A 230,686-nucleotide genomic window follows, 5' to 3' on the forward strand; every position below is an offset into this window, starting at 1 on the left:
ATCTTGACCAAGTAGGGGCTTACCACTTTTAAGATGGTCTGCTAACAGCTTTTGGAGATCCGCTGGTAATTTGTCTTTTGCGCTTTTCATTCTTAAAGATAGTAGACACACTTACTTGAACAGTCTCAGGTTCTGGATGAATTTTACATTCCCAAGCAAATCCGCGATGCATCGGATGGCCCTTCGCTTCACTCAGGAGACATCCGATGAACGCTCCTTTTTCTTCAACTTCTTCCTTCTCCTTAGCCTCAGCCTTAAATCCTTATTTTCGCCTCCATGGAAATTACCTGGTCCGCCCACACCTTCGAGGAACTTAGCGTTCATCAGCTCTACGCCATCATGGTCTTACGGCAGGAGGTATTTGTGGTGGAACAAACCTGTTGGTACCTCGACGCGGACAATAAGGACCAGGCGGCCCTGCACCTGATGGGTACCACGCCGGACGGTCGCCTGGCCGCCTACACCCGACTGCTGGACCGTGGGGTTTCTTACCCCGACTACGCCAGTATTGGCCGGGTGGTGACCGCGCCCTGGGCGCGGGGGAAGGGACTAGGCCGCCCACTCATGCAAGAATCTCTGCGGGTACTCTTCGACCGCTTCGGCCGGCAGCCCGTCAAGATCAGCGCCCAGGCCCACCTGCAGGAGTACTACGGGAGCATTGGGTTTGTGGGTACCGGAAACATTTACGACGAAGACGGCATCCCGCACCGGGCGATGGTGTATCGGCCTCAGACCGATTACTCCATATAAAAAAGGGCGTAACGCTGGTACCGAACCACGACTTTCTGGCCTTGATACCAGCCCGGAAGAAAATTGGGGAAATCCGCCACGCATTTTTCAATACTCTCGGCCAGCGCGAGGTGCGCCTTCGCTAACCGCTTCGGATTTTGGGTTTGTGAAGGGGGAGGCACCCGGACCGAGGGTCCGTTATTCACGGAACGGCTAGAGATGGTACTGATTCGCAGGAGTTCATCCTTAGGAACCTTCAGGCCTTCGGTTTCTTTCAGGGAGAGAGTACTTACGGATTCCAAAGTAGCGACCCCGGAAGTATCAATGACAAACGTGAAGGGAACGCAGGCCATCACCCCATTTTCCCGGGCAATTCGGGGGTAACGAATGTGCTGATAGAAGGCGGCAAGGACGGGGTCGAAGTCCACCCGATCAAAATGGGACAGCCGCTTGACTTCCTGCTCGGAAAGACTGGGCAAAGTATCTACCTGGGTGTAGAGCAGAGTATCCTGAGCGGCCAATAAAGTTGGCGCAAATAATAGTAACAGAAGTAGAGTCCGTCGATACATAGGGCAGGTATGATTAAAGGTCGCCGCAAAATAATGTTCTTATCGCTGACCGTACTTTGCGGAGAACTTGATTCCTGCACAACGTGTTCCCTTTAATCAATCCACTACCATGCAACCACTCGCCGAAAGAATGCGCCCGCAAACGCTTGACGACTACGTCGGACAGGAGCATCTGGTGGGGCCCGGGGCCGTGCTACGCCGGGCGGTAGAGACCGGACGCCTGCCCAGCTTTATTCTCTGGGGGCCACCGGGCGTGGGCAAGACCACCCTGGCCAAGATTATTGCCGGGCAACTGGAGGTACCCTTCTACATGCTTTCGGCGATCAACTCCGGGGTCAAGGACGTCCGGGACACCATCGACAAGGCCAAACGGGGACAGTTTTTCGACCGGGCCAGTCCCATTCTGTTCATCGATGAGATTCACCGCTTTAGTAAGTCACAGCAAGACAGTCTGCTGGGAGCGGTGGAGGCAGGCATCGTTACCCTGATCGGAGCGACGACCGAAAACCCGAGTTTTGAGGTCATTCCGGCCCTGCTTAGTCGGTGCCAGGTGTACGTACTCGAATCCCTGGGCAAGGAAGAATTACGGGGCATGGTGGACCGGGCGCTGGCCGAGGACGAATACCTCCGCAAGCTGGACGTGACCATGGAGGATTACGACACTCTGCTCCGGTACAGCGGCGGCGACGGCCGCCGCCTCTACAACCTCCTGGAACTGGTCACCAACGAGGCCGCCAGCGGGGCGGCGGTGACGGTAACGGCCGACTACGTCAGCGAACGCGTCCAGGAAAACCTGGCGCGCTACGACAAGACCGGCGAACAACATTACGATATTGCCTCGGCCATGATCAAAAGCATCCGGGGTTCGGATCCGAACGGGGCGGTCTACTGGCTGGCCCGCATGATTGAGGGCGGGGAAGACATCAAGTTCATTTGCCGACGGCTCATCATTTCGGCCAGCGAGGATATCGGCCTGGCCAATCCCAATGCCCTGCTGATGGCCACCACCGCCGCCCAGGCCGCCCAGATGGTGGGCTATCCGGAAGGGCGCATCATCCTGTCTCAGGCCGCGGTTTACCTGGCGACCAGTCCCAAGAGCAACTCCAGTTACCTCGCCATCGGCGAGGCCCAGCGGGCCGTACGGCAACACGGCGCCCTACCCGTGCCTTTGCACCTGCGCAACGCGCCCACCAAACTCATGAAGCAACTCGACTACGGGAAGAACTATAATTATTCCCACGACAATCCCGGCAACTTCAAGCAACAGGAATACCTGCCCGAGCAACTGAGTGGAACGGCTTTTTTCCAGCCCAAACCCAATAATCCCACGGAAAAGAAGATCCTCGAACGGCTGCGGGAGTGGTGGAAGGGGAGGTATTACTAGTTGCTGGTTGCTACAAATCAAACCCGATGTCCGGGCGGTAATTCACCCCCTCCCAGCTGATCAGTTTGGCGCTGGCGTAACTCTTTTTAAGGGCCTCCTGGAAGGTTTCTCCGTAACTCGTGACGGCCAGTACCCGGCCACCGTTGGTGACCAGTTCTCCGGCTTCGTTCGTTTTGGTGCCCGCGTGAAACACCATACTGTCGGTAACCTGCTCCACGCCGGTAATGACCTTCCCCTTTTCGTAGGCTCCCGGATATCCACCACTGACGAGGACTACCGTGGCGGCCTGACGTTCATCCATATCGATGACGGCCGTATCCAGTTGTCCGTCGGCGGTTTCCAGACAGAGTTGCACGAAGTCGTTATTTAGTCGTGCCATGACGGACTGGGTTTCCGGGTCCCCCATCCGGCAGTTGTACTCGATGACGTAGGGGTCGTTATTGACGGAAATAAGTCCGATAAATATGAAGCCCTTATAGTCCAGTTCCCGGGCCTGAATACCTTCGAGGGTGGGCATGATGATTTGTTGTTCTACCCGGGCCATCATGTCGGGGTCCACGAAGGGGGGATGGCTGATGGAGCCCATGCCTCCGGTATTGGGGCCGGTATCCCCCACCCCGATGCGCTTGTAGTCCTTAGCGACCGGCAGGATGCGATAGTTTTTTCCGTCGGTGAGTACGAACACGGAGAATTCGATGCCGTCCAGAAAGTCTTCCACGACGACTTCGTTACTGGCAGCGCCGAACTTCCCCTCCAGCATGGCCCGAAGTTCTTCCTGGGCTTCGCCCACGTCGTTCAGGATGACGACGCCCTTGCCGGCGGCCAGTCCGTCGGCCTTGAGGACGATCGGGGGCCGGCGGTTTTCCAGGTACGCCAGCCCTTCGTCCAGGGTGGCGGCGGTGAAGCGCCGGTAGCCCGCCGTGGGGATATTAAATTCCGCCATGAACTCCTTAGCGTAGGCTTTACTTCCCTCCAGGCGAGCGGCCTCGGCACTGGGGCCGATGAAGCGCACCCCGGCCAGCTCCGAGTCCTGCTTGAAGTAGTCTTGCACGCCATTCACCAGGGGCTCTTCGGGGCCGCAAATGACCAGACTGATCTTTTGGTTCAGGACCAATTCCTTCAGTGCCGGAAAGTCATTGGGGTTGAGGGAAATGTTGGTCGCTAGTGAGGCGGTACCGGCATTGCCGGGAACCACAAAAAGCTGCTGGCAGAGGGGGCTCTGGGTCAACCGCCATGCGATGGCGTGCTCACGGCCACCACTGCCGAGAAGAAGGATATTCATGTTACTTGGGGTAGAAAGAAAGGTGGTCAGGAATCACGAAGGTATAAACTTGTCGGGGTTTTTCAGTCTACTGACTTTCTTCCGCCATTCCCAAAGCGAGTTTGGCCGGGGGCTTGCCCTCACTTCGCCTGCACGGCCTGGAGGTAATAATAAATTATACCTCCGAACATCAGCACCAAAAAGCTAATCATTACGGTAGTGCTGAAGACGTTGTTCCCCGTCACCGCACTACGCACCATAGCGTAGGTAATGTAGGCAAACATGAGGCAGCAAACCGTCCTCACGACCGCAACGGTGAGGAGGGCGATGCGGTGTTGTTCGGCGGCATTTTCCTCCGTAATCCGGACCGGATAGTTGAACCACCGGTAGCCGGAGTTGGCGATCAAACCCATGAGCCAAAAGAGCCCCAGGTTAACCACCGGCAGCACCCACGCAATGATCTTTGCACCGTAGCCGTCAATTTCTCCCCTGCCGTTCCAGTGAATGGGAATCCGCTCCGGAAGGTCTCCATAGTACGTAGCCACGATGGCGAAGGAGAGCACCATGGCGGCCAGGGGTAATATTCGGTGGATACCCTCCTGCATGGGATTGGCTACCTGATTTCGCGGGTCATTCGGGGTGTTCAGGGTACTCATCATTTCAAAATTTCGTCCGTTCCCAAATAAAGCCTTCCCTGGGTCTGGTACCAATGTCTTCGGGCGGGTATCCGCATTTTCTCGACGAGTGCTTCGTCTTCCAGGATGATGTATTCCCCGGTTCCCGGACCATCCTTATCGTGGTAGAAGGCATACCCCCGGAGGGCTTTGGTGACGGGGTCAAAGTAGAAGAACCAAATATCCTTTCCGGTATCCGGAGCGTAGTGCACCTCCATTTCCAGCAGTTGCTCGTCGGCGAACCAGACCTGGTGAATGGTGGGCTGGATGAGGGTTCCGGGGTCCCGTAGCTTCATGGGGAGTCCCCACAGGTAGCTGTAGTAATCCCTAAGGACGTTGGTCCGGTCTTCCGTGAGGTTTAACCGTTGGCGGGTAGAGTCTCCGATGTTCGTGCGCCCGTTGTGGCTGAAGCCATACGTCCCTCCCAGGTAGCGCAGCTGAATTTTGTCTTTACCCCGGGTTTGTTGCATATCAAAGTCTCCCTTGCCGGGGTTGAAGGACAGTCGGGTGTGCCGCACGGATCCTCCCGGCCGGCTTTCGGCCAGCTGGATCAGGTGCGTACGGTTATTCCACTGACTTTCGGGATCATGGTAGGTAATACTCTCCCGAAGGAGCTCTTCCGGATCAATTTCGGTTACGATTCGCTCCCATTCCCGGAGGCTCCGCTCATTCATACTTACGTAGTGGGCATTCCCCGCCTTGCGGGCCAATTCCAGGCTCCGTTTCATCAATTGAACGCCCCGGGACGTATTTCCTAGCTTATACTCAATGATGGCCTGGTAGCGCATCCTACCGAATTGTTCTTCCCCTTCTTTTTCCCAATGGTCCATCCAGGCTTTCGCCTGCCCAAGATCCAGGTCATTATCCAGATAGTAGCGGGCCGCCAGGTAGAAATCATTGGGGTCAGCCGGGCGCTCCAGCTCTTTCTCCGCCCGGGCTGCTACCTGAGCGTCGGTGGGCAATTTCAGGGTACAACTTACGCGCCACCAACCCCATTCCAGGACCAGATCCACCGACTGCGGGTGAAGATTCATCCACCGGTATTCCAGGGTTTCGATCCTTTGGGCGAGGCGTCGGGCCTTCACCGTTTGGCGCAGTACATCTTTAGCCGCCGAATACCCTCTGGTCCCCCAGTTGTCGGTAGCGGAATTGAGTATAAGGATCCAGTTTCCGTCCGGTTTGGGGATGAAGTAGAGGGAGTATTGTCCCGGCGCTACTTTATGCTCTCCGATCGTAGCCATCCCGGACAGCTCCAGCAGCGTATTATCGTTTGCACCGGCGCGCCATACCTGCTCCCACGGCACCAGGGCGCCAAAGATGTCCCGGCCACGAACGTTCGGACGGTGGTAGGTGACCGACAGATTGGTGTAGCCGGCCTGGACCGAATTCGTTGCCGGAGGGCTCGCGGGTGGAGCTTCAAATTGTCCAAACAACATCAGGGGGAAGCAGCAAAGGGCAAACAACAGTGGTTTCATAGTAACATTGATCAGGAGAGGACCAATTTACAATTTGCGGTCTAGAAATTTTGGTATTAAATCGGGAACCCTAAAGAATATTGAGCGGGCCAAACCATGAATAGGCAAGGGAGCAAGAGGGCGCGGTGCGCAGGTGCAATGAAATGGAATCCTCGTGCTTAGCCGGGACACCAAAGACGGTTCCACCAGCGCAGTGACCTAATGGGATGAAACAAACTCCAGCGCCCGTTCATCCATGGCGTTGTGGTCTTTCCCCCTGAGCGCAAAGCCGACGTGACCGCCCTCGGCGGGGGTTTCCAGGGTAATCAGCTCATGCCGGCGGGCCAGTTGGGTGGGATTACAGGCATCGGGAACGATGGGGTCATTCTTCGCGTTGACGATCAGTACCGGAGCCGTGGTCCCCTCCACAAAATTACCGGAAGACAGGTAGGCGTAATAAGCGTTCAGATCATCGAAGCCCCCGATGGGTGCCGAAAACCACCGGTCAAAATCGCGCCACACCCGAACGTCTTTCAGTTTGGACATGTCGACCCGACCGGGAAATTGCGCCTCCTTGGCCCCGATCTTCTGGGCAAGCGCCCGGAAAAACTTGCGTCGATAGATCCAGTTGCCCGTCTGGTCCAGGCTGTCGGCGGAATGCTCGATGAACACCGGGGCGGAGAAGGCCACCCCGTGGGTGACCTGCTCGGGGCGGTTCCGCCCCATGGTGCCCAGGTACTTGAGGGTGAGGTTTCCCCCCATACTGTAGCCAACCAGCACGATCTGATCAAAATCTCCGGTATGGATGGCGTGGTTAACGACCAACTCCAGGTCTTCACTCTGACCGTGGCTGTACAGCTTCGGCGTCAGGTTCATTTCCCCGGAGCAGGAACGGCAATTCCAGGCCAGCGCATGCCAGCCATGCCGGTAAAAATACCGGGCGGCACTGGCTACGTACACCCGACTGCTATCACCCTCCAGCCCGTGTGACAGGATGACGAGTTTACGACTCGTTTCCGCTGCCTGATCCAGCCAATCCAAATCCAGGAAATCTCCGTCGGGGGTATCGATTCGTTCCCTTCGGTAGGTAACCGGAACGGAACGGAAGACGTTGGGGACGATCGTTTGGTAATGTGCACGGAAACTGTTCAGCATGCTCGATTGGAGAAATTACGGTAAGGGATTGCGGCGTTCTGCCTTCGCTAAAGGACCTCAACCTGGGTGGCCACAGAGGAGGTGTTTCGATCAATAAGGGCCGGGGCCAAAGGATTGTTTGCCGGGTCTCCGAAAAATTATTTTCCGTCCACAACGTCACCCTAGCGAAAATCAACCTTGGCAAATACAATCAGCAGGAAAATGATCACCACCGTCAGGTTGCCCACTACCCCGAGGATAACCTGATGCTTGTTGTTTTTTTTGGGAGGTAATGAGCGTACGGCATTCAGTAAGCCGGAAATGGCACACATAACCCCGAATACGATAAGGGAAACCATGACGTGCGCGGTGATGTCCAGTCCGGACCACAGGAAGCCCGGCCAGGAATCCCGCACATACCTCCATAGATAAATTGCCAGCAGCAATAGATAACTCCCTGCGGCGAGTGCGAAGAGTTGCACGGCCCGAATGGCCGCCCGGTTTTGCGCCGCCGGGCGCAGATCATCCAGTATGTTGTCACGATCACTCATCTACGGGGAATACAAAAATCCAGCGTCATCGTTTTCGACGACATCGGCATAACGTACCGGGGCAGGACCTTCTTGCCGAAAGCAACGCCTGACTCTCCACAGCGGTCAACAAAAACCGATGTCTTCAAATTGCCCTACTCTTTCGCCGCTTCCGCGCGTCGGATATTGCGCTCCAGGTTAGCCTTATCCTCCAGGTACTCCCGTTCGTCGATGTGGTCCCGCTGGAGTTCGAGCTTCTGTAGCGCCAGCTCGTACCAGTACTTTGCCTCGGCAAACTCCTGATGGGTTCGGTGGAGGTATCCCATATTCCGGAGCAGGCGGACGCTGTTGGGGTAAAGCGAAATACCCCATCCGAGTACTTCCTGGGCCAGCCCTCTGTGTCCGGCCTCCGCAAATTCATTGGCGTAAAAACTAAGCGAGCGGACGTCCGGGAAGCGAATGAAGCCGTATCGCCGCTCGGCGGCAACGTAAAACTCCTCGGCCTGCTCCCGGACCGAGCGATCCTGGTTTTTTGCGAAGGCTTCCAGGTGGGAAAGGTCCACCATAAACTGGCGGCTCATCCGCACCAATCCGTTATTCCAGGAGGGGATCACCACGGACCAGTGGTCCGTTCCCGCCAGGATTTCCCGTTCGAAGACGAGGCTTTTGTTCTGGTGCTCGGTGATCAGGGAATCCAGGTAATCGACGTGGTTAGAAAAGTCGGCTTCATAGTTACCGACCGTCCCGTGGGAACAATAGAGATATTTCCGAAAGTCCGTCCCGTGTTTTAACTGGGCATCGGCGTGGTAGAGCATTTGATTATTTACGTGCCCCAGGGCGGGACTGATGGCCAGGTAAGCCCGGAAGAGATCCCGTTGTTGACTGAACAGCGTTTCGGCGATAAAGGCACCGCCCCGGCTGTGCCCCACGAGGATGCGCTCCTGGTTTATCCGGTAAGTCTCTTCCAAAAGCGGTATAACTTCTTCCCGGAGGTGTTGGTGGAGCAGATGAGCCTGAGCCTTCCGGTTGCGCTCCGCCTTGGGGTCTTCGGGCAGGGGGATGAACTCCCATTGTCGGCTATCGGAATGGATGCCCACCACGATCAGGGGCAGTGTCTGGTAGGTGTTGACGAGGTAGGCTACGTTATGCTTGGCCATGTTCCAGTACTGCCCGGACTGGGCGTCCAGGGCAAAGACGACCGAAAAGGTATCCAGCGGGTTTTTCTCGTAGCGCTCGGGAAGATGAATGTAGATTTTGCGCTCCTTCCCGAAGGCTTCCGAGTCAATGGTGTGGGTGACGTCGCGATTGGACTGCCCCCAAAGGGAGACAAGCCCTAAGGGCAAAAGTATACAGAGGACAAGGAATCGCATGGCGGATTGGTCTGGCTGGTCGGTCGTTACCCTAAGGACGGCAGGGGTTTTAAAAGGTGGCTTTGGGAAAGCCACCAGTCCAAGCTATTCAAAAATTGGTGCCAGATGGTCCGCGGATCCCGTTAATTCCCAGTGCCCCAGGGCGATGGGGATATTGCCGATGGAATTGAGTCCGTCGAAGAAGTCCGTCAGGGTGAAAGGTTCGCTCACGGAACCTTCCCGCACCTTCGCCATTTCGGCCATGGCGGCCTCCACCTGATGCTTCCCGGTGATGTAGCTGGTGCCGTATCCGGGCTGGCGGAGATACAGGTGCTGCTCAAAAATCAACAGTTCTTTTTCGGTTTTCATCCATCCGCGCGGCGTGTATTCCGAATGGATGCCTCCGGCCTCCTCCATCGTCATCTCGTTGGCGTGGGCGTAGAGCGATCCCAGCCCACGGGCCGCCCGCTGGGCGATCATGATGTAGACGATCTCCCGCACCCGGGGATTATCGTCGTACAGGCCAGCCTGCATAAACATTTCTTCCACGGCCGTGGCCATACCCTCGTTGCGGGAATCAAAGATGTTGTACAGCAAGGGGCCCCGTCTTACGGGACTGGGGTTGGGCTCCGTATCCATCCGGGCCAGTTCAAACCAGTGGTAGAAATGGGAATACAGGGGGCGCGGATCGTAGTGGGCCGTGATCCAGAAAAAGTTGCGCGTCTCCTTCGGGACGAAGGCCCCGAGGTGCTCCCGCAGGGCGGGATCGAAATACTCCTTGACGGTGACGATGTCCTGATCCTCAAGGAAGGAAATCAGGCTTACCGCCCCGGCTTCCGCCAGGGCGTCGTAGGCCTCCGGAGACTCGGCGGCGACCAGGGGAGGCAAGTCCCGGTTACGGTGTTCCTCCAGCTTGAGGGAAGCCCAGGCACGGGCCAGTTCCCGCTTGAGGATCATCACCTCATCCTCCCAGGTCAGGGGTACGAGGTGGACGTTCTGAAGGTACCAGGTGTAATTCTCCTTACCGATGCCGGAAGGACCATCCTTTTGGTCGGCTTCGGCCTTCAACCATTCGGCCAGCTCGTCCGTGCTGCTGATGGCGGCCTCGAGGGAAGCAACAATTTCTTCGTCCTCCGCTACGCCCTCGGCCTCCAGCACTTGTCGCAATACCGCTGATTGGCCCTCGATGTCCCGAATTCCCGCCACCCAGAGGTCGCGGGCGTTGCCCGTCAGGTTTTCCCGGGCCTGGGCGTTTAGGGGAGGAATTACGGACAGATCGTCAAGCAAACGTTTTTTGTCTGCCAGCGAAAGGGGGAACTCATACGTCCACAACTCAAGCGTGGCGTGGTGGGTGGGGCCCTCGTGGGCGGGCACGTCACTGCGGTAGGTCCACACCGTTTTGTAGTACGCCGGATCCCGTTCCCAGGGCCGGAGGATACGACGGTTAAAGTCGTAGCCGTTCATTTCCGCCCGCACCAGATGCCAATCGACGCGTTGGGGAACGGACCACCCGCTGGTATCCATCGCCATCAAACGAGCCTCCAGGGCCAGGAAGTCTGGCTGACGGCCGGTGAAGGTGGCTGCGCGGTAGTCGGGAGCCCCCTCGTAATAAGGTGGGCGCTCAAAGTCACGCCAGTCCGCAAACAACTCGGTGAGGGAAGCGTAGTCCGTGGTGGTGGCCACCTCCGGGGAAGGTGGTGTTGCCTCCGGAGCGCTACAGTGCGCGAAAAGAAAGGACAGGAGCAGTACGGTACTGAGGAGTCTCATGCAAAAGTGTTGGGTGCCCGGCCAAGATAAGTATCGATTAAGTAAGCAGGGTTTTTCTTACTCCGCTTGTTGTTTATGGCCTAGTGACATTTTTTCAACACCTCCTCTTCCTAGCAGCCTAAACGACCATTCCCGGCACTCCTCTTCAGCCTCAACCTTCTCCTTACGACCGACTTGCGGTAGGTAAGCACATTGATTTTTCATAATGATAGCATCGTGTTGCGAAGTTTTTTTTACCGGTGAAGGAGCTCTAGATTTCGTAACATCGGGCGGTAGTTGGATCTCCTTCATGGGGTGAAAAATGAAAAGTTTATGTTGCTACCTAGAGCAAGCCTTTTCCGGAAAGATGTTCTGCTACGGGAATGGCTCGGCGTGAAACACCTCGACCAGTTATGCCGCGACGTCTGAGGGGACGACCGGATTATGTCCTTCCGTCTTCATTCTTCCTTCTTCTCTCTTCCTTTGCCTTTCCCAAACACCACTGCACCTGCGCGCCGCCGCATGCTGCAAAGAACCGGTGATCCCGACGAGCTAACGGAACTCGGGACCGCCGCCCGCTATTTCACCTGCTCCACCTGGAACCACTCCCGGGCCGAGCGGGCCGGTAACACCGTAGCGCTGATGCGTCCCTCGGCCACCAGAAAGTATTCCGTAATCATTTCAGCGGACAAAGACGCCACGTAACTACCGTCCGCTTCGGGCGACAGCTTGGTGTACCGGAAATTATTTGATCTGCGGGGGCGATGGGCCACCCAAACCGCCTCGGCCGGAACCCCACTCACCAGACTCACGGATACCGTTACCGAGTCACCGTCCTCCAGCGCCTGGTGGGTTTCGATCTCGGGGACGGGCTGTTTGTACAGGGGATGATCCCGCAGATATTCCCCGCGCTTTTCAAAGAACTCCTGCAGGCCAATTACGGCACCACCGGAAATGTCTACCGTATTGTGGTAATTCTGGGTGTACGTCTCCGTGGGGTACAGCGGATTAGGCTCCTGGATTACTTCGGAGGTAATCGTTTCCCGGATGGCTTCCGCCCGTTTGAGGTACTGGCCATCAGCAAATTGCTCCTCGTAAATGGTCCGGAGATGCGCCACGTACATTTTGCGGAAAAGTGGACGATCAAAAAGGCGAAGAATGAGCGGACGATCCTTATTGCGGTCGGAAAAGTGCAGAAAGGGACTGAGTTTCACCATTTCTTCGTTGGTGAGGACCTTATCCCGGTCCACCAGGCGGAAGCCGCCAACGCTCAGGTTCAAATCCCAGATGACCGGCCGCCAGATTCCCGTGGAATCCTGGAAGAGGTAGTAGTTGTGGCAGAAGGCTCCAAGGTAGCTGTCCAGGTTCACGAGGGCATTGTTGAAGGCCAGCATCCAGAGGGCTTCATCCACGTTGAGCCACGTTTCGGGAGCAATTTTCTCGTTCTCCAGGTTTTTGGTCATCGCAATGAGTTCCTTCCAACCATAGTCCGATTTTTTCAACTCGTAGCGTGCCACGTAGCAAGCACTGTCGGGGCCGAGGTAGCTGAGGTTAGCGCCCAGTCCGGGGGGGCAAACCGAAGGCGGTGGGTCCTTGCTTTCCGGATCGCACTTGAACAGCAGTCCGTCTTCCGAGTGAAACTCATCCTCCCAGAATTGCTCGTCCACGGATTCGGTCAGGTTGTACAAACCGTAGTAATCACCGTCTACCGTCAGGCGGGCGTAGTTACAGTCGGGGGCCGAAAGGTAGTCGCGGGCGATGGCGTAGGAGAGGCTTTCCCGCAAATAGCTCGGGTCCCGGAATACGTTGCTGAGCTTGAGGGTGCGGTAACGGCCCTGGACGCGCTGGTCCTTATGGGTATAGCTCACCTTGATGTTGAAGGGAAGCTTTTTCTTTTCGGCCCGTACGGGGGCGAAGTAGGAGGAGTTCCCCTTCAGTCGGACGCCCACCGAATCGAATACCTCTCCGTTAACCTTCAGGGTGGCCAGCACCCGGTCCTGGATGTTGTTTTTCTTCCAGGCGTTCAGTTTTTTCTTCCAGTGCGGGTCATCCATTTCCAGTTCAATCTCTACGATCTTTTCCAGACTGTAGAGATCGGCTTCCGCATTTTGGGCGAGGGCGCAGGTGCCCAGCAAGCAGAAAAGAGCAATAAGGTGTGGAATACGAAGCGAGGCTGCGCTCATTGGTTTGTGAGGTAATTCATCGTGAAGGTACAATCCCGGGGCTGAACCCAACGGCAGGAAGAGAAGTAGACCGGCAATTTATCGCCCGTGGCACGGGCCTGAAAATAACGAAGGCATTTATTCGACATTGCGTCTCCTCCCTTACCGGAAGCTCAGGCCGGTGAAAACAATTTTCCCCCTACCCTACTTACCCCAGCATGCAACATCAACGACTCCTACTGTTTTGTCTTGGCCTCCTGGCCTTTAGTTATCTGGCGGCTCAGGAAGCCAACGACGCGCTGCTACACTTTAACCAGGCCCGAATTGACCATCAGCAAAAGGCCATGCTCACCCTCGGCGGATGGGCGGTGGTCAATATTGCCACCGGCCTCAGTCTGCGGAACTCCGCCGACGGCAGCACCAAGCACTTTCACGAGATGAACGCACTCTGGAATGTCGTCAATCTTGGCATCGCGGGGCTGGGATACTACGCCGCCAGCCGGGAAGACCCGACGGCCCTGGCCACCTTCGGCACCATCCAGGAACACTACAAGTTTGAGAAGATTCTCCTTTTCAACGCCGGCCTCGACGTCGGCTATATGCTTGGCGGACTCTACCTGACCGAACGGGCCAAACGGCCCGGCGTGAACGCAGATCAGCTGAAGGGGTTCGGCAACAGTATTATGTTGCAGGGAGGATTCCTCTTTGTCTTTGACCTGGTCAATTACTTTATTTCCTCGGGCCGGACCGGCGACCTGAAGCTCCTGCTGGGACGCACCTCGGAGGGAATTGGCATGACCCTCACCTTCTGACGTAAAAAAAGCCCGCTTCGCGGAACGAAGCGGGCAGTGTCTAAACAGGTGATTTAACCAAGAAAAATACGTGCGTTACTTACGCATGTTATAGTTCTGGTAGTTCATTGAGCCATTGGCCTGACTAATCAGGTCATTGACAATGGTTTCAGCAGTGCTGAAAAACTTATATACGTGATCCGATTGATCGGTTAGTTTTTTATCCACGTTAATTGCCTGGGCGGTTTCCTTCAGGGTGTTAATCCAGGCGGTGCGGGTAATGAAACGGTCATCACTGGCAATGTCTTCAAGGATACCTGCGGTGGCCGTAAAGGCGGCACGCACATCATTGGCGTGGCTGAGACTCTTCCAATTCTTCGTAATGGCGTTGGCCTTCTTCATAATCATGGCACGTTGCTCGGTGAAGTTTTCTACTTCAATACCTTCGGCATCGGCCATGGCACCGGCGAGCTTTACGAGCTTTTTCAGGCCATTGCTGGTAAATTCGTGGTCAAGACCTACGGTACCATCAATGTTAATCCGATTCCAGTTATTGAATTCATCTAATTCAACCTGGTAGCTGAGGTTTACGGGTTGAACAACCACGAGCGCAGGAATGTATTCGGCAATCCGGGCACGAATGGCGCGGCTGCGGTACATATCTTCCATGGCAAAGAACCGGAGGGCGCGGTCGGCACCAATTTTGTCTTCGAGGCGGTCAAAGTAATCTTTCTTCAGCTCCAACTCGGCAATTTTTACTTCCCAGTAGTCTTCGATGAAGTCAGCCCGCTCATTTTCGGCGGACTTAGGACTATTATCTTCCTTCATCTCTTCCTGGTATTCAGTCACAACGCGGTCGAGCCGTGCTTCCAGCTCATCCTGGTAGCGCTGATATTCCATGTAAATGGGCGTAAAATCTTCCGTTTCTTCGGTAGTGAGATTGAGGGTGCGAATGGCCTGGGCGCGGATATCCATTTCTACTTTAGCATCCGTGATGCGTTCGTACTTTTCCTTTTCGGACATATCGTCGCGGTCGGGCGTCATCTGCTGGGCAAACATTGGCGTTGACAAAAGAGCCAATGCGATAAAGGTTGAAAACAAGGTTTTCATTTGGTTAAAATTTATACTTTAAAAATAACTGATAAGCAATTACTTATCTTCTTTGTACATCCTTGAAACGGGTCCTTCCGTACTGCTGTTCGGTCGGGTCAGGGTTTTTTCAAAAAAAGTTCAACGTGTGGTTTCAGTCCCTCAGCCCGAGCCAAGGCATCAGGTTTCTATTCCCTGGATAGTCCGCCAAAACACTTATCCATTCACGTTGTTATTGATGGGAGTGTCTAGTCCTGAAGGTGTTTAGCTTACCCATGAGGGTTGGTGATAATGTCCCAGCTTACGTTCCCCGGTGTGTCCTGCTACGGTTTGGCGGTGAACGCCTTTGGCCGTCACACTAAAGTCACGATCCCACCATTTTTCGCATCCCACGAAAAACACGTGAGAATCCTGTAAATCCTCGCTATTTTTGCGCCCCTATGAAGCATATTCGCAATTTTTGTGTCATTGCCCACATCGATCACGGTAAGAGTACGCTCTCTGACCGCCTGCTGGACTTTACCCAATCCGTTAGTGAGCGCGATCGGAAAGATCAGTTACTGGACGATATGGACCTGGAACGCGAGCGTGGCATCACGATCAAGAGTCACGCCATTCAGATGCACTACAAGCATACTGATGGCCAGGAGTATGTCTTCAACATGATTGATACTCCGGGACACGTGGATTTCAGCTACGAAGTGTCCCGCTCCATCGCGGCTTGTGAAGGTGCCCTGCTGCTGGTAGACGCCACTCAGGGGATTCAGGCCCAGACCATTTCCAACCTCTTCCTGGCGCTGGAGCACGATCTGGAAATTATTCCGGTCCTTAATAAGGTGGATATGGAAACGGCCATGATCGAAGAAATGGCCGATCAGATGATTGACCTCACGGGATGCTCCCGGGAAGAGATTGTCCTGGCCAGTGGAAAGACGGGCATTGGTGTGCCGGAAATCATGCAGGCGGTAGTCGAGCGGATTCCCCCACCCAGTGGAGATCCCGAAGCCCCCCTCCAGGCGCTGATTTTTGATAGTGTGTTCAATCCATTCCGGGGCGTTATTGCCTACGTCCGGGTGAAGAACGGTAGCCTGCCCAAGGGAGCAGAGGTGCTGTTCACCGCTACTGGGGCCAGGTACTCCGCCGATGAGGTGGGCGCGATGGAACTGGAGATGAAGCCCACCAAAGGGATTGCCTGCGGAGACGTTGGGTACATCATCACCGGCATCAAAAAATCTTCGGAAATCAAGGTTGGGGATACCGTTACGCTCGCCAACAATCCGGCCGAGCAGCTATCGGGCTTTGAGGAAGTCAAGCCCATGGTCTTCGCCGGTATCTTCCCGCTGGATAACGATGATTTTGAGCCCCTGAGGGATAGCCTGGAAAAACTGCAGCTCAACGACGCCAGTCTGGTATTTGAACCCGAAACCTCAGCGGCCCTGGGGTACGGTTTCCGCTGTGGCTTCCTGGGGATGCTTCACCTGGAGATCATTCAGGAACGTCTGTTCCGGGAATTCAACATGGACGTCATCACGACGGTTCCAAACGTTACCTACCGCATCACCGACACCAAGGGTGAGGTCCGGGAAATCCGCAATCCGGCGGAACTGCCGGAGGCCAACAGCCGGGCGATGGTAGAAGAACCCATCATTTCGGCCCAGATCATTACCCAGACCGACTACATCGGTTCCATCATGACGCTGGCCATTGAAAAGCGGGGGACGCTGAAGAAACAGACCTACCTTAGTCCGGAAAGGGTTGAGCTCCACTTTGAACTGCCACTGGCCGAGATTGTGTTTGACTTTTATGACCGCCTGAAATCCATCTCCCGCGGATACGCCAGTTTTGATTATCAGCCGCTGGAATACCGGGAAACGGATCTGGTGCGGATGGACATCAAGCTCAACGGCGAAAACGTCGACGCGCTGTCGGCACTGGTCCACCGCTCCAAGGCCCAGAGTGTAGGTCGGGGAATGTGCAAAAAGCTCAAGGAACTGCTCCCGCGGCAACAGTTCATGATCGCCATTCAGGCGGCCATTGGCGCCAAAGTGATCGCCCGGGAAACCCTGTCGGCCATGCGCAAGGACGTTACCGCGAAGTGTTACGGTGGTGACATCAGCCGGAAGCGGAAGCTTCTGGAAAAGCAAAAGGCCGGTAAGCGAAAAATGCGGCAGTTTGGCAAGGTTGAAGTGCCCCAGAAGGCCTTCCTGGACGTCCTTAAGCTGGACTAGCCACCGATTCGCGCAAACACCCGCAGTAAATCCGTTCCGATTTTTTCTTCCCGTAGTAACCGCACTTCTCCTTTCAGCGCTGGAGCAGCAAGTCCTGCATTTAATTGCTGCGGACTGGTGAAGACCCTGGCTTCGTCCCAGAGTCCCTGCTGAATAAAGGCTTGCAGGAGGGCAGCACCTCCCTCCACCGTCAGATGGCCCAACCTGGCCGCATGGAGCCAACTGAGCACCTGCGGTAACGCCCCCTTCCACCCTGACGACAAGGGAACTACTTCGGCTTTAAGGTCAGGACGATCCGAGCCGGAGAACACTACGGGCTTCCGGTCCTGACGGAAAATCTTCTCCCGTCCGGTACAACGGTCTTTAGGGTCAAGTACGATCACGCGGGGAGACGGGCCCGGAAAGAGCCGGGTATTCAGGCCGGGGTTATCTTCGACGATGGTTCTCCCGCCCACCATAATGGCGGTGCTGTTGGCCCGCCAGCGGTGGACCAGCCGGCGGCTGATGGGATTGGTAAGCCAATAATCTTCTTCCCGATTCTCCGGACGCAGAAAGCCATCCGCGGATTGCGCAAACTTGAGGAGCACAAAGGGCCGTTCCTGGCTGGCAATAACCTTGCGGAACCGATTGGGTGCGAGGGTAGGCTTAAAACCATTGTACTCAGTCACCGAAACGTTGGCCTCTTCCAAAATTCCGACGCTCATGCCGTTGACGCCCGGAGTAGCATCTCGCTGGGCGAATACCACCCGCTTAATGCCGTGCCGTTGGATGAGATCCGTACAGGCACCGGAGCGCCCCTGGATGCAGCAGGGTTCCAGGCTAACGTACAAGGTGGAGTCGGGAATTTTGGGTCGGTCATCCTCCCGGACACTAGCCAGGCAATTTACCTCAGCGTGGGCCTCTCCGGCTACCTTATGGTAACCTTCTCCGATAATCCGGCCCCGAAAAACGAGCACCGCTCCTACCCTCGGGCTGTCCCCTACCCGTCCGTCGGCCAGGGCCGCCAGCTGACCGCAGCGAAGCAAAAAAGATTCGTCTCTCAACTCAACGGGACTAGACATAACACAAAATGCTTGATTACGGACAAACTTGGTGCTTTTTGATAACGATTCGGGCTAAATCGGGTTGACATCTGCGTTCACATAGCATAGATTTGTGAATATAATAAACAATAGCGCGGCCGATCTAAAGCGATTTGTACCGCTATTTGTACTGTCTTCATTCACAAATGGCTAAGCATGGTAAAATCTATTCAACTCAAAAATTCAGAAGACCAGGCCCTGCTTGACCAGCAAGTGTACGAAGAACTCCGTCAGGATCCGCACCTTAAAGAAGTAGACTTTTTCCAAAATCTTCGCAGACATTCCTCCGGTTGCGTGGTTTTCCAGAAAACGTACAAGCGATCCGGAAAGGAAAAGGGATATCGAACCGAAACCATCTACCTGCATAAACTCATCGCAGAACGCTACTTATCGGACAACCGGGTAGGCAAAAACAATCTGGTCGGTGCCAAAAATGGTAACAAGATGGATTGCCGCCTGGACAACCTGGAGTACCGGAGTCGCTCCGTGGCGAGCCGAAAGCGTAAGTCGAGCTCCAAGCTCGGATATACCGGGGTGTACAAGGAAAACAACCGGTACCGTGCGGTCATTTCGGTAGAACGCCGAAGTGTACACATCGGGATGTTTGCTACCGCCGAGGAGGCAGCGCTGGCCTACAACAAGAAGTCCCTGGAGCTGTACGGGGAATTCGGAAAGATCAACGTCATTCGTCCCCACGCTGCTTCGGGAGACGATCAAAGTTCTTCCGCTCAGCCTCCCTTCGGCCGCAAAACAAGTTCTCCGGATGGTGGCGAAGCGGGCATGGTGAGTGATAAATAGGGCCTGCCTTATTCGGGTTTTCGGGCGATCGTCATTTCTCGCTTTCCCGGGGGACCGGGAACGCCTTCCACCAGAAAGCCCGTGGCCCGCAAATTGCGTTTAAACTGCCCCTGGGCGCAGTAGGTGGTCAGCCATCCGCCGGGCCGCAGGGCCCGGAAGGCCACGGCGAGTGCCTCACCTTCCCAAAATTCCGGCTGGCTGCTGGGTGCAAAGGCATCGTAGTAAATAACGTCAATGGACCCCGCCGCGTAGCTCCGCTGCCCGTCGCGGATGAAGTCCCTCCGGAATTTTTCCAGGAAAAAATTCTCGGTGATCGCCACCCGCTTTTCCCATTCCGCCCGGTGAAGGGGGAGAAAAGCCGACGGATCAATGTTTAGTTGTGCGGGGTAGTTCAACTGTAGCACGGTTTCTTCCGTAACCGGGTAGGCTTCGTAGGTGAAGTATTCTACGGATTGATCGGTGTATGCTTCCCGGCCGACTTCCATCACCGTCAGCAGGGCGTTCAGGCCGGTACCAAACCCCATTTCCAGGATGCGGACGGGGCGGTCCCGGACGGCCGCCAGGGCCGGCAGTAAACCGTACTTGATAAATACGTGCTGGCTCTCGGTGATGGCGCCGTGGGTACTGTGGTAGGGAACCGCGAAACGGTCATTTACCAGGGTGTGGCTGCCATCCTCCGTTAATACTCTTTCCTCGTGCTGCATAAGTCGAGTGATTAGGCCGGCAGCAGGGCGTTGGCCCGAATGGAAAGGTGGGAAGCATCGTGGGTTGCCTTTCCTTCCCGGATAACCAGCACCTGCGGGGATTCGTGCTCTACGCCGAAGTGATCGGCGATGTGGTTACTGACGGAACGGAACCGATGAAGGTCGAGGTAGTAGGCCTCAAGGTCTTCTTCCCCAAAGTCCCACTCCATCTCCAGTCGCTTCTTGGCGATACTGCTGATGGGACAGGTCGTACTGTGCTTGAAGATCAGACAGGGAGTCACGCGACTGCGGTCAATGATCGTTTCTACGTCTTCCAGCGACGTAATGGGATACCATTTCATAGTTTACTAAATGTCAGGTAGCTGTTGTCCTCCACCATCAAATGGCCATCCTACACGGCAACTTGGCTTTCCTCCCGGAAAGGCCTGATAAAAGTACCGCAGAAGTCCTGATTAAGGGTGGACTAGAAAATTGATACAGCAACCGTAACGCAGTCAACGAGGAATTCGTTGAGCGAAAAGTTGGTGGGACATCCGTAACCGCGGTTGCAGGAAGAGAGCAACAACATGGCTAAAGCGCTGAAAACAACGGAGAAACGGGGTGATTGCTTGAAAATATTCATGGAACTGGGAGATGTAAACGGGAGTAATTTGATCTAGTATGTCGCAATAAGACAACCGGTAATGGACCTTGTTGTTTAGGGTAGGTGACGGGGAGGAAAACTTCTTTTACTCCCGGCAACCAAACAACGTTTCCAAAATTGTCGGCCGTGGATTACTTTTGCGGCCGCAAAGATAACCCCAATATGGCCAGAAAAATTGCCCTCCGCGACGCTTTACGTGAAGCAATGTCAGAAGAAATGCGCCGCGACGAAAATGTCTTCCTCCTGGGAGAAGAAGTTGCTCAGTACAACGGTGCCTATAAAGTTTCCAAGGGCATGCTGGACGAATTCGGTCCCAAGCGGGTCATTGATACGCCCATTGCGGAACTCGGTTTTGCGGGCATCGGCGTCGGAGCGGCCATGAACGGCCTGCGCCCCATCGTCGAATTCATGACCTGGAACTTTGCCATTCTGGCCTTTGACCAGATCGTGAACAATGCGGCCAAAACCCTCTCTCAGAGTGCCGGACAGTTCAACTGTCCCATCGTGTTCCGGGGGCCTTCCGGATCCGCCGGACAGCTGGCCCAGCAACACAGCCAGACTTTTGAAAGCTGGATGGCCAATACGCCCGGGTTGAAGGTTATCTCCTGTATCCACCCCGCCGACGCCAAGGGCCTGCTGAAGAGCGCCATCCGGGACAATGACCCCGTCTGCGTCATGGAGTCTGAAATGCTCTACGGTTACGAAGACGAGGTCCCCGAAGGAGAATACCTGGTACCGATCGGCAAAGCTGCCGTTCGTCGCGAGGGTACCGACGTGACCCTGATTTCCTACAACAAGATGATCCTGCCGACGCTGGAGGCCGCCAAAGAGCTGGAAAAGGAAGGCATCTCCGCCGAAGTGATTGACCTGCGGACGATTCGTCCGCTGGACCGGGAGACCATCATCAACTCCGTAAAGAAGACCAATCGTGCCGTCGTGGTGGACGAAGCCTGGCCCTTCGCCGGCGTGAGTTCCGAAGTAGCCTACTCCATTCAGAAATTGGCCTTCGACTACCTTGACGCACCGGTCATCCGCGTTAATTCCGCCGATACCTCGCTCAGCTACGCGCCCACTTTCGTGGAGGAATACCTGCCAAATGCCGACAAAATCATTCGTGCGGTAAAGGAGGTTACCTACGTAAAGTAAAGGAACATCCCCCAAAAGACGCGAAGCCCCGATCAGGTATCCTGGTCGGGGCTGCGTTTTTTGCCGTTGGGCTTTCGGTCGGCCGGAGAGTACTTTCCGCTTCAACCACGACCGGCATGCGGAGCAAGCCCATTACAGATAACCTCTCATAGCCTCAGCCCTTGCGACCGGCCTTCTGCTTTTGCGACCGGTATGCGCTTGCCCGACCAATCACCAATGGGGCGGGGAGCAAGCCTGCTCCGGATAATCCTTCTCAGCCTCAGCCTTCTCCTTAGTCTTAACCCCGGCTGCACCTCTACCCGGCACCGTCACCGAATTCTTATTTTTATACGACCGGCCTGCGGAGCAAGCCTATTACAGATAACCTCTCATAGCCTCAGCCCTTGCGACCGGCCTTCTGCTTTCTCCTTTTGCGACCGGCATGCGGAGCAAGCCTACTCCGGACGATCCTCATTAGCCTTCTCCTTAGCCTTAACCCCGGCCTCCCCTCTTCCCGGCACCGTCACCGGATTCTTATCAAGTACGCTCAGGCTTTCTTCTTACTTTTCCCTTCATTACCTTAGCGCCGTGAAATTTGGCAATCGGCAACTTGACTTGGTGATGATCGGGAATTCGATCCTTTCCTCCTACGGTAACCCCGTGGCGGAATTGTACCGTGGCCTCATCAACGAGTTGGCCCAATATGGGCACCGAACCACCTTTCTCGAGCGGGAAAACAAGGACAAGTACCAGTACCGTGACATGCTCCGGTCGCCTTACTGCGAAGTATGGACCTATCAGGATACGGACCAGTTATTGTCCGAATATCGTCGGGCGATTCAGTCGGCCGACGTGGTGATCCTGGGCAACGGCGTGGAGGAGTCCGACCGCATCGCTGCATGGATCGCCGAAGAGGCCCGCGGCATTACGGTATACTACGACAGTAACCTGGCCCGTACCATCAAAAACCTGGAGGGCGCACTCGCCGTAGGAGACTGCTTGTCTTGCCGCACGGTCAGTAACTTCAACCTGTTCCTTTCCACGACCGGCGGCCCGGCCCTGAGCCGGCTAAAAAAGGTGCACGACGTCAGTTTTCCCCGTCCTCTCTACGAAAGCGTAGACCCCTACACTTTCTACCGTACGGACACCGAGCGACAGTATGACCTGGGCTTTATCGGAAACCATAAAGCGGAACGGGCCGCCCAGATGGAAGACATGCTCTTCAGTCCGGCCCGGTTCACGCCCAATCGTCAGTTTTCTCTGGCGGGGGGCGGCTACGACAAGCAGGAAAACTGGCCCCGCAACCTCACCTACCTGGAATACCTGCCCGAAACCAACCTGGTTGATTTCTACAACCGCCAGCGTTGTATGCTGGTCATCAGTCGGGCCGACCGTAAGGAACTCGGCTTTACCCCCTCCCGGCGGCTACTGACCGCCGCCGCCTGCGGCGTCCCCGTGCTGACCGAAGACTGGGAAGGCCTGGAGGAATTTTTCGAACCCCACCGCGAAGTATTCTGCGTAAACGATAAACAGGGCGTCCTCGACGTACTTTACGGCACGGAAGAGAGTCACCGTAATCGCGTGGGCGCCGAAGCCCGACGTCGCATCCTGGGCCAGCACACCATCAGTCACCGGGCCCAGCAGCTATTGGAGTATTTGGATGAGGTGGCGGATTAGGCATGCTTTGCCAAAAACAAGGATCTTCTCCTCCCGAGGCATGTACCCATAGGGCATGAATGAAGCTTGCTCCCTATTTGTACTGGTCCTTCAAGTCCTGAATGGTCTTCTCTATTTTCACTTGATCTCCGTTTTTTTGGCCACCGCCTAGGTCAAGGTACTTCTGGTAGTCAGTTAGAGCTCCCAGAATATCTCCAGTGTTTTTCCTTGCCGTCCCCCGATTTTTGTAGGCTAGAGTGTAGTTCTTTCTTCGTTTTATTGCTTCCGTGTAATCCAGAATAGCCCCCTCCAAATCACCTTTTCGGTAGCGGGCGGAACCTCGCGATATATAGGCTCTTGGCGCGTATGTTTTCACCCTTCCTACACTTAGTTGGATGGCCCGATCATAATCTGCTATCGCCGCGACCTGATCTCCCTGTCTGGATCGCATGAGCCCCCGATTGATGTAAAAATCCGGATGATTCTGTTCAAGGCGAATGGCCTCCTCATAATCCATCATTGCCCCCGTTGCGTCCCCTTGTCCTTTTCTTGCCGTGCCCCGGTTGTTGTACGCAAGAGCGTAATCAGGATCAAGTCGAATGGCCTCGTTGTAATCCTTGATGGCCCCAACAAAATCCTTCCGACCGTACTTGATATTTCCCCGATTATTGTAGGCTTCCGGATACGCTGGTCGCAACTGAATTGCCTGATCATAGGCATACTCTTTATCCTCGGGAGTTTTAGCGTTAACGGCCTTCTCGTACCATTCTTGCGCCGTTAGGGCGTTGTCCTCGATGTCTGGAGCCTCAATGGCCGCCAGCTGCTGTTCCCTTACCTTTTTCTGTACCGACTTTGTGATGGGGTGAAGCACGGTTTCCAGCGCAACGTTCAATCGCTCGTCGCAAAGCTTTTGCATGGCGGCATCAAAATATTCAGCTGGCACCTTAAGTCCGTTGTATTTTTTAAGTGGCGCCAAATCGCCGGTTAAATGCCTGGCGATAGAGGGAGTGCCAAAACTAAACCCCTCCAAAAAAAGCGGGATGATGTTTCGTCTGGTCTTGATGGCCAGTTCGATTTCCCTCCTGAGCCAGTCGCCCGGTTCGCTGCACCGCTCGAGGGCCGAAGGCGTTAAGATGACCACAAAGTGGGCCCTTCCTTCAATATTCTGGGTGATGATCTGCGAAAAGTCTCCACTTTTGATGCTGTTGTAATCGAAGAAAACATCATAGCCCTGACTGGTCAGGTGCTGGAAAATAGCCAGCGCCCAGGGTGTATTTGTCCGTCGGTAACTGATGAATACGGTCTTCTCAATGCGTTGCATGCACGTACGCTTGTGGGGGAATTAGGTAGAAGCAGCTTTCAGCAGGCTTTATGCCTATCAGAGGAAGGGGCTCCTAAGCTATGGAATATTTAAATAAACCAAGTGTCTCCCGGTCAGGGATGCCCCTTACTCTCCTTTAATGTATCTTTCCTTCAACGCAAGAATGGTGTTCTCCATCTCGGCCTGATCCCCAAATTGCCGGCCACCGCCTAAGTCCAGGTAATGTTGATAGTCCGTAAGGGTGCCCAGGATGTCTCCTAAGCTGTTTTTGTCATAGCCCCGATTCTTGTATGCCAGGGCATAGTTGGGTTCTAAACGGATTGCTTCGGTAAAGTCCTGGATCGCTTCTTTTAGGTTACCCTGTATCCGGCGGGTTATCCCCCGATTGTTGTAAGCCTTGGCGTAGCCCGGCCAACAACGGATCGCCTGCGTATAATCACTGAGTGCCTGATCCAAATTCCGTTGTAATCGATGCACATTCCCCCGATTATAGTAGGCCATGGGATAATCAGGATCCAGGCGAATGGCCTCGTTATAGTCCAAAACAGCTCCGTTCAGGTCCCCATGATCGGCACGCACCGCCCCGCGATTGTTGTAGACGATAAACAATTCGGGATTGTTTAATTCAATTGATCTGGTAAAGTCGGCAATCGCCCCCACGGGATCTCCCTGGTTGGCCCTGGCGTTCCCCCGGTTATTGTAGGCTTCGGGGTAATCGTGCTTGAGCGTTACTGCCTGGGTATAGCAGTAAATCTCATCTTCCGTGGTCTCCGCCACCATCCCCCGTTCAAACCACTCCTGCGCCGTAAGGGCATTTTCGTCTACCCTGGAAGCGTTACTGGCCGCCAATTGCTGCTGCTTCACTTGCTCCCGCACGGTAGGTGTGATGGGATGCAGAATCGTATCAAGGGCAACGTTGAGGCGCTCCGTGCGAAGCTTCTCCATGGCCGCATCAAAGTATTCAACGGGCACCTTCAGGCCATTGTATCGTTTAAGTGCCGCTAGTTTCCCGGTAAGTTTTTCGGCAATGGATGGAGTACTAAAACTAAATCCCTCTAGAAACAGCGGAACAATGTTTCGTTTATGCTCCAGGGCCAGCTCAATTTCGCGTCTTACCCAATCCCCTGGCTCATGGCATCGCTCCAGTGATGATGGTGTAAGGACGACCACAAAATGGGCCCTTCCCTCGATGTTCTGAGTAATGATCTGGGAGTAATCTCCGCTTTTGATGCTGTTATAGTCAAAAAAAACGTCATACCCGTGGCCGGTCAGGTAATGGTAAATCGCCAGCGCCCAGGGAGTATTGGTACGCCGATAACTGATGAAAACGGTCTTCTCAATGCGTTGCATGTGGTTCAACTGTCGGGACAGTATTATCGATTGCCGAAGCTACAAATGTTTATCAAAAACGTCAAGGGGGCTAATGTCCCCGTGAGACCAACCACCATCATTGATAAGTACCACTGTCGAAGTTGGGTAAGCAAGCGCGTAGCGGATTAGGCGCTCCCGCGACCGGAAGCGCCCAAAATTCATCCAATCAAGGAGATGAGGCCGAAGGTTCCGATGCTTACTCCTCGGCCGCCAGTACGCCGTTGATGTTGAGGCGCATGGCCAGGTCCATGACGCTGACGACGCCTTCGACCGGAGCGCGCTTGTCCGGAGAAATCAGCATGGAGTAGTTGCCGCCCGCTTTCGGAGACAGGCGTGACTCCAGTTCCGGCAGGCTGATCCGACGTCCGTTGAAGTACAGGCTTCCCTGCTCGTCAATGCGTACGTCGTCGAGTTGATTACTCGAGGGGGCCGCGGGGGTATCCGAGCGACCGGGGAGCTTCAGGTTGAGGGCATTCGGTGCCACCACCGTGGAGGTGAGCATGAAGAAGATCAGCAGCAGGAAGATGATGTCCGTCAACGACGACATATTAAATTCTGCGGATACCCTACTTCTTTTTTTGAGGCCCATGTTGGCGGTCGGTTTTCGTTGCCCGCAGGCGGTTAGCTGTTTGGTTGGGTGGCGATGATGGCCCGCGCCCGCTGGCGGGCGGCCAGGTTCATGATGGGCGTGATCCGGCTGAAGGGGACGCCGGCTTCGGCCACGATGGTCACCGTCGCCTGTTCCTTATCCTCCACCTGGCTCAGGGCGTCCGTTACGGCCCGGCCGATGGCCTGCCCCCGCACGTTGATGTTGTTCACCGTCGTGGTACCATCTTTTTCCAGCTGCACCACAATGTTGGTCGGAGCCACCGTCTGGCTGTCCGAAATCGGCAGGTCAAAGGGCTTGATCTGCACGAAGTTGGAAGTCAGCATGAAGAAGATCAGTAGCAGAAAAATGATGTCCGTCAACGACGACATATTGAATTCTGCACTGACTTTACTTGAGCGTTTCAGGCCCACGGCTGATGCTTTTTGGGTGAAGGAATGAAGAGCAATTTGGGGCGATGCGCAGGTGCAACGGTCATCCCAAAGGAGCCGGGCAGTTTACTTCCCGGGTTCCTGCAGCAGATCCATGAATTCGGTCGTGGACCGTTCCATTTTGTACACGACGCGCTCTACGTTGGCCACCAGCAGGTTATACCCGACGAAGGCCAGGATACCGATGAACAGTCCCGCGGCGGTCGTCAGGAGGGCGGAGTAAATACCGCCCGCCAGTACGTCGGGGGTAATGTTCTGGGCCGTAGACATTTCGTAGAAGGCGTTGATCATCCCCGTTACGGTTCCGAAGAAGCCGATCATGGGGGCCGCACCGGCAATACTGGCCAGGGTGCTCAGTCCCTTCTCCAGCCGGAAAATCTCCAGGTTGCCGACGTTCTCGATGGCCGCGTCAATGTCCCGCAGGGGGCGACCAATCCGTTGCAGTCCCTTGTCCACCATCCGGGCCACGGGGCTGTCGGTATTGGCGCACAGTGCCCGGGCGTTGGCCATGTTCCCGGCGGAGATTTCCATCCGGATGCGATCCATGAAGCTCTGATCGTTGGCGCGGGCGGCCTTGATGGTCGTGTAGCGCTCCACGAAGATGTACAGACCAACCACAAAGAGTACCAGCAGGATGCCGACGATGATCATACTGAGCAGACCGGAGTCGAGCAGTACGCTAAGCAGGTTATCACTTTCCACGGCGGGCTCTTCGGGGGTATCGAGTTCCACCTGTCCCTGGAATAAAAGAAAAAGATAGGTTAGCAACATTTGGGTGTGTTTAACGAAGGCACGGAGCTTATCTTAGGATCGATACCGGCCATCACCAGCATCGTTTGCGACACGCTCTTAACGAAGGTAAAGCGGGTTTCGTATGCCCGCAGGTTTCCAACTGAGCGAATAAAGGTAGAATTTATGGCCGTTATCCCGGGGGAAATTTTAACATTTTAGCCGCCCCAAACCGCTCCCGCCCGTTTTCCTACCGACCATACAGCCAACCCGACCGCGCCCGCATCCGCCAGCGCCTAAACATTACCTTTACGGACGCAAAAACGGACGACACATCAACCATGTTACGCTTTCTCATCGGATTTGCCGTGCTCTGCCTGGGGGTTACTCCGCTGTCCGCCCAGTCTCCCGATTGGGCGAAAAGCAAGGTGTTTCCGGGGCAGTATTTCCTTGCCCCCACGCCCGAAATACCGCTGGCTGATGCCGGGGAGCAATTACCGGCGGCCATCGCCGCCGCCCTCGGAGATACCCGGCCCGACCAGTGGCGATTGCACCGGCGCTCCGTCGCCCAAAACCACCACCATTTCCATCACTACCAACAGGTCGTCCGGGGTTTTCCCGTCCTGGGCGGAAGCCTTCAACTTCAAATCACCCCGGAGGCGACCCTCAGGTCCGTCAGCGGCCGGTTTTTCCCCGACACCGCATTTGTTCTCCCCCAACACCTTCAGGCTCCCCAACGGGCACTCCCCCGGATACACGGAAGTCTGTCCCCCTACTATCCGCACATCGGGCAATGGAATTACCGCATCCAGGATACCGTCTGGATGCCCCGTGGCCTTTTCCCCGGACAAGCCTCCCGCCACGATCAACTCGCCTTCGTCATGGACTTTACCGAGCCGGGCGGAGTGCAGGCACACCGCATCTTACTGGATGCCGCCACGGGGAAAATCCTGGATCATTTCCCGCTGCACTGCAGTCTGGTGCGGAGGCTTTTTCACCGTACCCCATCCCGCGTCAACCTGATCTGGGAAGAGGGGCAGCCGTTCCCCGGCATTTTGGCGCAGGAAGACCAGGAGGCCCTGCTGGCCACCGAAGAAACCTACGCCCTCTTTTGGCGCACCTTCGGCCGCAACAGCTACGACGGAAACGGTGCCCGGCTCAACATCGTCACCCAGGCCCAACTGAACAACTGCCCCAACGCCGTGGCCAGTGGCAACCGCATCAGTCACTGCCCGGGGGTGGTAACCGACGACATCGTGGCCCACGAATGGACGCACAATTACCTCGCCTCCATGAACGGGCTGGTGTATCAGTACGAAAGCGGCGCCATCAATGAGGCCTTCGCCGACATCTTCGGTGAAGTGGTCGACCTGCTCAACGATCGCGGACTGGACGACATGGACCAGCTGCCCCGACAGGATTGTGAGGAAGCCAACGTGCGGTGGAAAATTGCGGAAGGCACCCCGGCCCTGGAGAGCCACATCCGGGATCTGTGGCTACCGGAGTGTAAAGAACACCCCTCCACCATTGACAGTCCCGATTTCGCCTGCCTGCCGCTGATGGACGATTTTGGCGGGGTGCACATCAATTCCGGACTCATCAACCGGGCCTTCAGCCTGCTGACCGATGGTGGCTCCGTGGATACCCTTACCGTCGCGGGCATCGGGCTCACCAAGTCGGCCCACATTTTCTGGCATGCCGCCCAGCATTACCTGGGGCCGGTGACCAGTTTTTCCAACCTCGCGGACATCCTGGAGCAATCCGGGCAAGACTTATTGGGCGCGGACCTGACCGAACTGACCCTCGTCAACCTACCGGCCGCCACCGCCTCCGATGTAATCACGGCGGCGGACGTTGAACAGCTACGCCGCGCCGTCCTGGCCGTAGGGCTGCGCACGCCCCTACCCTGTGATTTCCCGCCCGCCCTCAACCCCGGCCGCCCGGAAACCTGTGCGGAATCACTCCAGGGTACCAGCCCCGTGAGCATCTTCCGGGAGGACTGGGAAAACGGCCTGCCGGCCGGCTGGGAAGTCAGCTCCGCTCCGGAAAACCCCGACTCCTGGACCGACAAATCCTGGCGGCTCACCGACCTACTACCCAACGGTCGTGCCGGCACGGGAATCCTCGCGCCAAGTCCGCAGGTGGGTAACTGCCAGCTGGATCTGGAAAACGGACTGGTGCACCTCAGCAGTCCGCCCATCGTGCTGCCCGCCGTCGCGGTGGAAGCCTTCCTGGAATTCGATCATTATTTCGCCACGGAATCCGGCCTCGACGGTGGGGTGCTCGACATTGCCCTCGGGGAAGGCCCCTTTGTACCGGTGGAGACCGCCCACTTTACGTTCAACCCCTACGTTTCTCCCCTGGAGGGAAGCAACCTAAACGACAACCCGCTGGCGGGTCGAGCAGCCTTTCACGGCACGGATACCAACAGCGATACGGGAAGCTGGGGAACGAGCATCGTCGACCTGACCGCAGCGGGCGTTATCCCCGGGCAGCCCTTCCGGTTGCGGTGGACCATGGGGCACGACGGCTGCAATGGGTGGGTTGGCTGGTACCTCGACGAGGTGGAGATAGGGTACTGCGACGAAGCCAGCTTGCCCGTTACCTACCGAAGCATTGAGGCCGTTGCCGACAAGGACCGCGTGCATTTGCGGTGGGAGCTGGACCTCTCCGAAAACAATGCCGGCTTTTTCGTGGAGCGGCAGGGACCGGAGGAAAATGAATTTCGTTCCCTGGCCTTCGTCCCGGCCCGGGGCTACGCCTACGTCTACCTTGACCATGAAGTACGGGCGGGAGCCACCTACACCTACCGCCTGCGCCAGCGCGATCTGGACGGTACGGAAAGTTACTCTCCGCTCGTGGCCGTGAGTCTGCCGGAACCAGCCCTTCGGCTGGGCCCCAATCCCGCAGGTGATTTCCTGACCGTCCATTTATCCGATCGGGCCGGGCCCGCCACGGGAATACTTTACTCCCTGAGTGGACAAAAAATGATGGAATTCTCCCTAAAGCCGGGGGAAACCCACCGGTTGTCCACCAGTCGTTTCCCCGCGGGCATCTACTTAATCAAGGTGGGTGATCGTCTACAAAAAGTAGAGATCCGTCGGTAAAGCGTAAGAGTTTCTCCGCAATTCCTTGACTTTATTTATACAACCTTAGATTTGCGCGTTCGTTACAATAGGGTTCGCCATAACTGCGGATACCCCAATTGAGCCTATGGATACTTTAATTACCATCGGGCAGCTGGTGCTCAGCCTGTCCATTCTTATTGTCTTACACGAATTCGGTCACTTTCTGCCGGCCCGACTTTTCGGTACCCGGGTGGAAAAATTCTACCTTTTCTTCGACCCCTATTTCAGTCTGTTCAAGAAGCAGATCGGGGAAACCGAATACGGCATTGGCTGGCTACCGTTGGGGGGCTACGTCAAGATCAGCGGAATGATCGACGAGAGCTTTGACACCGAACAAATGGCCTCCGAGCCCCAACCCTGGGAGTTCCGGAGTAAGCCGGCCTGGCAGCGGCTGATCATCATGCTGGGCGGGGTGACGGTGAACTTCATCCTCGGGTTTCTGATCTACGGCATGGTCCTCTTCGCCTACGGCGAGGAATACCTGCCCGCCAAGAACGTCACGCCCGGAATTGCCGTTGACAGCCTGGGCTACGAGATGGGATTACGTACGGGCGACAAGATCATTTCCGTAGGGGAAGTCCCCTTCGAGCGCTTCAGCGACCGCACCATTTTACGGGAAGTGGCCATCAACAACGCCCGGAGCATCACCGTGGAGCGGAACGGTGGCCAGGAGGACATTAAGGTGGACAATAAGTGGGCCGATATCCTGACCCGCCACGAAAACAAATACGAGCGCCTGTTCATCCCCCGGATGCCCTTCGTCATCGGACTGGTCGCCAAGGATGGTCCGGCCGAAAAGGCGGGACTGGTGAAGGAGGACAAGATTGTCAGCGTCAACGGTCAGCCCACTCCCTACTACGATCAGTTTACCGACTACGTAGAGGGCCGCAAGAACGAAACGATCACCCTGGGAGTCCAGTCGAAGGATGAGGAATCGGTTCGGGACGTACAGGTTACGCTCAACGAAGACGGGATGATGCGGGTAGCCCCCGCCGCTCCGGAATACCACTACGATACGGAACGGATTGAGTACGGATTCCTCGAATCCCTCCCCGCGGGCTACCAGCAGGGGATGGACTTCCTCGGCAATCAGTTTAAGGCCTTCGGGGAAATGTTTAAGGGCAACATCAAAGTAACCGAAAGCCTGGGTGGTTTTGCCAGTATCGGGTCCATGTTCGGTACAACCTGGGAGTGGGAACGCTTCTGGTACATGACCGCCTCGCTCTCGCTGATCCTGGCCTTCATGAACCTGCTGCCCATCCCCGCCCTCGATGGCGGCCACGTCATGTTCCTCCTCTACGAAGTCATCTCCGGCCGCAAGCCCAGCGACAAGTTCATGGAGCGCGCCACGATGGTCGGTTTCGTGATCGTCCTTGGGTTGGTCCTGCTGGCCAACGGTCTGGACATCTGGCGGGGCATCAAGGGCCTCATGGGCGGCTAAACTTACTGGCCCGGTAGGCATTCGTTGTTCCGCACGGGCACGTTTTACGGATGTCCTCAGCGCAGCATTTGGGCGTCGGAGCGCAGGTGCAGCGTTGATGGCAGAGGTGCCCTGCCTTCCGGTAGTCCCCTGGAATTTTCAAAGTCTTTTTTACGTAAACGCAATGGTGAACTATTTCGATTTTTTTGGTATTGCGCCCGCTCCCCGCATCGATCAGGCGGAGCTAAAACGGAAATTTTACGCCAACAGCCGCACTTTCCATCCCGACTTTCACACCCTGGCCGACGCGGCCAGCCAGGAGGAAGCCCTGGAAAAAAGCACCCTCAACAATCAGGCCTACAAAACGCTGATGAACCCCGACCAGCGGCTGAAGCATCTGCTGGACATCAACGGGGTACTCGGAGCGGAAGGCACCAATCAGGTGCCCCAGGATTTCCTCATGGAAATCATGGAAGTCAACGAGGCCCTGATGGAGCTGGAATTTGATGATGATCCGGCCGTAAAAACTAAGGTTAACGCCCTGATCGATCAACTGGAAAATGACCTGGAGCAGGAGGTGGAAGGGTTGGTCAACCATTATGACCAGGCTACTGTTAGCCCGGAAGAACTATCCCGCCTGAAGGACTACTACCTTAAAAAAAGATACCTACTGCGCCTTCGCGGTAAAATTTAGCCGAAACACATGATCATTCTTCTTTCCCCCGCAAAGACTCTCGACATGAGCCCCGCCGAGGGCAACTATTCCGTTCCCCGGCTGCTGAATGACACTGAAAAACTGGCTGGCATTCTGAAGAAGAAATCCCGCAGTAAGCTACAGGAACTCATGTCCATCAGTGAATCGCTGGCGGATACCAATTACCAACGCTTTCAGGAGTTTTCTCTTCCCTTTGACCAGGAGAACGCCAAACCGGCCATTCTCGCCTTCCGGGGAGACGTTTACCAGGACCTGGACGCCCCCAGCATGACCGCCACCCAACTGGATTTTGCCGACCAGCAAATCAGAATTCTCAGTGGTCTTTACGGCTTGTTACGCCCACGGGATCTGATGCAGGCCTACCGGCTTGAAATGGGTACCCGGCTGACCAACCGACGTGGAAAGAACCTCTACGAATTTTGGGGAAATCGGATCACCAAACTGCTCAACGAAGATATTGCTGCCGAGGGCAGCGGACTGGTGCTCAACCTCGCCAGTCAGGAATACTTCAAGAGCGTAAATGCCGGAAAACTGGATGCCCGCGTACTCACCGTCCATTTCAAAGACGAAAAGGATGGCAAATACCGGGTCATTGCCTTCAACGCTAAACGCGCCCGGGGTAAAATGGCCCGGCTCATTACGGAGGAAGGCATTACCCAGGCGGAGCCCCTCAAGCAACTCGTGGTCAATGATTACGTGTACAACGAGGAACTCAGCAGCGAGAACGACTGGGTCTGGACGCGCTAGCAAAGCTTGGAATTACCATTTGCTGGCCAACGATTAGGTTATCCGGAAATTTGCGCTCAACGGACGGACCACTAGGCCGTCTTTTGTTTCTTGCGCAGTTTGATCGAACCGGGCACGCAGGGCCCCAACTCACTGTTTCCCCACCAGGGGCCGGAGAGTAGTAGGCCCTCTCCCGTAAAGCTCACCCGAAGCTCGTAGTGCTTCATGCACCAGGAAAGATAATCTGGCTTCTGGGAGCGTAGAATCTTGGTTTCCGTTAAGCGCCAGGAACCATTGGGTAACTGGTTCCCACTGAGCTGCATTTCGGCCCAGATGTCGTCGAGCCGGACGTAGGCCGTTCCTCGCATGAAAATGTCGGTCTGCCGCAGCGACATGGACAATTCAAAGCGCTCCGCAATGCCTCCGGCATTTTGGTACAGTTCTCCCGTCCAGACTCCCGAAATATCGACATTGCCACCATCGGCAGCTTCTTCGTGGGGCACGGGTGCCGCCACGGATAGGGCCGGTGGGGTACCCGCCAGCGTGACGGAAAGGATGAAAATAATCAGCTGGTCAAGGGCAAGCAGGTGCATAGTTTTCGGGGAATTTTGAAAAAAGTTACATTTTTTTTCTCAAGCAAGCCACGGAATTTAAACGGCGGGTGTCTTGTTGTCGTATACCGAGTTGATTTTCAGAGCGAACTTTTACTAACGCCCAGACTGCAAAGCAGCCTGGGCGTTTTTTTTGCCCCTGAGCTGTCCACCTGTTCGACCTACCTTCTACTCTCTGTCTCCTAATTCCTCAGCCAAGAATCGATACATCGGATGACCCCTCGCTGCGCTCAGGAGGCATCCGATGAACGCTTCTTCCTTCTTCTATCTTCATTCTTGTTTACCCTCAGTGCCCGCTCGGCCGACCAGTCAGCTCGTGCCTCGCGCCTGAGCGGACGAGCTCTTTCAGGAGCGTACTTCCTTCTTCTATCTTCATTCTTCCTTCTCATCCTTAGCCTCAGCCTTAGTCCTGGCATAAAAAAAGACCCTCCATCAGGGTAGCGATGGAGGGTCGAAGTCTTCCCGTTACTCCGATGAGCAACGGGGTTCAAGGGATTACAAACGGTAGTTCTTAGTAGCCCCGTCCGGAACCTGCTCCGGCGGGAGCAGCGTCTTCGGAGGCGTTATCGTCGGCCGTCAGGAATTCTACCCGGCGGTTTACGTAGCTTTTATCGAGGGGGACGATGGCGTTTTCTTCACCGCGGTACTGCAGTACGAGGCGGCTGCGCTCAATGCCGTGCTGGGTTACCAGGTGATCGACTACGGCCTTCGCCCGGCGGTAAGACAGTACCTCGTTGTTGGCGGCGGAACCGGTACGGTCCGTGTATCCGCGAATAACCAGACGCATGCCGGCGTTACCCTGCAGTACGCGCGCCACGCTGGAGAGTGTACCGTAATCGCTGTACTTGATGGTGGACTGATTGAGCGGGAAGTAGATCATGGGGAGGTATACCTCACCACGATCGGTGGTTACCCGGGTAGTACCACCCTGGTTACCGGCCTGCATGCGGGCGATGGAGGCGTCAATCATTTCCTGGACGCGGTCTTCGGTAATTGGCTTATCGTTGCGGTTGATCACCACACCATTGGCGTCAACTTGCTCACCGGCGCGGGGGGGGAAGAAGGGCTCCAGATCCTTGTAATCGGGCACACCGTCCTTGTCGCTATCCAGCACGCGTCCCTTGGTGTCTACGGGAACACCGGCGGGGGTGTTGGCTTCCTGATCGATGGCGTCAACGACACCGTCGCCGTCAGAGTCGCGGGTAGCATCGTCTACGCGAGCGTCTACGCGGTTGATTTCATCGCGGATCGGAGAGAAGGCGTTCACCCAGTAGCTGGGCTCAGACTTCTTGGCCCGGTTGCCAATGTTGAAGTTCAGGTTGATGGAGCCGACGTTTTGTACGTCGCGGAAGTTACCACCCAGGGTGGGGTCCGTGTTCTCGTTGTAGCCATCCAGCAGGTCTGCGCGATTACCGAAGGGTACCAGCGCCTGGTATTCGAAGCCAATGTTTACCCGGGGGCTCAGGCGGAAAGCAATACCGGCACCACCCGCTGCGTGGGCGGAGAATTCCCGGTCGAGGATGGGGTTACGGCCCTCCTGCCAGGTGTTGCCCGGTTCCTGGTATTCCGTTTCGAAGAAGTTTGCTCCGGCACCCACCATGGCGTAGATGTTCGTTTTGCGGATGTCTCCCTTAAAGCGGAAATTATTCAGAGAGACGACCACGAAGCCCGTTCCACTGATGAGGTTATTTTCGAAGCGACGGGTGCTGTTTTCGTTCTCGCCGTTGGAATTGCCGTACAGACCATCAAAGCGCAGAGAGAAAAGATGATCAAGGGATTTACGCAAGTGAATGCCAACGCCGAAGTCGGATCCGGCGTCAACGTCGCCGCCAATCCACATGTAGGAAGGTCGGATACCAAATTCCCACATGGTACCGGTTTTCTCACCATCATCCATCGCGGCTTCTTCGCCGGTAAGGTCTTCGATGGTCATGTCGGTAGTCTCAACGGTCTCCGTGTCATTCGTCGCCGGAACGGGCGTGCCCTGAGAGAAGAGGCCGAAAGACAGTAGCAACATTGAGCAAGTAAAAGTGAGTTGCAATAATTTCATAGGATCGGTTCTGGAAGGTTTAGTTTTGAGATTGGGTGTTGAAATCAGATTTGTCATAGCATAATGCCGGGGCAGGTGTGTAGTGAATGCTTAAGGAGCGGTACGTTTCGTAAAAGCAACGGTAGTTTTAAGTAAGAAAACGTGCGCTCTCGATAAGCCAAAGGTAGTAGTTGTTTTTGAAACGGTAGCTATTTTTGGGTAACCGGATATAATTTTTTTTCGTATTAGTGAATTATCAAATGCGTTTTTTGCGCCATTTTAGCCGGGGTGATTACCTTGGTCCCCACTATGCACGATCTTTGGTTAACCCCACCGGACAAGCCCGAAAAGGATCTCCCGGCCTACAGCCTGGGAAAACATTTACGACCCCGCTCCCGTAAGATTTCCGCTGCGATTATCGGTTTAGACGCCGCCATCGCGCAAAAGACACGCGAACATCTTTACACCATGAGTTGGGATTTCGGTAAGCTGAGCGTGCGCGATCTGGGCGATCTGCGTAAGACCAACGTCGAATTTGGCATTCCGCTGCTTAGGGAGCTGCATTCTTCCGGAATAATTCCCGTACTCCTCGGTGGCAGCGACCACCTGTTTCGGGCCCAATACCTCGCCTTTGGCGAACTGAACCGTCAGATCAATCTGCTCCACATCGACCGCCGCATCGCGCTGTCCCCTGCTGCGGCCCAAAAGGAAGTGTTGGATACCGCCGTCTACCGCCAGGGCACCAAAAAGTCCTTCCACCTCTTTCATCTTGGCGCCCAGCAGCACCTCGTAGACCCCGCCATCCGGACCCAGATGGCGGCTACCTCCCAGGAATACGTCCGGCTGGGTGCGGCCAAAGCCGCACCAGAGGAGCTGGAACCCCTGATCCGGGATGCCGACCTGGCCGGTATGAACATCGGCGCGATCAATCATCTGGAGGCCCCCGCCAGGAGCGGCTTCACGCCCTCCGGCTTCACCCTCCACGAGGCCAGCCAGCTGGCCTACTACGCCGGCAACAGCGATAAATTATCCTCCTTCGGGCTCTACGGTTTTAACCCGGAGGGAAAATCCGACACGGAGGTCGAGCTGACGGCCAGTGCCTACGCCCAGCTGGTGTGGTACTTCCTGCACGGCATCGCCCGGCGGCAGGGAGACTTTCCCGTCTCCACCAGGGGGCTCATGGAATACGTGGTTGATTTACCGGAGTATCACCGGCTGACCTTCTGGCGATCACCGAAGAGCAACCGCTGGTGGGTACAGGTACCCGCGAAAAAATATCGGGGGGAGGAGCGTCACCGCCTGATTGCCTGTTCTTATGGGGATTACCAAAAGGCCACCAACGATCATTTCCTCTCGGACCGCCTGCTGATGGCCTTCCGGAGACACGGGTAGCCCAGCCCCAGCCTGCTCCCCAGAAATACCGTTGCACCTGTACCGGCTGAGCCGAGTATTCCGCTTCGCTTCACGGTCCCTCGCCCAAATAAGCGTCACCGCTTCACCAAGTTTCTCTAGCGTCGCCGTTGCTTGATGCCCAGTACTCCCAGCAGTCCCCGGGTAAATTCCCGGGCAACCGTCCGACCGATCTGACGGGTGGTGGTGGAGTTCAGGATCTTTTCAAAGGTGGATTTTTCCCGGCGGCGGGACCGCGAACTGCTGCCCCGGGCCTTCTCCCGCTGACGCTCCATTTCCGCGCGATGCTCTTCCTTGGCCGCCTCGGCTAACTTAGCCTCCAGAATTTCGTAGGCGCTTTCCCGGTCGACCTCTTTGTTGTACTTGCGGGTCAGGGTGCTGTTCTTCACCAAATCGTCGATTTCGTGCTGGGTCAGTACGTCCATCCGGCTCTCCGGTGCCCGCAGCATGGTCCGGACCAGCGGAGTCGGTCGCCCCTTGCGGTCCAGCGCCGTCACGAAGGCCTCTCCGGTACCCAGTTCGGTCAACACCTGATCCACGTCGTAGAAATCCGTGAGGGGATAGTTTTCGCTGGCCAGTTTGATGGCCTTGCGGTCCTTGGCCGTAAAGGCCCGGAGGGCGTGCTGCACCTTCAGGCCGAGCTGCCCGAGGATGTCACTGGGAATGTCCGCCGGATTCTGGGTGACGAAAAACAGCCCCACCCCCTTAGAGCGAATGAGCTTGATGATCGCCTCCAGCTGGTCCAACAGGGCGTCAGTTGCCTCCTCAAACACCAGGTGGGCCTCATCAATGAAGATGACCAGTTTGGGTTGTTCCAGGTCGCCCTCTTCGGGGAAGGTGGCGTAGACTTCCGCCAGGAGTTGCAGCATGAAAGTGCTGAACAATTTAGGACGATCCTGAATGTCGGTCAGGCGAATGATGGAGACAATGCCGCGTCCCAATTCGTCGAGGCGGGTCAGGTCATCGACGTCAAAGCTTACTTCGCCGAAGAAGCGGTCGGCGTCCTGGCTTTCCAGTTCGACGATGCGGCGCATAATCGCGCCGGTACTGGCCGTACTGATTCGGCCGTATTCGGCCTCCACGTCCTTTTTTCCCTCGCCGGTCAGCCACTGCAGGATTTTCCGGAAGTCCTTCAGGTCCAGCAGCGGCAGGTTGTTGTCTTCGGCGTACTTGAAGGCCACGGCGACGATACCGGACTGGGTGTCGTTCAGGTCGAGCATCTTAGAGAAGAGCACCGGGCCAAATTCCATGACGGTGGCCCGTAGTCTGGCGCCCGGTTCGTCGGAAAGGCTCAACAGCTCTACGGGGCTGCCGCCGGCCGTGAAGGGGATACCGATGGCTTCGTGTCGTTCGTCGATCTTGGGGTGGCCACCGCTGGGCACGGCGATACCACTCAGGTCCCCCTTGATGTCCATCAGTAGGCTCGGAACACCCTGCTTCGATAGTTGCTCGGCGATGATCTGCAGGGTTTTGGTTTTTCCGGTACCGGTGGCTCCGGCAATCAGTCCGTGCCGGTTGAGGGTACCCAGGGGAATTTTCACTAGGGTCTCAGAGAGCGTCTCTTCTCCGAGCATGGCGCCGCCCAGGACGAAGCTGTTTCCCTTGAAGGTGTAGCCTTCGGTGATGACTTGACGAAAGGTATCAGTTGTTGACATTGTTCCAACTATTTATCCGACGATCGAATTTCTTTTTGCTGAAGGGCCACAGGTCCGGGTTTCCGGAACTTTCCAGGGCCGCTTCGGTTTCGGCGGGCATGAGTTCGGCAAAGAAGTCCATGCCGGTAATGGCTTCCACCTCGTCGATGCTCATGGCGTAATCGTAGAGGGGGTCGAAGCTGATCTGGTTGGGAATGACGAAGCCGATGCCCTTCTGTTCCGGGTCGTCGAGATCCAGCAGTACCTTAAAGTAGGCGGCCGGGACGGCGATACGGTTATTGCGGCCGATGGTCCCCTTGGGGTCCTGGGTCATTACCGGACCGGTAACGACGTAAAGTCTTTTGAAGCGATTGGCCCAATCCCGGGTCAGCTCCTCCAGTTCCCGCCATACCCCCTGATTAAACTGTCGGGCCTGGGGGCTGATGTTGGACAGCAGGAAGGTTCGCTCGGCCAGTTCCCGGTTCCAGGCGAAGTCTGCGAAGGGTGCCAGGTGGCCGCGGTCGTAGCCGGAGCCGCGGTAGTCGTTATCGGTGGCCGAGCCGTCCCGCACCAGCGGATCGCTGCGGAAATCCCGGGGGCGGTCGGTCCACTCCTGCTGGAGGTTCTTCCGTTCCAGTACGTAAGCTACCCATTCGGCCTGCTCCCATTCCTCGTCGTAACTGAGCAGGAAACCGCCGTGGTCGATGAGCTGTCCGGAGGTCCCGGCGGGAGCTATGTAGGCTTCGCCGGCGTATTCCACCCGGTTGTCTTCCGGCGGGGTTTCCCCGCCGAATTGCTGAAACACCCACACCAGTCCCGCCAGGATGGCCCCGAAAATGCCCACCTTGACGATGGTCGTTCCGGAAGCTCCGGCTCCCTGCTGGGCGTGGTTTCTGCGCAATTTTGCCATGAGGCCGAAGGTAAGGAGGGATTTTTATACTTACGGCATGTTGTCCATTTCTTGACGGGGTGCGGTTTTTTGGGTCACAAAAACGCGAAGCAGCCTCCAACTTAATTGTAACTGATCCCTCAGTATTCTACTATATTCGTGGACTTATTTTGCCTTATGCGACACCTACTGATTCTATTCACTCTCTTCTCCTTTTCGCTTTCCGCTCAACCATCCGTGGAAAACATCAGTCTATCTGACCAGGCGTACCAAGCCCTGACCCAGAATGACTACCGACGCGCCATCAAATTATACCGTAAGGTCTTCAAACAGGAGCAATCCACTACCCTGGACGTAATGCGCGCGGCCGCCGCCGCCCAGGGAGCCAATCGGGTGGAGATGCGGAGCGATTTACTAAAGTATGCCTTTCTTACCGACCCTTTGGAGGCAGTGAAGGTATATGAGCTCTACCCAGAGTTTAAAGGGCTAAGGGAATCTAACTTTTCTCGTCAGATCTATGCGTTAATGGACCAAGCTTTCCCCTCAGATATTCTATGGGCCAAATCTGGTAAAAGCACCTACATTAGTAAAGATCCGGACTATAGATATTTTGTCAGTCTTGGCCGGGAATTAATGCGGGCGGGTGATTTCAAAATGGCCTACAGTTATTTATCCAGGGCTTCTAAAATAACGACACAAAGCCGCATTCTTCTTGTTCGCCAAGCCGCTTGTGCGGCGGTCGTCGGCGAGCTGGAAGTGGCCAAAAATCTATTAAGCAAAGCTTTTCTACTAGCTCCCCTTAAGACGCTCAATTTGATCAAATATGGCCGCGAATTCAAGCCAATACATTATGATCAAAACTTTCAAGTCATTTTAAACGACCTTATTGAAAGTTACTTTCCCAACTTCGACCCTAGAGTTGCTGCTGAGTTAGATGAGATTTGGGAAGATTTTATCCGTTATCGACAAACTCAGTATGAGACTTCGCCGTCTATCAATCATTACGACGCCTACCATGTATTTTTAATTGATACCACCCTACAAAAACAGCAGGCGGTACTTGACCAAATTTGCCTAAAAAGATTACGAAACTTACTGGACTCCGTCGGTTACCCAAGCGTGGAGTTAGTGGCGGAGCGATACGACCTACCAATTCGGGTCTTCATGGTTGCAAAACCAAGCGACTGGGAAAAATACATGGACATTTTCATTGCAGAGGCAACTCGAGAAGAAATGCAAGATTTACGACTGAATTATTGTCTAGCAGAGCACTATGATCACGCCTTGGCATTATCCGGCCAAAAACAGGTTTATGGGACCGTTGGCTATAACATTCCGGAGGAAAACCATGACCAATGGGTAATGCGAATATGGCCGGTAATAAATAAAGATGAGATAGAACAAAGACGGGCAGCTTTGGGCTTGGACGAACTCACCTTTCGGGGAATCGAAGCGCCCCTAGAAAAAATAAAACAAGAGGCCAATATCCCCCCGATAGAAGTAATGCTGTACATCACACTTAGCCGTCATTTTTGGAATCAAGGCAGGGAATAAACCCTCGCCCCCTAAACAACCATTCTCGCCCCTTTTTGCATCATTCCCAAAAACACCCATCAATGCGCCCCTTAACCTTCTCCTTAGCCTTAGCCTTCTCCTTAGCCTTAGTTTCCTCACTCCACGCCCAGACAACCTTCTCTTCTTCCGACCCCGCCTACGTAGACAACGTCACCGCCGGGGAGGCCGCCCTTAAAGACGGGCAGTTTGACGACTGCCTAGACTTCTACGCCAAAGCCTTTACGGTGAAGCAGACCAGCTTCCTGAGCACCCTCCGGGCCGCCGCCTGCGCACATTCGGCCGGCAAGCAGGAACTGCTCACCCAATACCTTGATCACGCCTTTTCGCTCAGTCCCGACGGCAGCATGCAGGTGTACAAGAATTACGAGGAGTTTGCTCCCTACCGCGACACCGAATTCGATCAAGAAATGAAGACTCGGTTCCAACTGGCCTTTCCCGATTATAATCAGAAACTGGCCGACGAGCTCGCAGAAATTCGCCGTTCCGACCAGGAAAATCGGCAGGTGATCATGGAAATCTCCAAGGAACACGGTTGGCAATCTCCGCAAATGGACTCCATGTGGGCCATCCAAATCCCCATCGACAAGGCCAATACGGCCCGCATCACGGAGATCATCGACGAAATGGGCTACCCCGGCAAAAGCATGGTTGGCGATCAATCCGGCACGGCCTTCCTCGTCATCCAACACGCCGATTTGGCGGTGCAGGAGAAGTACCTGGACATCATCACCGCTGCGGCGGACCAGGGCGAAGTCGCCTGGCGATCAGTGGCCCTACTGGTGGATCGCGTGCGCATGCGGCAGGGAAAATCTCAGCTTTACGGTAGTCAGGTGAGCCGCGACCCCGAAACGGGAGAATCGTTCTTCGCCAGAATTGAGCAGCCCCACCAGATTGACAGCGTGCGGGCCACCGTCGGTCTGGGTCCCATCCAGGAATACGCCGACAACTGGGACATTACCTGGGATCCGGATAAACACATTGCCCGGCATAAGGCGATGAAGAAAGAATAGTATGGTAGTGGGTGGTGGGTAGTGATAGGGATCAGGCGAGGCGCCGCATCCGCAGGACGAGGGTATATCCGCTGCGTTCATCGATGGTCAGATCTGCCTTCAGGCGGTCGGCCCGCATGCGCATATTATCCTTTCCCTGTCCCGTTTTTTGGGCGCGGACGCGGGTGCGTTGTTCGTCGGTAAGGCCCTGTCCGTTGGTATTGCTGCCCCGGCCATTGTCCCGAATGAACATTTCAAACACCTGCGCGGCCTGGGACAGCTCAATGTCCACCCGGCTGGCCGTACTGTGGCGCGCGATGTTGTTGATGGCCTCCTTATAGATGAAGTACACGTCCTGGCGGATGTTCCCCGCCAGTTCCCGGTCTTCGTCAAAGCCCGTTGCCCGAAAATCGTAGCGGATGTCCAGGGGAAGCAAGACCTCATCCGCGTGTTCCTGCATTCGCTGCAGGAGGTTCCCGATCGTATCGCGGCGGGAGTCGATACTCCAGATGACGTCGCTCATTTTGGACATGGCGTTGCGGCCGGCCTCCCCCACCCTGGTGAGCCGCTCCTGCATTTTCTCATCCTCCGTGCGGTTCTTGAGCAGTTCGGTCTGGAGGGTGATGCCCGCCAGCAAGCCGGAAACTTCGTCGTGGATATCGCTACTCAGCTGGGTCCGCAATTGCTCGTTGCGGAGTTTCTCGCGCAGTTTCGCCTGGAGAATACCGATGATCAGCGCGGCAAAGGCGAGAATGATGACGATTTGAAACCAGAGTTTCTCCACGACGTACTGACGCACGAAGATGTTGAGGGTACGTTCCTTTTCCCCAAAATTTCCGTTGGCCCCCGCACCCTGCACCCGCAGGCGGTAGCTTCCCGCCCGGAGATTGTTGAAACGGATGGTCCGTTCGTTCGTGAGGCTGACCCAGTCATCATTAAAGCCCTCCAGGCGGTAGCGGAACTGGCTGCTACTGGGCAGCTGCCCCGCGGGCAGGGCAAAAGATATGGCGATGCTTTTTTCCGAAGCGAAAACCGTCACCTGCCGTAGCTCTTCCAGATTACGATTGATCTTACGGTCGGAGCTTCGGCCATAAATGCTGACCTCGGTCAGCATCACGTCGGCGCCCGCCCGGCGGGCGGAGAGGTCGGCTTCCCGGAACACGGTCAGGCCATTATCGCCCCCGAAATAGTACCGACCGGTGCGGTCACGATGGTGGGATAAGGTATGGAAACGGTCGCTGCTCAGGCCATCTTCCCGGTAGTAACGGCGGGCGGAGGTTTGCTCCAGATCCGGGGGCAGGTGCACCAACCCATTTTGGGTTGACAACCATAATCCACCGGTCGAGTCCGGCTCGATGCCCACCACAATATTGCTACTGAGCCCTTCGCTTCTTCCGTAACGGCGACAGAATCCGCTGGTCGTGACGTACTGCAACAGGCCCCCGTCGGTGCCAATCCACCAGTTACCCAAAGTATCTTCGTAGATGACGTTAACGGAGAATTCCGTGGTGAGGTCTTCGGTGCCCGATTCATCCACCAGGCTGACCCGCTCCAGCGCCCCCACTTGTGGTTGATAGCGCAACAGGCCGCGGTTCGTCGTCCCGATCAGTATATCTCCACTCCGCAACCGTTTGAGGGCATTGATTTTCGTCCCGGACAGGGAAAAGTCAGCGACGGCCGCCTCCACTTCCTCAAAGGTCTCCTGATCGGGGTGAAAGCGCAGCAGCAGCCCCACTTTACTGGGATCCGATACCCCCAGGTAAAGTTTTTGATCTTCGCCCAATTCCATTACCTGGGGAGGGTATGGAATGGGGAACGATCGCGTCATTCCACTGGTCAAATCATAGCGGATCAGCATTCCTCCCTTCTCTCCACCGGTGGGCTGGGCGCTTCCCCATACCGCACGCCGCGCGCCATCATAGATCAGGGAGGTTCCGGCGCGAAAATCCAGTCTGGAGCTATCCGATTGCTGGCGTAGGGGCAAGGTATCCAGCAGCGTTTTCCCCACGTCCATGGTATAGATCACCCCATCCTCTTCCATCAGGTAAACCCTTCCCCGATCATCTTCGCAGATACCCCGCATTTTGTTGCGGAAAAACTTTTCGCTCTCGCCGACTTCCAGATAATTCCTTACCGGATTGACGTAGCGTTCAATTACGCCCAATCCTTCCCGTAGGCCGACGTAGACCGTTTCCTTAAAGCTCAGGGCCGCCATGGCGGCAATGGGACGCTCCGTGGGCAGCGCTTCTTCAAAGAGAGAGAATCTTCCGGACGTGTCCACCAGGTAATATTCATCGGCCAGTAGTTCTCCGAGGATGTCCTCCGTAGCAAGAAAGAGTAGCTGTCCGAGTTCGTCCTGAAAGAGCTGGGGGTAGCGCAGTCCGTCATCGAGCCCCGCAACCGGCGTAGGTGGGTCGCCGGATTCCGGGTTCCAGCGGAAGAGCGGATAGCCGTCGCGGAAGCTGAGGTAAACCGTTCCGTCCGGACTCTCCCCGAAAGTATAAAAGCGGCGTTGGCCAACACTGTTCCTCAGGGGCCGTTGCAGGAGTTTACCCGTAGCCCCCAGGTGGCGAAAGCCGTGCTCTTCGTCGTAAAGCAGAAACTGTCCGTTACTCAGCGGCAGCAGTTCCACCCGGGGAGCGAAGGTTTTCCAAGCATCATTGGGCTGATGATAAATGACCGTAAACTGTTCACTTACCTCCGGTTGATCGGGCGTATACTCGTACAGGAAAGTGCCTTCCGTGCCAATCGTGACCACGAACACCCGGCCCAGGGCGTCCACTTCAATGGCCCGGGGATAGCCCAGCACGCCCGTGCTGGGGACCAGCCGGATCTGCTCCACGGAAAAGTCCCGCGGATCAAAGCGATCGAAGTAGCCGAAGAAGTCCTGAAAGGTCACGATTAGCCCGTTTTCGTTATCGGCCCGGACCTTGTCTACGGCTCCACGGCTGAGCCGGGTCTCCAAACCGGGATCCTGCCCTACGGTGAGGAAGGACTGCCCGTCAAAACGATTCAATCCGTCCATCGTCGACACCCACAGAAAACCGTCGCTCCCGATGTGGAGGCTGTTGATGTCCCGGGTAGACAGGCCATCGTTGACCGTAAAGTATTCGATACGGGGAGGTTGTGCCCCCAGGGCCAGGCTAAAGGCCAGGGCAATCAAGAATAGGTAGTGCCGAGGAGCATGCAACAAACCAACGATCAGATTTCTCCCTTCAATTTTTTGTGAACGACCTCCATTTTGGAGTTCACCCGCAATTTGCGGTAAATATTCTTAATGTGGTCCCGGACGGTCTCGATGCTGATGTCGAGGCGTTCGCCAATCTCGCGGTAACTGAGGTTATCTACCAGTCCCTGCACGATATCCAGCTGTCGGGGGGTAAGCTGGGTGGTGGGGTCAGCGGACTTTTTCTGGCGTTGCTGGTTGTGAAAAGCTACCACCTGCCGGGCAATACTGGGACTCATGTAGCTGCCGCCTCGGTGAACGGTGTATACCGCATCCCGAATGATGTTGGGGTTCATCCGTTTCTTGCTGATGTACCCGAAGGCGCCGGCCTGCAGGGCCCGGAAGATGTTATCCGAGTCGTCGGAATTTGTCAGCATGATGATGTCCAGTTCCGGCCAGCGATCAAGCAGACGGGGAATTCCCGCAATGCCGTTCATCCCCGGAAGCATAATGTCCAGCAAGACGGTATTCAGCGGACTGTCCGCGTCCAGTCCGGCCAGAAAATCCTCGACGCTGGTCGCCGCCATTTCCACGTTCACGTCTCTGGAGGCCTCAAAGCACTCTTCGACACTGGCCAGCATAATGGGTTCGTCTTCAATTATTCCGAGGTGGATCATGGTGGTGAAGGGATTATGAATGGAGGCTAAAGGTAAAACAGAAACGACGGGATGCGGGGGACTATTTCCCTAATCAGAGTTACCCATCGCTCATTTCCTCAAAAATTAGCCGGACTGAAACCAAGAGGGGAAGACAAAACACGCCACCAGCTATTTAGATCGGTTCTAAAAGTTTAATTCAGCGTAAATCCCCGGTAGCGGGCAATCGGAATACTTAACGAAAAAAACAGCTTGATAGATGATTACCATACATTCAATTTATGGCTGAAAAATAAAGTCAGGGGCGAGCGGTCGCGAACAATTTAATGTGGATAAAAACCATCCCTTTTCGGGAGATTAAGGCAAGCTTAAGCAATTAACATACTAAAAATGAACGCTTAACAAATCTCCGCGATTCGTAAACCAGGGCTAATAGTGAGGTAAAAACTGCATAAGGGGCCACAGAGACCTTTGTGACAGGATTAAAACTTCAAACCCACTATGAGATCACTTCTCCTACTATCTATTACAATGTTATTGGGCAGTGCCCTGCAGGCCCAGCTCGTATTCCCGGGCGAAATCGACGCTCCCGCAGACTACACCCCTACCCGGGTGGAGATGCCGGGTAGCCCACTCTCCCTTCAGGTCCTCTTCGTTGGTGGAGTAGACATGGTACAAACCACGGCAACCTACGGTAACGAAGCCGGACAGGCACACGCCAAAGAATGGCATGACTTTATCGGGTTCACCCCCGACAATACCGACGAAAGCCTCGGCTGGATTTCGGTAAACCACGAAACCATCTACCGTGACGACCGCATCGGCGACGGTGGTGGCATGACCGTCTTCCGCGTTGAGCGCGACGAGATTACCGGGCTGCTCAACGTTGTAGACCAAACGCTGGAAGACGGCCGCGAGGGCAAATTCTTCAACGTTGACTTCGCCAACACCGTTGGGGAAACTGGCATGAACTGTGGCGGCATCAGCTCCATCGTCGACGGCCGCATCTGGACCGCCGAAGAATGGTTCCGCTCCGGCAATGCCTCCATCAACAATACGTCTGCCGGTACCTCCAACTACCCCGTCCGGGTCGGTTCCAGCACCAACCAGGGTGTCCGTGACACCGCCGAGTGGACGATTGATGCCCCCGACTTTCCGGCCTTCGACGGCCTGACCATTCCCAAGTACGAAAACTTCAATTGGATGGTCGAAATCGATCCCCGGCAGGCGAAAGCCATCCGGAAGCAGTACAACTGGGGCCGCCAGGGCTTCGAAGGAGGTGTTGTTTCCGCCGACAATAAGTACATCTACCTCGGGGTTGACGCTACGCCCGGATTCTGGCTCCGTTTCGTTGCCGACACGCCCGGAGACTTCACCAGCGGCGTTACCCAGGTGTACAAGCACGATGCCGACGAGAAGTGGATCACCATCGACAACCAGGACGCCACCAAAATGCTGAACCTGACCGACGAAGCCGTCGCCGTCGGAGCCACGATGTACAACCGGAATGAGTGGGTAGCGATTGACCCCGCTACCGGAATCATTTACTGGACGGAAACCGGTCGGGACAACCCCGGTGGTCGCTGGGCCGACGAAGCCAGTGAGGGTGCCGTTTACGCTCCTCACCACGTGGCCCGGGCCATGGAGCAGGGTGTTGCCGACCCCGGCACCGCTGAGTACTGGGACTACTACGGCCGCGTCCTGGCCTACGACCCCGAAACCGAAGAGGTTTACGTAGCCATCGAGGGTGGCCCCTACTTTGAGGAAAGCCCCATGCAGGCCGACTACCCCGAAAAGCACCTGTCGAACCCTGATGGCCTCAACGTGATGACCATTGACGGCAAGCAATTCCTGGTAATTTGCGAAGACCTGAACGGAGAAACCTTCGGTCGGATGCCCTTCGAAAACACGGCCGCCGGAGCGGGCGCCGGACTTGGCATTCGCCACCGGATGTGTGAGCTTTTCCTACTCGATCTGAGCATCGATAGCGCCACCGTTGATGACCTGATTCGCCTTTCCATTACTCCACTCGGCGCCGAAATTACGGGAGCCATGCCAACGCCCGACGGCAAAAGCCTCCTGGTGAACAGCCAGCACCCAAGTACTACGAACCCCTTCCCCTACAACCACTCCCTGACCTTTGCCATCCACGGTTTTGATGACCTGACGGTGTCCAGTCTCCTTCCTCCGGACGTAGAAGACAACGACACCTTCGGTATCTACCCCAACCCTACCCTGCAGCAGGTTTACTTCAACGACATTCAGGACGTTGCCCTGTACAATAACCAGGGACAGCGGCTGCGGGTCTACCGTAACGTCAACCAGATCGACGTGGCTCACCTGCCCGCGGGTGTTTACTACCTCCGCAGTGCCAAAGGAGAAATTGTAGAACTGGTCAAGCAGTAAGCTACCAGTAAATCCTTTCCGGTTTATGCTCTTTCTGAATCATTAAGAATGAGCAATTGGTAATCAGTTATGCGCCGGTGGGAGAATCTCCCGCCGGCGTCTTTTTAAGTTTTTACCCCATGTCACTCTTATCCTTTTTTATACGTCTGGTCCTCTTTGCGGCGGGGTTCATTCCGCTTGGTTATGCTTTGGGGGTCGGTCATCTTCTGCCCTCTACCGACCAGATGTCTTCCGCGCTGGAAAAAACCTCCCTGGAATTCCACCAGAATCTGGACGACTTTGCGGTCACCCTGGAAAATTATCAGCGTGCCGTTGATGAACTGGCGACCTCCAGCGAGGAAATCAGAAGACTTCACCTGGAAACCAGGGCGCAATTCAAGGAGGTTGAATTTCTCCTGGAATACGCCGAACCCGCTTCCGTAAAGCGCTACCTGAACGGAGCTCCCCTGCCCAAAACCGAGCCCAGTGTCCCTGAAGTGATCGTACTTGAACCCTCGGGGCTCCAAACCCTGGATGAGTTGGTTTTCTCCGACGAAATCGATCGTAAAGAAGTAGCTCAATTGCTAAAAAAACTTCGGGAAGACTACCGTAAGCTACACCAACAGATGCGGGGGCTGAAACTCCAGCACCGGCATATCTTCGAGGCCAGCCGGGAAGAGGTGGTGAGGATTTTCACACTCGGAGTTACGGGATTTGATACGCCCGGTTCGGGGGCCGCACTACCAGAGTCTTTCGTCGCCCTGAAAAGTCTTCAGCAGGCTTATCTGCGGTACGCACCTTCCGTGGGAGAAAAGGCCCCTACGGTCAATCGCGACATCCTCGAAGCCTTTCAACTCGGGCGGTCCCAACTCCGCGGGGGAAACTTTGATGCATTTGATCGCTTACGGTTCCTGCGGGAAGTCATCAACCCCCTCACGAAGAATCTTCCCCGGGCACAAGCCGCGCTAGAAATTGAATCCGCCGGAGACTTTAACCGGATGCCTCGCCCCACCAATTTGTCTGCACCCTACCTGTTCAGCCCGGACTGGCTTTCGGCCGAATACTTCGCCAACCTGACGGAGAGCACCCAAAAGGAAAGCCGTCGGCAACTGGGCGAGCTACTCTTCTTTGATCCCATTCTGAGTGGTAATCTGAAGCAAAGTTGCGCCAACTGCCACCACCCCGGCAAAGCATTTACCGACGGACTGCCCCGTAGCCTTTCCAGCGAGGGAACAAAGACCGTACTCCGGAACAGCCCCACCCTGATCAACAGCGTTTATGCGGAAAAATACTTCTACGACCTGCGCGAAACCTTCCTCGAAAGGCAAATGGCCCACGTAGTGGCGGACAAACACGAATTTGCCACGGACTTTCTGACCATTGAGCAACGGCTAAAAGAAAGCCCCGAGTACGTATCCCGTTTTGCGGAGGCCTACGCCGACCAACCCCGCTACCAGCTGAGCAAATGGAGCATTAGTGATGCCCTGAGTCACTACGTCATGAGTCTCCGGGGAATGAACAGTGATTTTGATAAATACGCCCGGGGGGAGCGGGAAATAATTGCGGAGCAGGTTCGTCGGGGCTTCAATCTCTTCATGGGCAAAGCCGCCTGTGGCACCTGTCACTTTGCCCCTTCCTTTAATGGGCTGGTACCTCCCTTTTACGCCGAAAGCGAATCTGAAGTGCTGGGAGTACCCGCCACCAAAATATGGGAAAATGCGACCGTAGACGGGGATCCCGGACGGATCGCCAGTGGACGCCCGCGGGACGAAGCTTACTTCCACGCCTTTGCCTTTAAAACCCCGACGGTGCGTAATGCCTCCCAGACGGCACCCTACATGCACAACGGGGTATACGATACCCTGGAAGAGGTGATGGATTTCTACAACCGCGGTGGCGGAGCGGGTATTGGAATCAATTTAGCGCACCAAACGCTCCCGCCCGACGCCCTGGAGCTCACCACCGAGGAGATCAGCGACGTGATCAGCTTCCTCGAAAGCCTCGACGACTTTGAGCACTTGAATCACCAACCCGAAACATTGCCCACCTTCCCCAATCATCCGGAATGGAACCAAAGAAAACCGGGGGGTACGCATTAGTACTGCGAATTACAATCGTCTCTTTGCTCCTCGCGACGCTCCTTTATTGCCGGGGGGAACCGGGCGAGCCCGTCACCTCCGCCACGGCATCGCTGGATGATGCTGAGTTAATTGTTATGGCCTGCGGCGGGTGCCATGCGGTACCCGAAGCAGCAGACTTACCCCGGGGTATCTGGGACACCATCATCCTGCCCCGAATGGGCCACTTCATGGGGATTTACGCTTTCCTGGAGGAAAGGGCCCAGTTACTGGCGGCCAACGAAGGGGCAAGGGAACAACTGCTGAAGGCCAATATTTATCCCGTAAAGCCTACCCTTAGGGCGGAGGAATGGCAGCGCATCCGGAACCATTACCTCACAAGTGCTCCCGCGCAGCTTGAGGTTACGCTCCTCCCAATCGTGGGTGAAGCCAATTTCACCGCACGCTTTCCGGATGTTTTCATGAGTCCGCCCAGCGCCAGCTACGTGGGGTTTCGCCGGGACGGGAGCCTGTTGATGGCGGATATCAACAAGGGAGGACTTTTCGCCTTCGACACCTCCCTCCGGCCAAGCTTCCAGCTGGCCACGGGACCCGGCCTTACCGATCTGTTGGAGATTGATGGCACCGCCTACGGTACGGTTATCGGGTCGTTCTCCCCGACGGATGTCCCCAGTGGCAAACTGGTGGCCCTCGGGCCACGGGGGGCTACCAGTCTGGCCGAAGGCCTGCAGCGCCCCACCAGTTTGGTTGCAGCCCAACTCGACGAGGATCCGGAAAGGGAGCTGCTGGTCACGGAGTTTGGCAAGTGGACGGGAGCCTTCAGTCGGTGGGATCGCAGTCCGACGGGAGGCTTCCAACGTACCAATTTGCGGGAGGTACCCGGGGCCATCAAAGTGATTACGGAGTATGCCGACAGCACTTATCTGGTGCTGTTTGGACAGGGGCGGGAATCCATCGTAAGGTTCACCGTTTCCGACGGTCAGCTGTCGTCTGGTGAGGAAGTACTGACCTTTCCTCCGAGTTACGGTTCTAGTGCCCTGCGCAAAATTGACTGGAACCACGACGGATATCCCGATCTGCTCTACGTAAACGGAGACAATGCCGACTATTATCCCGTCCTCAAGCCTTACCACGGCATTCGCGTATTCTTAGGCGACGAGAATGGCCGCTTTGAGAAAGCACTTTTTATTCCCTTTCCGGGCGCTTACGACGCGGTAGTCGCCGATTTCGACCTGGACGGTGACCAGGACATCGCCGCCATTTCCTTTTTCCCGGACTATCGGGGACCGGAGGCCAGCAATGCCGTCCTTTTCCAGCGGGAGCAGCCGCAGGGATGGACGGCGCAGGCCTTACCGGCGGCCGGTACGGGACGGTGGATTCGCCTGGCCGCGGGAGATCCGGACCGGGACGGGGACCTCGATCTCCTGGCCGGTTCCCTGGCAATGGAGACCGTCCCGGATCGTGGGGAGGTAGACCGATGGGTTAAACAGGGACTACCCTTCATTTTCTGGGAGAATCGGGCCAGGTAAACCAACCACCGGAGTAATATCTCTAAAAACCCCAATTCACTGCCCCACCAAAGGGCCCCGGCACCTGCACGCCGTTGCCCAAAGGCTAGTCGCACAAGCACGTCGTTGCATTTCCTTAGAAATCAACGATCCCGACGAGCACTACGGAACTCGGGACCGTTGCATTTCCTTAGAAATCAACGATCCCGACGACCACTACGGAACTCGGGACCGTTGTATTTCCTTAGCAATCAACGATCCCGACGAGCATAGCGGAACCCGGACCTCACCCACAAATTCACCGGGAGGAGGCTCCGGCGGTCACCCAGTCCAGCGAATTTTCACTTGCTAATCCATAAAATCATACCTTAGCCCACCTTTCAAAAGTTAAACTACGATTATGCCCTTTAGTACGATTACGGGAATCGGTCATTACGTACCGAAAAATGTGGTGACCAACCATGACCTGACGAAAGTGATGGAGACTAGTGACGAGTGGATTCGCGAGCGCACGGGAATTGAGGAGCGCCGCTACATCGACAAGGGAAAAGAAACCACCACGACGCTGGCCGTAAACGCCAGCGAGAAGGCCATTGCCAGTGCCGGAATCGACAAGGAAGAGATCGACCTGATCATCTTCGCCACCCTGAGCCCGGACTACTACTTCCCCGGAGCGGGCGTCCTTCTGCAGCGGGAGCTTGGCATCGCGAACACGGAAATTGCCGCCCTGGACATCCGCGCCCAGTGCTCCGGATTCGTGTACGGACTGTCCACCGCCGACGCCTACATCCGCTCCGGTATGTACAAGAAAATTCTGCTGGTCGGTGCCGAGGTGCACTCCGTCGGACTTGACTTTACCACCCGCGGCCGCAACGTTTCGGTCATCTTCGGCGACGGCGCCGGTTCGGTGATCATCGAAGCCACCGAAGACGAAGGCAAGGCCGTACTGGCTACCTCCATGCACTCAGACGGCACCTACGCCGAAAAACTGAGCTACATCTACCCCGGTGCTCACGGTGGCTACTTCCTGGAGAAGTACGCCATCGAAGGATTCGACGTCGAATACGGAGAACCCGAATACGGGGGCTACTTCTTTAACCAGGACATGATCGACAAGGCCCGCATCTTCCCCCACATGGAGGGGCAGGCGGTATTCAAAATGGCCGTCCGGAAGTTCCCGGAAGTCATCATGGAAACCCTCACCAAAGCCGGTCTCGGGGTGGGTGATCTCGACATGCTCATCCCCCACCAGGCGAACCTGCGCATCAACCAGTTCGTGCAGAAAACGATGCGCCTGCGCGAAGACCAGGTGTACAACAACATCATGCGTTACGGCAACACCACCGCCGCCTCCATCCCCATCGCCCTGAGCGAAGCCTACGGGGAAGGAAAGGTTAAAAAGGGCGACGTCGTTACCCTGGCGGCCTTCGGCGCCGGCTTTACCTGGGGCGCTGCGGTAATGAAGTGGGGGATTTGATGTTTGATGTTTGACGTTTGATGTTTGATGTTTGATGTAATTGGGAGTTAGTTCCTGACGAGGGGTAATTGATCACCAGCTAAATGCCATAATGGTCAATTGACCTTTGACGTAGTTGGGAGTTGATTCCTGACGAGGAAAAATTGATCGTGTCGGCGGAACGCGCGGACGGACAATGTGCCCTTTGAAACGTTACGGATCACGTCCTTTAATAAGAATGACCGTTCTGGCTGGTGGCCGGGACGGTCATTTTGATTTTTGAGGTATGACGTTTGATGTTTGAAGTAGTTGGGGCTTGTTACCTAACTAGGGAAAACTGACCATTCGCGACACCTACGAGCAGCTCGTTTCACTCGACGGCTTGAAGGAGCGTTTTAGGGAAAGTAGTATTGCCGGTCCTCCGAGCTGTCTATACTGGGCCGGAGGCCCGAAATGCTGCTCGCAGGTCTCGGCGTTAGATGGCCTGCGTTCGATAAGACACTACGGAAAGTTATTCTTCAACGGCACCTCGAAGCCCAGCGGCCTGACGAAGTCGGCCGATTCCTTTGAGGGTGCCACCGGGGGATCAAAAAAGGAAACGAAATGAATAATTTCCGAGATAACGAAGACTGGTATAGGGTGAAAATTTTTTTGCTAAATAACGGTTCCAGACGGGATAAGGACGGTCATTTTCCTTTTACTAATGAATAGCCAACGCCCCCACTAAAGGTAGGTCCTTCCCTTACTTTAAAGGCTGTCGATTGCTCATTCATACCAAGTCTGACATTCCCAAACAAGCTCCAACGACCTGATTGCCACCCCAATTCTATTACGGGTAATACCTGGAAAAATGATTCGTCGAAAACCATATCATTTCGCTGCGATATCGGCTCATCAAAAACTTCATATACTGGGCTACTCCCAGATTGATCTCGCAGTCGAAAACTATACTCGCCCCAGATAATTTGTGAGATTGGAGCCTTTAGATGAAAAACCTGCGCTCCTGCCCCAATTTTGAACGAATTCCCAAGGCGGTAAAAAGCCATCAAATCCGTACCGATGATTTTCATTCTGAAGTCATAGGTAATGGATTCGTAATTGACGTTGTCCTGATACTCATTAGTCCTGTAGTAAATCAGGGTAGTATTCAAGAAATGGTGCTTTCCAACGGTAGAAAACAATCTTATCTGGCTACTCCATTTGGAATTGAATAGATTAAAATTTCCACGGATCCCAATTGTAGGAGAAATCATACTTTCTGAATGCACAAATGGTATTGAACCATCCCCATACATTTTAACAGTATTTGTCCTGGCTCCTCCCTCAACTACTAAGGAGAATTGCGCTGAAAGTTGCGTCCAGGAGAGAAACGCAAATAGGATGATGAACCCGGCCGTTTGGATTTTTTCACAAAAAGGGATATGCATAGGTGTAATTAGGCTTTAACTCTTCACAAAGTACACGAAACTACTATTCCACGTAATTTTTTTGAGCGCCTAATCACCCCCTCACACCACCTCCGCCACCGTAAAGATGCTCCCTCCCACGAAGACCAGATCCTCTTCATCGGCGGCTTCGAGGGCGGCGGCGTAGCCCGCCGCCACGCTGGGGTAAGCCTCCCCGATCAGGTCGTAGGCCCGGCCCGCGAGTTGGAGCTGGTCGGCGGCGAGGCCACGGGGAATGTCCGCCTTGACGAAGTAATATTTGGCGGTAGTCGGGAACAGGGGCAGGGCTTTACTCAGGTCCTTGTCGTTCACAACCCCGAGGACGATGTGGAGGGGTTTACCAAAGGCCACCAGTCGATCGACCACCGGCCCGAGCCCTTCGGCGTTGTGGGCGCTGTCGGCGATTGCGCGCGGGCCGGAGGCCCGCAACACCTGCCAGCGACCGAGGTAGTGGGTGGTGGCCGCCACCTTGCGCCAGCCGGCCAGGATGGCCTCTCCGTTGGGCAGTAATCCCTTGCCGTAGAGGGCCAGCAGGGCCGCGTAGGCGGTCAGCAGGTTCTTGCCCAGATGGGGCCCGGAGAGGTCGGTGGTGATCTTGAGTTCCCGGTCCAGGTTGGGCATGCCGATGCTGTACTGGTTATCCAGACTTCCCTCCTCGGCCCGCAGGGTTTTGATGCGGTAGGCCTGGTCGGCAAAGACGATGGGTGCCCGCTCCTGGCGGGCCTTGTCGCGGAAAACGGATTCCGTTTCCGGGTGGGTTTCACCGATGACCACCGGCACGCCGGGCTTGATAATGCCGGCCTTTTCCCCGGCGATGAGGGGCAGCGTATCCCCGAGGAACTGCATGTGATCAAACCCGATGTTGGTGATCACGGACAGGGCCGGAGTGATGACGTTGGTGCTGTCCAGTCTTCCTCCCAGGCCGACTTCAATGATGCACCAATCGGGCGACTGCCGGGCAAAGTAATCAAAGGCCATCGCCACCGTGATCTCGAAAAAACTGGGCTGGACATCGAGGGCAGCGGCCCGTAAGCGCTCCACAAAGTCCGTCACTTCCCGCTCGGGAATCAGCGTTTTGCCGATCTTGATCCGCTCCCGAAAGTCCTTGTAGTGGGGGCTGGTGTACATCCCCACGGAGTATCCGTGGGCCTGGAGGGCCGCCGCAAGGAGGTGGCTTACCGTCCCCTTCCCGTTGGTGCCGCCCACGTGAATGCAGCGGAGGTCGCGGTGCGGATTGCCCAACCATTCCAGCAGGATGCGGATGTTGGTCAGGTCTTTTTTCATCGCCGATGCGCCCGCGCGTTGGTACATCGGAAGCTGAGTGAAGAGATAATCGATCGTCGCCTGGTAGTCGGCCATCTAAATTCAGTTTAAAGCGTTACACCTTAACAAACGTCCGAACACAAAGATTGACCATGTCGCGTAAAGCCCAGATTGAAGCACTTTTGGCCCAGAGCCCTAACGACGCCTTTCTACGTTTTGCTCTGGCCAAGGAACATGAAAAAGTGGGCGAGGACGCAGGTGCAAAGGACATCTACGAAGCCTTGATCCGCGATCAACCCGAATACGTGGGCACCTACTACCACCTCGGCAAAACGCTGGAGCGACTACAAGAAGAAGCCGCCGCCTGGCGGGTCTATTCCGCGGGCATTGAAATCTGTAAAAAACTCGGCGAACGCCACGCCATGAGCGAGCTGGCCGGTGCTCGCATGGAACTGGGCGACGAGGAGGATTTTGGCTAGTTGCTGGTTGCTGGTTAAGTTAGCCTCCAATGAAGCGCCATTTGGCGTAGGTACCGACGTAGCCCAGTTCGTCCAGTTCATCGTCGGAGTATCGGTCCATCAGCTTATCCTCGGGCTGCTCTTTGGCCGCCGCGTAGGCGTCTTCCAGAAAATCAATACAGTTATACCCGACGAGAAAGTAAAAAGAGGGATTTTGCTCTTGTTTGGCCAGGAATTGCTTCAATCGCTCAAACTCTTCCCCGGATAAGGGGATCGTCTTGGCGATTTGCCGCACGTCCGCTGCGGCCCGGTTTTTCTCCAGCCTTGTGCGGTCCTTGCGCAACTGTCCTTCCCCGAGCAGAACCTCCTTTTTCTCATCAAATTTGGCGGGATAGAAGCCGTAAACGTCTCCGTCATCACTTCCCGCCGGGAGTAATTCGATGTAGGCGTGCCCCGCTCGGAGGTCGTCCAGATAAACTTTCATTCTTGCCTGCTCCATATTACCGGAACGCGGAGATGGCCAATTTGCTCGTTTTACCTGTCCCAAAGTGCCTATTTAAGCGGAAGCACAACGCACGCAAAAGGGGCTTTCGGGCATCAGTAGCAACCGCTGGGTGGGAATCGGCCGGCCGCAGCGCTTGCAAATGCCCAGCTTCGGATCATCGAGGTTGGACTGCATCGTCTTCAGTCTATCCAGCTTCCGCCGCGCGGTGCGCAGCGCGGCTTCGGCCACCGCCTTATTGTTGATCGCGTCCATCCGGGATACCCGGCCGATGGCGTCGTCCGGCGAAACGGGAGCCGACATCTCTTCGTAACCCGCGATCTTCCGTTCCGTTTCGGCGATGAGTTCGTCCAGTTTGGCCGCCAGTTGTTCTTTGTCAATCATACCATAAAGCTAACTACGGAGCGGGTGACCAATCTCCTTGAGGTGAGCGGCCCAGTCCAGTTGTGCCCTCAACAAGCTGCCCAGGTAGTCCGTGTGCCGCTGCAGTGGAGGTTCCAGGTAGAAACTCTGGGGCCGGTATGCTTCCTCATCCGAAGCGATGAGTTGATTCCTGAACCGAACTTGATAGACAAATTCACCCCGGTATTCAATCAATTGGAAGCGGTAAATGCTGTTGGTGTCATCGTAGAAGAAGGCTCCCGTTGTCGAATGTTCCAATGCGGCACCGGAATGGTGGGCCAAAAGCCAGGCCGTTAAGAAATTTTTCAGATCGGACAGTAGCGCTTCCACTTCTTTCCGCACGGGAGCGTACTCCACCCTTACTGTTTCCGCTACGCGCAGGCCTTCCCGGAAATCACCGATCAGCCAGCCCCTAGCGCGGAGATGCTGGAAAATTTGCCCTGTTTTATCGTACCCGTGTCGGGAAAAGACTTGCTCGAAAATCCTTCGGTCGAGCTTCGTTGAAGTAAGTAGGCGATAGACGTCAAGTCTCGACAGCGGTGTTGGGATATTCTCCATCGCCCCTACTCTACCGTGAAGGTTTTGCCTTCAGGTCCTACCCCCGAAATGGTTAATGACTTCCAGGATTTTGGCAGCCACCCGCCGCGCTGTTCGATGCCCTGGTCGGTGAACTCCAGTCCGCCGAAACCAAAGATGACGGATTGGAGCATCCCGCCGGCTCCGGTGGCGAAGTAGGGGTTGGTGCCGCCGGCCGTTTCGGCCAGGACGCCAAAGGGGGGCACTTCGTTGGGCTGGTAGCTCTTCCGGAAGAGCTCATAGGCCTTTTCCTCTTCTCCCAGTCGGGCGTAGAGCAGGGCCAGGATGGCCGCGCCCATGGCGGGGCCGTCGGGACTCAGCCGGGGTTCGTAGTACTTCAGGTCGCGGCGGATGTCAGCGGGATCACGGACGATGTCCATTGGCCACGACAGCAGATTAACGTCGGCTTGCTTGATGAACGCGGTATCGAAAGTGGCGTGCTCCTTGGTCGTGCCGTCCGGGAATTTGAGGATGGGGATATTCTCCGCCACGTGGGCCCAGTCGGGATCGGGCGTCACCCCCACCACTCCGGCGGCCTGGGTGGCCAGCCGTAGAACCGTAATGGCCATGCCGTTGGTGTAGGCATTATTGTCGATGTTTTCCTCCCATTCGTTGGCTCCGATGACGTTCTTGATGTCGTAAGCGCCGGGCCCGTTGCGCTCCACCCTGCTGGCGAAGAAATCGGCCACCTCCATGATCACGGGCCAGCCGGTGGATCGTAGCCACTCTTTGTCGCCCGTAGTCTGGTAGTACTTCCACATGGCCCAGGCCACGTCACCGCTGATGTGGTGCTGGAAGGGGCCGGTCAGGGCCCAGACGGGCGTGTCTTCCGAACCGTCGTCGGCGCTCTCCCAGGGGAACATTGCCCCGCGGTAGCCGTGGGCGAAGGCGTTCATCCGGGCCGCCGGCAGGCGGTCGTAGCGGTACTGCATGATGGACCGCGCCATGCCGGGCTGGAGGGCCAGCAAGCCCGGGTACATCCAGATTTCCGTATCCCAGAATACGTGGCCGTTGTAGCCCAGGCCGCTCAGGCCCATCGGGCTCAGGCTGTAGGCCTGGCCCTCCCGGGCGAAGCTGTAGAGGTGATAGAGCGCCGAGCGCACCGCTACCTGATCGCGGAGGTTCCCCTCGATTTGTATGTCCGACTTCCACAATTCCGTCCAGGCCTCCCGGTGCCGCCGCAACAGGCGGTCCATGCCCTCGAGCTTGGCGAAGATGGTCAGCCGCTCCGCTTCGTTGAGCGGATCGGCGAAATGCTCGCTGGCCACCGAACTGCCCACGACGGCGAAGGTGTACGTCTCGCCGGCCGCCAAAGATTTCCGGAATTTGGCCAGGTGGCGGTTAAAGTCCCAGTCTTCGTGGATCACCCGCGGCTCCTCACCGTGCGCTTCGGGAAAAATGAAGCTGGTGGAGGCGGCTACCTGATGGGCGCCGGTCGGGCTATCAGCAAAACTGGTCATCAGGCCAATGAGGACATGCGGACGATCAATTTCGCTGTAGGTGTTCCGGACGTCCCGCAAGTGATTCGGGGCTTCGATCACGGAAATCGGACTGATCTCCACGGCTCTTTTGGCGGATATTTGCACCTGCGCCATCGCCGTAAAGGGCAAATGCCGCAAGGACATCAACGTGTGTTTTACCGACACTTTATCCCCCACCTCAAAGCTGGTGACCAGTTCGGCGGTCCGCATATTGAGCTCCTGCCGGAAGTTGCTGATGTGCTGCGGCCCCACCCGCATACCGTCCACGTCCAGTTCCATATTCATGTGATTGAAGGTCTTCAGGATGTTGGACACCCGTCCCCGCTGGTAGTTATCGTAGACCCCATTCAGGACGACGTCCTGTACCTTCATCGGTTCTGGGCTGGAGACCAATCCCACCATACCATTGGCCACCGTGATGCCGTAATAGTTATCGGGGTCAATGTCCGTGGCGGGAATGGTCCACTGGGCCCGGAGCGGAGCCCAACTCATTCCCGTAATCATGAGGATGACAAATAAACATCGCGTGGATAACGGCTGCATGATACACGAGTTGAAAGCAAAACAATAAGGTAATGGCCAAAGCTACAAAATTGACGGGAGCAGAAAAATGGACTTCCAGAGAGGGGCTTTCCCGCGATTGCCGGCCACTTTCTTCCGGGAAAACCTTACCTTATGTGGTGATTTACTCCGGGACCAAAGCGGAAACTAAGGATAGTTAATACGCCACCAATCGATCAGGAAATACTAATCCGGGAAAAATTTTGGCCTTCAGGGTAAGAATTCTCCGCGCCGATTGATGAGCTACTGACACTCACCACCATCAATCGTCCCGATCATGAAGCATCTCTTACGAATTGTTCTCCTTACCGTTCTTTTCACCAGCTTCAACCTCACGCTACATTCTCAGGAAGACATTCCTCCGCTAGAACTCTGCCAGGAATACGGCACCATCAACATTGGTAATGCCCTGGAGGGAACCGGACTGGAGGGAAGCATCGCCTTCCCCATCGATTTTCAGAGTATTTGCCTGCGGTTTGACGACCTCGGCAACATTTCCCTTTCTCCCATGGCCACCGAGGAAAGGTGCTGTGGCCCGATTGGCCCCATTGTCTTTCGCATCGAAACCTCCACCGGCGCACAGCTTTTCCGGGAGGTAACGGTCATTTTGAAGTGTGGGGAAAAACCCGACTGTGGGCTCGTCGACCTGGACGAACTCGCACAGGACCCGACTGGCAACCCCGACGAACCGGGAAATCTGGATTGCATCAATGCCTGTGAAAACAGCAAGGGTACCTATCTGTATACGGAAACGGACGGACTGGACTACAACTGGACCGCCACGAACGGAACGGTGATGTATGACCCCGCCATTCCGGGACAATTAATGGTTACCTGGGGACCACTGGGCCCATCAGCCCTGACGGTGGAAATTGTTAACCCCGCCACCGGAGAAATTGTCGAAACCCGGGCCTACTGCGTTAACCTTACCGAAGCACCGGACGCCAGCTTTACGGCAACCACCGAGGCTTGCCTGGATCAACCCGTTTCCTTTACCAATACCTCTACGGGAGCGCCCGCTAGCTACGATTGGGACTTCGGTGACGGCACCTTCGTGACCAACGTCACGAACCCCACCCACGTATACACTACTCCCGGCACCTACACCGTCACCCTCTACGCTACCTCCGAAGGCGGGCTTAATCCCGACGGAAGTCAGGCCTGCTGCTGCGTGGATTCTATCCAGCAGGACATCATCATTGATCCCCTCCCCGGTCCCGGCATCTTCTGGATTTCCACCCTTTGCGAAGGCGATGTCAGTAAGTACTGGACCGACGCGACGGGTTGTGATGATTATGAATGGACGGTATCCGCCAACGGTACCATCATGGGCCCGGCCACCGGAGACACCATCATGGTGCAGTGGGGAAGTGGTCCTTCCGGGACCATTACCCTGGCAGTTGACGACTGCGACCAGGCCTATTGTGATTCGCCCACGGAGGTAATTGTCCCCATCATTTCCACCGTCGGCGACATTGCCGGCCCCACCGAGGTTTGCAAGGGCCAGAGTGCCAGCTATTCACTGCCAAAGTGGATGACGGTTACCTACGACTGGGAGGTAAGCGACGGCACGATCAACGGAGATAATGACGGGCACGTGGTGAACATTACCTGGCCGGAGGTGCCGGGCACTTACGTGATTGAGGTCAGCTACGGCAGCGATTTCCTGAATGGCCTTCCCAATCACGAAGGAGATGATTGCTACGGTACCGCCCGACTGGAGGTAACGGTGCTGGGGGACTTTAACATCGTAGGGCCCAACCAGGCCTGCGTGAATCAGACCAGCTTCTTTTTTGGCAACAGTGATTTTGGGGGCGCCACCTTCGATTGGAGCATTGACGGCTTCCCCGCTTTCGATCAGTCGGGCATCAGCGGATACTCCGTTGACTGGAGCCTGCTGCCAGGTCCCGGAATTTACACCGTGATCGCAACGGCCAATAGCCCGGGTCCGGGAGATTACTGTGTACCCACCCAAACCCAACTGGTCATCGTATCGGAGGCCATTGACCCGACCATCGACGGTCCGGCGGACTACTGTGTCGGCGAGCCCGTGGTATACAACGTACCCTCCCCCGCCGCCGGATACAGCTACTTCTGGACGGCCACCGGCGGTACGGTGACGGCCGGAAATGGCGGTCCTACCGTAACGGTTGAGTGGACGACCCTGACCGGGGCCACCCTGACGGTGGTGGGCCAGGACGGTGATGCGCCCTTCTGCCAGTCCAATCCCTTCACCATTAACCCCGTCACCAAAGACTTCGTGGGCAGCCCCATCATTACGGGGCCAAATGGCTGCACCAACAGCCTGGCTACTTACGGCATTAGTGTCCCGCAACACCCTGACGCTACTTACGCCTGGTCCGTTAGTCCGGACAGCCTCGGCAGCGTGATTGCGGACGGGGACACCCCCACGCCCACGGTGCAGTGGAACGCCGACGCCGGAACGCCCACCATCAGCGTTACGATCTCCCTTTGCGGTCAGGATCTTGTCCTGACCGAAACGATTACCCTCACCGCTCCGGTAGAACCTATCATCACGCAAATCGGTGATTTATGTCCCGGAGGATCGGTCGACCTGCAGGTGCAGGCGGGGCTAACGGTAACCTGGAGCCCCGGAGGTTCAACCGCTAACCCGCTGACGGTAACTACTCCGGGTAACTACGTGGCCAACACCGTTGACGCCAACGGTTGCCCGGCGGTAGCGACCTACGAGGTTGAAGAGGTAGACGGCCCCGCCGTTGACCTTTCGGCCGACGGTCCGCTGGAGATTTGCGTAAACCAGGTGCCCATCCCGGTCAGTACGACCCTCACGGCAACGACCGATGCGGCCAATACCATTGAGTGGTTCTGTGGCCCCGACTCTCAGGGCCCGGCGGCGGTAGGTAATACTACCTTCACCCACTTCTTCAACGATACTCCCGGAGTGTTCGCCTACGTCGCCGTGGTTACCGACCCGAACGGCTGTACGACGACCTCCGACCCCATCATCATCCGTCACACCATTTGCTGTGGGGAGCCCTACAAATTTATTTTCCCCGACCAGCATACGGCCTTCGGAACCCCCCGTAGTCCAGACTGCGACATCTGGGACCTGGACGCCACCTTCCCCCCTGACTCCGTCGATGCCGACGGTTGGGACCTGAGCAATCTGCCCGACGACAGTCAGGTACTGGGTCCATTCGGAGTCAACGGCCTGAGCGTGCGGCCGTCCGAAGCGGGATGCTGGGACGTTTACCACCGCATCTCCGTCTGGAGTGAACCCAATACCACCGTCTATACCGACCAGAACGGTCAGGATTCCATAGTCGTGGATTCCATCCTCTGCAGTCGGGAGCTTCCCGTGAAAATTTGCGTGCCCTTCCTGGCCGATTTTGACAAGGATGAAGACTGCGGTAAAGTGTTTTTTACCGACCTGACGGACATTGACCCCATGCAGGTGAGTGGTCCGCTGACCTACACCTGGGACTTCGGTGACGGCAGTCCCACCAGCAGCGCCACCAACCCCATGCATCAGTATGGTGCCAACGGTACGTATACCGTTACCCTGACGGTGACCGACGGAAGCTGTGAGTCTACCGCCACGATGACCTTTACCGTCACGGATCTCCCCGATAGTGACTTCACCACCAATCCGACCAGCGTCTGTGTGGACGAGCCCGCCACCTTTAACGGCACGGGAACGGACGTCATTAAGTGGGAGTGGGACTTTGGCGACGACGCCAGTTTCGTCGGCAACGGACCCCAGCACACCTATACTTCCGCCAACACCTACGTGGTTACCCTCATTACCACGAACAGCGCGGGCTGTATGGACACCATCACGAAAAACATCGAGGTCCACCCGGCTCCTGCCCCCGACACCATCGCCTACGACGAGCTGATTATCTGTGAGGGGAGCAACACCATTCTCAGTATCCTGCCCCAGGCGGGGGCCACTTACCTGTGGACGACCGGAGACACCGGTACGAGCATCAGCGTAAATACCGCCGGGGTATACGGTGTTACCATCACCACCGCCGATGGTTGTGAATTGGTGCTTGACCCGGTTGAAGTGCAGGTGGTTCCCCTGCCCGACCCCAGTTGGGTCGGTAACCCCTTCATCTGTGACAACGGTAGTACCACGCTAACCGCCCTGGCGGGAGGAGGACATACCTACCTCTGGATCAACACCGCCACGGGAGAAAGCGTAACCACCCGCGACTACGAGGTTAATTTCTCCCCCGGTAATACAATTCAGGTCATCGAGCTGACGGTCACCAACGTCTTCGGCTGCGAGGCGCAATCCATCATTACCGTCGAGCAGGTGATCAGTCCTACGCCAATCCTGGCCATTACCGGCGGAGACTGCGAGGGGGACGGTAGCACCATTACCGTTACGAACCCCGAACCGGACGTGGAGTACACCTGGAACACCGGAGCCACCGGCCTGAGCATCTTTACCTACCAGGCTGGAACCTATACGGTGGTGGCGACCAATACCATTACGGGTTGTACGGGTACGGACCAGGCCGTAATCAACCCCCTACCCGACCTGTGCATCGTGCCGGTGGGATGTTACGAAACCTGCAAACCGGACACCCTGTGTGCACCCGTAGGGGAGTACACCTACCAGTGGACCTTTAACGACGCACCGATTCCCGCCAGCGACGGCGGCCAGAACCGTTGCATCATCGTGGAAGCAGAAGGGAAGTACAACGTGGTGGTGACGGACATCAACACCAACTGCGTCAACACCAGCGGCGACCTGTTCCTTGAAGTCATTAACTGTGATGATCCCTGCGAGGACCTGATCACCCGCATCGCCCCCTACGACAAACCCAACGACGTTGGAGAATGCTGTTTTGATATTTATTACGCCGGAGCACCGGAACAAGTGACCGCCATTGAAATCATGGCCATGGGAGCTGATCTGGGCATCGTTCCGGGAACGATCAATCCGGCCTTCGATCTCGTTTTCCGACCGGATGACGCCACCATTCAGCTCACCCAGAGCGGAGGTGGCTCAATCCCCACCAACGCGACGACCCAGAGCCTGCTGGCCCTCTGCCCGATTGACGCCACCGACGATCCCCAGACCATCATCGTCAAATACCTCAACGCCGATCTGGAAATCGTCTGTAGCGACACCCTCATTACGGAGTGCCCCGTGGAGCCGGACTGCGTGTTCATCACCCAGGACAGCCTCTTCTGTGGACCCGAGCAAACCCTGACCCTTACGTTGACGGTTTGTAATCCGCTGGACGCTACCTTCGACGTTGGTTTCCTGCAGTTACTGCCCCTGACACCGGCCGCCGGCGTCGATCTTCCGATTGATCTGCCCATCTTCCCGGCCATGCTGCCCGGAGAATGCCGGGACTTCACCATCACCCTCTCCGATTTACCGCCGGGCGAAGATTTCTGCTACGACCTTGTGGGCCATTCCGCTAATCCGAATGAAGACCCGTCAGCCCTTTGTTGCTCCCTCGGTGACGAACGTTGCCTGGAGGTTCCGGACTGTGACCCCTGCGATGACCTGGGCGTCCGCCGGGTCCGGGAACTGGATGATTGCTGCTACGACATCGTGCTCTTCAATGAAGTAGACATCCTCCCCATGACGGGCATCGACCTGTGCCTAATCGGCGCGGACGGAGGCCTGAGCGTCTACACCGAGCTTGGTGAACCCTGGGTAACAACCGCGGGAGCCAGTGGTGGTATGGTGAGTATCCGTCCCGCCGACGGCGGGGAATTACCCCAGAACACCTTCCGCCTGCCCCGGGTATGCATCGACGATAACGAAACGGCCTTCCACCAGATTGAAATCAAGTGGTTGAGCGGGGACAGCATCGTGTGCCGTGACACCATTGAGGTGTTCTGTGAGCCTCCGTGTGGTTACCTCACCGAGGAAGTCATCGTGTGCGAGGGCGACGCCTACGTATGGACGGGCACCATCACCAACACTTCTGATTTCGTGATGGACCACGCCTACATCACCTTTGATCCCAGCCTCGGATTAAGTGCCTGGAATACCGAAATTCCCTTCTCGGGGCCATTAGCGCCGGGAGACTCCGAAACCATCAGCATCATAATCGGGTCCCCGGCCGGCCCCCTGGATTCGATCTGCTTTACCGTCTCCTTGCACGAGGTGGCGGACGGTGACCTGCACCTGAATTGCTGCAATTTCGAAGTCTGTATTCAGCTGCCCGATTGTCCGATTACGCAGTGTGTCTGCGACGAGAAGTTCTTCAACGACATTGGTCAAGGATTCACTGGCGAACCGGCGCCCGGTTCCATACTGGATTACACCTTCAGCCCCGTGGCCGAATTCACGGGTTGCGATTCGCTGACCTGGCTGGTGCGCCCGCTGCCCGGAGGAACCCGCGAGGTAGTGGGAACGGATTACGTTCAGGAATACAGTTTCCCCAGTCCTGGTCGCTACCAGGTGTGCATGCGGGTCACCCGCACGCTGGCCAACGGTGAAACCTGTGAAGAACAGATTTGCCGCACCATCAGAATCAACCAGGGTATCTCCACCGATTTCGTTCGGGTGTACCCCACCCCGGCCACTAGCTTCCTGACGGTTGAAAAACCGCTCATCACCGATAACCGGACGTCCACCACGCTGGAGTTGATCGACCTCAATGGTCGTCAGGTTCGGAAATATCCGAGCAACCTGCAACGGGAAGAAGGCGAAGACCTCTTCACCATCTCCCTGGAGGGCATCAAACCGGGCGTTTACCTGCTGCGCGGCAATACCGACGCAGGCCCCTGGGTCAAGCGGATAATTGTGCAATAATCCCTATGCTAATCTTCGCATAAATGTTGAGGGGGCGCTGATTCGGCTGCCCCCTCTTTTTGTCCCGTTGCGGCAGAAAATTTCGGGCGGGAAGTATTTTGATGGCCGAAGGCAGGTGCCTAGTTTCCTGGTCCGGCGCCCAGTTGGTTGGATCATGCCAACGGAATGCTACATCACATCAGCTTCAGGTCGGTGCCCGACCAGCCGGGAAAGAGATCTTCTCCACCATCTACGCCCAGGTGCTGGGCGGCTACGCCGGAGAAGACGGACCGGAAGTCGGTGGTTACGGGCAGGTCCCGGCCATCTTCCAGGTTGGCTACCTTCAGGGCGGGTACGTCGCCGTAGATTTTTCCTCCCCGCACCGAATTACCCAGCACGAAGAGGCAGGAGCCCCGGCCGTGATCGGTGCCGAACGAGCCGTTTTGCTTTACCGTCCGGCCAAATTCGGTCATGGTGAGCAGGCACACCTCATCCTGGTGGGCGGCAATGTCCCGCCAGAAGTTGCTGATGCAGGCGCTGAGGTCGTTGGCGCGTTGGGTGAACCCACCAAAGGCTCCACCCTGTCTGGAGTGGGTATCCCAGCCACCGCTTTCGGCAAAGGCAATCTCCAGTCCTACCCCCGCCTTGATCAACTGGGCGATTTGGCGGAGGCTTCTGCCCAGGGCGGAATTGGGGTACCGTACCCCGCGGGCGGGCTGATAATTGTCCAGTTCCGCTTCGGCGAGCATCTGGGTGGCATCCAGGGTTACCGAGCCCGAGGACCGCAGCAAATCCGCCGAAGTTTGCCGGTAGAGGGCTTCGAAGCCTTCCGAGGCGGCGTTGCCGCCCATCCCGGCGGGCAATCCCGCAGCGAGCCGAAGGTCCTCCAGGCGTTCCACCGAAATCGCGTAGGAGGTCCCGTAGAGGCTTCGGGGCAAGGCGGGCGTGAGGCTTACGGCGCGAAAGGGCGTTCCGCTTCCGTCCAGTTGCCCGGCAACCCGATTCAGCCAGCCATCCGGAGTACTCTTCCGACCGGGGGTTCCGGCCTCCATGTAATCCTGTGCGTCAAAATGGCTCCGGCTCTGGTTCGGGGAGCCAACCCCGTGGACGATGGCCAAACGGCCATCCTCGTAGAAGGGCAACAGGGGGGCCAGACTCGGGTGCAGTCCAAACCTGTCGTCGAGCGCGCGCACCTTATCGTTGCCCGTTCGGGCGGCATCCATCACTAATCCGGGGCGCAGCTCCTTCAGGTGAGGATCGTTCAGGGGTTGGACGGCGGCCAGTCCGTCCATCGCCCCCCGTTGAAAGATGGTCACCAGCACCTTTGGTCGGGTGCCGTTGGGCTGGCGGTAGTCGCGGGCCGCGGCCCGCACGAAGGTGGGCACCCCGCCAAGGGTAGCGGCAAATAGGGCGATGCCGGAATTTTTGATAAACGCTCTGCGTTGCATGGCAATTGATTTTGGGGTTAAAGGAGGATCGTACTACTGTCGCTGAAATTCCGGCGAACCGAGGATCAGGCCCACCGTCCGGGCGAGGCTTTCCCGCTCGGGTGCCACCACGGCTTCGTCCGGCATCACCTGGCTCCCTGCGGCCACCGCCACTTTATCCGCAAATCGCGGGTCGTTCAGCACCGGCAGCAGCAGTTCCTTGGTTTCGGAATGATCCCGGCCGGGCAACAGTAGGGGCAAGTAGGTGTCCAGGGCCGCCGTTGGAGACTCAGGTTCCCGCCCTTGGTTGACGGAAAGCACGTCCACGGGGAGGCCAGGAATCTGGTTGCGGGCTAGCTCCAGGCCAAAATTCATGCGGTTGAGCAGGGCCGCGCCGTTGGTCCACTGAGTCGCCTCGTCCGGATAACCGGTCGGTGCCTGATAGGCATAGAGGGGCTGTCCCATGCGGGTTAACCACTGCGCCAGGGCGCGAGGATGCTCGGGGGCCTGACCAAGTGCCCGCACACTGCTGACGACATATTCCAGCGGCGTTCTGATTTTTTCGGTGCGCGAAGCCCAGAAAGCTTCCGATTCCACCAGGGTGATCATCACTTTTTTCAGATCTCCCTCGCTCCGCAGGAAGGACTCGGCCAACTCGTCCACCAGCTCGGTGGGTGGTGCATCGTTCACGAACCGCACGGCCAGTTTAGTGGCTAGGTGGTGGGCCGTCGATGGATGCAGGGCCACGCGGTCGAGAATTTGCTCTCCTTCCTCCACACCGCCGCCCGCCGGGAAGCGCTGTCCGAGGATAACCTTTTCTTCCGCATCGTGGCGTCCGGGATCAAAGTAGAATGCATCGCGGAGCACCGCCTTGCGGCGCAGTCCCGCCAGCCCCACCAAACGGTCGAGCTTTTTGGGTAGTGGATAAATTCGGGGGTCTACCTTCCAGCCGGTAAAGGCCCGGGCGGCTTCCTCAATATCCCGTTGGGTGTATCCGCCATCCACTCCGAGGGTGTGCAATTCGAATAATTCCCGGGCGTAGTTTTCGTTCACCCCCGGCTGCTGCATAAACTGTTTAAGTTGAGCGGCACTGATCGGGCTATTCTCATCGCTTCCCATCCGCTTTTGGAGCAGGTCTTCACCGCTTCTGGTGGGCATCAGGGTTTCGACGCCCTCCGCCGCGTTGGAGCGATTGTTGTCCAGATAAATCAGCATAGCCGGATGGCGGGCGGTGGCGCCCAACATCTCCCGGAAGTCCCCCAGTACGTGGGGACGGATGGCGTCGCGCTCGTAGGCCAGCACGTGGGGGGCACCGTCGTTTACCCGGGTGATGGATACATTAAAGTGGTTGAACCAGAAATCCGTCAGCACCTCTTCCAGCTGATTTTCTGACTGAACGGCCCGGTCAATCTTTTGGGCCATAAGTTGGTACATGAGATCTTCCATCGGTTCAAAACCCAGTTGTTGCCCCAGGCGGGTGAAGCGGGCATACTGGCTCTGGTCCTCCGGGCCGGGCAACTCCTCTACGTTGAGGATGCGGTTGAGCTGACTGGCCTGTCCGGCCTCTTCGGCCAGTTGGTCCCGGTTACGCGGTCCGGCGGCCATGCCGCCGCCCATATCTCCCATCCGACGACGCAGGACCGCCTGCACGTCTCCGTCCGCCTCGGCGATCTCCTCCCGGAGCATCATCGCACCAAAGATCAGCTTAACACCGGCAGAGGGATATTTCTTGCCAATCTCCTGGGTGGTCATGCCCAGGGCCGGATATTTCCTCCTTAACTCGGCCTCCAGCTGGCGGTCCTCCTGGGGATTTAACTGCTCCGAAAGCCAGTTTTCAATGCCCTCTTCCAGCAACTGATCCACTTCTCCGGGGCGAGCGCCGTAGGCCAGCCGGTCCAGTAAATGAGCGGCCGCCTCCCGTTCCGTCAACCCCGCTTCCGCGTACGGAAGGTCTAATTTGGGAGCCCGTTCGGCGGGCGAGAAGTAACTGAATCCACCCCAGCTCAATAGCAGGCCAAGTAATAAGATAATTTTAGGCATGGTGTCTGTTTTTGATGCTCTGGGAACGACCGGAAGTGATCCAATTGATTTTTCCATTCCCCGATTTCCGGGTGAAACGCCTGGATTCCGGGGTGAATCGCCCCGGGGCGCTTGCCGAATTCCGGGATTTCCCCGCTTCTTTGTGACACTATGCAGGAGCAATTGTCAATCCAGTCCCGGGAAAATGTCCATCAGTGGATACTGCTTTTTTGTGCCGGGATCAGTCTGCTGTTCTCCGGACCAAGAATCCTCATGGTCCTTTTCCAGGAAGATCCGGGGGTGATTGGCCTGGAGGGAGAATGGATGTTGCTCCAGGCCTTTACCAGCCTGGTGGTCGGATTCTTTGCCTATCTGGTCACCGCCTACTTCAACGTCTGGATCTACCGGCGCTTTCGTGGGCCCCGGCAACGGATTTTCTTTACGATTACGCTCAATTTTTTCGGCTTCATTTTCCTTTCCGTGCTGGCCTGGATACTGCATGAACGCATTGCGGGAGCAGTGGAATATCCGGAGCTGTTACGGCGGAATTACGTGGGTCGGATTTTTGTGGCGACCCTATTGATCGTGGCTGCGGTCTACCTGTGGGTCTATTTCCGCGCCAATCAACGGATGATGCTCGAAAATGCCCGGATCAAAGAGTTGCACGCCGAGGCACAGCTCACGGCCCTGCGGCATCAAATCAACCCACACTTCCTGTTTAATTCTCTGAACACCCTGAGTGCCGTGATCCGCACGGGCGACCGGGAACGGGGCGTCAACCTGGTGGACCAATTGTCTTCCGTCTATCGGTACGTCCTACGGGTCAACCGGGAAGCAACCGTACCGCTTCAGGATGAGATTAATTTTCTGAACAACTTCGCGGATTTACTCCGCGCCCGCTTCGGTGACAAGTTCAACCTGCGGATACAGCTCTCCTCCGATTTGTTATCCCGGCACATTCCTCCACTGGCCCTGCAGTTGCTGCTGGAAAATGCCGTCAAGCACAACGTCATCAGCCGGTCTTCCCCCCTGGTAGTCGATATCGTTACCGAGGGTGACTGGGTCATCGTCAGCAACCCCCTTCGCCCCCGGCCCCATCAGGAAGGCGGGGGGGTAGGCCTGATCAACCTGTCGGAACGCTACCGCCTACTCCAGGCGCCCTCCCCCATCATTGAACGTCAGGAAGGCACCTTCCTCGTAAAACTCCCCCTGCTTAGCCCATGAACGTCCTGATCATCGAAGACGAGCCCCTGGCGGCCGCCAACCTGCGGGAGATGTTGCGGTCCCTCCGCCCACAGTTTGAGCTGGTGGGAATACTGGAAACCGTCGCGGAGGCCACGGCCCTTTTGTCGGAATCTCCCCCGGGGATTGACCTGGCCTTCTGTGACGTTCACCTTGGTGACGGCAGTAGTTTTTCCATTTTTGAAGAGGTCCCCGTTCACTTCCCGATCATCTTCACCACCGCCTACGACGAATACGCCCTGAAGGCTTTTTCGGTAAACAGCATTGATTACCTGCTCAAACCCATCCAGGAAGCCGGACTCCAACGCGCCCTCGATAAATTTGACCGTAGCAAGGCTGCGGCAACAACTGACCCAACCGACCTGAGTGCCCTCCTCCAACAGTTTGTCCAAAAAGACTTCCGGCAATACCGCCAATCGTTTCTGGTCAGCTTTCGCAACCGCCTGATCCCGGTTGCGGTCACGGATTTTCAGTATTTCTATATTTTGGGCGATCTGGTCTACGGACAGCGTCGTTCCGGCCCCCGTTATCAACTGGACGAAACGCTGGAAACACTGGAAGCCCAGCTTGATCCCGAGCAGTTCTTTCGGGCCAACCGACAACTGATCGTTCGTCGTCAAGCCATTGCCGGGCTCCAAAGGGCCCTGCACGGCAAGTATAAATTATTGCTTCACCAGGTGCAGGAACCACCGAATCCGGACCCCATCGGCCGGGAGCTGGTAAAAACTACGGTCAGTAAGGCCCGGGGCCCCGTCATTAAGCAGTGGCTCAGCCGCTGAGTAAATGTTAAGACGGCAATCCGGGGTCGGGAAAAATGTTAAGGCCGGCAAGAGGGCGTTAAAGCGGCATTAAATGACCGGAATATTGGCAACCCCACCGTGATTCTTTCGCATTTTAGGTAAAACCCACAAGTGAAAAGTCATGAAGAAATTACTGCCCATACTCGCCCTGTCCCTCCTCTTTATTTCCGGATGTAGCATCGAGGACAGAATCGAACGTCGGGAAGACCGCCTGACCGGCACCTGGATCGTTGAAAAAGCCTTTTTCAATCGGGACGGTGCCCTGTTCCGCGACAACATCACCAATGAATTCCGGGGAGACCGCGTCACCTTTTTTCCGGATTATTCCCTGGAGTACGTGGCCGGCAACGGGGAGGTCTTTCAGGGCGTCTGGTTCATTGACGCCTTCCGGGACCGGGAGGATGATCTGGAATTTACCATTGACGCCGACTTCTTCGATTTCCGGGGGGACCTGGCCTTCCGCTGGGTCGGCGAGATTACGCTCCTGACCGAAAATAACTTTAACGTCAACATCGCCGAGCGAACCGGCATTTTGCGGATCCGCTGGGATAAATTATAGTATCTCCCGAACGGGTTACGGCTTTGGCGGGTGGCTCGGACGGTATTTATCCAGCCAACTCACCTGGGCGGCCATCACGGCGTTCTGCCACAGAATGTACAGCATGGGGCCCAGCGTGGCCAGCGGCCCGAGAAAGGCCAGGGCGATCCAGATGGCCAGCATGGTGTTTTTCCGGCCGAGGGCCAGGCTTCCCTCCACTCGCTGCCCGGGGGGCAGCAAGTAAGCCCCCACCGTAAAGTTTAGCAGGCACAGCAGCCCCACGGCTCCCGCCGCCAGCCAGACCACCGACCAGTCGGTGCTGCTCTCGTAGCGCAGAAAGTGCGAGAGCTTGGCCGAAGCAATGAACACATTGGTCACGAACAGGGAGAAAAACCAGGGGCTTATTCCGGTCAGGAACGCATGCAGGGGAGCCGAAAAACTTCGGACGAGTTGGGCCGCCGCCAGGGGGACGCCGATGGTGATCAGGATGCTGAAAAAGAGGCTAACCAGTTCGGACAGGGGCGGTTGTTGCCCGAGGACCAGGGGGATAAGGAAGGGCAACACCACGGCCATCGCACCGTGGGTGATGAGAATGGACCCCACCAGATAGCCCGCGTCCCGTCGCATAATCCCGGCGATCACCGGACTGATAATCGCGGTGGGCGCCAGGGCGATGGCAAAAAGCAATAAGCCAAGATCCGTGCCGTGTAAACTCCCCAGCCAATAGGCCAGCATGGCCAGCAACGGCAGAAGGGCGGCGGCATACCATTGCTGGCGGTAGAAGATGCTTTTTCCGATCCGGACGCCCAGGAAAGAGAAAAAGAGCAAAATCATCAGAAAGGGCCGGATGAGAAAGCTCAGACCTTCAGCCGAAGGAAAAAAGAGCCCCAGGAGGAGAGCCAGAATGATCAGGCCGGATTTTTTCATAGTAACCCTCAGTGAGGTATTAGCGGAAGTCGCCAAAGGTACGCCACCGGGGCGCTGTAGTTACGTTTCCATACCACCGATCACGGCTCCTTGCCAGCAAGCCAGGCACCAGCGCGCCGCCGCCCGTCACAAAAAGACTGGGCCACCACGGCAACTTTTGGGAGCCCCAAAGCCTTTGTCCGCTAAATTCATGCTTATTACCTTCGCGCCATGAGCCAACCAACAACCATTCTTTCCGGTATTCAACCCACGGGCAAACTTCACTTCGGCCGCTACTTTGGGGCCGTGGAGAACTGGAAGCGCCTGCAGGAGGAATACGATTGCCTCTACATGGTGGTCAACTACCACGCCATGACGATGCCCTTCCAGGCCAAGAAACTGGCGGAAAACAGTTGGGAGTTGTGCTTCAACCTGATGGCCTGTGGCATCAAGCCGGAAAACATCTTCATCCAGAGTCTCGTTCCCGAGCATACGGAGCTGAACTGGATTCTGAATTGCTTCACCAGCTACGGTCAGCTCACGCGGATGACCCAGTTCAAGGACAAAAGCCAGCAGAACGAGGAAAAGGGCGCCGATGGCTTCATTTCGGCCGGCCTGTTTACCTACCCCGCCCTGCAGGCAGCGGACATTCTGATCTACAAGGCAGGGCTGGTGCCCGTCGGCAAGGACCAGGAGCAACACCTGGAACTGACCCGCAACATCGCCCAGCGCTTCAATAATTTTGCGGGTAAGGAGTACTTCCCCATTCCCGAGGCGCTGTACACCAAGGTGCCCAAGGTGATGAGTACGGCCGACCCGACGCGCAAAATGAGCGCCAGCCTGGGCGACAAGCACAACATTGACGTGTTCGCCGACGAAGCCCGGATTCGCAAGCAGGTACGCAGCGCCGTCACCGATACCGGGGGCGCGGACGCGGGTGCCATGAGTCCCGGAGTGAGCAATCTTTTTCAGTTGCTGGAGGCCAGCGGGAAAACGGAGGCCCACGCCAGCCTGATGGCCGACTACGAGGCCGGCGCCCTGAAGTACGCCGACCTCAAGGAAGCCGTGGCCGACGGACTGGTCGCCATTTCCGGCGGCATCCGGGAACGGCTGGCCGAGTTGAAGCAGGACCGTAAGGCCGTCAAAAACCAAATCAAACAGAGCAGTTACGAAATTCGGAAGCGCGCTCAGGAAACCACCAAAGAAGTCAAGGAGATTTGTGGTCTCATGAACGTTCGCTTTTAACCGGCACAACTGATTGACCATGGTCACTTCCGAAAACCAATCCATCAGCTTAGCGCTTACTTTCCGCCAGGTTCGCGACTTTCTCCGGCGCCCCGAAGACCAGCCCCTCACGGGACTTTCCCGCGGCGACAAGTGGAAGAGGCTGTTCCACGTATTCCTCCTCGATTTACTGGGTAGCGGGGTATTCATCCTACTCCTTTCGGTGCTCGAGCCCCTGGGACTGTTTGACCCCGAGGAACACGCCGTGGCGCAGGCTTTTGAAGAATTGGGCACGGCAGGGATGCTTATTCTCGCCGTCTTGGTGGCCCCATTTTTCGAGGAAGTATTCTTTCGGTTCCCCCTGCGGTTTAAGCGTAACCCGCTGGCTTTCATCCGGCGATTAATCGCCGGCCACGACGCCGATAAACAGGAGCGTATTCATCGGAGTTGGGACCGCCGCTTCCCCTGGATTTTCTATCTCTTCACCACCGTCTTTGCCCTCATTCACCTGACCAACTTTCCCTTCAGCGTCACGATTTTGCTGCTGGCGCCCATCCTGACGGGCGCCCAGTTTGTCCTTGGTGCCCTGGCCGGTGTGCTGCGGGTACAGCAGGGATTCCTGTGGGCCTTTGCCCTGCACGCCATTCACAACCTGCTCTTCGTGGGTTCCGCCATCCTCTTCATGTCACCACCGGCGATCATTGAGGTAAACAACACCAACTACCACCTTGAGGTTAGGGAGAGTACTGCCGGCGACCTCGATTACAGTAGTTACGTCACGGCGGACTCACTGGCCTACAGCAACTTTACGCTCCGCGCGCTCCTGATCGACCTCATTGAACGGGAGGAGGATGAGGTGAAGTTTGATCCGGAGGGTTTTGACAATCCCCGCCTCGACGTAACCTACGGACCTGATTTCCCCCAACGCCGCCCCAAGATGGACGTCCTCAACGAAATTCGGGGATACTACGGGATTGAGCTCATTGAAGGCGACAGCCCCGAGGAGATCATCGTAAGGTTTAGTCCGGAAAGTCCGGTCCTCTCCGCCAAAGAATAAACCCTGCCGACACCATGACCTACACCGAAGCCGTTGCCGAACTCGAACAGCTCCTGGAGCAACTCCAGGAAGTGCCCACGGACGTGGATCAGCTCTACGCCCGCGTAGCGCGGGCCCAGGAACTGGTGGCCGCCTGCCGCGAAAAACTCCGGGGCGTGGAAGAACGGCTGGCGGCGTTGGAGAAACAATCCGAAGGTTAGCCAGCACATCACCCCCCTCATTCAGAAAAAATCATCGTAATTGGGACAGAAGACCGTACTCATCACCGGCGCTACCGGAGGAATTGGATTTGAAACCGCCGCCGACCTCGCCGGCCGGGGTTATTCGGTGCTGCTGCACGGACGCAACGCGGAAAAAGCGGAAGCGGCCGCCGACCGGATCAGAGAACGGCACGCCGGCTCCGAAATCCGTACGGTGATTGCTGACCTGAGCCAGTTGGCGGACATCCGCCGCATGGCCGATGAGGTGCTGGACACTACCCCCCGACTGGACGTGCTGGTCAACAATGCCGGAATTTGGAACAGCCACCAGGAACTCACAGAGGAAGGCGTCGAAAAAACGTTCGCCGTCAATCACCTGGCCTATTTCCTGCTCTCGCACCTGCTGCTGGACCCCTTACGGGCCGCCCCCCAGGGGCGGATTATCTGCGTGGCCTCCGACAGCCATAAGCAGATTAAGGGTATGTTTTTTGACAACCTCAACCTGGACGGAAACTACCATGGCCTGCGCAGCTACGCCCAGAGCAAACTCGCCAACGTACTGTTTTGCTACGAGTACGAACGCCGCCGCCCCAGCGAGGACTACCCGGCCATCTACGCCGTGCAGCCGGGACTGGTCCAAACCGATATCGGGCTAAAGGGCAATACCTGGTTACACCGGCTGGCCTGGCGGGTCCGCCGGCAGATGAGTGGCCACAAAACACCCGCGGAAGGCGCTTCGACGAGCATTTACCTCGCCACCGAACCCGCCGTACAGGAACACAGCGGTCTGTACTGGGACAATTCTAAGCCAAAGGATTCCTACTCTTCCTCCTACGATAAGGACGAAGCACGCATTCTCTGGGAAACCAGCCTGGAGATGGTGGGCATCAAGCAATTCTTCTAGCGCCTGGGGGCAGGCTCAAATCAAGACCAGGGCAACCGATTTCTACTGGTTCACTACTGCTCAACGGCCTCCAGTTCGGGCTTCTCCTCCCGGTACTTGCTGAAGAGTTTTTCCAGGAGCCGCAGCTTCATCCTCCGCGGAATCAGGAAACCTAGGGTGACGAGCACTTTTACCAGCAGTCCGGGCCGGATCACGTCCTTCCCGGCCAGCATGCCGCCGATGGCCTCGGGTGCGATGTCCTCGGGCATGGTTACGAGAATCTTCGCCAGGTTCCCCATGGCGGCCACGCGCTTGAGCCCGTCTTCATTGGTGATTACTGGCCCCGGACACAAGACGGAAACGCCAATGTCATAGTAGCGGAACTCCTCCCGAAGCGCCAGAGAGTAATTGTAGACGAAAGCCTTGGTGCCGGTGTACACGGTTTTGTAGGGCAGGGGAAGCGTGGCTTCCATGCTGCTCATATTGAGGATCCCGCCCCGGGTGCGCTTCAGTTGCGGTAAGAGGGCGTAGGTCAGGTCCACCATCACCTGGTTATTCAACTGCATCATGACGTGGTACTCCCGCCAGGAAGTATGCTCGAAGAGTCCTCCGCGCCCGAATCCGGCATTATTGATCAGGTAGGTAGGGGTGATCCGCTCCTGGGCCAGCCAGTCGAGTACGGTTTCTACCGCACCGGGCTCCACCAGGTTACACCCCAGGGTGCGAAAGTGTGCCCGGGGGTATTGCGACAATTCATCGATGATGTGGTCAAGGTCCTTATTCGGAAGAGCGACTATGGCCACACCAATACCACGCTTTATGCATTCCAGCGCTAATGCCCGGCCGATACCGTGACTTCCTCCCGTTACTACGGCCCAGGAAACCATGCCTGGTACTTTTACTTTCGTCATGCGATTAACAATATAATCACGACAAATGTAGCATGATAAAATGACCTACGGCACCATTTTGTTAAAACCCTAACGCTTTGTCGGGGAAATTAACCTTACGTATACTTACCGATGATGCCCTCATCATGGCCTAATCTCCTACCTTTACGCGCCGAAACTTCTGATTATGTATTTGCTTACCGGTGCCGCCGGATTTATTGGCAGCGCGCTCGTTCGGTACCTCAATGACCAGGGAATTACGGACCTCATCCTCGTAGATGATTTTATGCACTACCAGGATAAAACACCCAATTTGCTGGAAAAACAATTCCGGCAAAAAATTGAACGAGATCAGCTTTTTGACCGCTGGGACGAGGAACGGTGGCCCCTCAAAGGAGTCTACCATCTGGGTGCCCGCACCGACACCACGGAAACGGACAAGGCGCTGTTTGACCGCCTGAACCGGGAATACAGTAAGGAAATCTGGCGCCGTTGTGCCCAAAACGCCATCCCGCTGGTGTACGCCAGTAGTGCCGCTACTTACGGGGAAGGAGAACACGGTTACGTGGATGACCACGAAGTCGTAAACCAATTGACGCCGCTGAACGAGTACGGCCGGAGTAAGAATGACTTTGATGCCTGGGCCCTTCAGCAACCCACCGCCCCACCCCACTGGTACGGGTTAAAGTTTTTCAACGTTTACGGTCCCAATGAATACCACAAGGGTCGGATGGCCAGCGTCATCTGGCACACCTTCCGGCAGGTAAAGGCTACCGGGGCGATGAAACTGTTCCGCAGCCACCGGGAGGGCATCGCCAATGGCCACCAAAGTCGCGACTTCATTTACGTCAAGGACCTCTGCCGGGTAAATCACTGGCTGATGGACAATCTACCCTCCCCCAGTGGCCTGTACAACCTCGGGACGGGCACCGCGCGCACCTTCCTGGATCTGGCGACGGCCACCTTCCGGGCCATGGACGTCCCGGTGGACATCAGCTTCATCGACACGCCCATCGACATCCGGGAAAAGTACCAGTACTTCACCGAGGCCGACATGAGTAAACTACGGTCCGCCGGCTACACGGCCCCGTTTTATAGTCTGGAAGAAGGAATAATGGACTATGTGGTCAACTATCTCGCTCCCGGCGAGTACTGGTAAATAGACTCCGTTATTCCGATGGCGGCGCCCATGCATTCGTTCAGCTTGTCTTTTTGGCACGGCGTGCGGGTGCCAGGGACATTCCGGGTGCAGTCTTTGCCCGACCAGGGCTCCCGGCACCTGCCCTCCGTGGCCCAATGGTCGCAAATCGGTTAACGAGTGGACTTAAATCATCATCCCGTGTGGCTGCTACTTCTTCTTTCCTTCTTCTTACTACCACCGGATTCCACCGGTGCAGCAGATAATCTGGAAACCCGCCGGTTTCGGGTCATGAAGGGCGATAAAGTACTGGGCTGGAACGAAGCGACCCGCAGCCGGAAGGGCAACGCGACCCACTACACGAATACCAGTCAGAATACGGTGAGCCTCATTAAAAAATTCGTCATCGATTATCACTACGAAGTGACCTTCCGGGATAATCGACTGTACCAGTCCACCGCCAACGTGATGGTCAACGGCAAACAGCGGACCTCCACGGCCGTGAGCTGGGAAACGGACTGTTACCGGATCCGTGAGAAGGGCGTGGAGACCAACTGCGTCGGGGGAGACATTCTGTTTACCAGCGTGATGCTCCTGTTCCAGGAGCCCCGGGGCCATAGCGTCGTCTTTTCCGAGGAAGAGGGCGCCATGCACCACCTGCGCTACGTAGACGGCGCCTACGAAAAGACCAACCTGAAGGGAAAGGTCAACCGCTATTATTACGAAAACAACCGACTGGCCCGGGCCGAGCTCGATGCCGGGCTGGTTACGGTCACCATCCTACCAGAATAAGCCCAACCATAACTTCAAAGCCAAATTTCACCACCACCATGCACAAGACCACCCAAACGCTAGGCGAATTCATCATTGAAAACCAACGTGACTTTGAATTCGCCAACGGTGAACTGTCCCGTTTACTGAACTCCATCCGTCTGGCCGCTAAAGTAGTGAGCTACGAAGTTCGCCGGGCCGGACTGGTCGACATCACCGGCACCGTAGGTGCCACCAACGTGCAGGGCGAAGAGCAAAAGAAGCTCGATGTTTTTGCCAATGAATGCTTCATCAACACCCTCACGAACCGGGACATCGTCTGCGGTATTGTGTCCGAAGAAAACGAGGAACCCATCCACATTACCGGGGCCAATAACCGCAACCAGAACAAGTACGTGGTCCTGATGGATCCACTGGACGGCAGCTCCAATATCGACGTAAACATCACGGTGGGCACCATTTTTGGCATCTATCAGCGGGTCTCCCCCGTCGGTACGCCGGTCACCATGGAGGATTTCCTCCAACCGGGGAACATGCAGGTAGCGGCGGGCTACATTGCCTACGGCACCTCCACGATGATTGTGTACACCACCGGTCAGGGCGTAAACGGCTTCACCCTCAATCCCGCCATCGGCACCTACTATCTCTCTCACCCCAACATCCAGGTTCCCGAGATGGGGCGCATTTATTCCGTCAACGAGGGCGGCTACGTCCACTTCCCCAAAGGGGTCAAGAACTACATCAAGTATTGCCAGCGAGAGGAGGAAGACCGCCCCTACACCAGCCGCTACGTGGGCAGTATGGTCGCCGACATTCACCGGACGCTGCTTCAGGGCGGCATCTATATGTACCCCAAAAGCTCCGAAAGGGAAGCCGGTAAGCTACGCCTGGGCTATGAATGTAACCCGGTTGCCTTCCTCCTGGAACAGGCCGGTGGCCGCGCCACCGACGGGTTCCGCCGCATCATGGACATCAAGCCCGAGCACATCCACCAGCGGGTGCCCTTCTTCGGTGGCAGCACCCAAATGGTCGAGAAGGCGGAGTCCTTCATCCGGGAAGCGGAGGATGATGCCCGTAAGACTGAAATTGAAGTTTAACTTGGTGTCCGGGCAACTGGCATAGCATATAGGGTGATAAAAATCCACTGGTCTGACCAGACATTACTCGCCAATGGCTTCGTTATGTACTGTTCAAATCAGGGTAAACCGTGGTCGGAAGCCTGTTTTGCGAAGGCGCAGCCGAGTGAAATGGCGTCCGAACACTATTTTATGTATAGCTCAAGCGCAAAATTGTTATCACCCTAAATAGCATGAATAAATATCCCGAAGTCGTTGATGCAACAATGGTTGGAGATTATCCCCCAATAGCAAGTGCAGGTGGAGGACTCGTCTGGGATGAAGTGCTGGAATACCGAGTGTGGTGCCATCCCGAAAGCGGTGCAAAAAATTTTCACGATGGGGATGATTACTACTTCGCATTTTCAAGTTATGAAGAAGCCAAAAAGTATTCAGACAATCAACCCGGCACCGAGGAACCCATCGCGTTGATCCGACAAAAAGAATTTATTGATGAGCCCGAAAAGGGAAAATATATTCACCGGGTAAAGGAAAGAATCGCCGAATGGAAAGTTGAATGGCTGCAAAGACCGCGCAGAACCGAGCATACCATTCCTGATTTCATGGCACCCGATGCCCCCGAAAACCGGTTGGACATCATCAGGGGCCAAACCTAAAATTGCTGACCATTGAAAATCGCCACCGACGTCAAGACCGCAGACTGGAACAGCATTGTCGAAGGACTAAGGGAGGACGGCTGGAAAATGAGCAACAAATACCTGGGGTTTGACGCCGGGATCGATTACGACTTCCTGGTCTTAAGGAAGGGCGAAAACAGCATTGAATTTGCCTGGGGAAACTGGTTTGAAGGTGAAATCAAGGCCGAGGAGGAATTACTACAGATGATCCAGGAGAAGTTCAATCTGCGGTTTACTTTCGGTGAAGCAACACTGTTGGACCTGAGCGAAATTAAGCCTAGCGGGCTTCAGCGGCTGATCAACTGGTTCCGGAAGAAGCGATAAATCATCGTCCCCCACCGTCGCCCAGGTGTGCTCATCAATCCCGCGAAGAGATGGTATTGAGCCCCCGGGTGAGTTCCCGGATGATTCCCTTCTGGTTCGGATCATAGATCCAGTTGGTATCGAAGCGCCCCAGGAGTTCGGCGTTGGCTTCCTGCGAAAGCGCCAGGCTGTGGAACTCGGTGCCCTTGTTGTGCTGGAAGAACTTGACTTCATTGAGGATGTCCTGATCGATTTTGTACATGACGAAATCGGAGATCATCAGCACGTCTGCGTCCCGGTAGTCCTGTTGTTTTAGTTGGCGCAGGGCTTCGTAGAGGGCCAGCGTAGCGTCCGTCCCACCGTAGAAGGACATGTTCAGGAAGGCCGCCAGTTCGTCAATACTGTTGGCGATGTCGTAAAGATCAATGGTTTTGATCCCGGTACTGAAACTGATCAGGTAGGCCCGGCGGTTGCTTTCGATGGCCATTTTCAGGATACCCAGCGTGAGTACTTTGGCGATCTCTTCCGGGCGGCCCATCATCGATTGGCTCGTGTCAACGCACACGATGAAGGGGCCCTTCTCCCGCTGTTTGATTCTCTGGTGTACCTCCGTTACCTGGTCTTCGCTGCGCACCAGCCGTTTGTCTTCGTAGCGGAGGGTCAGCAGCCGCTCGTCGGCCAGCTTCTTCAGGAAGGCCATCTCCGTATTTTGGTCACTGAGCAGGGCCGCCTCCGAACTCAGGAGGTGGCTGAGGTCCTTGCTTTCGTGTACGCCAACGATTTCACTCTTCAGCAGGGGATCGGTAATCCATTCCTGGCGAACGATGGTCTTCTCGAAAGTTTCCTCCTCGATTTCAATCTCGGCTTCCCGTAATTTACCCAGCAGGTCGGCCAGTCGACGCAGGCTTTCCTCGTCCTGCAGCAGCTGATCGTACTGTTCCAGCGTATCGAAGCTGGTGGACTGCCAGAGGTCCCGGCTCATGTCCCACCCCAGATAGTCCGTAAAGGGATTGATGATGGACCGCAGCCGACGGTATTCTTCCACTTTCTGGCTCATCAGGTCCACGAAGGCTTCTTTAGCCTCGTCGTACTTCTGCAACTGGTAGGCAAGGATTTTTGCCTGCAGCAGCGCGTCCCACTGGCTGAGTAAATCCGTAAGGATCCGTTCAAAGTTCTGGTGATCGTCCGGTGTCCACTCCCCAAGGTCTTTATTGAAATAACGGTGCAGGCGGTCTTCGTAGAAGGCGCCGTCCAGTTCCTCCCGGGTGTAGGTGGAGCGCAAAAATTGCAGTAAGTGCGGGTACCGGGTGGCGAAGGCCTTGACGGGGGTTACGCTCCAGCCGGACAGTAATTCAGCCTCCCGTTCGTAGGGGTGTTTGACGGCGGATTTGGTAAAGGTCTTCTTGATCCAAAAGAGCGTATCCAGGACGATCTGCTGGGTGATGCTTTCGTTGTTCTTGCAGACAAAAAGCAAATGATCAATGGAGAAAATATCGTCCAGGGCACCAACAAAATACTCCGCGTAACGATCGTTAAGCTCTTCGCCCAGGTAGGCCTGACCGGTAAGCTTATACCGCAGGTATTCGACGAAGTAGCGGCGGGTCCGCCGGTCGAGTAGGTTGCCGAATTCGATGAAGCGGCTGAATTCCTGTTCCAGTTGCTCGGTGATGGGAGAAGTACTTTGCTCCTTAGGGTAATGCGCATTTCAGGGAAGCGGTTCAGGGAGGGCTTGATGAATCCGCTTTATGGTGCGGAAGCAGCAGTAGAATGATTATACTTGACGCTATAATCCGCGGACCACAAAAAAGCGCCGCCTGCTGGATAGCGGACGGCGCGGTAGTACCACTTAGTACAATCTGAGAATCGATTTTTGGGAAGGCTACCCTACAGTCTTTCGAGCCCAAAGTGCTCGATGATGGTGAGCAGCTTTTTACCGATGTCCTTATCCCGGCTGTAACTGGTGCGGGCCAGGGCGGCAATCCATTGTTGGTAGTTGACGGATTCATTGGCCAGCTGGGGGAATTCACGGTCAATCAGTTCGCTGTGGGCCCGCCAGTTCATCCAGGCGTTTTCGTAGTAGCCATTTGCGGTAATGGTCCCGAAATGGTTGTTGTTTTCCCGGGCGGCGGGGTTGGTCCCGGCACCGCTGCCCAGAATGGCCAACGCCATTTTTGCGGGAGCCGGAATGGAGAACTTATCTTCCTCTCCCCGCGCCACCCGCTGGAATCGGTTTACGTAGGCGCGGACCTCCCGGACGTTATATTGTTCTACCGACCATACCGCTTTCGTGGGCTCGGGAGCTGCCACGGTAGCGGCGACGGGCAATACACTCATATTATCTCGAGCGGCTGGGTCCGCAGAGGCATCACTCGTTTTTGCCGCCATGTGGCGGCCGGTGGTGGTACCCGCCGCGAGGCCCTCCTTCCCCATGCTGATGGTAAAGTCGACCTGCCGCTGGGTAAAAACAAACAACAACAAACCAATCAGGCCCAGCCGAAACCAGCTCAACCGAAAGCGCTCCATCCAGGCTGGAGGAATGTACTCCGTCCGGGAGGCCCGAAACTTCAGGGAGGAAAAATACTGCCCGGCCCGCGTCCGCATACGACGCCACAGCAAAGACCAGTCAATGGTTAAAATTCGATCGTTACGGCGTCGGGGTGCCGGAGAGGAAGAGGAGGAAGACATAGCCGTTTACTTTTTGCAACCTACCACAAATTGTGGCTTCATTACAAAAGTAAAACTTTTTGTTTTCAAAAACAAATCCTTCCAACAATTTATCCGGTTTGGGTTTGCCGACTTCCCGGATGGTTATTCCACCCCTACCCTTTAGGGGTTTCTTTCAGCAGCACCCGAATGGGGCTGCCGTCGGAGCCCGCCAGCTTCAGGGGCAGGCAAATCATTTCGTAGTCGCCTTCCCTTATTTTACGGAGGTCGACTCCCTCGATGATCCATACCTCCGCGCTCATCAGTGCGCGGTGGGTTTGCGGGTTTCCGTGGTGAAAGGGGCCGACGCTCAGGTAGTCTACCCCCACCAGTTGAAGTTTTCGTTCGGCGATCCAGTGGGCCGCCTCCGGGCCAATGCCCCGGTATTCCGTATCGAAGGGGTCCTGGAGCCAGAAGGCCTTATCGCTGTTGGGGGTGCGCAACAACAGGCGTTCGCCCGGCTGCAGGGGCCGCGTGCGCGCTTCGTAGTCCGACAGGTGCTCGGGACGAACCTCGGCCGGACAGTCGATCGCCGCCACCCGCACGGGTCCCAGCCCCACGTGAACCGGAAAAAGGGAGATGTCAATGCCTTCGGCCATAAAGTGGTTGGGGGCATCCATGTGGGTACCCGAGTGGGCACTGAAGTGCAACATCGTCACCTTGGCCTGATCACCGCAGTGGATACAACTCAGGGTATCAAAGGTGGTGGGAGGTTGACCGGGCCAACCGGTCATGTGCTCAAATATGGGGTAGGTGACGTCCGTCCAGCCTTCGTACCAATTTTCCATTTGCGTCGTATGATCTTGGTGGCCCGGCGCTCCCGAAGAAAGGGGCACGGGGCCGCATAAATGCGTTAAACAAAGACTACAAAGCAGATTTTGGTCGGCTTTGTTCTGCATTCGGCCCCTTATCGGACAACAATCCTCCTTATCTTAGCCCCTAGCTTTGACTATCTACTCATGATTCCCAAGAACTACACCACAACCATTCTCTTTTGTCTGCTGTGCTCCCTGGGCCTGGCGGCCCAGCGGGCCGCGCTCGAACTTCCCGCCCCCAAGCTGGAAGCCCTTCGCGCCCAGGACCAGCAGTTCGGTAACCCACGCTTCTCGGCTCCCCTGCCCCTGGACCTGGCACCTGCGGTCACGCCCTCCGACTACGTGCTCGAAGGCGGACAGTACGTCTGGGCCCAGACTTTCAGCCTGGCCGGCACCCACGGACTGGCCGTGTTTCTCGATCGGGTCCAACTGCCCGCAGGCGGCACCCTGGAACTGAGCAACGCGGAAGGCAAACGGGGGCCTTTCCGGCAATCGGACGTCAGCCGCGAACAACGGCTCTTCACGGGTTTCCTACCCGGTCAGTCGGTCACCCTCACCTATCGCGGGCCGCTGCCCACTACCGTACCTTTTCACGTCTGGCGCGTGGACCACGTATACCGTCCCGACATCTGGGCCCCGGCCCGCGCCAAGGATTTTGGGGATTCGGATGCCTGCCAGGTAAACGCCAACTGCCCCCAGGGAAATGGCTGGGACGAGGTTAAGTCCGGCGCCGCCCGCATCAACCTGGTCGTAGCGGAAGGCGTGGGTTTTTGCTCCGGCAATCTGATCAACAACACCGCCCAGGACGGTCGTGCCCTCGTGCTGACCGGTTTTCACTGCATGGACGGATTTACCCCCCTTTACGACCTGTGGACCTTCGACTTCGGCTACACTTCCGCCGACTGCAATAACCCGGCCGTAGAGCCTACCCCCGTCTCCTACCTGGGTGCTCGCTTTTTGTCGGGTCTCCGGGAAACGGACTTCATGCTCCTCGAACTCGACGACCCCGATTTCGTGGCCACCGACCACTACTTTGCGGGCTGGGACCGCTCCGACGGCGACGTTTCCGGCGTCATTACCCACTTCCATCACCCGATGGGAGACATTCAGAAAATTGGCCAGAGCGGGGCGGCGGGCATGGATATTCTCGGCAATCAGATCACCTGGAACAGCGGCGTCGTTACGCCGCCTAACCACCACTTCGTGATGGACTACGCCGTGGGCAGTTTCCAGATCGGATCCTCGGGTAGCGCCTATTTCGACGGTAACCAGCGCATCCGCGGACAACTCAACGGGGGCAACCCCAGCTGCCCCGGCACCAGTGAGGCCTTCGTGGGCCGCTTCCACCTGAGCTGGAACAGCGGAGACGACCCGGCCTCCCGGCTCGTCGACTGGCTCGACCCCATGGGGCAAAACCCCACCACCCTGGACGGAGCACGCCTGACGACCAGGCGCTTCGTTTCTGGACGTGTGGTGCAGGACGGACTGGCCGTGGCCGGCGCCACCATCAATTTCGAGTGGGCGCCCTCCGGTTCGGCGTCCTTCACCACCAACTCCAGTGGCTTTTTCCGCGGTGAACGCCCCCCGGGAGTGAGCGGCTTTACGGTGTCGGGCACTTACAACCCCGGTCCGGACCTGAAAACCGGCGTAGACGTGGGAGACATCATCACCATTCGCCGCCACATCCTCGGTCTGGACACCATGGCCGCCCCCCAACTGGTGGCCGCTGACGTCAATAATTCCGGGACCGTACGGGTCTCCGACATCACCCTCATCACCCGGGTCATCCTCAACGTGGCCACCTGGGGCGATCGCCCAAACTGGCTGGTCATTCCCGTCGGATTCCCCATTGAGCCCCCGCCGATGGACATTGACGCGCCCATCGGCATTTCGCTCAACAACCCGGCCATCCACGAGGTAAGCATCGACTTTTTCGTCCTGAAAACTGGAGACGCGGACGGCAATGCGGCGGAAAGCGGACAATGAGTGGGGTGATTAAGAGCATGTCTGGATTTTGGTCATCTGGCCGAATTTGAGATTTTTTTGGTGCTAGCAAGGCGGATACCACGTAGTAGCCGCGAAGCGAAACCGGAGTCTAGCAGCGCTAAATGAGGATTTTTCCAACGAAGCTAGCGCCAAAAAAGGCCAAATGGAGGTCGATTATTAAATTCCAAACATGCTCTAAAGGAACACTTTGGTTAATCTCACCGTTATTTGCGTAGTATTCGACCCGATTATGGCCTACACCACCGATTCCCTCCAGTTTCTGGAACGTGCGACCGAAACCTTGCGCGCCGCAGCCCATCCCATCCGGCTGTCCATCATCGGTCTGCTCGCGGAGGAAGGCCCCCGGACCGTCAAGCACATCCACGAATCGCTCGACATTCAGCAACCAGTGGCCAGCCACCACCTGCGGATCATGAAGGACAAGGGGATCGTTGACGTGGAACGGGACGGACAGAACAGTCGCTACGGACTGCGTGACAAGCGCTTCGCCGGCCTGCTGGAAATCATGCGCGAATTGATTTAGAGCTTGTTTGGATTTTGGTCGTCTGGCCGAATTTGAGAATTTTTTGGTGGTAGCAAGGCGGGGAAACCGGAGTTTAGCAGCGCTAAATGAGGATTTTCCCAACGAAGCTAGCGCCAAAAAAGGCCAAATGGAGGCCGATTACTAAATTCCAAACAAGCTCTTAGCGGAAGAAAAACCCCGCCATCCTTTACCTTAGGGATTCCGAAGGCGCCCCTTCGGCAAACCGATCTGCATGTCCACCAACAATTCCCACCGACAGTACTGGCGAGAGAACCTGCGCTACCTCTTCATCTTGTTGTCCATCTGGTTTATCGTAAGCTACGGCTGCGGCATCCTCTTCGTCGAACCGCTCAACAATTATCGCATTGGTGGGGCCAAACTCGGTTTTTGGTTTGCTCAGCAGGGTTCCATTTACGTCTTCGTGATCCTCATTTTCGTCTACGTCTACCTCATGAACCGACTGGACAAAAAGTACGGTTTGGACGAAAGCGACGACCAGTAAATGTCGAATTATTCGGGCGCGGCCGCAGGTGCAACGGCTTTACGCAGAGTCAAGAAAAGTGTCGGGTATCCCATAGTTGTATCCCTTATGGTGGCGTTGGGTTATAACCTTCTTTTCCTGTATGTTTTTCCTCAATAGATTGCTTTTTTGGTATTAGATGGAGGTGTGATTTTTAAGTCTACTCATCACTGATTTTAGACAAAGACAGTCATTTTTTCTGCTATGCGAGTTTGGTACTTTTGTCGGCCAAAAGTACCGCAAAAGCCTTCCGTCTAAATTGCCGGCTTAACGGGCTCACGGCGCTTTTCGACCTACGAAATTGAAACTCGCCGCACACTACTTTTTTCAAAGATCACCTATCGATTATTGGCTCCTTGTTTTTCAAGCAATCATCGAGTATTGCCTCAAACACCAATTCCGCTTCACGGCCCAAAAGCACCGCTCACCCTACCAGCAATTAAGGCCGGGTCTAAGATTTTTCTCGTTGCTGTCTTTGAATAAAGTATTTACTACTATCAAGCTTTCTTAGTGGTTTGTTCCAGGTTTTCCCTGCTACCCCCTTTTTCGGCCTTCGTCATCGGTAGGGAATGGAGGCCTTTGCGACCGTTAAGCAAAGTTGTTGTATGAGCACCCCATGGCTTTGTAAAGCCCCTAATGATGTACAACCGATAGGTGGTCCTTTGTCCATGAAGTTGGTTGCGAGTTTCGACTTTGTAGGGAAGCAAAGGTCTTCATTCCCGTTAAGCCGATGATGCAGCCGAGGGCTTTTGGCTCCACCTTTTGGCCAGCAAAAGGTGGAAAACTTATGGGGTAAAATTTTCCTTGGCGCTTAGGAGTAAATTAAGAGGCTTCTTACCCACCACCACCATTTAGCCGCTGCCCTCATCTAACCTAGTTTATAAGTTGTGATTTTTCTTTTGGCAAGGAAGAACAAAAAAGAAAAATGACTTAGCTGTAAAAACCACTTGTGTGCTGCAGGGAGGGGTATAACTCTACGCCATCCCACAAAAGGCAATCCATGCGTGTGTAATTAGCGGGCTGCTGCCATCTAATGGGGAAAATAGTCCCATGTTTCCCTTACCCACCCCACCCCGCTTACTGCTATCCGTGCTAGTCCTTTTGTGCTCCGTGCTGGTAACCGCCCAGGAGGAAATGCCCGTATCTTCTACCATTGAGGAGGCCACCGTTTTTCTCGAGGGCGCTCAGGTTACCCGTACGGCCACCGCCACGGTGCCCGCCGGTCGGCGGGCCATCATCTTCACCGGCCTGACGGCGGACCTTGACCCGGAAAGCGTCAAGGTCAGTACCCGGGAGAGTGGCTTTCTGGTGCTGTCGGTCAGCCACCGGATGAACTTTGGTACCCCGCCCGAACCCGGCCCGGAAGTGCGGGAACTGGAAGCCCGGGTGGAAACGCTGGACTTCGAGCGCGACCTGATCAGTACTCGGGCCAACATTGCCCGCGAGGAGGAAGAAATCCTCCGGGCCAACCGTAGCATCAGCGGCCAGGCCTCCGGCCTGGCGGCCGAGGACCTGGAACGGGCCGTGCGCTTCCACCGGGAAAGACTGACGGAAATCCGGATGAACTACCTCCGCTGGAACCGCCAACTGGACTCCCTGGCGAAAGTGCGGGAAAGCCTGATGAAGCAACTCGCCGAAATGCGGGGGAAAAAACCCCAGAAGGCGCAGTCCGAGATCGTGGTCATCACCGAAGCGGAGCGCAGCGCTACGGCCGACTTCCGCCTGAGTTACCTCGTCCCCGAAGCGGGCTGGGAACCCTATTACGACGTTCGTGTGACGGACATCAGTCAGCCCGTCAACCTCCGCTACCGGGCGAAGGTTAGCCAGGACTCCGGGGAAGACTGGGAAGACATCAAATTGACCCTTTCTACCGGCGACCCCAAAGGATCGGCGGTAGCTCCCTCCCTTGAGGTCTGGCGACTCTACGGTGGCTCGCGGCCACCGACCTACCGGCCCCTCGCCGCCCGCGACATCAGGTCCGGCTACCGCAGCGTAAGCGGTAGGATTTTCGACGCAAATGGTGAGCCACTGATCGGGGCTACGGTTCTCGTCCAGGGCACCACCATCGGGACGGTAGCCGACGTGGACGGCAACTTTAGGATTGATGTGCCCATGGAGGCCACTGCCCTCACTTTCAGCTATACCGGTTACCGCAGCAGTTCCCGGCCCATTACGGGAGGGCGACTGGACGTGCTGTTGGAAGATGCCGCGGAGTTTCTGGATGAAGTCGTCGTTACCGGCAGGGCCCGCTCGCGGAAGCAACGCCGCGACGAGCGAATTTCCGAGGAGGACCTGTCCCTCGACTACAGCCCACCGCCGCCGCCTCCCCCTCCCCCAGCTCCCGCACCGGTGCCCACCACGGTGTACCGTCAGGCCACTACGGTCAGCTTTCAGATTGATCTGCCCTACTCCATTCCTTCCGACGGGAAAGAACGGGACGTGGAAATCAACCAGCACCAATTGCCCGCCCACTACACCCACGTTACGGTGCCCAAAGTCAACGAAGCGGCCTACCTGACGGCGGCCGTCACCAACTGGGAGCAGTATGACCTGCTCAGCGGGGAGATTCAACTCTTCTTCGAGGGCACCTATCTGGGACGTTCCTATCTGGACGTGAGCGCGACGGAAGACACGCTCAATCTTTCCCTGGGCAAGGATCCCAACGTAGTGGTGGAACGCACGGAGATCACTGAATTCCGCAAGGAAAGTTTCCTGGGGGGTAAAGTATCCCAGAGCCGGGGGTACCGCATTGAAGTCCGCAACCGAAAAGAGCAACCAATTCGCCTTCTGGTGAAGGAACAGATTCCGGTCAGTGCCGACAACGAGATTACCGTCAAGTCCGAGATTTCCTCGGGGGGAAGGCTGGAGAGTGAATCCGGCATGGTGCGTTGGGAGCTCCAACTTCCTCCCCAGCGGGAAGTGAAGGTCAGCCTGGAATATACCGTTCGTGCTCCCCGGCATAAACGTATTTACCTCGATTAGGGGTCTGGCGGGTAGCCCCCTTGGTTGGCTACCCGCCGGATTGCCCCCGGGATGTGCCCGGCACCCGCACGAATGTGCCCAAAATTTTCTCGGCGAATAAAATGGGGTGGCATCTCTGCCCAATGGGTCGTATCATAGTGCCAGTATCTGACGAGCCGTCCCACCCGTAAGCGGGGCGGTTCCGGAACAACCCTGAGTATGATTGACCGACTGTACATTGCCGCCACGTCCCAGCACGTGGGAAAAACCACCTCCACCCTGGGCCTGATGGCCGCCATCCGGGCGCGGGGCCACCGCGTGAGTTACTGCAAGCCCGTAGGCCAGGAATTTGTGGAACTAGGCGACCTGCGGGTCGACAAAGATGCCCTGCTCTTCGCCCGCGGCATGGACTTTGAGCTGAAGGCCGAACTTCACTCTCCGGTGATTATTGGCCGGGGAGTAACGTCGAAGTACCTCGACGACCCCACCAAATTTGATTTTGGCAGCAAAATCACGAAGGCCAGTAGATACCTTCAGGCCAATTTCGACCTGGTGATTTATGAAGGAACCGGCCATCCGGGCGTTGGCTCCGTGTGCGACATGAGTAACGCCCAGGTGGCCAAGATGCTGGATGCTCCGGTCGTCATGATCGTAGAGGGCGGGATTGGCAGCACCATCGACAAACTCAACATGAACCTGGCCCTGTTTCGGGAAAAGCGAGTGCCGGTTGCCGGCGTGATCGTCAATAAGACACTTCCCGCCAAGCTCGATAAGGTGCGGCACTACGTGGAGATTTACCTGCAGAAACTGGGCATTCCGCTCCTCGGGGTACTTCCCTACGAACGGACGCTGAGCAACCCGATCATGGGTTCCATCCGGCGGGCGCTGGACGGTAAAACCCTGGCCAACAAGGATGGCCTCAGCAACCGGGTAGAAAACATCGCCAGTGGCAGCCTCCTGGCCCAACAGGAAGTGGAAGGGCTTAAGAATCTGCTGGTCATCGTCAGCCGCCGAAGGCTTAAAGATTCGATTACCGCACTGAAAAAGATTCTTCGGGAGCGGAAACTGGACGGAAGCACCGTAGCGGGCATCGTCGTGACTGGCCAGGGAAGCCATAACCCCGATTTACCCCACGCAGAATTTCTCAATAAATTCCATATCCCCGTTGTGGCCTGTGCGTTGGACACTTACGGAGCTGCGGTCAGGATCAGCAAAATGGAAGTAAAGATCAATCTGAAGACCCCGTGGAAAATCCGGCGGGCGGTGGAGTTGATTGAAGAGCACGTCAACCTCGATTTACTTTTTTAGAAAAAGAGCGAGGCCCACACTACGGATGCAGTGTGGGCCTCGCTAAATTTTTGGGTGTGCTATTTACACATCCTCTTCCCGTCCCTTGGGGAAGGGGATGACCAGCTCCTGCCCGGGGAAGATCTTGTTGGGATCATCGAGAGTGTCGGTGTTGGCCGCGAAGATCGCCTTGTAGGCCATCACGTCGCCGAGGTAATCCTTGGCGATCAGGGAGAGGCTTTCGCCGCGCTCGACGGTGTGCTTGGCGTAGTAGGCCGTATTGGCGACCTTGATGTCCGCCTCAATGTCCGTGGGACGCTCGCCGCCAACGCGCTTGATTTCGTCCCAGAGAAGGTCTTTATCCCGAAGCGTATCGGCCGTACCTCCCATGCGGAGTACGCCGTCAGCTTCTTCTACGTATCCGTCCTGAACACCGAGTTTTTCGCCGAGGTTGAGTACGCTACGATACTTGTCTTGCAGAGTCATTACTATTGGTTTTAGTTTTTAAAAAATATGGAATGCCTACACTTGCATTCCGTGCATAAGACGGAGCGTAAGTTAGTCCGTCACATCCGAAATACCGTGAACCAGAATAAACTTTCCACGCCCGAAAGTATCCCCGCCATTATTTTTTCCGGGCTCCTTTAAGGAAAACCTGCCATCGACCTGAAGCATGCCCGACTTTCTGGGTGCTGATCAGCAATAGTGTAGTGAATTACCGCATCCCCTAATTCTTCAGTTCAATACTTTCGTCTACCTCCCAATTTGCCCGTAAGGCTTCAATGTCGAACCTTCGCACTACTTCGGGGCGACGACCGTAGCGGTAATCTCCTCCGTCGTAGCGGCCGTTATCGTTGGCGTCTTCAACGATTTCCACCACGTAGGTTCCGGGCTTTAGGGCTGCGTAGTTAATTTCTTCGGATACGACTTCCCGCAGCACGCGCTGGGTTTCTTCGAGCACCTTATCCTTCTCTACGAGGCGCAACAGGTACACGGTGTTGGAGTCCAGCCCGGACACCCGAAGGGTGAGGTCGCCAAACTTCTCCAACTGCTCCACCCGGAATTTGGCCACCAGCGTATCGGCGTTACGCTGTCCGTACCAGTCGGTAATACCTCCCGGCAGCACGGTAAGCCGGTAATCTACGTTGGATTGCCAATTGGACCGAAAACTCACCCGGAGGGGGTTGAGGCTGTCCAGCGCCGCCGTAAGGGGCAGGGCATCGGGCAGGGTGTCCCTACGTAACCGAACGGCAGCCGTATCGATGGCTTCCAGGGGGTGATTGAAGGAAAATCGAGCACCTTCCAGCGGATTAATCCTGCCCGGCGGTCGGTCAGTGGCTTCGAGGCGGGGCAGCGTTCGGGTAGCACCGTCCAGATTAAAGACCGCAGTGTCTCCGGTTTCCTCCCCCCGAAAAACGATCAGGCGGTCACTGCCCGACAAGTCTGGCCGGTAGAACAGTGTCAAGGAGTCCCGGTTATAGCGCCGGTAGTATTCGTTCTGGGTAGTGACGTCCAGATTTTTGGCTTCCTGATTAAAGACCACTTTAGTCCGCCCCACGTAACTGGAGTCAACATCAATGACTCTGATGGGCTTGGGTACGGGGGAAACCCTCAGGTTTCCGATGGGATTATTTGCGTCCTGTACCACCAGAAAGGTATCGATGGTTCCCACGGCCTGCGGCTGAGAAAAGCCCTCAAAGTCGAGGAAGTAATTTGTCGCTGACGGACTGCGAAGTAAGGCAACCGCCCGGTACTGACCGGGGCGGACGTTAAATACGGTGAAATTCCCCTCCTTATCGGTCTGGGCGAAGTAGGTCGGGTTAGTAGTGTACACAGCAGTATCCGCCAGATTATCGTAGAGCGTAAAGGTGGCGTCTTCCAGGGGCTCACCCGAATAATCATCCACCAGCACACCGCTGACGCTGGCCGAGTCCAACACGGGCCCCGTAGCAAAAACGAAGCGCAGGTTCTCCGTGGGGTTGCCTTCGTTCAGGTCCTTAATGGCCGAGCCGATGTTGACGACGTAGGTTACGCTGTCCCGCAGCGTGAGCCCTTCCAGGGGGATGACGAGGGTTCGTTTCCGCAGCTCGGGGCGGTTATCGGGGCCCAACTCCAGGGGAGGTGAAATCAGAATCTGTTGCTGTTGGTCCAGCTCGACCCATTCGTCAAAGGTCAGTTCGATGACCTCCGGGTAGAAATTCGTTTGAAAATTCGGCGTGGTTTCTTCTTCGACCAGTCTTGGCCCAATGGTATCTCTCGCTCCTCCGGAGGGAGCCGTTGGCGTAGCGCAGTGTTGCAAGCTCAGCGCCTGGGCCAGGAGCACCAGGAGAAACATTACACAGCCCAGGATGTATCTAGCCATTAGGAGAAATTTGCACAAAGGTAGCCTTATGCATCCTTATGGATACCCGGTGGCCGAAAGGCGTTGGTGATCTTCACAAAATTTTAGGATAAACCTCCCCTGCAGATCGCCGGGATGCTAACGCAGTAAGGTCACCGTACCCTGGTCCACCGTCCGGCTGCCGTCGCGATAATCGGCGTCCAGTGTCCATACGTAGGCGCCGGGGGGCGCCGCCCGACCATTGACCTGCCCGTCCCAACCGCTGGCGGCATCGTTAGGGCTTAAATCGAAGGCTTCGTACACCAGGTTTCCCCAGCGGTTGTACACCGCGAAGCGATAAATGGCCAAAACGTCCCCACCATCCTGAGGAAAGAAGCGATCGTTAATCCCGTCCCCATTCGGAGAAAAGGCCGTAGGAAGAAATACGGCCCGGCAACTCTCGAACGCAACATCTACCTGATCGAACAGGGTACCGCAGGGATGCTCCACGTAGGCCCGGTAGCGCCCCGGCTGGGAAATGTAGACCGTATCAAAGGGCGTTCCGTCATCCAGAAAACCCTCCCCTACTTCGAATACGGCGGTCAGGGGCAGGAGTTCGCCGAGGCACAGGCTGGTATCCGGGGGCCCCAGATCAAACTCCGGAACGGGGATATTATCGATGAAGATGCGGTCCGAGGCTTCGCAAATAATGTCCTGGCGGGTAACCGTCACCTCGTAAGTTCCCCGCTCCGACACCGAGACGACCGGCCCACTTAAACCGGGGTTCGCCCATTCGTAAATGGCCGTTGGCGTCGTTACGTCGAAGGTGAGAAAATCCGTCGGACAAATGGTGGTATCCGGCCCGAGCTTCACGAAGGCCGAATCCCCCTCCACGGCAATACGGACGGTATCCAGCAGCGGGATATCGCACTCATCGAAAATTCTCACGGTGTAGAGGGTCGTGGTGTCGGGGGCGGCCGTTACGCTGGCTGCCGTGGGGTCATCAAGGCCCTCCGTTGGGGTCCATTCGTAGCGTTCTCCCCCCGTGACGTCCAGCAGCACCTGTCCGCCAGGACACATGGTCACGTCGTCCAGTTGTTTGAGGAAAGAGTTAAACCGGAAGCAAACTTCATGGCGGTTGAACAGTCCGCCGGTGGCGGCGGCGAATCCGTAAAAAACGAAGGGATCTCCCCCGAAAATTTCGTTAACGATATCGCCGGTGTATTCCAGTCGGAGGTCGCAATTGAAGTACACCCGCAGGGTTAACGCATTGGCATCCCAGGTAACCCGCAGGGGTAAAAACTGGCAATTCTCGATGTTGTTGGAAGAGGTGCTGGCCACCACCGGGCCGGCCAGATTATCGGGCCCGGAATGCGTGACGGCGCCGTTGGCCATGATGGCCACGTGGTCAAATACCGGATCGTTACGGTTGGTGTTCTGGTAGGTATCAAATTCCACGCCGAGGGCGGGCCGTACGCCGCCGATGCCCAGTCCTTCTCCGGCCTGCCCGACACTGGCACTGATGGGTTGCAGCCCGAAGACGATGCCGTCGGCACCGTTCACGTCGGCACAACCGAAAAACATGTCCATCACCAGGTCAAAGCTGTTGCGGAGGTCCACTTTCTCCGGGAACCAGATGGAGCCAACGTCAAATTCAACCTCGCTGGTCAGTTGGAAGCAACTGTCGTTGGTTTGCACCGCACTTCCGTTGAGAAAGTACTGGGCCGGAAGGTTCGCCGAAAGGAGAACCAGAAATAATAGCAGTTTCAGATTTTGGGGCATACCACGAAGGTAAGTCACTAAAAAACAAGGCCCAAGGAGGAATGGAAACCAATGAGCCCACCGTCGTAGAATTGACGGTTAAAAGCTTCGATCTACCCCACAAGCAGCGGCAAAACATCGGACAAACACCGGCCTTACGGCTTTCGCCACGCCTCGGCGGTGTCCACCACCGCCAATACTCCGTAGTAAAGGGTGGCGCCCAGGCAAACGCCCCGCCAGAGCGGGCTCGGCTCCGGGTAGAGATAAACGTTCATCACCGCGGAGCCCACGAAGGCGACGGTCGCCAACAAGGTCAGTACCCACCAGCGTCCGCCCCGACTGGGATAAGCAAAATGCACCGGAATGAAGTGCAGTATCGCCAGGCCGAACACCAGGACGGCGAGGACGGTGGGCGCCATCCCCGGCACCACGAAGATGAATACGTAAACCGCCATGTTCCACATCACCGGAAAGCCGACAAAATGCTTCCCATCCTCGCTGACCATGCCCTCCAGGCCATAATAAATGGCCGCGGACAGCAGCATGGCGAAGCAGCAGGCCAGCCGCAATCCGTCCGGCATATCCACGGCTACGTAAAACAGATAGGCCGGCAGGATCGCGTAGGTAAAGAAATCGATGACGTAGTCGATCATTTTTCCGTCTACCCGGGGCAGGACTTCCCGGACCCGGGCCATCCGGGCGAAGGTGCCGTCGATGCCGTCCACCACCAGGGTTACCAACATCCAGAACATGGCTTCGCGGTAGTCTCCCGCTACGGCCGCCAATAACGCCATGAATCCCGCCAGCAGGCCGGAAGCCGTAAACAGGTGAACCGACCAGGCGAATACCTTTTGCATGCTATTGTCCTTATGTTGTGTGGCGGTAATGATAAGCAAACCCCGGCGACTTCACGACGGTCATTCCGTCAATTCGTTTTCTCTTGCGTTTCTTTACCCCCATACTCACTTCGCCTCCCGTCCCCCCATGCGTCCCCTACTGCTCCTTCTTGCCCTCCTGTTTTCCGCTGCCGCCTACCTGTGGTGGACGGGGGAAAACGTCAACTGGCCGGCCTTCCTCAGCATGTCCGTTTTCTACGCGCTGGTTTACTACATTGGTGCCCGGGCCGCGAGCCGCCGGGAGCGGGAAGATAATGATGCCGAGGGCATCATGCTGGCCGGGCGGAACCTGCCGGTATGGATCGCCATTTTCACCATGAGCGCCACCTGGGTGGGCGGGGGCTTCATCAACGGAACGGCGGAATACACCGCCACCCAGGGACTGGTCTGGGTGCAGGCCCCCTGGGGCTACGCCCTCTCCCTGGTAATCGGCGGACTGTTCTTCGCCCGCATCATGCGCCGACGGCGCTACCGGACCATGCTCGACCCCCTCGAGGAACGCTACGGGAAACGGCTGACGGCCCTACTTTTCCTTCCGGCCCTGAGCGGAGAACTCTTCTGGACGGCAGCCATCCTTACCGCCCTGGGCGCCACCTTCGGAACGGTGCTGGGTATTGACCTGACCACGGCCATCCTACTGTCCGCCACCATTGCCGTTGCCTACACCGCCCTCGGTGGATTGTGGTCCGTTGCCCTGACGGACGTTCTCCAGTTGGCCATCCTGTTGGTGGGCCTGGCCATCATCGTCCCCTACGCCCTGAGCTACTCCGGAGGCTGGGACAACACCCTGGCGGCCTACCGGGAAAAATTCGGAGCCGCGGCTTCCCTCCTCCCCAGCCGGGAAGCCCTCGGGGATTACTATTTCACTTGGTGGGACTATGCGCTCCTGCTGATCTTCGGCGGCATCCCCTGGCAGGTATACTTTCAGCGGGTGCTGGCCTCCCGCGACGAACGGACCGCCGTGCGGCTGAGCATCATTGCCGGTGGGGTGTGCCTGCTGGCCGCCGTCGCTCCGGTGATCATCGGCATGGTATCCGCTACGGCAGATTGGTCCGCCGTGGCGGCCGGACCGCCACCGGAGGCCGCCGCTACCCTCCCCTGGGTGGTGCGTTACCTGACCAACCCGGTGGTGGCCGTGGTGGGGCTGGGAGCCGTGGCGGCGGCGGTAATGTCCAGCGTGGACAGCAGCGTACTCTCCGCCAGTTCCATGGGCATCTGGAACGTTTACCGGCCGCTCGTCGACCCCGGCCTGCCCGACGGCAAGCTGGCCAAGCTCATCCAGCGGTGCATCTGGATTGTGGGCGTGGCCGCCACCCTGATCGCCTTTCAGGTGCAATCCGTCTACGCCCTGTGGTTTTTGTGTTCCGATTTCGTGTATTGCCTCCTGTTCCCGGCCCTCGTGTGCGCCCTGTTCGACCCTCGGGCCAATAAATGGGGCGCCCTGGCGGGGTTCCTGCTGGCCGCCTTCCTGCGCTTCGGCGGCGGGGACGAAACGCTGGGCATACCGGCCTACCTCCCTTACCCGACGGATTTCCCCTTCCGGACCCTGGCCATGGTCAGCGGGATGTCGGCCATCATCATCGTGTCCAGGCTGGTGCCGGGTACGAAGAAGGGGTAAACGTTGGTTTGGGCGCGGCGCGCAGGTGCCGTCGATTTTTGGTTTGGCCGTGAGCAGTAGAGACAAGGCATGCCCTCAATGGGTGACGGTGGGCCCTGGGGTTACTTTGGAGACAAGGCATGCCTTGTCTCTACTGCATGCCTTGTCTCTACTGCATGCCTTGTCTCTGGACCATTGCCGCACCAATCTCTCGGCACCTGCGGTAATCGCCCGATACTATTGCTTTATCAAACGAACCGTCCGGCGTTGTTTGGCCTGTGTTTCTTCGATAAAATATAACCCTGGAGGCAATTCGGTGAGGTCCCAGCTTACGGTTCCGGGCTGTAAGATTTTCCAGCTTTGGATTTCCCGGCCATTGAGGTCCAGCAGACGATAATCAGCCCTGACGGCCCGTAGGCTTATCCAATCGGTAAACGGATTGGGAAAGGCTACCAGTTCGGTAAATTCACTGTTCTGGCTCCAGTTAAGAATGGCCGATAACGAAAACGTCCCGTCCGTATCAACCTGTCGCAGACGGTAGTAATTCTGGCCGGCGATCGGTGACTCATCCAGCCACATATACTCCCTTATCCCAGTGCTGTTCCCCGCTGCCCGGACCGAGCCAATGGGCGTGAATGACATTCCGTCTCCAGACCGCTCCACCCAAAAGTAGTCGCTGTTTACTTCGCTAATGGTACTCCAATGCAGGAGGGCAGTCCCTGCTTTGACGCCATCACTAACGCCAAAGGACAGCCACTCCACGGGCAATGCGGTAAAGGGAGACTCATAGGCGCCGATGTCCATTTCACCACCTTGCACTCGGAGATTCCCCAAGAGGTCAATTCCGAGAAAAGGTACGTGGAAAGCATCGCCCGCATCTACGGCCGGAGAGCTTGCCTGGAGTTGGTAGTTTCCGTTAGGATTAACGAAGCGGGGGTCCTGGGCGAAGAGAGTCTGTTGGCAGGTGGTCTGAGCCGGACAGCTGGCGGCTTCAATGAGGCAATTGACCAGGTCGTGATTCTGGCTGGCGGGGCCCAACTTAAAGTCATCACCACTCACTGCAGGGCTCCAGACGATGCTGCTTTGGAGGTCAATTTCCGCCCCGCCAGCCGAGCCGATGCACTGGGCATTACCCACGCCAGCCGACTGGTTGACTAAAGTACTGGCGTTAATCCTTACCCTAGTATTTAGGCCAGAGAGGTAGAGCCCTCCCCCGAAGAGCGCCGAGTTACCTTCAAAAAGGCAGACATCAAATGCAGGGGCTTGCTCGCCGTCACCTTCTACGTAAACCGCCCCGCCAAAGCCCGAACATTCGTTCTCGATGAATTCGCAAAAGAGGAATCCCGTATTATCGGTGGTTAAGCCAACGTTTTTACTCAGCTGCACTGCACCGCCATTGGTGCCACTCTGATTCATTTCAAAGCGGCAATTGGCAGCTTCTAACTGGCCAAAGCTTGAGTAAATGGCTCCGCCACCTGCGGTAACGCTATTCCCACTAAACTCACACCGACTAAAGGTGGGGCGGGATAAAGCGCCGGACGACTGACTGCGGTTGTAAAAAGCGCCGCCCTCCAACGCTTGGTTATTGCGAAAAACGCACTCAAAGAAAGCGGGATTGGAGACGCCACTGGCGACGCCATCGTTGTACACCCCACCTCCACTGGCTACTTGGCTGCCGAAATTCCCGGTGGCGTTAGCGTTACCATCTTGGATAAATAAGCCATCGAAGTGTCCCCCAGTAGCGAGGCCCTCAATGGTCAGGACTGTGTATACATTGTCGTTAGCATTTCCAACTACACCGATATCACCGCTTAAAATTACGGGGTTGGCGGTGATGTTTCGTTGGAGAAAAGTCGTTTCCGTACCGGCGAAGCCTCCATATATTTTGACGGCCACGTCAACGTAGAAAGTATTATCTCGGGGGTTGACAGCAGGGCTTCCGGACGTCCCCAATCGAGGTTTGTAGGTCCCTTCGGCCATCCAAATTTCTTCGATCATTCCACATTGGCTCGCGCGGAACAGTGCCAGAGCGTCGTCTAGGGTGGTGAACGCATTGGCCCAGGAGGTGCCGTCTTGGTTACCATTCGTAGCGTCGAGATCTACGTAGACGACCTTACCGGTGGGGCAGCAGGAACCCGACTGTCGCTCGAGCGCCCCAAGGTCAGGTGCCCCGCCCCTGGTACGGGGATTCCCCACATGATCCGTATTGAAGCTCACCCCAACACCCGCGTCTACGGCTGGAGAACAGGTCTGTAGTTCGAAATTATCGTTTGCGGGGTCAATGAACTGAGGGTCAGTATTGAATTGGACTCCAGCAACGCAGGTCACCCCTGGCGGGCAACTGGCCTCGGGAATGATACAGGCCTGCATTTGGATGTCTGGAAAGGCGAGGTGGCTGGCATTGACGGACTTACTCTCATCAAAAGCGCAGTTTAAAAATATCATGGGGCCACGGCCATCGTCAAAATATACGGGATGTACGGCTTCGCCTAAATTCTGGAAAACCTGGTTATTGTAGAAGCTGCCGTTTACACAAGTCAAATTACCCGTAGCGGGGTCATCGTAGGCAATAGCAGCCCCATTAACCAGGGCGGTGTTACTATCAAAAATGGGGTTAATAAAATTAATGGTCGTGTTGCCGTTATCCCCGAAAGAATAAAACCCTCCACCGTACTGGCTGGCGCTGTTCTCCCGAAAAGTACAATCGACGAAAAACGGGCTGGCCTCGCCGGTCCCGTTCCTGGGTTCATTATAAAAGGCACCGCCGAGTCTTGCACCATTATTGCGAAAGACTACTTTATCCAGGATCGGGGAATAACCATTAGAATTGGTAACCGTAGTGCTGGACACATTGTACCAACCGCCACCATTTTTCAGTTCGTCGCTGCCACCATCAGCATTTCCATCCTGTACGTAAAGGTTCTGGAAAGTTCCGTCTCCGAGATTTTCGGTGTGGACGACGGAATAGGCATTATCACTACCGTTGCCCTGGACGCCGATATCTCCGGAGAGGATGGTGGGGTTGTCCAGGCTGGCCTGGTCCAGGCCGGGGTTGCCGGTATTCGGGAAGCCGCCGACGATGGTCAAATCATTATGATCAATAAAGAAGGTGCGGGTACGGGGGTCTGCGGGGGAGGCGTTGCCGGTTTTATCCTTTGTTGGCAGGTAGGTGCCTTCGGCTACCCAGATATGGTATACGTTCGGGCAGTTTCCACTCTTGAATTCATCCAGGGCGTCCTGAAGGCTCGTGAAGGCATCGGCCCAGCTGGTACCGTTATTTGCGCCGGTGGCGCTGGCGTTAACGAAGAAAGCATTTCCGGCGGGGCAGCAGCCAGCGTTACCGCTGTATTCGTCATAGCCGATGTCAGAAGCAGTGCCCAGGCTGCGGCTATCTCCCTCAAAATCGGTTGTGATGCGAAAATCAGGAAATGCCCCCATGTCTACCGCCGGAGAGCAGGCCGTCAGGCGGTAATTCCCCGCAGCAGGGTTTTCTAGTAAGGGGTCAACTCCGAAAAGAGATTCATCGCAAAGCACAGAGGTAGGGCAGCTACTTTCCTCCACAAGGCAATACTCCATATGGAAATACCAGGTCTCACTAGAGGGAAAATTAGACCCATTGCCCCAAAAAAGGGAATTTTCCAACTCAATTCTATCGAGTTCATGTAACCACCCCGTAATGTCAATAGCATTTCCGTTCGTGGAACTGTTTCCGTAGAAAGTTCCACTCTTTATTGTCAAGCCATCTCCAGTTATTTGATCGTAGGCGATGGCACTACCACCAAAAGGAGCAAGGTTTTGCTCAAACAATGGGTTAAGCAGGTCAATTCTCCCATGTGGAGCACTCCCAGTTCCAGCATGTATATATATACCTCCCCCCCAGCCTCCATTGGCTTCATTCCGTTGAAAGGTGCAATGCAAAAATTGATGGTCAAAACCTTGCACAATAGTAGAGGCAGTTCCATCCAGGTACACCGCACCACCATCTAGTTGAGCCGTGTTCTCCCGAAAGAGCGCCCGCTCAAAACGAGTCACATGGTAAAAGTATCCCTGTTGCTCGACCATGTAGAACGCCCCTCCCCGAATTGCATGATTTCGCTCAAACTTTAGATTGGTCAGGGTGATAAAATCATCATCAAACTGAGTGCATTTGGTAAAGAGTCCACCGCCATAACTGTCTTCGCTTCCGGCTTGCCCGTCGGCACGCCCCCCCGTAATCGTCAAGCCGTCCATACTGAAGCCGTTTAGTGGTTCTGCGTACATTACATGATACGCATTGTCACTACTGGAGCTGCTGCCGATATTACCACTCAGCACGGTGGTGTTTTGCTCGGGGTTGCGCTGATTCCGGCTCGTTTCCCCCCCGGCAAACCCACCGTAAATTGCGGCGGGCTCAGCAGACCGAGGGATATAAAAGGTTTTTTTCCTTGGATTCGAAGGGTTCGCATTTCCGGCGGCGTCTCTGGTGGGTAGGTACACCCCGTCAGCCACCCATATTTCCCGATTAAGGCAATCAGTGTTATTCCACTCGTCCAGGGCGTCCTGGAAATCGGTGAAGGCATGTTGCCAGGAGGAGCCATCGTTATTTCCGCTGGCGTTTTGGTCAACGTACAGGACGCTATTGTTTGGATCACAACAAGGTGGACCAAGGTATTCGTGGGCACCAAGGGTGGCGGCGGAGCCCACGGCCCGCGAATCCCCGTTGTAATCTACCGCCGTTACCACGTTGGGGTCCGCAGGAAGATGAATTACGGGAGAACAATCCTGCAGGTCAAAATTGCGATCGACAAAGGGACTCACAAATAACGGATCAATCCCCAGAGCAATACCAACCGCCTGCTGACAGTCAATTAGGGCTGGGCAGGTAGCCACATCCAAGGCGCTGTAGGAAAGGCTGAACTCGGCTTGGTTACCGGAAGCATCGGAAAATAAGGCACCGCGGGTGTCAGTAATAATCGAATTCCTAATTTCTGGAGCCTCCTGTCCGGAGTCCCAGTAAACAATTGTACCTACCCCCCCTTCTGATTCTGCGCGACTGAAGTTAAAAGTGCAGTGGTTAAAGTTGATCAAGCCTGCATCAGCATCGTCTAAAGCAAATACACCGCCTCCATTCACTCCGTAATTGCCATCAAAAATAGTATTTTCGACCAGCAAGTTGATGGTACTTAAATCACCCGCAGAATATATTGCCCCGCCGTATTCTGAAGCAGCATTAGTGAAAAAACTCGACCTTTCGATACTCATGGTCAATTCTCCCCCAACCCCGTACTGATATATGCCGCCGCCATACGTTGCTCGGTTTTCCTGGAGTCGGCACTGGTCCAGCAGCACACCGCAAAATCCTCCGCCGGAGGTTTCTTGGTAGATGCCTCCGCCCCTGCTTCGCAAAAAACCAACGCCATCTGCGGTCCCACCGCTAATGTAGCAACCAAGGAGTTCCACCTGAGCACCATCAATGTGTACGACGGTATAAAGGTTATCAAACCTGCTCAGCGGATCCCCAATTTCCCCGCTGAGTCTGGTCACGTGATTGTCCGTATTCCGCAGTAGTAAGCTAGGGGAGCCCGACGGAGGGAATCCTCCATAAATTTTTATGTCTTTATTGATGAAAAAGGTACGGTCACGGGTGTCCGTGGGGTTTTGGCCACTACGGTCCACGGTCGGTACATAGGTGCCCTCTGCCACCCAGATTTCGTCACCATCAAGGGCCGCATCAAGGGCGGGTTGCAGGCTGAAGAATGCCGTAGCCCAGCTGGTGCCAGTATTGGCATCACTACCCGAAACCTGGTTTACGTAATAGGTCGTCTGGCCAAACATAGGTATGGACAACCAGAAGAACAACAGGACTAAGAAAAAGAAAAATGCTGTGCGTTTCATGCGTAGGGGTTCTCGAACCGAACCGAAGGCTCGGCAGAATTAATGAAAATCCCCCCGGCCCGTCAGCCGGGGGAACGCACAGCTGTTTTCCCATCAGGAAAACTTAGCGAGAAGAGATTGCCGGTGGGTTTTAAGGTCCGGCGGGTACTAGCCAAAGACTGGGTCGTCACGATATCCTTACGTAAGGGATATTCAGCTGTGCAAATTATCTTTCGCAAGATTGGAGCAAACCCACCTGGCCCCGTTGCCCATTTTAGACACATCCTTGTCCATTTCAGACAGCCACTGAAAATCAATTACTTATGCGTTTCCCGCTGTACTTCTGCCTGTTGTTCCTTCTTCCGATCTCCCTATTTGCTCAACAGCCTGATAGTCTACGCGCCCTCCTCACAACTCCGCTCCCGGACTCAACCCGAGCCAAAGTACTCAACGACCTGGCAGGTGCCATCCACTATTATGCAGCCGAAGAAACCCTAGCCCTGACCGCAGAGGCCATAGAGATAAGTCAGCGATCAGGATTCCTACTCGAAGAAATACGTGCCTACTATCACGAGCTTCAAGCCAGGTACATACTCGACCAGATGTCAGCGGCGATTGAGGCTGGACAAAAGGGGCTCAAAAAGGCTCAGGCACTGGGTGACCAGCGTTGGCAGTACCGCCTTTTAAATTCTCTACACCACACTTTCGAAGAAATCAAGGACTACGATAAAACCTTGTCTGCACTAAACCAGATGCAAATCATCGCCCAAGCGCTGGAAGATCCTCGCCTCATCAGCGACACTAAAGTATTCTTGGGCAATTTTTACATTAAACAAAATAGAAAAGATTTGGCCCGGCCACCTCTCGAAGAAGCCATCTTCGAGCTGAAGGCTCAAAATGATACGCTGGGAATGGCCAACATCTATTCCCTACTATTCCTAGCAGTTGAGGATGGCCAGGACCGTAAAAAACTCATTCTCAAGGCCACTTCACTAGCAGAGAAGAGTCCCAAGCTTTTTGATAAAATCAGCATTTTCCACGTTTACGGCAACTATCTCTTACGAGAGGAGAACAACTATCCGGCGGCCATTGAGCAATACCGAAAATCCTTTGAGCTTGCCTACCGCCTGGGGGAGCCCATGTATTCCACGCAAACCTGCTACGGTTTGGGAACAAGCTTCCTGGCCCTCGGACAGCCAGATTCTGCCTGGAAGTACTATCAAATAGCCTTTAATATCCCCGATAATTTAGCACCACTGACCTGGAAAAAGGAAATGATGCTGGATTGGAGTAATCACCACAAAGCGAACGGGCGATTGGACTCTGCCTACCATTACCTACAAAAAGCCCTTACGGTTTCCGACTCCCTCCAGTCCCAGAAACAACGGGAAGAACTTACTGACGCCAAAGCCCGCTATGACCTGGCCCAAAAAGACGCCAAGATTCTTTCCAGCCAACTCGAATTAGCTAATCAGGTAAATATCCGGCAACGCCTTGTCGGGGGAGGCGCGATCCTTCTAGGGATGCTCTTTGGGGGCTTTCAGTGGGTTTCCCTCCGGCAGCGAAGAAAAGCTAAAGCAATTGCCCTGGCCCTCGAACGGGAAAAAGTAGCCGCGCAACAACTGCGCGAACTGGATGAACTTAAAGGACAATTTTTCACCAACGTAAGCCACGAACTCCGCACCCCACTAACCCTGATTATCAGTCCACTTGAAGAGAGCCTGAAGGCCCTTAAGCAAGTAGGGCTGCGGGCCAAGCTGACTACTGCGCTGCGCAATAGTCAACGACTACTTGGGCTCACCAATGAAATTCTTGACCTGGCAAAACTGGAAGCGGGTAAGCTTAGCCTTCAATGGTCTTACTTCTCCCTTGAAAAACAACTCCGCGTCATCTGTGCCGCCTTTCAATCCGAAGCCGAGGCCAAAAATCTGGACTTCCAGCTTCAGATCGACCTTCCCCATCAAAAGGAAATTTATTCCGCACAAAAGCAATTCACCACCATCCTGACCAACCTGCTGGCCAATGCCGTAAAATTTACCCCCGCAGATGGAAAAATTACGGTATCTGCAAAACACAATCATCAAAGTTTTCAGATTATGATTGCCGACTCCGGGCCAGGAATTCCGGAGGAAGACCTCCCCAGAATATTTGACCGCTTTTACCAAAGCAAGTATACGGCAAGGAACCTGGGAGGTACGGGCATCGGCTTATCCCTTTCCCAACAATTAGCTCATCTCTTACGGGGAGAACTGACCGCGGTAAGTTCCCCACAACAGGGAAGTACTTTTACGCTCACCCTCCCCCTGCAGCCCAGCCCGGCAGGAGCCCCACACCAACCATCCGAGTCGGAATCGGAATCACCTGCCGTAGAGACCAGCTATAAAACACTGCCCCCCCCTACCCCATCCTGGTCCCCCGTAGGCCCCCTGCCTCGCCTGCTGATTGTTGAGGATAACCCCGACATGGCCAGCTATCTTCAGGAACAGTTTCAACAGGAATATGAGTGCTTCATGGCAAGAAATGGTCAGGAAGCCCTCGAGCTCCTCGAAGAAACTCCCGTAGACCTCATTACTTCTGACGTCATGATGCCCACCATGGATGGATTCGAACTCCGACGACGGATAAATGAAGAAGCCAGACTGCACGACATCCCCTTTCTGTTGCTTACCGCTCGTGCCTTGGAGAAAGATAAGTTGCGCGGGTTTCAACTCGGGGTCGATGATTACGTGACCAAGCCCTTTAGTCTTCCGGAATTAAGGGCCAGAATGCAATGTTTACTGAAAAATAAACAGCACCGGGAATCGGAGTGGGGAGACGTCCCTCCCGAACAAGATGCCAGCCTGGTAACTAAGGCATCCGAATACATCGATCAACGAATGGAAGATACCAGCTGGGGCATTGAAGATCTGGCCAGGGATCTGGGGTATAGCCAGCGCCATTTAGCGCGGGTAATTGGCCCTCTAACGGGTCTTTCTCCGGTACAGTTGGTGCTGGAGATTCGCCTACAACGAGCATACCAGCTACTAAGCCAGGGGCAATACGCTGGAGTAAATGAAGTACGTTTCGCGGTCGGCATTGAAAGTGCAAGCTATTTCAGCCGGAAATTCAAAGCGCGGTTCGGTATTTCTCCTACTGCCCTGATGGCGCGTAGTAATTCACATTGAGATGGGGCGCGGCGCGCAGGTGCCATAAATTTCGGTTCAACATCGCCCCATCAAAAAACACCGCACCCGCGGCCCCTCGCCCAAAAAAAGATCCGCCAGCCTCGGTTGGCTGACGGATCCAGGGTGTAAATCCGATCATAAATTCTTCGGGAGCCGCTACTGCATGATCACCGTTTCCGTTACGGTAAATTGGGCTCCGCGGACGTGCAGGAAATAGGTACCGGAAGCCAACCGTAGATCGTGACGATTCACCGGCAGGGTGACGGAGGTGCCCGACGGTAGCCGCTGGGCCGGCCACTGCGCCACTTTGCGGCCGAGCATATCCACCAGGTATACGTCCACCACCTGGGTCTCCCGGGCCGTAAGGCGCAATTGTCCGGCGTCCACCATGGGGTTCGGGAAAACCTTCCATTCCAGGTAATCTTCTGCTTCCGGAGAAGCGGCGGAGGTGATGACGGCATCCCCAAACTGATAGTGCGCGTCCAGGATGAAGGCTCCAAGATCCTGGCTCTGATCCTCATTCGTCAACGCGAAGCGCACCTGATCCACCAGCACGTTGCCGGAGTTAATCGTGAAAAAGTCGTCGGCAGCCGTAGCTCCGGGGGCATAGGCCGGTGAGCCAGACGCCCCGTAACCGGGCGTTAATTCCCCTTCGGTAAGCGGACGAACAAAAATGCGGGCGTCGCTGCCGGATTGATTGTTGACGGTGTAGTAGCTGTTCACCCGGCGGCCGTGGGCCAAACGCGCCGGACTCGGCGGACACATCACCAGGTTACGGAAGCCAAACTCACCGAAGTAAAGGCTGGTGGGGTACTGAATGACCAGCAAATCTTCCGTTTGCTCCGGATTCGTCACCCGAACCTGGATGTGGTCAACGTGGGCATTGCGGGCCGAAATGGTAAAGTCGCAGGTATTCGATCCGTCCCTCCGGTAAACCGGTGACGGGCAGGCGCCGTAGTTACGCGTCAACTCACCGTTGGTGACCGGACGCGGAAAAATCATAAACCCGCCGGGTAAGGTGGTAGCATAGTCAAATTCCACCACCTTGGTTTCGTTGTTGGCGGCGAAGTTCCCCCCCTGAACGTCCAGATTGGTGATCTTGACCGAACTCCAGTACCAGTTGACCGGAATAAAAAACTCACTCAGCAACTGGGATTGATCGTCGTTTAAAATCGTTACCCGCAAGGAATCCACGCGGACGTTAAGCCCGGAATTGATCGTAAAATTCGCCGTAAAGCTTCCCTCTCCGGTAAAGAGTGGCGAGCCACTGGCACTGTAGCCGGGCGTCAGGCCTCCGTTGGTCAGTGGACGCACAAAAATGCGCACGCCTCCCGGATGCTGGGCGTTGTAGTCAAAGGTCGTAGACACCTGTTCTCCGTGCAGGAAAGAGGCAACCTTGGGATTTTCGGAGAAAGAAAAATTATGGGCACCATTCTCTCCAAATTCGTAGTGTACCGGAATGAAAAATTCCTGTAGGATCTCCGATTGATCGGCATTGGTAATGGAGAATCGAACTTCATCGACGGTGACGTCACCGCTGTTGATGGTGAAGAATCCCGTCCCGGTGCCGTTGCCGGTATACAGCCCGGAACCACTGGCGCCGTAGCTGGGCGTGAGCGCACCGTCGGTGAAGGGGCGGGCAAAAATGCGCACGCCACCGGGTTCATCGGTGGAATACTCAAATTCCAGGTTTACCCGGTCGCCGTTGGCGAGGGCCTCCACGCGCGGACCGTCGAGGAGGTCGATGGCGCAGATGTCGGTTTGGGCCATGGCCAGGCCACCGCATAGAAATAAGACTAGAAAGGTAAAGGTGAGTTTCATGTCAGAAGCGTTTAAAGAAAAGGGATGGTTTCTCTCCCACGGGGGTGGGAGACGCTTCTTTATGCTGCCCGACGGGCTACCGTTACGCGGATTGAATAATTCTTTGAATTTTAACTACGTGAGGTTGGCTCCCGGCAACAGTCAACCTTAGGTTAACTCAATGACCCTACGGTGATGGGCCTAGCCCGACTCACTGCTGCCGGCCAGGTAGCCGCCCGTCCAGGCGGCCTGAAAGTTGAAGCCGCCGGTGATGGCGTCAATGTCCAGCACTTCGCCGGCCAGCAACAAACTAGGGTGAATTTTGCTGCGGAAACTGCGGAAATCAATTTCCCGCAGGTCCACCCCACCGGCCGTTACGAATTCTTCCTTGTTGGTGGATTTTCCCGTAATCGAAAAGCGGGCGGCGGTCAGCTGTTCCGTGAGCGCATCGCGCTGGGCGTTGCTGAGTTGTGACCATTGCTGTGCGTCGGGGATGCCGGCGGCCGCCACCAGCGACTTCCACAGTCGTAGCGGTAAATCCAGGTAGGCCCGCGCCGAGAGTTGCCGCTTGGCTTCGGTCTTACGTAGTTCCTGCAGTTTTTCCGCCACATCCTGCGGCCGCATCGCCAGCCAGTTGACCACCAGGGTAAAGTGATACTTCTTGGGGGCCAGTTCCCGGGCGCCCCAGGCCGAGAGTCGTAGGATGGCCGGTCCACTCATGCCCCGGTGGGTGATGAGCAGGGGACCTTCGGCCCTGAGCTTCTGGCCTTCGATGTGGACCTGCGACCAGGGCAGGGAAATTCCGGAAAGGTTACGCAGGCGAGTATCCTTGGTGTCGAAGGCAAAGAGGGAAGGTACGGGCGGCACCAGGCGATGCCCCAGCCCTTCGAGCATTTTCCAGACGGCCGGATTACTGCCGGTCGTGAGCACGAGGGTTTCCGCCTCGAAGCGTTCTTCGCCGGCCAGTATGGTCCACACCCCGTCCGGAGTAGCTTGTGGTGGAGCAATGATCTTACTCACCCGGGTGCGGGTGAGCACCCGCACACCCCGCCGCTTGGCCGCTTGCCAGAGACAGTCGATGATCGTCTGGGAGTTATCGCTCACCGGAAATACCCGGCCATCGTCCTCAATCTTCAGCTCCACGCCCTGATCGCCAAACCACCCCATGGTGTCGCCACAGGCGAACTTGTGGAAGGGGCCCAGCAGCTCCTTACCGCCGCGGGGGTAGAACTTCACCAGCTCTTTCGGCTCCCAGCAGGCGTGGGTGACGTTGCAACGGCCACCACCACTGATCCGGACCTTTTCCAGCACGGCTTTCCCCCTCTCCAAAATGGTGATCTCCTCCTCCGGAAAACATTCTGCCCGGCGGATGGCGGTAAAGAATCCGGCGGCTCCGCCGCCGACGATGAGGGTGCGTTTTGGCATGTGGCAAAGATACGCAGGTCAACGCTCCTTCCGATCTGGAAAACTATTCTTCTCCTTAGCCCCAGCCTCACGACCGGCTTGCGCTTGCCCGACCATTCATCTATGGGCGGGGAGCGAGCCTATTCCGGGCACTCCTTCCTTAGCCTTGGCTTTCTCCTTAGCCTTGCGACCGGCTTGCGGAGCAAGCCTTTTCCGGGAACTCCTCCTCAGCGTTGGCCTTACGATCAGCACACCCGGTAGGCCCCTAGCCCGCTATTGCATCGCGACTGGGCGGTCTTCCTTCTTTTCTCTTCCCTCTTCCTTCTCCTTAGCCTTACGATCAGCACACCCGGTAGCCCCTAGCCCGCTATTGCATCGCGACTGTGCGGTCTTCCTTCTTTTCTCTTCCCTCTTCCTTCTCCTTAGCCTTACGATCAGCACACCCGGTAGCCCCTAGCCCGCTGTTGCATCGCGACTGTGCGGTCTTCCTTCTTTTCTCTTCCCTCTTCCTTCTCCTTAGCCTCACGACCGGCTTGCGGAGCAAGCCTTTTCCGGGAACTGCTCCTCCGCCTTCTCCTTGAGCCTAAATCCTCAATCCTAAAGCCTCCCTACACCTCCGTCGCCTTCCAACTCCCCCGCTTGAACAACCATAAGGCCAGCAGAGCCAAAATGACCTCGGCAATGACTACGGCCCAGACCACGCCCTCCACGGCGTACCCCAGGTGCTTACCCAGGTAGTAGCCCAGCGGGATTTCCAGCAGCCAGAAGCAGATGAAGTTCAGCCAGGTAGGCGTGCGGGTGTCTCCCGAACCATTGAAGGCCTGGACGGGGATCATCCCCGCGCCAAAGAACACGTATCCGATGGCAAAGATCTGCAGTGCCTGCACGCCATACCGGACGGCCGCGGCTTCTCCGGAAAAACTCTGCACCAGCGGCCACGCCCAAACGTAATAGCCGATACCAAGCACCGCCAGGTACACGCTGGTGACGCGCAGGGTGACCCACACGCCCCGCTCCGCCCGGCCGGGTTGCTTAGCGCCAAGGTTCTGTCCGACGAAGGTGGCCGCCGCATTGGCGAGTCCCCAGGCGGGCAGCAGGGTGAAGATGATGAGTCGGACCGCCACCGTGTAACCCGCCACGGCATAATCGCCAAAACTGGCCACGATCCGCATCAGGAACACCCAGCTGGCCGAAGCGATGAGGTACTGGAAGGCCCCCGTGGAGGCGATCCGGGCGATTCGCTGTTGCATGGGCCAGTCGATGCTCCAGGTCCGGCCGCCGCCCAGCTGCACCACCGAGCGGTCGCCAAACAGTAGGTACAACTGATAGAGTACCCCCACCCCACGCCCGATGGTCGTGGCGATGGCCGCTCCCTCCACGCCGAAGCCGGGAATGGGGCCGAGACCGAAGATGAAGAGGGGGTCCAGAATGATGTTGATGCCGTTGGCCAGCCAGAGTACGCGCATGGCCTTGACGGCCTCCCCCGCTCCGCGAAAGATGCCGTTGATGACGAACAGCAGCATGATGACCACGTTGCTGGCAAACATGATGCGGGTGTACCCTACCCCCTGCTCAATCACGGCTTCGCTGGCGCCCATGAGGGCCAGCAGGTCGGCGGCGTAGATGAATCCCGGAACGGCAATCAGGGCACTGACGACCACGCCCAGCAGAATGGCCTGGCCGGCGGCCCGGCTGGCCTGGGCGGGGTTCTTCTCCCCGATGAAGCGGGCCACCATGGCCATCGGCGCCGTGCTCAACCCAATGGCAATGCTATACACCAGGGTCATCATCACTTCGGTGAGCCCCACGGTCGTCAGCGCTTCGGTGCCTACCCTGCCCACGAAAAAGGTATCCACCAGGGCGAATACCGATTCCATGGCCATCTCCAGCATCATGGGTACCGCCAGGAGCACGATGGCCCGTTGGATACTCCCCTTCGTGAAATCATGTTGCTCACCGCGAATGGCGGCACCGAGGAGTTCCCATATATCTTTCAGCATATCGTAATGAGGTAACCGGGAAGGAAATAAGTTGCGGGGAAGGGAGAATTCCCCCGACGAAAGTAATGATGCCAGCCGGCGGCCCCGGGAAAAGAGCCGGTAAACGGGCTTCATGAAATGGAAAAGGCGAACTTCCCTCGGGAAGCTCGCCTCTTGCACTAGCTTATCGTAAAGCGCTTAGAAGTCAGCACCAATCTGCTGCATCCGGCTACCGCTGTTGCGGCCCTCGATCTTACCTTCTTTTACCAGACCGTCATACTTGCGCATGAGGAGGTAGCTTTCAATTTGTTGTAGCGTATCCAGTACCACCCCAACCATGATGATCAGTGACGTACCACCGAAGAAAATGGCGAATGCCTGATTGACACCAAAGCGCGCCACAATGGCAGGAAGGATGGCAATCAAACCGAGGATGATGGATCCTGGAAGCGTGATACGGCTCGTAATGGAGTCGATGTACTCTTCCGTTTCCGTACCGCCACGAATGCCGGGAATGAAGGCATTCTGACGACGCAGGTACTCCGTGTACTGACCGGGGTTTACGACCAGTGCGGTGTAAACGTAGGTGAAGATCACTACGAGGAAGAAGTACACTACGTTGTAGAGCGGAGAGGTGAAGTCGTTAAACTGCTGCACGAACCAGCTGCTCTGGGCCTCCACGCTCCCGCCGAAACCGGCGAGGCTCACGGGAAGCATCATCAGGGCCTGGGCGAAGATGATGGGCATTACCCCACTGGCGTTCACCTTCAGGGGAATGTAGTCGCGTGCCGTAGCGGAGGGAGCGGCTCCCTTACCCCGCCCCACCATACGCTTGGCGAACTGGATGGGAATCTTACGAACGCCCGTGACGACCATGACGGTCACCAGGGTGACGAAGAAGAAGGCCGCCATTTCCACTACGAGGAGCAGCAGGGCGTCGCTCTTGGACGTCAGTTCGAAGGCGAAGGCGGAGGGCAGACCAACGATGATGCCCACCGTAATCAGCAGGGATACACCGTTACCGATGCCGCGGTCCGTGATCCGCTCACCCAGCCACATCGCGAAGATGGTACCGGTAGAGAGGATGATGATACCGGAGATCCAGAAGATGAAGGGATCAACCTGTGAACTCATACCGCCGTTGCTCTTGATGAAGGCAAGGTAACCGGCACCCTGTACGAGGGTAATGGCTACGGTAAGGGCACGGGTGATCTGGTTCAGCTTCTTGCGGCCGGACTCTCCTTCCTTGCTTTGCAGGCGTTGGAAGTAAGGAACGGCAAAGCCGAGCAGCTGCACGATAATGCTTGCCGTGATGTAGGGCATGATGCCCAGGGCCATGATGGAAGCATTATTGAAGGCACCTCCCGTGAAGAGGTTGATCAGTCCCAGCAGGTCGTTGGTATTTCCCTGGGCAGCCATGGTGGCTTGCAGAGCTTCTACGTCGGCACCGGGAAGGACAATAAAGGACCCCAGGCGGTAAATGGCGATCAGGAGGAGCGTAAAGAGAATCCGCTTACGCAGTTCCTCAATCGACCAGATGTTTTTAAGCGTTTGAAAAAACCTCATGGGGACAATTATTTAGGCGACGGTAATGCTACCACCAGCTTTCTCAATGGCTTCCTTGGCTTTTGCGGAGGCGGCGTGAGCCGTTACCGTAAGGCTGGAAGTGAGTTCACCGTTGGCGAGCACCTTTACCAGGTCGTTCTTCTTAATAATACCGGCGTTGTAGAGCGCCTCGGGGTTGATCTCCGTCATTCCGTATTTCTCGCTGATGGCCTGGAGGCGATCAAGGTTGAAGGCTACGTAGTCGGTGCGGTTAGGGCTGTTGAAGCCACGCTTGGGCAGACGCATCTGCAGGGGCATCTGACCACCTTCGAAGTTGCGCTTGCTCTTGTAACCACTGCGGGATTTTGCCCCTTTGTGACCGCGGGTGGACGTACCACCACGACCGGAACCCTGGCCCCGGGCGATTCGCTTGCCGGACTTGGTAGCGCCGGCGGCTGGTTTGAGATTATTAAGTTCCATGACGGAATATTTTTTATGGAAGTCTCTCGGGGGCAACGGAGTGCGGGTGCAAGGTACAACTAGTGTGCCATCCGTGCCGAACTGTCATAATTGCGTAAACCGTTAAAATTTACGCTCCCTCAGTTCTGTTCCCTTAGGCTTCCTCAACTTTAACAAGGTGACTTACTTTGGCGATCATGCCCTGGATCACGGGAGTGTTTTCCCGCTCAACGGTCTGATTGACTTTGCGTAAGCCGAGAGCTTTGATCGTGTCCTTCTGTTTCTTAGGACGGTCAATTACACTCTTAACCTGGGTGATTTTAACCTTAGCCATGCTCGATTTATTTTTTAACTCGGTGTCGGCAATTAACCTTCAAAGAGTTTTTCCATAGAAATACCCCGTTGCTTGGCAATTTCCATCGGGCTGCGGAGCTTCTTCAGCGCATCGATGGTGGCTTTGATCACGTTGTGGGGGTTCGAGGAACCCTGAGACTTGGCCAGTACGTTGTGTACCCCGGCGATGTCCAGTACGGCGCGCATCGCGCCACCGGCGATTACCCCGGTACCTTCAGAGGCGGGCTTCAGCAGTACCTTACCGGCACCGTACTTACCCAGCTGCTCGTGGGGGATCGTTCCGTTGTGCAGCGGAACCGTGATCATGCTCTTACGAGCCGTATCGGTAGCCTTCTGGATGGCCTGGGAAATATCCCGGGCTTTACCCATTCCGTGTCCTACCTTTCCTTTGCCGTCACCGACCACCACGATGGCGGCGAAGGTGAACGTACGACCACCTTTGGTAACCTTGGAGACCCGGTTAAGGGCTACCATCTTTTCGCGCAGATCAGATTCAGGTTGCTGCTGGTCGTTGCGATTACCACGGCGGTTATTGTCACGACGGTTGCGGCCACCGCCACCGCCAGAATTATTTCTGTTATCAGCCATTGTAGCGTAATTTAAAATTTCAGGCCGCCTTCGCGAGCACCGTCTGCCAGTGCCTTAACCCGTCCGTGAAATAAATATCCTCCCCGATCGAAGAGAACCGTTGAAATGCCCTTGGCCGTAGCGCGCTCAGCGAGGAGTTTACCGACGGCAGCAGACTGGTCGGTCTTGTTGCCATCGTTGGCTACCTGCGCCTCAAAGCTGGAAGCCTGGGCAAGCGTAACGCCGTTGACGTCATCGATCAACTGAGCGTAGATGTATTTGTTAGAGCGAAAAACATTTAGACGGGGGCGTTCTGCCGTACCGGAAATGTTTTTACGAACACGGCTGTGAATCCGCTTTCTCCGCTTAAGTTTTGTGAGTTGCATTGCTAATTCTTTTTTACCGGTTACTACTTAGCGGCAGTCTTACCAGCCTTACGACGAATTTCTTCACCGACAAATTTGATACCCTTACCCTTGTACGGCTCCGGCTTACGGAAGGCGCGGATCTTGGCGGCTACCTGACCGATCAGCTGCTTATCGTTGCTGCTCAGTTTGATTACCGGTGCTTTACCCTTGGCACTGACCGTTTCCACGGCGACCTCGGCGGGGATCATGAAGTAAATCGGGTGAGAGTATCCGAGCGTAAGGATCAACAGGTTGCCCTTATTTTCTGCACGATAACCTACACCAACTACTTCGAGTTCTTTGGTGTAACCCTCCGTTACCCCAACAACCATATTGTGGATGAGGGAGCGGTAAAGACCGTGAAAGCTGCGCATCCGCTTACTCTCGTTCGGACGAGTAACGGTGAGCTCTCCGTCTTCAATGTTGAGTCCCAGCTCGGGGTGTACCTGCTGGATAAGTTCCCCCTTGGGGCCCTTGACGGTCACCAGGTTGCCCTTCGTGATGTCGATGGTGACACCGGAGGGAACGCTGACGGGATTTTTGCCAATTCTGGACATATCCTATTGATTTAATTGCCTTACGATACGAAGTACCTTCGCTCTGCAGGCGTGAAACTTTGACTGGTTAGAAAAATTAGTAGACGTAGCAAAGCACTTCGCCACCAATGTGCTCGGCGCGGGCCTGCTTGTCGGTCATCAACCCCTTGGAGGTAGACACGATGGCAATACCCAGGCCGTTGATGACGCGGGGCAGCGCTTCTGCCTTCACGTACTGACGAAGACCGGGCTTGGACACGCGGATCATCTTGCGGATGACGGGGTCCTTGGTCCCCTTGTTGTACTTAAGGGCAATGGAGATTTCTCCCTGCTTTCCTTTTCCTGCTTCGTCGTCAAACTTGTACTTCAGGATGTAACCCTGATCGTACAGGATTTCGGTCATCCGCTTCTTGGTTTTAGAAGCTGGAATGGTGACCACACGGTGACCAGCAATTTGCGCGTTGCGGATGCGGGTCAGATAGTCGGCGATGGGATCGGTAACTGCCATGACTATTTGGATTGCGCCCTGCGGTATTCCCTGCCTATCGTAGCAAGGAACCTACGGGACTGTTAAAATGAAGGTTAATTGGTTGGTAGCTTATCGGGGAAGCCCCGATGAGTTTACCAGCTTGCTTTACGTACGCCGGGGATCTTGCCGTCCAGTGCCATTTCACGGAACTTAACGCGGCAGATGCCGAACTTACGCATGTAGCCTTTGGGGCGGCCGGTGAGTCCACAACGGTTGTGCAGACGGATGGGGTTGGAGTTGCGGGGAAGCTTGTCCAATTCATCCCAGTTGCCTTCGGCTTTGAGCTGAGCACGCTTCTCGGCGTACTTAGCCACCATACGTTCGCGCTTGCGCTCCCGGGCGATGAGTGATTTACGAGCCATTTGTCGTTAGTTATTCTGATTCTTAAATGGAAGGCCAAGGGCTTTCAGCAGAGCCAGGGCTTCTGCGTCGGTCTCGGCGCTGGTCACGAAAGTGATGTCGTAACCGGTAATGTTGGATACATCGTCGAGGCTGATCTCGGGGAAGATGATCTGCTCGGTGATGCCCATGGTGTAGTTACCACGGCCGTCGAAGCTCTTGTCGTTGATGCCCCGGAAGTCACGTACGCGGGGAAGCGCCGTAGCAATGAGGCGATCCAGGAATTCGTACATCCGGTTGCGACGGAGGGTAACCTTGGCACCGATGGCCATACCGTCACGAAGTCGGAAGTTAGAAACGGATTTCTTGGCCTTGGTGGTAACGGCCTGCTGGCCGGCAACGAGGGTCATTTCCTTGATGGCATTCTCCACCAGCTTGCGGTCCTGAGTACCCTTACCAACACCCTGGTTGATACAGATCTTCAGCAAGCGGGGCGTCTGCATTGAGCTGGAGTAGTTGAACTGCTCCTGCAATTTGGCGCGTACTTCCTCGTCGTACTTTTTCTTAAGTCTTGGCGTGTAGCTGCTCATTACTTGATGATATTACCATTACGCTTGGCGAAACGACGGAGCTTTCCGTCCTCGTCCTGCTTGCGGCCAACGCGGGTTGGCTCATTGGTAGCAGGATCTACCAGCATAAGATTGCTAATGTGGATAGGGGCAGCTTTCTCAACGATGCCGCCGTTTTCGGTTTCGGTCGGTTTCTGGTGCTTCTTGCGAATGTTCACACCATCGACAATTGCGCGGTTATCCTTCGGAAAGACCTCGAGTACCTCGCGAGGGGTAGAACGGTCTTTATCGGCACCGGAGATGACCACGACCATGTCTCCCTTCTTGATCTTCAGCTTCGGCGCGAAGCGCTTCTGCTTGTCTTTATAGGTTTTGTTAGCCATTGGAGATTAATTTGGTGCCCGCTTTAGAGTACTTCGGGGGCCAGTGAAACGATCTTCATGTAGTCGCGGTCGCGAAGTTCGCGGGCCACGGGGCCGAAGATGCGGGTACCGCGGGGCTCTTCGTTGGCGTTGAGCAATACCACGGCGTTGTCATCAAAACGAATGTAGGAGCCATCCTTACGACGAATTTCTTTCTTCGTACGTACGACGACGGCCTTTGAAACGGAGCCTTTTTTGACGTTTCCGCCCGGAGAAGCTTCCTTAACCGATACGACGATCTGATCGCCGATGCTGGCGTAGCGACGCTTAGAGCCGCCAAGTACGCGAATACAGAGTACTTCCTTAGCACCGCTGTTGTCGGCTACGCGCAACCGTGATTCCTGTTGGATCATGACTAGCTATTTTTTTGCCGTGAACGATTAAGGTTACTTGGCTTTTTCCAGAATGGTCACCAGACGCCAGCGCTTGCGGCGGCTCAGGGGACGGGTTTCCATGATGCGCACTGTGTCACCAATGTTGCACTCATTGTTCTCGTCGTGAGCGATGAGCTTCGTCGTTTTCTTCACGTACTTTCCGTAGATCGGGTGCTGAAGACGACGTTGAATGGCGACGGCAATAGTCTTGTCCATCTTGTTGCTCACCACAATACCGTCACGCGTCTTACGCTCGTTACGGCCGGGAGCGGCAGTTTCCTGCTGGGGCGTTACCTCGTTGCTCATGCTTAATTACTTTTTACGACGACGATTACGGATACGATCGCGCTTGGCCACGTCCTCGGCGGACAGGCTCTCAAGCTCGCGACGACGGATCTCAGTTTTGATCCGGGCTACGTCGCGACGAATCGCACGCAGCTGGAGCGGATTTTCGATACCGTTAACGGTATGGTCGAATTTCATTTTTTCGAGGCTTGCGGAAGTCTCCGTCAGCTGATCCTGCAGATCGGCGTCCGAAGCATTGCGCAACTCGACTGTTTTATTACTCGCCATCAGTTTTGCTTATTTTGCTACGTCCACGACTTTGTCGGGAGCGGTCTTAGCTAATTTGTTAATGATTCCGGTTACGCTTAGTCAACGTAGTCTACCCGGGTGACAATTTTGGTCAGTACGGGGAGCTTCTGTGCCGCCAGACGCAGCGCCTCTTCGGCAACTTCGCGGGGTACACCGTCCATCTCAAAGAGAATACGACCAGGCTGTACGTTGGCTACCCAGTGATCCAGGGCACCCTTACCCTTACCCATACGTACCTCCAAAGGCTTGCTGGTGATGGGCTTGTCGGGGAAAATCCGAATCCACACTTTACCCTCACGCTTCATGTAGCGCGTCATGGCAATACGTGCGGCCTCGATCTGACGGTTGGTGATCCGGCCGGTCCCCAGGCTCTTCAGGCCAAAGGATCCGAAGTTCACCCGATTACCACGCTGCGCCAGGCCACGGTTGCGACCTTTCTGCTGCTTGCGGTATTTCGTTCTTTTCGGCTGTAACATGATTATTTTTTTTGTGGGTAAAAGACTGAAAAATCAATCATTTACGCCCGCATTTTGCCGAGGGTCCGGCTAGAGCGGGGCAAAGGTACGGTTTTCCCGTCACTTTGAAAAGCGAGAAGCGCAAAATGTATTTATTTCGCGCTGCCTCGCTTTTAAATCCGAAAGCAAGCCGATAGCGACGCATCATCGTCCGCTATCGCCCTGCTTTCGGAGGGTTGGACATCAGCGCAAGAAGCTTCTTGATAATGTCCGGTCAATCGTACTCTCGCCAGGGGCGGTTGAGTCTCAGCTGGGCAACGAAGCCCGCTCGTAAATTCAATGGGTTAGGCCAAATGGCATCCCATTGATGCTTGTGTTTCGGTAGGGGTAGCGCTGAAGTCGCTGCACTACCCGACGGGGCTACTAGCGACGGTTACCACCGCGACCACCACGGTCGCGGCCACCACGGCCGCCACGGTCACGACCACCACCGCGGCGATCGTTGCCTTTGGTAGCCAGGCCGGCGTTGGGGTTCAGGTCCCGCTTACCGAGTACCTCACCCTTACACAGCCACACTTTGATGCCGATACGACCGTAAACGGTGTGGGCTTCTTTGTGGGCGTAGTCGATGTCGGCACGGAAAGTGTGCAGGGGCGTACGGCCCTCTTTGTACTCTTCCGTCCGGCTCATGTCGGATCCGTTCAGACGACCGGAAATACGAACCTTGATGCCTTCGGCGCTGGCGCGCATCGTGGAGGCGATGCTCGTCTTGATGGCCCGGCGGTAGTTGATCCGCGCTTCGATCTGCTTGGCGATGCTTTCGGCCACAATGTTGGCGTCCAGCTCCGGCTTGCGGATCTCGATGATGTTGATTTGGATATCCTTCTTCGTCAGACGGTGAAGTTCCTGACGAATCTGTTCGATCTCACGGCCACCCTTACCGATGATGATACCGGGACGGGAGGTGTGGATCGTCAGCGTTACCCGCTTCAGCGTACGCTCGATGATGATGCGGGCGATACCACCCTTTTCGATACGGGTACCGAGGTACTGACGCAGCTTCTCGTCTTCAATGACGTTGGCGGCGTACTCTTTGTCAGCATACCAGTTGCTGTCCCACCCGCGAATGTAACCAAGGCGGTTACCAATTGGATTTGTCTTCTGGCCCATGGCTTATTCTTCTACGGTTTCGGGTTCTGCGTCCACGTTAGCTTCGCTGGGGAGCGGCTTGGCGTTGGACACCTTGATGGTGATGTGGCAACTGTGCTTACGAATCCGGTGCGCACGGCCGTGGGGGGCCGGACGGAAACGCTTGATTTGCGCGCCCTGGTCGGCAAAAGCCTCGGATACGAAAAGGCCATACTCGTCGGCGCTCTCTGATCCTCCGGTTTTGTATTCCCAGTTGGCGACGGCCGAAAGAAGGTTCTTCTTCAGCCAGATGGCGGCTTCCTGCTTGCTGTATTCCAGGATGCTCAGTGCCTCCCCTACTTCCTTACCGCGGATCAGGTCCACGACCAACCGCATCTTGCGGACGGACATCGGGATGCTGTTTAAACTTGCTACTGCTTCCATTATGAAATATTTCGAGGGAACGGGTTAGTGCAACGGGCCCGGTACGGACGAGGTCACACTCTACCTTCACTCATTAGGGCGACGCGGCGCGGGTGCAAAATTGTTCGGTTTGGCAATGCAGAGACAAGGCATGCCTTGTCTCTACCCGGCCGGACCGGAAATCTTGGCACCTGCGTTCGCGCCAATTAATTATTTTTTACCACCGTGGCCACGGAATGAACGCGTGGGGGCAAACTCACCGAGCTTGTGCCCTACCATGTTCTCCGTAACGTAGACGGGAACGTGCGTCTTACCGTTGTGAACGGCGATGGTCAAACCCACCATGTCGGGAACGATCATGGAGGCGCGAGACCAGGTTTTGATCATGCCCTTGCGGCCACCTTCCTGTGCCTTGACAACTTTGTCGTACAGACGGTGAAATACGTAAGGACCTTTCTTAAGCGAACGTGCCATGGATTATTTCTTATTCTTCGTCTTGCGACGGCTGATGATCAATTTGTTACTCGCCTTGTTGACGTTACGCGTCTTCTGACCCTTGGCCATAATACCCGTACGGCTGCGTGGGTGACCTCCGGAAGCGCGACCTTCACCACCACCCATCGGGTGATCGACGGGGTTCATGGCTACACCGCGAACGCGGGGACGACGACCCAACCAGCGGCTACGTCCGGCCTTACCGGAAACGCGCAGGGCGTGGTCGGGGTTAGACGTGTTACCGATGGTAGCACGGCAGGTCTTCAGGATACGACGCACCTCGCCGCTGGGCAGCTTCACGGATACGTACTTTCCTTCCTTACCCATCAGGACACCGTTCGTGCCGGCACTACGCGCCAGGGCGGCACCCTTTCCGGGCTGCAGCTCAATGGCGTGGATGGGAGAACCCAGGGGCACATCGGCGAGGAAAAGCGTATTCCCCGTCGTGGGGGCAGCGTTGGCACCGGACTCGAGCTTGTCGCCCACCTTCAGGCCCTGAGGAGCCAGGATGTAGCGCTTCTCACCGTTGGTGTATTCTACCAGGGCGATGAAGGCCGTGCGGTTCGGATCGTACTCGATCGTCTTTACCTCAGCCTGAACACCGTCCAGGTCACGGCGGAAATCAATGATACGGTAACGGCGCTTGTGACCACCACCACGCTGGCGTACGGTCATCTTACCCGTGCGGTTACGGCCACCACTCTTCTTGAGGGGGGCCAGCAGGCTTTTTTCCGGCTTGTCGGTGGTCAGTTCGTCGAACTTGGTACCAACGTGAAAGCGGGAACCTGGGGAAACCGGCTTAAACTTCTTAATTGGCATTATTGCACTGGTTGATCCGGAAGATATCGGAGCAAAAGCACGGCACTACGATCGACTGAAGTCCGCGGCTCCCCACCTTCCGGTGTTTTTATAATTCGTTGTACAAGTCGATGGTGTCACCTTCGATCAGGGTAACGACGGCCTTCTTGAAGGCGGGTACCCGACCGCGGATGATTCCGGACTTGGTCGATCTGTTCTTGGTTTTTCCGGGCATGACCATCGTGTTCACGCGGTCTACCGTCACGCCGTAACGAGCTTCCACTGCGTTACGAACTTCAATCTTGTTGGCCGTCTTAGCCACCACGAAGGTGTACTGCTGGGCATCTTCAGAAAGCAATTCAGCTTTCTCGGATACGACGGGCTTGATGATGATTTGCTTAGCCATCTGAGTATACTTTAAGCGAATTGCTCTTTGAGTTTTTCAATTGCACCTTCGGCAACGATGACCGTGCTGGCCTTCATCAGTTCGTAGGTGTTTACTTCGCCGGCGCTCATGACGTGGCTGTGGGGCAGGTTGCGGCTGCTCCGGTACACGTTAGGGGCGTTGTCAGCCGTGATCAGCAGGACCTTTCCTTCGCTGGCGCCAACGGCGGTCAGGAAGTTCTGGTAGTCTTTGGTCTTGGGAGCTTCAAAGCTCAAGTCCTCTACGATCATGAGTTTACCTTCACCAGCTTTGGTAGAAAGTGCGGAAGCCTTGGCGGCCTGACGTACTTTCTTGTTCAGCTTGATGTCGTAGTTGCGGGGGCGGGGACCGAAGATGCGGCCACCACTACGGAACAGCGGGTTCTTGATGTCACCCTTACGGCTACCCCCCGTACCTTTCTGACGGTGAAGCTTTTTGGTGGAACCGGCGATTTCGCCACGCTCCTTTGCCTTGTGGGTACCCTGGCGCTGAGCGGCCAGGTAAGCCTTAACGGCCAGGTACACGGCGTGCTCGTTGGGCTCTACGCCGAAAATGTTTTCGGGCAGTTCTACCTCACGGCCGGTGCTGCTACCCTGTGCGCTGTGAACTTGCAGTTTCATGTTTATCTATTTACGATCCTTACTTATACGTAGCGGGATCGGCGAATTAAATTATTTGTGCAGGATTACGGTTCCACCTTTGGGGCCGGGTACGGCACCCTTAATGAGGATGAGGTTACGCTCGGGGAATACCTTGAGTACACGCAGGTTCTTAACCGTTACACGGCCACCTCCGTCACGTCCGGCCATCCGCATGCCCTTGAATACCCGGGCAGGGTAGCTGGCCGCACCGATAGAACCGGGGGCACGCTGGCGGTTATGCTGACCGTGAGTAGCGTCGTTCACCCCCTTAAAGTTGTGGCGCTTTACTACACCCTGGAAGCCCTTACCCTTGGAAGTTCCTACGGCGGCGAGCAGGTCGCCCTCCACGAATACTTCGTCTACGGTTACGGTGTCTCCCAGTACTTTTTCCACGTCCATGTCGCGGAATTCCACCACCTCGGCCTTAGCCGTGGTACCGGCGGCCTTAAAGTGGCCGGCCATCTGCTGGCTGGTGTTCTTTTCCTTGCGTTCGCCGTAAGCGAGCTGGAGCGCGTTGTAGTTATCTGAGTCGTCGGTCTTAACCTGTGTAACCACACAAGGACCAGCCTCAATGACGGTACAAGCCACGTTGCGACCTGCGTCGTCGAAGATGGAAGTCATTCCTACCTTCTTACCAATAATTCCGTTCATTGGTTTTGAATTTATTCTTCGCCATCCTGAAATAATACGGAGCGGGCGAGAAAAATTCCGTCCCACGGGTTCAACCGGGGAGGGAACAGTTAGCTAATATGGTTATCCCTACTTCTTCCGCAATGGAGAGAAGTAAAAACTAAAGTGATGCGCCAATGATTAGGTAAGCTTCACCTGAATGTCTACACCACTGGGTAACTCGAGCTTGGAAAGCGCGTCTACCGTCTTTTGGTTAGGAGTGTAGATTTCGATCAGGCGCTTGTGCGTGCGCAACTGAAACTGCTCCCGGGATTTCTTATTCACGTGCGGCGAACGCAGCACTGTGTAAATGTCTTTCTCGGTGGGCAGCGGAATCGGACCGGTAACAATGGCCCCACTGTTCTTTACGGTTTTGACGATCTTCTCGGTAGACTTGTCCACCAGGTTATGATCGTAAGACCGCAGTTTGATGCGAATTTTCTGATTCATGCCAGATTAAAATTTTCAAAAGAGTAGACCGAGCGGCTTTCCGAAGGTCATGATTGTGAAATTCTCCCGGATCGTTGCCGATCCGGGAGAATGATTAATTACTTATGCTTCGCCCTTGGCTTTCTCCATGATTTCCTTCGCGATACCCTGAGGAGCCTCAGTGTAGTGGCTGAAGGTCATGCTGGAGTTAGCGCGGCCAGAAGTGATCGTACGCAGGTCAGTTACGTAACCGAACATTTCGCTCAGGGGCACGTCAGCGGAAATCCGCACGGCACCACCAGATACGGGCTCCTGACCCCGGGGAAGACCACGGCGACGGTTGAGGTCACCGATTACGTTACCCGTGTACTCCTCGGGCGTAGTGATCACTACGTCCATGATGGGTTCGAGCAGCTTGGGGCTACACTTGGGAGCAGCGGCCTTGAAACCTTCCTTGGCACAAAGCTCGAAGGCAATCGGCTTGGAGTCAACGGAGTGCATACCACCGTCGAATACCCGCACCTTCATGCTGTCGATGTTGTAACCGGCGAGGATACCGTTCTTCATCATGGAGGTGAAACCGTCCTTGATGGGCTTCTGGTAGTTCTTGTCGATGGCACCACCTACGATGTCCCAAACGAACTGCAGGCGCTCCTTACCGCTCTTGAACTCGTCGCTGTCCAGGAACTCCTGGTCGGCGGGGCCGAGCGTGAAGCTCATGTCGGCAAACAGACCGGAACCACCGGACTGCTTCTTGAGGCGCTCGCGGTGTTCAACTTCCACGAACAGCGCTTCCTTGTAGTTTACCTGAGGGGCACCAACGTTGGCCTCCACCTTAAACTCACGCTTCAGGCGGTCAACGATGATTTCCAGGTGAAGCTCACCCATACCGGAGATTACCGTCTGGTTGGTGTCTTCGTCGTACTTAACGGTGAAGGTGGGATCCTCTTCGGCCAGTTTGGCGAGGGCCATACCGAGCTTGTCGAGGTCTTTCTGCGTCTTGGGCTCAACGGCAACACCGATTACGGGATCGGGGAATACCATGGATTCCAGTACGATGGGGTTGGCTTCGTCACAAAGCGTGTCACCCGTACGGATGTCCTTGAAACCTACGGCAGCGGCGATGTCACCAGCTTCTACCTTGTCAATCTGCTGCTGCTTGTTGGCGTGCATCTGGTAGAGACGGGAGATCCGCTCCTTGTTGCCGGAACGCGTATTCTTCACGTAAGAACCAGCCTCCAGTTTACCGGAGTAGACGCGCATGAAGGCCAGACGACCTACGAAGGGGTCGGTAGCAATCTTGAACGCCAGGGCGGCGAAGGGCTCGTCTACGCTGGCCTTACGCTCGAGGGTTTTCTCCTCGTCGTCGGGGTGGGTACCGGTTACGGGAGGAACGTCCAGCGGGCTGGGCAGGTAGGCACAAACGGCGTCCAGTACGGCCTGTACGCCCTTGTTCTTGAAGGCAGAACCACACATCATGGGAACGAAAGCAGCGTCCATTACGGCGTCACGCACGGCGGCGCGAACTTCCTCCACGGTGATGCTGTCGGGATCGTCGAAGAACTTCTCCAGCAGCGACTCGTCGTATTCGGCCACGGCTTCGAGCAGTTTCTCGCGCCACTCCATTACGGTGTCTTCCAGATCCTCGGGCATATCCACTACCTCGAAGGTCATTCCCATGTCGTCCTCGTTCCACACGATGGGCTGCATCGTGATGAGGTCAACGACTCCCTGAAAGCGCTCTTCGGCGCCGATGGGAACCTGCAGGGGAATTGACTTGGAACCGAGCTTTTCTTCCACGTCCTTAACGACGCTGAAGAAGTCAGCACCGGAACGGTCCATCTTGTTTACGAAGCCAATGCGGGGAACTTTGTAGTTGTCCGCCAGGCGCCAGTTGGTTTCCGACTGAGGCTCTACACCGGATACGGCACAGAACAGGAACACGAGACCGTCGAGAACCCGCAGAGAGCGGTTTACCTCTACGGTGAAGTCAACGTGACCCGGAGTGTCGATGATGTTGAAGGTGTAGTCCTGATCCTTCCACTTCCAGTTGGTGTGGGTAGCGGCGGAGGTAATGGTGATACCACGCTCCTGCTCCTGCTCCATCCAGTCCATGGTAGCGGCACCGTCGTGTACTTCGCCGATCTTGTGGCTAATACCGGTGTAGTAAAGAATACGTTCGGTAGTCGTGGTTTTTCCGGCATCAATGTGCGCGGCGATACCGATGTTGCGGGTGAATTTGAGATCCGTAGCCATGGTTGGAGCTAATTAGGATATGATTAGTTGGGGGAATGTGAGATAAGCAAGTAAGGAATTGATGCCTAGCGACCGTAGTGAGCAAAAGCCCGGTTAGACTCGGCCATCTTGTGGGTATCTTCCTTACGCTTCACGGCAAGGCCTTCGTTGCGGCTTGCGGCGAGGAGTTCGCTGGCCAGCTTCTCGGCCATGCCCTTACCGGAGCGCTGGCGGGCGAAGTTGATCAGCCATTTGATGCCGATGCTCATCTTACGCTTGGCGCGGATTTCGGTAGGGATCTGGAAGGTAGCACCACCGATCCGGCGGCTACGTACTTCCACCTGAGGCATGGCGTTGTTCAGGGCACGCTTCCATACTTCGTACTCATCGATTTCTTCACCGGAGACTTTCTCCTTGATGATGTCCATCGCATCGTAGAAGATGGTAAAGGCGGTACTCTTCTTACCGGCCAGCATCAGATTGTTGACGAACTGAGTCACCATGGGATCACCGTAGCGGGGATCGGGAGCGATGACTCGTACTTTTGGTTTTCTTTTACGCATTTGTTCAGCGGTTTCTTAGATGAAACGTAAATCAGATTATTTCTTAGGCTTCTTAGCACCGTACTTAGACCGGGCCTGACGACGGTCAGCAACACCGGCAGTATCCAAGGCACCACGAACAATCGTGTACCGTACACCGGGAAGGTCCTTCACACGACCACCGCGGATCAGTACGATTGAGTGCTCCTGCAGGTTGTGGCCTTCACCGGGGATGTAGGCGATCACCTCAATCCCGTTGGTAAGACGCACTTTGGCTACCTTACGCAGAGCAGAGTTAGGTTTCTTTGGAGTGGTAGTGTACACACGAGTACACACGCCGCGTTTTTGCGGACAAGCATCCAGGGCGCGTGACTTACTGGTCGTCACGATTTGCTTGCGCCCCTTACGCACTAATTGATTAATTGTAGGCATACGTTTTCTTTGCTTTAATACGCTTTTTTTGTTCACCAGAGGCCTACCTCCTGAAAAAGCGAGCACAAAGGTAGTCTTTTCTTTTTGCATATCCTAACGACAGCGCCCAGAGAATTCATTTTTTTGGCACCCCACCAGGCACCAATCACTACTGGTATCCAAAACGTTGCGGTTTGGGCCGCCATTCCCGCTAATACGCCTCCCCGGAGACCTTATATATAAGGTTACAATTTTTTCAGACCAGGGTACCAGGAAATGAAGGGAAACAAGGTCCCCGCCAGGAGATTGATGCCAACTGACTACCTCACCGCTGGAAGCTAGCCCAACCACCACCAGACCAGAGATTATGGCCGGAGGCAGGTGCCGAGCGGTGAGCGAGGAGCAGTGTCGCTTCGCTCGGCCGGCCAGTCAGCTCGTGCCTCGCACTTGGGCGGACGAGCTCCCTCAACTCCTTTGCCTTAGACACCTGCTCCATGAGGTTACCAATTCTTCCTCCTTCATTCTTCCTCCTTCATTCTTTCTTCTTCCTTCTTCTAATCACCTTCACTGTTTAGGCTTCCTTCTCTTAAGTCTTACGACCGGCTTGCGGAGCAACCTGTTCCGGAGGTTTCGGCTACGGGAATTATCATGCACACGAAAGAAGACTCCAACAGTGAGAGCGGCTCGACGTGCAACGTCTCAATCAATTGCTGGCTTCCTCCCGGTTCCTTCTCCGAGCGGTCAACGCTATTCAGGGAAGGGCACCCCCTAAATCCTCAAGCCTAAAACCTGAATCCTCCTCTCCCCTCCCCCCTAAAAGAGCATAACCCCACCGAACAGGATTGTCCGGCAGGGTCGCGCTACTCTCTAAATCTTCATTCGGGCCGCAGATCCGGCCCCGGAGGAACCCCTAGCGGGATACCACCGTCATGCGTTTGGTCTGGCGTTCTGCTCCCACCGTAAGGGTGTAGGTCAGTACGCCGGTCGTATTTTTCAGGTCGTCGGAGATGGACAATTGCACCTGGTTTTCTCCCCGATGGCCATCCAGTTGGCGGGCCATGACGAGGCGTCCGGTTACGTCCCGGATTTCCAGGCCCACGGGGCCTGCCTTCATTAGGTCGAATGCAATTGTGGTTTGAGCGGCAGCCGGGTTGGGGAAGTTCTGGTGGAGGACAATGCCCTCACCGCCCGTCTGCTGGCGAAAATTCAGACTCAGTTGAGCCGCAGCTCCGTCCGTAGTGTAGGCCTCGGAGAAGGTCACCAGGTCGGAGGCGCTAAGGTAATCACTAATTCTGAGATCCTCGGTAGCCCGGAGGTTCAATTCGAGTACCACCGTTTCCTTCATTTCTTCCCGGCCGTCGTAGCTGACCATGAGCAGACCTTCACTCATGCGCAGGTCGTTGACGTTACCGGCACCCATCAGGTCGGAGTTCCATCCTTCGAGTACCAGTCCGGGTGACATTTCCAGCGTCGTCTGGAAGCCCTGGACCCCATCAGCGGTAAGGGGAAGGCTGATGCGATCACCGGCCCGCATGACTAAGTCCTCGGCGGTCAGTTCCGCGGCCTCGCGGCCACCACCGTCCAGGAATACGTCCCCGATTTCGATGGCGACGAAGTCCGCTTCCCGGTTGTGGCCGTCCAGGGGACTCACCTCGAAGGTCGTCGGGAAGATGGAAGGGTCCCAGCCTTCGGCGAGGCCGTCCAGGTTAAAGTCGCGGCGGATGAAGCGCCAGGAGGGGCTGCTCGGGAAGCCATTATCGATCCCGAGAATCACCCGGCGAATGGCCACCATATCGGCTACGTTGATGAATCCGTCACCCGTGGCGTCCGCCGCCAGCATCAGGTACGGGTTATTCAGCGTCTGAGTCCCCAGGATGTGGCTCATGATCTTGATCACGTCACTCGTCTTTACCCGGCTCAGGTCAACGCTGTTGTGGGTTGCGGGACGAACCATGTACTGGCCACCCACCTCCAGTCCGGCGAAGAGGAAGCTACCGTTGGCGTCGGTGTACTGCATGTCGTCCATGCTGCCGTAGTCGGAGATGTGTACTTCCATGTCCGGAAGCAGTTCGTCCTGTGGCGTGGTGATGAAGCCCGCCAGGGAGCCCAGCCCGCCGCCGTCGCAGATGTCCTCGTTGAAGGCTTCGATTACGGCGGTGGTGGAACAGTAGTCGCCCTGTCCGTTCGGACCGAACACGTACACCCGCACGTCCAGTTCACCCAGGTCATCGCAGGTTACGGGGAAGCTCAGCCGGCCCGGCTGGGGAACGAATCCCGGCACGCCCGCTTCACCTTCTTCCCGGTACACGGAAAGCTGAATCTCCTGGTTATTGCAGTTGCCGTTCACGCCAACGATGTAGTCGTCGGCTTCCACCATGGCCATTCCGCCACCGTTGCCGTCGTTCATCAGTACGAAGGTCAGTCGCTCGATACAGATCGGTGCTATGGTCGAGTTGTCTTCGATGTCGAAGGGAATTACCCGACCGTTGGTGTTGCCGCAGCCGTCAAACCCACGGACCCGGATGGCGTGCTGCCCGATCGGGAGGTCCTCCAGAATCACGTTGAAGGTGCCGTCTCCGTTGCTGATCAGTTCCGCGTCCGTCAGGCCACGGACGGCGTTGAAGCCACTACTGACGTCGTAGTCAATGTCCAGGGTGGCTACTGCGGTTACGTTATCGGGGGAACACTCGTCAAAGACCGTGAAGTCGATCTGGATGCCGCCTCCCTCACAGTCCTCGCTCTCGGCGATGTCCGAAGAGATGTTGGTGATCTGTGGCGCAATGTTGTCGTATACCTTGATGTACTGAACATAGCGGAAGGCACCCCGGCTTTCGGAGTTGGCGTAGCCGGTGTCGCCGTCGTTGTCCGTATCCTCATTCATGGTGTTGCTCGCGGCATCGTCCGGATCGAGGAAGCGAATGCTGTTGTTGTTCGTCCGGTCCGCATCGCGGTCCAGGATGGCCACGTCATCATCGGCGTCCATGTTGTCTCCGGGTACGATATGCAGGTAAGTGGCCTCGTTGAAGTTGCCGTCGAAGTCAGCATCCCGGGGAATATTGTAGAAGTCACCGAAGCTGTTGTACTCACACCAGTTCAGGATTTCGATCGTCCGCCGCAGCTTGAAGCACTCTTCGGCGTTGGAGAAGAAGGTGTCGACGGAGATGTTGGCAACGATGTTGTCGCAGGCCAGCTCATTGATGATGACGTCATTGTAGGTGGGCACGTTGCCACAGGTTGTCTGGGCATCCGCGGGGAAAGCCACCGTGTAGCTGCGGATACCACCGATGCTGATGATCTGCTGGCAACCGGGCGCGGAGACAAATCCGCGGGCATCGGTTACGGTAAAGGTTCTCGTTACGGTTCCCGTTCCACAGTCGTTGATGTCGGAGAAGATGTCCTGAGCGGTAATTTCATTCCCGCAGTTGTCCAGGCTGGTGGGCGCACCGAAGAGGTTGTTGAACAGGTTCACCACCCCTTCGGGGTCATCTTGAAAGAGACCGTTCACGTCTTCGGGCAGGATGTCGTCGGCTTCATTACAGTTCAGGGTGATGGGGCCGGGAGCCACACAGATGGGAGCCGAGTTATCCACTACGTTCAGGATGGCCATCCGGGTATTGGAGTTGCCGTTGGCGTCGGTGGCGCGCAGGATGACGGGTACCGCCCCCACGTCAATACAGGTTAGTGTGATGGAGGGGCCAAAGGCACCAATGGGCAGCAGTGAGCTGGGGTTAGCGAACGCAATTTCCAGCAAAACCTCCGAACAGTCATCGTAGGAACCGCGGTCCACTTCCGTAGCCAGCACGACGGCAAAGCCACTGTTGCTCAGGCTTACGTTAAGGGCATTTTCGGCGATCACGACCGGACCGGAACGGTCGACAATTTCAAAGTCCACTTCCTCTACACTTTCGTTGCCACAATCGTCGATGGCTACGTACCGCAGGGTATGCAGGCCGAGGGGGATGAAGGGCGTCAGGCGATCAACCGGGTTGGGCGCCAGTACGTTGATGGGCCCCAGCTGATTTTCGGGGTCCTGCTCCAGCAGAACGTAAGCCGTAAAGGAAGAAATCGTGGAGCAACCGTCCGTTACCTGCAGGCCACCGGTATTGGTGTTGATGAAGGCACCACAGCCCGGGGCGTTGGTCGAAAACAGCAAAGGACCATCATCAGCCTCGCCGTCCAGGTCATTATCCTGTACGGGCACGGTGATGATGGGACCATCCGTATCTCCCACCTTCACCAGCTGGGAAAAGGTTTGTACGTTGTCCGGGTTACACCAGTCGATGACCGTATAGGTACGGACGAATTTATAGGTCTCATTACAGGTCACGATGGGCTCGCTGTCACTGTAGGAAGCGCCCACGTTACCAAAGTTTACGTTCAGGTAAATCGTATCGTCGTCGGCCGTTACGATGAAGGGGTAATCTTCGGGCTCGGGGAGCGGGTACACTCCCTCTACTAAGTCCGGGTCGTCACACGATACGCCCACTACGTCCAGGGGCTCCTGAACGTCGCCACCGTCGGGGCGGAAGAGCACAATATCGTAGGATACTTCCACCACGACGGGCTCAAAATCCAGTCCCGAGCAGGTGCTGGCCTCATCGGAAGCCAGGAAAGTACGGGTGATGATGATGTCTTCACAGGGGCCTTCGTTGGTGATCACGTCCCGGACGGTCACGTCGATATCGGAGCAGGCGTCCAGGAAGCGAGGAATGTCTCCGCCAGCAATCAGGCGCGTCATCAGCGCCGGGTCCAGGGTTCCCATGATGGGGAAGCCCGTTGAGCCGTTCACGCGAAAAGAGCGGGAAACGCTGGTGGGTAAGGTATTGATGGTCAGATCCGCTAATTCGGTCGAGAAAAATGGACCGTAGGAGGCGGCGGTAAGGAACTGTACGGGCGGCGTTACGTCGCGCGAAGTAATGGTTCCGCTGCCAAACGTAAACCCAACCACGGTACTGTCGGGGTTGGGGATGATCTCATAATCAAATTCCCCACATCCGTCCAGAATGGGACCGTTGGAGGGGTTATCATCATCGATAGAAATAATAAAGGCTCCTGCCGGAGGGATGCGGCCGTCCCCGTCAACGTCTCCATTGCCGGAGAGTAAATTACTGGGGAGGATCGGGCGCGAACAATCGTCGCCGAGTTCCACATTAACAAAGGTGATACTTGCATAATTCACCTCGTATGTAGTACCTTGTGCTCGTAGAGTAGAGATTGCGAATGTTAGCGTGCACAGTGCTAACAAAAGTAAATGCTTTACTTTTGACATATCGTGTAAATTGTGATGTCGCAGCAACCCTGACCCGTTCACTGATTAGGGTAGCTGAATTAGAGAGAGAAATCGATCACTTTTTCAATCCTCGCTGTTGCCGCAGCAGAACCGAAAAAGCAGAATCATCACAAGAAAAATTAAGCCGAATGCGTCTTGCCGGATGCCTTCGGCTTTTTTCGTTGGTCAGATTCGTTGGCTAAAACTCATTCTTTCACGATATGTGCACAGTTGGACCAATTTTTTTTCAAGAAATTTTCATTTGGTCCCCGAATAAGCTGTCTACGAAGGCCCTTTTGTTGAATATCTGCAGCTGTTCGATCCCCTCTCCTACCCCGATGTAGCGGATGGGCACCTTGAACTGATCCGTAATACCAATCGCGACCCCACCCTTGGCCGTGCCGTCCAGTTTGGTGAGCGCCAGTGCCGTCACGTCCGTAGCTTCCGTAAAGGCCTTGGCCTGCTCGATGGCATTCTGTCCCGTCGTGGCATCCAGCACCAGCAGCACCTGATGGGGCGCCGAGGGCAGTGCCTTAGTGATGGAGCGCTTGATCTTGGACAGCTCCTTCATCAAATTAAATTTAGTGTGCAGCCGGCCGGCAGTATCGATGATGGCCACGTCGCACTTATGGTCAATGGCGTACTTCACCGTCTCGTAGGCCACGGCAGCGGGGTCGGTGTTCATTCCTTTAGAATAGAAATCACAGCCCACCCGGTCCGCCCAGATGTTCAACTGATCAACTGCGGCAGCCCGGAAAGTATCCGCCGCCCCCAGCACGACCTTATGGCCTCTTTGCTTGTACTGGTGAGCAATTTTTCCAATTGTGGTAGTCTTACCCACACCGTTAACCCCGACGACGAGAATAATCGCCGGCACGCCTTCTTCGGATTCCGGCAGTACGTAATCTTCGTAATCAATGTCGTTTTGCTCGGCCAGTACCTGAACGATTTCGTCCCGGAGTAATTCATTGAGCTCTGCCGCATTAAGGTAATTGTCCCGCTTCACCCGGTCCTCAAAGCGATCAATGATCTTTACCGTGGTTTCAATGCCCACATCACTGGACACCAAAATCATCTCCAACTCGTCCAGAAATTCAATGCCTACTTTATCCTTTCCGGCAACGGCGCGGGTGATTTTATCAAAGAAGCCGGCCTTAGTCTTTTCTAAGCCTTTGTCAAGGTCTTCCTTTTTCTCCTGGTTAAAAAACTTCTTAAAGAAACTCATATCGATGATAAACTTATCGGTTGAAGGACGAGGAAGCACAACCCAGGGTTCCTCCGGATTCCGTCTGCAGACACTTTGCAAAATGCTCGTGTACGTGTGGGCGCATGCGCGCAGGTGCAGCGACCACCGGTGAGGTGCGGTGTACTTCCGGCAAAGGTAACAAGACACCGCCAAGAATAGATGCGATCAGGAAGGCTTACTGCCCCATAAAGGGGATCGGAAGCATCAGTCGGGGGATTCCGCCGTGGCCCGGGCGTTTGTTATCCAGGTCCGGAAGGTTGGCCAGCAGATAATTGGGTAACTGCACCGGGTGGTCCAGCAGGTCCCGATGGGGCTCCCCGGATAGGGCCTGGTAAGAGCGGCTGCCACTCGTGACTCCCAGGTTAAAGAATACCCCGGTAGTGCGCCCGAGTCTCAACAGGGAGGGCGTATCCGCCACCAGGACTACGCAGCGTGGAGACGTAATTCCCGCCAGGTCCATCGCGCGCTGAATGGGATTCGTCTGGTTCTCATAGTCGGTGATCACCAGTTGTACCAACCGGTCTTCTTCCACCTGCCAGTTGAGGCGATTCAACAGCACCCCGGTAGTCTCCCGGTCATAGTCACTGAGCAGGCAAACCTTTACCCCGCGGCGGCGCAACCACCGGAAGGTAGCCTCAATTTCTGCCGCTTTCTCCAGGGCGGCCGTTCGCATGAAAGATTCCATCCCTTCCTGCACGCGCACACAGACGTCTTCCAGCCGAAAAATGGCCAACTGAAGAAACTGTTCATGGTTGGGGAAAGACATTATCTGAGATACGATTGAGACAAGTAACTATACGGTTCACCAAGGAGATCAACCAGTTGACCGCATTAGTGAAACATGAATGCGTCACTAATAATTGCAAAAATCCTGATAAAGAATACTCCTGACAACCATCTCCCTTCAATATAATGGATTAATGACGTGCGCTTAATGTTCATTTAATATTGGCCCCCGGTCCTCATCACTAGCCAACAAAAGGCTTAACTTGCACCCTCACTACCTGAGGTCAACCCATCGCCTCCTGACTTTAGCCCAAATTTTCACCCCACCCCATCAACCCCTGGATTTTGCCCGATATCCTCTACCATAAAATTCATCATCAAGACGATGATTTCGACTGGATGGTGTTCATTCATGGCGCCGGTGGCAGTTCCGTTACCTGGAAACATCAGGTCAAAGCCTTTAAACCCTTCTTTAACCTTCTCCTCATCGACATGCGGGACCACGGTTATTCGAAGGACCTGGAGCCCCATTATTCCAGCTATGATTTCGACATCGTGACGGACGACATCCTGCGGACCATCGATCACGTCGGGGTGAAAAAAGCCCATTTCCTGGCCCTTTCCCTGGGCAGCATCATTCTGCAACGCCTCGATGATCGCCGCCCAGAAATGATCCAGTCCATGATCATGGCCGGTGGGGTTTTCAAGGCCGACTGGCGTATTCGCCTGTTCGCCCATTCAGGAAAATTCCTGAGTTACTTCATTCCCTTCCGCTGGATTTATGACAGTTTCATCATCATCGTGCTGCCCCGGGAAAACCACGCTCCCAGCCGACGCCTCTACCGACTTCAGTCAAAAAAACTGACCCCCGCTGAATTCCTGAAGTGGCTGGGCCTTTATCGGGATTTCTTTCAGGTGGTGCGTCGCTTTTACCGCAGAAAACTCCGGACCAACAGCCTCATCGTCATGGGCGGGCAGGATCACGTTTTTCTGGATGCCGCCAAGCGCTTCACCAAAAACCAGGCGCACCTCGCCGAACTGGTGATTCTGGAGGGGTGCGGGCACCTGTGTAATCTGGAGGAAGTACAGCGTTTCAATGACGCCGTCCTCAAATGGCTGGGTAAGCCCGTCAGTGAATGAGTCTGATGCCCTCCCGCTAAATCGCGAATACGTCCCGGGGCGGTATCATAGCGCTACCTGCTTGTCGTACTGGGTTAGCTCGAGGTTCTCAATGATCGTAATCAGCTTTTTCCCGTAGTTGGGGTCGGTTGCGTAGCCGCACTTCTTCAGTCCGTGCGCCCATTTTTTGTAGTCCGTTCCGTGCGCCTTGAGTTTGGCGTACCGGGAGATGCTCAGGAGTTCACTGTGCTCCCGGAAGCTCTCCGCGGCGGAGTCGAAGACGCGAAACATATCGTACCGACTGTCGTCAGAGTAGTTTCTACAGGTGCAGCCCAGGCACTTCTTTTTGCACTTGATCCCGAAGTGGTTGTTACTTTTCACGGCCAGCTTACTGTCTCCGGCATTGCTTTCCAGCAGCCCCTGCGCCAGGGTGATACTGGCGGGGATTCCGTATTGCTCCATCTCCCGTTGGGCAATTTTGGCGTAGCGCTTGAGGTAATTCTTTACCCGATCCTTTTTGGCCTCAATAATTTCCGGCGAGAGGCCCTTCCGTTCACCGTAGTCCGGACTCAAGACCAGGGTCAAATTACTGATGTGGGGGGCGGGGTCATCGGTGACGGCCACGTCATTAAAATCATCGTGGCCCTTCGTCAACTGAGCGGGGGGCGGAGTTGCCGGAGATGATTTAGTTGGACTGGTTTGCTGCCAGGCGGTAGCCAGGGCCATCACCCGGTCCCCCAGGCCCGAAAGCCAGGGACTTAAATTTGCCTCAGAAATCATGGCCGTTCCCTCTTCCAGTGGTTCATACACGTCTACCCGAACACTGAGGCCACGGCTGACACAGAGGTAAATAATCAGGGCGATCAAAAAGATTTCCACGGCGTAGTGCACCGTATAATCCAGGGTTTTGGCCAGGTAACGGCCGAGCAGGGTAGCTCTGGGGCTATTCGTTGAAGACATATCTGATGTTTTTACAACCTGAAAAGTGTGGTGTCCTGCTGTCGCAACAAAAATAAACAAAATATTTTATTTTAAAACAATTCGCTAAATTTTAAAACATTTTTTGTTTTTACGACCCCGCTCATCCAGTATTTCCATCCTATTAAATGGTTGCTTATCTTCCGGTCCTGCGCCCAAAATTTTCTTTTCCGGGGATGAAAAAGAAAGTACTTAGTGTAAAATTTACACTACCTTCACCCCCCTAATCATTCCGCTATGTTGCTGATTGCCGACTCTGGGTCTACTAAAACCGACTGGGCCTGGCTTGCCCAGGATGGAGCCAATTCATTTGTCAACACTAAGGGCTTTAATCCGGTCGTCCATCCTCAGGACCTGCTCTACGGAGAGGTACGCCGGGTAACCGAAGATTTGCTGCCGGACCTCCGGCCCCGGGAAGTCCACTACTACGGCGCGGGATGTTGGGATTACCGCCGCAAAAAGGTGATCATTGACTGCCTCAAGAACGCCTGGCCCGAAGCGGAGGTCCACGTCATGCACGACCTGCTCGGGGCCGCACGGGCTACCTGCGGGCACGAGCCGGGCATCGCCTGTATCCTCGGGACGGGTAGCAACACCTGCCTCTACGACGGGGAGGACGTTACGGATAACGTGACCAATCTTGGGTTCATGCTGGGTGATGAGGGCAGTGGAAGCCACATCGGCAAGGCCTTCCTGCGGGCTTACTTTTACCGGGAACTGGACGACGAACTCAACGATGCCTTCGAAAGTTACACCACGATTGACAAATCCACCATCCTCGATAAGGTATACGAGTCCGACACGCCCAACACCTATCTGGCCAGCTTCACCCGTTTTATGGGGGAGCACGCCGAGCATCCGCTGATCCAGAAAATCGTTTTCCAGAGTTTTGGGGAATTCCTCGACCGGCACGTGCGCAAGTACCGGGGGCACCTTCAGGTTCCGGTGAATTTTATCGGCTCCATTGCCTTCCACTTCAAGCCCATTCTACTGGCCGCATTGCACGAGCGAGACATGCAGGCCGGCCGCTTCGTGCACAAGCCCATCGAGGCGCTCGCGGATTTCCACCGTCGTATTATGTGATGCCCCGAATTCCGGGACCCAACCATCAGTAACCCGCTTGTACTAATTATTTTTGCTCTTCACTTCTACTCCTAGTATCGCATGGACAGAAAAGATATTCGCCGCATCGCCGTTTTCACTTCCGGAGGAGATGCCCCTGGCATGAATGCGGCCATTCGCGCCGTGGTAAGAACCGCCGCCTGGAACAAGTTACACGTTTACGGTATCGAGCGGGGCTACGACGGCATGATTGACGGACACTTCAAACGGATGGAACGCCGGGACGTGGCCAACATCATCCAGCGTGGAGGCACCATCCTCAGAACCGCCCGTTCTGAGCGCTTCCGCACCAAAGAAGGCCGCGCCCAGGCGGCCGAAAACCTCCGCGCCTACGATATCGACGCCTGCATCGCCATCGGGGGCGACGGCACCTTCACCGGGGCCCAGGTATTCAGCGAAGAGTACAACATCCCCTTCATCGGGCTGCCGGGCACCATCGATAACGACTTGTTCGGAACGGACTACACCATCGGCTTCGATACGGCCGTCAACACGGCCATCGATGCCGTGGACAAAATCCGCGATACCGCCGACAGCCACAACCGCCTCTTTTTCGTGGAGGTGATGGGCCGCAACTCCGGCTACATCGCCCTCCATACGGCCATCGGCTCTGGCGCCAGTGCCGTACTCATTCCCGAGGCAGAAACCAGCATGGATGACCTGAAGGTCGTGCTGCGCAAGAATAAGGCCCGGGGTAAGCTGTTCAGCATCATCATCGTCGCCGAGGGCCACCCCATGGGTGGAGCCGCCGGCATCGCCGCCACCCTAAAGGATGAGGTCGCCATGATGGAACCCAAAGTAACCGTCATCGGTCACCTGCAGCGGGGAGGCTCCCCCACCGCTTTTGACCGCATGCTCGCCAGCCGCCTCGGACACAATGCCGTGGAAGAACTCCTCAACGGTAAGGAAAACGTTGCCCTCGGGGTCGTCAACGACCTGCCGACCTGCTACCCCTTCCACGAGTCCATCGGCCGGGAAAAAATCCCGCGGGAGGAGCTCATTAAAATGGCGAGTATCCTGGCGATCTAGGCTTCCGGCTCCACTGCTTCCGGAAGTTGTGCTTGATCGTAAATAATTTCTTTGGCGTAAACTCCGGCAGAGCACGAGGGCGCGGACGCAGGTGCAATCCTTCCTTCAGAAGGCCGTGCCCTTTCGTATTCGCCCGGCATTACCCACCCACCCGGCACCCGCGCGTGCCCCGGCCATTGGCCGGGTGGACACCAGTCGCCCAACTTCCGCACCCCTCCCCGGGCAAAACAATTCGCATAGTGGCTTAACATTCAGTTAATGTCTCCAACCGACTTTTGCGCGCTGATGGATTAATCTTCTCCATTTCACTCAACTTCCCCCCATGGACGCCACTTTTATCGTAATGTGGACCGGCTTCATCCTGGCCGGTTATGCCGTTGTTGGTAACGATTCTATCCAGACGCTGGGTACTTATCTGACCTCCAACGAGCACCGCCCCTGGTGGGTCCTGTGGATTTTTGCCGGCTCCATCCTCACCGCTACCCTGGTGTACGGCTGGTACCACTACGGCGGAGACGTCAGCTACGCCCGCCTCATTGGTGATCCTCCGGAGTACAGCCTGGACAACCCCAAATACCGCAACCCCATCGACAAGCCGGACTTCGGCTGGGCCTATCTACTGCCCCCACTGGTGCTTATGCTCCTGACCCGTACGGGGATTCCGGTATCCACTTCCTTTCTCATCCTGACCTTCTTCAAACCCAAGGGACTGGAGGCCATGATGATCAAGTCCGTCTCCGGTTACTTCGTGGCCTTTTTCGTGGCCATTGCCCTGTACTTCCTGATCACCCGGACGATCGAAAAGAAGTTCATCACCCAACGGATGAACCCGGGTAATGAACGCCTCTGGACCGTCCTGCAGTGGGCCAGTACCGGCTTCCTCTGGAGTCAGTGGCTCATTCAGGATTTCGCCAACATCTACGTCTACCTCCCCCGTTCCATCAGTGGACTGGAACTCGTGGTTTCCCTCGCCATCCTACTGGGTATGCTGGCAGTGATTTTCTATCAGCGGGGCGGAGCCATCCAACAAATCGTCCGGGTAAAAACCAATACCGACGACGTGCGCTCGGCGACCATCATCGACGCCACCTTCGGTGTCCTGCTCTTCATCTTCAAGGACCTGAGCAACGTTCCGATGTCTACGACCTGGGTCTTCCTGGGCCTGCTGGCCGGGCGGGAGATCGCCATTCGCTGGCGGCTGCAGGGCGTCCCCAACGTCGTCCCCTACGAAACGACGAGCGTGGGCGTAGTTACGGATGCCGACGAGCGGGAACGTCCACTGGGCCTGAACCGCGACGTATTCAAAATGGTGGGCATGGACCTGGCCAAGGTAACCTTCGGCCTGGTCATCAGCATTGCGCTGGTCTTCATCATGCGCTACCTGCTCAACGGTTCCTTCAGCGCCCCCATGGGGTAAGTAAATCTGCCGTCCTTTTTCTCGCGAGAAGGGAATCAGGGATCAACGCACCAGGCCAATCAGGCTCCGGTAATCGTCAAAGCGGGCGTCCTCCTGTTCCATTTCCAGTAGGTCGTCGTGGGGCACCTCCAGATACAGATCCTCCAGGAAGCCAAGGGTTTCCCGGCACCGGATTTCTACCTTCCCTTCGGCCAGTTGTTCCCAGCGCCAGTTGAAGGTATTGCGAATCCTGGTCAGGGTTTGCTGTTGTACGACGGTAAAGTCGTCGGCGGCCGGTACCGTCTCAATCTGCGTAAAGGCCAGTTCATTTCTGGCCATCAGCAGAGCATCGCGGATGATGTAATAGGCCGTATGTACGCAGTCCGTATCGCCCGTTCGCAAAAAGTCCGCGTAGAGGCAGAGTTGGAGATCCTTAGCGTTACGAATCAGGTTTCTGAACACGGACTTACCCCGCCACTTCAGGTCAACGACGGCAAATTCCTGCTTGCCGTCCTTGCTCCGCTCGAGCACCAGGTCCGCACGCCCGGTAATTTGTTGCCCCCCCATGGGAGCTAGTTCTCCCTCCAGCTTCATTTCCGAGCCGTGGACCTTCCAACCGTTGCGCTGAATGTAATCCACCAGCGACCAGGCCGCGTAGTGTATGGTCCGGATAAATTTAATCCGCTCGGGCTCCTGACCGTATTCGAGCAATACGGCCCCCTCGGTCGCCAGCAACCGCTCCGCATGCTGATTGATCCACGCCCCGACGTCCTCGCGGGAATAACTGCGATCATCCGCTTTGATCTGTCGTAGCAGACGTTCGATGAATAGGTGGCTGAGGTTACCCCGCAGCCGGTTCTCTGAAGCAATGGATAGTATCGGCGCTCCCTTCAGGGCCAACCGGTGTCGAAACACCCACTTGTAGGGATAATACAGCAGGTCTTCTACGGCGGTGGGGGTCTCCATCTCCCGGGGAACGATGGGCTGATCGTCTCCGAGTTGCAGCACGGGTACGGGGGTAGCCAGCAGGTCCAAAGGCACGGGGGCGAAGGACGGTAATCGCAAACCAAACCGGTCCGAGGTGGCCTGCCCTCCCGCATCTACGTTGATGGTGATTTTTTCCAGTGCTCCGTCCGGGAAGGCCGCTTCCAGGTCTCCCCACAGCGGATGCGGCTCCATGGGGCTGCCGTCCACCCGATCCGGCACGCACAGCACCAGCTGTCGCTGCGCTACGGCCAGGGGCCGGAGGCTTTGCCAGATGGACAACTCATTGCTTTCTCCGGGACCGTTCAGGGAAATCCCCCGTTCGTTCAGGTAGGATAATTCTTCGGGATAGTGGCGACTAAAAAAGTAGTCGGATTCCGTTTCCACAAAGTCCCACCAGATCAGACCCTCGGTTGGTTCATAACCGGGAATACTGGCCGCGGAGGCGGGAGAGTAAATGACGGACAGGGAGCCCTGTTCCTTGACCTCGAACTGGAGGGGGGCGGGCTCGTAAACCGTTCGTACCAGCCGTTCCACGCCGAGATAGTTCAGGCCCTCTTCCGGCAGGACGTCCAGCAATTCAATCGCACGTTGACACTGGGCGGCCAGGACCAGCAGGCCCGAATGGGGCTGCTGATCGTCGTAATTTTCCCGAGCCCAGTTCCCCAGGGTCAGGAACAACTTCCGAATCTCCGTTTTGGGCACCCGCTCTTCCCGCGGGTACTGGCTACGCCGAAACCAGGTTTCGTACTGCTGTCGTACGTCGCTGATCCGACCATCGGACCATCCGCGCACCTCCTTCATTTCGGTAAAAAAGCCTTCGAGCATGGCCACCCACCGCCGGCCGAACAAGCCCGGAGTATCCGCCAGGAAATAGGCGATCCGCTGCCCCAGCCGACGGTCGAGGGGTTTGGTCACCAGGCTCACGAATTCCATGATTCGCTCCACTTCGATGGGTTCCCAGAGGAAGGCGGTGATCAGCTTGAGTACCTGCAGGGTCGGGCGGGCCAGGGAGGTGGTGGGCACCCCCATACTCGGTAGTCCCTCGGCCAGCAGGGCATTGTCCAGGGTTTGGTTCCGGCGGGGCATGAGTACTCCGGGCCTCCAGTCGTTGTTGTCCCGCAAGGTCCGGGCCAGGTAAGCCGCCAGGTGGGTTTCGCGCTGGGCCCGGAGGATGATCAGGCTCCCGTCTCCCGTCAGCGGACCGGGAGCATCCTTCCCCAGCATCAGCGACCGCCAACGGCCGAGATCCGAATCCGTCGCCCCGGTAACGGGTTCGGGTAGGGGTTGCACGGAAGTTCCGGCATCCGCCAGGGCACCCAGTAACCGCCGCGTTCCGGGGGGCAGCAGATGCCGGGGTTCGTGATGGAACAGCTCGAAAGCGGGGTGCCTGGCTTCCGGGAGTACGGACAGCAGCATATTCAGGCGGTCCGCCGGACCGGCCATCAGGTTCAGGGCCAGACGGTCGTCCAGCAGCAGGGCTTCCACCTCGTGGAGCACGCGAATCCTGGTGGGAGTTTCCGCTTCCGGAGCAACGCCCAGGAGGTATCCGGCGCTGAGCAATTCGTCTCGCCGGCTCAGTAGTTCTTCGGCGGTGGCGAAGGGGTCCGCCCGAAAGGAGTGGGCGTAGAAGGGTACGGCATCCGCCCGGGAGAGGTGTTCCTGTAGCAGCTGCCGGTACTGCTCCACGCGCAGCGCCCGCCTGTTCACCCGTGGGGTACCCAGCGCGTAGAATTGTTCCAGCCAGGCCAGCAGGCCATCGGGATCCATTAAATGTTGGTCCATGCTCGCCGCCGGAGGGCTGCCGAGCTGATGTTGGTCCGCAAAAGAAAGACCCAGAAAAATTGTCATAGGGAAGAAAGGTGTACCGGAGTGAAATTACCCTCCCATGGCGGCTTTCATCCTTCCGAGCTGCTTTTCCCAGAGGGCACGCTGGTCATCGACTTCATCGTCGTCGGCAAAGTCCGTGACGTGAACGATGGTTTCCCCCGTAACCGGGCTCTTTCCAATGCTGAACTCCAGGTATTCATCCTCGTCATCGGCATCCTCCCACGCAAAACGTACCATTTCGGGTTCCTTGTCTTCAATCAGCTCGGCAATCTCGGCGGCACCGTTCCAGACGAAGGTATAGGTCTGGTCATTGATGTCCACTTCATCACAAAACCAACGGGTAAGGCAGGCCGGATCCGTAAGGAACTGGTAGATAATGCTGGGCGAAGCCCGGAAGATGAACTCGGATGTAAACTTAACGCGTTCCATATCAGTGCATTGGGGGGAGATGTGGGCGGCCAATTAAGGTAAATATGTTGAGACTACCAAAAAACATTTCTTCGCAAACCTATTGTTGCGTTATAGTGTTCCATAAACTACAATGGCGATTCTCCCCTTAAACTCTTGATTCCTAAGGGAAATAACCTTAATTTTGCGCCCGCTTTTCAAAACGTTCCTCCTGTATGAGACAACTTAAGATTACCAAGTCGATAACCAACCGTGAGAGTCAATCGCTCGAGAAATACCTGCAAGAAATCGGCAAGGTCGATCTGTTGACTCCGGAGGAGGAAGTTGATCTGGCCAAGCGCATCAAACAGGGAGACCAGATCGCCCTGGAAAAACTGACCAAAGCCAACCTGCGCTTCGTTGTTTCCGTGGCCAAGCAGTACCAGAACCAGGGCCTCAGTCTGTCCGATTTGATCAACGAGGGTAACCTCGGTCTCATCAAGGCCGCCCAGCGTTTTGACGAGACGCGGGGCTTCAAATTCATCTCCTACGCCGTATGGTGGATTCGCCAGTCCATCCTCCAGGCATTGGCCGAGCAATCCCGGATCGTTCGCCTTCCCCTGAACAAGGTGGGCTCCCTCAATAAAATCAACAAGGCCTTCTCCATGCTGGAGCAGACCTTCGAACGCGAACCCAGCAGTGAGGAACTCGCCGAGCAGCTGGACATCGCCGCCGAAGAAGTGGAAACCACCCTCGGCGTGGCGGCCCGCCACGTGAGCATGGACGCTCCCTTCGTGGAAGGGGAAGACAACAGTCTGCTCGACGTGCTCGCCAACACGGCCACGCCCGGCACCGACTCCGCCCTGGAGTACAAAGAATCCCTCCGCCGCGAGATTGACCGCAGCCTCGGCACCCTCACCGAGCGGCAGTGCGACGTCATCAAGCTCTACTACGGCATCGGCGTGGAACACCCCATGAGCCTGGAAGACATCGGGGAAAAGTTCGGCCTGACGCGGGAGCGCGTACGTCAGATCAAGGACAAGGCCATCAACAAACTCCGCAGCGCCAACCGTTCCAAACTGCTGAAGAACTACCTCGGTAGCTAACCAAAATATTTTTCCCTCCGGACGCCTTCCCGTCCGGGCCCACAGCGCTCTTCGACCCCGGTTGGAGGGCGCTGTTGAATTTTACCCCCAAGCGCATGCCCTACCGCAAGAAAACCATGGTGGAACTGAACCGCCTCAGTCCCCGGGAGTACGCCCAGACGGAAAAGATTCCCGTGGCGCTCCTGCTCAACGACATCCGTTCGGCCAACAACGTGGGCAGCATCTTCCGGACGGCCGACTGCTTTGCGCTCCGGCATCTCTACCTGTGTGGCATCACGGCCACCCCACCCCACCGGGACATCCTGAAGACCGCACTGGGGGCCAGCAGTACCGTCTCGTGGTCCCATCACGACGACGCCGTCGCCCTGGTGCAGGAGTTGCGGGGCGACGGCGCGCAGGTGCATTGCCTGGAACAAACGGAGCAAAGTATCCGGTTACGGGATTTCGCGCCCGCGGGCGCGCAGCCACTCGTCATCGTCGTCGGTAACGAGGTCAACGGCGTCCAGCAGGCCATCCTTGACGCCGCCGACGGCGCCATCGAGATAGAACAGTTCGGCACCAAGCACAGCCTCAACGTGGCGGTCGCCACGGGACTGCTGGTGTACGAGCTCAGTCGGAAATTAAGGATGTAGTCGGGCTAGTTTCCGCAGCCGGTTCTCTGAGCAGTATTAACGTGAGGTTTCATCGGCGATTCCTGCGGAATCGCGACAAATCAGTAATGCAAACCATAGCGGCAGGAAATTTCCTACCGCTACAAGATTGCCAAATGATTCATTCACGGAACAGCCAGCGACTGGTGGCCCAGGGCATCAGCTTCCCGAAGCGGGAACAATCAGTACCTGCAGGTCGATGCCGCTGGTCAGGTCCACGTTGTTGTTGGCGGACCCGAGCAGGGAATAGCCGCCTTCGGTCAGGCTCTGTCCGGGAGAATTGCAGAAGCTACTACCGTCGATAAGGAATACGGGGTAGTTGGCTTCCGCCGTACCGCATTCCGTTTCCGCCTGCCCGTAGAAGATCTTGTTGCCGGGCACGATGCCACTGAAGGCAAAGGCCTGATTGCCCTGCTGACAGGTGTAGCCGAAGCCCCCCTCAATGTCCATCCACTTGATCCCGCTCTGGTTATCGGTGCCGATCAGCTCCAGTTCCACCGTTTCGTTGGTGGCCATGGAGATCGTTTGTCCGGGCGTGGTGATGAGGGAAATGGAACTGGCGATGCCCCCCGGCGTCACGCTGGTCGTGGTGACCTGCCAGTAGACTTCCGGGAAGGAAGTGTCGGAGAAATCAATCTCCACCACACCGGGGTCGTCGCAGGGGTCGCAGGCCATGGAGAGGAAGACCAGAAAGGCACCAAGGAGGGAGAATACTTTTGTGTTCGTGTTCATGGGATAAGGGTTTTGCGCGGCATTACCGCTATTTGCTCCTTTATCCACTGAATCCGGGCCTTGTTACAACGCAAGACAGCCTTACTTAAAAAGATGCTGTCGTTTTTGGGCTAAGCCCGAAAACGACAGCGATCAAAAAATTATGTTACCTGACTGAATCTACCGGATGCTTACCTGACCAGCCGTGAGTGGCAGGACAGCAAACTGGGCGTTGGCGTAGACATCACAACTTCCAGGTACTGAGTAGGTGAAGCTAATGGCGTCCGGATCATCATTAGCCGAAGTACCGTTGTCCCAAACCGAAGTAACCACTCGCGTGCCAACCTGATAAGGTCCCTCAGCGGGACCCTTTTTGATCACTCCGCCAATGATGGCACGGTTACCGTCAACGATCAGGCAGTCTACGTCAACGTGGACTCCTCCATTACCACTGGAGAACTGGTCATGGTACTGCCCCTTCACCGTTCCGTCAGCGTGCATGAGGGCGATCAGGGAGAAGTTGGCATCGCAACCTTGCGGTTGACCCAGTGCCTCACAGGCATCCGGACTGCCAACGGATACCCGGTGAATGATCCTACCGCTCTTCTCCAAAGAGTTGAGCTCGGTGACTTCATCATGAGTACCGACGGGAATGAGGGCCTCTTTCTCGCAACTGGTCATGGCGGCCCCGAGACATAGGGTGGCAAGGACGGGAAGGCAGAGGGATAAAAACTGTTTCAAAGAAGAATTCATAGCAATACTAGTTTAGAAAATCCAATCCCCTCCTACCCTGGAAACACCACCAGATAGGAATCAAACAGCCTTGTTGGAGCATCTTAAGAGTATGTAGAGGGATGTATCGAGAAGAAGTTAGTGCCCCCATCAAACACTGGCCAAGGAAATTTTCGGAAAACCCGTAGTTCCCGCATAAAATCAGGTAATTTCACCTACAAGCTACTCACAATCAGAGACCTAAAACACTACCCTCCTGTTTCTTCTACCTTATCGCTAAAGAAAAAATTCTGTCCTTTCCACCGATCATTCGGCTTGTAAAGCACAAAGACGAACCGAAAAGGTTGGCGTTCAAATCTTACGAGGCAGGTTATTTTTCGGTAGTGCTTCCCTAGTTCGTCAGTCCTGATCATTTCGTATCCGAAGTACTGCCCAGAGTACCCTTCTGAGAAATAATTCTCGCAATTAGCCTTGAGTTTTTCCAGGTCCTCCCCGATACTTTGGGTCCATCGGTTATCCGGAAAATAGAAATCAATGGCGCTGGAAATATTTTGGTCCTCATAGACCTTAAAAAATCTTTCCACGATACTCTGAGGAGTGTCCTGGGCACTCAGCGAAGTTCCAAAAATCAATAGCACCGGGATTATTACATTGCGATAAAACTGCATATTCTTGGTTCTTTAATGATCAAGTCGTGGATTAAATTAATCCCCCAGCAACAACCGCACAATCGTCAGATCATCCGTGGGCTTAAGCCCGTGGGTTTCTTCCAGCATCAGCAGCTTTCGGCGCAGCATGAAGGCATCCACCTCTTCCTCCCGGTCTTCGAGCAGGTAGCGGATGATCTCCTCCTCCCCGATGGGCGGAAAGGATTCCGGACTGGTCAGGCGAAAGGTGTGCAGGCCATCGGTGGCCAGACTGAAATCGGTGATGTCTTCGGCGGAGAAATACTGTTGCTGCCGGGGCCACCACTCCTCGAAGGGCTCGTCGAGGTGATAGCCGAGGTAATCCGGTTGGTTATCCTGATCGACCTCGGTGATCTCGCCGTTGACGGCGACGAGGCCGTCGCCCACCACGATGATCTCCCCCGTCCGTTGTTTGACGTCCACGACGGCCAGGACCAGGGTAGTCAGTAATTCGTACCGCCCAATGTCCAGCAAAGCCTTCTGGTCCCGCAGCGTGGTAAATAACTGCCGCACCGTATCCTTCAGCAGTTCCTGCACGCCCGGCGTGCGGCGCTCAGCGAAGGTGCGCAGATTGGTTTGCCGGGCAATCTTGCGCAGTATTTTGGTGATCAGGCCGGCGGCAAAATGACTTTCCTGCCCCGATGAGCATCCGTCCATGACGGCCAGTAAGTAATGTTCCGGCGTAAGTTCTTCGGCCACCAGGGCGTCTTCGTTATGGTCGGTGTGGTGGGTCCCGATCTGGGAGTGGGTGATTAATTGCACGGAACAAAAATAGTCCGTAGCGGATATTATGGCCACACCGATATCCCCGGCACCTGCGTCAGCCAATATTCTTATTCCGCCTGGTGACATCTTCCATTGTCTCACGCCCTCGAAGTCACCGAAATATGTCCCGTGCGGGAGGACGATTTAGCGAATCAGCGAGTACCTTTATCAGCCTAAAACAATCTAGCGATGATTCAACCTTTTCACCTGGCCGTTCCGGTCGATGACCTCGAAAAAGCCCGTCACTTTTACGGTACCGTTTTGGGTTGCCCCGAAGGCCGGGAAGACACCGAATGGATTGACTTTGACCTCTTCGGCCACCAGCTGGTCGCCCACCTTGCCCCAAAAAAAGAGGAGGAGGATCACCGCAACGAGGTGGACGGCAAGCACGTGCCGGTGCCGCACTTTGGCGTAGTCCTCGAGTGGAATCAGTTTGAAGCCTTCGCCGAACGGCTGCGGAGCCACGGCGTCCAGTTTGAAATCGAACCATACGTGCGCTTCACCGGCCTCCCCGGAGAGCAAAACACTATGTTTTTCTACGATCCGGCCGGCAACGCCCTGGAATTCAAGGCCTTCAAGGATATTTCGCGCCTGTTCGCCAAGCAGCTGAATGGGTAGACGGCGCGGGGCGCCGAGGTTGGTTGCTGGTTGCTGGTTGTAACACCGGTTAGGAGGTGGACATCATATCAGCAGAGTCAAAAACGCGATGGCCAAGCCATCGCGGTCGGAATGGTTGACGCCCGGTGGGCGCGCAAAGTATTGCGCGCCTACTCCGATGCCCTGATGAGCGTTACGCTACTTTTCTCAGTGCTTATCCTTAGCCTTCACCTTAGCCTCAACACCCACGACCAGCTTGCGGAGCAAACCGGTTCCGGAGTTCATTTCCGAACCTTAGCCTGGGCCTCAGCCTACTTCACCCGCTTGCCGTGCTTCATGACCATATCCACGTCCTGGAGGAGGGCGATGTGGCGCAGGACGTCGCCCTTAACGGCAATGATGTCGGCAAATTTGCCGGCGGAGATGGTGCCGTAGTCCCGGTCAACGCCCATCATTTTGGCGGGCCAGTAGGTGGCGGCCTTGATGGTGTACATGCTGGCGAAATCAAATTCGTTGGTCCAGACGTCCAGCTCATTCCAGGTACTCTGGCAGTGGAACTTCATCGGAATACCCGAGTCCGTACCGATCATCAGTACCACCCCGGCCTCCTTGAGCTGGGTGACCTTTCGCTGCAGGGTGGGCCGACGGATGGGGGTAAGCTGGAAGTAGGGTAACTGACCGGGCCGGTGGATGCTGGCGCGGATATCGTCAATGATGCTTTGCGGCAGGCCCTCGTGCCAGCAGTCGTTGTCGAGCGCTTCGGGGTTGTCCCGGGTGTACTCGTAGTTGTACAATCCCTCTACGGTGGGCGTCCAGTACAGGGGCCCCAGATTCATCTGCGCGGTGCGCTCCTTGATCATGTCCATCACGTCCGCCGGGTACTCCGGAGCGGAAGAGAGACCAGTATGCTCGAAGCAGTCCACCCCGGCCTTCAGGCCGCGGCGGATTTCTTCGGGTCGGTGGCTGTGCGCCACTACGGTCAGGTTATGTCGGTGGGCTTCGTCCACTAGCGCCATGAAGGCGTCCATGGGAATGTGATCCTGATCCACCACTTTGATGCAATCCACGCCGGCCTCGGCCAGCTGCCGGACTTTACTTCTCGCCTCGGCCACCGACTGCACGCCCCAGCGGAAGGCCTCCGTCCCGGGATAGGGTTTGGCCTGGAGGAAAGGGCCGCTGACGTACAGCGTTGGGCCGGGCAATTCCCCGCTATTTACGCGGTCACGAACGGCCAGGGATTCCTTGAGGGGGCCGCCGAGGTCGCGGGCACTGGTGACGCCGGCCATCAATAGTTGCTTAGCCGAAGCGGGCATGATGATTTCCTCCAGGTAGGGCGGCATGACGGTATCCCAGTAGGCATAATCACTGTGGCCGTTGATCATCAGGTGCACGTGCATGTCCCACAGGCCGGGCAGCACGCTCATCCCCTCGGTGGAAATGATTTCCGCTCCGGCGGGGATCTCGACTTCCGCCCGGGTCCCCACTTCGGTGATCCGGTCACCTTCGACGAGGACCACGCTGTTGCGCACGGGCGTGCCGCCGAAACCGTCAATCAGGGTTCCCCCGACGAGGGCCTTTACTCGTTGGGCGGATAGCGTGGATGTGGGCGACAACGCGCAGGTGCAAAGTAGAGCGGAGAGGAGCAGAAGGCGGAGGAGCATGGTAGTGGAGGTAGTGGGTGGAGGAGGAAGTGGGGAGCGGGTAGCAGGTAGGGGGTAGTGGGTTATTTGCTGCGGTAGAATTCCAGGAGGCGGCGGGAATTCCGGTGAGCGTAGAAGCGGGGTTCAACCCCGAAATCGTTGAGGTGAATGGAGGGGCGGGGGGAATCGTCCACGTACTTGGCCAGGAGTCCCGGGTCCACGTCCGGTGGTAACTGGGCGAGGAGTTTGGGCTTCACTTCATCCCAGACTTCCCCGAGGTGGGGGCGGATGAGCCGGATGAAGTAAAGGTCGCTTCCCGGAGTCACCGGATCGTCCTGCGGAGAGGATTTTTTGTGGTTTGGCATGATCAATAGTTGGCGGGCAAAAAGGTGGTCCAAAGTAGTAAAATCCGTCGGAATACGGAGCACGCAAAACCTTCCTTCCCAAACACCGTTACCCATTAAAATCAGTGCATCATGTTTGGACTATTCAAAAAAGATCCCGTCAAGCAACTCGAAAAGGAACACAAACGCCTGCTGGAAGAAGCCATGCAGCTGCAGCGCGGTGGTGACATCAAGGGCTATGCGGCAAAATCCGCCGAGGCCGAGAAGGTGATGGATAAGATTGTGGAATTACAGGAGAAGAAGAAGAAGAAGAAGTAGTCTGTTGGTCTGTTGGTCTGTTAGTCTGTTAGTCTGTTGGTCTGTTGGTCTGTTAGTCTGTTGGTCTGTTGGTCTGTTAGATAAGCGGTCAGCGGTTAACTTAATCCTGGAACCTTGGTCCTAAATCCTTGATCCTGCAACCTTAATCCTCCCTCCTACCCCATGGCGCATAAGAAACCTCATTTGCCGGAGAAAATTTGTCCCGTGTGTGGGCGGCCGTTTTCCTGGCGGAAAAAATGGGCGAAGGTTTGGGACGAGGTTAAGTATTGTTCCGAACGGTGTCGCCGTAACCGCAAGCAAGAAGCTTAGTATTCTTTCTCCCCCGTAAACAACCGTTGATGTACAATCGTCCGCACGAAATTCCCAAAGTGGTTGATGAAACCGAAGACAACTTCGCGTTTCACCCGAAGAACGTTTACCTGACCCTGCTGCTATTTAGCCTTACGATGCTCTTTCTGGCCATGACGGCCGCCTTTGTGTACACCAGGATTCAGAGTGACCTGCCGCCCATCAAGCTGCCTATCCTCTTCGTCCTGAATACCCTGATTCTGTTAGGGAGCAGTTACACCATGATCCAGGCCAAAAAAGCCTACCTGGCCGACAATACGGAGGCCTACCAGAAGATGCTTTGGTGGACGATGGGGCTTTCTTTCCTCTTCATGGGAATGCAGACCGTGGCCTGGTACCAGCTCTTTTCCGAGCAGATTTACATTACCACGGACAACTCCGCGGGCTACCTCTACGTCATCTCCGCCCTGCACTTCGCTCACGTCATCGGCGGACTACCCTTCCTGGGGCTGTTCATTTACCGGGCCCGCAAATACATGAAGGAGCCCGTTTCCGTGTTGGTGTATTTCTCCGACCCCGACAAGCGGCTCAACCTCCGGCTGCTGACCATCTACTGGCACTTCCTGGACGGACTTTGGATTTACCTGATCCTCTTCTTCCTGGTCAACCAACTGATCTGGCAAATCTGGCCGTAGGCCAGGCCAGTCAGGAGTAGCCCGGCACCCGTACCGGCTGAGCCGAGTATTCCGCTACGCTCCACGCTTCGGCGCCCCGTTTAAAAAACCATTCTCCCGGAGAATCCTCCCCCGAACGGTCGGGGCCATCTCCCGTCATTTTCGTGATTTTCCTCCCCGTGGGCATACCCTAGCGGCCGGACATTTCTCTCCATCATCGTTCCTTCGATTCCCGAAAACTTAAAACTCCCTTAAAAGGTAGGCCTTCCGGCCCGTGCGGGGTAACCCCATGCCGGTTTGTTGCGTTAGATACTACGGAATCGAAGTATCTTCGCCCCCTCGTAATGAGTCAAGACAAGCAGGTTGACAAGGCGGTTAAAAAACAGCGGCTGAAGCGGCGATGGAGCCGGGGTCGCAAGGCCTTTGTCTGGCTCATCACCATACTGGCCATTTTGGTGGGAGCGAGTCAGCTCCCCATCGTGCAACGGATGCTGGCGGACTACGTCACCCACCGGCTCTCGAACACCCTGGAAACCACCGTCAAGGTTGATGAGGTATACATTTCCTGGCTCAACGAGTTGTCCCTGGACGGGCTGTTCATTGAAGACAAGTACGGAGATACGCTGCTTTACAGTCAGCACCTCGAGGCCGACTTCAGTTTTTGGGGTGGGTTGCAAATCAACGGCATCCTCATTTCCGGCACGCAGTTCAAAATTCGTCGGGACCTGGGGGATCCGGAAACGAACCTGAAGTCCGCCCTAGATCGTTTGTTTCCCCCGAAGGAGGAGAAGAGCAATCCGCTCAACCTCAAGCTGAACCGCCTTGATCTACGGGACATTTCCTTTGTTCAGTCCGATAGTGTCCGGGGGCAACGGTTTGACGTCACCCTGGAGTCGGGCGTCATCCGACTGGATGACCTCGACCTGCCCAACGGATTGATTGCCATCGGGAAGGCCGAATTGCGGCGCCCCATTGTCCGACAAACCAGCATATCACCTAATCCGCTGGACAGTCTGCTCCTGGTCATTGATTCTACCCTCGTCTCGCAGGCGGAGGATACCGCCTCCCTGCGATTTCAGGCCGAATCGTTTGAGATCATCGACGGCAGTTACATTCTGGACAACTTCCGCAAGGACCCCATCGCCGCGGCGGACATTACCGCCGTGGACTTCGCCCGACTCGGAACCGAGAACGTTGACCTGGAACTGATTGACGCCTCCTTTGAGGATTACGAACTCCGGGCGGCCCTGAAGCACCTGAGCCTGGAAGAAAAGTCCGGCTTCGTACTGGACCGGCTGAGCGTGGAGGACCTCAAAATCACCCCCACGGAATTACAGCTCTATGACCTGAAGCTGGTGACCGCCGAAAGCTCTCTTTCGGACAGCCTTCACTTCCGCTTCCGGAACGGATGGGACAGTTGGTCGGACTTCAACGACGAAGTTCGGATGGACATCAAGGTCCAGGAAAGTGAAGTTGCCGTCCGGGACATCCTCTACTTCGCCCGTAACCTGAGATTTAACCAGTTTTTCCGCGATAACCGTAACCGGACCATTCGGCTGGGGGGTAACATCCGCGGGCGGGTCAACAACCTGAGTGCCCGTGACGTGACCCTGGCCCTGGACGAACAGACCTACCTGGCCGGTGAGTTTTCGTCGCGTAATCTGGCCAAGAAAGGTTCCGAGGCCCTGAACCTCAAGCTGGACTACCTCAACACGGATATGTTCACCCTGCGGCGACTGCTTACGGGCTTCGCTCCGCCACCGAACTTTGATCGCCTGGGGCGCTTGCGCTTCAGTGGCCGTTTTGATGGCTTCTTCACCGATTTTGCCGCGAAGGGTAACCTGGTCACGGACATCGGCGCCGCCGCGCTGGACATGAGCATGGACATCGGGAATGGTTCCGCCAATGCCGATTATCGGGGGGCGCTACAGCTCTCCAATTTCGACCTTGGTGCCTGGACCCAGAACCCCGATTTCGGGATCGTCAACTTCAACGGCGCCATCCGCAACGGCTCGGGGCTGGTGGCCGCTACGGCCACCGCCGACCTGGAGGCCGTGATTCAGGATTTTACCTTCCGGGACTATACCTACCAAAACGCCCGCATCGATGGCCGGCTGGAAAACCGGTTTTTCAACGGAAGTTTTGACATCGAGGACGAGAACATTGACTTCAACTTCCTCGGAGAGCTCGACTTCCAGGACAGCATTCCGGTTTTTGACTTCGACGCTACCGTAGGCGAACTTGACCTTCAGGCCCTCAATCTGAGTAATCGCCCGATCACCCTATCGGGAAAAGTTGATCTGAACGTCATCAACACCGTCTTCAGTGAAATGGAGGGTCGGGTTGACCTCGACAGCTTCCGGGTATTGCTGGACACCGTGGCGATCGACATCGATAGCCTGTTGGCGTACTCCGTATTCGACGAGGAGGGGCAGAAAATCGTGAAACTGGAAAGTGACATTGCGCGTGGGGAGGTGGTCGGTAGTTTTGATTTGGATGACCTGACGACGAGCGTTACCCGCTACCTGCGGACCTATTACCCGGGCTGGGCCCGGCGCCTGAACCTGAAGGCTCCGCGCAACATTCCTCCCCCCAACCGCTTCAGCTTTGACCTGACCATCATTGACTCCAAGGGACTGAACCGGCTCCTGGCGCCCAAGCTCGGCCCGCTGGTGGACGTTCAGCTGATTGGTAGCTACGATGGATTTACGGATCAGTTACGGGCGGAACTGCTGGCGCCCAGCTTTTCCTTCGACAACTTTGAGTTTCGGGATTTAATCCTCCGCACCAAGGGAGAACGGGAAGAGGGCGAACTCGATATTCTCATTGATTCTACCCTCGTCAACGGACGCCCCCTGCTGAATCAACTTACGCTCCTGAGCCTGATTACGCAGGATACGGTGCAGTTTGGCCTGACCTACGGTGGAGAGGAGGACAATATCCTCCTGAGTAAGGTGAACCTGAACGGTAATTTATTCCTTCCGGACTCCACCAACTTTGAGTTGAGCTTTGATGAGTCCCTACTCGTGCTCTTTCAGGAACAGTGGGAAATCCGGCCGGACAATTACATCACCTTCGGTCCGCAGTTCATCGACACCCGAAACTTCGCCCTGAGCAGTGGCAACCGTAGGATTCGGCTCAACAAGCGGGGCCGGAATGGCCTCAACCTGGACTTCATCAACATGAACCTGGGGCTCATCGACTCCGTATGGAATTACCAGCCGTTGGATTTCAGCGGCGAGGTAGACGTCTACGCTTCGGTGGACGACGTCTTCCTGCTGGAGGGACTGAACGCGGAGGTCCGTTCGGACACTTTCCTCATGAACGGCGAAGATTACGGGTACCTCCGGATGGACCTTCGCACCCCCAACCCACGGGGGCAGCTGACGGCCTTCATGAACCTCAACCGGGATACGGCCCAGCTCATCGCGGAGGCCACCTTTAACCTGGCCGATCTCGTCCCCAATGACCCCCTACCCCGCCAGCGTAAGAACTACCTTGACATGAGCATCAACATCAACGGCTATCCGTTGGAGTTGGCCAAATACTGGGTAGGAGGCTCCGTATCCGACATTGCGGGAGAGTTCAGTGCACGGATGAACGTGGTCGGGCCAACGAAAAAACTGGACGTTGACGGATACATCGACGCCACGGCGGGAGCCTTTACCATTGATTACCTGCAAACCCGGTATCGCTTCTACCAGAGCCGGGTAAACATTGACAACAAACTCTTTGACCTGACGGGCACCACGCTCATTGACCGCCTCGGCAACCAGGCGTCCCTGAGCGGTGGCGTGACCCATGACCGACTGAAAAATCTCGGGCTCAACGCCCGCATCGATACCGACCGATTCCTGGCGCTGGAACTGGCTCCCGGAGAGAATCCGAACTTCTACGGCCGGGCCGTCGGCAACGGCAGCGTCTTCTTCACCGGAGATTTCCGGCAGCCGGACATCTACGTCCGTGCCACTGTCGGACGCGACAGTCGCCTCTCCATCCCGGTTGATTACGGTAGTGAGGCCGGACCGATCGATAATGTTCGCTTCGTAAACCGGAGTATTTACACCGAAGAAGAGCCCAATACGGTTGCGGAAGAGCCCACCGGCGTCAGCCTGGAGTTGGAGCTGGAGGTGACCGAAGAAGCGGTGGGTGAGATCATTTTTGACGAAGAAGTCGGTGACATTTTGCGGGGCCAGGGCAACGGTGACCTGACCCTGCGGATTCCCCGAGACGGAGACCTCCAAATGTTTGGCACCTACACCATCACGGAGGGAGACTACCTCTTTACTTTCTACCGGGTAGTGAACAAGGAATTCACCGTACGCCCGGGCGGAACGGTGACCTGGGAGGGCAACCCCTTTGAGGCCCGCATTGACATCCGGGCGGATTACGAAAACCTGAGTACGCCAATCCTGAATTTCATTCAGGAATACCTCATCACGGACGCAAATTCCAACCTCACCACCCTCGCCAGTCAGCCCACTGAGGTGGATTTGATCCTGGAGTTATCGGGCATTCTGACCCAACCAAACATCAGCTTCGACATTTCTTTCCCGGAGCTCGACGGCCAGCTGGAAAGCTACGCCAACAACAAGCGGCGCTTACTGCTGCTCGACCAGAACGAATTGAACCGCCAGGTCTTCGGACTCATCGTCGTCGGGCAATTTCTCCCGTCCGACCTGTCCTTTAACGGATCGGACGTTGCCGTCAATACTGTCAGCGAATGGCTGTCCAACTACCTGAGCCTCCTGTTCAATGACCTGCTCAAGGATGCCTTCGGGGAAGACGCCTTCATCTCCTCCTTCGAATTTGACTTTGCCTACAACAGTTACCGCAATACCGGGCTGGACGAGAACACCGACGGTCGTAGCCAGGCCGTAGAATTTTCTTTCCGGCGCGACTTTAACAACCGCTGGACCCTGCGCGGAGACGTGAACTGGCTGGACAATAATCTGACCCCCGAGGGGGCTTCCGGAGCCTTCGTGGGGAATGACCTCATCATTGAATACGTCCTCAATGATGCCCGTTCTCTCAAGCTGCGGTTTTACCAGCGTTTCAAGCCGGACGTAGCCAGTAGTGCCCGCCTGGAAATTGGCACGGGCTTGTCCTGGCGGAGGGAATTTGACTCCCTGAAAGAACTGTTCCGGGGGCTGAAGGAGGACGTTAACGAAAATAATTAATTGGTCTCCGTTATCCCATCGTCCAAAGCCCGTAAGTGCTCGACGAGCCGATCAATCTCCGCTACTTTATCGCGCCACAGGCTTAATGCATCGATGGTGATCAGGTCGAACCCCAGGGTACGCAGCTCCCGTTGCCGCCAGGCTTCGGCCATCGGGTCGGCCCGCCCCGGAAGCCAGCCGTCCGGAAGTAGAATGGCCTTTTTGCCGTTAGGCGAAGTAACTTCCAGGGGAAGAAAGGTGTCCCGCCAGGGACGATGACGGCTGAAGAAGTGGTTGGGTAGTCGCTGCTTCAGGACGGGAAGCAGGTATTCGGTCATCGGGTGGGGTTCCAGGGCCGGCAAACCACATCGACGGCGAACCTCCCGGCCGATGGCCAGTAGGGTCCCCTGATCGAAGGGTTCTCCCCCGGCCGCCTCGGCGGCCCGGATGAGGGCCGCCGCCAGAAAGCGGGCGTTCAGCCCGTCACTGATCAGCGCCTGCGTCAGGGCGTTGGCGTCCCAGTCGTGAAAGAGCGTCACCCGGTCACCCAACAGGAGAATGGAATCCCAGTATCGTCTGATCCAGGTCTCATCCTCCTCCGAAAGGCTAGTGGGAACGTACAGGCAAAGGTCCTTGATGTCCCGTCCTTTCCAATGGTCAAAATGCTGCCAGTCTCCCGTATCTTTTTCCGCAAAGGCCAGGCGGCCATCACTGCCCGCGGGCGGCTGGTCTACCCCGACGGCGCGCCATTCCGGGGCCGTCAGCACGGCAAATTCTTGATGAAACAACAGTCCTGGTCGGCGCCACCCCGCCGTACGCAGGGGCACGGCAGATGGCTCATCGAGGTGTTTCCAGTGGTACCGAAACGCGAAAGCAGCGTCCCCGTCCCGATCCTCTCGGGTAAGGTCAATCAATACTTCCCGATCATTCAGGGGAGACGGCCATTCGCTGTCCTCACGGACAACGACCCGTAGTCCGGAAGTTCCGGCGGGGGTCCGGCGAACCTGGAGGGCGTGCTTTTCCAACTGTTCCGCAACGATCTTCAGGTCAACGGGTTCCCGTTGCCCTTCCCGGCCGATGGCCTCTCGATCCAGGCAACGCTCAAAATACCAACCATCGAAGGCCTTACGCCAATCCGCCCGGGGGGCATCCAGTAGCGGAGCCAGTAACCTTCTCAGTTTTGCCGGTTGAGCGTACCAGAAATGCCGACGGTGATAAAAGGCTTCCAGCTGCCCCAGTTGTTGTTCGGTATTCCGTAATTGTTGCACCAGCTCCCGAACCGCCAGTAATTGTCGGTGGCTGGTGGCCGCCTCTCCCCTGCCCACCGGCAATTGATAGAGCCCCGCCTCATTGATGGTTCTCAACAGGGCCCGTAGTCGCTGCTCCACTTCCTGAAAAGCTTCGGGCTTACCCAACTGGGGGTTTACCGTCAGGGGACTCAATCCCAGTCCATCGGCCCTCACCTGCCGATTGGTCGCCGTCATCTTTTCCTCAATGGCCGTTTCTTCTGCCGCCAGCCAATTACGTATCGCTTCTGCGGACGATAGCTGATCCGCCGTCGGGGAGTCGGTTTCCCAGGCATCCGCGTACCGGGCCAGGTCCGGCAGGAGTTGGCCAATTAATTTCTTCTCCTTGCGCCCCTTCGCGGGGAGCTTATCCATTACCAAATCCCGGAGGGCACGCAACTCCCGAAGGCGCTGCCCCAGGCTGCGCTGGGCCCGGAAGAGGGACTGGCGGGAATAATCGTTGAGCAGCAGGGAATACTGTCGTTGCAAATCTTCCGCCTCCCCCAGGAAATAGTGGATCTGTTCCTCAATAGTTTGCTTGCATTCCGCCAGGCTCTGGTGTCGGAAAAAGCCGGTATTCAACGATTCCAGTGCCGCGGGAACGGGGCCCAGTTTTTCGTACCTCCGACGGGTTTGCTCCAATCGCTCGGACAAGTCCAGGTATTCTTCCGGAGTAAACTCAAAATCTTCCGTAGAGATGAAGGGACTAAGTAACAGCGCATCATCTTCTTCCGCTGCCGGAAGCCAGAATCCGACCGTTTGTGAAAAGTCATGCGGTCCGAAAATGGTCCGCTCCGTCGGTGTGAAAACCTTTGGCAGAACGGCTTTCGGCGGAGCGTCACCGGAAGTGCCGTCCAACAAGAAGCCAATTTCCGCCAGATACTTCCGGTACCGATCCAATTCCTCCCGGGTATTCACCAGGAGGCAGACCGGGGTTCCACCGGAGAGAAAAGCTGCCGTAAGCTGGAGTCCATAAAAAAGGCCGCCGATTCCCCGGGTTTGGACTGATTTTTGGTTAAAAAAATCACGAATAAGGGGATAAAGCCCGTAAACAACGGGTAACCCTCGCCAACTTTCTAGGTGAATTTTATTCACACGGCAATACTTTTATGCAACTATTCATACTCTTAAACCGTATTTCAGGAGGGTTTTCTCCGCACAAACATAATACGGAAGCAAGCGAGCGAAAAGTTTTAGCAATTTTGGCGCTTTTTTTGGTGCTTTACCGGATTTTATCCCAAGTGGGAGTACGGATTCCCGCTTACGGTCACCTATCTTTAAAGAGGGCAAAGGGCCGAAACAAGCTACGCCTCTTTTCATACTCACCGTTTAGCCTTATTGACCCAAAACCACCGAATTATGTACGAAATAGCCGTTATCCTCACCGATTCTAACCGGAAAATCCTTTGGGTTAATCGTGATTTTGAATGCATCACGGGATACGATCTGGGAGACGTGATTGGTAAAACTCCGGGCAGTGTCCTTCAGGGCCCGAGAACGGAACCCGATGCGGTTGCCCGAATTCGGGAGGGCCTGGCCCGGGAAGAACCCTTTAAGGAAACCCTGATCAACTACCGGAAAAATGGTGAGGCTTACGAATGTCGGCTGGTCATTCATCCCATCCATAATTCCAAAAAGGAACTGGTCAACTACCTGGCCTTTGAAGTGGACGGCAGTAAGGTCAAAAATGAAAACCGTCTTTCCCTGCTCAACCTGAAAAATCGCTACCGGACCAGTAGCCTGCGGGGCATTGACGAAGTACATCTTTTTGACCGCATCAAACGGACCATGGTGGAAGATAAAATCTTCCTGGATCCGGACCTCACGCTCCGGAAACTGTCCATCCGGCTGGACACGAATACCAAATACCTCAGCCAGGTCATAAACCACCACGGTGGGTGCAACTTTCTTTCCTTCATCAACAGCTACCGCATCGAGGAGGTCAAAAAGCGCCTCATGGCCGGTGAGTTTTACCAGCAGACGTTCTTCGGCATCGCCCAACATTGTGGCTTTAAAAACAAGAGCACCTTCTACAAAGTGTTCCGGGACGGAACCGGATTGACCCCCAAGGCCTATGCCGACCAGCTGATGGCCGAATCAAAAGTCCGGCGGGAAGAATAGGGCTCGCTATTCCTTGATGCCACCGGAGACGCGCTCACCGTTTTCGTACAGATACTCCAGGGTAACTTCCCCCGCGTCGTTAAAGTATCGTAAGGGGCCGTGCTGCACGCCCATTTTGTAGTGTACCTCCTGCTTAATTTTTCCGTTGCGGAAATCAAACTCGGCGAAAACACCGTCCAGTTTTCCGTCTACGTAGGTGGCCGTTTGCTCGGCGCGCCCAATCCGGTATTTGGCGAAGGGACCGTGATATTCGTTGGCCCGGTAGTTCGCCATCAGGTTTACCCGACCTTGGGGGTCAAATTCCAGGTAGGGACCATTGAGGACCCCGTCGACGTAACTGGTGATGGATTCCGGCAGGTAGGACTCCGTAGTGTAGGTCGTCCAGGCGCCCTGTTTCAGGCCATTGTGGATGTAGCCCTCTTCAATGATTTTACCGAGCGGATCCCGCTTGACGGCGTGTTTGGATTCCGTACCCGGAACTTCGGTGAGTTCATATTCCGTACCGTCCACCGTGGCCTTCACCGGTGCGGGAGCCGTTGGCTGGTCACAGCTCATGATCATCAGTGAAAGGCATAACCCAAAGATGTAGCGCATCATACTGAAATTTTGCCCGAAGGTAGGACATGTTCAAATTTTGGCGTTCTCTGAGTCGGTCAGAGGTTGTGCGACGATACCCTTGGGCCCGGAGGGCAGGTGCCGTGAATTGCCCGGGGGCAAGCCGACCTGGGGAGTGACTTTTTGCCCGACCGCCGTCAAAAGGGTGGACTTCGGTGCACCGGAGGCCCTAAAATTCTATTTAACTTTTCTTTATTTCTGGCAAGGATCCGCCCGGAAATCCGGGCTCGGTGGAGAGAAAAATCTTCCCTCACGTCGAAAATGTTAAAATAATTAAACTCGGCCCCAAAAGGCCAAAACCCTCGTTTTGCTACCAGTTCCCTTCCGGAACTAGCCCAGTCTCTCTCATCGGACCCAAACGAGGGCCATTTTTTAACAGTTTTTAGCACATCCCGGCCAGGTTGGACGATCCGGCCACCTCCTGGAATCTCCGGAGCCACGGCGGTTGCGCGCAAGGCAATCCGCCCCTAGATTTGTCATTGTCACCGGCGGGATAGCACCCTTTCCCATCTGCGTGACCCGGAATAAACACCAAACCCTGTCATCCCTATTTTCACTTTTCCCTTCAAGAATACCCTAAAAACCTACTTAACGGAAATAAGCATCCTGCCCTATTTTTTTACCCTCTTTACATTTATTGCTCTTCTTTGCAGGACCCCGCACGTAAAAACGTAGCGGGGTTTTCTTTTTTTTGCCCATCACACGGCAGGCCGCCATCACCCGGCACCTGCGCACTCGCGCCCTCGTGCTCTGTCGGCGGTCACGCCCCATCCATCACCACCCACCTCCCGTATTCCAAGCCTTTAGCGGGAAAAATGCCCAAATTGTCGATCCGCTGGCCGAAAAGTAGGCCTCCGGGCAAACGAATACCCCCGACTACGGTTTTCTTTGCGAATTGACACTACCCTTGATTTACCATTAAACGAATTGCACATGCTATTAAGGAGATGTTGCGCTCTGCTAATTATGGCCCTCTGGGCGGCTGGCGTAAGCGCACAAACCAACATTGAGTTCACGAAATACACCCTGGACAACGGACTTAAAGTCATCCTGCATCAGGACAACAGCACCCCGATCGTGGCGGTGTCCATCATGTACGAGGTGGGAGGAAAAGACTCCTTCGAAGGACGGACGGGCTTTGCCCATTTCTTCGAGCATCTGCTCTTTGAGGGCAGCAAGCACATCGGCCGGGGTGAATTCACCAAATACGTCGAAGAGGCCGGTGGTGTCCTGAACGCCAATACGAGCCAGGACCGCACCTACTACTACGAAATCCTGCCCAGCAACCAACTGGAGCTGGGCCTGTGGCTGGAAAGTGAACGCCTGCTTCACGCCGTCGTCAATCAGGAAGGCGTGGAGACCCAGCGGGAAGTAGTAAAGGAGGAGCGTCGTCAGAGTTACGACAACCGCCCCTACGGTCAGCTGCTGTACGAACTCTTCAAGCACGGCTTCCGGGAGCACCCCTACAAAGACCCCAACATCGGCTACATGGAGGACCTGAACAGTGCCCAGGAAGAGGACTACAAGCGTTTCTACGAAACCTACTACGTGCCCAACAATGCCATCCTCTCGATTGCGGGTGACCTCGACATCGAGCAGACCAGGGCCCTCATCGAAAAGTACTTCGCCGACATTCCCGCCGGAGCCGAACCGCCCCGGGTCACGACGGTGGAGCCGCCGCTGGGCGGGGAAGTCCGCGACAGCATCTGGGACGCCAAGGCTCCCCTGCCGGCCCTCGTGATGGGTTACCGTACGCCCGAGCGCAATCACCCCGACTACTACGCCATAAGCATGATGAACCAGGTGCTCAGTCAGGGACAAAGTTCCCGCCTGAATAAAGTGTTGGTGGACGAAAAACAGCTGGCGGTCCAGGCGGGTTCCTTCCCGAGTTTCACCCAGGGCCCCGGCCTGGCCATTGCGTTTGCCTTTGGCAAACCCGGCAGTGACCTCAAGCCCATTGAGGAAGTCTTCAACCAGGAGGTGGAGAAAATGCAGACCGAGCTCATCACGGAGCGGGAATTCCAGAAACTGCGCAACCAGATTGAAGCCAACGCCATTTCCGGCTACGGCACCATGTCGGGCATCGCCGAGGGACTGGCTAACTACGAGATGTATCAGGGAGACGCCAACCTGATCAATACGGAAACCGAACGCTACATGCGGGTGACCCGGGAAGATATCCGCCGGGTAGCCAAAAAATACTACACCAAAGACAATCGCGTGACCCTTTACTGGGTGCCGGGAAGTAAGGAAGACTCCAAGTAATTCCTCCCTTACCCCTCCCCTTCACCCGAAAAGAAAAAAACATGCAACGTATCTTTTTTGGCCTTCTGGCCCTATTACTAATAGCTGCTTGCTCTACCCCACAGCAAAGCACCACCAATACTTCCACTACGCCCACCATGGAGAAGGACTTCCGGGCGGAACCGCCCGCTCCCGGGCCGGCACCCGAGATCCAGTTGGGGGACTTTCAGGACTTTAAGTTGGACAACGGCCTTCAGGTCGTTCTCGTGGAAAACCACAAACTTCCGCGGGTCAGCTACCAGCTCTTCGTTGACGTCCCTCCCCACCTGGAGGGCGAATATGCGGGTGCCGGTGACATGATGGGCAGTATGCTCCGCCGAGCCACCTCCACCAAAACGAAGGAGGAAATTGACGAGGCCGTTGACTTCATTGGCGCCTCCCTTTCCACCAGCAGTTCGGGGGCCTTTGCCGCCACCATCAGCAAGTACAAAGAAGACTTGTTGGAGATGATGTCCGAAGTAGTACTGGACGCCCAATTCCCCGAAGCGGAATTTGCCAAAGTAAAGTCGGAGGCGGAGGCCGGACTGGCACAGGCCCTGACCGACCCCGGTGCCATCTCGCAGCGGGTTCGTCGGGTAATGTACTACGGAGCCGACCACCCCTACGGTGAATTGACGACCGAGGAAAGCCTGGCCAACGTCACCCTCGACGTAGTCAAAGACTACTACGAAACCTATTTCGTGCCAAACCGTAGCTACCTGGTCATGGTCGGAGATCTCACCCGGGAGGAAGCCGAGCGGCTGGCCAAGTCCGCCTTCAGCGACTGGAAGCCCGGGCGGGTTCCCGTCCCCAGCTACGCTACTCCCAAGCGGCCGGAGGGCGTGAAGGTCTCCTTTGTCCCCCGTTCCGGAGCGGTACAATCCAACATCACCATCGGTCATCCGGTAGAACTGGAGCCCGGTAACACGAGAGCCATCCACGCCAACATCATGAATCAGATTCTGGGGGGCGGTGGCTTCAGCAGCCGCTTGTTCCAAAACATCCGGGAAGACAAGGGATACACCTATGGTGCTAATTCAAGCCTTTCCAATGATGAGCTGGTGGGGAACCTGCGGGCCTTCGCCAACGTACGCAACGAGGTGACGGATTCGGCCATCGTCGAATTCCTCTATGAACTGAATAAAATCAGCACCGAGCCCGTCATGGCCAGTGAGCTGGAGCGCACCAAGAAGCAGATTACGGGAAGTTTTGGTCGGGCCCTGGAAAGTCCCCAGCGGATTGCCAGCTACGCCCTGAACACCATCCGCTACGGCCTGGACCGTGACTTCTACCCCACCTACCTCCAGCGCGTGGAAGCCACCAAAACGAGTGACCTACTGAAGGTAGCCCAGGAACTGGTGTCTCCGAAAAGTACCCACATCATCGTAGTGGGAGACAAAGCCGTGGCGGATAAACTCGCCCGCTTTGCGACCTCCGGGAAGGTGGACTTCTATGACGCCAGTGGTAACCCGATTGACATGGCCGCCATGGAAGCCCCCACGGATCTCGATCCCGAAACCGTAGTTGCCTCCTACCTCGACGCCATTGGTGGAAAAGATCAACTGATGAAGGTGGAGAACATCGCCATGACCATGGAAGCCTCCATCCAGGGGCAGACCATCCAGCAGACGATGTTCAAGTCCGGTGGAGATAAGTTCAGCAGTCAGACGAAAATGATGGGACAGGTCATGGCCGATCAGCGGTTCAACGCCGGTAAGGCTTCCATCACCCAGATGGGCAACAAGACTCCTTTGGCCGAGGAACAAATTGCCGCGTTGAAGAGCCAGTCCGCCCTGTTCCCGGAGATCGCCTGGATGGACAGTCCCGAAAACCTTTCAATTGAGGGTACGGAAATGGTGGACGGAAAGCCCGCCATCATTCTGGCCGTCGCCGAAGGAGAAAATACGGTTCGCTATTTCTTTGATCAGGAGACGGGGATGAAAGTACGGTCCGTCACCCAGCAGGGCCCCACGACCATCACCACTACCTTTTCCGATTATCAGGAAGTAGGTGGTGTGAAGTTCCCCCACGTCCTGAAGGTAGAAGGTGCCATGCCCTTCCCGCTGGAAATGAAGGTGATTGAACTCAACGTGAATACGGAAATTGACCCGGCGCTCTTTAAAGTAGAGTAAGGTCAGTAGAGTTTAATCAGGAAGCGCGCTGCCAGTTTTGGCGGCGCGCTTTTCTATTTCTTCCCTTAGCGGGAAAAGACGCCGTACTTGACGATGCAGTAGATGGCCCTGACGCCATCCCGCCAGCCGATCTTCTTGCCTTCCTCGTAAGTTCGGCCGTAGTAACTGATGCCTACTTCATAAATCCGGACTTTGGGAATCCGGCTGACCTTGGCCGTCACTTCCGGCTCGAACCCGAAGCGTTTTTCTTGCAGCTCCAGGGATTGGATCATGTCGGTCCGGAAGAGCTTGTAACAAGTCTCCATATCCGTCAGATTCAGGTTCGTGAACATATTGGACAGGAAGGTGAGAAACTTGTTGCCAATGGTATGCCAGAAGAACAATATCCGGTGGGGTTTACTCCCCTGAAAACGGCTGCCGTAAACCACGTCGGCGAAACCCGTCACGACGGGCTTCAGCAGGTCGTTATATTCTTCCGGGTCATACTCCAGGTCAGCGTCCTGAATGATCAGGTATTCGCCGGAGGCGCGGCTAATTCCCGTGTGCAGGGCCGCTCCCTTGCCCATATTGACCTCGTGCTTAAAGTATTGGATATTGAGTTCGGGGTTGGCGGCACGATAGCGCTCAATGGCACCCTCCGTATCATCGGCGGAGCAGTCGTTTACGATAATCAGTTCCTTCTCGATGCCACCGATGAGTTTAACGTCTCGGACCTTATCCAGAATCAGGTGGATGGTACGCTCCTCATTATAGGCGGGGATGACGATGGAGAGCTTAGAAATTTTCATGGCCACGAAGGTATTACTGGTAAAAGAGTTTTCGGTCCGAAAAGACCATGATTTAACGATAAAAACCCGTTCGGGGAACTGAGGCGTCGGCCGGCCCCGGCAAAGCACTTCGGGAGTTGGCAAAAAAAGTCCCCGATGATTGCTCATCGGGGACCAAAAATTCCGAAGTCAAATGTTCACAGAAATATCCTATGGAAGCAGACCCGTGAGGATAAAGGACAGCGAAGTTTCTGAATTCGCCGTCACTGCAATACCTCCGAGATCGAGGCCCGTCATCGTCGTGATGGAAAACTGGCCCTTTACCTCCAGCTCACCGTCATTATCTTCATCCGCATAATTGACGGCAATCAGTTCATAGGATCCCGCCGGGAGAAAAGAAATTTGGTAATCACCACTGCTGTTCACCCGGGCGCTGGCCACGGCGTTCAGGTACTGGCCATCATCCGTGTCTGCGGTCGCTTCTGATTCAGAATAAGTTCCGTTTTCGTAGGCGTAGATAACGATTTCTCCGGACTGGCCGGAAGTGTTATTCACGGTACCCGTGAGGGTTCCGGTTTCGGCCTTGGAAACCAGGCGCAGGCTGGATTCCAGGCGGTTCTCCGCCGCAAAGGCGTAGGGTTCGGTTTCGTCTTGGGTACGGACCAGGGCTTTACGTAGGTCAAAGTCAATGACCAGCGCGGTCGTTGCTCCCTGGACAACTTCAAAGCCCGTACTCTGGGCGGTCAGGGCACCGTCGCCGGCGACCTCCAGGGCAAGCTTGGCGTTGTCCTCGGTAAGCAAGTAGCATCCGGGGCCTCCGTCGGTAGCGGCATCGGCAGCGTCATCCAGTACGATTTCGAGGGTACTGTAGGATGCTGCCGCCACGTCGGTATTGATCAGGGTTTCGGTTACGCCGTTCTGCAGGGCAGAAAGCTCAACGGTCGTGCGTTGGAAGCCCGAAAGGCTTTGTCCGTCGACCTTAACGTCGGCGACCGTTACAAAAACGGCGCTGACGGCGGGGTCATCAATGGGCGCATCGGTAATTTCTACCGTGAGGCGTCCGTCGTTACCGGTGGTTACCTCCGTGTCTTCATCACAGGAAGCAAAGAGGGCGAGGAAAAGAAATGCGACAAAAAAGCGTGAAGCCAGATTATTGGTTGTCATAATTCGTGGGATTAAAAATGATAGTGGTTGGTTGCGAAGGGAGTCCGTGCAAGGACTCCAGAACGAACATTTGACAAAGAATTACTTGAGTATGTTTCTGGCAATAGCTACGAGGTTTTCTGGGTGATCGGATTCAGCAAAAACAGTTTTTTTAAATAAATTTTGGTCGTCATCAGGATGACCAGACACCACGGATAGGACACAGGAATTGCTGCCCTCCAGGGAGGCAATCTGCCTCCTTGATCGAAGTGGAAAGACAAACGCATCGAAATCTTCAAGATTGCATCCCGGTCAAAAAAAGCCGTCTAAAAAGGGGAATAGAAATCCTGAAATTGACCCCAAACCACGCTTTTTCCAAGAAAACTAAATTGGGAAAAATGCGCTTGATTTCTTTCCGATACGACTCCCTGGAAAGTACTTTACCTTTGCGCCATGACGAATACCAACCTTCCCCGCACCCGGGCCCAGGAAAGTCGTGCTGCCGTTCAACGGCTCTACATCGCCATGCGTCACTTACTGATCCGCGGGAGCTATAAGCCCGGCGGTATGAGTGGTAAGACCCTCATGGATAACCTGATGATCTTGCGGCCGGAGATTTACGGCACCATCACTGACGCCGAGCGGGTGGAGCTGGATGGGCTCCACTACGTGATGACCCGCTTGCCAAAGGGTATCGAGGAGTGCCGCTACCTGAAGCTCATTACGCGGGAAGGATACGAGAACAGTCACTTTGAGCCCATTGTGGCCCCGAATCGGCGCCGGAATGCCTACCGCATCGACGACGAGGAGATGTACATCGAGATGACGCGGGGGCGTAGTGACATCTACGATATTCTCACCCACCTGACTTTCCTCTACGCGGAGGCCAATAAGATATACGCCAACAGCCTGGACAGTAAGAGCCGCCCCAAACGGGAATGGCAGCAACTGGAAGAAATTGTGCTCCTGGAAGCTACGGGCCAGGAGTTTAAGCTGGAAACGGCCTATACCTATCTGAGTACTCTGCTGGGAAGAACCTACGACGAGGTCGTCGTCGCCTGCCAGCGGTTTCATAATGAAGACCAGGTAAATTCTCTGTTTCAAATCACCTACTGGCTCGGAAAGCTGGCCCGGGAAGAGGCAGAACAGGACCATGACCGGGAGATTACCTTCTCCAGCACCCTGCGGGAAAAAACCGGCCACCATTACTTCGGCGAACTCTGGGCCCGGGCCATTAAGGCCGTCCTGATGGAGCATAAACTGATCGAGCGGCCCTTGCACATCATCAGTGCCAACCTTCACAGTGTAACCAACAGCCTTTTTGCCCCGGCGGCACTAGGCCGGAAACTAAAAAAGCACCACTCGATCCTTGACTTTGCCAAGGCGCTGAGCCAGACCGAGTACAAACCCCTGCGGCCGGAAGTATTTAAACTCGCCCGCGAAAATGGCATGATCGAAGTGGAGGACACCAGCGGGACAAACCTCGGGGTCCAGATCTTCGACACCGCAGAATTCGACCCCAAACTCATTCCCGCGGAGCTGAATTTCTCCCCGGCCAAAATGCCGGATCAGGCCCCCGTCATCCTGGTCATGGACTACGCGTTCGGGGAGCAGGCCTACGAAAGTATGGACGAACTGCTGCGCCCCTACCACCTGCCCGGCAGCCCCGCCGTTTACGACATGCCCGTAGAGAGCATCAACATCATGGGCAAAGCCGGTATTCTGGAGGGTGTAAAGGGGGATTTGATGGTCCCTAATGCCCACGTGTTCGAGGGTACGGCGGATAACTACCCCTTCGAGAATGACTTCAAAAAGGAAGACTTCACCGGCAACGGCCTATCCGTTTACGGCGGCCCCATGGTGACCGTCCTTGGCACCAGTCTTCAAAACCGGCAGATTCTCAAGTACTTCCTGACCAGTAGTTGGCGGGCGGCGGGACTGGAAATGGAGGGCGCCCACTACCAGAAAGCCATTCAGGCCGCTACGCACATCCGTAAAAACGTCAATCCCGACGTCAAACTCCGCTACGCCTACTACGCCAGCGATAACCCCCTGGTAACCGGTCATACCCTGGCCAGCGGAAGCCTGGGCGTGGATGGGGTAAAGCCCACCTACCTAATTACTATCCGGATGCTGCAGCGGATTCTGGGGGAATAGGGGGAGCTGGTTGCTGGTTGCTCGTTGCTCGTGGCTGAAGGGGGCTTACTTCCGTTTCCGGCGGCGGTACCACCAGACACCGAGACCTCCGATGATCAGCAGGGGCCAGATCGTGATGACCATCAGCACCAGTTCCTTAACGATGCGCCAGCCATCGGACAGGGCGGCTAGCACCTGGCTGCCAAAGCTGCGGCGGTAGGTGTCCCCCGTTTCCCGGTATTCCTGCGTTTCGTACAGCTCCAGGATAAAGGTGGACATGGACACCTGGTCGCGCAGGTACCGCAAGCGGCCCTCCTTGGCCTCGATTTCCTCGGTAATTACCCGGATTTTTTCCTCGGCATTCAGAATATCCTCCACCTTCTGCGCCCGGTTACGGAGTATCTCAATGTACCGGTCCCGAACGTCGCGTTTGGTTTGCAGTCGACTCTCCAGATCCAGCCACTCTTCGGTGACGTCGCGGCTGTCCAGGTTCTGGAAGTCAATCTGTACACTGATGGACGGAAGGAATTCCAGGGTAGCCCCCAGCGCCTCCGCCGGCAGACGAATTTGCATCTCCGCCGTATGCTCGTAATTGTTGTTCCGGCGGTGTTGGCTGGCAATGTAGCCCCCGGACTTATTCACCAGATCGGCCACCTTCACCAGGGCCGTATCCAGGTTCTCCACCCGGGCACGGGCACCGGCGGTATAGATGATTTTGGCCTCCCGCTGGGGCATCGCCTCCGGCGATGGCATGGGATCTTCCGCCGCCTGGGGAGCAGCCATATCGTAATCATCGGCCATTTTCATGTCGGCCTCACCGTAGCTGCTCGGCATGCTTTCCGCGGATTCCATACTGCTTCCTCCGCAGGCAAACAGCACAAAAACCAGTAAAGAAGTAATCAGGGTGCGTATCATCATGGTCTTGTTTTAGCGATAGATGACGAATACACTTCTAGTACACAGTCCCCAGCCCGCGTTGACAACTTATTCACAAATTGAGGGAGGGAGGTAGTCTGTTGGTCTGTTGGTCTGTTAGTCTGTTGGTCTGTTAGTCTGTTAGTCTGTTAGTCTGTTGGTAATTTAGGGCCTCATGGACTAAACTACCACCGAACCAACAGACTAATGAACTAACAGACTAACGAACTAAATTACCAACGAACTAACAGACTAAATTACCAAAAAACCAACCTACTCCAATCGCTTAATTTTCACGTTGCGGAAACGCACGAGGTGGCCGTGGTCCTGCAGACCGATGTGGCCTTCGTCGACCGAAGCGTAGGTGGGATAGTCGCTGAATTTGCTGGCCTGGTAGCGCTGCTCCCAGTCGTTGTCGTGGAGATCGTATTCAATGACCAGGTTGCCGTTGAGCCAGTGTTCGACGTGGGGTCCGCGCTTGATGATCTTGGCCGTATTCCACTCCCCGATCGGATTGCTGTAGTTCTCGGTTTGTGCGTGCATATCGTAATTCGCCCCGGTCATCTGCTTGTCGGTCAGTTCGGGATAGGTCACTTTGTAGGTTTCATCATCCAGCAGCTGGTATTCCGGGGCACTGTGCCAGATGGGGGTGTCTTCCACTTCCCGCACCAGGTACAAAATTCCGGAGTTGGCGGTGTCGGTCAGGTTAAATTCCAGTTCCAGTTCAAAGTCTTTAAACTTCTCGCGGGTAATGATGTCCCCGCCAAAGCCGGCTTCCTCGGTGCCGGAGTGCTCTACCATCAGTTCTCCGTTTTCGACCCGCCAGCCCAGGTTCGGAAAGGCATCCCGGTTGTAGCCGCGCCATTTATCCACGTCATCGCCGTCAAACAGCATTTCCCAGCCGTCGTCGGCGGTTTCGGTCATCTCCGTCGTGGCTTCTTCCGTGCTGGCTTCACCGTCGGGCGACGGTGCGCAGGTGCAGAGAATCAGGGTCAGGGAGCAAAGCAATAGGTAGCGCATAAAGTAGGTACTCAAGTGAATGAATTAAATAACGGGTGAGGAGGGTCCCTTAGACCACCTTCATGTTTACGGGATCCCAGTTGACGATCTTCTTCTCGAAGTAGCTGTCGTTGCACAGCAGGGCGGGTGCCGCGGCCCGGTAGCCGAACACGGCATCCTCCATCACGGCCTTGCCGTGGCGTACGCCATTGAAGAAGTTGTTGAAGTGGTCGTAGTGGGCGCCCTTGTAGCCCTGCTGCACCGTGTAGTGCATCTCCTTCGGAGGGAGCATCATTTTGCGTGGTTCTCCCCCCACGACGCCCTCGCTGCTCTTGTTCTGCAGGAAGGGATCCAGGGGATCGGAAACGAGGTTCTTACGCAGGTAAACGTCCGTCCAGGTGATGTCCATAGCGCCTTCGGAGCCGACCAGGCGGAGGTAGGTTGAGCCCGATACTCCGTCGACAAAATTGCAACGGAGGCTAAGGTTAAAGGCCGGGTGGCCCGCCTGCTCCCCGTAGTCAAACATCCCCAACTGGACGTCGGGTACTTCCCGTCCGTCCTTCCAGTAACGGAGCCCTCCGGTACTGATGACCTGGCGGGGGCCGATGCTGCTGGTGACGAAGTGGAGGCTGCTGAAGAGGTGGACGTAGAGGTCGCCGCTCATGCCCGTTCCGTAGTCGCGATAGTTGCGCCAGCGGAAAAACCGGAGGGGATCAAAGTCTCTTTTGGTGGTGTTGGCGATGTACCGGTCCCAGTCCACCGTTTTCGGGCTGGCATCCTGGGGGATGGTGTACTGCCAGGCTCCCGTGGGGGAGTTCCGGGCCCAGAACCCCTCGGCGTACACCAGCTGACCGATGGCGCCCTGCTGAAAGAGTTCCCGGGCCTTTTCGTTACCGAGAGAACTCATACCCTGGCTGCCCACCTGGAAGGTTTTTCCCGTGGATTGTTGTGCAGCCACGACCGCTTCTCCCTCCCCAATGGAGTGCACCATTGGTTTTTCACAGTACACGCCCTTGCCGGCCTCCAGGGCGGCCACGGAGATCTCTTTGTGCCAGTGATCGGGGGTCCCGATGATGACCGCATCCACGTCGGGGCGAGCCAGTACCTCCCGGTAGTCGCGGGTAGTCATGATGTCCTTACCCCAGCGGTCCTTTGCCGCCGCCAGGCGGCCGTCGTAGAGGTCACAGGCGGCCACCATCCGTACGCCCGGGATTCGCAGGGCCGTCTGGCTGTCTACTACCCCCATACCACCGGCACCGATCACGGCCAGATTGACCTGATCGTTGGCCGAAAAGGAGGGAGCCGCCCGGTGCATCGTTTCGGTGTGAGCGGAAAGGAGGGCCGGGGCGCCAACGAGGGCTCCCGATGCAGCGGCAGCGCGCTTGAGAAAATTTCTTCTGGTGTTCTTTGCCATGAATGTTCGACTTAAGTGGGATTAAGGTAAAAAAAATTGCCGTGCTTTCGCGCCTACCCGGCCACACCCACCATGGATGGCATCCCGGCTGGGCCGGGGGATTCCATTTCATTGCACCTGTACCGGCTGAGCCGAGTATTCCGCTTCGCTTCACGGTCCCTCGCCCCAATTCGTTCTGTTCCTTTCGCACAGAGGCCGGCAGCAGCAGCCCTCCCCTACTACCCTTTAGGCAGTGGACATTTTCTGGCGGAAGCACCAAAGCATTCTCTCTGGATGGATAGGTTATTCCGTCGCTGTGCTTTAGTTTTGAAATTCTTTTTTGTCTGCCCGTTTTTTTAACCACCTCGTATCATGCTCGATCTTCTTCCCATCCACGAAACCGCCCAGGCGGACATATCCTACCGCCATGTCGGCCGCACGGACGTCACCCGTTACGAAAAAATGCACGTGGAGGTATTCAGTGATTCCGGCAATGCCTCCGTGGCCGTTGCGCGGGAAATTGCCGACCTGATCCGGGCCCGGGCTTACCAAAGAAAGAAGTGCGTGCTGGGGCTTGCCACCGGCTCTTCTCCCATCCGGGTCTACGAGGAGCTCGTCCGCCTGCACAAGGAAGAAGGCCTCAGTTTTGCCAACGTGGTCACCTTCAACCTCGACGAATACTACCCCATGGAGCGGCAGAACACCCGCTCCTACTGGTACTTCATGCACAACCACCTGTTCAACCACGTCGACATCGACCCCCAGAACATCCACATCCCCGATGGCCGCATTCCGCTGGAAGAAGTCTACCAGCACTGCATGGAATACGAAGAAGCCATTCAGGATCACGGGGGACTCGATTTCCAGCTCCTCGGCATCGGCCGGACGGGGCACGTGGGCTTCAACGAGCCCGGGTCCAACCCCCGCAGCCTGACGCGCCTCATCACCCTGGACCACCTGACCCGCGTCGACGCCGCCGGTGATTTCCAGGGAATGAACAACGTCCCCACCCGGGCCATCACCATGGGCATTGATACCATCCGCAAGGCCAAGCGGGTGGTACTCCTGGCCTGGGGCCACAAAAAGGCCGACATCGTCCAGGAAGCGGTCGAAGGAGTACGGACCAATACGGTCCCGGCCTCCTTCCTGCAGGAACACGATAACCTGACGGTGCTGCTGGACCGGGAAGCCTGCTCCGAACTGCGCCGATTCAAGACCCCCTGGTTGGTCGGTCCCTGCAAATGGGACGACACCCTGACCCGCAAGGCCATCGTCTGGCTGAGCCAGACGGTAAGCAAACCGATCCTGAAGCTGACCGAAAGGGACTACAATAACCACGGCATGTCCGACCTGCTGGCCCTCGACGGCTCCGCCTATGAGCTGAACATCCGGATGTACAACATCCTGCAGCACACCATCACCGGATGGCCAGGGGGCAAGGAGGGCACCGAGGGGCAAAACCGTCCGGAACGGGCCGCCCCGAAGCACAAGCGGGCGATCATTTTCAGTCCGCACCCCGACGACGACGTCATCTCCATGGGTGGTACGTTCCTGCGCCTCGTGGACCAGGGCCACGAAGTCCACGTAGCCTATCAGTGCAGCGGCAATATTGCCGTATCCGACGAGGATGCGCTGCGGTTTGCCGAGTTCAGCCACGAGATGAACCAGCGGGCCGGGGTGGACAATGAAGTCCTGGAAAAGGCCATCAAGGCCCTCCGCAACCCCGACGACACGGCCGAGGTGGACCCCCTGGAAGTTCGGGACATCAAAGGATTGATCCGTAAGGGGGAAGCCATTGCCGGAGCGCGTTTCTGCGGGTTACCGGACAAACAAATCCACTTCCTCAACATGCCCTTCTACGAAACCGGACGTCGTAAAAAAGCACCCCTGAGCCAGGCAGACATTGACCTGATCGTGGACCTCATCAAGGAAGTGCGGCCCCACCAGATTTACGCCGCCGGTGACCTGGCGGACCCCCACGGCACCCATAAGGTGTGCCTCGACGCCATCTTCGCGGCCCTGGAGCAACTCAAGGGAGATAAGTCCATCAAGGACACCTGGCTGTGGCTCTACCGGGGTGCCTGGCAGGAATGGCCCGTGCACGAAATCGAAATGGCCGTTCCCCTCAGCCCCCAGGAAGTGGAGAAGAAACGCCACGCCATTTTCTTCCACCAAAGTCAGAAGGACGGCGTGATGTTCCAGGGGGAAGATCACCGGGAATTTTGGCAGCGGGCCGAGCAGCGGAACCGGGAAACCGCCAACATCTACAACCAGCTGGGACTCACCGAGTACGAGGCCATGGAAGCCTTCGTCCGCTGGCGGTTTTAGCGGGAAGAAATGACGATATCGGCCGGGCTTTAGGTGGTTTTAACCTTCAGCTCGCTCCTTACGTTTCCCCGAAATCGAAATAGTCCCGGGCGTTACCGTAGCAGATATTTTCGACCAGTTTTCCGAGAAAGGGGACGTCGGCCGGTATCCTGCCGGCGGCGACGTCCTGCCCGAGCAGGTTGCAGAGCAGGCGCCGGAAGTATTCGTGCCGGGGGTAACTGAGGAAACTCCGGGAATCGGTCAGCATCCCCACGAAGGTGGACAGCAACCCCATGTTCGACAGCGTATTGAGCTGGTCACACATCCCGTCCCACTGATCGAGGAACCACCAGGCGGAGCCCCACTGCACTTTGCCCCGTACGCCGCCGCCGGCAAAATTTCCGATCATCGTGGCGAAAACCGCGTTGTCTGCCGGATTGAGATTATACAGGATCGTTTTGGGCAGCTCATCCGTGTTGTCCAGGGTGTTGAGCAGGCGGCTTAGTCCCCGGGCCTGGGGGAAATTGCCGATGGAATCGAATCCGGTGTCGGGTCCCAGTTCCCGCAGCCCACGGTCGTTGTTGTTGCGCAGGGCGCCCAGGTGCAGCTGCATTACCCATCCACGACCGGCGTACATCCGTCCCAGGTCGAGGAGCAGGGTGAGGAGAAAGGTTTGGGCGCTGCGCGCAGGTGCCGGAGCCTCGGGTCGGGCCATGCGATCCCGGAACGTTTCGGCCGTGAGGGTCCGATCGTAGGGGACGTCAGGGATGTACTCCAGGCCGTGGTCGGCCACCGACCCTCCGAGGGCGGCGAAGAAGTCCATGCGTTTCTCGAGGGCCGCGAGCAGATCCTCGTAAGTGTTGATGGGGGTACCACTCACTTCCGCCAGGGTCCGTACGTAGGTCAACCATCCGGGGGCGTTGATCTGCAGCGCCCGATCCGGGCGCCACCCGGGGAACATCTTTACCGGGCAATCTTTCTGCCCCAGCACCCGGTGGTGCTCCAGGTTATCAATGGGGTCATCGGTGGTACACACCACGCGGACGTTTTTACCCGCCAGGAGCCCCCACGTTCCCCCATCGGGGCCCAACAGTATTTCTCCGGCCAGGTCATAGATGCGATCGGCATTGTCTTCGGTGAGGTATTCGTCGACGCCAAAGTATCGCTTCAGCTCCAGTTGGCTCCAGTGAAACAGTGGATTCCGCAGGGTATGGGGTAAGGTTCTGGCGTAGGCACGGAACTTTTCCCGCGGATCGGCATCACCGGTGATCAGGCTTTCGTCCACCCCGAACATCCGCATTGCCCGCCACTTGTAGTGGTCGCCAGCCAGCCAGGCGGCGTGGAGATTCGGGAAGTGGTGATCCTCCGCCAATTGACGGGGAATCAGGTGATTGTGGTAATCAATAATGGGCTGATCGACAGCATATTCATGGTAAAGTCTGCGGGCAACCTCCGTTTCGAGCAGCCAATCATCATGAATCAAAGTGGAGTAATCAGAGACAGAAGCCATTAAAACGGGTCAAAAAGTTAGTCGTAAGACGGACCCAAGGTAAACTCCCCCTGATTAATGTGGGGCATATGCCCAAGACAGCAACTACCTTTAGTAGCCCACCCTCCGGAACTACCCAAACACCCTCCCGATGAATTTTCGGTCCATCCTAATCAGTGGATTTTTGTTCTTGTTGTCTCTGAGCCTGACGGCACAGGAGGTTTGTGACAACGGCCTTGACGACGACGGAGACGGGCTGGTGGACCTCAATGACGCCGAAGACTGCGCCTGTGCGCTGCTCTCCCAGGTACCTTCCCTGCTCCCGAATCCGTCTTTCGAAGAGTTTGACGGAGACGCGGAGGGGTGCTTTTCCCAGCAATCCGATGGCTATCCGGATCGGGTGGCCCAGGCGAACTGCCTGGCCGGCTGGCGGCAGGCCTCCAACGGCACCACCGATGCCTGGAACGCCTTCACTTTTTCCGGCTCTCCTCCCGTCTTTCCCGCCACCCTCCCCCAGCCCCTCCCCAGCGGGAGCAGTTGCGCCGGCATCTGGGTCGGCGTGAGTGAGACCAGTGGGCAGACGAACCCCGACGGCAGCCCCATCGAATTCTATCGGGAATTCCTGGGGGCCTGCCTGGAAGATGACCAGCGAACGCAGGGGGGTGAAAACTACGTAGCGGAGTTTTTCGTCGGCTTCGTCGACGATGACGCACAGCCCACCCCGGAAGTCCGCTCTCCCACTCCGGTCGAACTGGCTCTCTACGGTATCCGAAACTGCGACCAGCTCTTTTTCCCCTCCGCCGACTGCCCCGAAAACGCCGGCGCCGAGGGTTGGGAGCTCCTGACCACCGTAACGGTCAACGGCGGCAGCGGCCGCTGGACGAAGGCCCGGATGACCTTTCAGTCCAACGGAGAATTTGCGGCCGTTGCCCTGGGCGGAAAGTGTGGTCAGGATCCCGGCGACCGGCCCGCCCGCTGGCGGAATTACTACTTCATCGACGAGTTTCGCCTGAATACCGCCACGGCCTTCACCCAGGAGGTGGCCGGTCCGGTAGCCGTACGCGGGGTGACCGTTTGTGACGAGGACTTTGCCCTCATCGGGCCCAACCAGCTCAATGCCTCCTTTCAGTGGTACTTTGACGGGATCGCCATCCCCGGAGCAACCGACCGGATTTACCGCCCCGCACCCGCCGACCGCCAGGACGGCGACTATCGGTTAAGGACCACCACCGAAAACGGATGCGTGATCTCGGATCCGGTGCGGGTACAGCGCCCCATTCTGCCGGACTTCTTTGCGGATTCCGTGGCCATCTGCAACGATTCCGTGACCATCTTTCCGGACTTCAACGTCCTCAACGCCGAATTTCTCTGGGACGACGGAAGCACCGAGCCCCGCAGGGACGTCTTCTCGCCCGGGGAATATGCCGTTACCATCACGGCCGCCTGTCTTATCCGCGAAGAACGCTTCGTGGTGGTGGACTCTCTATCCTCCACCTTTCGGGTGAACCTGGACCGCGAGCCCGTCTGCCCCGGCGATACGGTAAACATCGACGTCAGCTCCAACTGGGACATCAGTTTTGCCCTGATCACAAACGAAAGGGGCTTCTCCTACCCCTACGACGCCGAAACCAATTCCTACGCCGTTCCCATTGACACGGCACGGACCGTATACATCACCTACCGGGATGGCTGCGGGGACGTCATTCAACCCTATCCCCTGCCGTTCGGAAGCGAGCTTAACCTTGACGCCACCCTGGTGCAGCCCAACTGCCAACGCCCACTGGGCAGCATCTCCCTGGATATTCAGCCACAACTACCCGGTCTGGCCATTACCTGGACCGACGAGAACGGGCAGGTCATCGGCACCCAGCAAACGCAGATTAACGACCTACTGCCGGGCACCTACACCGTCAACCTTTCGGACGGAATCAACTGCGACCTCAACCAGAGCTTCCTCCTGGCGTTCGAAGGAGATTTTTCGGCGGCGGTGAATCTGCAGCCGGAAAACTGCACCCTTACCTCCACTGCGGTCGCCGACCTGACCAACGGCACCCCACCTTTCACCTATCGGTGGCAAGACGCCGACGGTACGCCCCTCGGAGGGAACGAGGCCCGGTTGAGCAACCTCCTTCCGGGAGATTATTCCCTGACGGTAGAAGACGGAGCCGGTTGCCGGCTTCCGGTTGCCTTCAGCGTTCCCGGTCGCTCCTTACTTGCGGCGGGGACGCCAACGGTCGTGGTGGACTGTACGGTAGGTGGTGGCAACCTGACGGCCACCGCGGCGGCGGGGGCGCCCCCCTATCAGTTCTCCCTGGATGGCGAGCGTTTTCAGGACAGTAACGTCTTCAACGCCCTGCCGACCGGCAGCTACCGGGTATGGGTGAGGGACGCGAACGGTTGCCTGGCCCGGAGTGAGGCCGTGGAACTGGGGTTACCCGTGGAGTTGTCGCTGGCTCTCCCGGTCAGCTACGCCACGTCACTGGGGGACTCCGTGAGGCTGCGGTCACAAGTCAGTCCGACGACGGCCAGCACGGTATTCTCCTGGTCACCGGCGTCCGGATTATCCTGTACGGACTGCCCCTCTCCCACCTCAAGGCCCACCGCCACTACGGAGTATACCCTGACGGTTTCCTCCCCGGAGGCATGCCCCACCAGCATTACCACTACCGTGGAGGTTGATCGCCGATCGAAGGTGTACTTTCCCACCGCCTTTTCTCCTAATGGGGACGGCATTAACGATCGTTTTTGGTTGTTTCCGGACAACAGCGTCGCGGGGGTAGCGCAAATTCAGGTCTACGATCGCTGGGGCAAACTGGTGTGGGAAGCCGCCGCCAACGAGGGCTGGGACGGTACGGCCAACGGCGAGCCGGTTGGGGCCGGGACCTACGTGTACGCCGGCACACTACTGCTCGTAGACGGCCGCTCGGTGCGTTTTGCCGGCACCCTGGTGCTGCTCCGGTGAGTGGCATCAGGTGCACTCTCCACCCCGCGCAGCATCGTTGCGCTGGCTGGCGCGCCGGGGTTCCCCCGGCCGGTTTCCCGGTACGTGGCACCTGCGTCCGCGCCAAAAAGTAAGCGCTTGCTTGCCAGAAAAGTGACCCCGTTCTTCGCGCTTCCTCCCAGAATCTCCCAAAAGAAAGCCCGGAATGATGGTTGGTCACTCCGGGCTAATGTCCTTGAAGGTTACTGTTTTTATTCCTTGTCCGCCGGTTTCACCTTACAGGTGTTCACGCCCAGCAGGCTGTACAGTGGGCAGGTGCCCATCAAGCTGGTCAGGAGGAAGATGCCGGCAACAACCAGCAGGAAAATTCCTAACGTACCGGTTACGGTGCCCGTGAAGTACAGGGCCAAAAATGCTACCGCGAGCAGCGGCCGAATCAGGCGGTCTGCCTTTCCCATATTAGTGGTCATGATCCAATGGTTTTGGTAAAGAATTCAATAACGAGGGCGATCCAATAAGCGATTCCGAAACAGGCGGCGCAGCCCAGCAACAACTTTTGCCAGGTTGGCCAATCTTCTAGGTATTTCATCGGACTCTCTCGATTAATAACGGGATAAAGTTGACGTTCCGGGCAATCATGCTGCGTAACATCAGTTACATTAGTCAATGAATTTATCGCACGCCTACTTACAACGGTTCTTTCCCCGGCTAACCGATGGTGCCGTTCGGGAAGATATTTTGCGAGTAGGGTTCCTCCAGCAAGTGGAAGCAGGTGCGGTCATTTTGCGGGAAGAGCAGCACATTGATTTCGTTCCCCTCATTGCCCGGGGAGGCGTCAAGGTGTCGATGCAGACCCGAAACGGAAAGCACCTCTTTCTGTACTTCATCCGGCCGGGAGAAACCTGCACCATGACTTTGTCGTCCTGTATCCGGCGCGAAATCAGCCGCGTAGTGGCTACTTCCATCACCGATACCGACGTCGTGCTGATACCCGCGCAGCGAATATACGACTATACCCGCCATTACCCGGGTTGGAACGATTACGTACTGGAGGCCTACCGTGAAAAATTCGATTCCATTCTTGATGGATTTGAACAGCTCGCCTCCACGCCTTTCGACCAACGGGTGATGAATTACCTGGAGCACATGGCCGCCATGCTGGAGAGCAGGGAGCTACTGGTCTCCCACGCCACGCTGGCCGAGGACCTGGGGGCTTCCCGGGTGGGAATATCCCGGGTACTCAAGGGGCTGGAGCGGGCCGGCAAACTTCGCCTTGGCCGCGAGCGGATCAGCCTGCGTTGATGGCCACGCGTTGACCGGTTTCCGCACTTTCGATGATGGCCCGAATGATGGCCACGTCCGTTTTCCCCATGGCCCCGGTAGCCCGGACCGGCGTACCGTTCAAAATGGCCAGGGCATCGGCGTCCATCTGCAGCGACTGCTGGTTGGGGACGGGTGGGCCCAAAACTTTTCCGTCACTCGTTTTTCCCTGGACGCCAGTATAGGTTTGCATCGGGCTGACCTCATACCACCCCCGCTCCGCTTCGATGCGCAACAGGTTCACGTTTTCCACCGTACTGGTTTTACCCTCGGCGATCAGGCCGCCGGGGAATTCGAGCGTATAGGTGGTGGTCAGGTCTACGCCATTGGGGCCATCCATCCGGTCCTGGCTGGCCTGCAGCACGGCCACGGGGTCCATCTGGGTGCCGTAGCGTAGGCCATTGACGGTGTAGACCCCCATATCGTAGAGGGCGCCGCCGCCCATATCACGCTGGCCGCGCCAGTAGTCCCGGGGCGGCGGATTACCTCCGTACCCGGCGTAGGCCGTAGCGGCGGTCAGTTCTCCGTAGGCCCGCTCTTTGGTAAAATTGATCAGCTGCCGGGTGTTGGGTTCGTGCAGCATCCGGTAGCCAATGGCCAGCATCACACCGGCTTCCTCGCAGGCGTCGATGATGTCCTGGCACTCCGCGGGGTTCATGGCCATCGGCTTTTCGCACCAGACGTGCTTCCCGGTCCGGGCGGCCCGGACGGAGAAATCACGGTGGGTGGCCGTGGGGGTAATGACGTAGATAACGTCGATATCGTCGTTATCGGCGATCTCCTCCATAGTGTCGTAGGTATAGACATTTTCGTCCCTGATCCCGTACTGCTCCTGCCACTGGGGGAGTTTCTCCGGACTACCGGTGATGAGTCCCCGCAGTTCACAGTGCTCGGTGAGTTGGAGGGCGGGGGCGATTTGGCCGCGGGCGTAGCCACCGAGCCCGAGGATGGCCACGCCTACCTTCCGGTTCTTGTCGGAGGTGGGCGCGGTCGCAGGTGCCGCGTTGGGGTTGGTGTTGCGCTGGCCGCAGGCCAGCATGGCCGGGGTGAGGATCAGCCCCGCCGCCGCGGCGGCGGACTGGCGGAGGAAGCGCCGCCTTTCGTTTTGGTTTTTCATGTTGGTTGCTTGAGCGTTGACGGAGAAGGTTACGGTAAGGTAGTGAACCCAAGTAAACTAAGTGGAGGTAGCAAGTACTTGTTCACCGGGCAGCCTATAAGTTCCTTACGATTTCCAGCAGGGCCCGGCGCAGCAGGTTCTCTTCTTTCCGGAAGTCTGCGTCGGAGATCACCCCGTCGGCGCTGTCCCGGACCAGGGCATTCCAGCGCCCCCGCCAGCCGCTCAAGTCTTCGCCGGTCTTTGCCAGCAGTTCAAAGGCTTTGCCGAAATCATTGTGCACCAGGGCGTCCTGCGCATCCTCCTTGAGTCGTTGCAGGTCTTCGCGTACCGGCGTCACCACGGTCGGCGCCCGTCCTACCGCGCCGGCCGATACGGGGGGCGCTTGCTTCCGATCCTGAACCTTCCAGTAATTGAGTACCGCTCGTGTCCCCCGGTCGGCAACGGTCAGGGGAGGATCCTCCAGGGGACAACCCTTGACCATGACCACCGAACCGTAGAAAGCCACCCAAAACGATCCCTTCGTTTTCAGGGTAATGTCGCGCTCCAGCACGTGTTGCAGCGGTCGCAGGGTGGTAATCAGGTTGTTCGAAATATCCACGTACTTCAAGTACTTGCACTCCCTGAGCATACCAATATCTCCGATATGGTTATCCCGGACATCGAGGGATTCCAGCCCCTTCATGTTTCCCACGACGCTGATATCCTTGATCCGGCAGTGGTTGATCGAAAGGTACTTGAGGTTGACCAACTGCGCCAAAGGAGTAGTATCCCGAATGGGGTTACTGCCACAGGTCAGGCTACGCAAACCGGTCATGCCGGCGATCGGGTTGAGGTCCTTGATCCCCGTATCGTGCAGTTCGAGCTTTTCCAACTTCTTCAGGCGGGTGATCTCCGGGGGGATTTCGCCGATCTTTTCGAAGGACAGGGTCAGCACGGTGGTCTCCGCTACCTTACTATTCAGAATTTTTTGGCGGGCCTTTTCGTAGGCTTCGTTCATGGTGTGCGCTGGTCGGTTATTCGGTGTATCGGGGTAACGACCAGGGGAAGATAGCTATTTCCTACTTCACCCGATTACGCAGCAACAGGGCCAGTCCGAGACAGAGCACGATGAGTCCGAGATTATACAACCAGGGAAGTTCGCCCCCCATCACGCCGTACTTCAGCCCGAAGTACGCTCCGAAGTAGACCAGCGTCATGATGATGAAAAGTCCCGCTGATGGTTTATCCTTCTGGATGGGTTCCATTATTGTCTTCGTTTTTACGTGGTCGGAATTGCTTACGGTACTGCCAAAGGGCGACTTCCGCCAGGATCACCGCCCCGAGTAACATGAGGTTCTGCCGTCCGGTCATGGCCTCCGACCCGACAATGGCGTACTTCACCACGAAGTAGGCCACGATGGGTAGCCAACCTACGATGCCCAGCCAGGGCGGTGCTTGTTTTGGGGAATGATTGTCCATACGGCTAAGGTACGGCAGCCCGCCGAGAGTATTCGGGGATGCACTCAGGCGTTCGTTTGAGCCTGCCGCCTGGCCTCCGGTGCAAAGATTTTGTGATCCGCAACGAAGGTTCCTCCCGGCACGATGGACGCCAGAAGGGACCACAAGGTGTTCCCAAGCGACCAACGGTAGCGGTAGGCCACGATGGCAACCGCTGCGATGTAGGCCATAAACAGGGCGCCGTGAGCGGCTCCCACAACGTAGTTGGGTTCGGGTAGATCGTAATAATACTTCAGCGGCATCGTGATGGCGAAGAGCAAATAACTGATCCCCTCACCGATGGCTAGTATCCGAAGCGTTCGAAGCATAGTCGGTAGCTGATTGATGTGTTTGCCGCAAGTAACAACTACCCCCTGCTTTACGGTGCAGCGGGGAAGTCAGATTTACGTAATACCGAAAAATGAAAAGGCCCGGGCGCAAATGCCCGGGCCTCGTTATACGACTGTGCTGTCCACAGCGTCTCTCATGAAAAATAAACCTAATCTTCATCAATTGGAATGCAAAATTGTTGCACTTTTCCAATTGTGTACTGCAAATATATGGAGTTCTGTCGATATGTGCTAATGCAGATTTCGCAACAGGAACACATAATTTTTTATTGAATGTCAATAAAAAACCTTTTGTTTACCCTTCATCGCCGCGATTCGCAACTTCGCCTCCCCGATATTGTCACTCAGTCTTTTAAAATAAGTCTGGGTATGTTTATTTCCTGATTTACCGAGTGCGTCAGCACTTTCCACCAGGTTATTGAACCAGACCTTCGTCTGACGACAAACCTCCTGATCCATATTGACCAGGTAATTGGGATTCATGAAGGTAGTAAATACGACGGACAGATCTGGCATGTTTACCAGAATAACGTTGTTGGTGTTCGCTAGTTCATTGTGGAATACGTTGAAATCCGGAGCCTCTTCGCCGGCCGTTCCGCCCCGGGGGAAGCGTTTACCGACTCTGGCCATGTGTTCGAGATGCTCCACTACGTCCTCCAGCTCCCGGAACATTTGCCGGATCAGATCATCATCGTTCAGCATGCCGATCTGCACATTGTGTTCGATTTGTCGGAGGGTTACGTCCAGAATGCCGATCGACCATAATTCCTGGCCACCAAACTTGTAGGAGCTGTCGACAATTCTGCTGGCAATGTCCATCACCCTTTGGTCGATCAGATCGGGATGAAACGGTTGATTACGCCACTTTTCAAAGTTCCAGGTCGTGATGCCGTAAACGTAAGTTTTAAATTTCAGCAAAGTCGGCATCATAAACTCGTAGAACAGTGGCAACTCCGGAGTCGCGTAGTCGATGCTTACGTTCGGAACATTAACGAACATTTTTATCTGCTCCTCGAGAGTTTCGTAATATTCCAGCTCAGTCCTGATCGGTACAAAATTGTGACTGTGCACAAAAGTGGGCGAGTTATCCACCCTTCCCTGGTCGAGTGGAAGGTTGAACTTTTCGGCCAGCAGAATTAGCTCATTGGCCGTCAGGGCCGTATCCCCCCGTAACCGGCGGTAAATCGCGTCCTTGCTTAGTCGTAGTACCCTTTCCAATTCGGTTACCAGGGTCCCCTTCTTTTCAAAGCGGTCCAGTAAGCGATCAAAAAACACCTTCTGAAAATCCTTGTGCATCGTTTAGAGAAATTGGGATGATATGCGTCTTGCGGGGATTTAGCAGCACAGACAAAAAATGTTATAACAAGAAATAAGACGAGGGACGTCGCTCGAGGAGTAATAAAATTTCCTTAAAGCGCATCCAGGTTTACTTTTCTTGAGACGATGCGGATACCCAATACATAGCTCATCAATTAAAACTGAGGGATTGTTGTATGAGCTTATTCAAAGCCCGGTTAAGATAGATTAGTGGTCAAAAACAAAAAACATATTTTTATTCAAAAAACAAAAATTTGTTTTAAAAATAAAAGCCACATTACTTTGCATTTAGATATTTAAGGGTGCGCGTGATCACCCCCTACGTATGACAAACTTGCGGATTGTGAACCAGCTTTCTGACTAAACAACTGTCCCTCAAATATTTGCGGACTCTCCTTCTTTCTTTCAGGTTTTTGAGGTCAAATCACCCGGTGCTCTTTTAACCACCAGACAAATTTTGCTACACATGTATCTATCGTTAAAAGTTTCTGACCATTTCTTGTCCGCCACCGGCCTCTCCCTTGTTTTCCGGGACCGCTTTCACGTTTAAAGGCCAGCACTTTGCATCTAAACTGCCATACCTGCTTTAGTGTTCGCTACGGTGTGCTGACGCCAGCAGCCCTCGTCGAAAAAGCTTCGGCCTGGGGGGTAAGTACCCTGGCCTTAACGGACGCCAACAACACCAGTTGTGCCGGGGAGTTCGTGCGCCGTTGCCGGGAAGCGGGCATCAAGCCCATCCTCGGCATTTCCTTCTGGCGGGAGGGGCAGTGGCTTTATTCGGGCCTGGCCCGCAATGCCGAAGGCTGGCGGCAACTCTGCGCCTACCTGAGCCATCACTCGCTGGAGGAGCGCCCCTTACCGACCGTCCCGCCCCCCATGCAGGACGTCTGGATCATCTATCCGCGGCTCGCCAAACCCATCCGGGATTTCCGGGACAACGAGCTACTCGGTATTCGTCCCCAGCACGTCAATCGGCTCTTCAGTCACGAACTAAGGCATCACCAGCATAAACTGGTGGTCTTAGCCCCCGTGGTGGGCATCACGGATGAAGACTACGAAAAGCACAAAACTTTGCGGGCCATTGATCTGAACACCATTCACACCAAGCTCACCCCCCGCGATCTGGCCCAACGCGGCGACCGTCTCTTGCCTCCCGACACCCTCCGGCAATTCTACAAATCGTACCCCGCCATCCTGCAAACCACCCAGCGCATCATCGATAGCTGCACGGCGGAACTGGAGGTGGGCCTTCAGGTCAACCGCCAAACCTTCACCGGTGATAAGCGGGGAGACTACGCCCTACTGGAAAAACTTGCCCTGGCGGGCGTTGCCCGCCGCTATCCCGCCGGGCCACGTTTCCAGCGGGCCCGCCTTCGCATCGGGCGCGAACTGGCCGTCATCAGAAAACAGGACTTCTGCTCCTACTTCCTCATCACCCACGACATCGTACGCTACGCCCGGGCGGCGGGCTACCAACACGTGGGCCGGGGCTCCGGTGCCAACTCCATCGTGGCCTACTGCATCGGCATCTCGGACGTCGACCCCCTCGAACTGGACCTCTACTTCGAACGCTTCATCAATCCCTACCGGGTCAGTCCGCCGGATTTTGACATCGACTTCAGTTGGGACGAACGCGATGACGTTACCGACTACATTTTCAAGCGCTACGGCAGGGATCACACCGCCCAACTGGCCACTTACTCCACCTTCAAGGGAAGGGCGGCCCTGCGCGAAGTCGCCAAGGTATATGGATTGCCCAAAGCAGAAATCGACGCGCTGGTCCGCGACCCGCACGGACGGGCGGAAACGGACGAGAAGGCGGCAAAAGTCCTGCACATCGCCGTGGGCCTCCTGGGGCTACCCAACCACCTGAGCATCCACGCCGGAGGCATCATCATCACGGAAAAGCCGATCCATTACCATACGGCACAACGCCTCATGCCCAAGGGGTTTCCGGTGGCGCACTGTGACATGTACCACGCCGAAGAGATGGGGCTGCACAAATACGACGTCCTCAGCCAACGCGGCCTCGGCCACCTCAAATCTGCCGTTGACCTGATTCGACAAAACCAGGGCAAGGCCGTAGACATCCATGATTTTGACCGGATCAAATCCGACGACAAGGTGCGCAGCATGCTCAAGAGCGGTCGGGCCCTGGGGTGCTTTTACATTGAGAGCCCCGCCATGCGGGGGCTGCTGACCAAGCTGGCCTGCGACAATTACGTTCACCTGGTGGCGGCCAGCAGCATCATTCGTCCGGGGGTGGCCAAGTCCGGGATGATGAAAGAATACATTCATCGCTATCATCACCCGCACAGCTTTGAATATCTCCATCCCGTATTCGCCGAGCATCTCGGAGAAACCTTCGGCATTATGGTTTACCAGGAGGACGTGATGAAGATCGTCCATCATTTTGCCGGACTGGACCTGGACGAAAGCGACGTACTGCGCCGCATCATGAGCGGCAAAAAACACGACGGAGACACTTTCGAGAATTTGCGGAAGAAGTTTTTCGACGGCGCGCAGGTGCGGGGGCATTCCGAAAAACTGGCCAGGGAAGTATGGCGTCAGGTGGAGAGCTTTTCCGGCTACAGCTTCTGCAAAGCCCACTCGGCCAGCTTTGCCGTAGAGAGCTTTCAGAGTCTCTACCTCAAGGCCTACTACCCGCTCGAATTCATGGTGGCCGTCATCAATAACTTCGGGGGCTTCTACCGCACCGAATTCTACGTCCACGAGGCCCGCATGGCCGGCGGACGCATCCACCCACCCTGCGTTAACCACAGCCGCTACCTGACGGACATTCGCGGCCAGGACATCTACCTGGGATTCGTTCACGTCAAGGGGTTTTCCGAGCGACTGGCCCTGGCCATCGCCCTGGAGCGGGAACAACACGGCGACTTCCGCTCCCTGGCCGACTTTTGCCGCCGCATCGAGGCGGACGGTCCCCAACTTGATCTTCTCATCCGTATCGGGGCACTACGTTTCACGGGGCGCAGCAAGTCCGAGCTTTTCTGGGAGAAGAACGCCGTCTTCAACCCCAAAGCCGAACGGGAATCCACGCCGGAACTGTTCACCCTCGAAGCTCCCCGGCAATACTTTCGCCTGGACCTCTCCCCCAATCACCGCAGCGGTCACCCGCTGACGGCCGAGGAAATCGACCAGGCCTTCGACGAACTGGAGCTGCTGGGGTTTCCGCTCTGTTCCCCCTTCTTCCTCGTCGAGGGAGGAAACCCACCTTCGCCCGGAAACCCCTTACCGGATAATGAGGCCCGCTCCGTCATCTGGTCCGTCCCCGAGGGGCACAACCTCACCCTGCGGGCCTATTTTGTCTGCGACAAAGTCGTTCCCACCGTCAAGGAGGAACGGATGTGCTTCGGTTGCTGGCTCGACGAGACGGGGCACTACTTTGACACCGTCCACTTCCCCGATAGTCTGGCCCGTTTCCCCTTCCGCGGGCGGGGGGTCTACTGCATCACCGGGCGCGTCGCCCGGGAATTTGGCTTCCCCTCCCTGGAAGTCTACGGCATGGAGCGACTGCCCTACCTGGCGGACGAGCGGTTCGGGGAGAGTTAGGAGGATTTAGGATCAAGGATTGAGGTTCAAGGATTCAGGATTTAGGATAAGTTGATTGGCGACATCTTAAAGATTGAGCAAGATTGAGGTCTGATTATTGGTCGTATCACGCTCCAGGTCATTGAGGTCAAAATCGACGATGAACCGGAGCTCATACTGTCCTTGTCTTCCGCAGCACCCTCATACCAGGTCAAAGGCCTGCCCCCACTTTACCGCTTCGACGACGGACCGAATGCCCAGCTGTCGCCAGATGTTGTTGCGGTGGGTACGGATGGTGTGGACGGAACGGTACAGGCGCGCGGCAATTTCCTCGTTGGTGAGGCCCTGGCAAATCAGGGCCAGAATCTCCAACTCCCGCCGGGAGAGGCGGGAAAAATTGCGGCGATTCGCCCGGGCAAAGCGCTGCAACTCCGTCAGGCGCCGCAGCGCCTGCGGAGAAACCATGACGTTGTCGGCAAGGGGGATGTGTTGATTGGGTTTGTTCATCGGTTTAGTTCTGGACCATTCGGGCAATGCCGTTCCTGATCCCGGTAAGAACCGGGAAGCCAGTTGACAATCGACGTTGCCGCAAATTGCTTTAGTAGATATTGATTACGGTAGCTAAACTAGTCCGCCCGCACTAGCCAAAAATCAGCATCGCACCTACCCCCATGATCATCGCACGAAAACACCAAATGATCGCGTAAGGAAAGGGGAAAGATTCAGAGCGTCTCCATCACCCTACGAACCCGCCGGGCACTTTGGGCGGTAATCGCTACCTCCGTGCCGTCTTCTATTTCCAGTACCGGGCCGGGCTTGATGGACCGCACCCGCTTCAGGTTGACCAGATTGGACTTGTGGACCAACATGAACTCCGGGTAGGGCTCAAACTGCTCGTCGTACCGTCGGAGGCGGTCCGATTTGTGAATCTTGCGGCCGTCGGCACAATGAAAAGTGACCAAACCATCGGCCGTACTGATGCGGAGAATATCGTCGATGGCCAGAAAGAAGATTCCTTCGCTGGTGGACACGGTAAGTCGGGTCGGAAGCTTTTGCTGTTGAAAATTGGCCATAGCCTCCTCCAAATCCGCCAGGCGCTCCTGGGCGTTTCGCTGAGAAAAACGTCGTTTTGCGCGAACGATGGCTTCGAACAAATCCTGGGACTTGATGGGCTTATCCAGGTAATCAAGGGCTTCGAACCGCAGGGCCAACTGTCCGTACTGATTGTGGCCGGAAATAAAGATGATCAGGTATTTACCCGAATCGATTTGTTGCAGGATGTCAAAACTGGTTCTCCCGTTTTCTAACTCAATATCCAGGAGGAGCAGATCAGGCTGCTCTTGCTCAATCAGGGCTACTCCCGAATCGACGGAAACTGCGGTACCCACCAAATCCAGGTCCGCATCAATTTCCCGCAACATAAACTGCAGGAGGCGATGCATTTTTATGTCGTCATCAATCGCTACTGCTCTCATAGTCCTCTGGGTAAATCAGAGGTAAATATAGTACGATCCTCGTGCCGGAGGAGCGGCCATCCTGATCCTTCAGGTCGATGATCTCGTAGCGAGCGTCCCCCGGAGTTCTTTCGGGAAGCGCCCGAATGCGTTCGTTCAAGAGGGCTAATCGTTGGCGCGTAATGTCCATCGCCATGGATTTGTGTTTGCGGTCTCCCCCCCGGGCGTTAGTCCGCCCAACACCATCATCTTCGACGGTAGCCACTATTTCTTCACGGTCTTCATCAATTCGAAAAGAAAGCACAATGGTACCGCCTTCCTCCCGGTGACCGATGCCGTGCCAAATCGCATTCTCCACGAAGGGTTGCAGGATCATTGTCGGTATCCAGGTCGAGATTGTATCGACCTCATCGTCAATGGCAATATGGTATTTCAGTTGCTCCCCTACCCGCATCCGCTCCGCCTCAATGTACTTCTCGAGCATATCCACCTCCCGGTCCAGGCGGGTAAGTGGCTGGGTGGACCGGTGCAGAATATCCCGAATGAGCTCCGCGAACATCACCAGGTAGTCGTGGGCCCGTAGGGGTTCCTCCCCAATGATGTAGTCATCAATCGAGTTCAGGCTATTGAAAATAAAGTGGGGGTTCATTTGTAGCCGAAGGATGGAAGTTTCGGTTTCGGCGGCGTGGGCTTCGGCTTTGGCTTTGTCTAATTCCGCCAGTTCAACTTCCCGGAGTTTCAGGTATCGGTAGCGTAGGACACCACCAATTGTGCCAAGGATTGTGATAGCATAAAGAACGTACGCCCACCAGGTTCGGTACCAGGGGGGAAGAACCTCTATCCTTAATTCTCTTGGCCCCGCCCACGCATAATCTGAATTGGTTGCCCAAATAGAAATATCGTACCCCCCTTCCCTTAAGGCCGTAAGGCTCAAAGTGGAGTTGGTTGATGGGGGTAAAAATTCTACTCTATCTGGCCCACTAATTCGATACCTGAAGAGACAAGATTTTGGATCGCTGTATTCGAGGGGGGAAGTCTGAATTTCAATTGTATTATGTGTATAGGGCACTTTAAGTTGCCGAATAAAGCTAACGTTCAGCGTTGTATCAACACAATAGTTCCTAGCATCAAATTCACCGTTGTTTATCTCAATGCCCGTAATGACCGGACTAGCTTTAGCGATTCCATTATTGACAAACTCCGGGGAAATGACCGTAATTCCATCTGTACCTCCGAAAAAAGCCTTTGACCGATCAGGAATATGGTGGGCTGATCGAAATATATATTCCCCGCCCAACAATCCGTCCGACAGGCTATAGACCTGTGAGGAGCCGTTATTTATATTATAGGTTAAAACCCCCGAAGCCGTCGACATTATCAGTTCCTCTCCAACCGCTGCTATTCCGTGAATAACGACCGATGCCTCCGCTAATGGAATATTAAACAACTTATGGCCTCTTTTGAAATCTACATCAAGCTTGAACAAGCCACCGTGGGAGCCTAACCAGAAAGTACTATCATCCTGGGGGAAAATACCCGTTAGATAGGGTATACCCAACAGGGTAGTATCCACGAACAATTGATTATTGCTGGCTTCCACTCGTATAATATGAAAGCTATCTTTCAGGGTCGTCACTAATAAAACATCCCCCTTCATTTTCATAATTCTTGGCCGAACAAGACTGGTTGAATCCCAAAAACAACTCGTTCGGTCCTTAGAAATACGTAGTATCCCTTTTCGATTTGTGGCGGCCAATATTTCTCCGCTCGGCAGACTTACAAGGTCATTGTATCCAGGATATTGCATCCCATCATAAGGAAGCACGAATTCTCGAAAAGCAGAATCACCTTTTGATTTTTTGAACAGATACTTTAGCGTCCCAACCCAAACTGTTCCTTCATTATCTATGTGCAAGCTCTTTATTTGCTCCAGTTCCTGCCCAGAAATATTAATCTCGTAGGAAATTGTGTCTTTGGGAGAACACATAAGTACAGAATTAAGTCCTGCAATCCACAAAACTCCATTCTCTTCGTCACTACTGATCCGTACAACATCACGCTCTTTGCCAATGATTGGTGAAATTGTCGAAAATTTAGGTGCATCTAAGCCCACAAAATATACACCATCGTTCTTTGCCGACACCCATAATACATTATCCTGACCAAGATAAAGCTTTACCAAATTCGTGATAAATGGTTTGATTTCTCCGGCTACGTTTGTCAACATTGGCCCTCGTATAATTCTGTCATCTAAATCAAAAAAATAAATACCCTCCGTAGCTGTTCCAATTACATACTCTCCCTCTGCTCGTTTAACTAAAGCCTCCACATAAACCCCTTTTCCAGACTTCCCCTTCCAGATTGCTTCCCAATATCCGGTATCAAGTGTCAGTATGAACAAACCAGTTTTTGTCCCAACGAGAACTTTACCACCATTCAGGTAAGCCGTAGTTCGGACACTGGAACTATCTGGTGAAAAATACCTTTTCACTGCACTTTCCCTGCGATAGATAGAATAAACAGAAACGTCAAAATAGGATTCTCCAAAAAAATTGCGCATTAGAACGTAACCACCATCCTCCTTCGGGTCCATTACGTCGCGAACACCCACATGAATATCATCCACGTGAACAAGCGACGAATCTACGCCTGGCCGGAAAGAAAATAAATGTCTACCTCCGCTAACAAATATTACGCCCTTAGTAGAATCAACGTAGTTCCACCAGTAGGTGTCGTTTGCCCTAATGCCGTTAGGCATCTGTCCCCGATAATGGTGAAACCTGTCGCGAAGAACATCATATTTAGTCAGGGAAACATCATTAGTAAACCACATCCCTTTACCAGGAATCTGACCAAACGCACTTTGGGACGCTTGTTCATTTAACAAACCGTATTGTCCATTGTCACCCGGGTGATATTGCTTGACACGATGTCCATCAAAGCGATTTAAACCAACGATTGAGGAGATCCAGACATAACCGATTGAATCGCGAAAAATATGGTGGTTGTATTGCGAGCTGGTAAGTCCATCTCTGGCCGTAAGGTGATGAAAGGTGTATACGGCCTCCCCATTGGCTTGGCACAGCAGTTGAATATTCGACGCGAATATCATTAGGAACGTTATGCAAAACCACTTATACGACATTACATGAATCTAGACTTCCCACAAGGCTTATACTACAGTCAAAGTGAAAGCATAAACGTTTTTGAGGGGAAATAAAAGAATTCTCCTCCGTGAAATTTGGTCAGGTTTTTCACCTTCTTTTCGTGTCCACCGTGATCAAAAAGCGTAACTGAATTTCTTAAAACATTGCCCCCATACTCTGGGGAAACCTCAAGTTCAACGTTCCTGTGGCTTCCATCATTACGATACGCAACTACATCAGGATCAACTAAGGGGGCATTTTGGGTTTTTCCCGATAATTTTGCCATGCTCTTAAACAAAGGAATCAATTGCTTTGAGATACTTTTTTGGTACGAAATAAAGAACATCCCCTTAGCACCGTTAAAGTCACGCTTCGTGGGATAGTCGGAAATTTTCGCCTCCGATGATTCTTGATAGAGCATGCTTCTTCGAACGATTTTCCCTAAGCTACCTGCAGTCCTCATTACTCTCACATGGGCAAAAAACGGGCATTTATTCCCTCGCGGATCTTTTGAAAAATCCATTGCACCGTTTATTGCATCGCGCCAAGTTTCCTCGGGTTTCGACCAATTCTGAAAAACAAGAGGGGTTCCATTCTCAAACCGCCCCATAATCATGGCCTTAGCCCATTCGTCAATTTCCCCCGCAGGTCTATTTTTTGGGCCTATTTGACTCTTTAGCTTGTTTTTGAGCCAAGTGAAGTTTTCTCGATCAACACTAATTTTTCTGATGGCCATCAGCGCTCCATACCCATCCTCAACTCTTGAATCTTTGAAAAAGGTCTCCTTAAACAAACGCTCCTCCGGCCTGGTTTCTGATATCCCATCTACAAATCCGAACGGACCAATCGAGGGATCATCCTTCGACGTACGAAAACCCCGGTATCCAACTACCCTCGTTGCTTGTTTGATGGCCAGTTTAAACTCTCGGTAACCTTTAATTTTATTTTCTACTGCCTCAATAATTTCTGGGGCATCACCGGCAACTTGAATAATCACGTCAGGGTTAGAATTATCCATATCCCTAACTTGATAATCTCCTAACGCCCCCCTGGAGTTTCGATGCCGCATCCCATTAACGAAGAATTTATCTTCTGGTAAGTCCTTTTTATTGATGCCAACTTTTATTGCCCCACTATAACTCAATCCCAGAGAGACCACTACCGATGGAAAACCCGTTCGCTTGAATTTTTCCGTATCACTCGTCTGTTGGGCATGGCTAATTAAAAAAACATCGGCAAAAGACTGAATCCACTTTACGGCCGCCTTGGGTCGGTCATACAAGGTAAGTAGCAAAATAGCACTGTAGGCACGACCGTGTGACTTAAGGATTCCCCCCTGAAAGTCCATCCTCTCAAACATAACCTAACTATTTAATGAATTTCTCAGGTCCGCCTCTTCACAAATGGTAAGAAACAGTATGCCCATAAACGAGTGCGCTTCATTTTATCTTCCTCTCCTTGAGGAATGACAATTATCGCACTACCAAAAAACAGGAAAGGTTTCCTCCAAATTAATTTTTGAAATTTGGCCCCGTAAAGAACACTGAAAAAGCGCTTGCTTCAATCTCTTCCATGTTAATTAACTTCTCCCACAAGGAATCCCCTCCAATCAAAGGCGGCTCATAAGCAGGAGTCGACTCAAGAATAGCGTCAACTTCATCATTGATGAAATCAATACTCATGTTCTTGAAATCGTCGACGTTTGACATGGCATTCTTGATAACGTTTTGGGCAATTCTACTCCTTCGAGTAAAAAGTGCCTCCTTGACCTGACGCGGGCCATCCAGGAAAGTGACTCCAATTAGTCTTTTATTTTGCCCTCCATCCAACTCGCCCGTTGGGGACTGTGAACCACCACAAAGAATTACGCAGGTATCGCCAGAATCTTTATAATCGCTATCCTCATCGCTACCCTTTAAGGCCGTACAAACATAATTGTAATCGTATTCCCCCGGTTCATACTCAAATTTAGCGACCCGTATCTTTACACCATTATTTTGGTAATCATCAGGATACTTAGTTTTTGTACAAAAATGTAAGGCCTCTATGTCAGGTAAAAATGCTTTTGGGTTGAGTAACCTAGATGCATTGAGCTCAGCAAGTTTCAGAAAATAGTTGTCATCAAAAGAAACAAAGCTGGAATCAATACGTAACACTGGCATGTGGCTGGATTTTGGTTAATTAAAATTGCTAACGGCAATTTTCAGCGAGTAATTAATAGAATCACATTCTATTCCTCCCCAAAATAGGTGTTTTAACAGTCAAAAATCAATACCTAAACCCAAATTACGCCCCACAGCGTACCTACTCCACCCTCAACACCAGCCCCTTCAAATAGCTCCCGTCGGCGTGAAAAAGGTTCACCGGATGGTCGGGACCCTGGCTGAGGTGGTGGAGCACCCGGCAGTTCCGACCGGCCTCCAGGCCGGCGGCGACGATGGTATTGTAGAATAGTTCACGGTCTACCACGCGGCTGCAGCTGAAGGTAAAGAGGAGGCCACCGGGTTTGACGGAGCGCATCGCGCGGGCGTTGAGGCGTTTGTAGGCCTGCACGGCCTGGTGGCGCTTGTGCTTGTTCTTGGCGAAGGCCGGTGGATCCACCACGACGATGTCGTAGGGATCGTCCTCGGCGTGGGCCTTGAGCCACTCCATAACGTCGGCCGCGTGGGCCTGGTGCCGATCGGTGAAGTCGCCGTTACGGTCGACGTTTTCTTCGGTTAAACTGATGGCGCTGGCACTCAGGTCGACACTCTGCACCTGCGCGGCGGCGCCCAAAAGCGCGTACACGGAAAAGCCTCCGGTGTAGCAAAAGGTGTTCAGCACCCGCTTGTCTTTAGCGTAGCTACCCAGCAGCCACCGGTTCTCCCGCTGATCGAGGAAGAAGCCGGTTTTCTGTCCGCCGGCCACGTCCACGTGAAACCGCCGGCCATTTTCCAGGATTACGACCTCGCTTACGTCGCTTCCCCACAAAACACCATCCTCCACGCCAAGGGCGTAGCGCTCCGGCAAGACGGCACCACTCTTGTCATAAATCGTTTCTACCGCCTCTCCGCAGAGACTACGGATGGCGGCGGCAATCTGCTCCCGCTCGCGGTGCATACCGATGCTGTGGCACTGCACCACCACGACGGAGGCGTACCGATCGATGATCAAACCGGGCAGTCCGTCTCCGGCGGCGTGGACGAGGCGAAAGGCATTCGTCAGGGGGTCGTCCAGCAGGCCCAGTTGGCGCCGGAGGTCCAGGGCCGCAGCCAGTCGGTTTTGAAAAAAATCATCGGGCAATTCCTCTTCCCCAAAGGCCAGCACCCGCACGCGGATGCCGCCCGCCTGATAATGGCCCACCCCGAGCACTTCTCCGTTGGCGGCCACAACCTGCACCAAATCACCGTCTTCGAGGTCCTGGTCTTCGCGGTGCACCGCTCCCGAAAAAATCCAGGGACTCCGGCGGCGAACGGCCCCGTCACGGCCCTTTTTGAGAATGATCTGCTTCATGGCGCGAAGATAGGGTGCTGGTTGCTGGGGGGACTGGTTACTGGATGCTGGTTGCTAGCTGGATCGCAGCTGACGTAGATATGTAGAAGTACGACAAAATGGGATTTCTAAAAGCCGAATCCCGCGTAAATATGTAGAAGTACGACAAAATGGATTTCTAAAAGCAGAATCCCGCGTAGATATGTAGAAGTACGACAAAATGGATTTCTAAAAGCCGAATCCCGCGTAGATATGTAGAAGTACGACAAAATGGATTTCTAAAAGCCGAATCCCGCGTAGATATGTAGAAGTACGACTTGGTAACCAGATGAAAAGTGGAAATGACCACATTAGTGATCGCGCGATTCCTGGGACATCGCTGTCGGATTATTTGGCGGTCCGTAGGCGCCGAAGATTTTCTGTGCCTACGGCTATCTTTGCGTATGCATTTTCTCATCGTCGGACAGGGATTGGCGGGCACCCTCCTCGGCTACCGCCTCGAACGGGCGGGACACCGGGTGGAGTACGTCGATGCCCCCGGACAAACTGCCGCTTCTTCCGTTGCGGCCGGCATCATCAATCCCATCACCGGCCGGCGGTTCGTGAAGAGCTGGCGCATCGACGAACTGATCCCCGCCGCCCGGGAGCTCTACCGGGAACTGGAAGCCTTACTGGACGTCTCCCTCTGGCACGAGCTGCCCCTCATCCGGACGCTCTACAACCGGGGGGACGAAAACGACTGGCTGGCCCGTACGGCGGATCCCGGCTACGCCGACTACATGGAGGAAAAGCCCAAGGTGGGGCGCATCCCCTCCCTCACCGAAGACGTCCACGCCTACGCGGGCGTGCGCCACGCCGCCCGCGTGGACATCGGCGTACTGGTGACGGCCTACCGCGAGCGGCTCCAACGGGAAGGGCGACTTCGGGAAGAAACCTTCGACTACCAAAAGCTGGAAGCGGGATCGGGCGATGCCGCGGGTGCCCGCTATTACCCAGCAGGCCAGGAAGTCCCGATCACCTACGACACCGTCATTTTCTGCGAGGGCTGGCGGGCCCGGTTTAACCCCTGGTTTGGCGCCCTGCCCCACGGAGGCAATAAGGGGGAAGTTCTGCTCGTCAAAACGGAAGCCCCCCTGCTGGAGCGGATGTTCAAGCATCGGGTCTTCCTCGTCCCCTTCACGGAAGATACCTACTGGATCGGCGCCACGAGCGAAAACCAATTCTCGGAAGAGAACCCTACGGCCGTCAACCGCCAGTTTCTCGAAGATCGCCTGCGGGAGGTGCTGACCGTGCCCTACGAAATCGTGGAGCACCGGGCCGCGGTGCGGCCCACCGTCCGGGATCGCCGCCCCTTCCTCGGTCGTCACCCCCAGCTCCCGGCACTGGCCATCTTCAACGGCCTGGGTACCAAGGGTACCTCCCTCGCCCCCCTCTGCTCCCGGTGGCTGGCCGATCACCTGCTGACGGACGCCGCCCTGCCGCCCGAGGTCGATATCCGTCGCTGGGAGCAGCCCTAAAACCAAAAGCCCCACTCACCAGTGGCGAGTGGGGCTTCGTTATGTTGTTTCGGTCTACCGAAAAAGCTTAGGCGTCTTTCTCGACACTGGTAGCTTCATCGTTTTCCTCGTTGGCGGCTTCCAGTGCCTCACCGGCAGCTTCGGCGGCCTCGGCTTCGGCGACGGCCTCACCGGCTACGTCAGCGGCAGCCTCCTTGGTTTCTTCGGTTACTGCTTCGGCTTCTTCAGCACCTTCGGCGGCAGCTTCCTCAGCGGGAGCTTCCTCAGCGGGAGCTTCTTCCTCTTCGGCAGCGGGCTCTTCGATTACGGGAGCAGTACCGGAAACGGCTTTGTGGAAATCAGCCAGTTTAGCGGCTTCCGCTTCGCGGCGGGCAGAGATGGTTCCTTCCTTCTCCGCTACCCAGGCTTCCCACTTTTCGGTGGCTTCTTCCTGCGTCAGGGCACCTTTGCTCACACCCCGCATGAGGTGCTTGTAGTAAAGTACTCCTTTGAAACGAAGGATGGCGCGAACGGTGTCGGAGGGTTGTGCACCCTTGCTGAGCCAGTTGTAGGCAGACATGCGATCCAGCTCAATGGTGGCGGGAACCGTCATGGGATTGTAGGTACCGAGTTTCTCGATGAACTTACCGTCGCGGGGAGCGCGGCTGTCGGCCACTACGATGTGGTAAAAGGGACGCTTGCGTCGACCGTGGCGCTGGAGGCGAATACGTACAGGCATAAGGACAAATTATCTTGGTTTATAAGTACCGGCCTCCTCCCACCAGGGGGCAGCCGGTTTTGTCGGGGCGCAAAGGTACGATCATTTATTGGATTGCAAAAGAAAATTTGCCCGGAGAATTTAGTCCCGCTGATCGAGCAAACGCCCGGCCACTTCCTCACCGATGGCCAGCGAGGCCGTGGCGGCCGGACTGGGGGCATTAGCGACGTTGATCAGCCGGTCGGCACCGTAAAACAGGAAGTCGTCTACCATTTCTCCGCGGGGCCCGACGGCCATGGCGCGCACCCCGGCACCCCCGGGGCGCAGGTCCTTCAGCTGCAGGCTCGGCATGAGGGGCCGGACGCTGCGGTAAAAGGCCCGCTTGCTGAAGCTTCGCTGCAGTTCCCGGGCGCCCTTTCGCCAGTGTTTCCGGGCCAGGGCCCGGAAGCCGGAATACCCCAGGGCCGCGGCCAGCTCCCGGCGGTTGAAGACGGTATTGCGGTACCCTTCCCGGGCAAAGGCGAGCACGGCGTTGGGGCCGGCCTCCACCCGTCCGTCGATCATCGGCGTTAAGTGCACGCCGAGGAAGGGAAAGGCGGGATCGGGAACGGGATAGATCAGGTGCTGCACCCGGGCGGCCGCCGCGGGTGCCAGTTCGTAGTACTCCCCCCGGAAGGGGAGAATCTGCACCTCGGGCCGCTCCCCGCTCATTTCGGTCAGGTGGTCGGAATACAGTCCGCCGCAATTGATCAGGTGTCGGCTCCGAAAGTCTCCCCGGCTGGTGTGCACCACAAACTCCCGGCCGCTTCGCTGTTGGCCCAGCACCGTGGTATTTAGCTGCACCACCCCACCCTGCCGTTCCAGACGGCGGGCGTAGGCTTCACTGACGGCGGCGTAATCGACGATCCCGGATTGGGGAACCCACAGGGCGGCTACGCCCCCGGTGTGGGGACTGTGCTCCCGCATTTCATCGCCGGACATCCACCGCAGGTTCTGCAGGCCGTTGGCCCGTCCGCGTTCGTGAATCCGGCTGAGTCCCGGCAGTTCCGCTTCGTTTACGGCCACGATGAATTTGCCGGTAATGCGGTAGGGTACCTCTTCCTCATCGCAGAAGGCCAGTAGTTGGTCGTATCCGCGGCGGCAAAGTCGGGCCCGGGTCCCTCCGGGCGGGTAATAGACACCGGAATGGATGACGCCACTGTTATGACCGGTTTGGTGGGCGGCCACCCGGCTGGCCTTCTCGAGGACGAGCACGGACCAGTCAGGTCGTTTCCGTTGCACATTCAGGGCGGTGGCCAGGCCGACGGCTCCGGCGCCCGTAACGATAAGGTCGTAAACCACGCAGTTAATGTTTCTTGAGAAACGAAGGTAGTGGGCCCCGGAGAAAATTCCACTTTGTCGGGCAGGTCAGCCAGCCCCTTGGTTCCAGCACCGCACAGTAAGGAAAGCTGTCGTTCGGGGTCGTCCTTATGGGGCAGGGGGACAAATGGGGCGACGGCGCGCAGGTGCCGAGGAAGCCCCGGTAGCCCGCGTGACCACGGATTAATTTGGTGCTGCTAGAAGGTCTACTCCCCGAGAAATCGATAAATTAACGACGATATGTCGAACATGCCCACCGTCTTGCTAGCAGATTTTGGCCTTTTCCTGGGGCGGTTTCATCCCTTACTCGTCCACCTTCCCATTGGCATCCTGCTGTTGGCTGTCGTGCTGGAATGGTGGCCCGGAGACCGGATGCGCCCCGCCATCCGCCTGAGTTGGGCGGCGGGAGCCGCCAGTGCCGTGGCGGCCGCCTTCTGCGGATGGCTCCTGGCCGGAGAAGCCGGAGGGGGTGATGGGCTCTTCTGGCACAAATGGCTGGGCATTACGGTGGCCGTCATGGCCATTGCTGGGGTATGGATAACCCGCAGCGGCGGTAAACTCGCCCGGTATTTCGGGATAGCGACGGTACTTGTCCTGGCGCTGGCCGGCCACCAGGGGGGGAACCTCACCCACGGCGAACAGTACCTCTGGCAACACGCCCCCGCCCCCATCCAGCAACTGGCCGGTTACGCCCCCGACAGCACCCTGCTGCGGGACTGGGACCGGGTCAATACGGACAGCATCAACGTATACGCCACCTTCCTGGCCCCCGTCATCAACGATAAATGCGTCCGCTGCCACAACGCCAACAAGCAAAACGGAGGGCTGCGGATGGACGCCCCCCACCTGCTCTTTGCCGGGGGCGACGGAGGCAGCATCCTTCGGCCGGGCGTTCCGCTGGAGAGTGAGTGGCTGCGCCGGCTCACCCTACCCCGCGACAACGAAAAAGCGATGCCACCGGACGATACCCCGGTGGACTTCACCATCACCCGGCTCCTCGAATACTGGATTGCGGAGGGTGCCGACACCCTGGCGGTGCTCGACCCCGTCAACACTCCCGAAGATCTGAAGGCCCTGCTCCTGCGCGACTACCAGCTGGACCTGCGGCCGAAGTTGTTCGTCGAGACGGTCTTTGCACCTGCGGTGAACGCCCAAATACTCGACAGCCTGCGGGCGATGCACTGGTCGATCAGTGAGTTGCTACCCGGGCAATACGTGTACGAGGTCAAGCCCCAACCCGGGCGGCAGCCCACCGCCGAGGCCCTGGCGGCGCTGGCCGAACTACTCCCCGAGCAGGTGGTCTACCTCAGTGTGGAACGACTGCCGTTCCAGGACGACGATCTGGCTCCGCTTACGGCCTTCCAAAACCTCCACCGCCTGCGCCTGAACAACACCCAGGTTAGCCAACGAACGGTGGAACGCCTGGGGTCTTTAGCGCATCTGGCCTCCCTGAATCTGTACGGCACTCCGGTGGACGACGGCATTTTTACGTCCCTCGACCAATACCCCGCCCTGGAAAAGCTATACCTCTGGCAAACGGCCGTCTCCGATACGGCGGCTACCCAGTTTGCCAATCGTCATCCCTCCGTCGAGGTGGATACGGGCTTCCGTTTCCAGTCCGACGCCACAACCAATTCTAAATGAGCATTCCAACTTCCAGAAGACGCTTTTTACGCCAAGCCTCCGCCCTCGGGATGGCCGCGACTCTTCCCTTCCCGCTCGCTTCCACAACCCACTCATTCATGGATCAGAAAACCGTCGTCGGCCACGGAAACTTCCGTTTCAAAGTTGACAAAAGCTGGGGGAACCTCGACCCCCTCAAACAGCCCGTGCAGCACTGCCACGAAATGGTCCTGGACAGTCGGGACCGGCTGGTGTGCTCCACGGTGAGCAATGATTTTAACGTCCTGGCCTATAATAAGGACGGCAAGCTCCTGGACAGTTGGCAGCTCAACCTGACGGAGCCCCACGGCTTCACCAAAGCCGGCGAAGGCCGCGACCAGACCTTCTGGATCACCGATTCTGCGGATGGCCGGGTCATCAATCTGGATCTGGACGGTCGGATCATCCGGGAGTTGAAGGTCCCCGCGGATCAAATTCCCGAAGGACAGCAGTTTAAGCCCACGGAAACCGCGGTGGCCCAAAACGGAGATATTTACGTAGCCGACGGCTACGGCACGAACCTCATCTTCCATTTCGGGCCCCGAGGAACGCTGAAAAACGTATTCGGCGGCAAGGAGCATTTCGACTGCTGCCACGGCATCGTGGTGGATGACCGCCGCGGGAAAGAAGAGCTTCTCATCACCAGCCGGGCCGCCCAGGAATTTCAGCGGTGGAGCATGAAGGGTAAGCACCTGAGCACGCGGGAGCTTCCCGGGCTGCAGATCTGCCGGCCCGTGCTGCACGGCGAGCATACGTTGTTTGCCGTAATCGTTACCAAGAGCTGGTGGGCCTACGACGGTATGGTGGCGGTGCTGGACCAGGACTTCAACGTCATCTCCCTGCCGGGGGGCAGCGCGCCAAAGCAGCAGGATGACTTTACGGACGTAGTGTACGACAACCAAACCTTCCTGAATCCGCACGACGTTTGTCCCGACGAGGACGGCAACCTTTACGTACCGCAGTGGTACAGCGGACGGACCTACCCGGTGCGGCTGAAGCGGGTTTAAGGAGCCGTTAGGGCTTCGGAAATTGGGGAAGAAAATTCATCCATTTTTAACCCAACACCTACCGTGCAAACATCCGGCGGTCTCGTACGTTTGCAAAACGAGGGATGCCCGGATCGTTTATGGCGTTCGGAAAACTATCTGCATCTTTCCGGGGAGTATTTACTCCCGGTGTCCCATCGGAAAGCCGATGGCCATCCATTCACCCAGAAAACAACCACCGAACATGAAGTTCTTTATCGACACCGCCAACCTTGAGCACATCGCCGAAGCCGAGTCCCTCGGTATTCTTGACGGCGTTACGACTAACCCCAGTCTGATGGCCAAGGAAAAAATCAGCGGTGATGCGGCCGTAATGGCACACTACAAGAAAATTTGTGAAATCACCGACGGTGACGTTAGTGCAGAGGTCATCAGCACGGACTTTGAAGGCATGAAGCGGGAGGCCAGTGAACTGGTGAAGATTGCGGACAACATCGTGGTCAAAATTCCCATGATCCGCGATGGCGTAAAGGCCATTTCCTGGTGTACGGCCAACGGTATCCGCACCAACTGTACGCTGGTATTCAGCGCCGGTCAGGCGCTGCTGGCCGCCAAGGCGGGCGCCACTTACGTCAGCCCCTTCATTGGCCGGATTGACGACATTGGTTGGGAAGGTATGCAACTCATCAGCGACATTGCCGAGTTGTACGCGATTCAGGGTTTTGAGACCGAAATCCTGGCGGCTTCCATCCGCAACGGCAAGCACATTGTCGAGGCCGCCAAGGCCGGAGCGGACGTCGTAACCTGTCCCCTGAGCAGCTTCGAAGCACTCTTCAACCACCCGCTGACCGATATTGGCCTGGCCAAATTCCTGGCCGACCACAAGAAAGCCGCCGGTCAGGGATAATCCCACTGACCCGACCTTCTCCAAGTCTCCGTCTGGCTTAGTGCGCCAGACGGAGACTGTTGGTAGCGGAGAAATATTACCCAAAAATCCGGCCTAAGCGCGGGCATTTTTTAGCCATATCTCAGCAATTGGAAAAATTTAGTTGCTGGTCGCTAAAAAAACCTGCGCGGTATTCCCCTCGGTCGTAATATTGCCTTCGCTTCAACGCTTAATGTTCGCACCCCGAAAACGACGCACATGAGTAAGCCACGCGTAATCAAGAACTACGAAAAGCTCGACGACGAGATCCTGGAACAGATCAAGCTGAACTACCCGGAGGGTTTTGCCAAAAACCTGATCCGCTTTACCGACGTTAACGGTCGGCTATCCAGCGCTCTGCCCTTTGAGACTGAAGAAAAGTACTACCTCATCCGCATGACCAAGACGGAGGCGATTGACATCATCGAGGACGATGATGACTACGATGACGACGGTATGTTGCTGGACGATGTACGCGACGAATACGCCGACAAATATGACGACGACATTGAGGAAGCGGACATTGATCCGGACGAGATTGCCGACGAAGACGAGGCGGACGACGACGAAGACTAATGTGCTTACTCGTTTCCGGTTCTCCTCATCCCGAAAGCGCGAACTCCCGACTATTGCGCGGTCTTGGTCGCCTGAGTGGCCGGCCGTTTAGTGAAGCTCCGTACCTGGCGGACCTTCCGCTCTTCCAGCCTCCGCTGGACCAGTCTCCCTGGCCACCGTCCGTGAGCCGTTGGCGAGCGGCGGCCGGGCGGGCAACTTCCCTGATTTTTTCTACGCCGGCCTACCTGGACAACACGCCCGCCGTACTGAAGAATGCGCTGGAGTGGCTGACCAGTTCCGGAGAACTACGCCAAAAACCCGCTCTGGTATTTTCCTTTTCTCCCCACGCGCCGCGGGGAGAGCACGCCCGCAAATCTCTCCTGTGGTCGCTGGCCGCCCTGGAAGTCCGGGTGGTTGCGGAGGCGGCACTTTATCAGGATGAGGTATCCATACTGGAGAATGGCGATATTGCCCCAGGAGAATTCCGGGAAATGCTTACCGAAGCCCTCCGTCAATTACCGGTCTGATGAAGAATATTTCCGTGCCCCGATTCAAAGGCTGGTATGCCCCCCTGTTTTTTCTGCTATTTCTGCTAGTGGGCCTCTTCATTCTGGATGATTACGGAATCAGCTGGGATGAATCCATCCAGCGCCGCCACGGGCGGGTGTCCATTGACTACGCTGCGAAAAAGCTGGGCGTTGAGCACACGCCCCTCGAACCGGAGTGGGACCTGGAAGACTATCAGTGGCAAAACTACGGGATGCTTTACTCCATCACTGGCAACCTGCTGGAACTGGGCCTGGGGTATGAGGATGACCCCTATCAGCACTACAAGGTGCGGCATTACGTTTGCTTTTTGCTTTTCTGGATAGCACTGATCTTTTTCTACCGAAGTATCCGGTTGCGCTTTCCCGAACGGGCCTGGTATCCGCTGATCGGGACGCTGGCGCTGATCCTGAGTCCGCGCATTTTTGCCCATGCGTTCTTTAACCCAAAGGACCACATTCTGCTGGTGTTTTACCTCATCAACACCTACACCCTGCTGCGGCTGCTCAAGCACCGCAACTGGTCGTCGCTGGTACTGCACGCCCTGGCCACCGGCCTGGCCCTCAACACCCGCCTCCCGGCCCTGATCGTTCCCCTGACAACCTTCCTCATCCTGGGTTGGGAGTTACTGCGGACCCGGCCTTTCCCCCGAAAGAACCTGGCCTTCATGGCGGCCTATCTTCCGCTGTCGGTCTTGTTTCTGGTGCCCTTCTTCCCCTACCTGTGGGAAGACACCCTATCCCGACTGGTGGGCGCCTTTTCGGAGATGTCCGCCTTCAACTGGGACAGCTACGTCTGGCTGTTCGGTGACCGCATCAGCGCCCTGGACGTGCCGGCCTATTACATCCCGGCCTGGATCCTGATCACCACACCATTGGTGTACCTGCTCTTCATTTTTACGGGCCTCTACGCTACCGTAGCCGCCACGATGCGCAATCTCCGGCGGGTGCAGCTCTGGAAAACGGAAGAGCAGTTGCTGGACTTCACGCAACTGGGCCTGGCCGTTGGTCCGATTCTGGTGGTCATCATTTTGGGCTCCACGCTGTACAATGGATGGCGGCACCTGCACTTTGTTTTCCCCTCCTTCATTTTCCTGATGATGGTGGGCTTTGACTTTGCGCGCCGCTCCTGGAAACGCCCCGTCCTGGTGACGGGCCTACTGGCGGCCGGGTTGCTGATGACGGCCGTGCAGATGGTACGTTATCACCCCCACCAGTACGTCTATTTCAACTTCGCCATCACCGGCGAGCCGCTGATCATTCGTTTTGACATGGACTACTGGGGAGTGGGCTTCCGGGACGCCTTCCTGAAACTGGCGGAGCAGGTGCCCGAAGGGGAAACTCGCAGCGTCAAGTGTGAAGTTTGGCCCTGCAAGGACAACTACTACGCACTACCTCCCGCAGCGAAGGAGAAGCTTCGGCTGGAAGGTGCCTGGCACCGGGCGGACTACCTGATGACCAATTTTATCTGGCCAAACACCCGCTTCGATTTACGTGACCGCAAGGAACACTTCGCCTACCCCGCCCTGGAGCTGCGCCCGGCTGGCCAACTGACCATCGGGGTGTACGACCTCAATCAGGCCCGGGAGAATCAGGAAAAGGAGTAGCCAGGGGCGACGGTTCCGAGCTTAGCTTCGCGGCTACCTTCGGTGGTCGTAACTCGTCGGGATCACCGATTCTTTATGAATGCGGCGGAGCGCAGGTGCAGCGTTTTACTGGTGGAGACAAGGCATGCCTTGTCTCTACTGCCATACCAACGACAAGGCACCCGCGCGGCGTCGCCCATCTGATTATTGGTCCAGAATTTCCACAATTGTGGCTTTTTGCAAAATGCTTCGTCTACAGAGTAAATAGCCGTGCCACTCTCTCGGGAGAGGCACGGTACGGACTACTCAATAATCGCGACCATCCGGTCAAAAAAAACCAATCAACTATGCTAGACAGTATCATCGACTTAGTTAAGGACCAGGCCCTTTCTACCATCACCGAAAAAGCGGGAATTGACCTCGGCCAGGCCGAGAAAACCCTCCCGCTCGCCCAGGAATCCATCACCGATGGCCTGATGGGTGCCGTTAGTGGTGGCAACGTCGATGGCATCCTCGACATGCTGAAAAGTGCCACGGGCAGCTCCGCTGGTGGAGGCCTCCTGAACAACATGGTATACAAGGGTATTGCCGGTAGCTTCGTGAGCAAGGCGACCAGTGCGCTTGGTCTTTCCGAGGGCGTAGCCAGCACCATTTCCAGCGTCGTACTTCCGATGATCATGGAAAAAATCGGCGGTGCCGCACAGGCCGCCGGAGACACCAACGACATTGACGCAAGCTCCGTGATGGACGCGCTCGGACTGGACGCCGGTAGCCTCCTGGGGCAACTCGGCGGCAGCGGCGATCTGCTCGGCAAAGCCGCGCAAATGCTGGGTGATTCCAGCAGCCAGGGTAAAAAAGGAGGCGGACTCCTCGGCGGCCTGATGGGGATGTTTAAGAAGTAGACCCTACGGCTTACGGCAATAGAAAAGGGCCTCTTCTCGACGAGAAGAGGCCCTCTGCTTTGGGGAAGGTCCCCAAACGGCTTGATTACTTCTTCACCGTGATCGGCAAACGCGCCATGGTGTCTTCCCAGCCAACGGCCAGGTCTACGGTATTGTCGCCGGTTTTGACAAAGGTCATAGACAGGGCCTCCAGAGTCTTGGGGGCCTTGGCGGTGGGGGCCTTCACGGTAACGATGTTGTCCTTATCGTCGTGGTTGGCGTTACCCCAGGATTGCACGTTGCGGTGCAGGATGAACTCCCAGTTATCCTCGTTTACCTTGGCGAACAGGCCATAATTTCCGGCACGGATGTCTTTGCCGCCAATGGTAACGTCCTTAAAGAAGGTAATGATGGTGGTTTCATTGGCTCCCAGTCGCCAGACTTCCCCGAACTTGAGCAGGCCACCGAAAATCTCGCGACCATTCATCTGGGGGCGGCTGTAAACTACCCGCACCTGAGGGGCATTGGCCTCCATTTCGTCCTCCTCGACGAAATTCATCAAACGGGACATGGGCGGGTAAGCGATAAGGTCCATGGGACTGGCGTCGGCTCCCGCCATCTGAGGGGGAGACAGGTTGATGGGGAGTTCTGCACGCGTGCGGTCCCATTCAAAAACCATGTTGACATTATTGTCGTTGATTTCCTGGAATCCGATGGTGAAGGCTTCCCGTACTTTGCCGACCATTTCGGTGGGCACCGTTACTGCAACGATATCTTTGGCCACGTCGCGGTTAGCGGCGCCGGCGATGAAGCGCTGCTCGGAAATTTTAATGACCCAGTGCTGGGGGTAGATTTGGGCAAACATGGTGTACACTCCAGCTGGAATGGTCACGTTACCGATCTCCACGGCCTGGAAAAAGGTTACTTCGGTGGCTTCATTGGCTCCCAGGCGCCAGTCCTGTCCGTAGGGTTCCAGGCCACCAAAGACGTCGCGGTCTTTCTTGTTCGGGCGGCTGTACAGCACCTTGATCTTTTGGGTACGGTCCGGATCATCGGCATCCAGGTAGTTCTGGTAGGCGGCACGGCGGGGGTAATGCGCCGCATCCATGGGGCTGGCGTCAAGGCCGCCAAATTCTACGGCCTGGGCTTGCAAATCGCAGAGAGCAAGCAACGCCAGCAAGAGTAAACAAAGAAACGAGTTGGTCTTCATGATGGATGTTTGGTTAATTCGAGCGAAAATACTACAAATGTGGTACATCCTCCCGGGAAGGCTGATCGGTGAGGGTTTTACGTCAGATTACGACAGACAACGGCACCCACGGGAAAATCGAAAAAGACTGACAAGAATATCCAAATCTCCCCGAGACAACCGCAGTATGTTTGATCAAGCAATAGAACGGTCATGAAGGACAGCTACCGCTTCTTAAAACTTGAGGGAAAGGAAATCGCGGCCTGGGCGGAGTATTACGTCAGTGAAGAGCACTCCTCCTACTTTCCTTCTCATCTACTGTTGTTCATCAAGCGGGGTACGCTACACATCCGGGTTGGGGAGGAGATTAGCCATTTTGCTGCTCCGGCCTACGTTTTGGTCCGTAAGAATACCCTCGGTTTTTTTCGAAAAACCTGGAGTCCCGAAGAGGGCAAAGCGGTAGTATTTATCCTGTTATTACGGGATGATTTCGTTGGCGAAGCGATCAAAAACACTTCGGTCAAATCAGTTATTCCCGGGGCTGCCCCCCCGGCCTTCTGCGGCTTGGAGCCCAACGATCACCTGGTCAATCTGTTCGACGGGCTTCCCCAATACTTCCTGAGTGGCAAAGAAGTCACCTCAGCCTCCGTAAAATCGGGGATGGAGCAGGTCATTAAGGGGTGCCTGGCGGCCAATCCCGACCTGATCCAGATGTTTCGTGAAGTTTACACTCCGATCAGTACCCACGTGAAAAACATCGTTGACCACTACTTCGATGCGGGGCTGAACGTAGAGGAACTCGCCGATTTGGCCGGACTCAGCCTTTCTTCCTTTTACCGCGCCTTTAAGAAAGAGTTCGGAGAGGCCCCGCACAAGTGGCTCATGAACCGTCGTTTACAGGCCGCCTACGAACTACTAAAGAATACGGACCGTTCCGTAACGGACATTTGCTACCAAATGGGATTCAAGGACGTGGCCCACTTCAGTCGAAGATTTAAGCAACACTTCGGTGTCCCGCCTTCTGCAGTGTAAATATTGGAGTTGAAAAGAATAGACAATCCAGGCCAGCGCCCCCGCCTTATCTTACTTCCCCGCTAACCACAATCCACCCGCCATGCGTTTTCGGTTATTCATTGCCTCGCTTCTACTCATGGGTTCCTTCGGACTTGCCTACTCGCTCTCCGATCGGTTGCCCGAAACGGTCCCCACCAATCAGGAAGTGACGGCAGAAGATCCCTTCACCCTCATGATGAACGTGTTGACCCACAAGCGCTGCGTGAATTGCCACCCGAACGGTGATCGACCAAGGCAGGGGGAAGACAGTCATTACCATAATTTTGGGGTGGTCCGCGGCCCCGACAATCATGGGCTGGAGGGGCTAACTTGCAACACCTGCCATCAGTCAGAAAATGATGATTTCTCCGGGGTTCCGGGAGCTCCCGAATGGAGCCTGGCGCCCATTGAAATGTACTGGGAGGGGCTCAGCAGAACGGAAATTGCTCACTCCATGCTCGATCCCGAGCGGAACGGCGGCCGAAACCTGAAAGAACTCGTCAAGCACCTGACCGAGCACGAGCTGGTGCTGTGGGCCTGGGAACCCGGCGTAAACAGCGAGGGTATTCCCCGGGAGCCTCCCCCGGTATCGAAAGAAAAATACATTGAAGCCGTCAAGGCATGGGCGGAAGCGGGAGCCGTCGTTCCCGCAGAATAAGATCATAAAACAGGAATCACATGAAAGTCTCGTTCACGCTTAATGGTGCCCCCACCGAAGTGGAAACCGACGAACAAACCCCCTTGCTCTGGGTGCTTAGGGATCAGTTGGACCTCAAGGGAACAAAATTTGGTTGCGGTAAAGCCGCCTGCGGGGCCTGCACGGTCCAGGTAGACGGTACCGCCATCCGGTCCTGTTCCTACGCCATCAAATTCGCGGAGGGAAAGAACATCAGAACCATTGAAGGACTCGGCAACCGAGACAACCCCCATCCCGTACAGCAGGCCTGGATGGACTTCGTCGTGCCCCAGTGTGGGTACTGTCAGCCGGGATTCATGATGGCCACGGCCGCGTTACTCGAAAAGGTACCCAAGCCCACCGACGAAGACATTGATCGGAACATCGTCAACGTATGTCGCTGCGGCACCTATACCCGCATGCGGAAGGCCATTCACCGGGCGGCGGAACTTCACCAATCCCAAAACCTGAAAAAGTAACCTTAGCATGAGCGCAAAAAACAAGGTATCCCGGCGCAAATTCATCGTTCGCGGCGGGCTGGGGGCCGTTGGTCTTCTGGCCGTCGGTACTTACGTCTTCCGTAACCCCATCCGTCGCTCGGTACTTGAAGTTGCCGAAACACTGGTTCCGCCCTACTCGGGGTCGGGGATGTCCGCCAACCTCTGGTTCGAAATCACCGAGGACAATACGGTGAAGCTTTATTCCCCGAAGGTCGAAATGGGACAGGGCACCTTCACCGGCCTCGCGCAGATGGTCGCCGACGAAATGGACCTAACCATGGAACAGGTTGAGGTCGTCGGTGCCGCTACGGATACCGGCGTGGTGGATGCCCTCAGCACCGGAGGTAGTCTGTCCGTCGCCCAACTCTGGGATCCGCTGCGGGAACTGGCCGCCACCATGCGGGAGATGCTGAAAACGGAGGCCGCCAACAAACTGGGGACGACACCCGATCAACTCACGACGGAAAAAGGCATCGCCTCCAACGGAAGTCAGTCGCTCACCTACGCCGAAATTGCTAAAGGGGTACAGGAGTGGACCATTCCGGATGCCCCCGATCTCCGTCCCCGGAGCGCCCATAAATTCGTCGGACAACCGGTCAAAAGAGTTGACCTTGCCCCGAAAGTCTTTGGTGATCCCATCTTCGGCCAGGACGCGGTCCTGCCGGATATGCTCCACGCCTGCATCGTGCGCCCGGAACATATCGGGGCCACCCTGGCCAGCTTTGACGCCAGCGAAGCTTCCTCCATGCCCGGAGTTGTTCAGGTAGTGGATAAAAAGGACTGGATCGGTATCGTAGCCGAATCCTACCCCCAGGCCCTGGCGGCCAAGGCAAAACTCCGGGTGGAATGGGACATCCCCAAAGTGTGGACCGAAGCCGAAATCCGGGAGATGCTGACGGTCGGCCAGGGAAATAAAATGGTTACCCAAAAGGCCGGTAGTGCCCTCGATCCCGAAGACCCCGAAGTCTTCTCCCTGGAGTTTTCCAGCCCCATCGGCGCACACGCCCAAATGGAGCCCAACGGTGCGGTGGCTCACGTCGAGGGCGACAAAGCCACCATCATTATCTCCACTCAGGTCATCGGCATTACGCAAAACCAGGTAGCCGATGCACTGGGTATCCCGAAAGAAAACGTCAACGTCATCCCCACCTACCTGGGTGGGGGCTTCGGACGGAGACTGAACACCAATCACGCCGTGCGGGCAGCCCAGCTGTCCCAGGCAGTCGGCAAGCCGGTCAAATATTTCTTTACCCGAAAGGAAGAATTCCAGAACGATACCTTCCGGCCACCCACCCACCACATCGTAAGGGGGAAACTCAACGACGCGGGGCAGTTGTCGGGTCTGGAACATCACTACGCCAGTGGTGACGTTGCGATCAATTCGGTCATCATGCCCGCGGCCCTCCACACCATTTTGGGAACGGACGTAGGGGCCATGCGGGGTGGAAACATCCAGTATGACCTTATCCCGAACCATCGGGCCGTACAGTGGCATACTACCCTACCCTTTGCCACCAGCTGGTGGCGTAGCCTCGGGCTGTTGGCCAATACCTTTGCCATTGAAAGCTTTGTGGATGAAATGGCCCTCCGGGCGGAGCAGGACCCCGTAGCCTTCCGTCTGAGCCAAATCAGTGACGAAGGAGAGGGCAAACGCCTTAAGGCCGTCATTGAAAAAGCCGGAGAGCATTACCGCGAGGGTGCCCGCGACGGGCGGGCAATGGGCTTTGCCGCCTCCATTGACACCGGGACCCCCTGCGCTCAGGTCGTTGACCTGTCGGTGAAAGACGGAAACCTCACCATCCATAAAGTAGTCTGCGTAATGGACTGCGGCATTGCCGTCAATCCCGACCAGGTAAAGGCCCAGTGCGAGGGCGCCATCAATATGGGCATCAGTGCGGCCATGCACGAAAAAATGACCATCGACGAAGGAAGACTTTTCCCCACCATTTACGGGGCCTACGAGATGGCCCTGATGAAGCACTCCCCGCGGGACATCGAGGTTATCCTCCTGGAGGGAGTAGACCGACCGCTGCCGGTGGGAGAACCCCCACTCGGCCCCATCGGGGCCGCCCTCGGCAATGCCCTGCGACGGATTACCGGTCAGCGTTTCACGGATCTGCCCATCAAGCTGACGTAAATACCATAAACTGCCCGGTAGTCCTCAGAGAAGGTACCGGGCAGTTCACTTTCGGGCCGGCTTACCGCAGGGAAAAATCAACTGGCACGTAGCAGCTGGTCGCCACCAGCTGGCCGTCCTTCATTGCGGGTGTCCACTGAGAGGCCAGCAGGGCCTCAACGGCGGCGGCATCACAGCCATAGCCGATGCCCTTAACGACGGTAGCCTGGACGACGGTTCCCGCCGCGCTGATGATGCAGCGTACCGTCACCCGGCCTTCAATACCGTATTCACGGGCGAGTTCGGGGTAGTCAAACTCCGGGGTCAACGAGAGCCCCTCCTGACGTTCGGCGGGCCGGAGGACGGGGTGCCGGTCCAGTAGATAGGTGGGGACAATGGCTGCTGAAACCGTGGCCGTCGGAACATCTCCGGAAGCAAGTTCAGCCAGCAAATCGCTGCCCGACTGCGCCGCCAAACCGGTGCTCATGACGAACAGGAACAAGAATAGGGGAAGACAGGAACGGGTTTTCATTGCAGGTGAATTATGGGGAGAATAGAAAGGTGGGTAGTCCGGGAAGTTAAGCCCCCCGGTAGGCCCTACGATATTATTCCTTCATACGCAGTTTCACCCGTTTTCGACTCCCAAACGGGTATTTTCCCCCATACGAATGGGTAATCTCCCTCCCCATGATTACGGTCGTGACATATATCATTGCCTCAACTACCCGGTTGCCCTACCTTTTGGCGGTTAGTCGTTAATTATGCAACCCTCCATCATTCCCAAACAGGAACAGGCTCAACTGGTTCCGCACGTACGCCCCCGTTTCCGGGTCGTGTCTCCCCTGACCAAGGAAGACATTGAGCAGCGATTTCAGGAGGCCCTGGAAAAAGAGGATGTGAGCATCATTGGTCGGGTTAATCCCGGCTTCATCAGCCTCTTCATCCCCCACGAAGATCAGCATTACTGGTCTCCTCAACTCAACATTACGCTGGAGCACAGTCCGGAAGAGGGAGGCCGCATCATCCGGGGCCTTTACGGCCCCCGGCCCGCCGTATGGACCATGTTCGTATTTTTCTACTTCTTCCTTGGTCTGGCTACCGTATTCGTCACCATCATCGGTTTGTCCAACATCACCCTCGGGCAAAACCCCTGGCAGTTATGGCTGGCCCTCGGCCTCGTCGTCCTGCTGTCCAGTATCTACGCCGTCTCCCGCTTCGGCGAACGCCTGGGGCGGGACCAGATGGTCCGGCTCCATAATTTCACGGAAAATGTGCTGGGCATTCAATTTGAAGACACCCACGACTAGCCTAATTTTTTGGGCGATCACCGCAGGTGCAGCGAAGTGGGTGAAGCCGCTCCTCGGAGCTGTCTCCACCGGGCATGGCCCGGAGGTAGCTGCTCCGAGGTGTCGGCGGGGTAAAATCATTACTCCCCTTAATCTCAAAATCAGTCCGATAAATCCGCGACGCCTCTGAGGAGCTTCGCTGTGCGAAGACGCCTCCGAGGAGCGCTACTTCTTCCCTTCTCCCCCTTCCCGGCGCTTCCCCCGCCAATATGTGGCCAGAATGGAACCAGTTGTATTCATCAGCGGACCAAAGACGGCGGGGGCCAGTCCCATCGTCGCCACTCGCCCCATTTCCAGGGCGATGCCGGAGGCCAGTCCGCTGTTCTGCATCCCCACTTCCAGGGCGATCGTCCGCGCCGAGGCGCGGTCCAGTCCCGCCAACTTAGCGATCCCGTAGCCCAACAGGTAGCCCAGTAGGTTGTGCACCAAAACCACCCCGATCAGTACCCCACCGATGGTGAGCAGTGCATCACGGCCCGCGGCCGTAATGACGGTAATGACCAAAGCGATTCCGACCATCGAGACCAGGGGCATGGCGCCGTCCAGCCAGGCCACTTTGCCGTGGAGGAAATGGTTGAATATCAGTCCGGCGACAACGGGCAAAAAGGTAATTTTCACGATGGACCATAACATCGCCAGACCGTCAATGGGGACCAGCTGATCCGCCAGGAGTTGCATGAGCACCGGGGTAACGATGGGGGCCAACAGGGTCGCCACCATCGTCAGGGTCAGAGAAAGGGCGAGATTACCTCCCGCGATGAAAGTCATTACGTTGGAGGCGAGCCCCGAAGGAGAGCTTCCCACCAGAATGATGCCCGCCGCAATTTCCGGTGGCAATCCGCTCAGCATGGCCAGCCCGAAACCAATCAGGGGCATGATGGAGAATTGACACCCCAGTCCAATGAGTACGCCCCGGGGCATCTTGAGCACACCCCAAAAGTCCCGCACACTCATTTGGGTTCCCATGCCGAACATGATGACCATCAGGATAGGGATGATGAGCTTCTTCAACTCAAAATCCCCCCAGCGCGTAAACGGCTCGGGAAAAACCAACGAAAGGATTACCGCCAGCAATATGGCCAGGGTGAAGGACAATCGTTTAGCCATCAGCTGATCATTTTTGCCTTCTTCAACGCATCCTCCACCAGAACTGACACACAGCTGTCTCCGGAGATATTGACGACCGTTCGGCACATATCCAGCGGCCGGTCCACCGCCAGAATCATGGCCAGCGCCAGGGGAAGCTGATCGGGGGGGAAACCCACCGACTCCAACACAATGACGAGCATCACAATGCCCGCACTCGGTGCGGCCGCCGCCCCAATGGAGGCGAGGGTCGCCGTGAGCACAATGATCAGTTGATCACCCAGCACCAGGTCATGGCCCAGTACCTGACAGACGAATACGGCCGCAATGGCCTGCATCAAACTGGTGGCATCCATGTTGATGGTGGCCCCCACCGGGCAGACAAAACTCACGACCTCGTTTTCCACCTCCAGGTTTTCCTCCAGGCATTCCATCGTTACGGGCAGGGTGGCCATGCTGGAACTGGTGGAAAAGGCCACCAGCTGTGCCGGCAAAATACCCCGCACGAAGGTCATGATGGGCATCCCCGTCATTCCTCTCACCACCAGGGGGTACAGGAGGAGCAAGATGGCCATCCCCAGTAGCAACACCGCCGCGTAGCTGATGAGGGCTTTGATGATGCCGGCATCGGAGGTTTCGGCGAAGAGGGCCGCAATGAGGGCCACCACCGCCACGGGAGAAAGCTTGATGATGAGGTCCACCATTTTAAGCATGACGGCATTCAGGGCATCGACCAGCCGCTTGATGGGTTCCTGTTCCCGCGCGGGAATCATGAGTAGGCACACACTGAAGAGCAGCGTAAAGAAGATCACCTGCAACAAGCGACCGTTATCACTTAGGGCCGCAAACAGATTATCGGGTACCATCCGGACAAAAAAGTCAAGCAGTCCAGCGTTCCTGGATTGATTACCCAGATCCAATTTGTCCCCGACGCCGGCGGGGATGTTCTCGCTCAGGCCGGCGATGGTTTCCGGGCTCACTGCGGCCCCGGGGTTGAAAGCATTCACCAGAAACAGCCCCAGCAATACGGCAAAAACCGTGGTAATCATGTACCACATGATGGTGCGCAGTCCCATCCGGGAGAGGGCCGATACATCCTTGAGGTCACTGATGCCCTTCGTCAGGGAAACAAAGATCAGCGGGACGGCAATCAGCTTGAGGAGCTTGACGAAAATCAGCCCGACGGGCTTGATCCAGGTGCGGACAAATTCCGGGCCACCAGCCAATTGGGCGGCACCCAGGCCGATCACGGCGCCCAGTACAATCCCAAGCAGGATTTGCACGTGCAGCGGGATGCCGGAACGGGACGGAGAGGTTTTTTCCATGGAACGAAGCTTGCCGGATCAAGGTACGGCGGGGGAGGGGAAAGGAGGTAGGGAGAGCGAGGCTGAGGAGAAGGAAGAAGAAAGACAGAAGAAAGAAGACAGAAGTTCGTCCGCCCAGCCACAAGACGGAATAGGTTTGCTCCGCAAGCCGGTCGTAAAGGAGGCATGTTCCCCACCCCATCAATGATCGGTCGGGAAAGCGCAAACCAAACTGGTCGAGGCGTTCCACGCCGAGCCATTCCCCGAGTCGAATATCCATCCAGAAAATGCTTGCTCCAGGCAGCAACATTCAACCAAGCAGGAGACGAAATAGGTTTGCTCCGCAAGCCGGTCGTAAAGGAGGCTTCCTCCCCGCCCCTTCAAGGACTGGTCGAGCAAAGGCTGAGGAGAAGGAAGAAGGAAGTAGCGTTCATTGGATGCCTCCGAAGCGGATTTACGCGACTAGCCAAAAGCGACGGCGTGGCGAAGGGTCATCCAATGCATCGCGAATTTGAGGAATAGGCTGTTCCGCGAATTAACCCTTTGGCCATCAAGTCATTGAATTTTCCAGTAGCGGCAAGGCATGCCTTGCCGCTACCGTTTGCCCCTCTGAACTGCCGCGATTCCGCAGGAATCGCTGATGAAGCCTCACGGAACACCCTAATTTGAGGAGATAAGGGGCAGATCGAAGAAAGGCCTTCCAGTGCACCTCGAAGCGTGCCGGCCTGACGCAATCGGCCGTTTCCATTGAGCGTGCTAGAGGACCTAAACAGAAGAAGGGGGCGGCTCCCCTAATGGAGAACCGCCCCCGTCATTTAGGCGCTGACTTCCAGCATCTGGCTCTGATAGAGCTCGGCGTAGAGGCCGTCCCGCAGCAAGAGATCGGCGTGGGTGCCGGTTTCTACGATCCGGCCCTGATCCATGACCACGATGCGGTCGACGTTCCGCAGCGTAGACAGGCGGTGGGCGATGATGATGCCCGTCCGGCGGGCGTCGGCCAGTGCGGCATCGATGGCCCGCTGGATTTCCTTTTCGGCGACGTTATCCAGAGAACTGGTGGCCTCGTCGAAAATTACGATCGGCGCGGAGTCGGCTTCGAGGATGGCCCGGGCAATGGCGATGCGCTGCCGCTGACCGCCGGAAAGCTTGATGCCCCGTTCACCGACCGGCGTATCGTAGCCCCGCTGGGTTTCGAGGATGAAATCATGGGCCTGGGCCTTGCGGGCCGCCGCTTCGATTTCCTCCATCGTCGCTTCGGGCTTACCGTAGGCGATGTTTTCGCGGAGGCTTCGGTGGAACAGGCTGGGGTCCTGCGGCACCAGGGAGATTTTGGAGCGGAGGTAAGCCTGCCGAAGCGTGCGGATGTCTACTCCATCGATGGTGATGGCCCCTTCCTGCACGTCCATGTGGCGTTGTAGCAGGGTGACGAGGGTGGATTTACCCGAGCCACTGGGGCCCACAATACCCACTTTCTCGCCGGCTCCGATCCGGAGGTTGAAGCCCGCAAACACGGCCGCGCCTTCCGGATACCGGAAGGTGACGTTACGAAATTCCACGGCACCTGCGGTGAGCGCCCGGTCCTCGGCCTCCTCCTGGTCAAGGATATCGGGCGTCAGGCGGATGTGCTCCATGAATTTATTGGCGTCGGCGTAGGCCTGCGTCATGGCGTTGATCATGCGGGAGAAGTTCCACACCTCGTCGGAGATGTTGTTGGTGTAGTAGAGCACCAGCACGATCAAGCCGGGCGTGATGGCCCCCGTCTTCCAGTAATAGGCCCCCGTCAGCAAGACCGATACGTTGAGGATGATGAGCATAACGCCCTGCAATCCGTTGCGCCAACGACTCCAGTACTTGTTCCGGTGGCGGGCCCGGTGACGAACCTCATTGCGGCCAGCGAAGTGACTCAGCTCCCGGTCTTCGGCACCGAAGGTCTTGATCGTCATGGCGTTGCTGAGGTTATCGGCCAATAGGCCCGTCATGCTGGAGTTGAGCCGGGAAACGTTGCGCTCGTGTTTGAGCTTGCGACTGGACACCAATACGACCACCACCAGGTACAGCAGGAACCAGCCGACGATGCCCACCGCCATGAGCGGGAAGACGAAGCTGAGGGCAATCAGACTGCCGAAGAAAACGATCACCCACCAGAAGAAGGTGAAGGTTCCGTGGTCCATGAAGACGTCGAAGGCCGCCCGCATTTGCCGGTGATCGTTGAGCAGGGAGCCGGCGAAGTTGTTTACGAAGAACTTGCGGCCGTGCTGCAGGTAATCGCGGAACATGCCGTTCTCCATGCGCTTGACGGTCCCCAGGCGGAAGTAGTCGAAGAACCAGTCGCCGGAACGAAAGGCGCCGATCCGGATGGCGGCCAACAGGCCAACGATGACGATGTAGCTGATCAACGCGCCGTACTGCTGGCGACGAACTTCGGCGCTGGCCTCGACCATTCCATCGATGATCTTTTGGTAGTAGATCGGCGTCAGGATGTGGATGCTGACGATGCCGATGGCGTAGAAAAGGTAGATGCCCAGAAAGTACCAGCGGTAGGGATAGGCGGCACTGGCCCAGTAGCGCAGCATCTCCGAGAAACTTCGGATTAGCTCCCGGGCGGAAGGGGATTTTTTGGATTGGTCCATGGGGAGAAGGTTTTGTCGGGTTGTGGCCGACAACACCTGGGACCTTCGAAAAATTCCCCAAGGAGAGACTTTTTCTTCGGGAACAATGAATCAGGCGCAACCAGGTGATCCGACCAGTCATCCGGCCGTAAAACTGGGGCGTAAACCCATCGGATCAGGAGGCATCAAGTAAGCGCTGACAAATAGCTACTGAGTGCTCGACAAGAGGAATAAAGCGTTTTGGGCGCGAAGCGCAGGTGCAACGAAGTGGAATCCTCGTGTTCTGCCGGGATGCAATGCCTACCCCGTTAAAGCAGCGCAGCACCGCTACAACTTCCGCAGTTCAATGTTCCGCCAGCGCACCCGGATGCCACCGCCGTCGTGAATCTGCAGGGCTACCCCACCCTTTCCGGCGCCGATTTTCTCGTCCTCGATGTCAATCATTTTGGTGCCGTTGAGCCAGGTGGTGATCTTCGGGCCGATCGCCCGGATTTTCATCTGGTTCCACTCCCCCATCCGGAGGGCTTTATCCTTTTCCGGGTCCGGTTTGATGAGCCATCCCCGGCCGTAGGATTCATAAATCCCTCCCGTGTGCTTCCCCGGCGGGGCGACCTCCACCTGCCACCCGCTGACGCGGGTGCCTTCCACGGTGGAACGGAAGAAGACGCCACTGTTGCCGTCGGCCTCCTGGCGAAACTCCAGGGTCAGCTCAAAATCATCGTAGAAATCTTCGGTCGAAAGGTAGCCGTAGGCCGCATCCGGACCGCTCTCACAGATGAGTTCTCCGTTTTCCACGTACCATTTCTCGGTTCCGTGGGGCACCCAGCCGGTGAGATCTTCTCCGTTGAAGAGAACAATTTTTTGCGGACGGGTGCTACAAGCAAGGAGCAAGACGCTCAACCCGATAAGCAGCAACAATCGGAAAGACGACAGGATCATGAAGGCAAACGTTTGGTGGTCGGGCAAGATACAACCCCGGCTTGATGTGTCCGCGCCCTGGCGTACATCCGACAAACCATGCCGTTCTTCCGTCCCGAAAACAAAGAGTGCACCAAAGTCCTTTATCAACCGAAAGATTATGCTTATTTTCATACCCGCCCTATATTAAGAATATACCCACCTGACCAAACCTCCCACAAACCAATCCACCACAAATCACTGACTATCAGCCATCTACAAGACTTTTTCACTCCATCATATACAGCGCCTATGGCTACTGTATAGCGTTTGTATATACCAGAGAATCGGAATAAACACCAATATTTACAGCCTACCCGCAAAATTTTATTCCCCGACTGGCGCTCCACAGGGAATTTTTAACCAGTAAAGTCGAATCATGAAAGCACTATTCCTCCAGTTGCTACTCGTATTATCTGTAACCACCGCTTTCGCCCAGGCGCAGATGGTTACCGTCGAAGAAGACTCCGACGGCATCAGATTGATGGTTGATGGCGAACCGTTTATGGTCAACGGCATGAACTGGGATTACTTCCCGAGGGGCACCAACGTTTTTTACAGCCTCTGGGACCAGCCCGACGACATCATTCGCGCGGCCCTGGACGGTGAAATGCCCCTCCTGCAAAATATGGGTGTGAATACGATCCGGGTGTACACCGGAATTCCCGCCCGGTGGATCACCTACATCTACGAGAAGTACGGCATTTACACCATGCTCAACCACTCCTTTGGTCGTTACGGACTGACCATCGACGGTGGCTGGATGGCCAACACGGAATACGCCGATCCCCGCGTGAGGGAGTTGTTGCTGAAGGAGACCACCCAGATGGTGCAGGATTACAAGAATACGCCCGGACTACTGCTTTACTTACTCGGTAACGAAAACAATTACGGACTCTTCTGGGGCGGTGCGGAAACCGAAGATATCCCCGAAGAAAACGAAGCAGCGCTGATCCGGGCCCGGGCGATGTACAAGATTTTCAACGAAGCCACGCTGGCCATGAAGGCCGTGGACAGCTCCGTGCCCGTTGCCATGTGTAACGGTGACCTTCTGTTCCTCGATTTAGTCGTAGAGGAATGCCCCGACGTGGACATCTACGGAACCAATATGTACCGCGGTGTATCCTTCGGGGATGCCTTTGAGCGGGTCCGCAGTGAATACGGCAAGCCCATCCTCTTTACGGAATTTGGCGCGGACGCCTTCAACGCCGTTACCAACAGTGAAGACCAGCAGGCCCAGGCTTACTACATGGTGGGCAACTGGAAAGAAATTTACGCCAATGCCGCCGGTCTCGGCCTGGCCCAAAACTCTCTGGGGGGCTTCACCTTCCAGTTCAGTGACGGATGGTGGAAATTTGGCCAGACCGACAACCTGGACGTTCACGACAACAATGCCTCCTGGAGTAACGGCGGTTACGCCCACGACTTCGTCGAGGGTGAGGACAACATGAACGAAGAGTGGTTTGGTGTCGCGGCTAAGGGGCCCACCAACGAGCGGGGGTTATACAACCTCTATCCGCGGGCCGCCTACTACGCCTTGAAAGAAGCCCATCAGTTTAATCCCTACCGGGAGGGGGTAACGGTAAACTCCATCGAGCAGTACTTCAGTGGCATCAACCTGATGGACGCCGTCAGCAAGGCCCGCGGCGACAAGGCCGCCATGATGACCGAACAGGCGAGTAAAATTCAGCTCAGCCGACTGAGCGCGGAGCTTTCCACCTTCAACACTGGTGGCAGTCTGGTATCCACCCCCAAGGAAGATGACCCCACCGACAACGTCTTCCCCAACGCCCAGGGATTTGACCATATGCAGTCCTTCTTCGTGGGGGTCTCGGCAAACCCGAATCCCAGTTTCCGGGCGAACGTCGAGTTCAACATTCTCGGGAACGTAGCCCAGAACCCGATCAACGAAATCTTCTACGAGAACCGGGGACGCCCCATCGAAGTGAACACCACCATTAATGGACTCGTAACCCAGGGCGACGTAAACCGGGTGGCGGTTTACCGTGCCGACTTTAACTGGGCCCACGAGAAGTTTGACATGAAGGGCTTCTACCGAACGGGGCACTACCACTGGGGTTACGAAGGCGACTTCTTCAACCTTTACCCCGAAGCCAACTACGGGCCGAACATCGACATCTACAACGGCAACGCCCCCCTTGGTGTAGAATTCGAGGGTAAGAAAGAATTTAAGGGATTAACCGTAGCCATGGGTCCGGAACTGTGGTGGGGAGCCAACCCCGCCGTGCTGGTTAAGTACCACCGCGAAGTCATGGGCATGGAGGTTACGGGTATCTTCCACGAAGACCTGCAGGACCGGCAGCAGTCCGAAAGTTCATTCGCCATCCCTCAACCCCGGACGCGGCGCGCTACCCTGCAGATCGAGAAGGAAATGGGCCCGTTCACCCTCCAGGCCGGTGGTATTTGGGGCGGTAGTCCGCTGATCGGCCGCGAATTCCAGATCGTGGACGGCGAAGCCGGCGACTACACCGTGTACAAAGATCAAATTGAAAGTAGCGACAACTGGGGGGGTAAGCTAAAACTTACCTACTCCAAAGGTCCCATCAACTGGTACGCCCAGGGGGCTGCCCAGGGGCTGGTGGCCAACGGTGGTGCCGACCCCACCCTCACCTTTACCGGGTGGAAGCTCAAGGACAGCGGCAGCGGAAACATGTACAACTTCCTGACCGGTTTCACTTACCTCGTCGGCGATCTGCAAATTGCTCCCAACTTCCTCTGGCAACGCCCCATTGAGGATCCGATTCCGGGGGACGTGGACGGCCCCGGTCGCCCGCGCAACATTCTCGATGATCCCTTCGTCGTCCGCGGTGGTAACCGCGAACAGGTTGCGGGCGAAATCCTGTTTACCTACGATCCCACTCCGGGCACCTTCATGTACCAGTGGGACAACGACCGCGCGGAAGACGCCAAGTTCGCCATGAGTGCGGGCTTCGTATTCCGTCACCTCCCCACGACCCAGGATGCCTCCATCGGTATCCTCCCCGACGGCCGGACGTTCTTTGCCTTCCCCGGTGCGGCTCCGGCCGATGACCTCTGGGAGGCCCACGCCAGAATCGTTTCCAAAGCAAACAAAGAGCTGGGGGTAGTAGCCAATATCTACACCGGTACCGCTCAGGCCAACGGAGACAGTGAGCGGACCATCCAGCGCTTCGGCACGGACGTCCGGCTGATCTACAAGCGACTCAAGCTCATTGGGGCCTTCCGCCTGAATGACTGGGGACCCTACGATTATCACCGGGACTTCAACCAGACCTTCCCCACCCAGATGTCGCTGGACCTCTCCACCACGCTGGGTAAGGCCCGGTGGCTGGCCCTTCCCGAAACGAAGCTCGGCATCATGGGTATTTTCCGTACCCTCGACGAATTCTCTCCCCGCTACTGCCCGACCCGCACCATCGGCCCCGATGGCATCCTGGCCTGCGACGCCATGGCACCAGGCTTTGCCAACGGTAACGAATGGGAAATCCGTACTTACCTGCACGTAAACATTTTCAAGTAAGCTATCACCAATAAAATCACCAGAAATGAATAAGATTATCAACAGCTTCGGCAGGTTACTGCTTGTGGGACTACTCGTTTTCACCTTCAGTTGTGAACGTGATCTGGAAGAGCTCGAACTGGCCACCTTCCCCGCTAACGGACTCGTTTTTGACGATACGTTCAGTGCTGGCCTACGGGAATACTCCGCCTTTGGCGGTTCCAAGCTGACCGGTTTCCAGGTAGTCGATGAGGTGGCCTTTGCGGGTACCTCCTCCATGCAATTTGAAGTGCCCGATTTTGAGGATCCGGGTGGTGCCTTTGTGGGTGGAGCCTTCATTCCCGACGGGGCACGTGACCTGTCCGGATTTAATGTGCTGACCTTTTATGCACGGGCCTCCGAAGCCGAATTTATTGGTGAGATTGGCTTCGGGAATGACTTTGGCAGTAACACCTACGTGGCTTCCATTACCAACGTGCCCGTGACCACCAACTGGAAAAAATACTACATCCCCATTCCGGACCCCTCCAAGCTGACCGCCGAACGTGGGCTGTTCTTTCTCTCGGAAGGCCCCGACGAGGAAGGCCGGGGATATACTTTCTGGATCGACGAAGTACGCTTCGAGAACCTCGGTACCGTCGTGCCGGTAAATTCCGGCATCTTCAACGGAGAAGAACTGACGGAGACCGTAGAGACCGGCGCCGTATTTACCGCCAATGGATTCGTAACCTACAACCTGCCTACCGGCGTCGACCAGCGTTCCTCTGCTTCGCCCGCCTACTTTGAATTCACGTCCTCCAACCCCAGCGTGGCCAGTGTGGACGCGAACGGCATCGTGACGGTACTGGACGCCGGCGAGGCCGTCATCACCGCCAGCATCGACGGCGTGGAGTCCGTCGGTTCCCTTTCAATCACCTCTACCGGTGACCCCATCCTCCCCGCCGGCCCCGCCCCCACGCCGGAGGTACCCGCCGATGACGTGATCTCCCTGTTCAGCAACGCCTACCAGGACGAACCGGTAGACTTCTACAACGGGTTCTGGGAGTTCTCTACTACCCAGTCCGCCATCGTGCAGGTGCAAAGTGATGACATCATCCGTTACAGCCAGCTCAACTTCGTGGGCATCCAGTTCACTTCACCGACGATCGACATCTCGGCCATGAACCGGGTCCATCTGGACATCTGGACGCCCGACCCCACCCCCGCCGGCGCGGAATTCAAGGTGCTGCTCGTGGACCTCGGGGCCGACGGCAACTTCGGCGGCAATGACGACTCCTCCTTTGAGGTGACCTTCACGCCCCCTACCCTGCAATCCGAACAGTGGGTAAGCCTCGACCTTCCCCTGTCCGACTTCCCCGGACTGACCGGCCGAACGAACCTCGCCCAGGTGGTCCTCTCCGGGAACCTGCCCAACATTTTCATGGACAACCTCTACTTCTACAACGATGGCGGCAATACTGGTGGTGGTGACGATGAGCCCACCATGGCGGCACCCACGCCCTCCCGTAACGCCGCTGACGTGATTTCCCTGTTCAGTGACGCCTACGATGACGTACCCGTGGACACCTGGCGCACCGAATGGTCCGTCGCGGCCTTTGAGGACGTCAACGTCGACGGAAACCCCACCAAAAAGTACTCCGCACTGGACTTCGTGGGCATCGAAACAGTAAACAGTCCGGTGGATGCCTCCAACATGACCCACCTGCACATGGACGTTTGGTCGGGCGACTTCACCTTCTTCGCCGTCAAGCTGGTTGACTTCGGCGCCGATGGCGCCTTCGGTGGCGGTGACGACGTCGAGCACCAGATCGACATCCCCATGCCCGCCCAGGAGCAGTGGATCAGCTACGATTTCCTTCTGGATGACTTCGTCAACCTGACCACCCGGTCTAACATCGCCCAATACATCCTGGTGGGACAGCCCTCCGGAGCCAGCACCGTCTTCGTGGATAACCTGTACTTCTACAACGACGATGGCGGTGGCAACCCCACCGAACCGACCATGGCCGCCCCTACGCCAACGGAAGACGAAGCGGACGTCATCTCCCTCTTCAGCGACGCCTACACCGACGTGAGCGTGGACACCTGGCGCACCGACTGGTCGGCCGCCACCTTTGAGGACGTCATGGTCGCCGGTAACGCCACGAAGAAGTACTCCGACCTCGACTTCGTGGGCATCGAAACCGTAATGAATACCGTGGACGCCAGTGAGATGACCAACTTCCGCATGGACGTCTGGTCCGGCGACTACACCTTCTTCGGGTTCAAGTTGGTTGACTTCGGCGCCGATGGCGCCTTCGGCGGTGGCGACGACGTTGAGCACCAGATCAATATCGAAATGCCCGACCAGGCCCAGTGGGTCAGCTTTGACTTCCCGCTGGATGACTTCACCGGACTAACGACCCGGTCCAACATCGCCCAGTACATCATCGTCGGCCAACCCACGGGAGCGACGACCATCTTCGTGGACAATATGTACTTCTACAACGGCGACGGCGGTGGCGGTGGAGACCTCACCGAACCCGACACCCCCGCTCCCACACCCTCCTTCGACGCGGCAAACGTCATCTCCATCTTCAGCGATGCGTACACCGACGTGACGGTAGATACCTACCGGACGGACTGGTCCTCAGCAGATTACATGGATTTCATGGTTTCCGGAAACGCCACCCTTCAGTACAGCAACCTGGACTTCGTGGGCATCGAAACGGTAGCCAGCACGGTAGACGCTTCCAACATGACGCACTTCTCCCTCGACGTTTGGTCGGCCGACTACACCTTCTTCGCCATTAAGCTGGTTGACTTCGGTGCCGACGGCGCCTTCGGCGGCGGTGATGACGTGGAGCATCAGGTGGAATTCACCATGCCCGCTCAACAGCAGTGGGTGACGCTGGACATTCCGCTGAGTGACTTCACCAACCTGACCACCACCTCCAACATCGCTCAGTACATCCTGGTGGGCCAGCCTACCGGCGGCACGACGGTGTTCGTGGATAATATGTTCTTCCACAACTAATTCCTTCCGGGCCTGAATCCATAACCAAACGCTCCGCTAACCCGGGGCTTCAAATAATAAAGCGCATGCAGTATTCCATCAATATTCGACGGAGCCTCTCCACGCTCCGGTTTTTCCTTCCCCTGACCGCCGTCTTACTGGTGTTTTCCGCCTGCGAGGTAGACGAAGAACAGCAACTGGAGCAACGCAATTATAGCCTGGTCTGGAGCGATGATTTTGACGGCGCCGCCGGTGAATCCCCTGATCCTAACAACTGGAACTTTGACATCGGAACCGGCGATAATGGCTGGGGCAACCAGGAGCTTCAGTTCTACACGGACCGCACCGAGAACGTATCCATGGACGGCCAGGGCAACCTGGTCATTACCGCCCGGCGGGAGACCTTCGGCGGGATGCCCTTCACCTCGGGCCGCATCACGACCAAGGATAAGTTTGAGCAGCAGTACGGTCGCTTTGAGGCCCGCATGAAAACGCCCTACGGGCCCGGCATCTGGCCGGCCTTCTGGCTACTGGGCGCCAACATCGACACCTCTCCCTGGCCCCAGTGTGGCGAAATTGACGTCATGGAGCTTCGCGGACAGGAGCCCAACAAGATCGCCGGCAGCCTGCACGGTCCGGGCTACTCCGCCGGCGATGCCGTGACGAGCGACTTCGCACTACCAAACGCCCGTTTCGACGATGACTTCTACATCTTTGCCATCGAGTGGGGTGAGGACTACATCGATTACTTCGTCAACGACCGCCTCTACCAGCGCATCACGCCCGAGGACGCCGACGGAGAATGGGTGTTCGACGCTCCGTTTTACATGCTGCTTAACGTGGCCGTGGGCGGCACCTACGTGGGCTTCCCCACGAGCCAGACGCCCTTCCCCCAGCCGATGATCATCGATTACGTCCGGGTCTACCAGCAAACCAACAGCTAGGCCTTCCGAGGCTCCTGGCCACCGGCATTTCCCCGGCACCTGCGCTTGACGCCCAAAAAATTGTGAAGATTAGGGCGACGGAGCGCAGGTGCCGGGTTAAACTCCTAAAACAACGTTGACCACCCCATGGCTTCGCCACCGCTGCGAACCGCATTTGTGGTGCCCGCCAAGTATTTTTTCCCCTAACCAGACCACCCAACGATTAAATCACACAAACTCATGGTCGAGATCCAACAGGTAAGCATTAACGGACAGGCTTTCTACAAAATGACGAATAGCGACGCGATGCGTCCGTTCTTTATGAGCATTGTCAGCGATGTGAACCACTGGATGTTCATCTCCAGCAACGGCGGCCTTAGTGCCGGTCGGAAAAACGCCGAATACGCGCTGTTTCCGTACTACACGGACGATAAGATCACCGAATCCGCCGAAATCACCGGCAGCAAATCCATCTTTCGGGTCGAAAAGGAAGGTAACACCCATCTCTGGGAGCCCTACAGTATTCGGTACCGTGACCGCTACCAAATAAGCCGTAACCTCTACAAGAGCATCTACGGCAACGAGATCATCTTTGAGGAGATCAACCACGATCTGGAGCTGGCTTTTCGGTACCAGTGGAGCTCCAGTAACCGCTTCGGGTTCGTGCGTACCGCCACGCTGAAAAATTTGGCCGACAGCAAAATATCCGTATCTGCCCTGGACGGGGTGCAGAACATTGTCCCCTACGGCGTGGGTAGTGAACTCCA

The 230,686-nt window shown here is 56.2% G+C and carries 187 protein-coding genes (1 of these 187 cut by a window edge); 76 read left to right on the forward strand and 111 right to left on the reverse strand.

What is annotated here, in order from left to right:
* The first annotated feature begins 276 nt into the window (after positions 1-276).
* Positions 277-750, forward strand: coding sequence for a GNAT family N-acetyltransferase (locus E1J53_RS02540; RefSeq protein ID WP_134271736.1), 474 nt, complete (start codon positions 277-279; stop codon positions 748-750).
* Here E1J53_RS02540 and E1J53_RS02545 read toward each other — a convergent pair.
* The gene (locus tag E1J53_RS02545; protein WP_134271735.1) at positions 738-1,298 is read right to left on the reverse strand and encodes a hypothetical protein; all 561 of its coding nucleotides are present in this window, start codon (positions 1,296-1,298) and stop codon (positions 738-740) included. The two genes, E1J53_RS02540 and E1J53_RS02545, sit on opposite strands and share 13 nt — an antisense overlap.
* Positions 1,299-1,407: 109 nt before the next feature.
* Between E1J53_RS02545 and E1J53_RS02550 the strand changes: the two genes are divergently transcribed.
* Positions 1,408-2,682 carry a replication-associated recombination protein A gene (locus E1J53_RS02550; protein WP_134271734.1) on the forward strand — a complete coding sequence of 425 codons (1,275 nt, stop codon included), beginning with the start codon at positions 1,408-1,410 and terminating at the stop codon, positions 2,680-2,682.
* A 10-nt stretch (positions 2,683-2,692) separates the two neighbouring features.
* On the opposite strand, the gene purD is transcribed toward E1J53_RS02550, so the two are convergent.
* The 8 genes from purD to E1J53_RS02590 form a co-directional block, all read right to left on the reverse strand.
* Positions 2,693-3,964 carry a phosphoribosylamine--glycine ligase gene (gene purD, locus E1J53_RS02555; protein WP_134271733.1) on the reverse strand — a complete coding sequence of 424 codons (1,272 nt, stop codon included), beginning with the start codon at positions 3,962-3,964 and terminating at the stop codon, positions 2,693-2,695.
* Between the two features lie 119 nt (positions 3,965-4,083).
* Positions 4,084-4,602 (reverse strand): DUF1648 domain-containing protein, encoded by a 519-nt coding sequence (locus E1J53_RS02560; protein ID WP_134271732.1) that lies wholly within the window; start codon positions 4,600-4,602, stop codon positions 4,084-4,086.
* Positions 4,599-6,092 carry a DUF6503 family protein gene (locus E1J53_RS02565; protein WP_134271731.1) on the reverse strand — a complete coding sequence of 498 codons (1,494 nt, stop codon included), beginning with the start codon at positions 6,090-6,092 and terminating at the stop codon, positions 4,599-4,601. Before E1J53_RS02565 ends, E1J53_RS02560 begins: the two co-directional genes overlap by 4 nt.
* A gap of 198 nt (positions 6,093-6,290) precedes the next feature.
* Positions 6,291-7,226: a YheT family hydrolase gene (locus E1J53_RS02570; RefSeq protein WP_134271730.1), complete on the reverse strand. Its 936-nt coding sequence runs from the start codon at positions 7,224-7,226 to the stop codon at positions 6,291-6,293.
* Positions 7,227-7,387: 161 nt separating this feature from the next.
* The gene (locus tag E1J53_RS02575; RefSeq protein ID WP_134271729.1) at positions 7,388-7,756 is read right to left on the reverse strand and encodes a hypothetical protein; all 369 of its coding nucleotides are present in this window, start codon (positions 7,754-7,756) and stop codon (positions 7,388-7,390) included.
* A gap of 134 nt (positions 7,757-7,890) precedes the next feature.
* A complete protein-coding gene (locus E1J53_RS02580; RefSeq protein WP_134271728.1) occupies positions 7,891-9,105 on the reverse strand; it encodes an alpha/beta hydrolase in 1,215 nt (404 codons plus the stop codon).
* 84 nt (positions 9,106-9,189) lie between these two features.
* Complete coding sequence (locus E1J53_RS02585; protein WP_134271727.1) at positions 9,190-10,851, reverse strand: hypothetical protein; 1,662 nt, start codon at positions 10,849-10,851, stop codon at positions 9,190-9,192.
* Positions 10,852-11,408: 557 nt separating this feature from the next.
* A complete protein-coding gene (locus tag E1J53_RS02590; protein WP_134271726.1) occupies positions 11,409-13,013 on the reverse strand; it encodes a CotH kinase family protein in 1,605 nt (534 codons plus the stop codon).
* A gap of 197 nt (positions 13,014-13,210) precedes the next feature.
* Here E1J53_RS02590 and E1J53_RS02595 point away from each other — a divergent pair, with 197 nt between their 5' ends.
* The gene (locus E1J53_RS02595; protein WP_134271725.1) at positions 13,211-13,804 is read left to right on the forward strand and encodes a hypothetical protein; all 594 of its coding nucleotides are present in this window, start codon (positions 13,211-13,213) and stop codon (positions 13,802-13,804) included.
* Between the two features lie 75 nt (positions 13,805-13,879).
* Here E1J53_RS02595 and E1J53_RS02600 read toward each other — a convergent pair whose 3' ends face one another.
* The gene (locus tag E1J53_RS02600; protein WP_134271724.1) at positions 13,880-14,893 is read right to left on the reverse strand and encodes a hypothetical protein; all 1,014 of its coding nucleotides are present in this window, start codon (positions 14,891-14,893) and stop codon (positions 13,880-13,882) included.
* 419 nt (positions 14,894-15,312) lie between these two features.
* On the opposite strand from E1J53_RS02600, the gene lepA reads away from it, so the two are divergent.
* The gene (gene lepA, locus E1J53_RS02605) at positions 15,313-17,100 is read left to right on the forward strand and encodes a translation elongation factor 4 (RefSeq protein WP_134271723.1); all 1,788 of its coding nucleotides are present in this window, start codon (positions 15,313-15,315) and stop codon (positions 17,098-17,100) included.
* Here lepA and ribD read toward each other — a convergent pair.
* Complete coding sequence (ribD, locus tag E1J53_RS02610) at positions 17,097-18,161, reverse strand: bifunctional diaminohydroxyphosphoribosylaminopyrimidine deaminase/5-amino-6-(5-phosphoribosylamino)uracil reductase RibD (RefSeq protein ID WP_134271722.1); 1,065 nt, start codon at positions 18,159-18,161, stop codon at positions 17,097-17,099. The two genes, lepA and ribD, sit on opposite strands and share 4 nt — an antisense overlap.
* Positions 18,162-18,338: 177 nt before the next feature.
* Here ribD and E1J53_RS02615 point away from each other — a divergent pair, with 177 nt between their 5' ends.
* The gene (locus E1J53_RS02615; RefSeq protein WP_134271721.1) at positions 18,339-18,980 is read left to right on the forward strand and encodes a Pathogenesis-related transcriptional factor and ERF protein; all 642 of its coding nucleotides are present in this window, start codon (positions 18,339-18,341) and stop codon (positions 18,978-18,980) included.
* A gap of 8 nt (positions 18,981-18,988) precedes the next feature.
* On the opposite strand, the gene mnmD is transcribed toward E1J53_RS02615, so the two are convergent.
* Together mnmD and ytxJ are read right to left on the reverse strand one after the other, a co-directional pair.
* Positions 18,989-19,684, reverse strand: a complete 696-nt coding sequence (gene mnmD / locus E1J53_RS02620; RefSeq protein WP_134271720.1) for a tRNA (5-methylaminomethyl-2-thiouridine)(34)-methyltransferase MnmD — start codon at positions 19,682-19,684, stop codon at positions 18,989-18,991.
* An 11-nt stretch (positions 19,685-19,695) separates the two neighbouring features.
* Entirely contained in the window at positions 19,696-20,025 is a 330-nt protein-coding gene (ytxJ, locus tag E1J53_RS02625) for a bacillithiol system redox-active protein YtxJ (protein WP_134271719.1), read from the reverse strand.
* Between the two features lie 464 nt (positions 20,026-20,489).
* Here ytxJ and E1J53_RS02630 point away from each other — a divergent pair, with 464 nt between their 5' ends.
* Together E1J53_RS02630 and E1J53_RS24610 are read left to right on the forward strand one after the other, a co-directional pair.
* Positions 20,490-21,473, forward strand: coding sequence for a pyruvate dehydrogenase complex E1 component subunit beta (locus E1J53_RS02630; RefSeq protein ID WP_134271750.1), 984 nt, complete (start codon positions 20,490-20,492; stop codon positions 21,471-21,473).
* Between the two features lie 567 nt (positions 21,474-22,040).
* Positions 22,041-23,129: a glycosyltransferase gene (locus E1J53_RS24610; RefSeq protein WP_173021343.1), complete on the forward strand. Its 1,089-nt coding sequence runs from the start codon at positions 22,041-22,043 to the stop codon at positions 23,127-23,129.
* 73 nt (positions 23,130-23,202) lie between these two features.
* On the opposite strand, the gene E1J53_RS02640 is transcribed toward E1J53_RS24610, so the two are convergent.
* The 5 genes from E1J53_RS02640 to E1J53_RS02660 all read right to left on the reverse strand — a co-directional run bounded on the left by E1J53_RS02640 (position 23,203) and on the right by E1J53_RS02660 (position 27,609).
* Positions 23,203-24,429 carry a tetratricopeptide repeat protein gene (locus E1J53_RS02640; RefSeq protein ID WP_134271717.1) on the reverse strand — a complete coding sequence of 409 codons (1,227 nt, stop codon included), beginning with the start codon at positions 24,427-24,429 and terminating at the stop codon, positions 23,203-23,205.
* A gap of 126 nt (positions 24,430-24,555) precedes the next feature.
* Complete coding sequence (locus E1J53_RS02645) at positions 24,556-25,779, reverse strand: tetratricopeptide repeat protein (RefSeq protein WP_134271716.1); 1,224 nt, start codon at positions 25,777-25,779, stop codon at positions 24,556-24,558.
* Between the two features lie 217 nt (positions 25,780-25,996).
* On the reverse strand, positions 25,997-26,389 hold the full coding sequence (locus E1J53_RS02650) for a biopolymer transporter ExbD (RefSeq protein ID WP_134271715.1): 393 nt from the start codon (positions 26,387-26,389) through the stop codon (positions 25,997-25,999).
* Between the two features lie 32 nt (positions 26,390-26,421).
* Positions 26,422-26,820 (reverse strand): biopolymer transporter ExbD, encoded by a 399-nt coding sequence (locus E1J53_RS02655; RefSeq protein ID WP_134271714.1) that lies wholly within the window; start codon positions 26,818-26,820, stop codon positions 26,422-26,424.
* Positions 26,821-26,904: 84 nt separating this feature from the next.
* On the reverse strand, positions 26,905-27,609 hold the full coding sequence (locus E1J53_RS02660; RefSeq protein WP_134271713.1) for a MotA/TolQ/ExbB proton channel family protein: 705 nt from the start codon (positions 27,607-27,609) through the stop codon (positions 26,905-26,907).
* 299 nt (positions 27,610-27,908) lie between these two features.
* Between E1J53_RS02660 and E1J53_RS02665 the strand changes: the two genes are divergently transcribed.
* The 4 genes from E1J53_RS02665 (at position 27,909) to yaaA (ending at position 33,577) form a co-directional block, all read left to right on the forward strand.
* The gene (locus E1J53_RS02665) at positions 27,909-30,674 is read left to right on the forward strand and encodes a M4 family metallopeptidase (protein ID WP_134271712.1); all 2,766 of its coding nucleotides are present in this window, start codon (positions 27,909-27,911) and stop codon (positions 30,672-30,674) included.
* A 106-nt stretch (positions 30,675-30,780) separates the two neighbouring features.
* Positions 30,781-32,136, forward strand: a complete 1,356-nt coding sequence (gene rseP / locus E1J53_RS02670) for an RIP metalloprotease RseP (protein WP_134271711.1) — start codon at positions 30,781-30,783, stop codon at positions 32,134-32,136.
* 163 nt (positions 32,137-32,299) lie between these two features.
* Positions 32,300-32,809, forward strand: coding sequence for a Fe-S protein assembly co-chaperone HscB (gene hscB / locus E1J53_RS02675; protein WP_173021344.1), 510 nt, complete (start codon positions 32,300-32,302; stop codon positions 32,807-32,809).
* Between the two features lie 9 nt (positions 32,810-32,818).
* Positions 32,819-33,577: a peroxide stress protein YaaA gene (yaaA, locus tag E1J53_RS02680; protein WP_134271709.1), complete on the forward strand. Its 759-nt coding sequence runs from the start codon at positions 32,819-32,821 to the stop codon at positions 33,575-33,577.
* Between the two features lie 71 nt (positions 33,578-33,648).
* On the opposite strand, the gene E1J53_RS02685 is transcribed toward yaaA, so the two are convergent.
* Together E1J53_RS02685 and E1J53_RS02690 are read right to left on the reverse strand one after the other, a co-directional pair.
* A complete protein-coding gene (locus E1J53_RS02685; RefSeq protein ID WP_134271708.1) occupies positions 33,649-34,149 on the reverse strand; it encodes a hypothetical protein in 501 nt (166 codons plus the stop codon).
* 529 nt (positions 34,150-34,678) lie between these two features.
* On the reverse strand, positions 34,679-36,184 hold the full coding sequence (locus E1J53_RS02690) for an OmpA family protein (RefSeq protein ID WP_173021345.1): 1,506 nt from the start codon (positions 36,182-36,184) through the stop codon (positions 34,679-34,681).
* A gap of 480 nt (positions 36,185-36,664) precedes the next feature.
* Here E1J53_RS02690 and E1J53_RS02695 point away from each other — a divergent pair, with 480 nt between their 5' ends.
* Positions 36,665-37,588 (forward strand): hypothetical protein, encoded by a 924-nt coding sequence (locus E1J53_RS02695; RefSeq protein ID WP_134271706.1) that lies wholly within the window; start codon positions 36,665-36,667, stop codon positions 37,586-37,588.
* A gap of 116 nt (positions 37,589-37,704) precedes the next feature.
* On the opposite strand, the gene E1J53_RS02700 is transcribed toward E1J53_RS02695, so the two are convergent.
* On the reverse strand, positions 37,705-39,261 hold the full coding sequence (locus E1J53_RS02700) for a helicase HerA-like domain-containing protein (protein ID WP_134271705.1): 1,557 nt from the start codon (positions 39,259-39,261) through the stop codon (positions 37,705-37,707).
* Entirely contained in the window at positions 39,248-40,150 is a 903-nt protein-coding gene (locus E1J53_RS02705) for a DNA/RNA non-specific endonuclease (protein WP_134271704.1), read from the reverse strand. Before E1J53_RS02705 ends, E1J53_RS02700 begins: the two co-directional genes overlap by 14 nt.
* A gap of 156 nt (positions 40,151-40,306) precedes the next feature.
* On the opposite strand from E1J53_RS02705, the gene E1J53_RS02710 reads away from it, so the two are divergent.
* Entirely contained in the window at positions 40,307-41,683 is a 1,377-nt protein-coding gene (locus E1J53_RS02710) for a hypothetical protein (RefSeq protein ID WP_134271703.1), read from the forward strand.
* 62 nt (positions 41,684-41,745) lie between these two features.
* Positions 41,746-42,714 (forward strand): DUF6624 domain-containing protein, encoded by a 969-nt coding sequence (locus tag E1J53_RS02715; protein ID WP_134271702.1) that lies wholly within the window; start codon positions 41,746-41,748, stop codon positions 42,712-42,714.
* A 31-nt stretch (positions 42,715-42,745) separates the two neighbouring features.
* On the opposite strand, the gene E1J53_RS02720 is transcribed toward E1J53_RS02715, so the two are convergent.
* Both E1J53_RS02720 and E1J53_RS02725 read right to left on the reverse strand, forming a co-directional pair.
* Positions 42,746-45,886, reverse strand: a complete 3,141-nt coding sequence (locus E1J53_RS02720) for a triple tyrosine motif-containing protein (RefSeq protein WP_134271701.1) — start codon at positions 45,884-45,886, stop codon at positions 42,746-42,748.
* Positions 45,887-45,894: 8 nt separating this feature from the next.
* Positions 45,895-46,536: a response regulator transcription factor gene (locus tag E1J53_RS02725; RefSeq protein ID WP_134271700.1), complete on the reverse strand. Its 642-nt coding sequence runs from the start codon at positions 46,534-46,536 to the stop codon at positions 45,895-45,897.
* Positions 46,537-47,016: 480 nt separating this feature from the next.
* Between E1J53_RS02725 and E1J53_RS02730 the strand changes: the two genes are divergently transcribed.
* The 4 genes from E1J53_RS02730 (at position 47,017) to E1J53_RS02745 (ending at position 53,963) form a co-directional block, all read left to right on the forward strand.
* Positions 47,017-48,921 carry an alkaline phosphatase PhoX gene (locus E1J53_RS02730; RefSeq protein WP_134271699.1) on the forward strand — a complete coding sequence of 635 codons (1,905 nt, stop codon included), beginning with the start codon at positions 47,017-47,019 and terminating at the stop codon, positions 48,919-48,921.
* 119 nt (positions 48,922-49,040) lie between these two features.
* Complete coding sequence (locus E1J53_RS02735; protein WP_134271698.1) at positions 49,041-50,999, forward strand: cytochrome-c peroxidase; 1,959 nt, start codon at positions 49,041-49,043, stop codon at positions 50,997-50,999.
* Positions 51,000-51,022: 23 nt separating this feature from the next.
* Positions 51,023-52,507 (forward strand): VCBS repeat-containing protein, encoded by a 1,485-nt coding sequence (locus E1J53_RS02740; protein ID WP_173021346.1) that lies wholly within the window; start codon positions 51,023-51,025, stop codon positions 52,505-52,507.
* Positions 52,508-52,886: 379 nt separating this feature from the next.
* Positions 52,887-53,963: a beta-ketoacyl-ACP synthase III gene (locus tag E1J53_RS02745; RefSeq protein ID WP_134271696.1), complete on the forward strand. Its 1,077-nt coding sequence runs from the start codon at positions 52,887-52,889 to the stop codon at positions 53,961-53,963.
* 665 nt (positions 53,964-54,628) lie between these two features.
* Here the strand turns inward: E1J53_RS02745 and E1J53_RS02750 are convergent.
* Both E1J53_RS02750 and E1J53_RS02755 read right to left on the reverse strand, forming a co-directional pair.
* Positions 54,629-55,369 (reverse strand): hypothetical protein, encoded by a 741-nt coding sequence (locus E1J53_RS02750; RefSeq protein WP_134271695.1) that lies wholly within the window; start codon positions 55,367-55,369, stop codon positions 54,629-54,631.
* A gap of 81 nt (positions 55,370-55,450) precedes the next feature.
* Positions 55,451-56,746 carry a folylpolyglutamate synthase/dihydrofolate synthase family protein gene (locus E1J53_RS02755; RefSeq protein WP_134271694.1) on the reverse strand — a complete coding sequence of 432 codons (1,296 nt, stop codon included), beginning with the start codon at positions 56,744-56,746 and terminating at the stop codon, positions 55,451-55,453.
* A 56-nt stretch (positions 56,747-56,802) separates the two neighbouring features.
* On the opposite strand from E1J53_RS02755, the gene E1J53_RS02760 reads away from it, so the two are divergent.
* Positions 56,803-57,129 (forward strand): tetratricopeptide repeat protein, encoded by a 327-nt coding sequence (locus E1J53_RS02760; protein WP_134271693.1) that lies wholly within the window; start codon positions 56,803-56,805, stop codon positions 57,127-57,129.
* A gap of 19 nt (positions 57,130-57,148) precedes the next feature.
* Here E1J53_RS02760 and E1J53_RS02765 read toward each other — a convergent pair whose 3' ends face one another.
* The 4 genes from E1J53_RS02765 to E1J53_RS02780 form a co-directional block, all read right to left on the reverse strand.
* Positions 57,149-57,592: a hypothetical protein gene (locus tag E1J53_RS02765; RefSeq protein ID WP_134271692.1), complete on the reverse strand. Its 444-nt coding sequence runs from the start codon at positions 57,590-57,592 to the stop codon at positions 57,149-57,151.
* A gap of 72 nt (positions 57,593-57,664) precedes the next feature.
* Positions 57,665-57,994, reverse strand: coding sequence for a TraR/DksA family transcriptional regulator (locus tag E1J53_RS02770; RefSeq protein ID WP_134271691.1), 330 nt, complete (start codon positions 57,992-57,994; stop codon positions 57,665-57,667).
* A 9-nt stretch (positions 57,995-58,003) separates the two neighbouring features.
* The gene (locus tag E1J53_RS02775) at positions 58,004-58,570 is read right to left on the reverse strand and encodes a hypothetical protein (RefSeq protein ID WP_134271690.1); all 567 of its coding nucleotides are present in this window, start codon (positions 58,568-58,570) and stop codon (positions 58,004-58,006) included.
* A gap of 5 nt (positions 58,571-58,575) precedes the next feature.
* Entirely contained in the window at positions 58,576-60,573 is a 1,998-nt protein-coding gene (locus E1J53_RS02780) for a glycoside hydrolase family 65 protein (RefSeq protein WP_368671728.1), read from the reverse strand.
* Between the two features lie 334 nt (positions 60,574-60,907).
* Between E1J53_RS02780 and E1J53_RS02785 the strand changes: the two genes are divergently transcribed.
* Positions 60,908-67,402 carry a PKD domain-containing protein gene (locus tag E1J53_RS02785; protein ID WP_134271688.1) on the forward strand — a complete coding sequence of 2,165 codons (6,495 nt, stop codon included), beginning with the start codon at positions 60,908-60,910 and terminating at the stop codon, positions 67,400-67,402.
* Positions 67,403-67,575: 173 nt separating this feature from the next.
* On the opposite strand, the gene E1J53_RS02790 is transcribed toward E1J53_RS02785, so the two are convergent.
* The gene (locus E1J53_RS02790; RefSeq protein ID WP_134271687.1) at positions 67,576-68,829 is read right to left on the reverse strand and encodes a DUF1501 domain-containing protein; all 1,254 of its coding nucleotides are present in this window, start codon (positions 68,827-68,829) and stop codon (positions 67,576-67,578) included.
* Positions 68,830-68,862: 33 nt separating this feature from the next.
* Positions 68,863-70,848: a DUF1800 domain-containing protein gene (locus E1J53_RS02795; RefSeq protein WP_173021347.1), complete on the reverse strand. Its 1,986-nt coding sequence runs from the start codon at positions 70,846-70,848 to the stop codon at positions 68,863-68,865.
* A gap of 162 nt (positions 70,849-71,010) precedes the next feature.
* Here E1J53_RS02795 and E1J53_RS02800 point away from each other — a divergent pair, with 162 nt between their 5' ends.
* The 3 genes from E1J53_RS02800 (at position 71,011) to E1J53_RS02810 (ending at position 73,428) form a co-directional block, all read left to right on the forward strand.
* Complete coding sequence (locus tag E1J53_RS02800; protein ID WP_173021348.1) at positions 71,011-72,051, forward strand: sensor histidine kinase; 1,041 nt, start codon at positions 71,011-71,013, stop codon at positions 72,049-72,051.
* Entirely contained in the window at positions 72,048-72,848 is an 801-nt protein-coding gene (locus E1J53_RS02805) for a LytTR family DNA-binding domain-containing protein (RefSeq protein ID WP_134271684.1), read from the forward strand. Before E1J53_RS02800 ends, E1J53_RS02805 begins: the two co-directional genes overlap by 4 nt.
* A gap of 142 nt (positions 72,849-72,990) precedes the next feature.
* Positions 72,991-73,428 (forward strand): hypothetical protein, encoded by a 438-nt coding sequence (locus E1J53_RS02810; RefSeq protein WP_134271683.1) that lies wholly within the window; start codon positions 72,991-72,993, stop codon positions 73,426-73,428.
* A 15-nt stretch (positions 73,429-73,443) separates the two neighbouring features.
* On the opposite strand, the gene E1J53_RS02815 is transcribed toward E1J53_RS02810, so the two are convergent.
* Positions 73,444-74,334 carry a hypothetical protein gene (locus tag E1J53_RS02815; protein ID WP_134271682.1) on the reverse strand — a complete coding sequence of 297 codons (891 nt, stop codon included), beginning with the start codon at positions 74,332-74,334 and terminating at the stop codon, positions 73,444-73,446.
* 210 nt (positions 74,335-74,544) lie between these two features.
* Here E1J53_RS02815 and trpS point away from each other — a divergent pair, with 210 nt between their 5' ends.
* From trpS to E1J53_RS02835, 4 genes are read left to right on the forward strand one after another with little or no spacing between them, the layout of a single operon-like run.
* Positions 74,545-75,558 carry a tryptophan--tRNA ligase gene (gene trpS, locus E1J53_RS02820; protein ID WP_134271681.1) on the forward strand — a complete coding sequence of 338 codons (1,014 nt, stop codon included), beginning with the start codon at positions 74,545-74,547 and terminating at the stop codon, positions 75,556-75,558.
* Between the two features lie 19 nt (positions 75,559-75,577).
* Positions 75,578-76,594: a CPBP family intramembrane glutamic endopeptidase gene (locus E1J53_RS02825; RefSeq protein WP_134271680.1), complete on the forward strand. Its 1,017-nt coding sequence runs from the start codon at positions 75,578-75,580 to the stop codon at positions 76,592-76,594.
* A 14-nt stretch (positions 76,595-76,608) separates the two neighbouring features.
* Positions 76,609-76,794 (forward strand): exodeoxyribonuclease VII small subunit, encoded by a 186-nt coding sequence (gene xseB, locus E1J53_RS02830; protein ID WP_134271679.1) that lies wholly within the window; start codon positions 76,609-76,611, stop codon positions 76,792-76,794.
* A gap of 40 nt (positions 76,795-76,834) precedes the next feature.
* Positions 76,835-77,698, forward strand: a complete 864-nt coding sequence (locus E1J53_RS02835) for an SDR family NAD(P)-dependent oxidoreductase (protein ID WP_134271678.1) — start codon at positions 76,835-76,837, stop codon at positions 77,696-77,698.
* Between the two features lie 53 nt (positions 77,699-77,751).
* On the opposite strand, the gene E1J53_RS02840 is transcribed toward E1J53_RS02835, so the two are convergent.
* Positions 77,752-78,588, reverse strand: a complete 837-nt coding sequence (locus tag E1J53_RS02840; RefSeq protein WP_134271677.1) for an SDR family oxidoreductase — start codon at positions 78,586-78,588, stop codon at positions 77,752-77,754.
* A 166-nt stretch (positions 78,589-78,754) separates the two neighbouring features.
* Here E1J53_RS02840 and rfaD point away from each other — a divergent pair, with 166 nt between their 5' ends.
* The 5 genes from rfaD (at position 78,755) to E1J53_RS02865 (ending at position 82,553) form a co-directional block, all read left to right on the forward strand.
* Positions 78,755-79,726, forward strand: a complete 972-nt coding sequence (rfaD, locus tag E1J53_RS02845; protein WP_134271676.1) for an ADP-glyceromanno-heptose 6-epimerase — start codon at positions 78,755-78,757, stop codon at positions 79,724-79,726.
* A 180-nt stretch (positions 79,727-79,906) separates the two neighbouring features.
* Entirely contained in the window at positions 79,907-80,497 is a 591-nt protein-coding gene (locus E1J53_RS02850) for a DUF6134 family protein (protein WP_134271675.1), read from the forward strand.
* A gap of 38 nt (positions 80,498-80,535) precedes the next feature.
* Entirely contained in the window at positions 80,536-81,573 is a 1,038-nt protein-coding gene (gene fbp / locus E1J53_RS02855) for a class 1 fructose-bisphosphatase (RefSeq protein ID WP_134271674.1), read from the forward strand.
* A gap of 212 nt (positions 81,574-81,785) precedes the next feature.
* Positions 81,786-82,208: a GCN5 family acetyltransferase gene (locus E1J53_RS02860; RefSeq protein ID WP_134271673.1), complete on the forward strand. Its 423-nt coding sequence runs from the start codon at positions 81,786-81,788 to the stop codon at positions 82,206-82,208.
* A 12-nt stretch (positions 82,209-82,220) separates the two neighbouring features.
* Positions 82,221-82,553 carry a hypothetical protein gene (locus E1J53_RS02865; protein WP_134271672.1) on the forward strand — a complete coding sequence of 111 codons (333 nt, stop codon included), beginning with the start codon at positions 82,221-82,223 and terminating at the stop codon, positions 82,551-82,553.
* A gap of 34 nt (positions 82,554-82,587) precedes the next feature.
* Here the strand turns inward: E1J53_RS02865 and E1J53_RS02870 are convergent, their stop codons facing one another.
* Positions 82,588-84,006, reverse strand: a complete 1,419-nt coding sequence (locus E1J53_RS02870) for a VWA domain-containing protein (protein WP_134271671.1) — start codon at positions 84,004-84,006, stop codon at positions 82,588-82,590.
* Between E1J53_RS02870 and E1J53_RS02875 the strand changes: the two genes are divergently transcribed.
* Positions 84,007-84,150 (forward strand): hypothetical protein, encoded by a 144-nt coding sequence (locus E1J53_RS02875; protein ID WP_154640124.1) that lies wholly within the window; start codon positions 84,007-84,009, stop codon positions 84,148-84,150.
* 266 nt (positions 84,151-84,416) lie between these two features.
* Here E1J53_RS02875 and E1J53_RS02880 read toward each other — a convergent pair whose 3' ends face one another.
* Both E1J53_RS02880 and E1J53_RS02885 read right to left on the reverse strand, forming a co-directional pair.
* Positions 84,417-85,217, reverse strand: a complete 801-nt coding sequence (locus tag E1J53_RS02880; RefSeq protein WP_134271670.1) for a glucosaminidase domain-containing protein — start codon at positions 85,215-85,217, stop codon at positions 84,417-84,419.
* Positions 85,218-85,351: 134 nt separating this feature from the next.
* The gene (locus E1J53_RS02885) at positions 85,352-86,023 is read right to left on the reverse strand and encodes a cyclase family protein (protein ID WP_173021349.1); all 672 of its coding nucleotides are present in this window, start codon (positions 86,021-86,023) and stop codon (positions 85,352-85,354) included.
* A 171-nt stretch (positions 86,024-86,194) separates the two neighbouring features.
* Between E1J53_RS02885 and E1J53_RS02890 the strand changes: the two genes are divergently transcribed.
* From E1J53_RS02890 to E1J53_RS02910, 5 genes are all read left to right on the forward strand, one after another.
* The gene (locus E1J53_RS02890) at positions 86,195-88,036 is read left to right on the forward strand and encodes a dockerin type I repeat-containing protein (protein ID WP_134271668.1); all 1,842 of its coding nucleotides are present in this window, start codon (positions 86,195-86,197) and stop codon (positions 88,034-88,036) included.
* 250 nt (positions 88,037-88,286) lie between these two features.
* On the forward strand, positions 88,287-88,580 hold the full coding sequence (locus E1J53_RS02895; RefSeq protein WP_134271667.1) for a helix-turn-helix transcriptional regulator: 294 nt from the start codon (positions 88,287-88,289) through the stop codon (positions 88,578-88,580).
* A gap of 232 nt (positions 88,581-88,812) precedes the next feature.
* Complete coding sequence (locus tag E1J53_RS02900) at positions 88,813-89,082, forward strand: DUF4212 domain-containing protein (protein WP_134271666.1); 270 nt, start codon at positions 88,813-88,815, stop codon at positions 89,080-89,082.
* A 1,068-nt stretch (positions 89,083-90,150) separates the two neighbouring features.
* Positions 90,151-92,082, forward strand: a complete 1,932-nt coding sequence (locus tag E1J53_RS02905) for a DUF4139 domain-containing protein (protein ID WP_134271665.1) — start codon at positions 90,151-90,153, stop codon at positions 92,080-92,082.
* 198 nt (positions 92,083-92,280) lie between these two features.
* Positions 92,281-93,369, forward strand: coding sequence for an AAA family ATPase (locus E1J53_RS02910; protein ID WP_134271664.1), 1,089 nt, complete (start codon positions 92,281-92,283; stop codon positions 93,367-93,369).
* A gap of 63 nt (positions 93,370-93,432) precedes the next feature.
* Here E1J53_RS02910 and E1J53_RS02915 read toward each other — a convergent pair whose 3' ends face one another.
* The 4 genes from E1J53_RS02915 to E1J53_RS02930 all read right to left on the reverse strand — a co-directional run bounded on the left by E1J53_RS02915 (position 93,433) and on the right by E1J53_RS02930 (position 98,286).
* Positions 93,433-93,834, reverse strand: coding sequence for a LysM peptidoglycan-binding domain-containing protein (locus E1J53_RS02915; RefSeq protein ID WP_134271663.1), 402 nt, complete (start codon positions 93,832-93,834; stop codon positions 93,433-93,435).
* Positions 93,835-94,075: 241 nt separating this feature from the next.
* The gene (locus tag E1J53_RS02920) at positions 94,076-95,710 is read right to left on the reverse strand and encodes an Ig-like domain-containing protein (RefSeq protein ID WP_134271662.1); all 1,635 of its coding nucleotides are present in this window, start codon (positions 95,708-95,710) and stop codon (positions 94,076-94,078) included.
* Positions 95,711-95,827: 117 nt separating this feature from the next.
* The gene (locus E1J53_RS02925) at positions 95,828-97,450 is read right to left on the reverse strand and encodes a gliding motility-associated C-terminal domain-containing protein (RefSeq protein ID WP_134271661.1); all 1,623 of its coding nucleotides are present in this window, start codon (positions 97,448-97,450) and stop codon (positions 95,828-95,830) included.
* Between the two features lie 134 nt (positions 97,451-97,584).
* Entirely contained in the window at positions 97,585-98,286 is a 702-nt protein-coding gene (locus E1J53_RS02930; RefSeq protein WP_134271660.1) for a phosphatidylcholine/phosphatidylserine synthase, read from the reverse strand.
* A gap of 127 nt (positions 98,287-98,413) precedes the next feature.
* Between E1J53_RS02930 and E1J53_RS02935 the strand changes: the two genes are divergently transcribed.
* A complete protein-coding gene (locus E1J53_RS02935; RefSeq protein WP_134271659.1) occupies positions 98,414-99,943 on the forward strand; it encodes a sodium:solute symporter family protein in 1,530 nt (509 codons plus the stop codon).
* A 216-nt stretch (positions 99,944-100,159) separates the two neighbouring features.
* Here the strand turns inward: E1J53_RS02935 and E1J53_RS02940 are convergent, their stop codons facing one another.
* On the reverse strand, positions 100,160-105,796 hold the full coding sequence (locus E1J53_RS02940; protein WP_134271658.1) for a T9SS type A sorting domain-containing protein: 5,637 nt from the start codon (positions 105,794-105,796) through the stop codon (positions 100,160-100,162).
* Between the two features lie 302 nt (positions 105,797-106,098).
* Here E1J53_RS02940 and E1J53_RS02945 point away from each other — a divergent pair, with 302 nt between their 5' ends.
* A complete protein-coding gene (locus E1J53_RS02945; RefSeq protein WP_134271657.1) occupies positions 106,099-108,939 on the forward strand; it encodes an ATP-binding protein in 2,841 nt (946 codons plus the stop codon).
* Positions 108,940-109,095: 156 nt separating this feature from the next.
* Here the strand turns inward: E1J53_RS02945 and E1J53_RS02950 are convergent, their stop codons facing one another.
* The 31 genes from E1J53_RS02950 to E1J53_RS03100 form a co-directional block, all read right to left on the reverse strand.
* Complete coding sequence (locus E1J53_RS02950) at positions 109,096-110,760, reverse strand: T9SS type A sorting domain-containing protein (RefSeq protein WP_134271656.1); 1,665 nt, start codon at positions 110,758-110,760, stop codon at positions 109,096-109,098.
* Between the two features lie 180 nt (positions 110,761-110,940).
* A complete protein-coding gene (locus E1J53_RS02955) occupies positions 110,941-112,164 on the reverse strand; it encodes an NAD(P)/FAD-dependent oxidoreductase (RefSeq protein ID WP_134271655.1) in 1,224 nt (407 codons plus the stop codon).
* A 587-nt stretch (positions 112,165-112,751) separates the two neighbouring features.
* Complete coding sequence (locus tag E1J53_RS02960; RefSeq protein WP_134271654.1) at positions 112,752-114,143, reverse strand: MATE family efflux transporter; 1,392 nt, start codon at positions 114,141-114,143, stop codon at positions 112,752-112,754.
* Positions 114,144-114,320: 177 nt separating this feature from the next.
* A complete protein-coding gene (gene secY / locus E1J53_RS02965) occupies positions 114,321-115,688 on the reverse strand; it encodes a preprotein translocase subunit SecY (protein WP_134271653.1) in 1,368 nt (455 codons plus the stop codon).
* Between the two features lie 12 nt (positions 115,689-115,700).
* Complete coding sequence (gene rplO, locus E1J53_RS02970) at positions 115,701-116,147, reverse strand: 50S ribosomal protein L15 (protein WP_134271652.1); 447 nt, start codon at positions 116,145-116,147, stop codon at positions 115,701-115,703.
* A 133-nt stretch (positions 116,148-116,280) separates the two neighbouring features.
* Positions 116,281-116,460 carry a 50S ribosomal protein L30 gene (rpmD, locus tag E1J53_RS02975; RefSeq protein ID WP_134271651.1) on the reverse strand — a complete coding sequence of 60 codons (180 nt, stop codon included), beginning with the start codon at positions 116,458-116,460 and terminating at the stop codon, positions 116,281-116,283.
* Positions 116,461-116,492: 32 nt separating this feature from the next.
* Complete coding sequence (gene rpsE, locus E1J53_RS02980) at positions 116,493-117,068, reverse strand: 30S ribosomal protein S5 (protein ID WP_173021350.1); 576 nt, start codon at positions 117,066-117,068, stop codon at positions 116,493-116,495.
* Positions 117,069-117,079: 11 nt separating this feature from the next.
* Positions 117,080-117,433, reverse strand: a complete 354-nt coding sequence (rplR, locus tag E1J53_RS02985) for a 50S ribosomal protein L18 (protein WP_134271650.1) — start codon at positions 117,431-117,433, stop codon at positions 117,080-117,082.
* Positions 117,434-117,456: 23 nt separating this feature from the next.
* The gene (gene rplF / locus E1J53_RS02990; protein WP_134271649.1) at positions 117,457-118,011 is read right to left on the reverse strand and encodes a 50S ribosomal protein L6; all 555 of its coding nucleotides are present in this window, start codon (positions 118,009-118,011) and stop codon (positions 117,457-117,459) included.
* 76 nt (positions 118,012-118,087) lie between these two features.
* Positions 118,088-118,498, reverse strand: a complete 411-nt coding sequence (gene rpsH, locus E1J53_RS02995; protein ID WP_134271648.1) for a 30S ribosomal protein S8 — start codon at positions 118,496-118,498, stop codon at positions 118,088-118,090.
* 113 nt (positions 118,499-118,611) lie between these two features.
* Positions 118,612-118,881, reverse strand: coding sequence for a 30S ribosomal protein S14 (gene rpsN / locus E1J53_RS03000; protein ID WP_134271647.1), 270 nt, complete (start codon positions 118,879-118,881; stop codon positions 118,612-118,614).
* 6 nt (positions 118,882-118,887) lie between these two features.
* Positions 118,888-119,448, reverse strand: a complete 561-nt coding sequence (gene rplE, locus E1J53_RS03005) for a 50S ribosomal protein L5 (protein WP_134271646.1) — start codon at positions 119,446-119,448, stop codon at positions 118,888-118,890.
* Positions 119,448-119,810, reverse strand: coding sequence for a 50S ribosomal protein L24 (rplX, locus tag E1J53_RS03010; RefSeq protein ID WP_216649991.1), 363 nt, complete (start codon positions 119,808-119,810; stop codon positions 119,448-119,450). Before rplX ends, rplE begins: the two co-directional genes overlap by 1 nt.
* A 23-nt stretch (positions 119,811-119,833) precedes the next feature.
* Positions 119,834-120,202, reverse strand: a complete 369-nt coding sequence (gene rplN, locus E1J53_RS03015; RefSeq protein WP_134271645.1) for a 50S ribosomal protein L14 — start codon at positions 120,200-120,202, stop codon at positions 119,834-119,836.
* A 33-nt stretch (positions 120,203-120,235) separates the two neighbouring features.
* Positions 120,236-120,529, reverse strand: a complete 294-nt coding sequence (rpsQ, locus tag E1J53_RS03020) for a 30S ribosomal protein S17 (RefSeq protein WP_134271644.1) — start codon at positions 120,527-120,529, stop codon at positions 120,236-120,238.
* Positions 120,530-120,535: 6 nt separating this feature from the next.
* Positions 120,536-120,796, reverse strand: coding sequence for a 50S ribosomal protein L29 (rpmC, locus tag E1J53_RS03025; protein WP_134271643.1), 261 nt, complete (start codon positions 120,794-120,796; stop codon positions 120,536-120,538).
* A gap of 77 nt (positions 120,797-120,873) precedes the next feature.
* Positions 120,874-121,293 (reverse strand): 50S ribosomal protein L16, encoded by a 420-nt coding sequence (rplP, locus tag E1J53_RS03030; RefSeq protein ID WP_134271642.1) that lies wholly within the window; start codon positions 121,291-121,293, stop codon positions 120,874-120,876.
* A gap of 402 nt (positions 121,294-121,695) precedes the next feature.
* Complete coding sequence (gene rpsC / locus E1J53_RS03035) at positions 121,696-122,442, reverse strand: 30S ribosomal protein S3 (protein WP_134271641.1); 747 nt, start codon at positions 122,440-122,442, stop codon at positions 121,696-121,698.
* Between the two features lie 3 nt (positions 122,443-122,445).
* A complete protein-coding gene (rplV, locus tag E1J53_RS03040; RefSeq protein WP_134271640.1) occupies positions 122,446-122,844 on the reverse strand; it encodes a 50S ribosomal protein L22 in 399 nt (132 codons plus the stop codon).
* Positions 122,845-123,033: 189 nt separating this feature from the next.
* On the reverse strand, positions 123,034-123,297 hold the full coding sequence (rpsS, locus tag E1J53_RS03045) for a 30S ribosomal protein S19 (protein WP_134271639.1): 264 nt from the start codon (positions 123,295-123,297) through the stop codon (positions 123,034-123,036).
* Between the two features lie 3 nt (positions 123,298-123,300).
* Entirely contained in the window at positions 123,301-124,137 is an 837-nt protein-coding gene (gene rplB / locus E1J53_RS03050) for a 50S ribosomal protein L2 (protein ID WP_134271638.1), read from the reverse strand.
* 88 nt (positions 124,138-124,225) lie between these two features.
* Entirely contained in the window at positions 124,226-124,522 is a 297-nt protein-coding gene (rplW, locus tag E1J53_RS03055; protein WP_134271637.1) for a 50S ribosomal protein L23, read from the reverse strand.
* Positions 124,523-124,533: 11 nt separating this feature from the next.
* The gene (gene rplD / locus E1J53_RS03060) at positions 124,534-125,160 is read right to left on the reverse strand and encodes a 50S ribosomal protein L4 (protein ID WP_134271636.1); all 627 of its coding nucleotides are present in this window, start codon (positions 125,158-125,160) and stop codon (positions 124,534-124,536) included.
* A 51-nt stretch (positions 125,161-125,211) separates the two neighbouring features.
* Positions 125,212-125,832: a 50S ribosomal protein L3 gene (gene rplC, locus E1J53_RS03065; RefSeq protein WP_134271635.1), complete on the reverse strand. Its 621-nt coding sequence runs from the start codon at positions 125,830-125,832 to the stop codon at positions 125,212-125,214.
* Positions 125,833-125,991: 159 nt separating this feature from the next.
* Complete coding sequence (gene rpsJ / locus E1J53_RS03070) at positions 125,992-126,300, reverse strand: 30S ribosomal protein S10 (protein ID WP_068216020.1); 309 nt, start codon at positions 126,298-126,300, stop codon at positions 125,992-125,994.
* A gap of 102 nt (positions 126,301-126,402) precedes the next feature.
* Complete coding sequence (gene fusA, locus E1J53_RS03075; RefSeq protein ID WP_134271634.1) at positions 126,403-128,535, reverse strand: elongation factor G; 2,133 nt, start codon at positions 128,533-128,535, stop codon at positions 126,403-126,405.
* Positions 128,536-128,600: 65 nt separating this feature from the next.
* Positions 128,601-129,077 (reverse strand): 30S ribosomal protein S7, encoded by a 477-nt coding sequence (rpsG, locus tag E1J53_RS03080; RefSeq protein ID WP_134271633.1) that lies wholly within the window; start codon positions 129,075-129,077, stop codon positions 128,601-128,603.
* Between the two features lie 36 nt (positions 129,078-129,113).
* On the reverse strand, positions 129,114-129,488 hold the full coding sequence (gene rpsL / locus E1J53_RS03085; RefSeq protein WP_134271747.1) for a 30S ribosomal protein S12: 375 nt from the start codon (positions 129,486-129,488) through the stop codon (positions 129,114-129,116).
* A gap of 889 nt (positions 129,489-130,377) precedes the next feature.
* Positions 130,378-134,646 (reverse strand): hypothetical protein, encoded by a 4,269-nt coding sequence (locus E1J53_RS03090; protein WP_134271632.1) that lies wholly within the window; start codon positions 134,644-134,646, stop codon positions 130,378-130,380.
* Positions 134,647-134,983: 337 nt separating this feature from the next.
* Positions 134,984-135,961 (reverse strand): signal recognition particle-docking protein FtsY, encoded by a 978-nt coding sequence (gene ftsY, locus E1J53_RS03095; RefSeq protein WP_134271631.1) that lies wholly within the window; start codon positions 135,959-135,961, stop codon positions 134,984-134,986.
* Positions 135,962-136,157: 196 nt separating this feature from the next.
* On the reverse strand, positions 136,158-136,748 hold the full coding sequence (locus E1J53_RS03100; RefSeq protein WP_134271630.1) for an HAD family hydrolase: 591 nt from the start codon (positions 136,746-136,748) through the stop codon (positions 136,158-136,160).
* A 305-nt stretch (positions 136,749-137,053) separates the two neighbouring features.
* Here E1J53_RS03100 and E1J53_RS03105 point away from each other — a divergent pair, with 305 nt between their 5' ends.
* Positions 137,054-137,848: an alpha/beta fold hydrolase gene (locus E1J53_RS03105; RefSeq protein ID WP_134271629.1), complete on the forward strand. Its 795-nt coding sequence runs from the start codon at positions 137,054-137,056 to the stop codon at positions 137,846-137,848.
* 45 nt (positions 137,849-137,893) lie between these two features.
* Here E1J53_RS03105 and E1J53_RS03110 read toward each other — a convergent pair whose 3' ends face one another.
* On the reverse strand, positions 137,894-138,787 hold the full coding sequence (locus tag E1J53_RS03110) for a glycoside hydrolase family 73 protein (RefSeq protein ID WP_134271628.1): 894 nt from the start codon (positions 138,785-138,787) through the stop codon (positions 137,894-137,896).
* A gap of 255 nt (positions 138,788-139,042) precedes the next feature.
* Between E1J53_RS03110 and E1J53_RS03115 the strand changes: the two genes are divergently transcribed.
* The 3 genes from E1J53_RS03115 (at position 139,043) to E1J53_RS03125 (ending at position 142,373) form a co-directional block, all read left to right on the forward strand.
* Positions 139,043-139,888, forward strand: coding sequence for a hypothetical protein (locus E1J53_RS03115; protein WP_134271627.1), 846 nt, complete (start codon positions 139,043-139,045; stop codon positions 139,886-139,888).
* 81 nt (positions 139,889-139,969) lie between these two features.
* Entirely contained in the window at positions 139,970-140,956 is a 987-nt protein-coding gene (pfkA, locus tag E1J53_RS03120) for a 6-phosphofructokinase (protein WP_134271626.1), read from the forward strand.
* Between the two features lie 322 nt (positions 140,957-141,278).
* Positions 141,279-142,373 carry a hypothetical protein gene (locus tag E1J53_RS03125; RefSeq protein WP_134271625.1) on the forward strand — a complete coding sequence of 365 codons (1,095 nt, stop codon included), beginning with the start codon at positions 141,279-141,281 and terminating at the stop codon, positions 142,371-142,373.
* A 42-nt stretch (positions 142,374-142,415) separates the two neighbouring features.
* On the opposite strand, the gene E1J53_RS03130 is transcribed toward E1J53_RS03125, so the two are convergent.
* Positions 142,416-145,187 (reverse strand): hypothetical protein, encoded by a 2,772-nt coding sequence (locus tag E1J53_RS03130; protein WP_134271624.1) that lies wholly within the window; start codon positions 145,185-145,187, stop codon positions 142,416-142,418.
* Between the two features lie 27 nt (positions 145,188-145,214).
* Positions 145,215-145,595 (reverse strand): START-like domain-containing protein, encoded by a 381-nt coding sequence (locus E1J53_RS03135; RefSeq protein WP_134271623.1) that lies wholly within the window; start codon positions 145,593-145,595, stop codon positions 145,215-145,217.
* Positions 145,596-145,789: 194 nt separating this feature from the next.
* Here E1J53_RS03135 and E1J53_RS03140 point away from each other — a divergent pair, with 194 nt between their 5' ends.
* Both E1J53_RS03140 and E1J53_RS03145 read left to right on the forward strand, forming a co-directional pair.
* A complete protein-coding gene (locus E1J53_RS03140; protein ID WP_134271622.1) occupies positions 145,790-146,659 on the forward strand; it encodes an RNA polymerase sigma factor RpoD/SigA in 870 nt (289 codons plus the stop codon).
* 95 nt (positions 146,660-146,754) lie between these two features.
* Positions 146,755-147,291 (forward strand): RNA methyltransferase, encoded by a 537-nt coding sequence (locus E1J53_RS03145; protein WP_134271621.1) that lies wholly within the window; start codon positions 146,755-146,757, stop codon positions 147,289-147,291.
* A gap of 177 nt (positions 147,292-147,468) precedes the next feature.
* Here the strand turns inward: E1J53_RS03145 and E1J53_RS03150 are convergent, their stop codons facing one another.
* From E1J53_RS03150 to E1J53_RS03160, 3 genes are all read right to left on the reverse strand, one after another.
* Entirely contained in the window at positions 147,469-148,041 is a 573-nt protein-coding gene (locus E1J53_RS03150) for a hypothetical protein (RefSeq protein ID WP_134271620.1), read from the reverse strand.
* Positions 148,042-148,200: 159 nt separating this feature from the next.
* Complete coding sequence (locus tag E1J53_RS03155) at positions 148,201-148,773, reverse strand: hypothetical protein (protein WP_134271619.1); 573 nt, start codon at positions 148,771-148,773, stop codon at positions 148,201-148,203.
* Between the two features lie 683 nt (positions 148,774-149,456).
* A complete protein-coding gene (locus tag E1J53_RS03160) occupies positions 149,457-150,200 on the reverse strand; it encodes a protein phosphatase 2C domain-containing protein (protein ID WP_173021351.1) in 744 nt (247 codons plus the stop codon).
* Between the two features lie 192 nt (positions 150,201-150,392).
* Here E1J53_RS03160 and E1J53_RS03165 point away from each other — a divergent pair, with 192 nt between their 5' ends.
* Complete coding sequence (locus E1J53_RS03165) at positions 150,393-150,821, forward strand: VOC family protein (RefSeq protein ID WP_134271617.1); 429 nt, start codon at positions 150,393-150,395, stop codon at positions 150,819-150,821.
* A gap of 290 nt (positions 150,822-151,111) precedes the next feature.
* On the opposite strand, the gene E1J53_RS03170 is transcribed toward E1J53_RS03165, so the two are convergent.
* Together E1J53_RS03170 and E1J53_RS03175 are read right to left on the reverse strand one after the other, a co-directional pair.
* Positions 151,112-152,461, reverse strand: a complete 1,350-nt coding sequence (locus tag E1J53_RS03170; RefSeq protein ID WP_134271616.1) for an amidohydrolase family protein — start codon at positions 152,459-152,461, stop codon at positions 151,112-151,114.
* Between the two features lie 62 nt (positions 152,462-152,523).
* The gene (locus tag E1J53_RS03175) at positions 152,524-152,805 is read right to left on the reverse strand and encodes a hypothetical protein (RefSeq protein ID WP_134271615.1); all 282 of its coding nucleotides are present in this window, start codon (positions 152,803-152,805) and stop codon (positions 152,524-152,526) included.
* 111 nt (positions 152,806-152,916) lie between these two features.
* Here E1J53_RS03175 and E1J53_RS03180 point away from each other — a divergent pair, with 111 nt between their 5' ends.
* The 3 genes from E1J53_RS03180 (at position 152,917) to E1J53_RS03190 (ending at position 154,085) form a co-directional block, all read left to right on the forward strand.
* A complete protein-coding gene (locus E1J53_RS03180; protein WP_134271614.1) occupies positions 152,917-153,102 on the forward strand; it encodes a DUF6435 family protein in 186 nt (61 codons plus the stop codon).
* A 162-nt stretch (positions 153,103-153,264) separates the two neighbouring features.
* Positions 153,265-153,411 (forward strand): DUF2256 domain-containing protein, encoded by a 147-nt coding sequence (locus tag E1J53_RS03185; RefSeq protein WP_134271613.1) that lies wholly within the window; start codon positions 153,265-153,267, stop codon positions 153,409-153,411.
* 29 nt (positions 153,412-153,440) lie between these two features.
* Positions 153,441-154,085: a cytochrome c oxidase subunit 3 gene (locus E1J53_RS03190; protein WP_134271612.1), complete on the forward strand. Its 645-nt coding sequence runs from the start codon at positions 153,441-153,443 to the stop codon at positions 154,083-154,085.
* Positions 154,086-154,095: 10 nt separating this feature from the next.
* Here E1J53_RS03190 and E1J53_RS24425 read toward each other — a convergent pair whose 3' ends face one another.
* The gene (locus tag E1J53_RS24425) at positions 154,096-154,224 is read right to left on the reverse strand and encodes a hypothetical protein (protein WP_256366167.1); all 129 of its coding nucleotides are present in this window, start codon (positions 154,222-154,224) and stop codon (positions 154,096-154,098) included.
* 184 nt (positions 154,225-154,408) lie between these two features.
* Between E1J53_RS24425 and E1J53_RS03195 the strand changes: the two genes are divergently transcribed.
* Positions 154,409-159,244 carry a translocation/assembly module TamB domain-containing protein gene (locus E1J53_RS03195; protein WP_134271611.1) on the forward strand — a complete coding sequence of 1,612 codons (4,836 nt, stop codon included), beginning with the start codon at positions 154,409-154,411 and terminating at the stop codon, positions 159,242-159,244.
* Here E1J53_RS03195 and E1J53_RS03200 read toward each other — a convergent pair.
* Positions 159,241-161,427, reverse strand: coding sequence for a hypothetical protein (locus tag E1J53_RS03200; RefSeq protein ID WP_134271610.1), 2,187 nt, complete (start codon positions 161,425-161,427; stop codon positions 159,241-159,243). The genes E1J53_RS03195 and E1J53_RS03200 overlap by 4 nt on opposite strands.
* 441 nt (positions 161,428-161,868) lie before the next feature.
* On the opposite strand from E1J53_RS03200, the gene E1J53_RS03205 reads away from it, so the two are divergent.
* Complete coding sequence (locus tag E1J53_RS03205) at positions 161,869-162,630, forward strand: PAS domain-containing protein (protein WP_134271609.1); 762 nt, start codon at positions 161,869-161,871, stop codon at positions 162,628-162,630.
* A gap of 6 nt (positions 162,631-162,636) precedes the next feature.
* Here the strand turns inward: E1J53_RS03205 and E1J53_RS03210 are convergent, their stop codons facing one another.
* On the reverse strand, positions 162,637-163,227 hold the full coding sequence (locus E1J53_RS03210; protein ID WP_134271608.1) for a toxin-antitoxin system YwqK family antitoxin: 591 nt from the start codon (positions 163,225-163,227) through the stop codon (positions 162,637-162,639).
* 951 nt (positions 163,228-164,178) lie between these two features.
* On the opposite strand from E1J53_RS03210, the gene E1J53_RS03215 reads away from it, so the two are divergent.
* Together E1J53_RS03215 and E1J53_RS03220 are read left to right on the forward strand one after the other, a co-directional pair.
* Positions 164,179-165,510 carry a pitrilysin family protein gene (locus tag E1J53_RS03215; RefSeq protein ID WP_134271607.1) on the forward strand — a complete coding sequence of 444 codons (1,332 nt, stop codon included), beginning with the start codon at positions 164,179-164,181 and terminating at the stop codon, positions 165,508-165,510.
* A 41-nt stretch (positions 165,511-165,551) separates the two neighbouring features.
* Positions 165,552-167,660: a pitrilysin family protein gene (locus tag E1J53_RS03220; RefSeq protein WP_134271606.1), complete on the forward strand. Its 2,109-nt coding sequence runs from the start codon at positions 165,552-165,554 to the stop codon at positions 167,658-167,660.
* Between the two features lie 65 nt (positions 167,661-167,725).
* Here E1J53_RS03220 and E1J53_RS03225 read toward each other — a convergent pair whose 3' ends face one another.
* Complete coding sequence (locus tag E1J53_RS03225) at positions 167,726-168,448, reverse strand: glycosyltransferase family 2 protein (protein ID WP_134271605.1); 723 nt, start codon at positions 168,446-168,448, stop codon at positions 167,726-167,728.
* 189 nt (positions 168,449-168,637) lie between these two features.
* Entirely contained in the window at positions 168,638-169,591 is a 954-nt protein-coding gene (locus E1J53_RS03230; protein WP_134271604.1) for a DUF4382 domain-containing protein, read from the reverse strand.
* A 432-nt stretch (positions 169,592-170,023) separates the two neighbouring features.
* Between E1J53_RS03230 and E1J53_RS03235 the strand changes: the two genes are divergently transcribed.
* A complete protein-coding gene (locus tag E1J53_RS03235; RefSeq protein WP_134271603.1) occupies positions 170,024-171,727 on the forward strand; it encodes a hypothetical protein in 1,704 nt (567 codons plus the stop codon).
* Between the two features lie 45 nt (positions 171,728-171,772).
* Here E1J53_RS03235 and E1J53_RS03240 read toward each other — a convergent pair whose 3' ends face one another.
* From E1J53_RS03240 to E1J53_RS03250, 3 genes are all read right to left on the reverse strand, one after another.
* Positions 171,773-172,624, reverse strand: a complete 852-nt coding sequence (locus E1J53_RS03240; protein WP_134271602.1) for a DUF4349 domain-containing protein — start codon at positions 172,622-172,624, stop codon at positions 171,773-171,775.
* Between the two features lie 270 nt (positions 172,625-172,894).
* On the reverse strand, positions 172,895-173,656 hold the full coding sequence (locus E1J53_RS03245; protein WP_134271601.1) for a DUF1080 domain-containing protein: 762 nt from the start codon (positions 173,654-173,656) through the stop codon (positions 172,895-172,897).
* A gap of 34 nt (positions 173,657-173,690) precedes the next feature.
* The gene (locus E1J53_RS03250) at positions 173,691-175,034 is read right to left on the reverse strand and encodes a Gfo/Idh/MocA family protein (RefSeq protein ID WP_134271600.1); all 1,344 of its coding nucleotides are present in this window, start codon (positions 175,032-175,034) and stop codon (positions 173,691-173,693) included.
* Between the two features lie 351 nt (positions 175,035-175,385).
* Here E1J53_RS03250 and nagB point away from each other — a divergent pair, with 351 nt between their 5' ends.
* Positions 175,386-177,341, forward strand: a complete 1,956-nt coding sequence (nagB, locus tag E1J53_RS03255; protein WP_134271599.1) for a glucosamine-6-phosphate deaminase — start codon at positions 175,386-175,388, stop codon at positions 177,339-177,341.
* A 58-nt stretch (positions 177,342-177,399) separates the two neighbouring features.
* Here the strand turns inward: nagB and uxaC are convergent, their stop codons facing one another.
* The gene (gene uxaC / locus E1J53_RS03260) at positions 177,400-178,830 is read right to left on the reverse strand and encodes a glucuronate isomerase (RefSeq protein ID WP_134271598.1); all 1,431 of its coding nucleotides are present in this window, start codon (positions 178,828-178,830) and stop codon (positions 177,400-177,402) included.
* A 130-nt stretch (positions 178,831-178,960) separates the two neighbouring features.
* Here uxaC and E1J53_RS03265 point away from each other — a divergent pair, with 130 nt between their 5' ends.
* Positions 178,961-181,771, forward strand: coding sequence for a gliding motility-associated C-terminal domain-containing protein (locus E1J53_RS03265; RefSeq protein WP_134271597.1), 2,811 nt, complete (start codon positions 178,961-178,963; stop codon positions 181,769-181,771).
* A gap of 230 nt (positions 181,772-182,001) precedes the next feature.
* Here the strand turns inward: E1J53_RS03265 and E1J53_RS03270 are convergent, their stop codons facing one another.
* Positions 182,002-182,220 carry a DUF2892 domain-containing protein gene (locus E1J53_RS03270; RefSeq protein WP_134271596.1) on the reverse strand — a complete coding sequence of 73 codons (219 nt, stop codon included), beginning with the start codon at positions 182,218-182,220 and terminating at the stop codon, positions 182,002-182,004.
* A gap of 196 nt (positions 182,221-182,416) precedes the next feature.
* On the opposite strand from E1J53_RS03270, the gene E1J53_RS03275 reads away from it, so the two are divergent.
* Positions 182,417-183,052, forward strand: coding sequence for a Crp/Fnr family transcriptional regulator (locus tag E1J53_RS03275; protein WP_134271595.1), 636 nt, complete (start codon positions 182,417-182,419; stop codon positions 183,050-183,052).
* On the opposite strand, the gene E1J53_RS03280 is transcribed toward E1J53_RS03275, so the two are convergent.
* The 6 genes from E1J53_RS03280 to E1J53_RS03305 form a co-directional block, all read right to left on the reverse strand.
* Positions 183,039-184,187: a Gfo/Idh/MocA family protein gene (locus tag E1J53_RS03280; protein WP_134271594.1), complete on the reverse strand. Its 1,149-nt coding sequence runs from the start codon at positions 184,185-184,187 to the stop codon at positions 183,039-183,041. The genes E1J53_RS03275 and E1J53_RS03280 overlap by 14 nt on opposite strands.
* 94 nt (positions 184,188-184,281) lie before the next feature.
* A complete protein-coding gene (locus E1J53_RS03285; RefSeq protein ID WP_134271593.1) occupies positions 184,282-185,184 on the reverse strand; it encodes a leucine-rich repeat domain-containing protein in 903 nt (300 codons plus the stop codon).
* Positions 185,185-185,245: 61 nt separating this feature from the next.
* Positions 185,246-185,431, reverse strand: a complete 186-nt coding sequence (locus tag E1J53_RS03290) for a hypothetical protein (protein WP_134271592.1) — start codon at positions 185,429-185,431, stop codon at positions 185,246-185,248.
* Entirely contained in the window at positions 185,409-185,645 is a 237-nt protein-coding gene (locus tag E1J53_RS03295) for a hypothetical protein (RefSeq protein WP_134271591.1), read from the reverse strand. The genes E1J53_RS03290 and E1J53_RS03295 overlap by 23 nt, the downstream gene beginning before the upstream one ends.
* 44 nt (positions 185,646-185,689) lie before the next feature.
* The gene (locus E1J53_RS03300; RefSeq protein ID WP_134271590.1) at positions 185,690-185,992 is read right to left on the reverse strand and encodes a DUF3817 domain-containing protein; all 303 of its coding nucleotides are present in this window, start codon (positions 185,990-185,992) and stop codon (positions 185,690-185,692) included.
* 297 nt (positions 185,993-186,289) lie between these two features.
* A complete protein-coding gene (locus tag E1J53_RS03305) occupies positions 186,290-187,309 on the reverse strand; it encodes a helix-turn-helix transcriptional regulator (protein ID WP_134271589.1) in 1,020 nt (339 codons plus the stop codon).
* 582 nt (positions 187,310-187,891) lie between these two features.
* Here E1J53_RS03305 and E1J53_RS03310 point away from each other — a divergent pair.
* Positions 187,892-190,903 carry a DNA polymerase III subunit alpha gene (locus E1J53_RS03310; protein ID WP_134271588.1) on the forward strand — a complete coding sequence of 1,004 codons (3,012 nt, stop codon included), beginning with the start codon at positions 187,892-187,894 and terminating at the stop codon, positions 190,901-190,903.
* A 180-nt stretch (positions 190,904-191,083) separates the two neighbouring features.
* Here the strand turns inward: E1J53_RS03310 and E1J53_RS03315 are convergent, their stop codons facing one another.
* The 6 genes from E1J53_RS03315 to E1J53_RS03340 all read right to left on the reverse strand — a co-directional run bounded on the left by E1J53_RS03315 (position 191,084) and on the right by E1J53_RS03340 (position 198,974).
* Positions 191,084-191,389: a response regulator transcription factor gene (locus tag E1J53_RS03315; RefSeq protein ID WP_134271587.1), complete on the reverse strand. Its 306-nt coding sequence runs from the start codon at positions 191,387-191,389 to the stop codon at positions 191,084-191,086.
* Positions 191,390-191,604: 215 nt separating this feature from the next.
* Positions 191,605-192,357, reverse strand: coding sequence for a LytTR family DNA-binding domain-containing protein (locus E1J53_RS03320; protein ID WP_134271586.1), 753 nt, complete (start codon positions 192,355-192,357; stop codon positions 191,605-191,607).
* The gene (locus E1J53_RS03325) at positions 192,338-195,448 is read right to left on the reverse strand and encodes a histidine kinase (RefSeq protein WP_173021352.1); all 3,111 of its coding nucleotides are present in this window, start codon (positions 195,446-195,448) and stop codon (positions 192,338-192,340) included. The genes E1J53_RS03320 and E1J53_RS03325 overlap by 20 nt, the downstream gene beginning before the upstream one ends.
* Before the next feature lie 71 nt (positions 195,449-195,519).
* Positions 195,520-196,842, reverse strand: coding sequence for a Dyp-type peroxidase domain-containing protein (locus E1J53_RS03330; RefSeq protein WP_134271584.1), 1,323 nt, complete (start codon positions 196,840-196,842; stop codon positions 195,520-195,522).
* A 151-nt stretch (positions 196,843-196,993) separates the two neighbouring features.
* Positions 196,994-197,644 carry a hypothetical protein gene (locus E1J53_RS03335; protein WP_134271583.1) on the reverse strand — a complete coding sequence of 217 codons (651 nt, stop codon included), beginning with the start codon at positions 197,642-197,644 and terminating at the stop codon, positions 196,994-196,996.
* A gap of 142 nt (positions 197,645-197,786) precedes the next feature.
* Positions 197,787-198,974, reverse strand: a complete 1,188-nt coding sequence (locus tag E1J53_RS03340; protein ID WP_134271582.1) for a class I SAM-dependent rRNA methyltransferase — start codon at positions 198,972-198,974, stop codon at positions 197,787-197,789.
* Positions 198,975-199,396: 422 nt separating this feature from the next.
* Here E1J53_RS03340 and E1J53_RS03345 point away from each other — a divergent pair, with 422 nt between their 5' ends.
* On the forward strand, positions 199,397-200,470 hold the full coding sequence (locus E1J53_RS03345; RefSeq protein ID WP_134271581.1) for an FAD-binding oxidoreductase: 1,074 nt from the start codon (positions 199,397-199,399) through the stop codon (positions 200,468-200,470).
* A gap of 67 nt (positions 200,471-200,537) precedes the next feature.
* Here the strand turns inward: E1J53_RS03345 and rpsP are convergent, their stop codons facing one another.
* Together rpsP and lhgO are read right to left on the reverse strand one after the other, a co-directional pair.
* Entirely contained in the window at positions 200,538-201,188 is a 651-nt protein-coding gene (gene rpsP / locus E1J53_RS24525; protein ID WP_134271580.1) for a 30S ribosomal protein S16, read from the reverse strand.
* A 120-nt stretch (positions 201,189-201,308) separates the two neighbouring features.
* Positions 201,309-202,508 carry an L-2-hydroxyglutarate oxidase gene (gene lhgO / locus E1J53_RS03355; RefSeq protein WP_134271579.1) on the reverse strand — a complete coding sequence of 400 codons (1,200 nt, stop codon included), beginning with the start codon at positions 202,506-202,508 and terminating at the stop codon, positions 201,309-201,311.
* Between the two features lie 258 nt (positions 202,509-202,766).
* On the opposite strand from lhgO, the gene E1J53_RS03360 reads away from it, so the two are divergent.
* The 7 genes from E1J53_RS03360 to E1J53_RS03390 all read left to right on the forward strand — a co-directional run bounded on the left by E1J53_RS03360 (position 202,767) and on the right by E1J53_RS03390 (position 209,687).
* The gene (locus E1J53_RS03360) at positions 202,767-204,170 is read left to right on the forward strand and encodes a c-type cytochrome domain-containing protein (protein WP_134271578.1); all 1,404 of its coding nucleotides are present in this window, start codon (positions 202,767-202,769) and stop codon (positions 204,168-204,170) included.
* Between the two features lie 98 nt (positions 204,171-204,268).
* Positions 204,269-205,195, forward strand: coding sequence for a 6-bladed beta-propeller (locus E1J53_RS03365; protein ID WP_216649992.1), 927 nt, complete (start codon positions 204,269-204,271; stop codon positions 205,193-205,195).
* A gap of 223 nt (positions 205,196-205,418) precedes the next feature.
* Entirely contained in the window at positions 205,419-206,081 is a 663-nt protein-coding gene (gene fsa, locus E1J53_RS03370; RefSeq protein ID WP_134271576.1) for a fructose-6-phosphate aldolase, read from the forward strand.
* A 237-nt stretch (positions 206,082-206,318) separates the two neighbouring features.
* A complete protein-coding gene (locus tag E1J53_RS03375; RefSeq protein ID WP_134271575.1) occupies positions 206,319-206,675 on the forward strand; it encodes a hypothetical protein in 357 nt (118 codons plus the stop codon).
* Positions 206,675-207,181, forward strand: coding sequence for an NADPH-dependent FMN reductase (locus tag E1J53_RS03380; RefSeq protein ID WP_134271574.1), 507 nt, complete (start codon positions 206,675-206,677; stop codon positions 207,179-207,181). Before E1J53_RS03375 ends, E1J53_RS03380 begins: the two co-directional genes overlap by 1 nt.
* Complete coding sequence (locus E1J53_RS03385) at positions 207,181-208,806, forward strand: glycosyltransferase family 39 protein (RefSeq protein ID WP_134271573.1); 1,626 nt, start codon at positions 207,181-207,183, stop codon at positions 208,804-208,806. The genes E1J53_RS03380 and E1J53_RS03385 overlap by 1 nt, the downstream gene beginning before the upstream one ends.
* 326 nt (positions 208,807-209,132) lie before the next feature.
* On the forward strand, positions 209,133-209,687 hold the full coding sequence (locus E1J53_RS03390) for a hypothetical protein (protein WP_134271572.1): 555 nt from the start codon (positions 209,133-209,135) through the stop codon (positions 209,685-209,687).
* A gap of 85 nt (positions 209,688-209,772) precedes the next feature.
* Here E1J53_RS03390 and E1J53_RS03395 read toward each other — a convergent pair whose 3' ends face one another.
* Positions 209,773-210,876, reverse strand: a complete 1,104-nt coding sequence (locus E1J53_RS03395; protein WP_134271571.1) for a DUF2911 domain-containing protein — start codon at positions 210,874-210,876, stop codon at positions 209,773-209,775.
* A 192-nt stretch (positions 210,877-211,068) separates the two neighbouring features.
* On the opposite strand from E1J53_RS03395, the gene E1J53_RS03400 reads away from it, so the two are divergent.
* From E1J53_RS03400 to E1J53_RS03415, 4 genes are all read left to right on the forward strand, one after another.
* Positions 211,069-211,887 carry a helix-turn-helix transcriptional regulator gene (locus tag E1J53_RS03400; protein ID WP_134271570.1) on the forward strand — a complete coding sequence of 273 codons (819 nt, stop codon included), beginning with the start codon at positions 211,069-211,071 and terminating at the stop codon, positions 211,885-211,887.
* Positions 211,888-211,969: 82 nt separating this feature from the next.
* The gene (locus E1J53_RS03405) at positions 211,970-212,566 is read left to right on the forward strand and encodes a hypothetical protein (protein ID WP_216649993.1); all 597 of its coding nucleotides are present in this window, start codon (positions 211,970-211,972) and stop codon (positions 212,564-212,566) included.
* Between the two features lie 20 nt (positions 212,567-212,586).
* Positions 212,587-213,063: a (2Fe-2S)-binding protein gene (locus tag E1J53_RS03410; RefSeq protein WP_134271569.1), complete on the forward strand. Its 477-nt coding sequence runs from the start codon at positions 212,587-212,589 to the stop codon at positions 213,061-213,063.
* A gap of 7 nt (positions 213,064-213,070) precedes the next feature.
* Positions 213,071-215,221, forward strand: coding sequence for a xanthine dehydrogenase family protein molybdopterin-binding subunit (locus E1J53_RS03415; RefSeq protein WP_134271568.1), 2,151 nt, complete (start codon positions 213,071-213,073; stop codon positions 215,219-215,221).
* A 61-nt stretch (positions 215,222-215,282) separates the two neighbouring features.
* Here the strand turns inward: E1J53_RS03415 and E1J53_RS03420 are convergent, their stop codons facing one another.
* Positions 215,283-215,732, reverse strand: coding sequence for an energy transducer TonB (locus E1J53_RS03420; protein ID WP_134271567.1), 450 nt, complete (start codon positions 215,730-215,732; stop codon positions 215,283-215,285).
* Positions 215,733-215,961: 229 nt separating this feature from the next.
* Between E1J53_RS03420 and E1J53_RS03425 the strand changes: the two genes are divergently transcribed.
* Positions 215,962-216,507: a hypothetical protein gene (locus tag E1J53_RS03425; protein WP_134271566.1), complete on the forward strand. Its 546-nt coding sequence runs from the start codon at positions 215,962-215,964 to the stop codon at positions 216,505-216,507.
* A 204-nt stretch (positions 216,508-216,711) separates the two neighbouring features.
* Here the strand turns inward: E1J53_RS03425 and E1J53_RS03430 are convergent, their stop codons facing one another.
* The 4 genes from E1J53_RS03430 to E1J53_RS03445 all read right to left on the reverse strand — a co-directional run bounded on the left by E1J53_RS03430 (position 216,712) and on the right by E1J53_RS03445 (position 222,484).
* Positions 216,712-217,653: a bile acid:sodium symporter family protein gene (locus E1J53_RS03430; RefSeq protein WP_134271565.1), complete on the reverse strand. Its 942-nt coding sequence runs from the start codon at positions 217,651-217,653 to the stop codon at positions 216,712-216,714.
* Positions 217,653-218,957: a dicarboxylate/amino acid:cation symporter gene (locus tag E1J53_RS03435; RefSeq protein ID WP_134271564.1), complete on the reverse strand. Its 1,305-nt coding sequence runs from the start codon at positions 218,955-218,957 to the stop codon at positions 217,653-217,655. The genes E1J53_RS03430 and E1J53_RS03435 overlap by 1 nt, the downstream gene beginning before the upstream one ends.
* Before the next feature lie 794 nt (positions 218,958-219,751).
* Positions 219,752-221,566 (reverse strand): ABC transporter ATP-binding protein, encoded by a 1,815-nt coding sequence (locus E1J53_RS03440; RefSeq protein WP_134271563.1) that lies wholly within the window; start codon positions 221,564-221,566, stop codon positions 219,752-219,754.
* A gap of 306 nt (positions 221,567-221,872) precedes the next feature.
* Positions 221,873-222,484 carry a DUF1080 domain-containing protein gene (locus E1J53_RS03445; protein ID WP_134271562.1) on the reverse strand — a complete coding sequence of 204 codons (612 nt, stop codon included), beginning with the start codon at positions 222,482-222,484 and terminating at the stop codon, positions 221,873-221,875.
* Between the two features lie 397 nt (positions 222,485-222,881).
* Here E1J53_RS03445 and E1J53_RS03450 point away from each other — a divergent pair, with 397 nt between their 5' ends.
* The 4 genes from E1J53_RS03450 to E1J53_RS03465 all read left to right on the forward strand — a co-directional run.
* Entirely contained in the window at positions 222,882-226,022 is a 3,141-nt protein-coding gene (locus E1J53_RS03450; protein WP_154640125.1) for a glycoside hydrolase family 2 TIM barrel-domain containing protein, read from the forward strand.
* A gap of 25 nt (positions 226,023-226,047) precedes the next feature.
* Positions 226,048-229,017, forward strand: coding sequence for an Ig-like domain-containing protein (locus E1J53_RS03455; RefSeq protein ID WP_134271560.1), 2,970 nt, complete (start codon positions 226,048-226,050; stop codon positions 229,015-229,017).
* Positions 229,018-229,082: 65 nt separating this feature from the next.
* Positions 229,083-229,940 carry a family 16 glycosylhydrolase gene (locus E1J53_RS03460; protein WP_134271559.1) on the forward strand — a complete coding sequence of 286 codons (858 nt, stop codon included), beginning with the start codon at positions 229,083-229,085 and terminating at the stop codon, positions 229,938-229,940.
* Positions 229,941-230,159: 219 nt separating this feature from the next.
* Positions 230,160-230,686, forward strand: the 5' portion of a protein-coding gene (locus tag E1J53_RS03465; RefSeq protein ID WP_134271558.1) for a hypothetical protein. Its footprint extends 2,890 nt past the window's final position; only the first 527 of its 3,417 coding nucleotides appear in the window; the start codon lies at positions 230,160-230,162; its stop codon lies beyond the right edge, outside the window.

This window comes from Lewinella sp. W8 (assembly GCF_004375085.3).
In the GTDB taxonomy this organism is placed as follows: Bacteria; Bacteroidota; Bacteroidia; order Chitinophagales; family Saprospiraceae; genus Neolewinella.

What these genes read in the sequence shown, in the direction of transcription:
- E1J53_RS02540 (WP_134271736.1), top strand. Translation starts at nt 277, where the DNA reads ATGGAAATTACCTGGTCCGCCCACACCTTCGAGGAACTTAGCGTTCAT.
- E1J53_RS02545 (WP_134271735.1), bottom strand. Translation starts at nt 1,298, where the DNA reads ATGTATCGACGGACTCTACTTCTGTTACTATTATTTGCGCCAACTTTA.
- E1J53_RS02550 (WP_134271734.1), top strand. Translation starts at nt 1,408, where the DNA reads ATGCAACCACTCGCCGAAAGAATGCGCCCGCAAACGCTTGACGACTAC.
- purD (WP_134271733.1), bottom strand. Translation starts at nt 3,964, where the DNA reads ATGAATATCCTTCTTCTCGGCAGTGGTGGCCGTGAGCACGCCATCGCA.
- E1J53_RS02560 (WP_134271732.1), bottom strand. Translation starts at nt 4,602, where the DNA reads ATGATGAGTACCCTGAACACCCCGAATGACCCGCGAAATCAGGTAGCC.
- E1J53_RS02565 (WP_134271731.1), bottom strand. Translation starts at nt 6,092, where the DNA reads ATGAAACCACTGTTGTTTGCCCTTTGCTGCTTCCCCCTGATGTTGTTT.
- E1J53_RS02570 (WP_134271730.1), bottom strand. Translation starts at nt 7,226, where the DNA reads ATGCTGAACAGTTTCCGTGCACATTACCAAACGATCGTCCCCAACGTC.
- E1J53_RS02575 (WP_134271729.1), bottom strand. Translation starts at nt 7,756, where the DNA reads ATGAGTGATCGTGACAACATACTGGATGATCTGCGCCCGGCGGCGCAA.
- E1J53_RS02580 (WP_134271728.1), bottom strand. Translation starts at nt 9,105, where the DNA reads ATGCGATTCCTTGTCCTCTGTATACTTTTGCCCTTAGGGCTTGTCTCC.
- E1J53_RS02585 (WP_134271727.1), bottom strand. Translation starts at nt 10,851, where the DNA reads ATGAGACTCCTCAGTACCGTACTGCTCCTGTCCTTTCTTTTCGCGCAC.
- E1J53_RS02590 (WP_134271726.1), bottom strand. Translation starts at nt 13,013, where the DNA reads ATGAGCGCAGCCTCGCTTCGTATTCCACACCTTATTGCTCTTTTCTGC.
- E1J53_RS02595 (WP_134271725.1), top strand. Translation starts at nt 13,211, where the DNA reads ATGCAACATCAACGACTCCTACTGTTTTGTCTTGGCCTCCTGGCCTTT.
- E1J53_RS02600 (WP_134271724.1), bottom strand. Translation starts at nt 14,893, where the DNA reads ATGAAAACCTTGTTTTCAACCTTTATCGCATTGGCTCTTTTGTCAACG.
- lepA (WP_134271723.1), top strand. Translation starts at nt 15,313, where the DNA reads ATGAAGCATATTCGCAATTTTTGTGTCATTGCCCACATCGATCACGGT.
- ribD (WP_134271722.1), bottom strand. Translation starts at nt 18,161, where the DNA reads ATGTCTAGTCCCGTTGAGTTGAGAGACGAATCTTTTTTGCTTCGCTGC.
- E1J53_RS02615 (WP_134271721.1), top strand. Translation starts at nt 18,339, where the DNA reads ATGGTAAAATCTATTCAACTCAAAAATTCAGAAGACCAGGCCCTGCTT.
- mnmD (WP_134271720.1), bottom strand. Translation starts at nt 19,684, where the DNA reads ATGCAGCACGAGGAAAGAGTATTAACGGAGGATGGCAGCCACACCCTG.
- ytxJ (WP_134271719.1), bottom strand. Translation starts at nt 20,025, where the DNA reads ATGAAATGGTATCCCATTACGTCGCTGGAAGACGTAGAAACGATCATT.
- E1J53_RS02630 (WP_134271750.1), top strand. Translation starts at nt 20,490, where the DNA reads ATGGCCAGAAAAATTGCCCTCCGCGACGCTTTACGTGAAGCAATGTCA.
- E1J53_RS02640 (WP_134271717.1), bottom strand. Translation starts at nt 24,429, where the DNA reads ATGCAACGCATTGAGAAGACCGTATTCATCAGTTACCGACGGACAAAT.
- E1J53_RS02645 (WP_134271716.1), bottom strand. Translation starts at nt 25,779, where the DNA reads ATGCAACGCATTGAGAAGACCGTTTTCATCAGTTATCGGCGTACCAAT.
- E1J53_RS02650 (WP_134271715.1), bottom strand. Translation starts at nt 26,389, where the DNA reads ATGGGCCTCAAAAAAAGAAGTAGGGTATCCGCAGAATTTAATATGTCG.
- E1J53_RS02660 (WP_134271713.1), bottom strand. Translation starts at nt 27,609, where the DNA reads ATGTTGCTAACCTATCTTTTTCTTTTATTCCAGGGACAGGTGGAACTC.
- E1J53_RS02665 (WP_134271712.1), top strand. Translation starts at nt 27,909, where the DNA reads ATGTTACGCTTTCTCATCGGATTTGCCGTGCTCTGCCTGGGGGTTACT.
- rseP (WP_134271711.1), top strand. Translation starts at nt 30,781, where the DNA reads ATGGATACTTTAATTACCATCGGGCAGCTGGTGCTCAGCCTGTCCATT.
- hscB (WP_173021344.1), top strand. Translation starts at nt 32,300, where the DNA reads ATGGTGAACTATTTCGATTTTTTTGGTATTGCGCCCGCTCCCCGCATC.
- yaaA (WP_134271709.1), top strand. Translation starts at nt 32,819, where the DNA reads ATGATCATTCTTCTTTCCCCCGCAAAGACTCTCGACATGAGCCCCGCC.
- E1J53_RS02685 (WP_134271708.1), bottom strand. Translation starts at nt 34,149, where the DNA reads ATGCACCTGCTTGCCCTTGACCAGCTGATTATTTTCATCCTTTCCGTC.
- E1J53_RS02690 (WP_173021345.1), bottom strand. Translation starts at nt 36,184, where the DNA reads ATGTTGCTACTGTCTTTCGGCCTCTTCTCTCAGGGCACGCCCGTTCCG.
- E1J53_RS02695 (WP_134271706.1), top strand. Translation starts at nt 36,665, where the DNA reads ATGAGTTGGGATTTCGGTAAGCTGAGCGTGCGCGATCTGGGCGATCTG.
- E1J53_RS02700 (WP_134271705.1), bottom strand. Translation starts at nt 39,261, where the DNA reads ATGTCAACAACTGATACCTTTCGTCAAGTCATCACCGAAGGCTACACC.
- E1J53_RS02705 (WP_134271704.1), bottom strand. Translation starts at nt 40,150, where the DNA reads ATGGCAAAATTGCGCAGAAACCACGCCCAGCAGGGAGCCGGAGCTTCC.
- E1J53_RS02710 (WP_134271703.1), top strand. Translation starts at nt 40,307, where the DNA reads ATGCGACACCTACTGATTCTATTCACTCTCTTCTCCTTTTCGCTTTCC.
- E1J53_RS02715 (WP_134271702.1), top strand. Translation starts at nt 41,746, where the DNA reads ATGCGCCCCTTAACCTTCTCCTTAGCCTTAGCCTTCTCCTTAGCCTTA.
- E1J53_RS02725 (WP_134271700.1), bottom strand. Translation starts at nt 46,536, where the DNA reads ATGATCCACCTCGGAATAATTGAAGACGAACCCATTATGCTGGCCAGT.
- E1J53_RS02730 (WP_134271699.1), top strand. Translation starts at nt 47,017, where the DNA reads ATGAGATCACTTCTCCTACTATCTATTACAATGTTATTGGGCAGTGCC.
- E1J53_RS02735 (WP_134271698.1), top strand. Translation starts at nt 49,041, where the DNA reads ATGTCACTCTTATCCTTTTTTATACGTCTGGTCCTCTTTGCGGCGGGG.
- E1J53_RS02745 (WP_134271696.1), top strand. Translation starts at nt 52,887, where the DNA reads ATGCCCTTTAGTACGATTACGGGAATCGGTCATTACGTACCGAAAAAT.
- E1J53_RS02750 (WP_134271695.1), bottom strand. Translation starts at nt 55,369, where the DNA reads ATGCATATCCCTTTTTGTGAAAAAATCCAAACGGCCGGGTTCATCATC.
- E1J53_RS02755 (WP_134271694.1), bottom strand. Translation starts at nt 56,746, where the DNA reads ATGGCCGACTACCAGGCGACGATCGATTATCTCTTCACTCAGCTTCCG.
- E1J53_RS02760 (WP_134271693.1), top strand. Translation starts at nt 56,803, where the DNA reads ATGTCGCGTAAAGCCCAGATTGAAGCACTTTTGGCCCAGAGCCCTAAC.
- E1J53_RS02765 (WP_134271692.1), bottom strand. Translation starts at nt 57,592, where the DNA reads ATGAAAGTTTATCTGGACGACCTCCGAGCGGGGCACGCCTACATCGAA.
- E1J53_RS02770 (WP_134271691.1), bottom strand. Translation starts at nt 57,994, where the DNA reads ATGATTGACAAAGAACAACTGGCGGCCAAACTGGACGAACTCATCGCC.
- E1J53_RS02775 (WP_134271690.1), bottom strand. Translation starts at nt 58,570, where the DNA reads ATGGAGAATATCCCAACACCGCTGTCGAGACTTGACGTCTATCGCCTA.
- E1J53_RS02780 (WP_368671728.1), bottom strand. Translation starts at nt 60,573, where the DNA reads ATGATTACGGGAATGAGTTGGGCTCCGCTCCGGGCCCAGTGGACCATT.
- E1J53_RS02785 (WP_134271688.1), top strand. Translation starts at nt 60,908, where the DNA reads ATGAAGCATCTCTTACGAATTGTTCTCCTTACCGTTCTTTTCACCAGC.
- E1J53_RS02790 (WP_134271687.1), bottom strand. Translation starts at nt 68,829, where the DNA reads ATGCAACGCAGAGCGTTTATCAAAAATTCCGGCATCGCCCTATTTGCC.
- E1J53_RS02795 (WP_173021347.1), bottom strand. Translation starts at nt 70,848, where the DNA reads ATGCCTAAAATTATCTTATTACTTGGCCTGCTATTGAGCTGGGGTGGA.
- E1J53_RS02805 (WP_134271684.1), top strand. Translation starts at nt 72,048, where the DNA reads ATGAACGTCCTGATCATCGAAGACGAGCCCCTGGCGGCCGCCAACCTG.
- E1J53_RS02810 (WP_134271683.1), top strand. Translation starts at nt 72,991, where the DNA reads ATGAAGAAATTACTGCCCATACTCGCCCTGTCCCTCCTCTTTATTTCC.
- E1J53_RS02815 (WP_134271682.1), bottom strand. Translation starts at nt 74,334, where the DNA reads ATGAAAAAATCCGGCCTGATCATTCTGGCTCTCCTCCTGGGGCTCTTT.
- trpS (WP_134271681.1), top strand. Translation starts at nt 74,545, where the DNA reads ATGAGCCAACCAACAACCATTCTTTCCGGTATTCAACCCACGGGCAAA.
- E1J53_RS02825 (WP_134271680.1), top strand. Translation starts at nt 75,578, where the DNA reads ATGGTCACTTCCGAAAACCAATCCATCAGCTTAGCGCTTACTTTCCGC.
- xseB (WP_134271679.1), top strand. Translation starts at nt 76,609, where the DNA reads ATGACCTACACCGAAGCCGTTGCCGAACTCGAACAGCTCCTGGAGCAA.
- E1J53_RS02840 (WP_134271677.1), bottom strand. Translation starts at nt 78,588, where the DNA reads ATGACGAAAGTAAAAGTACCAGGCATGGTTTCCTGGGCCGTAGTAACG.
- rfaD (WP_134271676.1), top strand. Translation starts at nt 78,755, where the DNA reads ATGTATTTGCTTACCGGTGCCGCCGGATTTATTGGCAGCGCGCTCGTT.
- fbp (WP_134271674.1), top strand. Translation starts at nt 80,536, where the DNA reads ATGCACAAGACCACCCAAACGCTAGGCGAATTCATCATTGAAAACCAA.
- E1J53_RS02860 (WP_134271673.1), top strand. Translation starts at nt 81,786, where the DNA reads ATGAATAAATATCCCGAAGTCGTTGATGCAACAATGGTTGGAGATTAT.
- E1J53_RS02875 (WP_154640124.1), top strand. Translation starts at nt 84,007, where the DNA reads ATGATCAATGGAGAAAATATCGTCCAGGGCACCAACAAAATACTCCGC.
- E1J53_RS02880 (WP_134271670.1), bottom strand. Translation starts at nt 85,217, where the DNA reads ATGTCTTCCTCCTCTTCCTCTCCGGCACCCCGACGCCGTAACGATCGA.
- E1J53_RS02885 (WP_173021349.1), bottom strand. Translation starts at nt 86,023, where the DNA reads ATGGAAAATTGGTACGAAGGCTGGACGGACGTCACCTACCCCATATTT.
- E1J53_RS02890 (WP_134271668.1), top strand. Translation starts at nt 86,195, where the DNA reads ATGATTCCCAAGAACTACACCACAACCATTCTCTTTTGTCTGCTGTGC.
- E1J53_RS02895 (WP_134271667.1), top strand. Translation starts at nt 88,287, where the DNA reads ATGGCCTACACCACCGATTCCCTCCAGTTTCTGGAACGTGCGACCGAA.
- E1J53_RS02900 (WP_134271666.1), top strand. Translation starts at nt 88,813, where the DNA reads ATGTCCACCAACAATTCCCACCGACAGTACTGGCGAGAGAACCTGCGC.
- E1J53_RS02905 (WP_134271665.1), top strand. Translation starts at nt 90,151, where the DNA reads ATGTTTCCCTTACCCACCCCACCCCGCTTACTGCTATCCGTGCTAGTC.
- E1J53_RS02910 (WP_134271664.1), top strand. Translation starts at nt 92,281, where the DNA reads ATGATTGACCGACTGTACATTGCCGCCACGTCCCAGCACGTGGGAAAA.
- E1J53_RS02915 (WP_134271663.1), bottom strand. Translation starts at nt 93,834, where the DNA reads ATGACTCTGCAAGACAAGTATCGTAGCGTACTCAACCTCGGCGAAAAA.
- E1J53_RS02920 (WP_134271662.1), bottom strand. Translation starts at nt 95,710, where the DNA reads ATGGCTAGATACATCCTGGGCTGTGTAATGTTTCTCCTGGTGCTCCTG.
- E1J53_RS02925 (WP_134271661.1), bottom strand. Translation starts at nt 97,450, where the DNA reads ATGCCCCAAAATCTGAAACTGCTATTATTTCTGGTTCTCCTTTCGGCG.
- E1J53_RS02930 (WP_134271660.1), bottom strand. Translation starts at nt 98,286, where the DNA reads ATGCAAAAGGTATTCGCCTGGTCGGTTCACCTGTTTACGGCTTCCGGC.
- E1J53_RS02935 (WP_134271659.1), top strand. Translation starts at nt 98,414, where the DNA reads ATGCGTCCCCTACTGCTCCTTCTTGCCCTCCTGTTTTCCGCTGCCGCC.
- E1J53_RS02940 (WP_134271658.1), bottom strand. Translation starts at nt 105,796, where the DNA reads ATGAAACGCACAGCATTTTTCTTTTTCTTAGTCCTGTTGTTCTTCTGG.
- E1J53_RS02945 (WP_134271657.1), top strand. Translation starts at nt 106,099, where the DNA reads ATGCGTTTCCCGCTGTACTTCTGCCTGTTGTTCCTTCTTCCGATCTCC.
- E1J53_RS02950 (WP_134271656.1), bottom strand. Translation starts at nt 110,760, where the DNA reads ATGAAACTCACCTTTACCTTTCTAGTCTTATTTCTATGCGGTGGCCTG.
- E1J53_RS02955 (WP_134271655.1), bottom strand. Translation starts at nt 112,164, where the DNA reads ATGCCAAAACGCACCCTCATCGTCGGCGGCGGAGCCGCCGGATTCTTT.
- E1J53_RS02960 (WP_134271654.1), bottom strand. Translation starts at nt 114,143, where the DNA reads ATGCTGAAAGATATATGGGAACTCCTCGGTGCCGCCATTCGCGGTGAG.
- secY (WP_134271653.1), bottom strand. Translation starts at nt 115,688, where the DNA reads ATGAGGTTTTTTCAAACGCTTAAAAACATCTGGTCGATTGAGGAACTG.
- rplO (WP_134271652.1), bottom strand. Translation starts at nt 116,147, where the DNA reads ATGGAACTTAATAATCTCAAACCAGCCGCCGGCGCTACCAAGTCCGGC.
- rpmD (WP_134271651.1), bottom strand. Translation starts at nt 116,460, where the DNA reads ATGGCTAAGGTTAAAATCACCCAGGTTAAGAGTGTAATTGACCGTCCT.
- rpsE (WP_173021350.1), bottom strand. Translation starts at nt 117,068, where the DNA reads ATGGCTGATAACAGAAATAATTCTGGCGGTGGCGGTGGCCGCAACCGT.
- rplR (WP_134271650.1), bottom strand. Translation starts at nt 117,433, where the DNA reads ATGCAACTCACAAAACTTAAGCGGAGAAAGCGGATTCACAGCCGTGTT.
- rplF (WP_134271649.1), bottom strand. Translation starts at nt 118,011, where the DNA reads ATGTCCAGAATTGGCAAAAATCCCGTCAGCGTTCCCTCCGGTGTCACC.
- rpsH (WP_134271648.1), bottom strand. Translation starts at nt 118,498, where the DNA reads ATGGCAGTTACCGATCCCATCGCCGACTATCTGACCCGCATCCGCAAC.
- rpsN (WP_134271647.1), bottom strand. Translation starts at nt 118,881, where the DNA reads ATGGCTCGTAAATCACTCATCGCCCGGGAGCGCAAGCGCGAACGTATG.
- rplE (WP_134271646.1), bottom strand. Translation starts at nt 119,448, where the DNA reads ATGAGCAGCTACACGCCAAGACTTAAGAAAAAGTACGACGAGGAAGTA.
- rplX (WP_216649991.1), bottom strand. Translation starts at nt 119,810, where the DNA reads ATGGCTAACAAAACCTATAAAGACAAGCAGAAGCGCTTCGCGCCGAAG.
- rplN (WP_134271645.1), bottom strand. Translation starts at nt 120,202, where the DNA reads ATGATCCAACAGGAATCACGGTTGCGCGTAGCCGACAACAGCGGTGCT.
- rpsQ (WP_134271644.1), bottom strand. Translation starts at nt 120,529, where the DNA reads ATGAGCAACGAGGTAACGCCCCAGCAGGAAACTGCCGCTCCCGGCCGT.
- rpmC (WP_134271643.1), bottom strand. Translation starts at nt 120,796, where the DNA reads ATGGCGAGTAATAAAACAGTCGAGTTGCGCAATGCTTCGGACGCCGAT.
- rplP (WP_134271642.1), bottom strand. Translation starts at nt 121,293, where the DNA reads ATGTTACAGCCGAAAAGAACGAAATACCGCAAGCAGCAGAAAGGTCGC.
- rpsC (WP_134271641.1), bottom strand. Translation starts at nt 122,442, where the DNA reads ATGGGCCAGAAGACAAATCCAATTGGTAACCGCCTTGGTTACATTCGC.
- rplV (WP_134271640.1), bottom strand. Translation starts at nt 122,844, where the DNA reads ATGGAAGCAGTAGCAAGTTTAAACAGCATCCCGATGTCCGTCCGCAAG.
- rpsS (WP_134271639.1), bottom strand. Translation starts at nt 123,297, where the DNA reads ATGGCACGTTCGCTTAAGAAAGGTCCTTACGTATTTCACCGTCTGTAC.
- rplB (WP_134271638.1), bottom strand. Translation starts at nt 124,137, where the DNA reads ATGCCAATTAAGAAGTTTAAGCCGGTTTCCCCAGGTTCCCGCTTTCAC.
- rplW (WP_134271637.1), bottom strand. Translation starts at nt 124,522, where the DNA reads ATGGCTAAGCAAATCATCATCAAGCCCGTCGTATCCGAGAAAGCTGAA.
- rplD (WP_134271636.1), bottom strand. Translation starts at nt 125,160, where the DNA reads ATGAAACTGCAAGTTCACAGCGCACAGGGTAGCAGCACCGGCCGTGAG.
- rplC (WP_134271635.1), bottom strand. Translation starts at nt 125,832, where the DNA reads ATGAACGGAATTATTGGTAAGAAGGTAGGAATGACTTCCATCTTCGAC.
- rpsJ (WP_068216020.1), bottom strand. Translation starts at nt 126,300, where the DNA reads ATGAATCAGAAAATTCGCATCAAACTGCGGTCTTACGATCATAACCTG.
- fusA (WP_134271634.1), bottom strand. Translation starts at nt 128,535, where the DNA reads ATGGCTACGGATCTCAAATTCACCCGCAACATCGGTATCGCCGCGCAC.
- rpsG (WP_134271633.1), bottom strand. Translation starts at nt 129,077, where the DNA reads ATGCGTAAAAGAAAACCAAAAGTACGAGTCATCGCTCCCGATCCCCGC.
- rpsL (WP_134271747.1), bottom strand. Translation starts at nt 129,488, where the DNA reads ATGCCTACAATTAATCAATTAGTGCGTAAGGGGCGCAAGCAAATCGTG.
- ftsY (WP_134271631.1), bottom strand. Translation starts at nt 135,961, where the DNA reads ATGAGTTTCTTTAAGAAGTTTTTTAACCAGGAGAAAAAGGAAGACCTT.
- E1J53_RS03100 (WP_134271630.1), bottom strand. Translation starts at nt 136,748, where the DNA reads ATGTCTTTCCCCAACCATGAACAGTTTCTTCAGTTGGCCATTTTTCGG.
- E1J53_RS03110 (WP_134271628.1), bottom strand. Translation starts at nt 138,787, where the DNA reads ATGTCTTCAACGAATAGCCCCAGAGCTACCCTGCTCGGCCGTTACCTG.
- E1J53_RS03115 (WP_134271627.1), top strand. Translation starts at nt 139,043, where the DNA reads ATGTTGCTGATTGCCGACTCTGGGTCTACTAAAACCGACTGGGCCTGG.
- pfkA (WP_134271626.1), top strand. Translation starts at nt 139,970, where the DNA reads ATGGACAGAAAAGATATTCGCCGCATCGCCGTTTTCACTTCCGGAGGA.
- E1J53_RS03125 (WP_134271625.1), top strand. Translation starts at nt 141,279, where the DNA reads ATGGACGCCACTTTTATCGTAATGTGGACCGGCTTCATCCTGGCCGGT.
- E1J53_RS03130 (WP_134271624.1), bottom strand. Translation starts at nt 145,187, where the DNA reads ATGACAATTTTTCTGGGTCTTTCTTTTGCGGACCAACATCAGCTCGGC.
- E1J53_RS03135 (WP_134271623.1), bottom strand. Translation starts at nt 145,595, where the DNA reads ATGGAACGCGTTAAGTTTACATCCGAGTTCATCTTCCGGGCTTCGCCC.
- E1J53_RS03140 (WP_134271622.1), top strand. Translation starts at nt 145,790, where the DNA reads ATGAGACAACTTAAGATTACCAAGTCGATAACCAACCGTGAGAGTCAA.
- E1J53_RS03145 (WP_134271621.1), top strand. Translation starts at nt 146,755, where the DNA reads ATGCCCTACCGCAAGAAAACCATGGTGGAACTGAACCGCCTCAGTCCC.
- E1J53_RS03150 (WP_134271620.1), bottom strand. Translation starts at nt 148,041, where the DNA reads ATGAACACGAACACAAAAGTATTCTCCCTCCTTGGTGCCTTTCTGGTC.
- E1J53_RS03155 (WP_134271619.1), bottom strand. Translation starts at nt 148,773, where the DNA reads ATGAATTCTTCTTTGAAACAGTTTTTATCCCTCTGCCTTCCCGTCCTT.
- E1J53_RS03165 (WP_134271617.1), top strand. Translation starts at nt 150,393, where the DNA reads ATGATTCAACCTTTTCACCTGGCCGTTCCGGTCGATGACCTCGAAAAA.
- E1J53_RS03170 (WP_134271616.1), bottom strand. Translation starts at nt 152,461, where the DNA reads ATGCTCCTCCGCCTTCTGCTCCTCTCCGCTCTACTTTGCACCTGCGCG.
- E1J53_RS03175 (WP_134271615.1), bottom strand. Translation starts at nt 152,805, where the DNA reads ATGCCAAACCACAAAAAATCCTCTCCGCAGGACGATCCGGTGACTCCG.
- E1J53_RS03180 (WP_134271614.1), top strand. Translation starts at nt 152,917, where the DNA reads ATGTTTGGACTATTCAAAAAAGATCCCGTCAAGCAACTCGAAAAGGAA.
- E1J53_RS03185 (WP_134271613.1), top strand. Translation starts at nt 153,265, where the DNA reads ATGGCGCATAAGAAACCTCATTTGCCGGAGAAAATTTGTCCCGTGTGT.
- E1J53_RS03190 (WP_134271612.1), top strand. Translation starts at nt 153,441, where the DNA reads ATGTACAATCGTCCGCACGAAATTCCCAAAGTGGTTGATGAAACCGAA.
- E1J53_RS24425 (WP_256366167.1), bottom strand. Translation starts at nt 154,224, where the DNA reads ATGACGGGAGATGGCCCCGACCGTTCGGGGGAGGATTCTCCGGGAGAA.
- E1J53_RS03195 (WP_134271611.1), top strand. Translation starts at nt 154,409, where the DNA reads ATGAGTCAAGACAAGCAGGTTGACAAGGCGGTTAAAAAACAGCGGCTG.
- E1J53_RS03205 (WP_134271609.1), top strand. Translation starts at nt 161,869, where the DNA reads ATGTACGAAATAGCCGTTATCCTCACCGATTCTAACCGGAAAATCCTT.
- E1J53_RS03210 (WP_134271608.1), bottom strand. Translation starts at nt 163,227, where the DNA reads ATGATGCGCTACATCTTTGGGTTATGCCTTTCACTGATGATCATGAGC.
- E1J53_RS03215 (WP_134271607.1), top strand. Translation starts at nt 164,179, where the DNA reads ATGCTATTAAGGAGATGTTGCGCTCTGCTAATTATGGCCCTCTGGGCG.
- E1J53_RS03220 (WP_134271606.1), top strand. Translation starts at nt 165,552, where the DNA reads ATGCAACGTATCTTTTTTGGCCTTCTGGCCCTATTACTAATAGCTGCT.
- E1J53_RS03225 (WP_134271605.1), bottom strand. Translation starts at nt 168,448, where the DNA reads ATGAAAATTTCTAAGCTCTCCATCGTCATCCCCGCCTATAATGAGGAG.
- E1J53_RS03230 (WP_134271604.1), bottom strand. Translation starts at nt 169,591, where the DNA reads ATGACAACCAATAATCTGGCTTCACGCTTTTTTGTCGCATTTCTTTTC.
- E1J53_RS03235 (WP_134271603.1), top strand. Translation starts at nt 170,024, where the DNA reads ATGACGAATACCAACCTTCCCCGCACCCGGGCCCAGGAAAGTCGTGCT.
- E1J53_RS03240 (WP_134271602.1), bottom strand. Translation starts at nt 172,624, where the DNA reads ATGATGATACGCACCCTGATTACTTCTTTACTGGTTTTTGTGCTGTTT.
- E1J53_RS03250 (WP_134271600.1), bottom strand. Translation starts at nt 175,034, where the DNA reads ATGGCAAAGAACACCAGAAGAAATTTTCTCAAGCGCGCTGCCGCTGCA.
- nagB (WP_134271599.1), top strand. Translation starts at nt 175,386, where the DNA reads ATGCTCGATCTTCTTCCCATCCACGAAACCGCCCAGGCGGACATATCC.
- uxaC (WP_134271598.1), bottom strand. Translation starts at nt 178,830, where the DNA reads ATGGCTTCTGTCTCTGATTACTCCACTTTGATTCATGATGATTGGCTG.
- E1J53_RS03265 (WP_134271597.1), top strand. Translation starts at nt 178,961, where the DNA reads ATGAATTTTCGGTCCATCCTAATCAGTGGATTTTTGTTCTTGTTGTCT.
- E1J53_RS03270 (WP_134271596.1), bottom strand. Translation starts at nt 182,220, where the DNA reads ATGACCACTAATATGGGAAAGGCAGACCGCCTGATTCGGCCGCTGCTC.
- E1J53_RS03275 (WP_134271595.1), top strand. Translation starts at nt 182,417, where the DNA reads ATGAATTTATCGCACGCCTACTTACAACGGTTCTTTCCCCGGCTAACC.
- E1J53_RS03280 (WP_134271594.1), bottom strand. Translation starts at nt 184,187, where the DNA reads ATGAAAAACCAAAACGAAAGGCGGCGCTTCCTCCGCCAGTCCGCCGCC.
- E1J53_RS03285 (WP_134271593.1), bottom strand. Translation starts at nt 185,184, where the DNA reads ATGAACGAAGCCTACGAAAAGGCCCGCCAAAAAATTCTGAATAGTAAG.
- E1J53_RS03290 (WP_134271592.1), bottom strand. Translation starts at nt 185,431, where the DNA reads ATGGAACCCATCCAGAAGGATAAACCATCAGCGGGACTTTTCATCATC.
- E1J53_RS03295 (WP_134271591.1), bottom strand. Translation starts at nt 185,645, where the DNA reads ATGGACAATCATTCCCCAAAACAAGCACCGCCCTGGCTGGGCATCGTA.
- E1J53_RS03300 (WP_134271590.1), bottom strand. Translation starts at nt 185,992, where the DNA reads ATGCTTCGAACGCTTCGGATACTAGCCATCGGTGAGGGGATCAGTTAT.
- E1J53_RS03305 (WP_134271589.1), bottom strand. Translation starts at nt 187,309, where the DNA reads ATGCACAAGGATTTTCAGAAGGTGTTTTTTGATCGCTTACTGGACCGC.
- E1J53_RS03315 (WP_134271587.1), bottom strand. Translation starts at nt 191,389, where the DNA reads ATGAACAAACCCAATCAACACATCCCCCTTGCCGACAACGTCATGGTT.
- E1J53_RS03320 (WP_134271586.1), bottom strand. Translation starts at nt 192,357, where the DNA reads ATGAGAGCAGTAGCGATTGATGACGACATAAAAATGCATCGCCTCCTG.
- E1J53_RS03325 (WP_173021352.1), bottom strand. Translation starts at nt 195,448, where the DNA reads ATGATATTCGCGTCGAATATTCAACTGCTGTGCCAAGCCAATGGGGAG.
- E1J53_RS03330 (WP_134271584.1), bottom strand. Translation starts at nt 196,842, where the DNA reads ATGTTTGAGAGGATGGACTTTCAGGGGGGAATCCTTAAGTCACACGGT.
- E1J53_RS03335 (WP_134271583.1), bottom strand. Translation starts at nt 197,644, where the DNA reads ATGCCAGTGTTACGTATTGATTCCAGCTTTGTTTCTTTTGATGACAAC.
- E1J53_RS03340 (WP_134271582.1), bottom strand. Translation starts at nt 198,974, where the DNA reads ATGAAGCAGATCATTCTCAAAAAGGGCCGTGACGGGGCCGTTCGCCGC.
- E1J53_RS03345 (WP_134271581.1), top strand. Translation starts at nt 199,397, where the DNA reads ATGCATTTTCTCATCGTCGGACAGGGATTGGCGGGCACCCTCCTCGGC.
- rpsP (WP_134271580.1), bottom strand. Translation starts at nt 201,188, where the DNA reads ATGCCTGTACGTATTCGCCTCCAGCGCCACGGTCGACGCAAGCGTCCC.
- E1J53_RS03360 (WP_134271578.1), top strand. Translation starts at nt 202,767, where the DNA reads ATGTCGAACATGCCCACCGTCTTGCTAGCAGATTTTGGCCTTTTCCTG.
- E1J53_RS03365 (WP_216649992.1), top strand. Translation starts at nt 204,269, where the DNA reads ATGGATCAGAAAACCGTCGTCGGCCACGGAAACTTCCGTTTCAAAGTT.
- fsa (WP_134271576.1), top strand. Translation starts at nt 205,419, where the DNA reads ATGAAGTTCTTTATCGACACCGCCAACCTTGAGCACATCGCCGAAGCC.
- E1J53_RS03375 (WP_134271575.1), top strand. Translation starts at nt 206,319, where the DNA reads ATGAGTAAGCCACGCGTAATCAAGAACTACGAAAAGCTCGACGACGAG.
- E1J53_RS03380 (WP_134271574.1), top strand. Translation starts at nt 206,675, where the DNA reads ATGTGCTTACTCGTTTCCGGTTCTCCTCATCCCGAAAGCGCGAACTCC.
- E1J53_RS03385 (WP_134271573.1), top strand. Translation starts at nt 207,181, where the DNA reads ATGAAGAATATTTCCGTGCCCCGATTCAAAGGCTGGTATGCCCCCCTG.
- E1J53_RS03390 (WP_134271572.1), top strand. Translation starts at nt 209,133, where the DNA reads ATGCTAGACAGTATCATCGACTTAGTTAAGGACCAGGCCCTTTCTACC.
- E1J53_RS03395 (WP_134271571.1), bottom strand. Translation starts at nt 210,876, where the DNA reads ATGAAGACCAACTCGTTTCTTTGTTTACTCTTGCTGGCGTTGCTTGCT.
- E1J53_RS03400 (WP_134271570.1), top strand. Translation starts at nt 211,069, where the DNA reads ATGAAGGACAGCTACCGCTTCTTAAAACTTGAGGGAAAGGAAATCGCG.
- E1J53_RS03405 (WP_216649993.1), top strand. Translation starts at nt 211,970, where the DNA reads ATGCGTTTTCGGTTATTCATTGCCTCGCTTCTACTCATGGGTTCCTTC.
- E1J53_RS03410 (WP_134271569.1), top strand. Translation starts at nt 212,587, where the DNA reads ATGAAAGTCTCGTTCACGCTTAATGGTGCCCCCACCGAAGTGGAAACC.
- E1J53_RS03415 (WP_134271568.1), top strand. Translation starts at nt 213,071, where the DNA reads ATGAGCGCAAAAAACAAGGTATCCCGGCGCAAATTCATCGTTCGCGGC.
- E1J53_RS03420 (WP_134271567.1), bottom strand. Translation starts at nt 215,732, where the DNA reads ATGAAAACCCGTTCCTGTCTTCCCCTATTCTTGTTCCTGTTCGTCATG.
- E1J53_RS03425 (WP_134271566.1), top strand. Translation starts at nt 215,962, where the DNA reads ATGCAACCCTCCATCATTCCCAAACAGGAACAGGCTCAACTGGTTCCG.
- E1J53_RS03430 (WP_134271565.1), bottom strand. Translation starts at nt 217,653, where the DNA reads ATGGCTAAACGATTGTCCTTCACCCTGGCCATATTGCTGGCGGTAATC.
- E1J53_RS03435 (WP_134271564.1), bottom strand. Translation starts at nt 218,957, where the DNA reads ATGGAAAAAACCTCTCCGTCCCGTTCCGGCATCCCGCTGCACGTGCAA.
- E1J53_RS03440 (WP_134271563.1), bottom strand. Translation starts at nt 221,566, where the DNA reads ATGGACCAATCCAAAAAATCCCCTTCCGCCCGGGAGCTAATCCGAAGT.
- E1J53_RS03445 (WP_134271562.1), bottom strand. Translation starts at nt 222,484, where the DNA reads ATGATCCTGTCGTCTTTCCGATTGTTGCTGCTTATCGGGTTGAGCGTC.
- E1J53_RS03450 (WP_154640125.1), top strand. Translation starts at nt 222,882, where the DNA reads ATGAAAGCACTATTCCTCCAGTTGCTACTCGTATTATCTGTAACCACC.
- E1J53_RS03455 (WP_134271560.1), top strand. Translation starts at nt 226,048, where the DNA reads ATGAATAAGATTATCAACAGCTTCGGCAGGTTACTGCTTGTGGGACTA.
- E1J53_RS03460 (WP_134271559.1), top strand. Translation starts at nt 229,083, where the DNA reads ATGCAGTATTCCATCAATATTCGACGGAGCCTCTCCACGCTCCGGTTT.